The 221,486-nt window shown below is 68.5% G+C and carries 211 protein-coding genes and 1 tRNA gene (2 of these 212 cut by a window edge); 60 read left to right on the top strand and 152 right to left on the bottom strand.

Annotated features, from left to right (window positions below):
* Positions 1–201: the beginning of a ribulose-phosphate 3-epimerase gene (gene rpe, locus RSO68_RS10330; protein ID WP_315586529.1), read on the bottom strand. It extends 498 nt beyond the left edge of the window; 201 of the gene's 699 nt are visible here — the first part of the coding sequence; the start codon lies at positions 199–201; its stop codon lies off the left edge, out of view.
* Positions 202–346: 145 nt separating this feature from the next.
* Here rpe and ggt point away from each other — a divergent pair, with 145 nt between their 5' ends.
* From ggt to RSO68_RS10300, 6 genes are all read left to right on the top strand, one after another.
* Complete coding sequence (gene ggt, locus RSO68_RS10325; protein WP_315586528.1) at positions 347–2,077, top strand: gamma-glutamyltransferase; 1,731 nt, start codon at positions 347–349, stop codon at positions 2,075–2,077.
* A gap of 187 nt (positions 2,078–2,264) precedes the next feature.
* Positions 2,265–3,275 carry a thiosulfate ABC transporter substrate-binding protein CysP gene (cysP, locus tag RSO68_RS10320; RefSeq protein WP_089847238.1) on the top strand — a complete coding sequence of 337 codons (1,011 nt, stop codon included), beginning with the start codon at positions 2,265–2,267 and terminating at the stop codon, positions 3,273–3,275.
* A 21-nt stretch (positions 3,276–3,296) separates the two neighbouring features.
* Positions 3,297–4,169 (top strand): sulfate ABC transporter permease subunit CysT, encoded by an 873-nt coding sequence (gene cysT, locus RSO68_RS10315; RefSeq protein ID WP_315586527.1) that lies wholly within the window; start codon positions 3,297–3,299, stop codon positions 4,167–4,169.
* 1 nt (position 4,170) lies between these two features.
* The gene (cysW, locus tag RSO68_RS10310; protein WP_315586526.1) at positions 4,171–4,998 is read left to right on the top strand and encodes a sulfate ABC transporter permease subunit CysW; all 828 of its coding nucleotides are present in this window, start codon (positions 4,171–4,173) and stop codon (positions 4,996–4,998) included.
* Positions 4,995–6,098 carry a sulfate/molybdate ABC transporter ATP-binding protein gene (locus RSO68_RS10305; protein WP_315586525.1) on the top strand — a complete coding sequence of 368 codons (1,104 nt, stop codon included), beginning with the start codon at positions 4,995–4,997 and terminating at the stop codon, positions 6,096–6,098. Before cysW ends, RSO68_RS10305 begins: the two co-directional genes overlap by 4 nt.
* A gap of 73 nt (positions 6,099–6,171) precedes the next feature.
* Positions 6,172–6,762 carry a YajG family lipoprotein gene (locus RSO68_RS10300; protein ID WP_315586524.1) on the top strand — a complete coding sequence of 197 codons (591 nt, stop codon included), beginning with the start codon at positions 6,172–6,174 and terminating at the stop codon, positions 6,760–6,762.
* A 34-nt stretch (positions 6,763–6,796) separates the two neighbouring features.
* Here RSO68_RS10300 and RSO68_RS10295 read toward each other — a convergent pair whose 3' ends face one another.
* On the bottom strand, positions 6,797–7,423 hold the full coding sequence (locus tag RSO68_RS10295; protein ID WP_315586523.1) for a thiopurine S-methyltransferase: 627 nt from the start codon (positions 7,421–7,423) through the stop codon (positions 6,797–6,799).
* Positions 7,424–7,425: 2 nt separating this feature from the next.
* Entirely contained in the window at positions 7,426–8,052 is a 627-nt protein-coding gene (locus RSO68_RS10290) for a TIGR04211 family SH3 domain-containing protein (protein WP_390882402.1), read from the bottom strand.
* A gap of 420 nt (positions 8,053–8,472) precedes the next feature.
* On the opposite strand from RSO68_RS10290, the gene miaB reads away from it, so the two are divergent.
* The 5 genes from miaB (at position 8,473) to lnt (ending at position 13,899) form a co-directional block, all read left to right on the top strand.
* A complete protein-coding gene (miaB, locus tag RSO68_RS10285) occupies positions 8,473–9,816 on the top strand; it encodes a tRNA (N6-isopentenyl adenosine(37)-C2)-methylthiotransferase MiaB (protein ID WP_089847226.1) in 1,344 nt (447 codons plus the stop codon).
* Between the two features lie 75 nt (positions 9,817–9,891).
* A complete protein-coding gene (locus tag RSO68_RS10280; protein ID WP_089847224.1) occupies positions 9,892–10,995 on the top strand; it encodes a PhoH family protein in 1,104 nt (367 codons plus the stop codon).
* Positions 10,992–11,516 carry an rRNA maturation RNase YbeY gene (ybeY, locus tag RSO68_RS10275; RefSeq protein ID WP_315586521.1) on the top strand — a complete coding sequence of 175 codons (525 nt, stop codon included), beginning with the start codon at positions 10,992–10,994 and terminating at the stop codon, positions 11,514–11,516. Before RSO68_RS10280 ends, ybeY begins: the two co-directional genes overlap by 4 nt.
* Positions 11,513–12,382 carry an HlyC/CorC family transporter gene (locus RSO68_RS10270; protein ID WP_089847220.1) on the top strand — a complete coding sequence of 290 codons (870 nt, stop codon included), beginning with the start codon at positions 11,513–11,515 and terminating at the stop codon, positions 12,380–12,382. The genes ybeY and RSO68_RS10270 overlap by 4 nt, the downstream gene beginning before the upstream one ends.
* 26 nt (positions 12,383–12,408) lie before the next feature.
* Positions 12,409–13,899, top strand: a complete 1,491-nt coding sequence (gene lnt, locus RSO68_RS10265; RefSeq protein WP_315586520.1) for an apolipoprotein N-acyltransferase — start codon at positions 12,409–12,411, stop codon at positions 13,897–13,899.
* A 103-nt stretch (positions 13,900–14,002) separates the two neighbouring features.
* Here lnt and phaC read toward each other — a convergent pair whose 3' ends face one another.
* From phaC to prmB, 5 genes are all read right to left on the bottom strand, one after another.
* Entirely contained in the window at positions 14,003–15,826 is a 1,824-nt protein-coding gene (gene phaC, locus RSO68_RS10260; RefSeq protein ID WP_315586519.1) for a class I poly(R)-hydroxyalkanoic acid synthase, read from the bottom strand.
* A gap of 240 nt (positions 15,827–16,066) precedes the next feature.
* Positions 16,067–16,504 carry a phasin family protein gene (locus RSO68_RS10255; protein ID WP_089847214.1) on the bottom strand — a complete coding sequence of 146 codons (438 nt, stop codon included), beginning with the start codon at positions 16,502–16,504 and terminating at the stop codon, positions 16,067–16,069.
* A 132-nt stretch (positions 16,505–16,636) separates the two neighbouring features.
* On the bottom strand, positions 16,637–17,059 hold the full coding sequence (locus RSO68_RS10250; protein WP_315586518.1) for a hypothetical protein: 423 nt from the start codon (positions 17,057–17,059) through the stop codon (positions 16,637–16,639).
* A gap of 57 nt (positions 17,060–17,116) precedes the next feature.
* On the bottom strand, positions 17,117–18,202 hold the full coding sequence (gene aroC, locus RSO68_RS10245) for a chorismate synthase (protein WP_315586517.1): 1,086 nt from the start codon (positions 18,200–18,202) through the stop codon (positions 17,117–17,119).
* A gap of 45 nt (positions 18,203–18,247) precedes the next feature.
* A complete protein-coding gene (gene prmB / locus RSO68_RS10240) occupies positions 18,248–19,204 on the bottom strand; it encodes a 50S ribosomal protein L3 N(5)-glutamine methyltransferase (RefSeq protein ID WP_315586516.1) in 957 nt (318 codons plus the stop codon).
* Positions 19,205–19,322: 118 nt separating this feature from the next.
* Here prmB and RSO68_RS10235 point away from each other — a divergent pair, with 118 nt between their 5' ends.
* A complete protein-coding gene (locus RSO68_RS10235) occupies positions 19,323–19,901 on the top strand; it encodes a Smr/MutS family protein (RefSeq protein WP_315586515.1) in 579 nt (192 codons plus the stop codon).
* Between the two features lie 36 nt (positions 19,902–19,937).
* Here the strand turns inward: RSO68_RS10235 and RSO68_RS10230 are convergent, their stop codons facing one another.
* Genes RSO68_RS10230 through RSO68_RS10220 form a run of 3 tightly spaced genes read right to left on the bottom strand, consistent with a single transcriptional unit; the run spans position 19,938 to position 22,845 of the window.
* Positions 19,938–21,062 carry a patatin-like phospholipase family protein gene (locus RSO68_RS10230; protein ID WP_315586514.1) on the bottom strand — a complete coding sequence of 375 codons (1,125 nt, stop codon included), beginning with the start codon at positions 21,060–21,062 and terminating at the stop codon, positions 19,938–19,940.
* A complete protein-coding gene (locus tag RSO68_RS10225; RefSeq protein WP_315586513.1) occupies positions 21,059–22,033 on the bottom strand; it encodes an alpha/beta fold hydrolase in 975 nt (324 codons plus the stop codon). Before RSO68_RS10225 ends, RSO68_RS10230 begins: the two co-directional genes overlap by 4 nt.
* The gene (locus tag RSO68_RS10220) at positions 22,030–22,845 is read right to left on the bottom strand and encodes an alpha/beta fold hydrolase (protein ID WP_315586512.1); all 816 of its coding nucleotides are present in this window, start codon (positions 22,843–22,845) and stop codon (positions 22,030–22,032) included. The genes RSO68_RS10225 and RSO68_RS10220 overlap by 4 nt, the downstream gene beginning before the upstream one ends.
* 223 nt (positions 22,846–23,068) lie before the next feature.
* Between RSO68_RS10220 and RSO68_RS10215 the strand changes: the two genes are divergently transcribed.
* Complete coding sequence (locus tag RSO68_RS10215) at positions 23,069–24,028, top strand: AEC family transporter (protein ID WP_315586511.1); 960 nt, start codon at positions 23,069–23,071, stop codon at positions 24,026–24,028.
* A gap of 18 nt (positions 24,029–24,046) precedes the next feature.
* Here the strand turns inward: RSO68_RS10215 and RSO68_RS10210 are convergent, their stop codons facing one another.
* From RSO68_RS10210 to RSO68_RS10170, 9 genes are all read right to left on the bottom strand, one after another.
* Positions 24,047–24,376, bottom strand: a complete 330-nt coding sequence (locus RSO68_RS10210; RefSeq protein WP_315586510.1) for an antibiotic biosynthesis monooxygenase family protein — start codon at positions 24,374–24,376, stop codon at positions 24,047–24,049.
* Positions 24,373–24,882 carry a phosphohistidine phosphatase SixA gene (sixA, locus tag RSO68_RS10205; RefSeq protein ID WP_315586509.1) on the bottom strand — a complete coding sequence of 170 codons (510 nt, stop codon included), beginning with the start codon at positions 24,880–24,882 and terminating at the stop codon, positions 24,373–24,375. Before sixA ends, RSO68_RS10210 begins: the two co-directional genes overlap by 4 nt.
* Positions 24,879–25,943, bottom strand: a complete 1,065-nt coding sequence (locus tag RSO68_RS10200) for an NAD(P)H-dependent glycerol-3-phosphate dehydrogenase (protein ID WP_089847195.1) — start codon at positions 25,941–25,943, stop codon at positions 24,879–24,881. Before RSO68_RS10200 ends, sixA begins: the two co-directional genes overlap by 4 nt.
* A 137-nt stretch (positions 25,944–26,080) precedes the next feature.
* Positions 26,081–27,523: an NAD(P)(+) transhydrogenase (Re/Si-specific) subunit beta gene (locus tag RSO68_RS10195; protein WP_089847193.1), complete on the bottom strand. Its 1,443-nt coding sequence runs from the start codon at positions 27,521–27,523 to the stop codon at positions 26,081–26,083.
* 16 nt (positions 27,524–27,539) lie between these two features.
* Entirely contained in the window at positions 27,540–29,111 is a 1,572-nt protein-coding gene (locus RSO68_RS10190; RefSeq protein WP_315586508.1) for a Re/Si-specific NAD(P)(+) transhydrogenase subunit alpha, read from the bottom strand.
* A 253-nt stretch (positions 29,112–29,364) separates the two neighbouring features.
* The gene (gene htpG / locus RSO68_RS10185) at positions 29,365–31,269 is read right to left on the bottom strand and encodes a molecular chaperone HtpG (protein ID WP_315586507.1); all 1,905 of its coding nucleotides are present in this window, start codon (positions 31,267–31,269) and stop codon (positions 29,365–29,367) included.
* A 105-nt stretch (positions 31,270–31,374) separates the two neighbouring features.
* Positions 31,375–31,839 carry a PaaI family thioesterase gene (locus RSO68_RS10180; protein WP_315586506.1) on the bottom strand — a complete coding sequence of 155 codons (465 nt, stop codon included), beginning with the start codon at positions 31,837–31,839 and terminating at the stop codon, positions 31,375–31,377.
* Positions 31,832–32,353: a PaaI family thioesterase gene (locus tag RSO68_RS10175; RefSeq protein ID WP_089847186.1), complete on the bottom strand. Its 522-nt coding sequence runs from the start codon at positions 32,351–32,353 to the stop codon at positions 31,832–31,834. Before RSO68_RS10175 ends, RSO68_RS10180 begins: the two co-directional genes overlap by 8 nt.
* A 45-nt stretch (positions 32,354–32,398) precedes the next feature.
* Positions 32,399–32,758 (bottom strand): YkvA family protein, encoded by a 360-nt coding sequence (locus tag RSO68_RS10170; protein WP_089847184.1) that lies wholly within the window; start codon positions 32,756–32,758, stop codon positions 32,399–32,401.
* A 158-nt stretch (positions 32,759–32,916) separates the two neighbouring features.
* Here RSO68_RS10170 and RSO68_RS10165 point away from each other — a divergent pair, with 158 nt between their 5' ends.
* The gene (locus RSO68_RS10165) at positions 32,917–34,857 is read left to right on the top strand and encodes a transglycosylase SLT domain-containing protein (RefSeq protein WP_315586505.1); all 1,941 of its coding nucleotides are present in this window, start codon (positions 32,917–32,919) and stop codon (positions 34,855–34,857) included.
* Positions 34,858–34,937: 80 nt separating this feature from the next.
* Here RSO68_RS10165 and RSO68_RS10160 read toward each other — a convergent pair whose 3' ends face one another.
* Together RSO68_RS10160 and RSO68_RS10155 are read right to left on the bottom strand one after the other, a co-directional pair.
* Positions 34,938–35,582: a LysE family translocator gene (locus RSO68_RS10160; RefSeq protein WP_089847181.1), complete on the bottom strand. Its 645-nt coding sequence runs from the start codon at positions 35,580–35,582 to the stop codon at positions 34,938–34,940.
* A 71-nt stretch (positions 35,583–35,653) separates the two neighbouring features.
* Complete coding sequence (locus tag RSO68_RS10155) at positions 35,654–36,079, bottom strand: TM2 domain-containing protein (RefSeq protein WP_315586504.1); 426 nt, start codon at positions 36,077–36,079, stop codon at positions 35,654–35,656.
* A 304-nt stretch (positions 36,080–36,383) separates the two neighbouring features.
* Here RSO68_RS10155 and RSO68_RS10150 point away from each other — a divergent pair, with 304 nt between their 5' ends.
* Positions 36,384–36,590 (top strand): cold-shock protein, encoded by a 207-nt coding sequence (locus tag RSO68_RS10150; RefSeq protein ID WP_040187864.1) that lies wholly within the window; start codon positions 36,384–36,386, stop codon positions 36,588–36,590.
* Positions 36,591–36,700: 110 nt separating this feature from the next.
* Here the strand turns inward: RSO68_RS10150 and RSO68_RS10145 are convergent, their stop codons facing one another.
* The 3 genes from RSO68_RS10145 to yegS form a co-directional block, all read right to left on the bottom strand.
* Entirely contained in the window at positions 36,701–37,444 is a 744-nt protein-coding gene (locus RSO68_RS10145; protein ID WP_315586503.1) for a hypothetical protein, read from the bottom strand.
* Positions 37,445–37,522: 78 nt separating this feature from the next.
* Entirely contained in the window at positions 37,523–37,951 is a 429-nt protein-coding gene (locus RSO68_RS10140) for a VOC family protein (RefSeq protein WP_089847175.1), read from the bottom strand.
* 42 nt (positions 37,952–37,993) lie between these two features.
* Complete coding sequence (gene yegS, locus RSO68_RS10135) at positions 37,994–38,941, bottom strand: lipid kinase YegS (RefSeq protein ID WP_315586502.1); 948 nt, start codon at positions 38,939–38,941, stop codon at positions 37,994–37,996.
* Between the two features lie 175 nt (positions 38,942–39,116).
* On the opposite strand from yegS, the gene RSO68_RS10130 reads away from it, so the two are divergent.
* Together RSO68_RS10130 and RSO68_RS10125 are read left to right on the top strand one after the other, a co-directional pair.
* A complete protein-coding gene (locus tag RSO68_RS10130; RefSeq protein ID WP_315586501.1) occupies positions 39,117–40,715 on the top strand; it encodes a cation:proton antiporter family protein in 1,599 nt (532 codons plus the stop codon).
* Between the two features lie 173 nt (positions 40,716–40,888).
* The gene (locus RSO68_RS10125; RefSeq protein WP_315586500.1) at positions 40,889–41,176 is read left to right on the top strand and encodes a hypothetical protein; all 288 of its coding nucleotides are present in this window, start codon (positions 40,889–40,891) and stop codon (positions 41,174–41,176) included.
* A 114-nt stretch (positions 41,177–41,290) separates the two neighbouring features.
* Here RSO68_RS10125 and pepN read toward each other — a convergent pair whose 3' ends face one another.
* The 4 genes from pepN to RSO68_RS10105 all read right to left on the bottom strand — a co-directional run bounded on the left by pepN (position 41,291) and on the right by RSO68_RS10105 (position 45,568).
* A complete protein-coding gene (gene pepN, locus RSO68_RS10120; RefSeq protein ID WP_315586499.1) occupies positions 41,291–43,924 on the bottom strand; it encodes an aminopeptidase N in 2,634 nt (877 codons plus the stop codon).
* 72 nt (positions 43,925–43,996) lie between these two features.
* Entirely contained in the window at positions 43,997–44,374 is a 378-nt protein-coding gene (locus RSO68_RS10115) for a YbaN family protein (protein ID WP_089847297.1), read from the bottom strand.
* Between the two features lie 153 nt (positions 44,375–44,527).
* The gene (locus RSO68_RS10110) at positions 44,528–45,013 is read right to left on the bottom strand and encodes a YajQ family cyclic di-GMP-binding protein (RefSeq protein ID WP_089847166.1); all 486 of its coding nucleotides are present in this window, start codon (positions 45,011–45,013) and stop codon (positions 44,528–44,530) included.
* A gap of 54 nt (positions 45,014–45,067) precedes the next feature.
* Positions 45,068–45,568, bottom strand: a complete 501-nt coding sequence (locus tag RSO68_RS10105) for a GNAT family N-acetyltransferase (RefSeq protein ID WP_315586498.1) — start codon at positions 45,566–45,568, stop codon at positions 45,068–45,070.
* Between the two features lie 213 nt (positions 45,569–45,781).
* Between RSO68_RS10105 and cobO the strand changes: the two genes are divergently transcribed.
* Positions 45,782–46,381, top strand: a complete 600-nt coding sequence (gene cobO / locus RSO68_RS10100) for a cob(I)yrinic acid a,c-diamide adenosyltransferase (protein WP_315586497.1) — start codon at positions 45,782–45,784, stop codon at positions 46,379–46,381.
* 92 nt (positions 46,382–46,473) lie between these two features.
* Here the strand turns inward: cobO and RSO68_RS10095 are convergent, their stop codons facing one another.
* The 11 genes from RSO68_RS10095 to RSO68_RS10045 all read right to left on the bottom strand — a co-directional run bounded on the left by RSO68_RS10095 (position 46,474) and on the right by RSO68_RS10045 (position 59,821).
* Positions 46,474–47,766, bottom strand: a complete 1,293-nt coding sequence (locus tag RSO68_RS10095) for an adenylosuccinate synthase (RefSeq protein WP_089847160.1) — start codon at positions 47,764–47,766, stop codon at positions 46,474–46,476.
* 72 nt (positions 47,767–47,838) lie between these two features.
* Positions 47,839–49,035 carry an ATP phosphoribosyltransferase regulatory subunit gene (locus RSO68_RS10090; RefSeq protein ID WP_315586496.1) on the bottom strand — a complete coding sequence of 399 codons (1,197 nt, stop codon included), beginning with the start codon at positions 49,033–49,035 and terminating at the stop codon, positions 47,839–47,841.
* A gap of 184 nt (positions 49,036–49,219) precedes the next feature.
* Positions 49,220–50,101, bottom strand: a complete 882-nt coding sequence (hflC, locus tag RSO68_RS10085) for a protease modulator HflC (RefSeq protein ID WP_315586558.1) — start codon at positions 50,099–50,101, stop codon at positions 49,220–49,222.
* Between the two features lie 2 nt (positions 50,102–50,103).
* Positions 50,104–51,324 carry an FtsH protease activity modulator HflK gene (gene hflK / locus RSO68_RS10080; protein WP_315586495.1) on the bottom strand — a complete coding sequence of 407 codons (1,221 nt, stop codon included), beginning with the start codon at positions 51,322–51,324 and terminating at the stop codon, positions 50,104–50,106.
* A 153-nt stretch (positions 51,325–51,477) separates the two neighbouring features.
* Positions 51,478–52,794 (bottom strand): ribosome rescue GTPase HflX, encoded by a 1,317-nt coding sequence (gene hflX / locus RSO68_RS10075; protein WP_089847154.1) that lies wholly within the window; start codon positions 52,792–52,794, stop codon positions 51,478–51,480.
* 8 nt (positions 52,795–52,802) lie between these two features.
* Positions 52,803–53,054, bottom strand: coding sequence for an RNA chaperone Hfq (gene hfq, locus RSO68_RS10070; protein ID WP_089847152.1), 252 nt, complete (start codon positions 53,052–53,054; stop codon positions 52,803–52,805).
* Between the two features lie 124 nt (positions 53,055–53,178).
* The gene (gene miaA / locus RSO68_RS10065) at positions 53,179–54,117 is read right to left on the bottom strand and encodes a tRNA (adenosine(37)-N6)-dimethylallyltransferase MiaA (protein ID WP_315586494.1); all 939 of its coding nucleotides are present in this window, start codon (positions 54,115–54,117) and stop codon (positions 53,179–53,181) included.
* 168 nt (positions 54,118–54,285) lie between these two features.
* Positions 54,286–56,280, bottom strand: coding sequence for a DNA mismatch repair endonuclease MutL (mutL, locus tag RSO68_RS10060; protein ID WP_315586493.1), 1,995 nt, complete (start codon positions 56,278–56,280; stop codon positions 54,286–54,288).
* A 40-nt stretch (positions 56,281–56,320) separates the two neighbouring features.
* Positions 56,321–57,748, bottom strand: a complete 1,428-nt coding sequence (locus RSO68_RS10055) for an N-acetylmuramoyl-L-alanine amidase (RefSeq protein ID WP_315586557.1) — start codon at positions 57,746–57,748, stop codon at positions 56,321–56,323.
* A 41-nt stretch (positions 57,749–57,789) separates the two neighbouring features.
* Positions 57,790–58,293, bottom strand: coding sequence for a tRNA (adenosine(37)-N6)-threonylcarbamoyltransferase complex ATPase subunit type 1 TsaE (gene tsaE / locus RSO68_RS10050; RefSeq protein ID WP_315586492.1), 504 nt, complete (start codon positions 58,291–58,293; stop codon positions 57,790–57,792).
* Positions 58,274–59,821 (bottom strand): NAD(P)H-hydrate dehydratase, encoded by a 1,548-nt coding sequence (locus tag RSO68_RS10045; RefSeq protein WP_315586491.1) that lies wholly within the window; start codon positions 59,819–59,821, stop codon positions 58,274–58,276. The genes tsaE and RSO68_RS10045 overlap by 20 nt, the downstream gene beginning before the upstream one ends.
* Positions 59,822–59,920: 99 nt before the next feature.
* Here RSO68_RS10045 and queG point away from each other — a divergent pair, with 99 nt between their 5' ends.
* Positions 59,921–61,027 (top strand): tRNA epoxyqueuosine(34) reductase QueG, encoded by a 1,107-nt coding sequence (queG, locus tag RSO68_RS10040; protein ID WP_089847142.1) that lies wholly within the window; start codon positions 59,921–59,923, stop codon positions 61,025–61,027.
* On the opposite strand, the gene RSO68_RS10035 is transcribed toward queG, so the two are convergent.
* Together RSO68_RS10035 and orn are read right to left on the bottom strand one after the other, a co-directional pair.
* Complete coding sequence (locus RSO68_RS10035) at positions 61,024–62,073, bottom strand: CNNM domain-containing protein (RefSeq protein WP_089847140.1); 1,050 nt, start codon at positions 62,071–62,073, stop codon at positions 61,024–61,026. The genes queG and RSO68_RS10035 overlap by 4 nt on opposite strands.
* A gap of 83 nt (positions 62,074–62,156) precedes the next feature.
* Positions 62,157–62,756: an oligoribonuclease gene (gene orn / locus RSO68_RS10030; protein ID WP_315586490.1), complete on the bottom strand. Its 600-nt coding sequence runs from the start codon at positions 62,754–62,756 to the stop codon at positions 62,157–62,159.
* 86 nt (positions 62,757–62,842) lie between these two features.
* Between orn and rsgA the strand changes: the two genes are divergently transcribed.
* From rsgA to asd, 3 genes are all read left to right on the top strand, one after another.
* Positions 62,843–63,889, top strand: coding sequence for a small ribosomal subunit biogenesis GTPase RsgA (gene rsgA, locus RSO68_RS10025; RefSeq protein WP_315586489.1), 1,047 nt, complete (start codon positions 62,843–62,845; stop codon positions 63,887–63,889).
* Between the two features lie 91 nt (positions 63,890–63,980).
* Positions 63,981–64,811: a sulfurtransferase gene (locus tag RSO68_RS10020; RefSeq protein WP_315586488.1), complete on the top strand. Its 831-nt coding sequence runs from the start codon at positions 63,981–63,983 to the stop codon at positions 64,809–64,811.
* A 66-nt stretch (positions 64,812–64,877) separates the two neighbouring features.
* Positions 64,878–65,717 carry an archaetidylserine decarboxylase gene (gene asd / locus RSO68_RS10015; RefSeq protein WP_315586487.1) on the top strand — a complete coding sequence of 280 codons (840 nt, stop codon included), beginning with the start codon at positions 64,878–64,880 and terminating at the stop codon, positions 65,715–65,717.
* Between the two features lie 223 nt (positions 65,718–65,940).
* Here the strand turns inward: asd and epmA are convergent, their stop codons facing one another.
* Together epmA and efp are read right to left on the bottom strand one after the other, a co-directional pair.
* Positions 65,941–66,915, bottom strand: coding sequence for an EF-P lysine aminoacylase EpmA (gene epmA / locus RSO68_RS10010; protein ID WP_315586486.1), 975 nt, complete (start codon positions 66,913–66,915; stop codon positions 65,941–65,943).
* A 193-nt stretch (positions 66,916–67,108) separates the two neighbouring features.
* Positions 67,109–67,675, bottom strand: coding sequence for an elongation factor P (gene efp, locus RSO68_RS10005; protein ID WP_089847127.1), 567 nt, complete (start codon positions 67,673–67,675; stop codon positions 67,109–67,111).
* Between the two features lie 108 nt (positions 67,676–67,783).
* Here efp and epmB point away from each other — a divergent pair, with 108 nt between their 5' ends.
* On the top strand, positions 67,784–68,842 hold the full coding sequence (gene epmB, locus RSO68_RS10000; RefSeq protein ID WP_315586485.1) for an EF-P beta-lysylation protein EpmB: 1,059 nt from the start codon (positions 67,784–67,786) through the stop codon (positions 68,840–68,842).
* A 111-nt stretch (positions 68,843–68,953) separates the two neighbouring features.
* On the opposite strand, the gene leuA is transcribed toward epmB, so the two are convergent.
* From leuA to pgi, 7 genes are all read right to left on the bottom strand, one after another.
* The gene (leuA, locus tag RSO68_RS09995) at positions 68,954–70,660 is read right to left on the bottom strand and encodes a 2-isopropylmalate synthase (RefSeq protein WP_315586484.1); all 1,707 of its coding nucleotides are present in this window, start codon (positions 70,658–70,660) and stop codon (positions 68,954–68,956) included.
* 363 nt (positions 70,661–71,023) lie between these two features.
* Positions 71,024–71,881, bottom strand: coding sequence for an ion transporter (locus RSO68_RS09990; RefSeq protein ID WP_089847121.1), 858 nt, complete (start codon positions 71,879–71,881; stop codon positions 71,024–71,026).
* On the bottom strand, positions 71,878–73,107 hold the full coding sequence (gene serB / locus RSO68_RS09985) for a phosphoserine phosphatase SerB (protein WP_089847119.1): 1,230 nt from the start codon (positions 73,105–73,107) through the stop codon (positions 71,878–71,880). The genes RSO68_RS09990 and serB overlap by 4 nt, the downstream gene beginning before the upstream one ends.
* 1 nt (position 73,108) lies before the next feature.
* Entirely contained in the window at positions 73,109–75,361 is a 2,253-nt protein-coding gene (parC, locus tag RSO68_RS09980) for a DNA topoisomerase IV subunit A (RefSeq protein WP_315586483.1), read from the bottom strand.
* A gap of 222 nt (positions 75,362–75,583) precedes the next feature.
* Positions 75,584–77,464 (bottom strand): DNA topoisomerase IV subunit B, encoded by a 1,881-nt coding sequence (gene parE / locus RSO68_RS09975; protein WP_089847115.1) that lies wholly within the window; start codon positions 77,462–77,464, stop codon positions 75,584–75,586.
* Positions 77,465–77,467: 3 nt separating this feature from the next.
* Positions 77,468–78,199 carry a YqiA/YcfP family alpha/beta fold hydrolase gene (locus tag RSO68_RS09970; protein ID WP_315586482.1) on the bottom strand — a complete coding sequence of 244 codons (732 nt, stop codon included), beginning with the start codon at positions 78,197–78,199 and terminating at the stop codon, positions 77,468–77,470.
* Positions 78,200–78,230: 31 nt separating this feature from the next.
* Positions 78,231–79,910 (bottom strand): glucose-6-phosphate isomerase, encoded by a 1,680-nt coding sequence (gene pgi, locus RSO68_RS09965; RefSeq protein WP_315586481.1) that lies wholly within the window; start codon positions 79,908–79,910, stop codon positions 78,231–78,233.
* 86 nt (positions 79,911–79,996) lie between these two features.
* Between pgi and cmoA the strand changes: the two genes are divergently transcribed.
* Both cmoA and cmoB read left to right on the top strand, forming a co-directional pair.
* Positions 79,997–80,743 (top strand): carboxy-S-adenosyl-L-methionine synthase CmoA, encoded by a 747-nt coding sequence (cmoA, locus tag RSO68_RS09960; protein ID WP_315586480.1) that lies wholly within the window; start codon positions 79,997–79,999, stop codon positions 80,741–80,743.
* Positions 80,744–80,756: 13 nt separating this feature from the next.
* Positions 80,757–81,749 (top strand): tRNA 5-methoxyuridine(34)/uridine 5-oxyacetic acid(34) synthase CmoB, encoded by a 993-nt coding sequence (cmoB, locus tag RSO68_RS09955; protein ID WP_315586479.1) that lies wholly within the window; start codon positions 80,757–80,759, stop codon positions 81,747–81,749.
* Between the two features lie 42 nt (positions 81,750–81,791).
* On the opposite strand, the gene RSO68_RS09950 is transcribed toward cmoB, so the two are convergent.
* From RSO68_RS09950 to RSO68_RS09915, 8 genes are all read right to left on the bottom strand, one after another.
* Positions 81,792–82,862, bottom strand: coding sequence for an App1 family protein (locus RSO68_RS09950; protein WP_315586556.1), 1,071 nt, complete (start codon positions 82,860–82,862; stop codon positions 81,792–81,794).
* A 280-nt stretch (positions 82,863–83,142) separates the two neighbouring features.
* Positions 83,143–83,817 (bottom strand): zinc metallopeptidase, encoded by a 675-nt coding sequence (locus tag RSO68_RS09945; RefSeq protein ID WP_089847102.1) that lies wholly within the window; start codon positions 83,815–83,817, stop codon positions 83,143–83,145.
* Between the two features lie 133 nt (positions 83,818–83,950).
* Complete coding sequence (gene cysN, locus RSO68_RS09940; protein WP_315586478.1) at positions 83,951–85,378, bottom strand: sulfate adenylyltransferase subunit CysN; 1,428 nt, start codon at positions 85,376–85,378, stop codon at positions 83,951–83,953.
* Positions 85,379–85,380: 2 nt separating this feature from the next.
* Positions 85,381–86,352 (bottom strand): sulfate adenylyltransferase subunit CysD, encoded by a 972-nt coding sequence (gene cysD, locus RSO68_RS09935; protein ID WP_245781447.1) that lies wholly within the window; start codon positions 86,350–86,352, stop codon positions 85,381–85,383.
* Between the two features lie 156 nt (positions 86,353–86,508).
* On the bottom strand, positions 86,509–87,243 hold the full coding sequence (locus RSO68_RS09930) for a phosphodiesterase (RefSeq protein WP_315586477.1): 735 nt from the start codon (positions 87,241–87,243) through the stop codon (positions 86,509–86,511).
* 80 nt (positions 87,244–87,323) lie between these two features.
* Positions 87,324–87,767, bottom strand: a complete 444-nt coding sequence (locus RSO68_RS09925) for a DUF1249 domain-containing protein (RefSeq protein WP_315586476.1) — start codon at positions 87,765–87,767, stop codon at positions 87,324–87,326.
* Position 87,768: 1 nt separating this feature from the next.
* Complete coding sequence (locus RSO68_RS09920) at positions 87,769–88,419, bottom strand: NUDIX domain-containing protein (RefSeq protein ID WP_315586475.1); 651 nt, start codon at positions 88,417–88,419, stop codon at positions 87,769–87,771.
* 80 nt (positions 88,420–88,499) lie between these two features.
* Positions 88,500–89,159, bottom strand: coding sequence for a TRAP transporter TatT component family protein (locus tag RSO68_RS09915; protein WP_315586474.1), 660 nt, complete (start codon positions 89,157–89,159; stop codon positions 88,500–88,502).
* Positions 89,160–89,636: 477 nt separating this feature from the next.
* Here RSO68_RS09915 and iscB point away from each other — a divergent pair, with 477 nt between their 5' ends.
* Together iscB and greB are read left to right on the top strand one after the other, a co-directional pair.
* A complete protein-coding gene (gene iscB / locus RSO68_RS09910; RefSeq protein ID WP_315586473.1) occupies positions 89,637–91,004 on the top strand; it encodes an RNA-guided endonuclease IscB in 1,368 nt (455 codons plus the stop codon).
* A 70-nt stretch (positions 91,005–91,074) separates the two neighbouring features.
* Entirely contained in the window at positions 91,075–91,614 is a 540-nt protein-coding gene (gene greB / locus RSO68_RS09905) for a transcription elongation factor GreB (protein ID WP_315586472.1), read from the top strand.
* A 22-nt stretch (positions 91,615–91,636) separates the two neighbouring features.
* Here the strand turns inward: greB and RSO68_RS09900 are convergent, their stop codons facing one another.
* Together RSO68_RS09900 and RSO68_RS09895 are read right to left on the bottom strand one after the other, a co-directional pair.
* Complete coding sequence (locus RSO68_RS09900; RefSeq protein ID WP_315586471.1) at positions 91,637–92,689, bottom strand: methyltransferase; 1,053 nt, start codon at positions 92,687–92,689, stop codon at positions 91,637–91,639.
* A complete protein-coding gene (locus tag RSO68_RS09895; protein ID WP_315586470.1) occupies positions 92,686–93,495 on the bottom strand; it encodes a methyltransferase domain-containing protein in 810 nt (269 codons plus the stop codon). Before RSO68_RS09895 ends, RSO68_RS09900 begins: the two co-directional genes overlap by 4 nt.
* A 129-nt stretch (positions 93,496–93,624) precedes the next feature.
* Here RSO68_RS09895 and RSO68_RS09890 point away from each other — a divergent pair.
* Positions 93,625–93,701 (top strand) — tRNA-Arg (locus tag RSO68_RS09890).
* 63 nt (positions 93,702–93,764) lie between these two features.
* On the opposite strand, the gene RSO68_RS09885 is transcribed toward RSO68_RS09890, so the two are convergent.
* Positions 93,765–95,774, bottom strand: coding sequence for a TonB-dependent receptor domain-containing protein (locus RSO68_RS09885; protein ID WP_315586469.1), 2,010 nt, complete (start codon positions 95,772–95,774; stop codon positions 93,765–93,767).
* Positions 95,775–96,273: 499 nt separating this feature from the next.
* Between RSO68_RS09885 and RSO68_RS09880 the strand changes: the two genes are divergently transcribed.
* The 3 genes from RSO68_RS09880 (at position 96,274) to RSO68_RS09870 (ending at position 97,879) form a co-directional block, all read left to right on the top strand.
* Complete coding sequence (locus tag RSO68_RS09880) at positions 96,274–96,408, top strand: hypothetical protein (protein WP_315586468.1); 135 nt, start codon at positions 96,274–96,276, stop codon at positions 96,406–96,408.
* On the top strand, positions 96,405–97,451 hold the full coding sequence (locus RSO68_RS09875) for a hypothetical protein (protein ID WP_315586467.1): 1,047 nt from the start codon (positions 96,405–96,407) through the stop codon (positions 97,449–97,451). The genes RSO68_RS09880 and RSO68_RS09875 overlap by 4 nt, the downstream gene beginning before the upstream one ends.
* Before the next feature lie 209 nt (positions 97,452–97,660).
* The gene (locus RSO68_RS09870; RefSeq protein WP_315586466.1) at positions 97,661–97,879 is read left to right on the top strand and encodes a hypothetical protein; all 219 of its coding nucleotides are present in this window, start codon (positions 97,661–97,663) and stop codon (positions 97,877–97,879) included.
* 145 nt (positions 97,880–98,024) lie between these two features.
* On the opposite strand, the gene RSO68_RS09865 is transcribed toward RSO68_RS09870, so the two are convergent.
* The 8 genes from RSO68_RS09865 to RSO68_RS09830 form a co-directional block, all read right to left on the bottom strand.
* The gene (locus tag RSO68_RS09865; protein WP_315586465.1) at positions 98,025–99,053 is read right to left on the bottom strand and encodes a hypothetical protein; all 1,029 of its coding nucleotides are present in this window, start codon (positions 99,051–99,053) and stop codon (positions 98,025–98,027) included.
* Positions 99,054–99,158: 105 nt separating this feature from the next.
* On the bottom strand, positions 99,159–100,364 hold the full coding sequence (locus RSO68_RS09860) for a porin (protein WP_315586464.1): 1,206 nt from the start codon (positions 100,362–100,364) through the stop codon (positions 99,159–99,161).
* 400 nt (positions 100,365–100,764) lie between these two features.
* Positions 100,765–102,036: a ProQ/FINO family protein gene (locus RSO68_RS09855; RefSeq protein ID WP_315586463.1), complete on the bottom strand. Its 1,272-nt coding sequence runs from the start codon at positions 102,034–102,036 to the stop codon at positions 100,765–100,767.
* 118 nt (positions 102,037–102,154) lie between these two features.
* The gene (locus RSO68_RS09850) at positions 102,155–102,673 is read right to left on the bottom strand and encodes a dihydrofolate reductase (RefSeq protein WP_390882401.1); all 519 of its coding nucleotides are present in this window, start codon (positions 102,671–102,673) and stop codon (positions 102,155–102,157) included.
* 14 nt (positions 102,674–102,687) lie between these two features.
* The gene (locus RSO68_RS09845; protein ID WP_315586555.1) at positions 102,688–103,461 is read right to left on the bottom strand and encodes a thymidylate synthase; all 774 of its coding nucleotides are present in this window, start codon (positions 103,459–103,461) and stop codon (positions 102,688–102,690) included.
* A 204-nt stretch (positions 103,462–103,665) separates the two neighbouring features.
* Positions 103,666–104,454 carry a prolipoprotein diacylglyceryl transferase gene (gene lgt / locus RSO68_RS09840; RefSeq protein WP_315586461.1) on the bottom strand — a complete coding sequence of 263 codons (789 nt, stop codon included), beginning with the start codon at positions 104,452–104,454 and terminating at the stop codon, positions 103,666–103,668.
* 87 nt (positions 104,455–104,541) lie between these two features.
* Entirely contained in the window at positions 104,542–105,336 is a 795-nt protein-coding gene (locus tag RSO68_RS09835; protein WP_315586460.1) for a sulfite exporter TauE/SafE family protein, read from the bottom strand.
* Positions 105,333–106,439 carry a response regulator gene (locus RSO68_RS09830; RefSeq protein WP_315586459.1) on the bottom strand — a complete coding sequence of 369 codons (1,107 nt, stop codon included), beginning with the start codon at positions 106,437–106,439 and terminating at the stop codon, positions 105,333–105,335. The genes RSO68_RS09835 and RSO68_RS09830 overlap by 4 nt, the downstream gene beginning before the upstream one ends.
* A gap of 126 nt (positions 106,440–106,565) precedes the next feature.
* On the opposite strand from RSO68_RS09830, the gene RSO68_RS09825 reads away from it, so the two are divergent.
* A complete protein-coding gene (locus RSO68_RS09825) occupies positions 106,566–107,342 on the top strand; it encodes an NRDE family protein (RefSeq protein ID WP_315586458.1) in 777 nt (258 codons plus the stop codon).
* A 58-nt stretch (positions 107,343–107,400) separates the two neighbouring features.
* On the opposite strand, the gene ptsP is transcribed toward RSO68_RS09825, so the two are convergent.
* Both ptsP and RSO68_RS09815 read right to left on the bottom strand, forming a co-directional pair.
* On the bottom strand, positions 107,401–109,662 hold the full coding sequence (gene ptsP / locus RSO68_RS09820; RefSeq protein WP_315586554.1) for a phosphoenolpyruvate--protein phosphotransferase: 2,262 nt from the start codon (positions 109,660–109,662) through the stop codon (positions 107,401–107,403).
* A gap of 65 nt (positions 109,663–109,727) precedes the next feature.
* Positions 109,728–110,219 carry an RNA pyrophosphohydrolase gene (locus RSO68_RS09815; RefSeq protein WP_089847053.1) on the bottom strand — a complete coding sequence of 164 codons (492 nt, stop codon included), beginning with the start codon at positions 110,217–110,219 and terminating at the stop codon, positions 109,728–109,730.
* A gap of 198 nt (positions 110,220–110,417) precedes the next feature.
* On the opposite strand from RSO68_RS09815, the gene RSO68_RS09810 reads away from it, so the two are divergent.
* On the top strand, positions 110,418–111,074 hold the full coding sequence (locus tag RSO68_RS09810; RefSeq protein WP_089848469.1) for a histidinol-phosphatase: 657 nt from the start codon (positions 110,418–110,420) through the stop codon (positions 111,072–111,074).
* Between the two features lie 88 nt (positions 111,075–111,162).
* Here the strand turns inward: RSO68_RS09810 and RSO68_RS09805 are convergent, their stop codons facing one another.
* Both RSO68_RS09805 and rsd read right to left on the bottom strand, forming a co-directional pair.
* Positions 111,163–112,137 (bottom strand): malate dehydrogenase, encoded by a 975-nt coding sequence (locus RSO68_RS09805; protein ID WP_089848467.1) that lies wholly within the window; start codon positions 112,135–112,137, stop codon positions 111,163–111,165.
* A gap of 242 nt (positions 112,138–112,379) precedes the next feature.
* The gene (gene rsd / locus RSO68_RS09800) at positions 112,380–112,880 is read right to left on the bottom strand and encodes a sigma D regulator (protein ID WP_089848465.1); all 501 of its coding nucleotides are present in this window, start codon (positions 112,878–112,880) and stop codon (positions 112,380–112,382) included.
* 330 nt (positions 112,881–113,210) lie between these two features.
* On the opposite strand from rsd, the gene RSO68_RS09795 reads away from it, so the two are divergent.
* Genes RSO68_RS09795 through RSO68_RS09775 form a run of 5 tightly spaced genes read left to right on the top strand, consistent with a single transcriptional unit; the run spans position 113,211 to position 117,791 of the window.
* A complete protein-coding gene (locus RSO68_RS09795; RefSeq protein ID WP_315586457.1) occupies positions 113,211–114,368 on the top strand; it encodes an ABC transporter substrate-binding protein in 1,158 nt (385 codons plus the stop codon).
* Positions 114,369–114,428: 60 nt separating this feature from the next.
* Positions 114,429–115,349 carry a branched-chain amino acid ABC transporter permease gene (locus tag RSO68_RS09790; protein ID WP_315586456.1) on the top strand — a complete coding sequence of 307 codons (921 nt, stop codon included), beginning with the start codon at positions 114,429–114,431 and terminating at the stop codon, positions 115,347–115,349.
* 40 nt (positions 115,350–115,389) lie between these two features.
* Positions 115,390–116,373, top strand: coding sequence for a branched-chain amino acid ABC transporter permease (locus RSO68_RS09785; protein WP_315586553.1), 984 nt, complete (start codon positions 115,390–115,392; stop codon positions 116,371–116,373).
* Positions 116,366–117,109, top strand: a complete 744-nt coding sequence (locus RSO68_RS09780) for an ABC transporter ATP-binding protein (RefSeq protein ID WP_315586455.1) — start codon at positions 116,366–116,368, stop codon at positions 117,107–117,109. Before RSO68_RS09785 ends, RSO68_RS09780 begins: the two co-directional genes overlap by 8 nt.
* Before the next feature lies 1 nt (position 117,110).
* Positions 117,111–117,791: an ABC transporter ATP-binding protein gene (locus tag RSO68_RS09775; RefSeq protein WP_315586454.1), complete on the top strand. Its 681-nt coding sequence runs from the start codon at positions 117,111–117,113 to the stop codon at positions 117,789–117,791.
* 104 nt (positions 117,792–117,895) lie between these two features.
* Here RSO68_RS09775 and RSO68_RS09770 read toward each other — a convergent pair whose 3' ends face one another.
* The 9 genes from RSO68_RS09770 to yrfG all read right to left on the bottom strand — a co-directional run bounded on the left by RSO68_RS09770 (position 117,896) and on the right by yrfG (position 127,949).
* A complete protein-coding gene (locus RSO68_RS09770) occupies positions 117,896–118,744 on the bottom strand; it encodes an alpha/beta hydrolase (protein WP_315586453.1) in 849 nt (282 codons plus the stop codon).
* Between the two features lie 9 nt (positions 118,745–118,753).
* Positions 118,754–119,290 carry a disulfide bond formation protein B gene (locus RSO68_RS09765; protein WP_089848454.1) on the bottom strand — a complete coding sequence of 179 codons (537 nt, stop codon included), beginning with the start codon at positions 119,288–119,290 and terminating at the stop codon, positions 118,754–118,756.
* A complete protein-coding gene (gene gshA, locus RSO68_RS09760) occupies positions 119,287–120,921 on the bottom strand; it encodes a glutamate--cysteine ligase (RefSeq protein WP_089848452.1) in 1,635 nt (544 codons plus the stop codon). Before gshA ends, RSO68_RS09765 begins: the two co-directional genes overlap by 4 nt.
* 87 nt (positions 120,922–121,008) lie before the next feature.
* Positions 121,009–123,357 (bottom strand): Tex family protein, encoded by a 2,349-nt coding sequence (locus RSO68_RS09755; RefSeq protein ID WP_315586452.1) that lies wholly within the window; start codon positions 123,355–123,357, stop codon positions 121,009–121,011.
* Positions 123,358–123,413: 56 nt separating this feature from the next.
* Positions 123,414–123,911 (bottom strand): peptide-methionine (R)-S-oxide reductase MsrB, encoded by a 498-nt coding sequence (gene msrB / locus RSO68_RS09750; protein WP_315586451.1) that lies wholly within the window; start codon positions 123,909–123,911, stop codon positions 123,414–123,416.
* Positions 123,912–124,004: 93 nt separating this feature from the next.
* Positions 124,005–125,573, bottom strand: a complete 1,569-nt coding sequence (locus RSO68_RS09745) for a phosphoenolpyruvate carboxykinase (protein WP_089848446.1) — start codon at positions 125,571–125,573, stop codon at positions 124,005–124,007.
* A gap of 278 nt (positions 125,574–125,851) precedes the next feature.
* Positions 125,852–126,727, bottom strand: coding sequence for an Hsp33 family molecular chaperone HslO (hslO, locus tag RSO68_RS09740; RefSeq protein ID WP_315586450.1), 876 nt, complete (start codon positions 126,725–126,727; stop codon positions 125,852–125,854).
* A 123-nt stretch (positions 126,728–126,850) separates the two neighbouring features.
* A complete protein-coding gene (gene hslR / locus RSO68_RS09735) occupies positions 126,851–127,237 on the bottom strand; it encodes a ribosome-associated heat shock protein Hsp15 (RefSeq protein ID WP_315586449.1) in 387 nt (128 codons plus the stop codon).
* Positions 127,230–127,949, bottom strand: coding sequence for a GMP/IMP nucleotidase (gene yrfG, locus RSO68_RS09730; protein WP_315586448.1), 720 nt, complete (start codon positions 127,947–127,949; stop codon positions 127,230–127,232). Before yrfG ends, hslR begins: the two co-directional genes overlap by 8 nt.
* A 148-nt stretch (positions 127,950–128,097) precedes the next feature.
* On the opposite strand from yrfG, the gene nudE reads away from it, so the two are divergent.
* A complete protein-coding gene (nudE, locus tag RSO68_RS09725; protein WP_089848438.1) occupies positions 128,098–128,703 on the top strand; it encodes an ADP compounds hydrolase NudE in 606 nt (201 codons plus the stop codon).
* A 64-nt stretch (positions 128,704–128,767) separates the two neighbouring features.
* On the opposite strand, the gene RSO68_RS09720 is transcribed toward nudE, so the two are convergent.
* The 15 genes from RSO68_RS09720 to RSO68_RS09650 all read right to left on the bottom strand — a co-directional run bounded on the left by RSO68_RS09720 (position 128,768) and on the right by RSO68_RS09650 (position 145,546).
* Entirely contained in the window at positions 128,768–129,874 is a 1,107-nt protein-coding gene (locus RSO68_RS09720) for an oxidoreductase (protein ID WP_089848436.1), read from the bottom strand.
* Positions 129,875–129,977: 103 nt separating this feature from the next.
* Positions 129,978–131,822 (bottom strand): dihydroxy-acid dehydratase, encoded by a 1,845-nt coding sequence (gene ilvD, locus RSO68_RS09715; protein ID WP_315586447.1) that lies wholly within the window; start codon positions 131,820–131,822, stop codon positions 129,978–129,980.
* Positions 131,823–131,954: 132 nt separating this feature from the next.
* The gene (locus tag RSO68_RS09710) at positions 131,955–132,608 is read right to left on the bottom strand and encodes a thiamine ABC transporter ATP-binding protein (RefSeq protein ID WP_315586446.1); all 654 of its coding nucleotides are present in this window, start codon (positions 132,606–132,608) and stop codon (positions 131,955–131,957) included.
* The gene (thiP, locus tag RSO68_RS09705) at positions 132,592–134,295 is read right to left on the bottom strand and encodes a thiamine/thiamine pyrophosphate ABC transporter permease (protein ID WP_315586445.1); all 1,704 of its coding nucleotides are present in this window, start codon (positions 134,293–134,295) and stop codon (positions 132,592–132,594) included. The genes RSO68_RS09710 and thiP overlap by 17 nt, the downstream gene beginning before the upstream one ends.
* A complete protein-coding gene (gene thiB / locus RSO68_RS09700) occupies positions 134,271–135,278 on the bottom strand; it encodes a thiamine ABC transporter substrate binding subunit (RefSeq protein ID WP_089848426.1) in 1,008 nt (335 codons plus the stop codon). Before thiB ends, thiP begins: the two co-directional genes overlap by 25 nt.
* Before the next feature lie 102 nt (positions 135,279–135,380).
* Positions 135,381–137,813, bottom strand: a complete 2,433-nt coding sequence (lon, locus tag RSO68_RS09695; protein WP_089848424.1) for an endopeptidase La — start codon at positions 137,811–137,813, stop codon at positions 135,381–135,383.
* A 77-nt stretch (positions 137,814–137,890) separates the two neighbouring features.
* Positions 137,891–139,138 carry a DUF945 family protein gene (locus RSO68_RS09690; RefSeq protein WP_089848475.1) on the bottom strand — a complete coding sequence of 416 codons (1,248 nt, stop codon included), beginning with the start codon at positions 139,136–139,138 and terminating at the stop codon, positions 137,891–137,893.
* Between the two features lie 75 nt (positions 139,139–139,213).
* Complete coding sequence (locus RSO68_RS09685; protein ID WP_089848422.1) at positions 139,214–139,687, bottom strand: phosphatidylglycerophosphatase A family protein; 474 nt, start codon at positions 139,685–139,687, stop codon at positions 139,214–139,216.
* Entirely contained in the window at positions 139,684–140,643 is a 960-nt protein-coding gene (gene thiL, locus RSO68_RS09680; RefSeq protein ID WP_089848420.1) for a thiamine-phosphate kinase, read from the bottom strand. Before thiL ends, RSO68_RS09685 begins: the two co-directional genes overlap by 4 nt.
* A gap of 11 nt (positions 140,644–140,654) precedes the next feature.
* A complete protein-coding gene (gene nusB, locus RSO68_RS09675; protein WP_315586444.1) occupies positions 140,655–141,158 on the bottom strand; it encodes a transcription antitermination factor NusB in 504 nt (167 codons plus the stop codon).
* On the bottom strand, positions 141,155–141,655 hold the full coding sequence (ribH, locus tag RSO68_RS09670) for a 6,7-dimethyl-8-ribityllumazine synthase (RefSeq protein ID WP_089848416.1): 501 nt from the start codon (positions 141,653–141,655) through the stop codon (positions 141,155–141,157). Before ribH ends, nusB begins: the two co-directional genes overlap by 4 nt.
* A gap of 84 nt (positions 141,656–141,739) precedes the next feature.
* Positions 141,740–142,903, bottom strand: a complete 1,164-nt coding sequence (gene ribBA, locus RSO68_RS09665) for a bifunctional 3,4-dihydroxy-2-butanone-4-phosphate synthase/GTP cyclohydrolase II (RefSeq protein ID WP_315586443.1) — start codon at positions 142,901–142,903, stop codon at positions 141,740–141,742.
* Between the two features lie 315 nt (positions 142,904–143,218).
* On the bottom strand, positions 143,219–144,355 hold the full coding sequence (gene ribD, locus RSO68_RS09660; RefSeq protein ID WP_315586442.1) for a bifunctional diaminohydroxyphosphoribosylaminopyrimidine deaminase/5-amino-6-(5-phosphoribosylamino)uracil reductase RibD: 1,137 nt from the start codon (positions 144,353–144,355) through the stop codon (positions 143,219–143,221).
* Entirely contained in the window at positions 144,355–144,840 is a 486-nt protein-coding gene (gene nrdR / locus RSO68_RS09655) for a transcriptional regulator NrdR (RefSeq protein ID WP_089848410.1), read from the bottom strand. The genes ribD and nrdR overlap by 1 nt, the downstream gene beginning before the upstream one ends.
* 208 nt (positions 144,841–145,048) lie before the next feature.
* A complete protein-coding gene (locus RSO68_RS09650; RefSeq protein WP_089848408.1) occupies positions 145,049–145,546 on the bottom strand; it encodes a copper chaperone PCu(A)C in 498 nt (165 codons plus the stop codon).
* Between the two features lie 242 nt (positions 145,547–145,788).
* Between RSO68_RS09650 and dsbG the strand changes: the two genes are divergently transcribed.
* Positions 145,789–146,547, top strand: a complete 759-nt coding sequence (gene dsbG, locus RSO68_RS09645) for a thiol:disulfide interchange protein DsbG (RefSeq protein WP_089848406.1) — start codon at positions 145,789–145,791, stop codon at positions 146,545–146,547.
* A 137-nt stretch (positions 146,548–146,684) separates the two neighbouring features.
* Here dsbG and RSO68_RS09640 read toward each other — a convergent pair whose 3' ends face one another.
* The 22 genes from RSO68_RS09640 to RSO68_RS09535 all read right to left on the bottom strand — a co-directional run bounded on the left by RSO68_RS09640 (position 146,685) and on the right by RSO68_RS09535 (position 168,873).
* Complete coding sequence (locus RSO68_RS09640; RefSeq protein ID WP_089848404.1) at positions 146,685–147,641, bottom strand: c-type cytochrome; 957 nt, start codon at positions 147,639–147,641, stop codon at positions 146,685–146,687.
* Positions 147,638–148,333, bottom strand: coding sequence for a c-type cytochrome (locus tag RSO68_RS09635; RefSeq protein WP_315586441.1), 696 nt, complete (start codon positions 148,331–148,333; stop codon positions 147,638–147,640). Before RSO68_RS09635 ends, RSO68_RS09640 begins: the two co-directional genes overlap by 4 nt.
* Entirely contained in the window at positions 148,330–149,715 is a 1,386-nt protein-coding gene (locus RSO68_RS09630) for an ATP-binding protein (RefSeq protein WP_315586440.1), read from the bottom strand. Before RSO68_RS09630 ends, RSO68_RS09635 begins: the two co-directional genes overlap by 4 nt.
* Entirely contained in the window at positions 149,712–150,413 is a 702-nt protein-coding gene (locus RSO68_RS09625; RefSeq protein ID WP_089848398.1) for a response regulator, read from the bottom strand. Before RSO68_RS09625 ends, RSO68_RS09630 begins: the two co-directional genes overlap by 4 nt.
* Before the next feature lie 141 nt (positions 150,414–150,554).
* Positions 150,555–150,983 carry a DUF6691 family protein gene (locus RSO68_RS09620; protein ID WP_315586439.1) on the bottom strand — a complete coding sequence of 143 codons (429 nt, stop codon included), beginning with the start codon at positions 150,981–150,983 and terminating at the stop codon, positions 150,555–150,557.
* Positions 150,980–151,453, bottom strand: coding sequence for a YeeE/YedE family protein (locus RSO68_RS09615; RefSeq protein WP_315586438.1), 474 nt, complete (start codon positions 151,451–151,453; stop codon positions 150,980–150,982). Before RSO68_RS09615 ends, RSO68_RS09620 begins: the two co-directional genes overlap by 4 nt.
* A 34-nt stretch (positions 151,454–151,487) precedes the next feature.
* The gene (locus tag RSO68_RS09610) at positions 151,488–151,679 is read right to left on the bottom strand and encodes a YgaP family membrane protein (protein WP_089848394.1); all 192 of its coding nucleotides are present in this window, start codon (positions 151,677–151,679) and stop codon (positions 151,488–151,490) included.
* Positions 151,676–153,532: a SulP family inorganic anion transporter gene (locus RSO68_RS09605; protein ID WP_315586437.1), complete on the bottom strand. Its 1,857-nt coding sequence runs from the start codon at positions 153,530–153,532 to the stop codon at positions 151,676–151,678. Before RSO68_RS09605 ends, RSO68_RS09610 begins: the two co-directional genes overlap by 4 nt.
* Positions 153,533–153,589: 57 nt before the next feature.
* A complete protein-coding gene (locus RSO68_RS09600) occupies positions 153,590–154,009 on the bottom strand; it encodes a TIGR01244 family sulfur transferase (protein WP_315586436.1) in 420 nt (139 codons plus the stop codon).
* Positions 154,010–154,068: 59 nt separating this feature from the next.
* A complete protein-coding gene (locus RSO68_RS09595) occupies positions 154,069–154,953 on the bottom strand; it encodes an MBL fold metallo-hydrolase (protein ID WP_315586435.1) in 885 nt (294 codons plus the stop codon).
* Between the two features lie 206 nt (positions 154,954–155,159).
* Positions 155,160–156,071 (bottom strand): MBL fold metallo-hydrolase, encoded by a 912-nt coding sequence (locus RSO68_RS09590; protein WP_089848386.1) that lies wholly within the window; start codon positions 156,069–156,071, stop codon positions 155,160–155,162.
* 75 nt (positions 156,072–156,146) lie between these two features.
* The gene (locus RSO68_RS09585; RefSeq protein WP_089848384.1) at positions 156,147–156,794 is read right to left on the bottom strand and encodes a peroxiredoxin; all 648 of its coding nucleotides are present in this window, start codon (positions 156,792–156,794) and stop codon (positions 156,147–156,149) included.
* Positions 156,795–157,002: 208 nt separating this feature from the next.
* Entirely contained in the window at positions 157,003–157,191 is a 189-nt protein-coding gene (locus tag RSO68_RS09580; protein ID WP_089848381.1) for a YgaP family membrane protein, read from the bottom strand.
* A 29-nt stretch (positions 157,192–157,220) separates the two neighbouring features.
* A complete protein-coding gene (locus tag RSO68_RS09575; protein WP_089848379.1) occupies positions 157,221–157,694 on the bottom strand; it encodes a hypothetical protein in 474 nt (157 codons plus the stop codon).
* Between the two features lie 69 nt (positions 157,695–157,763).
* A complete protein-coding gene (locus tag RSO68_RS09570; RefSeq protein WP_315586434.1) occupies positions 157,764–158,348 on the bottom strand; it encodes a rhodanese-like domain-containing protein in 585 nt (194 codons plus the stop codon).
* Positions 158,349–158,535: 187 nt separating this feature from the next.
* Entirely contained in the window at positions 158,536–159,945 is a 1,410-nt protein-coding gene (locus RSO68_RS09565; protein WP_315586433.1) for an MBL fold metallo-hydrolase, read from the bottom strand.
* Between the two features lie 108 nt (positions 159,946–160,053).
* Positions 160,054–160,962: an HAD-IIB family hydrolase gene (locus RSO68_RS09560; RefSeq protein ID WP_089848373.1), complete on the bottom strand. Its 909-nt coding sequence runs from the start codon at positions 160,960–160,962 to the stop codon at positions 160,054–160,056.
* 218 nt (positions 160,963–161,180) lie between these two features.
* The gene (gene glyA, locus RSO68_RS09555; protein WP_315586432.1) at positions 161,181–162,449 is read right to left on the bottom strand and encodes a serine hydroxymethyltransferase; all 1,269 of its coding nucleotides are present in this window, start codon (positions 162,447–162,449) and stop codon (positions 161,181–161,183) included.
* A 122-nt stretch (positions 162,450–162,571) separates the two neighbouring features.
* Positions 162,572–163,999 carry a hypothetical protein gene (locus tag RSO68_RS09550; RefSeq protein ID WP_315586431.1) on the bottom strand — a complete coding sequence of 476 codons (1,428 nt, stop codon included), beginning with the start codon at positions 163,997–163,999 and terminating at the stop codon, positions 162,572–162,574.
* A gap of 119 nt (positions 164,000–164,118) precedes the next feature.
* Positions 164,119–165,546: a polyphosphate kinase gene (locus RSO68_RS09545; protein ID WP_315586430.1), complete on the bottom strand. Its 1,428-nt coding sequence runs from the start codon at positions 165,544–165,546 to the stop codon at positions 164,119–164,121.
* 7 nt (positions 165,547–165,553) lie between these two features.
* Positions 165,554–168,160: an ABC transporter permease gene (locus RSO68_RS09540; protein ID WP_315586429.1), complete on the bottom strand. Its 2,607-nt coding sequence runs from the start codon at positions 168,158–168,160 to the stop codon at positions 165,554–165,556.
* On the bottom strand, positions 168,157–168,873 hold the full coding sequence (locus RSO68_RS09535) for an ABC transporter ATP-binding protein (protein ID WP_315586428.1): 717 nt from the start codon (positions 168,871–168,873) through the stop codon (positions 168,157–168,159). The genes RSO68_RS09540 and RSO68_RS09535 overlap by 4 nt, the downstream gene beginning before the upstream one ends.
* Between RSO68_RS09535 and RSO68_RS09530 the strand changes: the two genes are divergently transcribed.
* Positions 168,872–169,561, top strand: a complete 690-nt coding sequence (locus RSO68_RS09530; RefSeq protein ID WP_315586427.1) for an arylesterase — start codon at positions 168,872–168,874, stop codon at positions 169,559–169,561. The two genes, RSO68_RS09535 and RSO68_RS09530, sit on opposite strands and share 2 nt — an antisense overlap.
* On the opposite strand, the gene RSO68_RS09525 is transcribed toward RSO68_RS09530, so the two are convergent.
* Together RSO68_RS09525 and RSO68_RS09520 are read right to left on the bottom strand one after the other, a co-directional pair.
* Complete coding sequence (locus tag RSO68_RS09525) at positions 169,552–170,442, bottom strand: DMT family transporter (RefSeq protein ID WP_315586426.1); 891 nt, start codon at positions 170,440–170,442, stop codon at positions 169,552–169,554. The two genes, RSO68_RS09530 and RSO68_RS09525, sit on opposite strands and share 10 nt — an antisense overlap.
* Positions 170,443–170,453: 11 nt before the next feature.
* Complete coding sequence (locus RSO68_RS09520; protein ID WP_089848357.1) at positions 170,454–170,723, bottom strand: SelT/SelW/SelH family protein; 270 nt, start codon at positions 170,721–170,723, stop codon at positions 170,454–170,456.
* A 56-nt stretch (positions 170,724–170,779) separates the two neighbouring features.
* On the opposite strand from RSO68_RS09520, the gene RSO68_RS09515 reads away from it, so the two are divergent.
* From RSO68_RS09515 to RSO68_RS09495, 5 genes are all read left to right on the top strand, one after another.
* Positions 170,780–172,093: an MFS transporter gene (locus RSO68_RS09515; protein ID WP_315586425.1), complete on the top strand. Its 1,314-nt coding sequence runs from the start codon at positions 170,780–170,782 to the stop codon at positions 172,091–172,093.
* Positions 172,094–172,210: 117 nt separating this feature from the next.
* Entirely contained in the window at positions 172,211–172,645 is a 435-nt protein-coding gene (locus RSO68_RS09510; RefSeq protein ID WP_089848353.1) for a PAS domain-containing protein, read from the top strand.
* 218 nt (positions 172,646–172,863) lie between these two features.
* A complete protein-coding gene (locus tag RSO68_RS09505) occupies positions 172,864–173,067 on the top strand; it encodes a PA3496 family putative envelope integrity protein (RefSeq protein ID WP_089848351.1) in 204 nt (67 codons plus the stop codon).
* A gap of 90 nt (positions 173,068–173,157) precedes the next feature.
* Entirely contained in the window at positions 173,158–174,819 is a 1,662-nt protein-coding gene (gene ettA / locus RSO68_RS09500) for an energy-dependent translational throttle protein EttA (RefSeq protein ID WP_089848349.1), read from the top strand.
* A 132-nt stretch (positions 174,820–174,951) separates the two neighbouring features.
* Positions 174,952–176,289 (top strand): DUF2254 domain-containing protein, encoded by a 1,338-nt coding sequence (locus tag RSO68_RS09495; protein WP_089848347.1) that lies wholly within the window; start codon positions 174,952–174,954, stop codon positions 176,287–176,289.
* A gap of 95 nt (positions 176,290–176,384) precedes the next feature.
* Here the strand turns inward: RSO68_RS09495 and lpxL are convergent, their stop codons facing one another.
* From lpxL to RSO68_RS09400, 19 genes are all read right to left on the bottom strand, one after another.
* A complete protein-coding gene (gene lpxL, locus RSO68_RS09490; RefSeq protein WP_089848345.1) occupies positions 176,385–177,302 on the bottom strand; it encodes an LpxL/LpxP family Kdo(2)-lipid IV(A) lauroyl/palmitoleoyl acyltransferase in 918 nt (305 codons plus the stop codon).
* 22 nt (positions 177,303–177,324) lie between these two features.
* Positions 177,325–178,428: an alanine racemase gene (alr, locus tag RSO68_RS09485; RefSeq protein ID WP_315586424.1), complete on the bottom strand. Its 1,104-nt coding sequence runs from the start codon at positions 178,426–178,428 to the stop codon at positions 177,325–177,327.
* Between the two features lie 214 nt (positions 178,429–178,642).
* Positions 178,643–179,644 (bottom strand): RNA polymerase sigma factor RpoS, encoded by a 1,002-nt coding sequence (rpoS, locus tag RSO68_RS09480; RefSeq protein ID WP_089848341.1) that lies wholly within the window; start codon positions 179,642–179,644, stop codon positions 178,643–178,645.
* A 131-nt stretch (positions 179,645–179,775) separates the two neighbouring features.
* Positions 179,776–180,945: a peptidoglycan DD-metalloendopeptidase family protein gene (locus RSO68_RS09475; protein WP_315586423.1), complete on the bottom strand. Its 1,170-nt coding sequence runs from the start codon at positions 180,943–180,945 to the stop codon at positions 179,776–179,778.
* Positions 180,938–181,963: a DUF368 domain-containing protein gene (locus RSO68_RS09470; RefSeq protein WP_315586422.1), complete on the bottom strand. Its 1,026-nt coding sequence runs from the start codon at positions 181,961–181,963 to the stop codon at positions 180,938–180,940. The genes RSO68_RS09475 and RSO68_RS09470 overlap by 8 nt, the downstream gene beginning before the upstream one ends.
* Before the next feature lie 31 nt (positions 181,964–181,994).
* A complete protein-coding gene (locus tag RSO68_RS09465) occupies positions 181,995–182,663 on the bottom strand; it encodes a protein-L-isoaspartate(D-aspartate) O-methyltransferase (RefSeq protein ID WP_089848336.1) in 669 nt (222 codons plus the stop codon).
* Positions 182,650–183,396 (bottom strand): 5'/3'-nucleotidase SurE, encoded by a 747-nt coding sequence (surE, locus tag RSO68_RS09460; RefSeq protein ID WP_089848334.1) that lies wholly within the window; start codon positions 183,394–183,396, stop codon positions 182,650–182,652. The genes RSO68_RS09465 and surE overlap by 14 nt, the downstream gene beginning before the upstream one ends.
* Entirely contained in the window at positions 183,396–184,511 is a 1,116-nt protein-coding gene (truD, locus tag RSO68_RS09455; RefSeq protein ID WP_315586421.1) for a tRNA pseudouridine(13) synthase TruD, read from the bottom strand. Before truD ends, surE begins: the two co-directional genes overlap by 1 nt.
* Positions 184,504–184,998: a 2-C-methyl-D-erythritol 2,4-cyclodiphosphate synthase gene (gene ispF, locus RSO68_RS09450; RefSeq protein ID WP_315586552.1), complete on the bottom strand. Its 495-nt coding sequence runs from the start codon at positions 184,996–184,998 to the stop codon at positions 184,504–184,506. The genes truD and ispF overlap by 8 nt, the downstream gene beginning before the upstream one ends.
* Positions 184,998–185,750, bottom strand: a complete 753-nt coding sequence (gene ispD / locus RSO68_RS09445; protein ID WP_315586420.1) for a 2-C-methyl-D-erythritol 4-phosphate cytidylyltransferase — start codon at positions 185,748–185,750, stop codon at positions 184,998–185,000. Before ispD ends, ispF begins: the two co-directional genes overlap by 1 nt.
* Positions 185,747–186,097, bottom strand: a complete 351-nt coding sequence (locus tag RSO68_RS09440) for a septum formation initiator family protein (protein WP_315586419.1) — start codon at positions 186,095–186,097, stop codon at positions 185,747–185,749. The genes ispD and RSO68_RS09440 overlap by 4 nt, the downstream gene beginning before the upstream one ends.
* 185 nt (positions 186,098–186,282) lie before the next feature.
* Positions 186,283–187,377 carry a hypothetical protein gene (locus tag RSO68_RS09435; RefSeq protein ID WP_315586418.1) on the bottom strand — a complete coding sequence of 365 codons (1,095 nt, stop codon included), beginning with the start codon at positions 187,375–187,377 and terminating at the stop codon, positions 186,283–186,285.
* Between the two features lie 185 nt (positions 187,378–187,562).
* Positions 187,563–188,378, bottom strand: a complete 816-nt coding sequence (locus RSO68_RS09430; RefSeq protein WP_315586417.1) for a hypothetical protein — start codon at positions 188,376–188,378, stop codon at positions 187,563–187,565.
* Between the two features lie 32 nt (positions 188,379–188,410).
* Positions 188,411–189,118 (bottom strand): C39 family peptidase, encoded by a 708-nt coding sequence (locus RSO68_RS09425; protein WP_315586416.1) that lies wholly within the window; start codon positions 189,116–189,118, stop codon positions 188,411–188,413.
* A gap of 70 nt (positions 189,119–189,188) precedes the next feature.
* Positions 189,189–190,058: a hypothetical protein gene (locus tag RSO68_RS09420; protein ID WP_315586415.1), complete on the bottom strand. Its 870-nt coding sequence runs from the start codon at positions 190,056–190,058 to the stop codon at positions 189,189–189,191.
* Positions 190,059–190,119: 61 nt separating this feature from the next.
* Positions 190,120–190,860: a hypothetical protein gene (locus RSO68_RS09415; protein ID WP_315586414.1), complete on the bottom strand. Its 741-nt coding sequence runs from the start codon at positions 190,858–190,860 to the stop codon at positions 190,120–190,122.
* 109 nt (positions 190,861–190,969) lie between these two features.
* A complete protein-coding gene (locus tag RSO68_RS09410; protein ID WP_315586413.1) occupies positions 190,970–191,386 on the bottom strand; it encodes a hypothetical protein in 417 nt (138 codons plus the stop codon).
* A gap of 910 nt (positions 191,387–192,296) precedes the next feature.
* On the bottom strand, positions 192,297–193,682 hold the full coding sequence (locus RSO68_RS09405) for a sigma-54 interaction domain-containing protein (protein WP_315586412.1): 1,386 nt from the start codon (positions 193,680–193,682) through the stop codon (positions 192,297–192,299).
* A 209-nt stretch (positions 193,683–193,891) separates the two neighbouring features.
* Positions 193,892–195,028, bottom strand: coding sequence for a GNAT family N-acetyltransferase (locus RSO68_RS09400; RefSeq protein ID WP_315586411.1), 1,137 nt, complete (start codon positions 195,026–195,028; stop codon positions 193,892–193,894).
* 118 nt (positions 195,029–195,146) lie between these two features.
* On the opposite strand from RSO68_RS09400, the gene RSO68_RS09395 reads away from it, so the two are divergent.
* The 5 genes from RSO68_RS09395 (at position 195,147) to RSO68_RS09375 (ending at position 201,549) form a co-directional block, all read left to right on the top strand.
* Complete coding sequence (locus RSO68_RS09395; protein ID WP_315586410.1) at positions 195,147–196,541, top strand: coniferyl aldehyde dehydrogenase; 1,395 nt, start codon at positions 195,147–195,149, stop codon at positions 196,539–196,541.
* Positions 196,542–196,643: 102 nt separating this feature from the next.
* Positions 196,644–198,530: a phosphogluconate dehydratase gene (gene edd / locus RSO68_RS09390; RefSeq protein ID WP_315586409.1), complete on the top strand. Its 1,887-nt coding sequence runs from the start codon at positions 196,644–196,646 to the stop codon at positions 198,528–198,530.
* A 166-nt stretch (positions 198,531–198,696) separates the two neighbouring features.
* On the top strand, positions 198,697–199,680 hold the full coding sequence (gene glk, locus RSO68_RS09385) for a glucokinase (RefSeq protein ID WP_315586408.1): 984 nt from the start codon (positions 198,697–198,699) through the stop codon (positions 199,678–199,680).
* A gap of 16 nt (positions 199,681–199,696) precedes the next feature.
* Positions 199,697–200,584 carry a D-hexose-6-phosphate mutarotase gene (locus RSO68_RS09380; RefSeq protein WP_315586407.1) on the top strand — a complete coding sequence of 296 codons (888 nt, stop codon included), beginning with the start codon at positions 199,697–199,699 and terminating at the stop codon, positions 200,582–200,584.
* On the top strand, positions 200,581–201,549 hold the full coding sequence (locus tag RSO68_RS09375; protein WP_315586406.1) for a carbohydrate kinase family protein: 969 nt from the start codon (positions 200,581–200,583) through the stop codon (positions 201,547–201,549). Before RSO68_RS09380 ends, RSO68_RS09375 begins: the two co-directional genes overlap by 4 nt.
* Before the next feature lie 129 nt (positions 201,550–201,678).
* Here the strand turns inward: RSO68_RS09375 and RSO68_RS09370 are convergent, their stop codons facing one another.
* Genes RSO68_RS09370 through zwf form a run of 3 tightly spaced genes read right to left on the bottom strand, consistent with a single transcriptional unit; the run spans position 201,679 to position 204,599 of the window.
* Positions 201,679–202,341: a bifunctional 4-hydroxy-2-oxoglutarate aldolase/2-dehydro-3-deoxy-phosphogluconate aldolase gene (locus RSO68_RS09370; RefSeq protein WP_315586405.1), complete on the bottom strand. Its 663-nt coding sequence runs from the start codon at positions 202,339–202,341 to the stop codon at positions 201,679–201,681.
* Between the two features lie 29 nt (positions 202,342–202,370).
* Complete coding sequence (pgl, locus tag RSO68_RS09365; protein WP_315586404.1) at positions 202,371–203,048, bottom strand: 6-phosphogluconolactonase; 678 nt, start codon at positions 203,046–203,048, stop codon at positions 202,371–202,373.
* A 54-nt stretch (positions 203,049–203,102) separates the two neighbouring features.
* Complete coding sequence (zwf, locus tag RSO68_RS09360) at positions 203,103–204,599, bottom strand: glucose-6-phosphate dehydrogenase (protein ID WP_315586403.1); 1,497 nt, start codon at positions 204,597–204,599, stop codon at positions 203,103–203,105.
* A 219-nt stretch (positions 204,600–204,818) separates the two neighbouring features.
* Between zwf and RSO68_RS09355 the strand changes: the two genes are divergently transcribed.
* The 4 genes from RSO68_RS09355 (at position 204,819) to RSO68_RS09340 (ending at position 208,843) form a co-directional block, all read left to right on the top strand.
* Complete coding sequence (locus RSO68_RS09355; protein ID WP_315586402.1) at positions 204,819–205,691, top strand: MurR/RpiR family transcriptional regulator; 873 nt, start codon at positions 204,819–204,821, stop codon at positions 205,689–205,691.
* Positions 205,692–205,764: 73 nt separating this feature from the next.
* Entirely contained in the window at positions 205,765–206,619 is an 855-nt protein-coding gene (locus RSO68_RS09350) for a putative selenate ABC transporter substrate-binding protein (RefSeq protein ID WP_315586401.1), read from the top strand.
* On the top strand, positions 206,619–207,323 hold the full coding sequence (locus tag RSO68_RS09345) for an ATP-binding cassette domain-containing protein (RefSeq protein ID WP_315586400.1): 705 nt from the start codon (positions 206,619–206,621) through the stop codon (positions 207,321–207,323). Before RSO68_RS09350 ends, RSO68_RS09345 begins: the two co-directional genes overlap by 1 nt.
* Positions 207,320–208,843 carry a PhnE/PtxC family ABC transporter permease gene (locus RSO68_RS09340; protein ID WP_315586399.1) on the top strand — a complete coding sequence of 508 codons (1,524 nt, stop codon included), beginning with the start codon at positions 207,320–207,322 and terminating at the stop codon, positions 208,841–208,843. The genes RSO68_RS09345 and RSO68_RS09340 overlap by 4 nt, the downstream gene beginning before the upstream one ends.
* A gap of 48 nt (positions 208,844–208,891) precedes the next feature.
* On the opposite strand, the gene RSO68_RS09335 is transcribed toward RSO68_RS09340, so the two are convergent.
* Both RSO68_RS09335 and RSO68_RS09330 read right to left on the bottom strand, forming a co-directional pair.
* Positions 208,892–209,254 (bottom strand): RidA family protein, encoded by a 363-nt coding sequence (locus tag RSO68_RS09335; protein WP_315586398.1) that lies wholly within the window; start codon positions 209,252–209,254, stop codon positions 208,892–208,894.
* Positions 209,255–209,334: 80 nt separating this feature from the next.
* On the bottom strand, positions 209,335–209,676 hold the full coding sequence (locus RSO68_RS09330; protein ID WP_315586397.1) for a TraR/DksA family transcriptional regulator: 342 nt from the start codon (positions 209,674–209,676) through the stop codon (positions 209,335–209,337).
* A gap of 407 nt (positions 209,677–210,083) precedes the next feature.
* Here RSO68_RS09330 and RSO68_RS09325 point away from each other — a divergent pair, with 407 nt between their 5' ends.
* On the top strand, positions 210,084–211,310 hold the full coding sequence (locus tag RSO68_RS09325) for an MFS transporter (RefSeq protein WP_315586396.1): 1,227 nt from the start codon (positions 210,084–210,086) through the stop codon (positions 211,308–211,310).
* A 119-nt stretch (positions 211,311–211,429) separates the two neighbouring features.
* Here the strand turns inward: RSO68_RS09325 and RSO68_RS09320 are convergent, their stop codons facing one another.
* From RSO68_RS09320 to RSO68_RS09300, 5 genes are all read right to left on the bottom strand, one after another.
* Entirely contained in the window at positions 211,430–212,284 is an 855-nt protein-coding gene (locus RSO68_RS09320) for a universal stress protein (RefSeq protein ID WP_315586395.1), read from the bottom strand.
* Between the two features lie 66 nt (positions 212,285–212,350).
* The gene (locus RSO68_RS09315) at positions 212,351–213,838 is read right to left on the bottom strand and encodes a SulP family inorganic anion transporter (RefSeq protein WP_315586394.1); all 1,488 of its coding nucleotides are present in this window, start codon (positions 213,836–213,838) and stop codon (positions 212,351–212,353) included.
* A gap of 624 nt (positions 213,839–214,462) precedes the next feature.
* Complete coding sequence (locus tag RSO68_RS09310; protein WP_315586393.1) at positions 214,463–215,257, bottom strand: slipin family protein; 795 nt, start codon at positions 215,255–215,257, stop codon at positions 214,463–214,465.
* Between the two features lie 58 nt (positions 215,258–215,315).
* The gene (locus tag RSO68_RS09305; RefSeq protein WP_315586392.1) at positions 215,316–216,827 is read right to left on the bottom strand and encodes an NfeD family protein; all 1,512 of its coding nucleotides are present in this window, start codon (positions 216,825–216,827) and stop codon (positions 215,316–215,318) included.
* Positions 216,828–216,883: 56 nt separating this feature from the next.
* On the bottom strand, positions 216,884–217,198 hold the full coding sequence (locus RSO68_RS09300; RefSeq protein ID WP_315586391.1) for a putative quinol monooxygenase: 315 nt from the start codon (positions 217,196–217,198) through the stop codon (positions 216,884–216,886).
* A 114-nt stretch (positions 217,199–217,312) separates the two neighbouring features.
* On the opposite strand from RSO68_RS09300, the gene RSO68_RS09295 reads away from it, so the two are divergent.
* Positions 217,313–217,717 (top strand): VOC family protein, encoded by a 405-nt coding sequence (locus tag RSO68_RS09295; protein ID WP_089846717.1) that lies wholly within the window; start codon positions 217,313–217,315, stop codon positions 217,715–217,717.
* Between the two features lie 206 nt (positions 217,718–217,923).
* On the opposite strand, the gene RSO68_RS09290 is transcribed toward RSO68_RS09295, so the two are convergent.
* Entirely contained in the window at positions 217,924–218,598 is a 675-nt protein-coding gene (locus RSO68_RS09290) for a hypothetical protein (protein WP_315586390.1), read from the bottom strand.
* A gap of 176 nt (positions 218,599–218,774) precedes the next feature.
* On the opposite strand from RSO68_RS09290, the gene RSO68_RS09285 reads away from it, so the two are divergent.
* The 3 genes in view from RSO68_RS09285 to RSO68_RS09275 are tightly spaced (at most 49 nt apart) and all read left to right on the top strand, a layout consistent with a single transcriptional unit that may run on beyond the window.
* Positions 218,775–219,863, top strand: coding sequence for an aminoglycoside phosphotransferase family protein (locus RSO68_RS09285; protein WP_315586389.1), 1,089 nt, complete (start codon positions 218,775–218,777; stop codon positions 219,861–219,863).
* A 48-nt stretch (positions 219,864–219,911) separates the two neighbouring features.
* The gene (locus tag RSO68_RS09280; RefSeq protein ID WP_315586388.1) at positions 219,912–221,150 is read left to right on the top strand and encodes an ABC transporter substrate-binding protein; all 1,239 of its coding nucleotides are present in this window, start codon (positions 219,912–219,914) and stop codon (positions 221,148–221,150) included.
* Positions 221,151–221,199: 49 nt separating this feature from the next.
* Positions 221,200–221,486 carry the beginning of an ABC transporter permease gene (locus tag RSO68_RS09275; protein WP_315586551.1) on the top strand. The gene runs 1,393 nt beyond the window's last position, so only the first 287 of its 1,680 coding nucleotides appear in the window; it begins with the start codon at positions 221,200–221,202; its stop codon lies off the right edge, out of view.

Here is a 221,486-nt window from a genome sequence, read left to right as displayed (position 1 = left end):
CGCGGTCACCCCGTGCTGCCGGAGGGCCTCGCAGACCATCGGGCCGATGGTCAGGTTGGGCACGAAGTGATTGTCCATCACGTCGAAGTGGACGATGTCCGCGCCGGACGCCAGCACATCGTCCACCTCCTCGCCCAGGCGGGCGAAATCGGCGGAGAGAATCGAGGGCGCAATCTGGAAATCGAGTCGGGAGTCGGTCATGGCGACGATCGGTTCCTGTGAGAGTCGAGGGGGGCACAATGGGCGGCATTCTAGCAGCATCTCGCCCCCCGCCGTATGGCTTGCAGGTTCGCCAAGCCCGGCCGATAGTGATCAGGGCACGCCCCACCCTCAACGGAGAACCCCGATGATGACCCGATGCCTGTCGCATCCTCTGAGTGCCGGCCTGCTCGCCGGCACGCTGCTCTTCGCCCCGCCGCTGCTAGCTCAGCCGGCCATCCTCGAAGGCGAGCGCTTTCACCCCCAGGAGGGCGCCGGGGGCATGGTGGCGACCAGCCATTTCCTGGCCTCACGGGTCGCCCACGATGTGCTCGCCGCCGGGGGCAACGCCGTGGACGCCGCCGTCACCGCGGGCTTCGCGCTGGCCGTCACCCAGCCCCGCTCCGGCAACATCGGCGGCGGCGGCTTCATGCTCATCTCCGATGAAGAAAGCGACGAGGTCATCGCCATCGACTATCGTGAGGAGGCCCCCGCAGCCGCCACCGAAACCATGTTCCAGGACGAGGACGGCAACGCCGTCTCCGAATGGTCACGCTTCACCCATCGCGCCGCCGGCGTGCCCGGCACCGTGGCGGGCCTGGCCCTGGCGCTGGAGGAATACGGCACCCTGAGCCTCGCCGAGGCCCTGGCGCCGGCGATCAAGCTTGCCGAGGAGGGCTTCGAGGTGCCCCAGCGCTTCGTAGACGGGGTAAGCGCGACCCGCGAGCGCCTGACGAAGTGGGACTCGACCGAGGCGATGTTCTTCAAGGAGGACGGCAGCCCTTACGAGGTCGGCGACACCTTCCGCCAGCCGGACCTGGCGGCGACGCTCAAGCGCATCGCCGAGCAGGGTGCCCGCGAGTTCTACGAGGGCGAGACCGCCCGGCTGATCGTCGCCGAGATGGAGCGCCATGACGGCCTGATCACCCGCGAGGACCTGGCCGCCTACCAGCCGGTGATCCGTGAACCGAGCCATGGCAACTACCGCGGCTACGACGTATACGCCATGAGCCCGCCCTCCTCCGGTGGCGCCCATATCGTGCAGATGCTCAATATCCTCGAAGCCTACGACATCGGCGACATGGGCTTCGGCGCGGCCAACACCATGCACCTGATGGCCGAGGCGATGAAGCGCGCCTACGCCGACCGCTCGGAGTACCTGGGCGACACCGACTTCGTCGACGTGCCCCTCGAGGGCATCACCTCCGAGGGCTACGCCGACGAGCTGCGCGCCGAGATCGCCATGGATCGCGTCACGCCGAGCGAGGAGATCGCCCCGGGCAACCCGCTGCCCTATGAGTCCAACGAGACCACCCACTTCTCCATCGCCGATGACGAGGGCCTCGCGGTCTCCAACACCTATACCATCAACTTCAGCTACGGCTCGGGGATCGCCGTGGCGGGCGCCGGCTTCCTGCTCAACAACGAGATGGATGACTTCTCCGCCAAGCCCGGCGTGCCCAACGCCTACGGCCTGATCGGCGGCGCGGCCAACAGGATCGAGCCCGGCAAGCGCATGCTGTCGTCGATGACGCCGACCATCGTCAAGCAGGACGGCAAGAACTTCCTGATCACCGGCAGCCCCGGCGGCTCGCGGATCATCACCACCACCCTGCAGGTGCTGATGAACGTCATCGACCACGACATGAACATCCAGTCGGCGGTCAGCGCCCCGCGCCTGCACCACCAGTGGCTGCCCGACGAGCTGCGCATCGAGGCCGGCTTCAGCCCCGACACCCTGGAGCTGCTCGAGGGCAAGGGCCACACCATCAGTCAGGAGTCGGCGATGGGCGCCGCCCAGTCGATCGTGATCGAGGACGGTCGCTTCTACGGTGGCGCCGACCCGCGGCGCTCCACCTCCTCGGCCATGGGGCTCTAGCGCTCAACCGCCCCGCACGCCCACGTGCGGCCCCGCAAATCCCGACGCCCTCGGCCTCGCCGAGGGCGTCGGCGGTTTAGCGTCGACGGATACACAAATTCTAAAAAGGAATAAAAGACGGCATTGTAATTCCACCTGGCGCTGTTTACCTTAGCCCTCTAAGGAAACCGTCGCCCAAGGAGTCACCATGTCGCCGCTGCCCCTCTTCCGCCGCACCCTCGTCGCCTCCGCCATCGCCCTCGGCGTGGTGGCCCCGGTCATGGCCGAGGAGCGCGAACTGCTCAACTCCTCCTATGACATCGCCCGAGAGCTGTTCGCAACCGTCAACCCGGCCTTCAAGGATCACTGGGAAGCGAGCCACGACGACACCCTGAGCATCAAGCAGTCCCACGGCGGCTCCTCGGCCCAGGCCCGTGCGATCCTCCAGGGCCTGCGTGCCGACGTGGTCACCTACAACCAGGTCACTGACGTGCAGGTGCTGGCCGATGCCGGCCTGGTCGCCGAGGACTGGCAGCAGCGGCTGCCGAACAACGCCTCGCCCTACTACTCCACCACCGCCTTCCTGGTGCGCGAGGGCAATCCCGAGGGCATCGAGAGCTGGGACGACCTGGCCGCCGAGGGCGTCGAGCTGGTGTTCCCCAACCCCAAGACCTCCGGCAACGGCCGCTACACCTACCTCGCCGCCTGGGGCGCCGCCGAGCGCGCCTTCGACGGCGATGAGGAGCGGGTGACGACGTTCATGCGCGACTTCCTCGGCAACGTCAAGGTCTTCGACACCGGCGGCCGCGGCGCCACCACCAGCTTCATCGAGCGCGGCATCGGCGACGTGCTGATCAGCTTCGAGTCCGAGGTCAACAACATCCGCCAGGAGTACGGCAGCGACGACTACGAGGTGATCGTGCCGCCGGTCAGCATCCTGGCCGAGTTCCCGGTGGCCGTGGTCGAGGACAACGCCGAGCGCAACGGCACCCTGGAGCTCGCCCGCGACTATCTCGAGTTCCTCTACGCCGAGGAGACCCAGCGCCTGCTGGCCGGCTTCAACTACCGGGTGCATGACGAGGCCGTGGTGGCGGAGTTCGCCGACCAGTTCCCCGAGACCGAGCTCTTGAAGGTGGAAGACGTCTTCGGCGGCTGGGACGCGGCCATGGAGGCCCACTTCGAAAGCGGCGGCCGGCTCGACCAGCTGCAGCGCCGCTAGGCACGCCGCGGAGCCTTCGCCATGAGCCAACGCGCCGCCGGGTCCCGCCTGGCCCTGCCCTTCCCCGGCCGCACCCAGCGGGTGCTGCCGGGCTTCGGGCTCTCGCTCGGCATCAGCCTGACCTTCGTCTCGCTGGTGCTGCTGCTGCCGCTGACCGGCCTGGTGGGTCAGCTGGCCGGCCTGTCGCTCGGCGAGTACTGGGCCATCATCAGCGAGCCCCGGGTGGTGGCGAGCTATGCAATCACCCTCGGCGCCGCCGCGGTGGCGGCGCTGGTCAACGCCGCCTTCGGGCTGCTGCTGGCCTGGGTGCTGGTGCGCTACGACTTCCCCGGCAAGCGCGCGCTGGATGCGCTGATGGACCTGCCCTTCGCCCTGCCCACCGCGGTAGCCGGCATCACCCTGGCGACCCTCTACTCCAGCAACGGCTGGATGGGCCAGGCGCTCGCCCCGCTGGGCCTGGAGGTGGCCTACACCTGGGTCGGAATCGCCCTGGCCATGGCCTTCACCAGCATCCCCTTCGTGGTGCGCACGGTGCAGCCGATCCTCGAGGACCTGCCCCACGAAATCGACGAGGCGGCGATGACCCTGGGCGCCCAGGACGGGGTCGCCTTCCGCCGGGTGATCCTGCCGCACCTGTGGCCGGCGCTGGTCACCGGCACCGGGCTCGCCTTCGTGCGATCGCTGGGCGAGTTCGGTGCGGTGATCTTCATCGCCGGCAACATGCCTTACGAGACCGAGATCACCTCGCTGATGATCTTCGTCAAGCTGCAGGAGTACGACTACGTGGGCGCCTCGGCCATCGCCTCGGTGGTGCTCGCCACCTCACTCGCGCTGCTGCTGGCCATCAACCTGTGGCAGGGACGCTTCATCCGTCGCCTGCACGGAGGCAACTGACATGCAACGCATCGGTGATGCGCCGGCCCTGCGCCGCCTGCTGATCGGCGCCGCCGTGGCGCTGTCGGCGCTGTTTCTGCTGCTGCCGCTGGTGGCGATCTTCGCCCAGGCCTTCTCCCAGGGCCTCGGTACCTTCTGGGTCAACGTGAGCGACACCTATACCCTGGCCGCCATCGGCCTGACGCTGTTCATCACCGCGCTGACCATTCCCATCAATCTGGTGTTCGGGGTGATGCTGGCCTGGCTGGTGACGCGCTTCACCTTTCCCGGTCGGCGCCTGCTGCAGACCCTGATCGACATCCCCTTCGCCATCTCGCCGGTGGTGGCGGGCCTGGTCTACCTGCTGCTCTACGGGCGCAACGGCTGGCTCGGCGGCTGGCTCGACACCCACGATATCCAGCTGATGTTCGCCTGGCCGGGCATCCTGATGGTCACCGTCTTCGTCACCTGCCCCTTCGTCGCCCGGGAGCTGATCCCGCTGATGCAGGCTCAGGGCTCCCGCGAGGAGGAGGCGGCGGTGACGCTCGGCGCCTCGGGTTTCACGCTGTTTCGCCGGGTCACCCTGCCCAACATCCGCTGGGCGCTGCTCTACGGGGTGATCCTGACCAATGCCCGGGCGGTAGGCGAGTTCGGCGCGGTCTCGGTGGTTTCCGGGGCGATCCGCGGCGAGACCAACACCCTGCCGCTGCACGTCGAGCTGCTGTATCAGGACTACAACACCGTGGGCGCCTTCGCCAGCGCCGCCCTACTGGCGCTGATCGCCCTGTTCACCCTGGCCGCCAAGGCCGGCCTGGAGTGGCGCGCCGCGCGCCGGGAGGCCCTCGCATGAGCATTCGTCTCGAGAACATCGCCAAGCACTATGGGCCCCGCGCCCGCGCCCTCTCACCGATCGACCTGGACATCCGCGAGGGCGAGCTGATCGGCCTGCTCGGCCCCTCGGGATCGGGCAAGACCACCCTGCTACGCATCATGGCGGGTCTGGAGTCCCCCGACCGCGACCCCGCCGGGCGCATCCAGTTCGGCGAGCGCGACGTGACCCGGGTACACGTGCGCGATCGGCGCATCGGTTTCGTCTTCCAGCACTATGCGCTGTTCCGACACATGAGCGTCTACGACAACGTGGCCTTCGGCCTGACGGTGCTGCCGCGCCGCGAGCGCCCCTCGTCCGGCGAGATTCGCACCCGGGTGCACCGCCTGCTGGAGATGGTCCAGCTCGAGCAGCTGGCAACGCGCTACCCCGCCCAGCTCTCCGGCGGCCAGCAGCAACGGGTCTCGCTGGCCCGCGCCCTGGCGCTGCGCCCCGAGGTGCTGCTGCTCGACGAGCCCTTCGGGGCGCTGGACGCCAAGGTGCGCCAGGAGCTCAGGCGCTGGCTGCGCCACCTGCATGACGAGCTGGGCTTCACCAGCGTCTTCGTCACCCACGACCAGGAGGAGGCGCTGGAGCTCTCGGACCGCGTCGCGGTGATGAGCAACGGCCGCATCGAGCAGATTGACACCCCCGAGTCTCTCTACCGCGCCCCGGCCAACCGTTTCGTCTTCGAGTTCCTGGGCGATGTGAACCACCTCGAGGGCGAGGTACGGGAGGGCGTGCTGACCTGCGGCGAGGCGCGCCTGGCGGTGGACCTGCCCGACGGCGCGGCGGAGCTGCTGATGCGTCCCCACGAGCTGGCACTGGCACCGGCGCCGAGCGCCGAAGCGCACCTGCCGATGACCGTGACCGCGGTCTCGCCGGTGGGCGCCGAGGTGCGCGTGGAGCTCGCCGCCGACTGGCTCGCCGAGCCGTGGCTCGCCACGGTGCGCCACGCCGACTTCGAGCACCTGGCGCTGGCCCGCGGCAAGCGCCTCTACGCGCTGCCGCGCCGCTGGCATAGCTTCGACGACGACGGCGCACGCCCGGCCGGGCGACCGAGGCTTGCCACCGCGGGCTGATGGGCCGCCCGCGGGGCGATATACTCGGGCTCCCGATCACTCATCGGGAGCCTTTTTCATCAGGAGTCTTGCCATGCAGCGTCGACGCGTCCTGGGGGCCTGTGCCCTGCTACTCACCGCCGGCTGGCTGGCCGGCTGCGCCAGCCCCCACTACCTTCAGCTCGATCCCCGCCGCACGGCCGGCGTACCCCAGACGGGCAGCGGCCAGGCCGTCACCGTGACCGCCGTGGACGGCCGCGACAGCGAGGTGCTCGGCACCCGCACCGGCAGCGCCATGTCCACGGCGGTGATCACCGTCAACGCCCACGAGCTGGTGCCCGAGCTCCAGGCCGAGGCCGAGCGCGCGGTGCGGGAGATGGGCTTCACCCCGACCACCGAGCGCGCCGAGGGGCGGCCCAGCCTGACGCTGACCCTCGAGCACCTGGGCTACGAGCGCGGCGAGAGTCGCCCCTTCATCGACGAGGCGCGGCTCGAGGCGGTGCTGGTTGCCGAGGCGATCAACGCCGGCACCACCTACACCGGCACCTATACCTCGCGCCGCACCCAGGGATACGCCCTGCGCCCCGACAAGGAAGCCAACACCCGGATGGTCAACGCGCTGCTCGCCGACGGCCTGAATCGCGCCTTCCGCGACCCGGAGCTCGGGCACCTGCTGGCGCGCTGATCCCGCGTCTCGGGCCGTCTCGCGCTCGAGCGTCTCAGGTCAGCGGCCCGCGGCGCTCCAGCGCCCAGACGCACTCGCGAAAGCCGTTGGCCTCCGGCTCGCCGTCCTCCAGGTGGGTGACCCGGAAGTTGGGGTCGAAGAGCGCCTGCACCTCCTCGGCCGAGACGCTGTACGGCGGGCCGCCCGGGTCCCGGGTCAGGCTGATCATAAGCCCCCGGGCGCCCGGCGGCATCAGCTGCGCCAGGTGGAAGGCATAGCGCTGGCGGGTAGCCTCGGGCAGCGCGATCAGCGCGGCCCGGTCGTAGAAGGCGCCGATCTCGGCCGCCTGCGCGATATGGAAGTGGAAGAAATCCCCGCACCACAGCTCCACGCTGCCCTGGCGGCAGACATCGAAGCCGTCCTGGTGATAACGGGTGATGTCTCCTCTGCCCTCGGCGACGAACTGCTCGATGGCCGTCTCGGCGAGCTCGATGCCCAGCACCGGGTGGTCGCGCCTCGCCAGCCAGCGCATGTCCAGGCTCTTGCCACACAGCGGCACCAGCACCTTGGTCCCGGCTCGCACCTCGAGGGCCGGCCAGTGACGGACCAGGGCCGGATGGGGGCGGTCACGGTGGAAGCCGATGCGCCCCTCGTGCCAGCGCTTTAGCCAATCTTCCGCCATGCTCAGAACCAGCGGTCGCGCTTGCGACGACGACGCGGCAGGTGGGGCACGATCAGGCCGACCAGCAGGCCCGCTCCGGCCACGCCACCGCCATACATGAAGTAGCGCATCAGCAGGTCCTCCTCCTGAGTGTCCAGACGCGCCTGGAACTCCCGGATGGTGGCCCGCGACTGCTCGGTCTCCTCCTCGAGGGCCTGGTTGCGCGCCTCGAGCTCGTCGATGCGCGACTGGCGAAGCTCCAGGGTTTCAGTCATCGACGCCGTGCGCTTCTCCCAGGTCTCGTTGATGCCGGAGAGCTCCTCGGTCAACGCCTCAACCCTGTCCTCCAGGGCCGGCAGCCGCTGCTGGGCGCTGGGCTCGGCCTGGAGCTCGCTGCTGAGCACCCAGACGACATCGCCCTCGGCGTCCTCGACCCGGCTGTAGTCGCCGCTGGTCTCGAGCACGGTTACCGGCTCGCCGGCGGTCAGGGTGCCGATGATCCGGTAGCCGTCGGTGGGGCCGCTGCGCACGAAGGTAGTGAGTTCGTCCGACACCCAGGCGTCGGCATCGGCGGCCTCCTGGGCAGGGAGCGCGGGGGGCAGCGTCGCAAGCGCGACGCCGAGTGTCAGAATCTTGAGTCTGTGTATCATCATGCCATCGTCCTGGCTGTCCAAGGCTCGCGTGTCGTTGCTCTGTCGTGACGCGTTCGCCGCGCCCGGACGTCCTTGCCGGGCGCGGCGGCGATGCGTGATTCGTGCGGACGGGTTACCCACAGCTGCTGTGGACAACCATCGGGAAAACCGCTGGAAACCCGCTGCAAGCCGGCGTGACCATCGTCTCCATCACATTCCGGTCATTTTCTGACCAGGCCGTGACCCGTGGCCGACGCCCGGCCCCGTCCTCGAAAGGCCCACAGAGTACCACAGTCGGGGCGTCCGACCGCGGGGCCACGCTGGCCCCGATGCCGGGCGCTGCGTATAATGTGTGGCCTTGTCTCGGGTGGCCACCCGGCCATCTCCTCATGTCCATCCAACGGTGTCCCGTCGCGCCAGCTGCCGCGACCTACTCTTATGGCGAAGAAACTCTTCATCAAGACGCACGGCTGCCAGATGAACGAGTACGATTCCGCGCGCATGGCGGATCTGCTCGGCGAATCCCATCAGCTCGAGCTCACCGACGACGAGCGCGATGCCGACGTCATCCTGCTCAACACCTGCTCCATTCGCGAGAAGGCCCAGGAGAAGGTCTTCCACCAGCTCGGCCGCTGGAAGAAGCTCAAGGAGGCCAACCCGGAGCTGGTGATCGGCGTGGGCGGCTGCGTGGCAAGCCAAGAGGGCGAGGCCCTGCGCAAGCGTGCCCCCCATGTCGACATGGTGTTCGGCCCGCAGACCCTGCATCGGGTGCCGGGCATGCTCGACGCGCGCCGCGACGACCAGATCTCGGTGGTCGACGTCACCTTCCCCGAGGTCGAGAAGTTCGACCACCTGCCCAAGCCAAGCTCCGACGGGGCCACCGCCTTCGTCTCGGTGATGGAAGGCTGCTCCAAGTACTGCACCTTCTGCGTGGTGCCCTATACCCGCGGCGAGGAGGTCTCGCGCCCCTTCGAGGCGGTGATGGACGAGGTCATCCACCTGGCCGACCAGGGGGTGCGCGAGATCAACCTGCTGGGGCAGAACGTCAACGCCTACCGCGGTGAGAACCAGCTCGGCGACGAGATCGACCTGGCCGAGCTGATCGCCTGCGTGGCCGCCGTCGAGGGCATCGACCGCATCCGCTTCACCACCTCGCATCCGGTGGAGTTCTCCGACAGCCTGATCGAGGCCTACGCCGAGATCCCGGAGCTGGTCAGCCACCTCCACCTGCCGGTGCAGGCGGGCTCGGACCGGGTGCTCGCCGCCATGAAGCGCGGCCACACGGTGGAGGAGTACGTCGAGAAGATGGAGCGCATCCGCGCGCTGCGCCCCGACATCAGCTTCTCCTCGGACTTCATCATCGGCTTTCCCGGCGAGACCGAGGAGGACTTCGAGTCGACCATGGACCTGATCCATCGCATCGGCTTCGATCACTCCTTCAGCTTCGTCTACTCGGCGCGCCCCGGCACCCCGGCGGCGGGGCTCGAGGACGACACCCCGGAGAGCGTCAAGAAGCAGCGCCTGGCGATCCTCCAGGAGCGCATCATCCAGCAGACCATGCAGATCAGCCGGCGCATGGTGGGCACCACCCAGCGCATCCTGGTCACCGGCTTCTCGCCCCGCGATCCGGGCCAGCTCTCGGGACGCACCGAGAACAACCGCGTGGTCAACTTCCGCGCCGCCAATCCCTTCGAGCTGATCGGCTACTTCGTCGACGTCGAAATCAACGAGGCGCTGCCCAACTCCCTGCGCGGCGAGCTGATCTCTCCCGAGCGCTTCTGATAGTCAGCGATTGCCCCGGCCGGCGCCGGGGCAGTAAGCTGAGAGACACATCCACAACGCAGGGATCATCCAGTCTTGAGCCAGCCATCTTCTCAGGCCAATCGCATCATCACCCTGAACCTGGAACCCAACGATCCTCGACGCCTGGCCAACCTCTGCGGCCAGCGAGACGAGCACTTGAAGCTGGTCGAGGCACGGCTCGGCATCACCCTGCGCAATCGGGGCAACATCTTCCAGCTTGCCGGGCCAGCGAGTCGCGTCAAGGCCGCCGCCAACGTGCTGGAGCACCTCTATCGGGAGACCGAGGCCAGCGACCTCGAGCCCGATACGGTGCACCTCTTCCTGCAGGAGTCCGGCCTCGAGGCGCTGGACGAGGAGGAGGGCGATGAGGCCGACGACGAGGTGCTGCTGCGCACCCCGCGCACGCTGATCAAGCCCCGCGGCCTCAACCAGCAGAGTTACGTCTCGAGCATCCGTGCCCACGACATCAACTTCGGCATCGGGCCGGCCGGCACCGGCAAGACCTACCTGGCCGTGGCCGCCGCGGTGGAGGCGCTCAACCAGCAGGAGGTGCGCCGCATCCTGCTGGTGCGCCCGGCCGTGGAGGCTGGCGAGAAGCTCGGCTTCCTGCCCGGCGACCTGGCCCAGAAGATCGATCCCTACCTGCGCCCGCTCTACGACGCCCTCTACGAGATGATCGGCTTCGAGCAGGTGGCCAAGCTCATCGAGCGCCAGGTGATCGAGATCGCCCCGCTGGCCTACATGCGCGGGCGCACCCTGAACAACGCCTTCATCATCCTCGATGAGAGCCAGAACACCACCCGCGAGCAGATGAAGATGTTCCTGACGCGCATCGGCTTCGGCTCCACGGCGGTGATCACCGGTGACGTGACCCAGGTGGACCTGCCCCGCGGCCAGACCTCGGGGCTGATCCAGGTGCTCGACGTACTCAAGGACACTCCGGGGATCGGCGTGACACACTTCGCCGCCAAGGACGTCGTACGCCATCCGCTGGTCCAGCGCATCATCGAGGCCTACGACCACTTCGAGGCCGGCGAGGAAGCCGCCGAACGCGAACGCCGGGAGCAGCGCGAGGCACGCCGCGAGGCCCAGGCCGAGGAACGCCATGCGCGCCTGCGCCAGGCCCAGGGCTCCGACGATGCCGGAGAGCCCGCATGACCGGCGAACCTCCTCCACTCGTCGTCGATCGCCAGGTGGCCCTCGCGGCCGAGGCCCTGCCCGGCCAGGCCGATCTCGAGGCCTGGGTGGCGGCGGTGCTTGCCCGCCATCCCGATGAGACGCGCCTTGAACTGACCGTGCGCTTCGTCGACGCCGAGGAGAGCCAGGCCCTGAACCGCGACTATCGCGGCAAGGATCGGCCCACCAACGTGCTCTCCTTCCCCTTCGAGGGCCCGCCCGGCATCGAGCTGCCGCTGCTCGGCGACCTGGTGATCTGCCATCCGGTGGTGGTTCGGGAGGCCGGCGAGCAGGACAAGCCGACGCACCCTCACTACGCTCACATGGTGATCCACGGCACCCTGCACCTGCTGGGCTACGATCACCTCGACGACGCCGAGGCCGAGATCATGGAGGCCCTCGAGCGCGAGATCCTGGCATCGCTGGAAATCGCCGATCCGTATCTCACCCCCAGCCCTCCGCACCGCGATACCGACAACGAGGACGAGAGAGCCGACGCATGAGCGAAGACCGATCGAGTAGCCAGGGCAACAGGTCCTGGCTCGATAAGTTGTTCAGTGCCCTGTCCAACGACAGCGACGAACCCAGCTCCCGCGGCGAGTTGCTGGCGTTCCTCCGCCAGGCGGGCTCCCGCCTGAAGCTCGACCAGGACGCCATGATGATCATCGAGGGCGCCCTGAGCATCAGCGACCAGCAGGTGCGCGAGGTGCTGATCCCCCGCTCGCAGATCACCGCGATCGCCCTCGACCAGCCCCTCGACGAGTACCTGCCGGTGATACTGGAGACCGGCCACTCCCGCTATCCGGTGATCGGCGAGAACCTCGACGAGATCAAGGGCATCCTGCTGGCCAAGGACCTGCTGCCGCTGCTGCGCGGCGGCCAGGAGAACGGCCGCCCCTTCCAGCTCGACGAGGTGCTGCGCCCGGCGATGTTCGTGCCCGAGTCCAAGCGCCTCAACAGCCTGCTCAAGGAGTTCCAGGACACCCGTAACCACATGGCCGTGGTGGTGGACGAGTACGGCGGCACGGCGGGTATCGTCACCATCGAGGACATCCTCGAGGAGATCGTCGGCGAGATCGAGGACGAGCACGACATCGACGAGGAGATCGATATCCGCGAGCTGGGCGAGGCGCGCTATGCGATTCGCGCCCTGACGCCCATCGAGGACTTCAACGAGCGCTTCGGCACCGAGTTCTCCGATGACGACTTCGATACCCTCGGGGGCCTCGTGATGCAGCGCTTCGGCCACCTGCCGGGACGCGGCGAGCACACCGAGCTCAGCGGCTGGCGCTTCACCGTGCTCAACGCCGATAACCGACGCATCCGCCTGCTCGAGGCAGCCCCCTGCGAGGAGAACACCGAGGAGTGACTCGCCCACTTCCATGGATGGATACGATGGCTGACGTTCGCCTGTCCCCGGCCCTGGGCTGCCTGCTGGCCCTGGTGGCCGGGGGGTTCACCACCCTCAGCACCGCCCCCTTCTCGCTCTGGTGGCTGGGCCCGGTCGCCGCCGGCCTGGTCTATCTCGGACTGACCGCCCTGACGCCTCGTCAGGCCGCGCTGCGCGGCCTCTGCTACGGCATCGGCCTGCTCGGCTCCGGGGCCTCTTGGGTCTATGTCTCGATCCACGACTATGGCTACACCGGGGTGCCCCTGGCGCTGCTGCTGACGGCATTGTTCGTCGTCGGCCTGGCGCTGTTCTTCGCCGTCACCCTGTGGGGCTATCGCCGCCTGTGCGGGCCGCGTTTCGCCGCGCTGACCTTCGCCGGCGCCTGGGTGCTCGGCGAGTGGCTGCGCACCTGGCTCTTCACCGGCTTCCCCTGGCTGCTGCTGGGCAGCGCCCAGGTCGATTCGCCGCTGGCGCCCTGGGCCCCGGTGGGAGGCGTTTACCTCCTGTCGCTGATCACCGCCCTCACCGGCAGCCTGGGCGTCGAGCTGCTACGCCGCCGCTGGTGGGCCGCCGCCCCGCTCGCCGTGATCTGGCTGGTGCCGCTGACCCTGCCGAGCCAGTGGACGACGTCCCAGGGTGACCCTGTGCGCGTCGCGCTGCTGCAAGGCAACCTGCCCCAGCTGATCAAGTGGCACCCCGAGGGGCAGCGCCGTGCCATCGATACCTACCTGGACCTGACCCGCGGCCTCGACGACGACATCGACCTGGTGATCTGGCCCGAGGCCGCGCTGCCGATGTTCGAGGACCAGGCCGCGCCGATCCTCGAGCGCGCCCACGCCGCCCTGCCGGCGGGCAGCGAGCTCTTGACCGGCATCCTGCAGCGCGATGAGCAAGGCCGCTACTACAACAGCGTGGTCGGCCGCGGCGACGTGGCGGGGGCGTATCGCAAGGCGCATCTGGTGCCTTTCGGCGAGTATCTGCCGCTGGAGAGCCTCCTGCGCGGCGCCATCGCCTTCTTCGACCTGCCCGCCCCGGCCATGACGCCGGGCCCGGACGGGCAGGCACCGATGCGGGTCGGTAGCCTGGTCATCGGCAACGCCATCTGCTACGAGATCATCTACGCCGATCTGGTGGCCGCACAGGCCCGGGAGGCGGGCGTGCTGCTGACGGTCTCCAACGACACCTGGTTCGGCGCCTCGATCGGGCCGCTGCAGCACCTGCAGATGGCGCGCCTGCGCGCCCTGGAGAACGGCCGCCCGGTGATCCGCGCCACCAGCAACGGCGTGACCGCGCTGATCGACGCCCAGGGCCGGGTCACCGCCCAGGCCCCCCAGTTCGAGACCACCGTGCTCGAGGGAGAGGTCACGGCCACCGAGGGGCTCACGCCCTTCACCCGCACCGGCAGCTGGCCCGCCTGGCTGCTCGCGGCCCTGTTGGTGCTGCCGGGGATTCAGCGCCGAGCGCCGAGCACCGAGCGCCAAGCGGGACGGCGCTGAGCTTACAGCGGCAGCGTCCCCTCCCCAACGCAAGAACCCCATCGAGCCGACGCTCGATGGGGTTCTCTCTTTTCTGGGCGCTCGGCGCTTGGCCGCCTGGCGCTTACGCGTCGCCCAGCACCTCGGGAATGGTCATGCGCACGTAGCGCCCGGGAGCCGGCTCGAGGATATCGAGCTCGCCGTCGCCGGGCTGGCGCGCCGGCACCAGCTTCTCGGCATCCACATAGCCGTTCTCGGTCATCCACGCTTGCCAGTGCGGCCACCAGGAGCCCTCGTGCTGCTGGGCGCCCTCGAGCCACGCCTCGGCACTGTCAGGCAAGGCGTCGTTGGTCCAGTAGCCGTACTTGTTCTTGCTCGGCGGGTTGACGATCCCGGCGATATGCCCGGAGCCACCCAGCACGAAGGTCACCGGCCCCTTGGGCAACAGCGCGCCGTAGTAGCTGCTGTTCCACTTGGCGATGTGATCCTCGCGAGTGGAGATGAAGTAGCTCGGCGTGGAGATCTTGCGCAGATCGATCTTGACCCCGTCGAGCTCGATCCCGCCGGGCTGCACCAGCCGATTCTCCATGTACATGTGGCGCAGGTACCAGGCGTGGGTGCCGGCCGGCAGGTTGGTCCCGTCGGTGTTCCAGTAGAGCAGGTCGAACGGCGCCGGAGCGTCACCCTTCAGGTAGTTGTTGATGTAGAAGGACCAGAAGAGGTCGTTCTCACGCAGCAGGTTGAAGGAGTAAGCCATGACGCGACCGTCGAGGTAGCCGTCGCGCTCGAGCTTGGCCTCGATGCCCTCGAGCACCGGCTCGCTGAGGAAGACACCGATCTCGCCGGGGTCGCGGAAGTCCTGCAGGGTGGCCATGTAAGTCACCGACTTGACCTTGCGACCGCGGCGCGTGCTGGTCAGGTAGGCCACGGTAGAGGCGGTCAGGGTCCCGCCGATGCAGTAGCTCAGCAGGTTGACCGACTTCTCGCCGGTGGCCTGCTCGATGGCGCCCATGGCGTCGATGGGCCCCAGCTGCATGTAGTCGGCCCAGGTCAGGTCGCGCTGCTCGGGCCCCGGGTTGCGCCAGGAGATCAGGAACACGGTGTGGCCCTGCTCCACCAACCAGCGCACCAGGGAGTTGTCCTGGCGCAGGTCGAGGATGTAGTACTTGTTGATCCAGGGCGGCACTATCAGCAGCGGCGTCTTGTAGGCCTGCTCGGTGGTCGGCGTGTACTGGATCAGCTGAATCAGCTCGTTCTCATAGACCACCGCACCCGGCGTGACGGCGATGTTCTCGCCGATAGCGAAGGCGCTGCGATCGGTCATGGTGACGTTGAGGCCCTCGGCGGAGTTGGCCAGGTCCTCGCGCAGGCGGGCGAGTCCCTCGACCAGGTTCTGGCCACGGGTCTCCTGGGTCTTGCGCATCACCTCGGGGTTGGTGGTCACGAAGTTGGTCGGCGCCATGGCATTGACCAGCTGGCGCGCATAGAAGCCGAGGTTGCGCTTCTGGTCGGCCGAGAGGCCGTCCAGGCGCTCGATCAGATCCTCCACCAGGCGCGAGAACAGCAGGTACTGCTGCATGATCGCCAGGTAGTAGGGATCCTCGCGCCAGGCGTCGTCCTTGAAGCGGCGATCCCCCCGGGCTGGGGTGACCAGCGGCTCGACGTCCTCGCCGGCCAGCCGGCGCAGCGACTGCTGCCACAGCTGGGCCTGGTCCTGGAGCAGCCGCGACTGGGTCTGCCACAGCAGGGGCGGGTTGCGCATCAGCGACTCGGCGCCGGCCTGGAAGCTGCGCCGCATGTCCTCATGGACCGATTCCGCGGCGTCGCTGGGCACCATGCGCGCCAGCAGATCCTGCATCAAGGCCCGATATTCCTCGCCGATCGCCGAGAGCTGGGCGTTCCACGCCTCCAGCTCGGCCGGTGTCGGTGCTTGCACCCCTGCTTGCATTGCCCACTCCTGTTGTTCATCGCGAACGTTCATATCGACCGTTGATAACGCCCCGTGCATGTCGACCACACACGGTGCCGGCCTGGGGGTCGACTCGGCTGCTTACAAACCGCCGCCTCGCGACGCGCAAGGCACGGCCCGAAGACTGACCAGACCGACCGTCCAGATCGACTGGCCAGAACGCCTGGCACCGACACCCGCGGGACGGATATCGGTGCGCGGTGGTGACGATCTAGGAAATCAGCGCTTGCGCGACGAGGACTGGCTGGTCGCCTTGGCGGGCTGCTCCGACGGGGTGCCACCCTCCTTGGCCGCCTGGCCAGCCTTCTCGGCCTGTTCGGCGAGCTGCTTGCCGGACTCGGCGTAGAGCTTCTCCAGCTCGGCCTTGAACTCCAGGCTCATCTCGCTCATGGCCTTGGCGTCCTCGAGCATCTGCTGAGAGAGCTCGTTCATCATCTCGGCCTGGCGGGCACCGAAGTCGCGCACGCTCTCGGCGTCGCTGAGCTCACCGGCATCGCGCATGCGTTCGGTGCCCATCTGGCTGTAGCGCTTCATGGACTCCATCTGATACTGCGTCATCTTCTCCATGTTGTTCAGCATCAGAGAATTGAGCTTGCGCATCGGTTCGAAGAACTGACGGGTCTGCTCGTTGAATGTCTCGATCATCTTGTCCTGCATGTCGAATCCCTCCTGGCGGCTCGATAACGAACGACTTGTTGCACTGCACAAAGCCTAGTCTGCCACTCCGAGGCTTGCAACCGGATAACGGCGCCCCCCGGCGAAGGTCGAAGAGTGGCGCAAGACCGGCCCTCAGCTCTCGCGCTTGCCGCGCGAGCGGGCACTCGCCGTGGAAGCGCGGGAACCGCTGGCGGACGACTTCTCGGAGGACTGGGTCTTCTTCGTGGAGGACGAGGCATCGCCCGAGGAGGCCTCGCCGGACGCGCCGCCGCCGGAGGAGCTGGCCGCGGCCTTGGAGAGCATGTCGAGCATCATCTGCTGGTAGTTGCCGAAGCTCGAGAGGCCCTGGGAGAGCCCCTGCGTCAAGTTCTGCGACAGCCCCTGCTGCTGCAGGAAGGGCTGCATCAGGCTCATCGGGTCGTACCCCTCGACGCCCGACTCCATCTGCTTCTGGATCCGGTCGAGCAGATCCTTCTGGAAGGCCTCCACGTCGGGCAGGCCCAGCGCCTGACGAAATTCCTCGGGGGTCAGGTCGAATTCGACGTTGATCTTCATGGCGTCACTCTTGTGGGTGGACGCCTGAAGTGTAGCAGCCATGCCGCCCGGAACGGCTCAACGCAAGCGGGGGGTCGAGACGTTCACCTCGGCGTTCTGGCCGCGCTGGCGCAGCAGGTGATCCATCAGGGTCAGCGCCATCATCGCCTCGGCGATGGGCGTGGCGCGAATGCCCACGCAGGGGTCGTGGCGGCCCTTGGTGACGATCTCCACCGGCTGACCATGGACGTCGATGGAGCGCCCGGGCGTGGTGATGCTGGAGGTGGGCTTCAAGGCCAGGTGGGCGATGATCGCCTGGCCGCTGGAGATGCCGCCCAGCACGCCGCCGGCATGGTTGGAGAGGAAGCCCTCGGGGGTCATCTCGTCGCGGTGCTCGCTGCCCCGCTGGGCCACCGAGGCGAAGCCGTCGCCGATCTCCACGCCCTTCACCGCGTTGATGCTCATCAGGCCGTGGGCCAGCTCCGCGTCCAGGCGATCGAAGACCGGCTCCCCCAGGCCCGGGGGCACGCCCTCGGCCACCACGCTGATCTTCGCCCCCACCGAGTCCTGGTCGCGGCGCAGCTGATCCATGTAGGCCTCGAGCTCCGGCACCCGCTCGGGGTCGGGACAGAAGAACGGATTCTCGTCCACCGCCTCCCACTGCTTGAAGTCGATGGCGATCGGGCCGAGCTGGCTCATGTAGCCGCGAATGACGATGCCCTGTGCGGCCAGGTACTTCTTGGCGATGGCCCCGGCCGCCACCCGCATGGCGGTCTCCCGCGCGCTGGAGCGCCCGCCGCCGCGGTAGTCGCGGATGCCGTACTTGTGGTGATAGCTGTAGTCGGCGTGGGCCGGCCGGAACTGGTCCTTGATCTTCGAGTAGTCGGTGGAGCGCTGGTCGGTGTTCTCGATCAAAAGGCCGATGGAGGTGCCGGTGGTCACGCCCTCGAAGACCCCGGAGAGGATGCGCACCCGGTCGGCCTCGCGACGCTGGGTGGTGTGGCGAGAGCTGCCGGGGCGGCGACGGTCCAGGTCATGCTGCAGGTCCTCCTCACTGAGCAGCAGGCCCGGCGGGCAGCCATCGACGATGGCCCCCAGCGCCGGGCCGTGGCTCTCGCCAAAGGTGGTGACGGTGAACAGCTTGCCGAAGGTGTTACCGGACATTAGCGCTCCTCCTGGGGTCGGGAGAGATGGGGCGAGAGAGGTGGATCAGGCGAAGGACGCCGCATGGGCGTCGAGTTCGGCGGCGGTCAGGGCGAATACACCCTGGCCGCCGCGCTCGAATTCCAGCCACAGGAAGGGCACCTCGGGGAAGACCGCCTCCAGGTGGTGATCCGAGTTGCCGACCTCGACGATCAGCACGCCGTCGTCGCTCAGGTGGTCGCGGGCCTCGCGCAGGATACGCCGGACGATGTCCAGGCCGTCGTGGCCCGCCCCCAGCGCCAGCGCCGGCTCGTGGCGGAACTCGGCGGGCATGGTCGTCAGGTCGCGGCTGTCCACGTAGGGCGGATTGGAGACGATCAGTTCAAAGCGACGGCCCTCGAGGCCCGCGAAGAGGTCGGACTCCACAGCGCGCACCCGCTCCCCCACGTCGTGGCGGGTAATGTTCTGGCGCGCCACCGCCAGGGCCTCGGGGCTGATGTCGGCCAGGTCGACCTCGCAGGTCGGCAGATGCAGTGCCGTGGCGATGCCGATGCAGCCCGAGCCGGTACACAGGTCGAGCACCCGGGCGGGCGGCTCGTCGGGGAACCAGGCGGCGAAGCCGTGCTCGATCAGCTCGGCGACGGGCGAGCGCGGGATCAGCACCCGCTCGTCGACGCTGAACGGAACACCGGCGAAGAAGGCCTCGCCCAGCAAATAGGGCAGCGGCCGGCGCGTCTCGATGCGCGCCCGCACCAGCGCCACGATGCGCGAGCGCTCCATGGGCAGCAGCCGTGCCTCGAGCACCGCCGGGTCGACGTTCCAGGGCAGGTGCAGGGCACCCAGGGTCAGCGCCACGGCCTCATCCCAGGCGGAGGCGGTGCCGTGGCCGTAATGCAGGCCGGCCAGGTGGAACTCGCTGGCGGCCCAGCGCAGGCAGTCGCGCAGGGTGATCAGGCCTTCGCTCAAGGCCTCGTCGCTCAGCACGAGGGTGGACGTAGACGCGTCGGGGAGAGATTCGGCCACGGGACTTCCTGATGTCGAGGGGTTCGGGAATAAAGACGCCAGATTGTAACCGGGCCCGCGGTTCACAGCCACGGCTGGGGCGGTATACTGGCGGCTCGCTCCTTCACCCGATGGTCCCATGAGTCGAGATCGCCACGTCCCGGACGACGACGAGATCAACGCCTTCCGCCAGGCCCTGCGCGAGGCCGGCGTGCGCCCCATCGCCAGCAACCGGGCCGATCCCGGTCGCCGGCGCCGTGGGGATGCCGCCGCGGCCGAGCGGCGGGCGGCCGCCACCACGGTGGCCGACGAGCTCGCCGGCGGCGGGCGCACCTCGGATGGGCGGGTGGAACCGGTACGGCCCTCGGAGTTCCTCGACTTCGCCCTCCCCGACCTGCCCTGGCGCACGCGCCAGCAGCTCAAGCGCGGGCGCCTCGGCTGGGAGGCGGGGCTCGACCTGCACGGCCACACCCTGGAGGAGGCGCGGGAAGAACTCGAGGCCTTCCTGCGCGATGCCGGCGACCGCCGGCGACGCTGCGTGCTGGTGGTGCACGGCAAGGCCTGGGGCAGCACCCGCGACTACCCGGTGATCAAGAGCCACGTGAACGCCTGGCTGCGGGAGTGGCCCAGCGTGCTGGCCTTCTGCTCGGCCACCACGATCGACGGCGGTACCGGGGCAGTCTACGTGCTGCTGCGCCGGCGCGGCAGCGAGGCCTGAGCGGCTAACCGCCGGCCGGCGACGCGGCACGGCGCCTCAGGACGGCGCCTTCTCCTTCCCTGCTTCTTCCCCCCTGTCTTCGCCCGCGTCCTCTGCCGTCTCCTCGCCCACCGGCTCGACGACGATCGCCTGATCCCCCCAGCCCGGATGGGAGAGCCCCTCGAAGCGGTCCAGCGCGTCCACGGCGAGATGGCGGCCGAGGCTGATCAGCGCCTCGGCGCGGTGAAACTCGTAGGCGCCACACACCGTCTTGGGCACCTCGATCAGCACGTCCGGCGGATAGCCCGCCACCTTGTACTTGGCCAGCGCCGCCTGAGTGATGTCGAAGGAGGCCAGCACCATGTCCAGGCGCCCCCACTCCCGGCGATCACGCTCCATGGCCTCCTCCACCCGACTCTTCTTGACCCCGTCGGCGGACTCGTGGCCGTTGCCGAAACCGTCGAACAGCCGCCGGGCAGCGCCGCGCACCCCATCGATCCAGCTGGCGAAGTCGACGCCGCCGGCATCGCGGGCCTCCTCCCTGGCCTGTTCCTGGGCGGCCTCGTGGGGGGGCAGCAGCTCCTCGAGGCTCACCGGCCGGGGGCTGTGGGCGGTGACGTTGACCGCCATCACGAAATCCGCCTGGGCCGACACCGTGGGGATGATCGGCAGCGGATTGAGTAGCCCGCCGTCGACCAGCACCTGGTCGCCGCGATGCACCGGGGTGATCACCCCGGGCACGGCGATGGAGGCGCGGATCGCCTCGAGCAGCGAGCCGCTCTGGAACCACACCTCGCGCTGGCGGGTCAGGTCGGTGGCGACGGTGGTCACGTCGATATTCAGGTCCTCGATGCGTATATCGTCGACCAGGCTCTCGAGCTTGCTCATCACCTTGTTGGCGCGCATGGCGCCCATCGGGCTCCAGGTGACGTCGACCAGCCGCAGCACGTCGAAGTAGTCGAGCTGGCAGACCCAGTCGCGGTAGGCGGCGAGCTTGCCCGCCGCGTAGACCCCGCCGACCAGGGCGCCCATGGAGCAGCCCGAGATCGCCACCACGCGGTAGCCGCGGGCCTCGAGCTCCTCGATCACCCCGATGTGGGCGTAGCCGCGCGCCCCGCCGCTGCCGAGCACCAGGGCGACCGTCTTGTCCCGGGGGCTTGTGACCTGCTGCTGTCGATTCATGATCCGTCCTCCCTCTCGTGCCTGCGCTCTTGCGTTCGCTCAGAGGAGGCATGCCAGTCGGCGATGACCCTCGCCACCTCCCCCGCGGCCGCCGGCTCCAGATGCAGGTGATGCCCGCCCGGCAGCACACGGCGCGAGAGGTTCGCCACCGCGGCTCGAGCCCAGCGTGCCCGCGGCCGGTCGCCGAGGATGCCGGTCGCCCCCTCCACCAGCAGCACCGGCGCGCGCAGCGCGCAGAGCATGGCGGAGAGCTGCTCGGGGCACAGCCGCACCGGTGAGGGGCGCAGCAGGCGCGCATCGGTGCGCAGGCGGACGCGACCGCCGGGCAGCTCCTCGAGGTTGCGAAGCATCAGCGGGCGTGCCGTCTCGGCATCGATGGGCGTCGCCCCGCCGGCGACTCGCGCCGCCACCGCGGCCTCATTATCAGGATAGCTCGGTGCTCGGGAGCCAGAAGCGCTCGATGTCCGGGCGCCTGAAAGGCTCGGCGCCCGGGAGCGAGCGCGCCGCTCGGCAAGCAGCGCCTTGCGCAGCTGGGCAGGGGCGTCGTCGGCCGCCGTGGTCAGCGCGCCGAGGCCATCGATCAGCACCAGCGTCTCGACCCGTTCGGGCAGTGCGGCCGCCGCCAGGCAGGCCACCCCGGCGCCCATGGAGTGGGCCAGCAGGGTCAGCCGCGAGAGGCCGAGCTCGTCGCCGGCATCGAGCAGGTCGTGGACGTAGTCCCATAGCGCATAGCCGCCGTCGTGGTGCGCCGACTGGCCGTGGCCTGCGAAGTCGAGGGCCACCACGCGAATCCCGAGGCGCTCGACCAGGCGTGGAGCCAGGCGCGAGAAGCTCGCGGCGTTGTCCAGCCAGCCGTGCAGGGCGAGCCAGGAGGGGGCCTCGGGATCGCCCCAGGCCAGGGCGGCCAGGCGCCCATCGGCCAGGCGCAGGCGCTGGGGCTGAGACTCGGACTGACAATGAGGCTCGCTCATGAGGGCCGCCCGATCAGCTCATCGATCATCGCCACCAGGGTCGTGCGGGTCTCCTCGGGAACCTCCATGGGGAACATGTGCCCCCCCGAGACCTCGGCGACGCGCACCCCGCGGCGGCGCAGCCGGCGCCGGCGGTGGGGGGTGAGCACCCGGGAGTCGCGGCCGGCCAGCACGCCGAGGGGGACCTGGACTCGCGCCGGCAGGTCATCCAGGTGGTCGGGCAGGTGGCGAAAGATCTGCACCTCGATGTCGGGGTCGTAGACCAGCACCACCCGGCCGTCGTCGAGTTCCCGGGTGCCACCGTCCACGTAGTCGTGAAGGGCCTGGTCGGTGAAGCCGCGAAAGAGCCCGCGGCTGCGCAGGTAGTGCGTCATGGCATCCCGGCTGGGCCAGCTGTCGCGTCGCCCCAGGGTACGGCCGGCCGGGGTGACGCGATCGGCCAGGCCGAGCCGCTTGGCGGCCTTCATGACCACGGCGTCCAGGCCAAGCATCAGCGGCGGGTCGAGCATCACCACGCCGCAAAAGCGCTCGGGGGCGCGCTCGGCGGCCATGGCCATGAGCACCCCGCCCATGGAGTGTCCGACGCCGATAACCGGCCCAGACAGCTCGGCGAGGTGCTCGAGGAGTTCGTCGCGCAGGGCCAGCCAGTTGTGCCCCACCGGGAAATCGGGATGATGGCCGAGGCGATCCAGCGGATGCACATCGAAGCGCTCGGCCAGCGGCGACAGGAAGCTGCGATAGCTCTGCCCCGGGAAGCCGTTGGCGTGGGCGAAGACGAGGGGAGGACGCGAGGTCTGGTCGATTCGGCTCATGAAGGCTCCTTCTGGGGGCAGCCGGCCGGTGCCCTTCTGGCGATAGCAGGCTAACGGGATTACCATGTTTCGCCAAGTCGTCCTTTGGCGACAACCCCACCGAGAGGAGCTTACCGTGGCCGATTCCCGAAAGCCCACCCGCGATACCCGCGCCCGCAACCGGGTGTTCTTCATCACCGTGATCACCGCTGTGATCGTCGGCCTGTGGCTGGCGCGCTAGGCCATGGGGCTTTCGGCGCTCTTCCTGCAGACCCTCGAGATCACCCTGCCGGTCTTCGCCATGGTGTTCATCGGCCTGGGGCTGAAGCGCGCCCGCTGGATCGATCCCGGTTTCGTCTCCACCGCCTCCCAGCTGGTGTTCAAGGCGACCCTGCCGACGCTGGTCTTTCTCAGCATCATCCGCGCCGACCTCGAAGCCAGCCTCGACCCGGCCCTGCTCGGCTTCTACGCCCTGGCGACGCTCGCTAGCGTCCTTTTCTGCTGGGGATGGGCGAGCCTGCGGGTGCCCTACCGGGAGCGCGGCGTCTATATCCAGGGGGCCTTTCGCGGCAACTGCGGCATCGTCGGCCTGGCGCTCGCCGCGGGCATGTACGGCGACGTCGGCCTCTCCACCGGCAGCCTGCTGCTGGGAGTGGTGATCCTGACCTACAACACCTGCTCGGTGATCGTGCTGGTCGCCTATCAGCAGGATCGGCAGCAAGAGCAGCGCACCGACTGGCGCAGCATGCTGCGCCATATCGTTACCAACCCGTTGATCCTCGCGGTAGCGGCGGCGGTGCCGGTGGCGGCATCCGGCTGGTCGCTGCCCGGCTGGCTGGCCACCTCCGGCGACTACTTCGCCTCGCTGACCCTGCCGCTGGCGCTGATCTGCATCGGCGCCACGCTCTCGTTCGGCGAGGTGCGTCACTCCGGTCGCCTGGCGCTCGGCGCCAGCCTGCTGAAGATGGTCACCTTGCCCGCGCTCACCACCGGCGCCGCCTGGCTGGTCGGCTTCGAGGGCCCGGCGCTCGGCGTGATGTTCCTTTTCTTCTCAAGCCCCACCGCCGCCGCCGCCTTCGTGATGGCCAAGGCGATGGGCGCCAACGCGGCGCTCACCGCCAATATCGTCGCCCTGACCACGCTGATGGCGAGCCTGACGATCACCCTAGGCGCCTTCGGCCTGACCGCCGCCGGGGTGATGTAAGGGCGATCCAGGCTCCGCTCAGCGGTCGGCGACGGTGCCGCGCGCCTCGGTGCCCTCGACCACCTCGAACTGCTCAATGCCGCCGCCCTCGGCGGTGGCCTCGGGTGGCAGAGGATCGGCGTGGGCGCGCTTGAAGTCGTCGCTGCCGACCCAGGCGCGAAAGGCCGCCTGACTCTCCCACTCAGTCTCCACTACGTAGGGCGCCTGGTTGCCCTGGGGGCGCAGCACACGCATGGCGACGAAGCCTGGCTGGGTGTCGATCTCCCCGGCCCGGGCGCGAAAGCGCGCCTCGAACGCCTCCTCGAAGCCCGGATTCACATGGATACGGTTGTTGACGATATAGCTCACGGGACCTCCTGGTCGTTGATGTCGGCGGGCGAAACGAGGCGTCGCAGACGGGCACATCCCGCCGCGCGCACCTCGGCCGTGAGTTCGGCCACGGCGGCCGTGGCGAAGCCGGGGCCGCGCTCGGCCCGCCCCTCCACCAAGAGCCCGGTGAGCGCGGCGACCAGCGGCATGTGGCTGACCAGCATCAGCGGGCGATCGTCGGCCTCGTCGAGCAGCCAGTCGATCACCGCCCCGGGCGCGTCGTCGGGGGTGATCAGCGCCAGGGTCTCGACCTCGAGTCCCAGCGGCTCGGCGATGCGCTGAGCGGTCTGGCGGGCCCGCACATAGGGGCTCGCCACCAGGCGCAGGCGCGTCGCGTCGAGATCCGTGCGCGAGGCGAGCCAGCGGCCCATGCGCTCGGCCTCGCGCTCGCCACGCGCGGTGAGGACGCGCTCGGCATCCGGCGCGCCGGGCGCGGCCTCGCCGTGGCGCATGATCAGCAAGCGCTGGTCTCTTGTTGCGGTCATGCCGCCCCTCCGCCGTCGCGACGATCCTGCTGAACGTCGGAGCGCGGCAGCACGAACTCCACGTCACTGCTCTGCTCGCCCTGCATCAGCAGCCGCGCCATCTCCCGGGCCGGCACGCCCGCGAAGAGCACCTGATAGAGGCCTTCGGCGAGCGGCATGTAGACGCCGTCCTCGCGCGCCTTGTCGCGCACCAGGCGCACGGTGTTGACGCCCTCGGCCACCTGGCCCAGGGCCTCCACGGCCTCCTCGAGGGTCTTGCCCTCACCCAGGGCCTGGCCCACGCGATAGTTACGGGAAAGCGCCGAGGAGCAGGTAACGATCAGGTCGCCGACGCCGGCCAGCCCCAGGAAGGTCATGGGGTTGGCGCCCTGGTTCACGGCGAAGCGGCTCATCTCGGCCAGCGCCCGGGTCATCAGCATGCTGCGAGTGTTCTCGCCCATGCCCAGCGCCGCCGCCATGCCCGCAGCGATGGCGTAAATGTTCTTCAGCGCGCCGCCCAGCTCCACCCCGAATCGGTCGTTGCTGGCATAGACCCGGAAGTAGTCGCAGCCCAGCGCCGTCTGCACGCGTGTGCGGGTCTCGGCGTCGTCACTGGCGATCACCGTGGCGGTGAGCTGCTTCTGGGCGACCTCCGAGGCGAGGTTCGGCCCCGAGATCACGCCGATGTGGGGAAAGCCGGTCTCCTCCTCGAGGAGCTCGCTCATCAGCTTGAAGCCCTCCTCCTGGATGCCCTTGGTGGTGCTGACCAGTATCTGACGCGCGTCGAGCCAGGGGCGCGCCTGGCGCACCACCTCGCGGAAGGCCTTGGAGGGAATCGACACCAGCACCAGGCCGGCGCCCTCGAGCACCTCGTCCATGGCGGTGGAGGCCACCACCGCTGGGTTGATGGCGTAGTCGGGCAGGTAACGGCCGTTGCGGTGTTCGCGGTTGATCTGCGCCGCCAGATCGGGATCGCGTAGCCACTGGCGCACCTCGGCCCCGTTGTCGGCGGCGATGCTCGCAAGCGCCGTGCCGAAGCTGCCGCCGCCGAGCACCGCCACGCGCATGGGTTGGTCTGACATGATCGCCCCGGGAAACTGAATGGATGGGGAGATTGTAACGAAAAAACGCCCCGTAAAGGGGCGTGTCAGCGAGCCTTGAGGGGGTTGGTCGATAGACGGCGGCGCCCGAGCCGGCATCCGGCCCGGGCGCGTCGGGGTCAGTCGACCAGGTGCAGCAGCGAGTCGATGCTCGATCTGGCATCGCCGTAGAACATCCGGGTGTTCTCCTTGAAGAACAGCGGATTCTCGATGCCGGAGTAGCCGGTCCCCTGGCCGCGCTTGCAGACGAACACCTGCTTGGACTCCCAGACCTTCAACACCGGCATGCCGGCGATCGGGCTGTTGGGATCCTCCTGGGCCGCGGGATTGACGATGTCGTTGGAGCCGATGACGATCACCACGTCGGTGGTGGGGAAGTCATCGTTGATCTCGTCCATCTCCAGCACGATGTCGTAGGGCACCTTGGCCTCGGCCAGCAGCACGTTCATGTGCCCGGGCAGGCGGCCTGCCACCGGGTGGATACCGAAGCGCACGTTCTTGCCCGCGGCGCGCAGCTTGCGAGTCAGTTCGCTGACCGCGTTCTGGGCCTGGGCCACCGCCATGCCGTAGCCAGGCACGATGATCACGCTGTCGGCATCGTTGAGGGCGCTTGCCACGCCGCCGGCATCGATGGCCACCTGCTCGCCCTCGATCTCCGCCGCGGGGCCCTGGCTGCCGCCGAAGCCGCCCAGGATGACGTTGATGAAGTTGCGGTTCATCGCCTTGCACATGATGTACGACAGGATCGCACCCGAGGAGCCCACCAGGGCGCCGGTGACGATCAGCAGGTCGTTGGAGAGCGTGAAGCCGATGGCCGCCGCGGCCCAGCCGGAATAGCTGTTGAGCATCGACACCACCACCGGCATGTCGGCGCCGCCGATGCCCATGATCAGGTGATAGCCGATGAAGAACGCCAGCCCCGCCAGCACCAGCAGGGTCCAGAAGCCCGCGCCGTTGAGGTAGAGGATGGCCAGCAGCAGCGAGAGCGCCGCTGCGCCGGCGTTGAGCAGGTGCCCGCCGGGCAGCTGCTTGGGCTTGCCGTCGATCTTGCCGGCCAGCTTGCCGAAGGCGATCACGGAGCCTGTAAAGGTCACCGCGCCGATGAAGATGCCCAGCACCACCTCGACCTGCAGGAAGGTCAGTTCGGCCGGGGTCTTCTCCGCCACCAGGGCGGCGAAGGCCGAGAACTCCTGGGACGTGGCCTCGATGGCGCGCGCCGCCATGACACGGCGCCGCTCCAGGTCGGCGTTCCAGGCTACGAACACCGCGGCCAGGCCGACGAAGCTGTGCAGCGCCGCCACCAGCTGCGGCATCTCGGTCATGTCGACCTTGCCGGCCACGTAGACGCCGATGCCCGCCCCGATGACCATCATGGGGATCATCCACCAGTAGCCGCCGATGCCCGGCCCGAAGGCGGTGAAGAACACCGCCACGGCCATGCCGACGATGCCGTACCAGACGGCGCGCTTGGCCTTCTCCTGGTTGCTTAGCCCCCCCAGCGAGAGGATGAACAGAACACTTGCCGCGATCGCCGCGGCAGATACGAATCCTTGACCCAACATGTCGTGTCTCCGCCGCTCAGGATTTCTGGAACATGGCCAGCATCCGGCGTGTCACCAGGAAGCCACCCACGATATTGATGGATGCGATCAGCACCGAGATCGCCGCCAGCACGCCGACCACGACGCTGCCCGAGCCGATCTGCAGGACCGCCCCGAGGATGATGATGCCGGAGATGGCATTGGTCACCGCCATCAGCGGGGTATGCAGCGAGTGGCTGACGCCCCAGATCACCTGGAAACCGACGAAGCAGGCGAGCACGAAGACGATGAAGTGCTGCATGAAGGAAGCCGGGGCCACCTGGCCGAGCAGCATCATCAGCGCGCCGCCCACCGCCAGCAGGGTCACCTGGCGCTTGGTCTGCGCCTTGAAGGCGGCGTGCTCGGCGGCCTTCTTCTCCTCCGGCGTTGGCTCCTTCTCCTTGGGCTTGGGCTTGGCGGCGCCGATGGCCTTCACCTTGGGCGGCGGCGGCGGGAAGGTGACCTCCCCCTGGTGGGTCACCGTGGCGCCACGGATCACGTCGTCCTCCATGTCGTGCTCGATCACGCCCTCTTTCTCGGGGGTCAGGTCGGTCAACATGTGGCGGACGTTGGTGGCGTAGAGCAGCGAGGACTGGGTCGCCATGCGCGAGGGGAAGTCGGTGTAGCCGACCACCGTCACCCCGTTGTCGGAGACCACCTTCTCGTCGGCCCGCGTCAGGTCGCAGTTGCCGCCCTTCTCGGCCGCCAGGTCGATGATCACCGAGCCGGGCTTCATGGCCGCGACCATGTCCTCCAGCCACAGCTTGGGCGCCGGCTTGCCGGGAATCAGCGCCGTGGTGATGACGATATCGACATCCGGCGCCTGCTCACGGAAGCACTCGAGCTGCTTCTCGCGGAATTCGGGGCTGGAGGGGGCCGCGTAGCCACCGCTCTCGGAACCGTCCTGGCTGTCCTCGAAGTCGAGAAACAGGAACTCGGCGCCCATGGACTCGATCTGCTCCGAGACCTCGGGACGCACATCGAAGGCGCGCACCACGGCGCCGAGGCTGGTCGCCGTGCCGATGGCGGAGAGCCCCGCCACGCCGGCGCCGATCACCAGCACCTTGGCGGGCGGGACCTTGCCGGCCGCGGTCACCTGGCCGGTGAAGAAGCGCCCGAAGTTGTTGCCCGCCTCGATCACCGCCCGGTAGCCGGCGATGTTGGCCATCGACGACAGCGCATCCATCTTCTGGGCCCGCGAGATGCGCGGCACCATGTCCATCGCCACCACGGTGGCGCCCTTGGCGCGGCACGCCTCCAGCATCGACTCGTTCTGGGCCGGCCAGAAGAAGCTGATCAGGGTCTGGCCCTCACGCAGGCGCTCGGCCTCCTCCTCGAGGGGCTCGCGGACCTTGATCACCACCTCGGCCTCGGTCCACAGCGCTTCGGCGTCGTCGACCACGGTAACGCCGACATCGCGGTAAGCGGCGTCGTCGAAGCCCGCCGCCGCACCGGCACCGGTCTCGATGAGGCAGTCGTGTCCCAGTTTCTGGATGAACTTCGCGCTGTCAGGGGTCAGCGCGACACGCGCCTCTCCCTTGGCGAGCTCCTTGGGTGCACCAATCTTCACGTTGGATCTCCCGCTAGTTATTGGAATCTTGCATGGGTCAGAACAGATATTCATACCTGAGCATGCCGCGATGCACAACAGCCAGACGAAGGTCGCGGCCGGCCGCAAGGCCGCCGCCATACCCGCCTGAAAACGCCGCTGAGAACCTTGACGCGAACGGCAACCCGCGGTGCGACACCAACGCAAAAAGGCCGCCCGAAGGCGGCCTCATCATGAAGCGACATCGCGGTCGAGACCGCTGTCAGGCTGGCGTTCAGGCGCCCAGCAGGGCGTTGAGACGCTTGACGTAAGCGGCAGGGTCATCGAGATGGCCGCCCTCGGCGATGATCGCCTGATCGAGCAGGATGCGTGCCAGGTCCTCGAAGCCGTCGCCCTCGACGCCCTCGAGGCGAGCCACCAGAGCGTGCTCGGGGTTGAGCTCGAGGATCGGCTTGACCTCGGGCATCGTCTGGCCAGCGGCCTCCATGATGCGACGCATCTGGAAGCCCATCTCGTGCTCGGGCAGTACCACGCAGGCCGGGGAGTCGGTGAGGCGATGGGTCACCTTGACCTCCTGGACCTCGTCACCCAGCGCCTCCTTGACACGCTTGACCAGATCCTCCTTGGCCTTGGCGGTCTCCTCCTGCGCCTTCTTCTCCTCCTCGTCCTCGATCTCGCCGAGGTCGAGATCGCCCTTGGCGACGTCGACCAGGCGCGTGCCCTCGAACTCGGTGAGGTGGCTCATCAGCCACTCGTCGATGCGGTCGTGGAGCAGCAGCACCTCGATACCCTTCTTGCGGAAGACCTCGAGATGGGGGCTCGACTTGGCCGCATTGAAGCCGTCGGCGACGATGTAGTAGACCTTCTCCTGGCCCTCCTTCATGCGCGAGACATAGTCGGCCAGCGACTGGTCCTGGGTGGCGCTGTCGGTGTGGGTGCTGGAGAAGCGCAGCAGGCCGGCGATCTTCTCGCGATTGGCGTGATCCTCCGCCGGGCCTTCCTTGAGCACGCTGCCGAAGGTGTTCCAGAAGGTCTGGTAAGCCTCGGGATCCTTGGCCAGCTTCTTGAGCATGTCCAGCGAGCGCTTGGTCAGGGCGCTCTTGATCTTGTCGACCTGCGGATCCTGCTGCAGCAGCTCGCGGGAGACGTTCAGCGACAGGTCACGGGTATCCAGCACGCCCTTGATGAAGCGCAGGTAGAGCGGCAGGAACTGCTCGGCGTCGTCCATGATGAAGACGCGCTGCACGTAGAGCTTCACCCCGCGGGCGCCGTCGCGCTCGTAGAGATCGAAGGGCGCGCGGCCCGGCACGTAGAGCAGGCTAGTGTATTCGAGCTTGCCCTCGACCTTGTTGTGGCTCCAGGTCAGCGGATCGCTGAAGTCGTGGGCCACGTGCTTGTAGAAGGCCTTGTACTCATCGTCGCTGAGCTCGCTCTTGGGGCGTACCCACAGCGCGGTGGCCTCATTGACGGTCTCCCAGGTAGTGGTCTCGCTGCCCTCGATCTCGTTGCCGTCCTCATCGCGGGCGGTCTCGACCTTGGGCATGCGCACCGGCACCTCGATGTGGTCGGAGTACTTGCGCACCAGGCTCTGCAGGCGGAAGTCGTCGGCGAACTCGCCGGCATCTTCCTTGAGGTGCAGGACGATCTCGGTGCCGTGGGTCTCGCGCTCGATATCGGCGACGGTGAACTCGCCCTCGCCCTTGGAGTGCCACTCGACGCCCTCGCCCTGCTCGGTGCCCGCCTTGCGGGTGCGCACGGTGATGTCGTCGGCGACGATGAAGCCGGAGTAGAAGCCGACGCCGAACTGGCCGATCAGCCGGGCATCCTTCTGCTGCTCGCCGGAGAGCTGCTTGAGGAACTCAGCGGTGCCCGAGCGGGCAATGGTGCCGAGGTTCTCGATCACCTCGTCGCGGTTCATGCCGATGCCGTTGTCGCGCACGGTGACGGTGCCCGCCTCGGCGTCGTGCTCGATCTCGATGCGCAGCTCGCTGTCGCCTTCATAGAGGGCATCGTTGTCCAGCGCCTGATAGCGCAGCTTGTCGCAGGCGTCGGCGGCGTTGGAGATCAGCTCGCGCAGGAAGATCTCCCTGTTGGAATACAGGGAGTGGATCATCAGGTGCAGCAGCTGCTTGACCTCGGTCTGGAAGCCGAGGGTTTCTTCATGGGTGGCAGTGGTCATGTGGCTCGGACCCCTTTTTCGACATGACAATGGTGGCGGCGCCACCGATGTGGAACTGTCGTCGATATGGGGCCCGTCGTGGGCTTTTCAAGCACCCCGTCACGCTTATCTGGCGGATGGGTCGCCGAGCACGAAGTGCAGGCGCGCGGTGGCGATCGGGACGCCCTCGCGCTCCTGCCAGGCCGTGACCTGGACGTTGCCCAGGCGCCGCCCCTCGCGCAGCAGGGTGCAGCGGGCCAGGGTCGGCACCACCCGGGCGGTGCGCAGGTAGTCGATGGAGAGATCGACGATGCGCGGCAGGCGCGGTTCCCGAGCGGCCAGCATCAGGTCCAGGGTCGCGGCGGTCTCCATGAAGGCAGCCACCACCCCGCCATGCAGTGCCGGCAGCAGGACGTTGCCGACGTTCTCCTCGCGGGGATCGAGGCGAAACAGCAGGCCCTCACCATCCGGATCCGCCTCGGCCGTGACGCCGATGCGTCGGGCATAGGGCATCAGCGCCAGCCACGCCTGGACGTCGCCCTCGGCACGGGTGCGTGCCAGCCATTCGACGTCGTGGAAGCCATCACGCATGGTCGCTCTCCTCGAAAGGGGGCGCGTCGATCGGCGCCTCGGCGAACAGCGCCTCGGCAAAGCCCGGCGGCGTATTGCGCGGGCCCAGGCGCACGAAGTTGCCGATGCCTCGCGCCAGCGGCCCCGCCTGCTGGCGAAGTGTGCCCTCGGTGAAGACCACCGAGGCGGTGACCCGCACCACCCGCGCCTCGGCGATGATCGCCTGCCCGGCCACGCCCGGCCGATAGTGGTCGACGCGCAGATCGAGGGTCGGGCAGACCTCCGGCGCCGGCAGCGCCGGCAACACCGCCGAGCCGCAGGCGGTATCGAGCAGCATGGTCAGCACCCCGCCGTGCACCAGCCCTCGGGGGGCGTCGCCGAGCAGGTCATCGTGCCAGGGCAGGCGCAGGGTGACCCCCTCGGGCGTCGCCTCGAGCACCTCGAGGCCGAGTGCGCGGGTATGGGGAATGACCGCGACGAAGCGCGCCAGGGCGCGTCGCCAGTCGGCGGCGCTGGGGGTGTGATCGGGGGGCATGCGGACCTCGTGGGACGCCTGTCGAGAGAGATTCAAACGAGCGTATCAGGGCAGGCGTTCGTCGTCGCGTCGACCTTCGCCGGGGGCCTTGCCCGCGCCCTCGCGCCAGGCGCGATAGCATGCCAGGTGGCGATCGACCCGGGTCAGCAGCCAGCCGACGATCACCACGTCGTCGACCAGGCCGAGCAGCAACAGCACGTCGGGGATCAGGTCGAGCGGTGAGATCAGGTACCCAAGCGCCACCAGCATCCACAGGAAAGCGCCCCAGGGCACCGGCCGGTAGCGACGCAGCAGCACGTCGCGGGTCATGGGCAGGAAGAGCCGCAGGGCGCGACCCATCTGGCCCAGCACGCGGGAGCGTCGACGCAGGCGCTCCCCCCACCATCCACCGCTGAACCTGGCCATTTCCTCTCCTTGCCGCCACGCACGAGTCCCGCTACACGATAGAATATCCCCACGGCGCCGAACAGCCGGCGTCTGTCGGGCCACGGCGACACTACTCAAGGCCGCCACCATCGGCCACCATGGCCGGCCGACGATCGCGAACCGCAAGAGGTCACCCCATGCTCCCGACATTCGGTCACTGCAAGACCCTGATCGCCACCACCCTGTGCTGCCTGCCCCTGCTCGCCCAGGGCAATGACCGCGCCATGCAGGATGCCCTGCAGGCCGCGCGCAGCCAGCAATGGCAGAAGATCGATCAGCGCGCCATCGAGGGTCACGTGCTGGCCGGCTACGTCGAGTACCACCGTCTCAAGGCGCGCCTGCCCGGCGCCGAACCCGAGGCGGTACTGGCCTTCATCGAGCGCCACGACGATGCCCCGCTGGGGAAGTGGCTGCGCGGCCAGGCCATCGAGCAGTATGGCGAGGCGGGGCGCTACGAAAGCCTCAGGGCGGTGGCCGACGGCGTGCCCGCGGGCACCGAGCGGCAGTGCCACTACTACACCGCCCAGCTCGGCGCCGACCCGCAGGCGGCCGCCGAGGGGGGCCGCGAGCTGTGGCGGGTCGGCCGTTCCCAGCCGGAGGCCTGCAATACCCTCTTCGACACCCTGCGAGCCCAGGGAGAGATCGATCAGCAGGCGATCTGGGAGCGCATGACCCTGGCCTGGCAGGCTGGCGAAACCGGGCTTGCCGACTACCTCGGCCGCATGCTGGGCCGGGACTGGCAGAATGGCCGCACGGCCATGAGCATGCTGAAAAAGGACTTCTCCGCCGTCACCCGCACCCCCGCCTGCCTAGGACCGGAGTGCCGCGGCACCAGCGCGCTGTATGCCGCCGCCATGCACGGCTTCACCCGGGCGGATACCGAGGCCGCCCTGGAGGCCTGGCGCAAGCTCTCCCCCCACCTCGCCCTGCAGGCCCGCCATCGCCGGGCGATCGAGCACGACCTGGCCTTCTACTCCATGGTACGCGAGGTCGACCAGAACCTCGGCTGGGTCGACGAGCTGCTGACGCGACGCGATGACGATGACCTGCTCGAACTGCGGGTAAGGACGGCGCTTGGCGATCGCGACTGGACCGGGGTCATCGCCTGGATCGGGCGGATGGACGAGGCGCAGCGCGACGAGAGTCGCTGGCAGTACTGGCTGGCGCGGGCCCGTGAACAGCAGGGCAACGACGATCTGGCACGCGAGGCCTACGCCCGGGCCGCCGGGGAGCGCAACTTCTTCGGCTTCGCCGCCGCCGATCGACTCGATCGCCCCTACGCCCTCAATCAGGCGCGCCACCGGATCGACGAAGCGACCCGCCAGGCGGTGGCCGAGTGGCCAACCGTGCGTCGCACCGAGGCGCTCTTGCGCATCGGCGAGCCGGGGCTCGCCGCCAGCGAGTGGTATGCCGCCGCGGCGCGCGGCAGCGAAGAGCAGGCCCGCCTGCTCGCCGACTATGCCCAGCAGCGCGGCTGGCAGGCCCGGCTGGTGCAGACCACCATCGCCGGCAAGCTGTGGGACGACCTGGCGTGGCGTTTCCCCGAGGCCTATCGCGATCACTTCCTGCACTGGGGCCGCCAGACCCGCGTCGACCCCTATCTGCTGATGGGTATCGCCCGGCGTGAGAGCGCCTACAATCCCGATGCGCTGTCGCCGGCCGGGGCCCGTGGCCTGATGCAGCTGATGCCGGGCACCGCCACCCAGGTCAGCCGGCAGCTCGGCATGAACGACCCGGGGCCCTATGGCGTGCTCGACCCCGCCGTCAACATCCGCCTGGGCAGTACCTACATCCGCGACATGCTCGACCGCTACCAGGGCAACCGCCTGGCCGCCACGGCGGCCTACAACGCCGGCCCCCACCGCGTCGATCGCTGGCTGCGCGAGGCGCCGCAAGCGTTCGACCTCTTCGTCGAGAGCATCCCCTTCCGCGAGACCCGTGACTACGTGCAGGCCGTGCTCGCCTATCGGGTGATCTTCGAGAGCCTGGCCAACGGCGGCGACAGCACCGGCGTCTCGCTGCTGACCCCGGCGGAAACCTCGGGGCGCTACGACCGCTCGCTGCTGGCCAGCAACTGAGCCCAGGCGCGTTGCACCCCACACCCCTAACGCCAGCGGCCCCGGGATTTCCCGGGGCCGCTGGCGTTTCGACATCCGTCTCAGGCCGGCGAGCGCGTCAGCGCCAGCTTGATGCCGAAGCCCACCAGCACGGCCCCGGTCAGGCCGTTGAGCCAGCGCGTGAACGCCGAGCTGGAAAGCCACTGGCCGGCGCTGCCGACCATCGCCACGATGCCGATCTGCCACAGGTTGGCCACCACGAAGTGCACCCCGGCCAGCCACAGCGACTTGGCGAGCGCCGGATCCCCCGGGGCGATGAACTGCGGCAGGAAGGCCATGTAGAAGACCACCGTCTTGGGGTTGAGCACGTTGGAGAGCAGCCCCTCGCGCACCGGCCGCCACAGCGGCACCGGCGCGCGCTGGGTCGCGACGCCGGCCACGGGTAGTCCCTGTCCCCGCCGGGCGGCCAGCAGGCTCGCCACGCCCAGCCACACCAAGTAGGCGGCCCCCGCCAGCTTGAGCACGCCGAAGGCCCAGGCGGATTGCAGCAGGATCAGCGAGATGCCGAGCGCCGAGACCGTGGCGTGCACGAAGAGGCCACAGCAGATGGCCAGGCTAGTGGCCACGCCGTCGCGCCAGCCGCCCCGCGCGGTATTGCGGATCACCAGCAGGGTATCCACCCCGGGGCTCATGCTGAGCAGTGTGATGGCGACCAGGAACGACCAGAACTGCGCGTCGATGAACATACCACCCTCCAACCTCATTCACCCCATGCTCACGAAGGCCTTGGCCTTCAACGATAGAACGCGCCCGACGATCAGCCGCTGAAGATGCCGCGGCGGGCATGGCGCATGGAGATCTGGTCGTTGAGGGTCCAGAAATCGTAGAGCACCCCGAGCCCGAAGAGGCCGAAGGTCAGCAGGTAGAGGATGCCGGTCAGCCACTTGCCGAGATAGAAGCGATGAATGCCGAACACCCCCAGGAAGGTCAACAGCAGCCAGGCCAGGGTGTAGTTGGTCGGGCCGGCCTGGAAGCGCAGGTCCGCCTGGCGGTCCATGGACGGGATCAGGAACAGGTCGATCAGCCAGCCGATGCCGAGCAGCCCCAGGGTGAAGAACCAGAGTGTGCCGGTGACCGGCTTGCCGTAGTAGAAGCGGTGGGCGCCGAGAAAACCGAACAGCCACAGCAGGTAGCCGACCACCTTGCTGTGGGTGTCGCTGGAGGCGAGTTGCGGATGGGTCATGAGGGCTCTCTTTTCGGTGATGATTCTGGCGAGATGGAGGCTGGACGCTCACGGGCTTTCCATCTACAGTGTTTTTGCGGGCGGCAGCGCCAGTCTCCCTGCGACACCGTGTTGACGCAACCCTGGCGCTGTAGCACTATCCGCTGCGTTGGTCAGCCAGCAGAAAAGTCGTCAGCTGTACTTCGATTCCTTCGATATACCCGGTGCGCACTTGCTTCTGGTTCTGCCCACGCATTACGGGTCCATGGCGAGGTCGGTCCTCTCCTGGCCCAGCACCATTATTTGTTAGTTAAGGAAATCGACAATGGCAACTGGCACTGTCAAGTGGTTCAACGATACCAAGGGCTACGGCTTCATCTCTCCGGACGACGGCGGTGATGATCTGTTCGCTCACTTCTCCGAGATTCAGGCTGAAGGCTTCAAGTCCCTGCAGGACGGCCAGAAAGTCACCTTCGAAGTGACCCAGGGCAAGAAAGGCCTTCAGGCCTCCAACATCCGCGCCGCCGACTAAACCCCGGTTGACACGGAGACGACCGGCCGGCATCACCGTCCGAGCGTCGCAGAGAAAGGCCCACCTTTGGTGGGCCTTTTTCGTTTTCGACGACCGGCAGGCAAGCGTGCTCAGTCTTGTTCGCCTGAGCTCGCCTCGATGTCGAGCTCGGAAGAGGCACCCGGCGCCTGGCGCTCGGCCCGTTGGAACTGCTCCTCGATCTGGCGGCTCGCCTCTTCGAAGCGCTTCTCGGTCTCCTCGATGATGGCGTTGACCTCATCCTCGCCGAGCTCGTCCGGCAGCGTCGAGACTTCATCCGGCAGCGGCGAAGACTCCTCCAGGACCGAGTCCAGATCGGCCGAGGCCTCCGCCTCGGGGATCGGCTCGCGTTCGGGCCGCTGCCGCTCCGCCTGCTCGAACTGCTCGTCGATGCGACGACTGGCTTCCTCGAAGCGCTGCTCGGTCTCCTCGAGGATGGCATCGACGTCGGTGCGGCTCGTCTCGCCGGGCAGCGACTCATCCATCGTCACGGCCTCGACATCGCCCTCTGTCTCGGCGGCGATTTCGCCCTGCTCTGTCGCCGTATCTGTCGCCGCATCTGTCGCCGCCTCGGTGGGCTGCTCAGTCTCGGACGGCGCCTCGGGGGCTTGATCGGCGAGCTGTGCCTCGGGTTGCTCGGTGGACGTCTCACTCACGGTCGACGCCTCGCTCGCGGGCGGCTCCTCGGCCGTCGGGGGCGTCGGCTCGGCCGGCTGGCTCGCTGTCTGCTGCGTCCCATCGCTCTCCGACGGTGTCGGCGTGTCGTCGCCGCTGTCACATCCGGCGAGCCCCGCGACCAGCGCCAGGGCCGAGACCAGCGGCATCCAGGGTTTCATGGTCATTCTCCTGTTCCTGCCGATAAAGGGGCGCCATTGCACCAGAGCCCCCTCACGGCCGCAAGGTGACGGCTCGCCTCAGGTGGCGAACAGCTGGCCGGCGATATCGCGAAAGGCCTTGAACTCGATGGCATTGCCGCTGGGGTCGCGGAAGAACATGGTGGCCTGCTCGCCGGGCTCACCGCGAAAGCGCAGGTAGGGCTCGATCTCGAACCGCAGGCCCGCCGCGGTAAGCCGGTCGACCAGGGCTTCCCAGTCGGTCATCTCCAGTACCACGCCGAAGTGCGGGACAGGCACGCCGTGACCGTCGACCGGATTGCGATGGTCGTCAAGGCCCTGCTCGCCCAGCGCCGGGTTCAGGTGGCAGACAAACTGGTGACCATAGAGGTTGAAATCGATCCAGGTGTCGCTGGAACGCCCTTCGGGGCAGCCCAACAGGTCGCCGTAAAAGCACCGGGCCTCATCGAGGTCACGGACCTGAACGGCCAGGTGAAAGGGGGTGAGCATTGCGAGGTCCTCTGCCGATGAGAGATGAGAAAGGCTCCCTCATCATGCCGTCTCGCCGGCCGACTCGCCAGCGGCGTCTCCGTCCGTGCGGGCCGCACGGGAGAGCAGCGGGCAGCTCGACGACACCGCCAGCGATAGCGCTCCGGGCTCGATGGTCACCGTGAACCCCTTGCGCCGGGCGGGCTCGCCATCCAGGGTCAGCGGCACCCCCTCATCGGCCTCGAAGGCGAGCCAGTCGACCCGCAGGGTATCGACGTGGCTGCCTCGAGCGGGACGCGTCTCGAGCTCGTGACGCATGGCGCGCAGCTGGGTCAGCGAGCCGATGTCGTGCAGGATCAGCACATCGAGGCGCCCATCGTCCAGCGAGGCCTGCGGCGTCAGCACGTGCCCCCCGCCCGACTGTCGCCCATTGCCGATGGCCAGCAGGCAGACCTCGACCCGGCGTTCGCCATCCTGCCAGCGAAGCCGCCCGGCATAGTGATTGATGTGCCAGGCCTTGACGGCACCGATCAGCGAGTAGGCTCCGCCGCCGAGGAGACGCTTCAAGCCCTTGGGCGTGGACGAGGTAATCTCGGCACCGAAGCCGGCGGTGGCCATGTTCAGGAAGTGCCAGTCGTCCAGGCGAGGCACGTCGATGCGATGCGCCGGCAGGCTCAGGGCCGCCTCGAGGGCCGGCTCGCAGGTCAGCGGAAGGCCCACCGAGGTGGCGAAATCGTTGGCGCTGCCCAGGGGCAAGATGCCGAGCACGGGGCGGCGCTCGCGCGGCACGCGCATCAGGCCGTTGACCACCTCGTTGACGGTGCCGTCGCCGCCGCCGGCGATCACCCGATCGACGCCGTCGCGGGCGGCCTGCTTGGCCATGCGCTCGGCATCGCCGGCCTCCCAGGTGACGCACACCTCGAGGGCATCGCCTGCCGCCCGCCGCGCGAAGACCGCCTCGCGCACCTCCGGCAGCTGCGCCGACTTGCCATTGAGGATCAGTCTGGCCATGTGCTCTCCCCTGCCCGTGCATTCCTGGTCCGCGCCAGCCCACCCCGACTCACGCAGACTCACCCTGTCACGCCCGCGTCATCGCCGACGCGCATACACCAAATCATGAATGCCATTCACCCTACGACTTCCCTACACTATCCGTCTTGCCGAAGATTGCTAACAGGGAGTGTGCATGATCGAACCGGCCTTTCTTCTCGCAGCCTTCCTCGGCGGCATGTCCGCGATGCTGCTGCGGCTGCCGCCCATGGTGGGCTTTCTCGCCGGCGGTTTCGCGCTCAACGCGCTGGGGTTCGACAAGACCCCGATGCTCGAAACCCTGGCCGACATCGGGGTCGTGCTGCTGCTGTTCAGCATCGGCCTGAAACTGGACGTGCGCACCCTACTTCGCCGCGACGTCTGGGGCGGCGCCTCCCTGCACATGCTGGCCTCGACCCTCGTGATGGTGGCGCTGCTGGCGCTGATCAAGTGGCTGGGTCTCTCGCTGCTGGCCGACACCGGCTGGCACACTCTGGCTCTGCTCGGCTTCGCGCTCTCCTTCTCGAGCACCGTCTTCGTGGTCAAGGTGCTGGAGAAGCGCAGCGAGACGCAGACCGCCTATGGACGGCTGGCCATCGGCGTGCTGATCATGCAGGACATCTTCGCGGTGCTCTTCATCACCGCCTCCACCGGGGAGCTGCCGAGCCCCTGGGCCCTGGGCCTGCTGCTGCTGCTCCCGCTGGCCCCCGCTCTGCGCGCCCTGCTGGACCGACTCGGCCACGGCGAGATGCAGATGCTGTTCGGCATGCTGCTGGCGCTGGTGCTGGGCTACGCGCTGTTCGAGTCCGTCGGCGTTAAGGGCGATCTTGGCGCGCTGATCATCGGGCTGCTGCTGGCGCCCCACCCCGCCGCCCAGACGTTGGCGCGCTCGATGTTCAGCCTCAAGGAGCTGCTGCTGGTGGGCTTCTTCCTGAGCATCGGGCTGACGGCCATGCCGAGTGCCGAGATGCTCGGCGCGGCCCTGCTGCTGCTGCTGATCCTGCCGCTGAAGAGCGTCATCTATCAGGCGATCTTCATGCGCTTCAAGATGCGCCACCGCACCTCGGTGCTGGCCACTCTCAGCCTGACCAACTACTCGGAGTTCGGCCTCATCGTCGGCGCCATCGCGGTCTCCAGCGGCTGGCTCTCGGGGGACTGGCTGGTGGTGATCTCCCTGGCCGTGGCGCTCAGCTTCGGTCTGTCGGCCGTCCTCAACGGCGTGAGCGAGCGGGTCTATCGCTGGCTGGAACCGCGGCTGCCACGGATCAGCGTCGGCGAGCTCTCGCCCAGCGACCGCCCCATCGAGGTCGGCGACGCCGAGGCGGTGGTGCTCGGCATGGGGCGCATCGGCCGCAGCGTCTATCGTCGCCTGCAGAAGGAGTATGGCCTGCGCGTGCTGGGCATCGACAGCAACCCCCAGAGCGTCAAGACATTGAGCCGCCGCGGCTTCAATATCCTCGAGGGCGACGCCGTGGACTCGGACTTCTGGGACAAGCTCTTGATGTCCCGCGACGTGCAGATGGTGGTACTGGCGATGCCTCACCACGCGGGCAACCTCTTCGCCCTCAAGCAGCTGCGCTCACGCGAATTCCCGGGGCGCATCACCGCCGTGGTCGAGTATCCCGAGGAGATCGAGCCGATCCGCGAGCTGGGGGCCAATGCGGTCTTCCACGTCTACGACGAGGCCGGCCGGGCATTGGCCGACAGCGCCGCCGAGGAGGCCGGCGTGGTATCCAAGGCCAGCCAGCTGGGGTGAGGACATGAGCGACCGGCGGATCGGTCCGGGGTTGCCCGCCCGGCTTGTCGGCTCGGGCCGCTAGTCGCGATACTTCCTCCAACGCCTTAATCCCGACGCCCCGCCGGCACGCGCGGGCCTCACTCTCTAGAGCCTTGGCATGCCGAGGCTCACCCACACCGGAACGCACCTCCATGGACGACATCTTCAGCTTCATCGGTAACGCCTTCGGCGAGTTCATCCGCTTCATCGTCGATGGTCTGAGCGGCTTCCTCTCCGGCCTCGACGAGGTAGCCGGCAGCTTCATGCAGGGGCTATCCGACTCCCTGGGCATCCCGATCACCCTGATCAGCGTGCTGGTGCTGGCGCTGGGGCTGTGGCTCTTATGGAAGGGCCTGGCCGCGCTGCTGCGCGGCGCCTTCATCGTCATGCTCATCTGGTGGCTGCTGGGAGTGACGGTGCTGAGCTGGCTGATCTACTGACATCACCTTCCACCAACGACGACAGCGCCGCCCTCTCGGGCGGCGCTGTCGTGTCAGGTCGAGGGATAATGGAGCGCGATCTTCTCAGCGTCGTGTCCCGGCAGAAAACGGTCCTCAGGCGAGCGCTTTCTCCACCACCTCATAGACGTTGGGCGAGAGCTCCTCGGCGCGGATACGCTCGAGCTCGGCCTTCATCAGCTCCTGGCGCGTCTCGTCGAAGCGCGCCCAGCGGGTCAGCGGCGTGATCAGCCGCGCGGCGATCTCCGGATTGAGCCGGTTGAGCTCGATCACGGTGTCGGCCAGCAGCCGATAGCCTTTGCCGTCGGCCCGGTGGAAATTGACCGGGTTCTGGTTGGCGAAGGCGCCGATCAGCGCGCGCACCCGGTTGGGGTTCTTCAGCGAGAAGGCCGGGTGCGCCATCAGGAACTTCACGCGATCCAGCACGTCCGCCTGGGGTCGCGTTACCTGCAGGCTGAACCACTGGTCCATCACCAGCGGATCGTGGACCCATTTCTCGCCGAAGGCCTTCAGCGCCGGATCGGCGATGTCGCCACGCGAGCCGTGCACCAGCAGGGTCAGAGCATGGCGCACGTCGGTCATGTTGTGGTTCGCCGCGAACTGCGCCTGGGCAAGCTCGAGCCCCGCCTCGTCCTCGATGGCCATCAGGTAGGAAAGCGCCACGTTCTTGAGGCTGCGCGCGGCGATCTGCTCGGGCTGCGGGGCATAGGGCGCCTCCGAGCGGTTCTGCTCGTAGAGCCGCAGGAAGTCGTCGCGCAGGGAAGCCGCCAGGGACTGCTTGACGAAGGTGCGGGCGGCGTGGATGGCATCGACGTCGACTAGCGGCTGCTGCTCGGCGATGTAGGCCTCCGAGGGCAGCGTCAGCATCTGGGCCAGCACCGCCTTGTCGTCGATACGGGCCTCCAGCACGCCGCGGAAAGCCTCGACCACGCGCGGATCCATCACCTTCTCGACCCCGTTGCGGTGGGCGGCGATCAGGTCGTCCAGGGCCAGCAGGGCCAGGCGCTGGCCGGCATCCCAGCGATTGAAGCCGTCGGAGTCGTGAGCCTGCAAAAACGCCAGATCCTCGCGGCCATAGGGGAAGTGAAGCTTGACCGGCGCCGAGAAGCCGCGCCCCAGCGACGGCACCGGAGCCTCGCTGACCTCGGTGAAGACGAACTCCTGCTCGTCCTCGCGCAGGTGGATCACCGCGTCGGTGCCGAGCGCCTCGCCGTCCAGGGTCAGCGGCAGGTCGCGGCCAGACTTGGTGCCCACCAGGCCCAGGCGCACCGGGATGTGCAGGGCCTGCTTCTCGGCCTGGCCGGGGGTGGCCGGGGTGCGCTGGCGCAGGACCAGCCGGTACTCGGCGTTGGCGTAGTCGTACTCACCGTGGGCGTCGATCTCGGGGGTGCCCGCCTGGGAGTACCAGCGCAGGAACTGGCCGAGATCCTCACCCGAGGCCTCGGCCATGCAGTCGACGAAGTCCTCGATGGTCACCGCCTGGCCGTCGAAGCGCGAGAAGTAGAGATCGCTGCCGCGGCGGAAGGCCTCCTCCCCTACCAGGTTCGAGAGCATGCGCACGATCTCGGCGCCCTTCTCGTAGATGGTCAGGGTGTAGAAGTTACCGATCTCGATGTAGTGATCGGGACGCACCGGATGGGCGGTGGGGCCGGCATCCTCGGCGAACTGGGCGGTGCGGAAGAAGGAGACATCCTCGATGCGCTTGACCGGCGCCGAGTTGGTGTCGGCCGAGAAGCACTGGTCACGAAAGACCGTGAAACCCTCCTTGAGGGAGAGCTGGAACCAGTCGCGACAGGTGACGCGGTTGCCGGACCAGTTGTGGAAGTATTCGTGGGCGACGATGCTCTCGACGCGCTGGAAGGCGGCGTCGGTGGCGGTATCGGGATGGGTCAGCACCGCCGCCGAGTTGAAGATGTTGAGCCCCTTGTTCTCCATGGCGCCCATGTTGAAGTCGTTGACCGCGACGATCATGAACAGATCCAGGTCGTACTCGCGGCCGTAGGTCTGCTCGTCCCAGGTCATGGCACGCTTCAGCGAGGCCATGGCGTGGTCGGTCTTGTCGAGGTTCTCCTCCTCCACGAACAGCTGCAGGGTCACCTCGCGCCCGCTCATGGTGGTGAAGCGATCCTCGACCTTCTCGAGGTCGCCGGCCACCAGCGCGAACAGGTAGCTGGGCTTGGGATGCGGGTCCTCCCAGGTGACGAAGTGGCGACCGCCGGGAAGCTCCCCGCGCTCCACCGGATTGCCGTTGGAGAGCAGCACCGGCAGGGTCGCGGCATCACCGATCACCGTGGTGGAGAAGGGCGCCATGACGTCCGGCCGATCCGGGTAGAAGGTGATGCGACGAAAGCCCTCGGCCTCGCACTGGGTGCAGTACATGCCGCTGGAGCGATAGAGCCCCGAGAGCGCCGTGTTGGCATCCGGCGCGACCTCCACCTCGGTATCGAGCAGGAACGCCTGGGGCACCCGATGCACGATCAGCCCCGCCTCGCCGACCGCGTACTCGTCTTCACCCAGCACCTGGCCGTCGATGGCGATGGCCTTGAGGTCGAGCTGCTCGCCGTCGAGCTCGAGGGGCGTGCCGGCCTCGCGCTCGGGGTGACGCTCGAGATGCAGGCGCGCCTTGACTCGGGTGGCGGCGGGATCGAGATCGAAGCTCAGTTCGGTGCGAATCACGCGGTAGGCGGGCGGACGGTAGTCACTCAGGTAAATCGGCTGCGGTTCTGACATCTAGGAAGGACTCCTGTCGGTAATTGCGATCCATTGTACGGCCCGCCGTGCCCGAAGCTCAAAGCCGGGCGCTCAGCGGGCCGCGATGGGTTCGGGTCGCGACAGGATCCAGGCGGTGATCAGCACAAGCCCCGCGATGAGCGCGAGCTTGAGCCACAAGAGGCTAACGGTGAGGGCCAGCACCAGCATCGACACGGCGAGCATCGCCGCGGCGAGCCGCTTGGCGTGGCGGGGAATCGCCCGTTCGGCCTCCCAGGCGGTGATGGCGGGACCGAAGCGCGGGTGCTCGCGAATCCAGGCGGCGAAGCGCGGCGAGCCCTTGGAGGCCGCCCATACCGCCAGCAGCATGAAGCAGGTAGTCGGCAGCAAGGGCAGGAAGGCGCCGACCACGCCCACCCCGAAGCTGATCCAGGCGAGGCCCAGGAAGGCGAGACGTTGCAGGGTCGGCATCTGGCGCTCACTCCCGTTCATCGGTGTCAACTCTCATTGAAGAGCATTTCACCACCCGGTGCCAATCGCGATCGCCTATGGATGCCATCGGGATGACCGAGGTCATGCCGCCCAATCACTCGCCCGATCCGTCACGACGATCCGTCTCGACGGTCAGTCACGAAAGTTGTCGAACTGCAGCGGGAGATCGGGACCGCCTTCCCCGCGCAGCAACGCCATGACGGCCTGGAGATCGTCGCGCTTCTTGCCGGTGATGCGCACCTTCTCGCCCTGGATCTGGGCCTGGACCTTGAGCTTGCTGTCCTTGATCCGCTTGACGATGTCCTTGGCTTCCTTCTGGTCGAGGCCCTGCTTGAGGGCCACCTCCTGACGGGCGCGCACCCCGGAGAGTACCGGCTCCTCGACGTCCATGCAGCGGGCGTCGATCCCGCGCGCGATCAGCTTGTTGCGCAGCACGTCGAGCATCTGCTTGAGCTGGAAATCGACCTCGGCCTCGAGGGTCACGGTGTCGCCACCGAGCTCGAAGCTCGCGGTGACGCCCTTGAAGTCGAAACGCGACTGGATCTCGCGATTGGCCTGATCCACGGCGTTGCTGGCTTCGTGCTTGTCGAATTCGGAGACGATGTCGAAGGAGGGCATGACGATATCCTGTCCTGGTGGTCGTGAACATGGGCGAAAGGAGCGACGATTCTATCAGCCCTCGCACCGGGGCGCGGCCTCCTCGAGGGCGACCAGCGGTTTGGCCATCTGCCAGCCACCGCACCCATCCTCATAGTAGTCGCCAAGCCAGCACTCCGGACGAAAGCCCATGCGCCGGTAGAGCCCCATTGCCACATCATTGTCGGCCCGCACCTCCAGGCCCAGCACCTCGGCCTCTCTTGCGCGCGCCTCGTCCTCCAGTGTCTCCAGCAGCCGCCGGCCCAGGCCGCCGCCGCGCGACCCTGGGTGCACGCAGAACGAATAGAGCCGGGCGCGCCGGCTGCCGCGACGAAACAGCAGGGTGCCGTAGCCGAGCAGGGCCAAGGGTCGCTCATCAGGCTCGCCGCGCTGGACCACCAGGGTCAGGGCATGGGCCCGATTGAGCAGGTGCCAGAGCTGACGACGGCTGAAGCGATCACCGCTGAAGGCCACCTGCTCGAGGCGATAGAGGGCATCCAGGTCGTGGCCGCTGGCCTGGCGCAGGGTGACGGTCATCGTGAGTCTCCGGGCCTCTTGGATGCGCGTTGGTACCGACCGATCGCACGGTCGTCGGCGCGCGTCCCGCTATCTTTCCACCCGCCTCGCGCCTTGTCGAGCTGCGGCGTGGCGCCTATCGTCCTGGCCAGGACGCCTCTCAGGCTGACGCACGCTGCATTCTGGCGTATGCTGCCACTGCTCGACAAGACTTGTACACGCCACGGAGCTCCGATGAACGATCGCGATACCCGCCATCAGCAGGCGATGCAGAAACTCAAGACCCGGGTCGACGAGAAGGTCGCCGAGGCGACCGAGCAGCGGGGGCTGCTGCTGGTCTTTACCGGCAACGGCAAGGGCAAGACCACCGCCGCCTGGGGCACCGTGACCCGGGCACTGGGCTACGGCTATCGGGTCGGCGTGGTGCAGTTCATCAAGGGACTCTGGGAGTGTGGCGAACGGGAGCGGCTGGCCGATGACGAACGCCTCGAAGTCGCGATCATGGCCACCGGCTTCACCTGGGACACCCAGGACCGCGACGCCGATACTCGCGCCTGCCAGGAGGTGTGGGCCGAGGCCGAGCGGATGCTGGCGGATCCCGAGGTCTACCTGGTGGTGCTCGACGAGATCACCTATATGCTCAAGTTCGGCTACCTGGACATCGCCACCGTGAAGGCGGCCCTGGAGAACCGTCCCGCCGAGCAGACGGTGATCGTCACCGGGCGTAACGCCCACCGGGAGCTCCTCGCCATGGCCGATACCGTCACCGAGATGACCGAGGTGCGACACGCCTTCAACGGTGGTCTCCAGGCTCGTCGCGGGATCGATTACTGATCCCCGCCCCCGGTTCCGGCGTCCGAACGCGCGAAGGCCGGCCCCTGGGGGCCGGCCTTCGTGTCTTTCGCTGCTCAAGTGTGACGTGGCGATCAGCTGAAGGGATTGCGCAGCACGATGGTCTCGTTGCGATCCGGGCCGGTGGAGATGATGTCGATGGAGGTTCCGACCTTCTCCTCGAGGAAGCTGATGTAGGCGCGAGCATTGGCCGGCAGGTCCTCGACGCGCTTGACGCCCAGGGTCGACTCGCTCCAGCCGGGCAGATCCTGGTAGACCGGCTCGATGGCTTCGTACCCCTCGGAGTCGATCGGGGTGTCGAGCACCTCGCCGTCCTTGCTGCGATAGCCCACGCAGACGCGGATGTTCTCCAGGCCGTCGAGCACGTCGAGCTTGGTCAGGCAGATGCCGGAGACCGAGTTGATCTGCACCGCGTGACGCAGCGCCACGGCGTCGAACCAGCCGCAGCGACGCGCGCGCCCGGTGGTGGCGCCGAACTCGTGCCCCTTCTCGGCAAGGTGGCGGCCGTGATCATCGAACAGCTCGGTCGGGAAGGGACCGGAGCCGACGCGAGTGGTGTAGGCCTTGGTGATGCCCAGCACGTAGTCGAGATAGAGCGGGCCGACGCCTGACCCGGTGGCGGTGCCACCGGCGGTGGTGTTGGAGCTGGTCACGTAGGGGTAGGTGCCGTGGTCGATGTCCAGCAGCGAGCCCTGGGCGCCCTCGAAGAGGATGTTCTCGCCAGAGCGGCGCATGTCGTGCACCAGCGAGACGGCGTCGCAGACCATCGGGCGCAGCTCCTCGGCCATGGCCATGGCCTCGTCGAAGACCTGCTGGAAGTCCACCGGCTCTTCACGGTGGTACTCCTTGAGCACGAAGTTGTGGTACTGAAGAACTTCGCCGAGCTTGGAGGCGAAGCGCTCGCGGTGCAGGATGTCGCCCAGGCGCAGGCCGCGACGCGCGACCTTGTCCTCATAGGCCGGACCGATGCCGCGACCGGTGGTACCGATCTTGGCGATGCCGCGGTCCTTCTCGCGCGCCTGATCCAGGCGCACGTGATAGGGCAGGATCAGCGGGCAGGACGGCGACAGGCGCAGGCGCTCGCGCACCGGCACGCCCTTATCCTCCAGCTCGCGAATCTCCTTCATCAGCGCCTCGGGCGACAGCACCACGCCATTGCCGATCACGCAGAGCTTGTCCTTGCGCAGGATGCCGGAGGGAATCAGGTGCAGCACGGTCTTCTCACCGTCGATCACCAGGGTGTGCCCGGCGTTGTGACCGCCCTGGAAGCGCACCACGGCGGACGCGGATTCGGTGAGCAGGTCGACCACCTTGCCCTTGCCTTCATCACCCCACTGGGTGCCCAGTACGACTACATTCTTGCCCATTGTGCTCTCGTCTCTCGTTGCGGCACCGCGCCCTTGAAAAGGCCCAGGGCCGAGGTCATTGACCGCTGGCCGTCAGGCGCGGTCCTGGTGGGTCTCGAGGAAGCGTGGCTCCCAGCGACCGTCGATACGCTCCAGCCGACGGTCGCAGCGGTGTTCCGCCGGACCGGTGCGCTGCCCGGGCAACGCCTGGACGACGCGCTCGCCCTGCTGGCGCAGCGCCTGGAGCGCGTCGGCGAGCCCCTCGCCTTCGGCCGGGGCCCAGATGCCGTCGGGCTCGGGCTCGCCGGGAGCCAGGGTGGCCAGCAGCTTCAGGTCCATCGAGAAGCCGGTGGCCGGCCGCGCCCGACCGAAGGCCCGACCGGTGTCGTCGTAGCGCCCGCCCTTGGCCAGCGCCTGGCCGTAGTGCGGCACGTAGGCGGCGAACATCATGCCGGTGTGGTACTGATAGCCACGCAGCTCGGCCAGGTCGAAGTAGGGCTCGACCCCGGGGTACTCGGCGAGCACGCCATCGACCAGGGCACGCAGCTGATCCAGGGCCGCGCCCACCGGCTGCGGCGCTTCCTGGAACGCCTCGCGGGCATCCTCCAGCACCTCACGCCCGCCGTGCAGATCGCCCAGGGCGCGGAACATCGCCGCCAGCCCCGGGTCGCGCACGCTCTCATCGACGCGAGCATTCAGCTCGCCCGGCGACTTCAGCGCCAGGGCGTCGAACAGCGCACGCTCCTGGTCGGCATCGAGGCCGGCGGCCTCGACCAGGCTGCGGTAGATGCCGATATGGCCCAGCGCCAGATGGATCTCCGCGGCCCCGGCCGTCTCGAGGCTGGCAAGGGCCAGACACAGGATCTCCAGGTCGGCCTCGAGGCCGGCATGACCGAAGAGCTCCACCCCGACCTGTACCGGACTGCGGCCGCCCTGGTACTGGTCGGCCTTGGCGCGTAGCACGTTGGTGCAGTAGCACAGCCGTACCGGCCCCTGGCGACGCAGGGAGTGAGCATCCATGCGCGCGACCTGAGGCGTGACGTCGGCGCTGACGCCCATCATGCGGCCGGTCATCTGATCGGTGAGCTTGAAGGTCTGAAGATCGAGGTCGGTTCCGGTGCCGGTCAGCAGGGAATCCAGAAACTCCACCGGGGGTGGCATCACCTGATCGTAGCCCCAGCGGTGATAGAGGTCGAGCAGCGCTCGGCGCAGCTCCTCCATGCGACTGGCCTGGGGCGGCAGTACCTCGTCCATGCCGTCGGGGAGCAGCCAGCGGTCAGCGATGGTCATGTCGTTCATCCTGCTAGACGATGGTGGGCCTACGGCGATTCCCGGGTCGCGCGAGGCGGATCGGCGAGTGGGGCGCCGGGGAGAGGCCACAAAAAAACCGGGCCACGCCCGGTTGAAGGATTCTATCACGTTTGCAGGCCGGTTGAACCCCGGCCGGCGGGCGGCGCACCGCCCGCCGCCAGGCTCACTGATCCGTCGAGGTCGGGCTCTTGAGGTACTGGAAGAAGTCGCTGGAGGGGTCCAGCACCAGCATGTTGCCGTCGCCCTCGAAGCTTTGGCGATAGGCATCGAGGCTGCGCCAGAAGCTGAAGAACTCCTCGTCCTGGCCATAGGCCTCGGAGAAGATCGCCGCGGCCTCGGCATCACCCTCACCGCGCAGCGTCTCGGAGCGAGCACGCGCCTGGGCGAGCAGCACCGAACGCCGACGATCGGCATTGGCCCGGATCCGCTCGGACTCCTCCTGACCCTGGGCACGCCACTCGCGGGCCTCACGCTCGCGCTCGGAGCGCATACGGTCGTAGACCGCCGCGGAGACGTCCTGCGGCAGATCGATGCGCTTGACGCGGATATCGAGGATCGCCACGCCGAGCTCGTCGCGCATCAGCGCGTTGAGGTCGTTGGTCGGCCCGATCATCAGCTCGTCGCGCTGCTCGGAGATGATCTCCTGCAGGTTCAGGCGGCCGAACTCGTTACGCAGGCTCTCGTCGACCCGCGGCTGGATCAGGCGCGCCGCCTGTAGCTCATCACCGGCGGTCGCCTCGTAGTAGCGGGTGGGGTTTACCACCTGCCATTTGACGTAGGAGTCGACGATCACCGCCTTCTGCTCGAGGGTCAGGTAGCGACTGGCATCGGTATCCAGGGTCAGCACTCGGGTATCAAACTTGCGAATGGTCTGGGTGATCGGCACCTTGACGTGCAACCCGGGCTGGATGTTCTCCTCGACGATCTCGCCGAAGCGCAGCTTCACCGCACGCTCGGTCTCGTCCACCACGTAGAGGCTGTTGCTGGCCAGCCAGGCGATGGCGGCCAGGCCGCCCACGACGAGCAGGGATCGATTATTGATCATCATTAACGCCCCTCCCTGCGAATGCCATTGCTATTGCTGCTATTGCTGCTGTTGCCGCTGGACGACTGGGTGGCGCCGAGGCGCTCGAGGACTCGCGGATCCAGGCCGTCGTCGTTGCCGCCCTGGGCGCTTGAACCCGCGCTGCCGGCGCCGGAGAGGCGCTCGAGGGGCATCACCATCAGCGGGCTGTTCTCGGCCACGTCGACCATCACCTTGCTGGTCTTGCCGTAGACCTCGGACATGGCGTCGAGGTAGAGGCGCTCACGCATGATCGCGGGGGCACCCTGATATTCGGTCAGGATCGCGTTGAAGCGGCTGGCCTGACCCTCGGCCTCGGCGACCACCGACTCGCGATAGCCCTGACCCTGCTCGACCAGGCGCTGGGCCTGACCCTGAGCCGCCGGGATCACGGCATTGGCGTAGGCCAGCGCCTGGTTGATGGTACGCTGACGATCCTCGCGGGCGCGGATGACGTCGTCGAAGGCGTCCTGCACCGGATCCGGCGGCGCCGTGGACTCCACGTTCAGTGTCTGCAGCAGGATGCCGGTTCCGTAACTGTCGAGATACGACTGCAGCCGGCTGTTCACGGAGCTGCCGAGGATCTCACGGCCGGAGGTCAGGATATCGATCATGTCGGTGCCACCGACCACGTGGCGCAGCGCGCTGTCCAGCGCGTTCTCCAACGACAACTCCGGGTTGCGCACGTTGAGCACGTAGTCACGGGGATCGGCGACCTGATACTGGGCCGAGATCTCGACCGAGACGATGTTCTCGTCCTGGGTCAGCATGGATTGGGTCTGGCTGACCGAGCGAACCCGGGTCACGTTGACCATGCGCACGTCGTCGATCAGCGGCGGATTCCACTGCAGACCCGGCGTGACCACTTCCTGGAACTTACCGAAGCGCAGCACCACGCCGCGTTCGGACTGGTCGACCAGGTAGAACCCGGACGCCGCCCAGATGGCCAGCGCCACTACGATCAGCAGGCCCGGCAGGGTGAAGGCGTTGCGCGGCTTGCCACCGCCGCCCTTGCCCCCGGACCCACCGCGCTTGCCGCCGCGGCCGCCGAGCATGCCGTTGAGTTTGTCCTGAAACTTCTTCAGGGCCTCGTCGAGGTCGGGCGGCCCCTGATTGCCGCCGCCCTTGCCTCCGCCGTTGCCACCACGACCGCCACCACTCCAGGGGTCGTGCTGGTTGCCACCACCAGGCTCATTCCAGGCCATTCGTCGTCTCCACTCTGCGTTGCGTCCCATCGTTATGACACTGGCGACGGGCGTCCGTTGCGATCCTTCGGGTGCCGCCCGGCCAAGCCCGGCGTCCCTGTTGTGATGTTGTGGTACCGGCGAGGCGTCCTGCCCCGCTCGTCTTACGCCTGTTTACGCTTCCCAGACCGGCTTCTCCTGCAGGGTCGCCGGCAGGTAGTCGTCGGCGCGCTCGCCCAGGTGCGACATCAGCTGCAGGAAGTCGCGCCGCGGCAGGCGCACCCTCAGCAGGCTGTGGCCCTGCTCGTCGAAGCGCTCGTCGCGCACCGCATTCAGCTCGTGCAGGCCGGCGCGCAACTTGCCCTGCTCCGGGGCAAGGGTAAGCTCGAGGTCGATGATGTCATCGGCCAGGCATTCGGAGAGCGCCTGCTGCAGAAGCTCGAGCCCCTTGCCCTGCTGGGCGGAGACCCAGACCACCTCGGGGCGGCCCTCGCCGTCGCGCTCGATGCGCGGGGCGCTGTCGAGCAGGTCGATCTTGTTCATCACCTTGAGCGTCGGCAGATCACGCGCCCCGATCTCCTCGAGCACCCCCTCGACCTGGCCAACATTGAGCTCGCGGTCGGGGTCGGCGGCGTCGATCACGTGCACCAGCAGGCTCGCTTCCGCGGCCTCCTGCAGGGTCGCGCGAAAGGCCTCGACCAGCTTGTGTGGCAGGTGACGAATGAAGCCCACGGTATCGGCGAGCACCACCGGACCGACGTCCTCGATCTCCACACGCCTGAGCGTCGGGTCGAGGGTAGCGAAGAGCTGGTCGGCCGCATAGACCTCGGCGGTGGTCATAGCGTTGAAGAGCGTGGACTTGCCGGCGTTGGTATAGCCGACCAGCGATACGCTGGGAATCTCGGCCCGAGAGCGGGCCCGACGGTTCTGGTTGCGCTGGCTGCGCACCTTGTCGAGCCGCTTGTGAATCGCCTTGATGCGTGCCCGCAGCAGACGACGGTCGGTCTCGAGCTGGGTCTCGCCCGGCCCGCGCAGGCCGATGCCGCCCTTCTGGCGCTCCAGGTGGGTCCAGCCGCGGACGAGCCGGGTCGACATGTACTCGAGCTGGGCCAGCTCCACCTGCAGCTTACCCTCATGGGTACGGGCCCGCTGGGCGAAGATGTCGAGGATCAGGCCGGTGCGGTCGATCACCCGGCACTTGAGCTCGCGCTCGAGGTTGCGTTCCTGAGAGGGGCTGAGGGAGTGATTGAAGATCACCAGTTCGGCCTGATGGACGGCCTTGGCCTCGCGCAGCTCCTCGAGCTTGCCCGACCCTAAGAAGGTGCGCGAGTCGGGACGCTTGCGGCTGCCGGTGAGCAGCGTGGCCGGCGTGGCACCGGCCGAGCGAACCAGCTCGAGGAACTCTCCCGCATCCTCGCGCTCCTGCTCGTCCTGGAAATCCACATGGACGAGGACTGCCGTCTCACCGGCGTCGGGGCGTTCAAAAAACAATCAGTACCTCACGCATCAGTGTCCGACGGTGCGCCGGCGTCCGGGGCCGGCAGGCGCACGTTGCGCGACGGCACCACGGTGGAAATAGCATGCTTATAAACCATCTGGCTGACCGTGTTGCGCAGCAGGATGACGAACTGATCGAAAGACTCGATCTGGCCCTGCAGCTTGATGCCGTTGACCAGGAAAATCGATACCGGAATGCGCTCCTTGCGCAGGATGTTCAGGTACGGGTCTTGAAGGGACTGCCCTTTGGACATGTTGCTCTCCCTGAAGTGTCTCTGGGGGTTGATGTTATGTCGGTCATGGTCGCTTCGGCCAGGGGGGCAACGCTGTATACCCTAAGGGGCCTGTCTGCCCGGCCACCGAGAGCGCCATCTTACGCTAAGTGCCGAATTCGCGCACCAGTTTCAGCACCTCGCCCAGCGGGTCGGGACCCTGGCTGTCGACCCACTCGAGCCCCGGCCAGCTGCGCATCCAGGTCAGCTGTCGCTTGGCCAGCTGGCGGGTCGCGATGATGCCGAGCCGCTCGAGCTCGGCGCGATCGATCTCGCCCTCGAGATAGGCCCACACCTGACGATAGCCCACGCTCTTCATCGACGGCAGCGAGGGAAAAAGATCGCCGCGCCCCTTCAGCGCGGCGACCTCGTCGATCAGTCCGGCGTCGAGCATGCCCCTGAAGCGCTGGGCGATCCGCTCGTGCAGCACACCTCGGTCGGCCGGTGCGAGCCCTATCGACAACGTGCGAAAGGGAAAGGTTTCCTGGCGCTGCTCATCCCACAGCGCGCTGAGCGAGCGCCCGGCGAGCCGATGAACTTCCAGCGCCCGGGTCAAGCGCTGAGGGTCGTTGGGATGAATGCGCGCCGCTGAGACCGGATCGACCCGAGCGAGCTCCTCGTGAAGCGATGCCAGGCCATGCTCGGCCACCTGGCGCTCGAGCTCGGCACGCACCGCCGGATCGGCGGCCGGCAGGTTGGCGACGCCCTCGAGCAGGCGCTTGAAGTACATCATGGTGCCGCCGACCAGCAGCGGCACGCGGCCGGCGGCGGTAATGGCGGCCATCTCGTGCAGCGCATCCTCGCGGAAGTCGGCCGCCGAGTAGGGCTCTGCCGGATCGCGGATGTCGATCAGCCGGTGCGGCGCGCGCGAAAGCTCCTCGGGCTCGGGCTTGGCACTGCCGATGTCCAGCTCGCGATAGACCATCGCCGAGTCGACGCTGATCAGCTCGAAGCCGAGCCGCTCGTGCAGCTCGATGGCGAGGTCGGTCTTGCCGGCGGCGGTGGGGCCCATCAGCAGAATGGCAGGGGGGCGGTCATCTGACATGGTGTTCTCAGGCATTCTCTTTAGGTGGCGTGGAGAAGCTTGCCTGACGGCCGCCCCCGACGGAGGCGCTGTAAACCCGTCCCTGGGCGCTACCGACGCCATCCCTGGCGTAGGACCTCCTCTGGGGCCGGCCACCGGCGCTTCTCGGCACGAGGGCGACCATGATACCTACTGCCCCCTCAGGAAGAGGCGGTCGAGCTCCTTCATGCTCATCTCGGTCCAGGTGGGGCGGCCGTGGTTGCACTGGCCGCTGCGCTCGGTGCGTTCCATATCGCGCAGCAGGGCGTTCATCTCCTCGAGGCCGAGCTGGCGGTTGGCGCGCACGCTGCCGTGGCAGGCCATGGTCGCCAGCAGCTCGTTGATGCGCGCCTCGACCCGGTCGGAGCGCCCGTAGCGCTCCAGGTCCGCGAGCATGTCGCGCACCAGCGGCTCCACGTCGGCATCGGCCAGCAGCACCGGCACCTGGCGCACCAGCAGGGTCTCGGGGCCGGCCGCATCGAGCTCTACTCCGAGGCGCGAGAAGGCCTCCCGCTCGGCCTCGGCGGTCGCCACCTCGGCGGGGCTCGCGGCGAGCGAGACCGGCACCAGCAGCGGCTGAGCCTGCAGCCCGGTCGCATCAGTGGCGTCGCCGTGCACCTGGGCCTTCATGCGCTCGTAGACGATGCGCTCGTGGGCAGCATGCATGTCCACCACCACCAGGCCGCGCTCGGTCTGGGAGAGGATGTAGACGCCGTGCAGCTGGGCCACGGCGTAGCCCAGCGGCGGCGCCCGGGTGGCGTCCTCCTCGGGCATCGCCGGCCGCGGGGCGCGCTCTGACTGCGCGGCGCGGCGCTCGTCGAGGGCCACCCCGGCGGCGCTGCCGCCTGGGGCCGGTGCGGCGGGCTGCGGGGTCAGCAGGGTCTCCTCGTGCTCGGGATGCAGCGCCCGGTAGCCTTCCATGAAGGCGCGGACGCGGTCGGGCGTCACGCCCTGGCGCTCGTCACCGCGGCCACCATCACTGTCACCACCATGCCCGGCGGCATGGCCAGGCAGCGCCATGGGCTGCTGCTGCCAGGCCGGGGCGGCCTCGCGCACGCCAGGATCGTGCGCCGCTTCCTGTCCTGCCTGCCCTTCGGGTTGACGTTCGCCGGCCTCGTCACGCTCGCCGGGCCGCGCCTCGGCCAGTGCGCGATGCAGGCTCGAGAACAGGAAATCGTGAACCATGCGCCCGTCGCGGAAGCGCACCTCGTGCTTGGTCGGGTGGACGTTGACGTCCACCACCCGCGGGTCGACCTCCAGGTAGAGCACGAACACCGGATGACGGCCGTGGAAGAGCACGTCGCGATAGGCCTGGCGGATGGCATGGGCCACCAGGCGATCGCGCACCACGCGGCCGTTGACGAAGAAGTACTGCTGGTCGGCCTGGGCGCGGGAATGAGTGGGCAGGCCGACCCAGCCCCACAGCCGCAGGCCGCCCACCTCGAGATCGAGGTGCAGGGCGTTCTCCAAAAAGCCCTTGCCGAGCAGGGCGCCGAGGCGCCGCTCCCGGGTGACCGGGTCGTCGCCCGGGGGCAGCTGGTGGAGGGTCTTGTGGTTGTGGCGCAGCGTCCAGCCGATGTCGAAGCGCGACAGCGCCTGGCGCCGGAAGGCCTCCTCGACGTGGCCGAACTCGGTCTTCTCGGTGCGCAGGAACTTGCGCCGCGCCGGCGTATTGAAGAAGAGATCGCGCACCGTCACCGAGGTGCCGCGGGGATGTGGGGCCGGGGTGACGCGCGGCTCCATGCGACGCCCCTCGGCGACCACGCGCCAGCCGCCGCGGGGGTCCTCGTCGACGTTGGAGGTGAGCTCCAGACGCGAGACCGAGCTGATCGAGGCCAGCGCCTCGCCGCGAAAGCCCAGGCTCGCCACCCCTTCGAGCTCCTCGAGGGAGAGGATCTTGCTGGTGGCATGCCGCGACAGCGCCAGCGGCAGGTCGTCTTCGCCGATGCCGCTGCCGTCGTCGCGTACCCGGATCAGCCGGGCACCGCCGTTCTCGAGTTCGACCTCGACGCGGCGACTGCCGGCGTCGATGGCGTTTTCGACCAGCTCCTTGACCACCGAGGCGGGGCGCTCGACCACTTCGCCGGCGGCGATCTGGTTGGCCAGGCGGGGATCGAGGATCTGGATGTGTCGATTATCTGGCATGTCGCTCCGGGGCTTGGCAAGACGAGTCGGGACGTCGGGATCACGAACGGGGGATGCGCAGCACCTGGCCGACCCGGATCACGTCGCCGTTGAGCTCGTTGGCCTGGCGGATCTGCGCCACCGGCACGCCGTGACGGGCGGCGATCTCCGAGAGGGTGTCGCCGGGCTGGATGCGGTATTCGTTGCCCGCCGTGCTGCGGCCGTTGTCACGCTGCCAGGCCAGCAGGCTCGCCGGCGGCGGGTTGCGCTGAAAGTGGCCGCGGATGCCGCCGAAGATGGCATCGACCATCTTCTGCTGATAGGCCCCGTCGCGCAGCCGGCGCTCCTCGCCAGGGTTGGAGATGAAGCCGGTCTCGACCAGCAGCGAGGGAATGTCCGGCGACTTGAGCACCACGAAGCCTGCCTGCTCCACCCGCGACTTGTGCAGCCGATTGACCCGTCCCATGCGATCCAGCACCTGGCCACCGATGGTCAGGGAGTCGTTGAGGGTCGCGGTCATGGTCAGGTCGAGCAGCACGCCGCGCAGCACCTCGTCCTTGTCGTCCAGCGAGAGGTTGCCGTCGACGCCGCCGATCAGGTCGGCCTCGTTCTCGCTGGCGGCCAGCCACTGGGCGGTCTCGGAGGTGGCGCCGCGCTGCGACAGCGCATAGACGGAGCTGCCGTTGGGCCGCGGGCTGTCGAAGGCGTCGGCGTGGATCGAGACGAAGAAATCGGCCTTCTGCTCCCGGGCAATGTGGGTGCGCTGGCGCAGCCCGACATAGTAGTCGCCGTCGCGGATCATCACCGCGCGGAACCCCTCGGTGGAGTTGACCTTGCGGGCCAGGCGCTTGGCCATCTCCAGCACGATATCCTTCTCGCGGGTGCCCGAGGGGCCGATCGCCCCGGGGTCCTCGCCGCCGTGGCCGGCGTCGACGGCGATGATGATGTCGCGCCGGGGATGCGGCGTGGCCGGCTCCAGCACGTCGGGAGCGTCGACCTCGGCGGGGTTTTTGCCCTCGACCACGGCCTCGCTGCGCGCGCGCTGGGCGGCGATCTCCTGCTCGCGGATCATCGACTCGATGGGATCGATGGGATCCTCGACGGCACTCTCCCCTGGGTATTCCAGGTCGACCACCAGGCGGTGACCGTACTGATCGTTGGGCGCCAGGCTGAAGTGCCGGGGCTCGATCTCTCGCTCGAGCTCCAGCACCACCCGCAGGCCGTTGCCGTCGCGCACGCCGGTGCGCAGGGTGCTGATGGCGCTCCCCTCCAGATCCAGGGCGTCGACGCGGGTATTGAGCCGGCTGTCGTCGAGGTCGATGACCAGGCGGCGCGGGTTGTCGAGGCTGAAGACGTTGGCCGCGGCCGGGGAGGAGAGATCGAAGACCAGGCGAGCATGGTCGGGCGCCGCCCAGAGGCGCAGGTTGTCGACGCTGGCGGCCTGGGCCAGGCTCGCAAACAGGGCGCCGGCCAGCCCGAGCCCCAGCATACCGAGGCCGACCAGCAGCCGCTTGGCGCGTATCGTGGGCTTCATGACGCCGCGTCGCCCTCCGCGTTCGTGAGACAGGGCGCCAGCTCGGGCATGCTCACCAGCCGCTCGAGGACCGCCCGGCCGTGTGCGCTGCGCGCCTCGAGGAGCGCCTCGCGGCCCTCCTCGGCCAGGCTGAGGCGCACCGTGAGGTCCGGCGCGGGCAGCCAGCCTTCCCCCCGTTCCGGCCATTCGATCACGCAGAGCGCGTCCTCGGCGAGCAGGTCGCGGCCGCCGATGAACTCGAGCTCCTCGGGATCGCCCAGGCGATAGAGATCGAAGTGATGAACGAGCACGCCGGTAAGCTCGTAGGGCTCCACCAGCGTATAAGTCGGGCTCTTGACCGCGCCGATGTGCCCGTAGGCGCGCAGGATACCGCGGGTCAGGGTCGTCTTGCCGGCGCCCAGCTCGCCGGTCAGGTGCACGCGACCGTAGCCCTCGAGGGCCCGCCCCAGGCAGGCGCCGAAGGCGACCTGGCGGTCTTCGTCATCGAGTCGCAGCAGCATCGTCCTCGCCCTTGCCATCACTCACGGTCGGGTTGACCAGAATTCGCGCACAGGATGCCAGATCGCCGGCCAGCAGGCCACGCTCGCCGCCCTCGCGGGCCGCCCTGTCGGCGGCCAGGGCATGCACCAGCACTCCCAGCCGGGCCGCTGCCTCGAGCTCGAGCCCCTGGGCCAGCAGCGCGCCGAGGATGCCGGAGAGCGCATCGCCCATGCCGCCGCTGGCCATGCCCGGGTTGCCGTGGGGGCAGACGGCGAGCCCCGCGGGGCCGGCGACCAGCGTGCCGGCGCCCTTGAGCACCACCACGCCGCCGTAGCGGCGCTGCAGCGCCAGGGCCGCGCCGGGGCGGTCGGCCTCCACCTCGCCGGCAGAGCAGCCGAGCAGGCGCGCCGCCTCGCCGGGGTGCGGGGTGAGGATCCAGTCGTCACGCTGCCGGCCGCGGAATCGCGAGGCCAGCAGGTTGAGGCCGTCGGCATCCACCACCAGCGGGCGCGATGCCGCCAGGGCCGCCTGCAGCATGCCCTGCCCCCAGCTGCCCTGCCCCAGGCCCGGCCCGACCACCAACACATCGGCGCGCTCCGGCAGCGCATCGAGATCCCCGGCGCCGCGCACGCCGTGGACCATCACCTCGGGTCGACGCACCAGGCTCGCGGTGACGTGTTCGGGCGCGGTGGCGAGGCTCACCTTGCCGGCCCCCAGCCGCGCGCAGGCCTCGGCGGCGAGCAGCGCCGCTCCGCCGAACCCCGGCGCCCCGCCGAGCACCAGGGCATGGCCGTGATCGCCTTTGTGGGCATCGCGCGGCCGGGTCGGCAGCCAGGCCGCGATCAACCCGGCCTCCAGCCGACGGGCGGCGGGGGCGAGATCGCCCTCGGCCTCGGCGTCCACGCCGAGGGCGCAGAATACCAGCTCGCCGACGTGCGCCGGGGCCGCGCCGGTATAGAGGCCCAGCTTGTCGGCGATGAAGGTCACGGTGCGCGTCGCCCGGATCGCAGCGCCGAGCGTTGCCCCGGTATCGGCGTGGAGCCCCGAGGGAATGTCGATGGCCAGCACCGGCAGGCCGCTTTCATTGACGGCCTCGATCGCCTCACGAGCCTCGCCGCGCACCTCGCCGCCGAGGCCGGTGCCCAGCAGCGCATCAACGACGACGTCGCCCTCGAGGCGAACATCCGCCCGCCAGGGCTCGGCCGACACCCCGGCCGCCGTGGCCATGTCGGCGGCGCGCCGGGCGTCGCCGGTCAACGCCTCTACCGGCTTGAGCAGCACGCGCTGCACGGCTAGCCCCTCGGCGGCGGCCAGCGCCGCCAGCACGTGGCCGTCGCCGCCATTGTTGCCGCCGCCGCACAGCACGGAAAGCGCGCGCGCATGTGGCCAGCGCGACCGCAGGTCCTGCCAGGCGGCGGCCGCCGCGCGCTGCATCAGGGCGAAGCCCTCGATGCCCCTCGCGATGGTGCGCCGGTCGAGCTCGCGGACCTGCTCGGCGCGATAGAGCGGCCGCAGCGTCGGCGCGGGATGGTCGGCTGGCCGGGTCATGCGGTGTCTCCTCGTTCGGGATGCTTTACCATACCGAGTGTAAATTCTCTGCGCCCCACGCCAAGTCATGGGGCCTATCTGCATGGTGTTTTCTCGATCATGAGCCCAGTGTCCCCCACGGGTGACGACCCCGACATGGCCGCCCTCGCCGAGAGGATCAAGACCTGGGGCCGCGAGCTCGGCTTCCAGCAGCTGGGCATCACCGACGTCGACCTGGCCGAGGACGAGGCCCACCTCGAGGCCTGGCTGGACGCCGGCTATCACGGCGAGATGGGCTTCATGGCCAAGCACGGCACCAAGCGCACCCGCCCGGAGGAGCTGGTGCCCGGCACCCGGCGGGTGATCAGCGTGCGCCTGGACTACCTGCCCGCCGAGGTGGAGACCACCAAGGTACTGGGTCGACCGTCGCTGGCCTACGTCTCTCGCTACGCCACCGGACGCGACTATCACAAGTTGATGCGCAAGCGGCTGGCCACACTCGCCAAGTGGATCGAGGCCGAGGTCGGCGACTTCGGGTATCGCGCCTTCGTCGACTCCGCCCCGGTGATGGAGCGCGGCCTGGCGCGCAAGGCCGGGCTGGGCTGGTTCGGCAAGAACGCCATGCTGCTCAACCCGAAGGCCGGGTCGCTGTTCTTCCTCGGCGAGCTCTATACCGATCTGCCGCTGCCGGTAGACGCGCCCTTCGAGACCGATCACTGCGGCAGCTGCAGCGCCTGTCGCACCGCCTGCCCCACCGGGGCCATCGTCGAGGACAAGGTGGTCGACGCCCGGGCCTGCATCTCGTACCTGACCATCGAGCTGTTTGGCGCCATCCCGGAGCGCTACCGCGAGGCCATGGGCAATCGGGTATTCGGCTGCGACGACTGCCAGCTGGTCTGCCCCTTCACCCGCTTCACCCGGGTCAGCCAGGAGCCGGACTTCGCGCCCCGCCACGACCTGGACCGGGCGAGCCTGGTCTCGCTGTTCGCCTGGGGCGAGGAGGAATTCCTAGAGAAGACCGCCGGCAACCCGATCCGGCGCATCGGCTACGAGCGCTGGCTGCGCAACCTGGCCGTGGGGCTCGGCAACGCGCCCTGGAGCCAGGCCGTGGAGGCGGCGCTGCTGGCGCGGCTACCCTACCCCTCCGACCTGGTCCGCGAGCACGTGCGCTGGGCGCTGGACCGACAGCGTGAGAAGCGCCGGGCGCGCATTGCCAGCACCGGCTAGCCTGTCTCCCCATCGCCGGCGCCGCCAGCCTCCGGCGTGCGCCGCAGTCGCTTGGTCCATCGCTGGCGGGCGTATTTGCGCAGGTTGGCCACGTTGTCGGTCTCGTCGACGATATCCTGGCCCAGGATCGCCTCGATCACGTCCTCCAGGGTGACCAGCCCGACCCAGGTACCCAGCTCATCGTAGACCACGCAGAGATGCTGGCGGTCGCGCAGCATGACCGCGAAGAGGTGCTCGACGTTGTCGTCCACCTGGACGCTGCGCACCGGATGCATCAGCGACTTGAGGGTGGCCTCCGGCTCGGCATGGTAGGTGTCGGCCTTGTGTACGTAGCCCAGCGCCTGCTCGCCGCCGTCCATCACCGGGAAGCGCGTGAACGCCGAGCGTCCGAGCTGCTCATCGAACTCCGCCACGCTCATCTGCGGTTTGACGATCACCGAGACCGTGCGCGGGGTCATCACCTCCTTCACCCCAATCTCGTGCAGGTTGATGATATTGGTGATGACCCGCACCTCGTCGGCGTCCAGGGCCTTTTCTTCCAGGCCGATCTGCGCCAGCGCCTTGATCTCGCCGCGCATGTCGGTGTCGTGCTCGTGGCGCCCGATGCGCTGGGTGATCGCTTCGGAGAGCCAGATGAGCGGCTTCATCGTCCACACCATCACCCCCAGCACCTTGACCATGCTTCCCGCCAGCTGGCGCCAGTAGGTGGCACCGATGGTCTTGGGAATGATCTCGGAGACGAACAGGATCAGCAGCGTCATCACCGCCGAGGCGATGCCGAGCCAGGCCTCGCCGAACACCACCGTGACCTGGGCGCCCACGCCCGTGGCCCCCACCGTATGGGCGATGGTGTTGAGGGTCAGAATCGCGGCCAGTGGCCGGTCGATGTTCTGCTTGAGGTGGGCCAGCCGGCGATGCAGCTCGGGCTGCGTCTCGCGCAGCCCCGCCACGTAGCTTGGCGTCATGGAGAGCAGCGCCGCCTCGAGCAACGAGCAGATAAAGGAGACGCCGATGGAGAGGATCGCAAACGCGGCTAGCAGGAGCATGGTGCCTCGATTCGTGGCTCAGGGAAGCCGCCAGGCGGCTCCCGCATCATCGATCATGCTCCGCACCGCCGCAACCGGGGTCGTCACTCCTCCTCGTCACCGCGCTGGTCGGCCGTCTTGAGGAAGGTAGTGCGGTAGTGGGCGAGCTCGGCGATGGACTCGCGGATGTCGTCCATGGCGAGGTGCACGTTGCGCTTCTGGAAACCCGCCAGGGCGCCCGGATTCCAGCGCTTGGCGATCTCCTTGAGGGTCGAGACGTCGAGGTTGCGGTAGTGGAAGAAGGCCAGCAGCTCGGGCATCTCACGCTCCAGGAAGCGGCGATCCTGGTGGATGCTGTTGCCGCACATCGGCGAGGCGCCGGCCTCAACGTTGGCGGCGAGAAACTCGAGGGTGCGCCGCTCGGCCTCGGCGGTGTCGATCCGGCTCTCCTTGACCCGCTGCACCAGCCCCGAGCCCCCGTGGGTCCTGGTGTTCCAGTCGTCCATGGCGTCCAGCAGCGCATCGGGCTGGTGCACCGCGATCACCGGGCCCTCGGCGACCGTGTTGAGGTCGCTGTCGGTCACCAGGGTGGCGATCTCGATGATGCGCTCGCGGTTCGGGTCAAGCCCGGTCATCTCCAGGTCGATCCAGATCAGGCGCTGGCGGCGTTCATCGGCGGTGGCGGGCGTGGCATGCTCGGTCATGGGACATCCTTGCGGGGCGACGGCTGACGACAGCGGGCGCCTTGGGTGAGTACAATGCGCCCTATTGTAGCGAGCTTCGGGCCCCCATGAGCAAACGCAAGTTGAGCCGCCAGCAGCGCTGGCGCATCGAGAAGGTTCAGGCCGAGCGCGCCCGTCGCGCCGATCGGCGTGATTCCCAGGACAGCGACAAGCTGGCCGCCGGCGAGTACGGTCCGGAACAGAACGGCCGCGTGGTCGCCCACTTCGGCCGCACCCTGGACGTGCGCCCCGACGAAGGTGGCACGGCCGTCCGCTGCCACCTGCGCGCCAACCTCGAGGGGCTGGTCACCGGCGACCGGGTGATCTGGCGCGCCGCCCATGACGCCCGCGACGGCGTGGTGGTGGCCCGGGGCGAGCGGACGAGCGTACTGGAACGCCCCGATCCCCGCGGCCAGCTGAAGCCGGTGGCCGCCAACATCGATCAGATCCTGATCGTCTTCGCGGTGGAACCGGCGCCCCACGCCAACCTGATCGATCGCTACCTGGTGGCCGCCGAGGCCACCGGCATCGCGCCGGCGTTGGTGCTCAACAAGATCGACCTGCTGCCAGAACAGGGCGGCGAGCTGCGCGCGCTGCTGGCCCGCTATGAAGGACTTGGCTATCCGGTGGTCACCACCACCACCGAGCGTGAAGGCGGCCTCGCGGATCTGTACGCCCGACTCTCCGGCCGCACCTCGGTGTTCGTCGGCCAGAGCGGCGTGGGCAAGTCGTCGCTGATCGACCGCCTGCTGCCCGATGAGGCGCTGCGCATCGGCGCGCTCTCCGAAGACTCCCGCAAGGGCCGCCACACCACCACCACCGCTCGGCTCTATGACCTGCCGGCAGCGGACGCCGGAACGCCTGACGAGGCCGGCAGTGGCGAGCTGATCGATTCGCCGGGAATCCGCGAGTTCGGCCTGATCCACCTGGACGAGCAGCAGGTCACCGAGGGCTTCATCGAGTTTCGCGACGTGCTGGGGCGCTGTCGCTTTCGCGACTGCCGTCACCGCCAGGAGCCGGGCTGCGCCCTGCTCGCCGCCGTGGAGCGGGGCGAGATCCACCCCGAGCGCTTCGCCAGCTTCCGACGCATCGTCGAGAGCCTCGAGACAAGCTGACGCCAGACGCCAGCCCGGGCGACTACCCTGAGGCGCGGGTGACCGCATCGCGGAGCCTACCTCAAGGAGCCGAATTTAAGGAGAGTGTGCCATGAGTTCCGAAGACAACCTGCTCCCGCTGATCGTCGAGCCCGACCAGCTGGCCGCCCGGCTCGACGAGCCGTCGCTGTTGATCATCGACGTGCCCGCCCGGGCCGACAGCCATCAGGAAGGCCACGTGCCCGGCGCCCTCTTCCTGGATCATCGGCGGCTGCTGGCTGGCGAGGGCGAGGTGCCCAACGAGGTGCCCTCGATCGAGGCGCTCTCGCGGCTGTTCTCTTCGTTCGGCCTGACCCGCGACACCCACGTGGTGGCCTACGACGACGAGGGCGGCGGCTGGGCCGGGCGCCTGCTGTGGACCCTGGAGCTGATCGGCCACACCCGCTACTCCTACCTGAACGGCGGCCTGCACGCCTGGCGCCAGGACGGCCACCCCCTCTCCACCGAGACGCGGGCGCCCGAGCCCAGCGACTACCGGGCTGAGATCCTCCACCCCGAGGTCGCCATCGATCGCCTCGAGCTCGAGGAGCGCCTGGGCGAGAAGGGGCTGGCGATCTGGGATGCCCGCTCGCGGGCCGAGTACGATGGCGAGAAGGGCAACAATCGTCGCCTGGGCCATATCCCCGGGGCAGTCAACATGGAGTGGACCGACGCCATGGACCGCGAGCGCGGGCTGCGCCTCCGCGACTATGCCGAGCTCATCACCGAACACGAGACCCTGGGGCTGACCCCGGACATGGAGGTGGTCACCCACTGCCAGAGCCACCACCGCAGCGGCTTCACCTGGCTCGTGGGCCGCGCGCTGGGCTTCAAGAAGATTCGCGGCTACGCCGGCTCCTGGCAGGAGTGGGGCAACCGCGACGACACACCCATCGAGAGCTGATGGCCAGTGCTTCCGGCCACGCCTGGGCGTGGCCTTCCCTACCGATTTCCTGATGGACGACTGCCCGTGTCACTCGCTCGACTCTTCGCCCTGATCCAGTATCCCCTGCCCCATCATCTGCTGTCGCGGCTGCTGGGCCGGCTCGCCGACTGCCAGCAACCCTGGCTGAAGAATGCCCTGATCCAGGCCTTCATCCGCCGGTTCGAGGTCGACATGGACGAGGCCGCCGAGCCGGACCCGACGGCCTACGCGACCTTCAATGACTTCTTCACCCGCGCCCTGGAGGACGATGCTCGCCCGATCGGTGAAGGCGTGGTCTCCCCCGCCGACGGCACCCTCTCGCAGTTCGGCCCCATCGAGGCCGGCCAGCTGATCCAGGCCAAGGGCCACCGGTTCTCGGCCATGGAACTGCTCGGCGGCGACGGTGAGGCGGCCAGGCGCTACCTGGGCGGCAGCTTTGCCACCGTCTATCTCTCGCCGAGCGACTACCACCGCGTGCACATGCCCGTCGGCGGCACCCTGACCGAGATGGTCTACGTGCCGGGGCGCCTCTTCTCGGTGAACGCCGCCACCACCCACCACGTGCCCAACCTCTTTGCCCGCAACGAGCGGCTGGTGTGCCACTTCGACACCGAGCACGGCCCCATGGTGATGGTGCTGGTGGGGGCGATGATCGTCGCCGCCATCGAGACGGTGTGGGCGGGCCAGATCACCCCCCTGCCCCGTGGCGACGTACAGCGCATCCACTTCGGCACCCCAGTACGCCTCGAGAAGGGCGAGGAGATGGGCCGCTTCAAGCTCGGCTCCACCGTAGTGATGGGCTTCGCCGAGAAGCTGGACGTCGACGGCCTGGCGCCCGAGCAAACGGTGCGCATGGGGCAGTCGCTGGGGCAACTGCCTCACTAGGATCAGGGCTTTATCGGCGGAAAGTCCCGGGGTGTCGGACCATCGCGAAGGCGCTGTAAACCCATCCTTGGGCGCTACCGATGCCCTGCTGCGCTCTCGCGTCCCGCTCCGCTTGCAGGACCGGTGCTGGCCATCCTTGGCCAGCCCGTTCGGAGGAATCCTCCTCACCCATGACATAGGGCCTTCGCTTCGACTTCCCTCCGAGCGCCCTGACCTTTCAGACTCAGCAGCGGGGCGTGGCGAAGGCCATCACCTCGGCGACGCTCTCCTTGCCCAGCGCCAGCTGGATCAGCCGGTCGAGCCCCAGCGCCACGCCGCTGCCGGCGGGCAGCCCGCTCTCCAGGGCCGCCAGCAGGCGCTCGTCCACCGCCACCTCGGGAAGCCCCAGGGCGCGCCGGGCGGCGTTGTCCTCGGTGAAACGCGCGCACTGCTCCGCGGCGTCGGTAAGCTCGTCGTAGCCGTTGGCGAGCTCGAGCCCGCCGAGGTAGAGCTCGAAGCGCGAGGCGACCGGCGCGCCATCCTCCGGGTCGCGACGGTGGCGCGCCAGGGCGGCCTGACTGGCCGGGTAGTCGACCACCACGTCGATCCCGTCGCGCCCCAGGCCCGGTTCGATGACGAAGCTCATCAGCAGATCCAGGCAGCCGTCACGATCGCTGTCGGCCATCGACAGCCCGCCCCGCTCGCCGGCCAGCCGGCGTAGCGACTCGAGCGATGCGGTAAAGGGATCGATGCCCAGCGCCTCACGGAAGAGCTCGCGGTAGCGGCGCTGGCGCAGCGGCCCGGGGTCGCGACCCAGCACCCTCGTCACTAGCGCGGCGGTCTCCTCGATCAGCGCCTCGAGGCCGAGCCCCGGGCGGTACCACTCCAGCATGGTGAACTCGAGGTTGTGGCGTCGGCCCACCTCGCCGTCGCGAAAGCTGCGCGCCAGCTGGAAGATCGACCCACTGCCTGCCGCCAGGAGGCGCTTCATGGCGAACTCCGGTGAGGTCTGCAGCCACAGCCGTTCGCGCCCGGCCGGGGTGGTCGCCTCGGCCGAGAGAGAGGCCAGGTGCACCTCGGTGCTGCCGCCATGGCCGAGCACCGGGGTCTCCACCTCCCACACGTCGCGCTCGGCGAAGAAGGCCCGTACCTCCTGTATAAGCCGCGCACGCTCGCGCAGGGTCGCGATCGTCGCCGTGGGGCGCCAGTCGTCTGTCATGTCCCGACCTCCAGAACTGACAAGACCACGCCGAAGCGTGGCCTTGAGAGCTTTATCAAAAAAGCTGTCGCCCTCTCCGAGCGATGCTCAGACTAGGCGAATCCCGAGTAAGGCGGCGGAGTTTAGCAGCGCTAAATGAGCAAGCCGTCTCGGGATTCAACGACGTATGAGCGAGCGCAGGAAGGGCCGCACCTCAGGCGCGGGAGACGTACTCGCCGGAGCGTGTATCCACCTTCAGCACCTCACCCTCGTTGATGAACAGCGGCACGCGAACCACGGCGCCGGAGGAGAGGGTCGCCGGCTTGGAGCCGCCCTGGGCGGTGTCGCCCTTGAGGCCCGGGTCGGTCTCGGTGACCTCGAGCTCGATGAAGTTCGGCGCGGTCACGTTGATGACGTTGTCGTTCCACAGCGTCACGGTGTAGGGCACCTGCTCCTTGAGCCACTTCTCGGTGTCGCTCAGGGCCTTCTTCTCCACGGCGTACTGCTCGAAGGAGCCGTCCGTCTTCATGAAGTACCACATGTCACCGTCGGTGTAGAGGTACTCCATCTCCAGCTCCATGACGTCGGCGGCTTCCAGGGAGTCGCCGGACTTGAAGGTGTGCTCCAGGACTCGACCGGTCATCAGGTTACGCAGCTTGACGCGGTTGAAGGCCTGGCCCTTGCCCGGCTTGACGAGCTCGTTATCGACGATGCTGCACGGATCGCCGTCGAGCATCACCTTCAGACCGCCCTTGAATTCGTTGGTAGAATAGTTGGCCATGATCGCTTATCCATATTCGAGCGTGCCACCGGCCGAGGCCGGCGGCACGCGCAAGCAGATGAAGTGTCACGGGGGCCTCGCCCCCGTACGCATTGACTGGTGTGCCGCATGATAACCCGAAGCAGCGCTCTTTTGCAGCGCCCCGCCCCGGAGACCAAGCCTCTCACTCCGGAGACCCAGCCCCTGCCCGTGCAGGCTCGCTGGCAGACCCAGCTGGCCGGGGCGATCCGCGATCCTCACGAGCTATGCCGTCGCCTGGGCCTCGACGCGACCTGGCAAGGCGGCGCCGCGCGTGGCCATGCGCTGTTCGAGGTGCGGGTGCCCGAGGCCTATCTATCCCGCATCCGCCCCGGTGATCCGTCGGATCCGCTGCTGCGCCAGGTGCTGCCGCTCATTGAGGAGGACCGTTCGGTGGCCGGCTACGTGGCCGACCCCCTGGCCGAGGCCGAGCACACCCCGGCCAAGGGGCTGATCCACAAGTACGCCGGCCGGGTGCTGCTGATCGCAAGCCCCGCCTGCGCGGTGAACTGCCGCTACTGCTTTCGCCGCCACTTCCCCTACGAGGAGAACGCCCCCTCGCGGGCGCAGTGGGAGGCGAGCCTCGACTACCTCCGGGAGGATGCGACGATCCGCGAGGCGATCCTCTCCGGCGGCGATCCGCTGGCGGCCAACGACCGCCGGCTCGCCTGGCTGGTCGAGCGGCTCGAGGCGATCCCGCACCTCAAGCGGCTGCGCCTGCACACACGCCTGCCGGTGGTGATTCCCGACCGCATCGACGCTGCTCTGCTCGACTGGCTCGGCGCGACCCGGCTGCAGAAGGTGATGGTGCTGCATATCAATCATGCCCAGGAGATCGAGGAGGCGGTGGTCGCGGCCTGCCGGCGACTGCGCGAGGCCGGCGTGACCCTGCTCAACCAGAGCGTGCTGCTGCGCGGGGTGAACGACGACGTCGACGCCCTGGCCGCGCTCTCCGAGCGGCTCTTCGAGGCGGGCATCCTGCCCTACTACCTGCACGTGCTCGACCCGGTGTCCGGCGCCGCGCATTTCGACGTGGCAGACGACGAGGCCCGCGCGCTGGTCGCGGAGCTGCGCGAGGTGCTGCCGGGCTTTCTGATGCCGCGGCTGGTCAGGGAGATTCCCGGCGAGGCGAGCAAGACGCCGCTCTAGCTGTAAGCCATAAGCCGTAAGCTGTAAGTAAAAACCCCCAAGGCACGACACCTTGGGGGTTTTCTTATGGCTTAAAGCTTACAGCTTAAAGCTGCCGACCGGCGAAGCCGGTCAGGCCAACGTCTCGGCGGTAACGTTGGGCGCCGGCGCCTCGGTGGAGAGCTTGCGGTTGATGGCGCTCATCACGCCCTTGATGGAGGCGCTGGTGATGCTCTCGTCGGTGCCGACGCCGAACACGGCCTCGCCGCCGACGCGTACCTCCACGTAGGCGATCGCCTCAGCATCGGCGCCCTGGCCGCGGGAGTGCTCATGGTAGTCGATGATCTCGACGTCGTGGCCTTCGGCGGCCAGCGCCTTGACGAAGGCCGCCAGCGGGCCGTTGCCCTGTCCCTGGATGGTGCGGCGCTCGCCATACTCCTCGATGGTCGCCTCGAGGCTCACGGTCGGGCTGTCCGGCTCCGAGGCCATGCGGTGGCTGATCAGGGCGAAGGGCTCGTGCTGCTCCAGGTACTCGTCGACGAAGGCCTGGTAGATCATCTGCGAGGTGATCTCGCGGCCCAGCCGGTCGGCGACTTCCTGCACCACCTGGCTGAACTCGATGGAAAGCCGGCGCGGCAGCTCGATGCCGTGCTCCTGCTCGAGCAGGTAGGAGACGCCCCCCTTGCCGGACTGGCTGTTGACGCGGATCACCGCCTCGTAGCTGCGGCCGACGTCGAGCGGGTCGATGGGCAGGTAGGGCACCTCCCAGGCGTCGCTCTCGGCCTCGCGGCGTGCGGCCATGCCCTTCTTGATGGCGTCCTGGTGGGAACCGGAGAAGGCGGTGAACACCAGATCGCCCACGTAGGGGTGGCGCGGGTGCACCGGCAGCTGGTTGCAGTACTCCACCTCGCGCATGATCGGTGTGATGTTGGAGAAGTCGAGCTTCGGGTGCACGCCCTGGGTGTAGAGGTTCATGGCCAGGGTGACGAGGTCGACATTGCCGGTACGTTCGCCGTTGCCGAACAGGCAGCCCTCGACCCGGTCGGCGCCGCCCATCACCGCGAGCTCGGCGGCGGCCACGCCGGTGCCGCGGTCGTTGTGCGGATGCACGCTGACGATCAGGTGATCGCGCTTGGCGACATGGCGGCAGAACCACTCTATCTGGTCGGCATAGTTGTTGGGCGTCGCGCACTCCACGGTGGCGGGCAGGTTGACGATCATCGGCGCCTCGGCGCTGGCGCCGAAGGTGGCCTCCACGGCGTCGACGATCTCCACGGCGAAGTCCATCTCGGTGGTGGAGAAGAGCTCCGGGGAGTATTGGAAGGTCCAGTTCGTCTCCGGCGCCGCTTCCATGTGCTCACGGATCCGCGTGGTGGCGTCCACGGCGATCTGGATGCACTCGGGCTTGTCGACGTTGAACACCACGCGGCGGAACACCGGGTCGGTGGCGTTGTAGACGTGGACGATGGCGTTCTTCGCGCCCTTCAGCGACTCGAAGGTGCGATCGATCAGGTGCGGGCGGGCCTGGGTGAGCACCTGGATCTGGACGTCGTCCGGCACCTTGTCCTCTTCGATCAGGGCACGCACGAAGTCGAAATCGGTCTGGGAGGCCGAAGGAAAGCCCACCTCGATCTGCTTGAAGCCGATCTTGACCAGCAGGTCGAAGAGGCGCTGCTTGCGCTCCTGGTCCATGGGATCGATCAGCGCCTGGTTGCCGTCGCGCAGGTCGACGGCGCACCACTGGGGCGGCGTCTCGATGCGCCGGCTGGGCCACTGGCGGTCGGGCAGATCGACGGCCACGAAGGGGCGGTACTTGGTCGCGGGGTTATCGAGCATCATGGTGGCGTTCTCCCAGGTAAGCGGCGGCGTTCAGCAACGTTCCGTCAGAAACGGCTAGTCAGAAACAGCGACGCCCCGTCGGCCAGGGGCGGACGGGGCGTCGTGGTAGTCAATGTTGTCGCACACGACCATGCGGGATGCCTGACGGCAGCCGTGGGTGATGGCAACAGCGGCAATGTTCATGGCGCGGATACTGCGGATGGTGGACATGCTGCAACCTCGTTTCGACCGGGACGTGCTCTCTAGCGGCGGGCGAGGCGACGGCGATGCGGACTGCACCGCCCGTCGCGCTCAGCGGCGGGCTAGGGGTAGTCGTAGGTCGAGAACGAGGTGGCGCGATGTCGTGTTCATGCCCCTAGAAGATCAGTCCTCGCCGCGCCTGTCAACTCCACTCCCCTCCCGTCGAGAGCCCAGCGCCGCCTCCATGCGGTCGAGCTGGTCGCGCAGCGCGCGCACGTCGTGGCGCAGCCCGTGCAGCTCAGCGGCCTCGCCCTGCCCGCTTTCGATCTCCATCTGCACGCTCTCCTTCTGCATCACGTCGAGCACGATGCCGATCATCATGTTGAGGAAGATGAAGGCGGTCAGGAAGATGAAGGTCAGGTAGTAGATCCAGCTCCAGGCATGCAGCTCCTGGGTGGCATACATCACGTCGGTCCAGTCCTCGAAGGTGGCGATGCGGAACAGGGTCAGCATGGAGATCGAGATGTTGCCCCACAGGACCTCATCGACCTCGGCGAACAGGAAGCTACCGAGCGCCGCGTAGATGTAGAAGATGATGAACATCAAGAGCGCCACGTAGCCCATGCGCGGAATCGACTTGACCAGCGCCGCCATCAGCAGGCGCAGCTCGGGGATCATCGAGACCAGGCGCAGCACCCGAAAGATGCGCAGCAGCCGTGCCAGCAGCACCATCTCCGAGTCGTCCAGGGGAATCAGGCTCGCCGTCACGATCAGGAAATCGAAGATGTTCCAGCCCCGGCGGAAGAAGTCCCGCAGGCGCTTCTCCGCCCCCATGCGAATCAGGATCTCCACCAGGAAGAACACCGTCACCGCCACGTCCATCGCCAGCAGCCACTGCTGGAAGCGACCGGTCTCCTCGTAGGTCTTGGCGCCGATCAGCAGCGCCGAGAGGATGATGATGGTGATGACCGTCAGCTCGAAGGCCTTGTGGGCGCGCAGGCGCTCGAAGTGCCCCCGCCAGGTCTCGAAGGTCGTGCTCACCGCGACGGCTCCTCCAGGTCGCCCTGGCGATAGCCGATCAGGTAGAGCACCGCATCGAGCCCCAGGGTGGAGATCGACTGGCGCGCCTGGGCCCTGACCAGCGGCTTGGCCCGAAAGGCGATGCCGAGCCCGGCGGCGGCGAGCATCTTGAGGTCGTTGGCGCCGTCGCCCACGGCGATGGTCTGCTCCATGGCGAGGCCCTCGCGCTCGGCGATCTCGGCAAGCAGCTCGGCCTTACGGTCGGCGTCGAGGATCGGCTCGCGCACCTCGCCGGTGACCTTGCCGTTCTCGATCACCAGTTCGTTGGCATGCACCTCGTCGAAGCCGAGGGTCTCCTGCAGGTGGCGAGCGAAGTAGGTGAAGCCGCCGGAGAGGATCGCCGTGCGATACCCGAGCCGCTTGAGCTGGCGCATCAGCCGCTCGACGCCGTCCATCAGCGGCAGCGACTCGGCGATCTCTGCGAGCACCGCCTCGTCTAGCCCCTTGAGCTTCGCCATGCGCTCGCGGAAGCTCTGCTGGAAGTCCAGCTCGCCGCGCATGGCCCGTTCGGTGACCGCCGCCACCTCGTCGCCCACGCCGTGGCGATGCGCCAGCTCGTCGATCACCTCGGTCTGGATCAGGGTCGAGTCCATGTCGAAGCAGACCAGCCGGCGGTGGCGACGCCAGATGGAGTCCTCCTGGATGGCGATGTCCACGCCGTGCATGGCACCAAGCGCCAGGGCCTTCTCGCGCAGGGCCTCGAGGTCGACCTCCTCGCCGCGCAGCCAGCACTCCACGCAGGCGCCCTGAATGGCGTCTTGCTCCCCGGGCACGCCGCCGTCCAGCGGCTCACGACCGGAGAGGCGATGGATCAGCTCCACGGTCAGGCCGTGCTCGGCGGTGAGCGCGCCCACCTCGGCGAGGATCCCGGCGGGCAGGTGCGGCGCCAGCAGGGTCAGGATCAGCCGCGGCCGGCTGGCCTGACTGCTCCAGCGCTGGTAGTCCTCGGCGCTGACCTGGATCGCCTGGACGTCGAGGCCCAGCGCGTCGCCCGCCGACGCGAGCGCCGCCTCCAGGTCGCTCTCGTGGGCGAGGCCCACCAGGGCCTCCAGGGAGAGCATGCCGAAGGTCACGCTCTGGTTGATGTCCAATAGGCGAGCCCCGCTGCTCGCCAGTGCCCTGCCCAGGCCGGCCAGCTGACCGGGGCGCGCCGTGCCGGTGGCACGGATCAGCAGTCGTCTCGTCATGTCACTCTTCCACGTTCAGGCGGTCGACCTTCTGCAGGCCGCGGGGCAGCTTGCTGCCCCGCCGGCCGCGCTCACCGCGATAATAGTCCAGGTCCGCCGCCTTGAGGGTCAGCTTGCGCTTGCCGGCGTGCACCACCAGGGAGGCACCGGCCGGCACCACCACCAGGTCACGCAGAAATTCCTCGCGTCGCGCGGCCCGGGCGCCGGGGATGTCGATCATCTTGTTGCCCTTGCCCTTGGCCATCTCGGGCAGCGCCTCGAGGGGGAAGACCAGCAGCCGCCCCTCGTTGGAGACCGCCGCCACGCTCGCGCCCTCCGCGGCCGGCACCTCCAGCGGCGGCAGCACGTTACAGCCCTTGGGCACGCTGAGGATCGCCTTGCCGGCCTTGTTCTTGCCGGTGAGCTCCTCGAGCCGGGCGACGAAGCCGTAGCCGCCGTCCGAGGCGAGCAGGTAGCGGGTCTCGGGCGGGGCCAGCATCAGACCCGTCATGTGCGCCCCGGCCACCACGTTGACCCGGCCGGTGACCGGCTCGCCCTGGCCACGGGCGCTGGGCAGGTTGTGGGCCTGCAGGGTGTAGGCGCGACCGGTGTCGTCAAGCAGCACCAGCGGCTGGTTGGTCTTGCCCCGGGCGGCGAGGTGAAAGCAGTCGCCGGCCTTGTAGGAGAGTCCGGCGGGATCGATCTCGTGGCCCTTGGCGCTGCGGATCCAGCCCTTCTCGGAGAGCACCACGGTGACCGGATCGGCGCCGACCAGTTCGACCTCGGAGAGCGCCTTCGCCTCCTGGCGCTCGACCAGCGGCGAGCGACGCGCATCGCCGTGCGCCTCGCCGGCCTCGCGCAGCTCGGTCTCGATCAGGTCGGTGAGCTTGGCCTCGTTGCCGAGCAGCTCCTGCAGGCGCTGGCGCTCGGCCTCCAGGTCGTCCTGCTCGCCGCGGATCTTCATCTCCTCGAGCTTGGCGAGGTGGCGCAGGCGCAGCTCGAGGATCGCCTCGGCCTGGCGGTCGCTCAAGCCGAAGGCCTCGATCAGCGCGGCCTTGGGCTCGTCCTCCTCGCGGATGATGCGGATCACCTCGTCGAGGTTGAGGTAGGCGGCCAGCAGGCCCTCGAGGATATGCAGGCGGTCCTCGACCTTGCCCAGACGGTGCTCGAGGCGCCGGCGCACCGTGGCACGGCGGAAGCGCAGCCACTCACCGAGCAGGTCGGGCAGCGGCATGACCCGCGGCCGGCCGTCCAGGCCGATCACGTTCATGTTGACGCGGATGTTCTTCTCGAGGTCGGTGGTGGCGAACAGGTGCGCCATCAGCGCCTCGACGTCGACCCGGTTGGAGCGCGGCTCGATCACCAGCCGGGTCGGCTCCTCGTGGGTCGACTCGTCGCGCAGGTCGGCCACCATGGGCAGCTTCTTGGCCTGCATCTGGGCGGCGATCTGCTCGAGCACCTTGGCGCCGCTGACCTGGTAGGGCAGCGCGGTGATCACCACGTTGCCCTCTTCGCGCACGTAGCGCCCGCGCAGCTTCACCGATCCTCGCCCGCCCTCGTAGAGCTTTCGCAGGTCGGACCGGGAGGTGATGATCTCCGCCTCGGTGGGGAAGTCCGGCGCCGGCAGGTACTCGAGCAGGTCGACGGTGGTCGCCTCGGGATGGCGCAGCAGGTGGCAGGTCGCCTCGACCACCTCGCCCACGTTGTGGGGCGGGATGTCGGTGGCCATGCCTACGGCGATGCCGGTGCCGCCGTTGAGCAGTACGTGGGGCAGCCGCGCCGGCAGCACCACGGGCTCGTTCATGGTGCCGTCGAAGTTGGGGGTCCAGTCGACGGTGCCCTGGCCGAGCTCGGCGAGCAGCACCTCGGCGAACTTGGACAGCCGCGCCTCGGTATAGCGCATCGCCGCGAAGGACTTGGGATCGTCGGGGCTGCCCCAGTTGCCCTGGCCGTCGACCAGCGGGTAGCGGTAGCTGAACGGCTGGGCCATCAGCACCATCGCCTCGTAGCAGGCGCTGTCGCCGTGGGGGTGGAACTTGCCCAGCACGTCGCCGACGGTGCGCGCCGACTTCTTGTACTTGGCGCTGGCCGACAGGGCCAGCTCGCGCATGGCGTAGACGATGCGCCGCTGCACCGGCTTCATGCCGTCGCCGATATGGGGCAGGGCCCGGTCGAGGATGACGTACATCGAGTAGTCGAGGTACGCCTTCTCGGTGTATTCGCGCAGCGAGAGGCGCTCGACGTCGCCCTCTGCCACCTGGATATCCATGGTCATACGGTGTGCCCTTGGTCAGGGTTCAAAATCTGTGTCCGCCACCCGCGGCTGTTCCGGCGACAGGCCCCGAAGTGTCGGGCCATCGGGGAGGCGCTGTGAACCCTTCCCTGGGCGCTACCTTTTCCGTCCCTGGAAAAGGACCTCCCCTTCGACCTGTCCCCGGCGCCGCTTGCCTTGGTGCTTGTAGCTCGGCGCTCGTAGCTTGTGGCTCGGCGCCTGGCGCTATACCTCGATATCCGCCAGGTTGCCGTAGTCCTCGAGCCAGCTCTTGCGGTCGGCGGCGCGCTTCTTGGCCAGCAGCATGTCCATCATCTCCATGGTGCCGTCGCCGACCTCACGGGTGAGCTGCACCAGCCGGCGGGTCTCGACGGCCATGGTGGTCTCGCGCAGCTGCAGCGGGCTCATCTCGCCCAGGCCCTTGAAGCGCTGAACGTTCACCGTGCCGCGCTTGCCCTCGAGCTTGCGCAGGATGGCCGCCTTCTCGCTCTCGTCCAGGGCGTAGTGCACCTCCTTGCCCAGGTCGATACGGTAGAGCGGTGGCATGGCGACGAACACATGGCCAGAATCGACCAAGGCCGGGAAGTGACGCACGAAGAGCGCGCAGAGCAGCGTGGCGATGTGCAGGCCGTCGGAGTCGGCATCGGCGAGGATGCAGATCTTGTGGTAGCGCAGCTTGGAGAGATCCTCGCTGACCGGGTCCATGCCCACGGCCACGGCGATGTCGTGCACTTCCTGGGAGCCGTAGATGTCGTGGGACTCCACCTCCCAGGTATTCAGGATCTTGCCGCGCAGCGGCAGGATCGCCTGGCTCTCACGGTTGCGCGCCTGCTTGGCGCTGCCGCCGGCCGAGTCGCCCTCGACCAGGAAAAGCTCGCTGGTGGCCGGGTCCTGGCCCGAGCAGTCGGCGAGCTTGCCGGGCAGCGCCGGGCCCGAAGTGACCTTCTTGCGCGCCACCTTCTTCGAGCTCTTCTGGCGACGCTGGGCGGCGCTGATAACGAGCTCGGCGAGCGCCTCGGCCTGATCGACGTGGTGGTTGAGCCACAGTGAGAAGGCGTCCTTGACCACCCCGGAGACGAAGCCCGCCACGGTGCGCGACGACAGCCGCTCCTTGGTCTGGCCGGCGAACTGCGGTTCGAGCATCTTCACCGAGAGCACGTAGGAGACCCGCTCCCAGAGATCCTCGGCGGTCAGCTTGACGCCTCGCGGCAAGAGGCTTCGGTACTCGCAGAACTCGCGCAGGGCATCGAGCAGCCCGGCCCGCAGGCCGTTGACGTGGGTGCCTCCCTGGGGCGTCGGGATCAGGTTGACGTAGCTCTCCAGCAGCGCCTCGCCCCCCTCGGGTAGCCACTGGATCGCCCAGTCGACGCCGTGTTCGTCGTCGGCGAAGTGGCCGACGAAGGGCGAGGCAGGCAGCACCTCATAGCCGTCGGTGGACTGGGCCAGGTAGTCGCGCAGGCCGTCGGCGTACTGCCAGACGCTCCGGTTGCCGTCGGGTTCGACCAGGGTGACCTTGAGCCCCGAGCAGAGCACCGCCTTGGCGCGCAGCAGGTGCTTGAGGCGCGACAGAGACAGTTTCGGGCTGTCGAAGTAGCTCTCCTCGGGCCAGAAGCGCAGCAGGGTGCCGCGAGCGCGCTTGGGCGCGCTGCCGATCACCTGCAGGGGGGAGGCCTTGTCGCCGTGCTCGAACGCCATGCCGTGGCGGCTGCCGTCACGCAGCACCTCGACTTCCAGACGCTTGGAGAGCGCGTTGACCACCGAGACCCCGACGCCGTGAAGGCCGCCGGAGAAGCGATAGCTCGACTGGGAGAACTTACCGCCGGCATGCAGCCTGGTCATGATCAGCTCGACCCCGGAGACGCCGTGCTCCGGGTGGATATCGATGGGCATGCCGCGGCCGTCGTCGGAGACCTCGACGCCGCCGTCCTCGAACAGGCGAACGGTGATCGCCCCGGCATGACCGGCCAGCGCCTCATCGACGCTGTTGTCGATGACCTCCTGGACGAGGTGATTGGGCCGCGAGGTATCAGTATACATGCCGGGGCGCTTGCGCACCGGCTCGAGGCCGGAGAGGACCTCGATGGAGCTGGCACTGTATTGCGTCATGCATCACCCAAAATGGTTACGATCGTTCGTGTCGCCCGGGACGCCGGTGCCCTTAATGCCAGGAGCCTGAAAGCCAGGAGCCTGGACGCCAGTCGCTTGCACAGCGGGGCCCTCACGGCCGGCGAGCCGCGCCGCCGACAGGGCGTGGCCGCCGTGGGCGAGGATCGCCGGCAGGTAGTCTGCCAGGGCCGCGAAACCGTGATCCCCCTGCGGGTGCAGGATGACTCGCGCGCCCCGGTAGAGGGCGAAGGCCCGCCGGGGATTCAGGGTCTCGTCGGCCGTGCCCAGCAGCAACAGGTAGCGCTCTGCCGTGACTCGCCCGGGCGTCAGCGCCTCGAGCTCCTCGAGATGCGCGGCCTCGATGGCGAAGCGCTCGCCGGTGTAGGCGTTGTCGAAGCGCTGACCGACCCAATCCGCTACCAGCGTCGCCGGGGCCACCGCCGGGTTGATCAGCACCCCCGGCAGATCGTGGCGCTCGGCGATCAGGGTGGCCAGAAAGCCCCCCATGGAGCTGCCCACCACCAGCGGGGCGGAGCCCAGCTCGGCGAGTCGCGCCTCGGCACAGGCCAAGGCGGCACGCGGCCGGTGCGGCAGCTGCGGCGTGGCGCAGGGAAGCCCGAGCCGCGCGCAGGCCTCACGCACCAGGGCCGCCTTGGGCGAGCCGCTGCCGCTGTTGAACCCGTGCAGGTAGAGCACCCCGCTGGCCGCCGGCCGCCTCCGGGCGGCGCTCAGCATACCGCAACCCCTGTACATGCAGCCAGTATCATCACGAACGGCGTTCCGCCGCCCAGGCGGCCTCGATCAGGCCACGAGTGGAATCGTCCATGCTCGCGAGGTCGGCGTGATGCTCGAGGATCCGCTGGGTCTCGCCGGCGATCTGCTTGCCGAGTTCCACGCCCCACTGGTCGAAGGGATTGATGTCCCAGATGGTCGCCTGGACGAACACCTTGTGCTCGTAGAGGGCGATCAGCGCCCCCAGGGTCGCCGGCGTCAGCCGCTCCAGCAGCAGGGTGCTGGAGGGCTGGTTGCCGCGGTAGCGCTTGTGCACCGGGCGCGGCCCGTCGTCCTTGACGGCCTCGTCGCCGAGCATCAGCGCCCGTGACTGGGCGAAGCAGTTGGCGAGCGTCAGGCGATGCTGGCCCATCAGGTGAGCGCGGGTGGCCGGGTCCTCGACGTCCTCGTAGCGCACCAGGGGGGCGATGAAGTCGCACTCCACTGCCTGGGTGCCCTGGTGGAGCAGCTGATAGAAGGCGTGCTGGGCATTGGGCCCGAGCTGGCCCCACAGCACCGGGCAGGTGGAGTAGCCGACGGCCTGGCCATCGTGGGTCACCGACTTGCCGTTGGACTCCATCTCCAGCTGCTCGAGATAGGCGGCGAAGTATTCCAGGCGACCGTCATAGGGCAGGATCGAGTGGGCGCGGACGTCGAGGAAGTTGACGTTCCAGATCCCCGCCAGGGCCAGCAGCACCGGCAGGTTGTCCTCGAGGGGCGCCTCGCGGAAGTGGCTGTCCAGGGCGTGGGCGCCGGCCAGCAGCTCGCGGAAGTTCGCCATGCCCACCGCCAGGGCGATAGGCAGGCCGATGCCGCCCCACAGCGAGTAGCGCCCGCCGACCCACTCCCAGAACTCCAGCTGGTGGGCCTCGGCGATGCCCCACTCACTCATCTTCTCGGGGCTCGCCGAGATGCCGATGAAGTGCTGCTGCAGGACCAGCTCGGCGTCGACGCCCTCCTCGCCGTCCTCACCCAGTAGCCGCGCCATCAGCCAGTCCCGGGCGGTGCGCGCATTGGAGAGGGTGTCGATGGTGGTGAACGACTTCGACGAGAGCACGAAGAGCGTGGTCTCGGGGTTAAGCCGCGCCAGGTAGTCGGCCAGCTGCGAGCCGTCCATGGTGGAGGCGAAGTGCACGTCGACGGCGTGCACGCCCCGGGGCCGATAGTCGGCCAGGGCGTGGGTCACCATCAGCGGCCCCAGGTCGGAGCCGCCGACGCCGAGGTTGACCACGTCGCGGATCGCCTTGCCGGTGGCGCCCCGCCACTGCCCGGCGTGAAAGCGCTCGACCATGGTCGCCATGCGATCCAGCGTGGCGTGAACCGACGGCACCAGGTCCTCGCCCTCCACCATCAGGCTCGCCTCGGCCGGCAGCCGCAGGGCGGTGTGCAGGGCCGGACGATCCTCGCTGCGATTGACCCGCTCGCCGGCGAGCAGGGCACGAATCGCCTCGGGGACCTCGGCCTCCCGGGCCAGGTCGAGCAGCTTCGCCAGGGTCTCGGCGTCCCAGCGCTGCTTGGAAAGATCCAGGGTCAGGCCCGCCGCCTGGCGGGTGAAGGCGCCATGGCGACCCGACTCACCGGCGAAGAGTTCGCTCAGGTGCGTGGCACGCATCCCCTCGGCGTGTTCGGCCAGTGCCTGCCAGGCAGCCCCCTGGTCGATGGTGGGCTCTATCATGGGCGTCTCCTGAACGTCCTGTCGTGCAGCCGATGCGGGCGAGGCGTAGAATGGCGCCCCTTACCCCATGATATCCGGCCTGTTCCATGAGTGACGCATCTTACCGTGACGCGATCTTTTCGACACCCCTGGACCGGGTGGCGCGCTTCTCCTTCGACGAGCAGGTCGTCGCCTGCTTTCCCGACATGATTCGCCGCTCGGTGCCGGGCTATGGCCAGATACTCGGCATGCTCGGCGTGATCGCCGGCCGCCACCTGCGCCACGGCGCCCACGTCTATGACCTGGGCTGCTCGCTGGGCGCCGCCGGCCTGGCACTGGCCGGGACCCTGGCGCCGGACGCCTTTCGCTACACCGGCGTGGATCTCTCCCCGGCCATGGTGGCGCGTGCCCGAGAGACCCTGGCGGCGGAGTGTCCCGACCACGCCATGGAGGTGCTCGAGGGCGATATCCGCCAGCTGGAGTACGCCCCCGCCGGCATGATCGTGCTCAACTTCACCCTGCAGTTTCTCGCCCCGGAGGATCGCGACGCGGTGATCTCACGCCTCTTCGCTGCCCTGGAGCCCGGTGGCGTGCTGGTGCTCTCCGAGAAGATCAAGGCCGCCGACGAGCAGGAGAACGCCTGGCTGGTGGAGCGCTACCACGACTTCAAGCGGGCCAACGGCTACAGCGAGATGGAGATCAGCCAGAAGCGTACGGCGCTGGAGAACGTGCTGGTGCCGGACACCCTGGCGGGGCATCACGAGCGCCTGGCGCGGGCCGGCTTCTCCCGCGCCCACACCTGGTTCCAGTTCCTCAACTTCGCCTCGCTGATCGCCTTCAAGGACTGCCGTTAAAAGGAGTAACCACGTGCCGATCGCGCCGGAACACCGCGACCTCTACCGCGCCTTCCTCGACCAGGGCTTGGACGCCTGGCTGGCCCGCCTGCCCGACCAGCTCGCCCGGGGGCTCGACCGCCAGCGCTACGGCGACCTGCCGGCCTGGGAGAAGGCCGTGGCCAAGCTGCCCGACCTGCCCGAGACGCGACGCGTCGAGCTCGACCGTGACACTGTGAGCGTCGAGGCGGCGCTCGACGATAGCCAGCGCCGTCAGGCCGAAAGCCTGCTGAGAAAGCTCATGCCCTGGCGCAAGGGGCCCTTTTGCCTAGGCGGGGTGAATATCGACACCGAGTGGCGCTCGGACTGGAAGTGGCAGCGCGTCGCCCCGCATCTGGCGCCGCTCAACGGTCGCCGGGTGCTCGACGTGGGCGGCGGCAGCGGCTATCACGCCTGGCGCATGGCCGGGGCAGGGGCCGCCTTCGTGCTGGTGATCGACCCCTCACCGCGCTTCTTCTGGCAGTTCCGGGCGGTGCGCCACTTCGTCGGCGACGCCGACGGCCACCGCACCCACTTCCTGCCGGTGGGCATCGAGGACGTGCCCGAACGGCTCGCCTTCTTCGACACGGTGTTCTCCATGGGCGTGCTCTATCACCGCCCCTCGCCGCTGGAGCATCTCGTGCAGTTGAAGGAGGCCCTGCGCCCGGGCGGCGAGCTGGTGCTGGAGACCTTGGTGGTCGAGGGCGACGCCACCAGGGTGCTGCTGCCCGGGGAGCGCTACGCCGCCATGCCCAACGTCTACTTCCTGCCCTCCTCCGCCGCGCTCTGCCAGTGGCTCGAACGCTGCGGCTTTCACAACGTGCGGGTGGTGGACGAGGCGGTGACCACCACGGAAGAACAGCGGGCCAGCGACTGGATGACCTTCCAGTCGCTGGCCGACTTCCTGGATCCCGATGACCCGACCCGCACCTGGGAGGGCTACCCCGCCCCGCGCCGCGCGGTGATCATGGCCAACCGGCCCGACTGAGCCCCAGGCGCGATCGCGAGAAGCTACTGAGGCTTCCTTGCCTCAGGCGGGGTCCTCGGGCCTCGTATCCTCTGGCGCTGCGGCCGCCTCACGGCGCACCGCCGCCAGCCCATGGCCGGAGATGAACCCCTGGGCATGGGCATGTTCGGCGATCAGCACGCTGTCGGCGGCCAGTACCAGGTCGCAGTGGGTGTGGCGCAGCTGGTCGCAGAGCACCTGGATGGCGCGCTGCCGATCCTCTCGCTGCTCCACGCGTCGGATATAGATGGCCTTGATGCGCCCGGGGTGGGCTTCGACGATGCGGGTGTAGACCTCGGGATCGTGCTGTCCGCTGTCGCCGATCAGCACGCAGGGCACTCCCTCGAACGTCGCCAGCATGCGGCTGATCAGCTGCTGCTTATGATCCACGGCCCGACGCGGCAAGGGGTGGCGCAGGGAGATGCCCCACTCACGCAGGAACAGGATCGGCCCGACCGGAATGCGATTGAGCTGGAAGAAGGTCTCCAGCATCTCGTAGATCGCCCAGGGGCCCCGCGACACATAGAGGATGGGCCGCTCGCCCTGGTCGTCGGCGCCGCGGTGCAGGGCCTGGTAGAGCGCGGCCACGCCGGGAAAGGCCATGCGCTGATCGGGCTGCTCGATGAACAGCCGATAGAGCATGCGCAGCTTGTCGGCCACGCCGGTGTACATCACGGTATCGTCGATGTCGCTAATCACCAGCAGGTCGGTGGCGGATACCGGGATGAAAACCTCCGCGCTGGCGCGCACCGGCAGTTCCTGATCCGCGCTGACCCACAGCTCGGCGCGATGCCAGGCACTATCGCTTGGCAGCGACGAGGCCAGCATCAGATGCGCATCGAAGTAGCCGTCGCGGTCGGTGGTCACGGCGACTCGATTGTCGCCCAGGCGGATATCGACGCTGGCCCCGGCCACGCCGCGCCGGCCGATCCGTCGCGCCACGTCGACCAGGTCGCGCAGGAAGCCGCGGCGCGGCACACTTTTGCCAAGCGGCGCCTGGCGGAACACGCGGCCCGTGAGAAAGACTTCTCGCCGCGAGCCATACCCCCGGTAGGGGGTGGCCGTCAGGCCGCCACGCCCGTGGCCCCGCTTCATCGGCCGAGCCACGCCCCCCACCAGCCGCTTGACGAACAGGGCGGCGCGTCGAAGCGACGGCTTCCCCACCGCCACTCTCCCCAGCGACCCGCTCAAGATGCACCGTTCATGGTCGGATATTCCCTATCACGTCGATGCCTTCAGCCTACTCCCAGCCCGCTGGGTTTCGCATCTTCCATCCGTCAACGCCGAGACGCTGTTCCATCAGAGAAGCTTGCGGCCACCGCCGGGGGCATTGCGGCAAGGACGCCGATGCCTATCGTCCGCCCTCGCACGAGGCCTAGCGCCGCAGGATCACCAACCAGCGTCCCAAATTGAGGATGCTGGCCAGGGAGGCGGCGACATAGGTGAAGGCGCAGGCGGTGAGCACGTGGCGGGCACCGGCCATGTCACGAGCCGGGATATACTCCGCCAGCAGCGGCAGGGCCCGCCCGAAGCTGGCATCAAACTCCACCGGCAGGGTCACCAGGTGCACCAGCGCCGCGGTACCGAAGCTGATCACCGCCAGGGCCACCACGACGATCAGGCCGCCGGGCAGGCGCGTCAGCACGAACAGGAAGGGCGCGGCCATCATCAGCAGCGCCCCGACCTTCTCGGCCTTCTGCGCCACGGCCACCAGCCGCGAGCGCGCCAGCAACGGCGCATAGCCGTCCCGGTGCTGGATGGCATGGCCCACCTCGTGGGCCGCCACCGTCACCGCCGTAAGCGAGCGTCCCGTGTAGTGTTCCTGTGAAAGCCGCACCCGCCGCGCCTCGGGGTCGTAGTGATCACCGTGATCGGTCACCTCTACCCGGACGCCCTCGAGGCCGAGTCGCCGAATCAGGTGCTCGGCGAGCTCGCCACCGGTACCGGGGTATTCGTCACGCCCTCGGGCGTGACGGGCCAGCACCCACTTCGCCCAGAGGTTGGGCAGCAGGAAGAGGGCCAGCAGCAGGGCGATTGCCAGGACGATCATCGGGTCGGGCTCCAAGCAGGGTCAGATCATTGGACCCAGACTATCAGAGCCGGTTTCCGAAACGCCTGCCCCAGACGACAAGAAGCCCGACGACACGGGGTCGTCGGGCTCGTTGTCGGCCGGAGTCATCGGCTTATTTGTTGAGCAGCTCGCGCAGGTCCTTCGCCTCCCAGTGCGGGAAGTACTTGCGTACCAGGGCGTTGAGCTCCAGCTCGAAGCCGGCCCAGTCCACCTCGCCGGCCGGGCGAGCGGATGACGGCGCGACGGCGCGAATCATCCCCGCCCCCACGGTGACGTTGGTGAGCCGGTCGATGACGATGAAGCTGCCGGTGCCCGGGCTGCAATCGTAGTCGTCCAGCGCCACCTCGGCGGTCAGCTCGACCCGGCAGCGGGCGATGGCGTTGAGTTCGAGCCGCTCGGCCGAATGACGCGCCTGGCTGTTGACGTCCACCTGGTGGAGGATCTCGCCGACCCGGCCCGCCACGGAGCGCCCGGCCAGGCGAATGTCGACCGCCCGCCCGGGGGTGAGGGGCTCGTCGTGCATCCACACGATGTCCGCCTCGAAGGCATCGGCCAGGGCGACCTCGGCGTCCGCGGCGACGATCCAGTCACCGCGGGAGATATCGACCTCATCACTCAGGGTGACGGTGATCGCCTGGCCCGGCCAGGCAGCATCCAGGTCGCCATCGAAGGTGACGATCCGCTCCACCGTCGAGGTCCGCCCGGAGGGCAGCACCTTGATGGCCTGGCCCGGGCGCAGGATGCCCGCCTCCAGGGTGCCGGCGTAGCCGCGGAAGTCGAGATCGGGGCGGTTGACGATCTGCACCGGCAGGCGCAGGTCGGTAAGGTTGCGATCGCGACTCACCTCGACGCTCTCCAGCAGTTCGAGCAGCGGCGGTCCGGCATACCAGGGCGTCTTGTCGCTGCGATTGACGACGTTGTCGCCCTCCAGCGCCGAGAGCGGCACGAAGCGAATATCGGGGGCGTCGAGCTGCTCGGCGAAGGCGCGATACTCGGCGACGATCTCCTCGAAGCGCGCCTCGTCGAAGCCGACCAGGTCCATCTTGTTAACCGCGATCACCAGGTGCTGAATGCCCAGCAGGTCGGCGATGAAGCTGTGCCGACGGGTCTGGGTCTGCACGCCGTAGCGGGCGTCGATCAGGATGATCGCCAGGCTCGCCGTGGAGGCGCCGGTCGCCATGTTGCGGGTGTACTGCTCATGGCCCGGAGTGTCGGCGATGATGAACTTGCGCTTGTCGGTGGAGAAGAAGCGATAGGCCACGTCGATGGTGATGCCCTGCTCCCGCTCGGACTGCAGGCCATCGACCAGCAGCGCCAGGTCCACCGCCTCGCCGGTGGTACCGCTCTTCTTCGAGGCCTGGGTGATCGCCGCCAGCTGGTCGTCGAAGATCATCTTGGAGTCGTGGAGCAGCCGCCCGATCAGGGTCGACTTGCCGTCGTCGACGCTGCCGCAGGTGATGAAGCGCAGCAGGTCCTTGTTCTCGTGCTCGTGCAGGTACTGCTCGATGTTGTCGGCGATCAGTGTCGATTGATGTGACATCTTTAGAAGTACCCCTCGCGCTTCTTCTTCTCCATGGAACCGGCCTGGTCGTGGTCGATGGCGCGGCCGCTGCGCTCACTGGTGCGGGTCAGCAGCATCTCCTGGATGATCTCGGGCAGGGTGGCCGCCCGGGACTCCACGGCGCCGGTCAGCGGATAGCAGCCGAGGGTGCGAAAGCGCACCCACTTCTCCTCGGGCACCTCGCCCTCGGCCAGCGGCAGGCGCTCGTCATCGACCATGATTTGCATGCCGTCGCGCTCGACCACCGGACGCGGCGCGGAGAAGTAGAGCGGCACGATGGGGATGCCCTCGAGATGGATGTACTGCCAGATATCCAGCTCGGTCCAGTTGGAGAGCGGGAAGGCGCGGATCGACTCGCCCTTGTTGACCCGGGCGTTGTAGAGGTTCCAGAGCTCCGGGCGCTGGTTCTTGGGGTCCCAGCGATGGTGCTTGTCGCGAAAGGAGAACACCCGCTCCTTGGCGCGGCTGGCCTCCTCGTCGCGGCGCGCCCCGCCGAAGGCGGCATCGAAGCCGTACTTGTCCAGCGCCTGCTTGAGGGCCGCGGTCTTCATCACGTCGGTGTAGCCGCTGGAGCCGTGATCGAAGGGATTGATGCCGGCGGCGCGCCCCTCCTCGTTGATGTGCTCGATCAGCTCCATGCCGGATTCCGCGGCCATGCGATCACGGAACTCGATCATCTCGCGAAACTTCCAGGTGGTGTTGACGTGCATCAGCGGGAACGGCGGCGGCCCGGGATAGAAGGCCTTGCGCGCCAGGTGCAGCATCACCGAGGAGTCCTTGCCGATGGAGTAGAGCATCACCGGGTTGGCAAACTCCGCCACCACCTCGCGGATGATGTGGATCGATTCGGCCTCGAGCTGCTGCAGGTGGGTGAGGCGCTGGCGCGACGGCGTCGGGTCGCCGACGGCGGCCTCCACGGCGCTCTCGCGTGACGGTGCGGAAAGACTGCTCATGGCCCGGCTACCTCGCATGACGTTGGGCGGGTGAGATCATGCGAGACAGGGTAACCCCGGGTAATTAATAACCCAAAAGAATCAATAACTATCTTTTTATGCTTATTTTAACTACTTGATGCTAACGAGGAGGGCCCGGCGTGATCTCGCGGGCCTTCAGGGCGCGACGCGCACCACACGGGTCTCGAGCGCGCCGGGGGCGAGGTCGAGGACGCGATAGCCCGGATGAGCGTCCTCGTCGAGGGCGAAAGTCGCGGCGCCGGGCAGGAACTGGGCGCTGGTGGCGGGGCAGCCATAGACCGCCACCCGATGTTGATCCAGGGCCCTGGTGCCCTCGAAGGCCTGGTGAACGTGGCCGAAGCACACCGCCCGCACCTGGCGATGCAGGGAAATGACGCGCCAGAAGGCCTCGGCGTCAGCCAGGCCGATCGCGTCGAGCCAGGCGGTACCGATGGGAACCGGCGGATGGTGCAGGAACAGAAGCGTCGGGCGATCGTCACCGGCGAGGCGCGCCTCCAGGGCCGCCCGTCGCTCGGCGCCCAGCTCGCCGCCCTCGCGACCGCGGACCTGGGTATCCAGCAGCAGCGCACGCCAGTCGCCCAGGTCGAGCTCATCGGGCAGCGCCCGGCACTCGGTCATCAGGTCGGTACGGTCATGGTTGCCCGGCAGCCAGCACCAGGGGGCGTCGAGCCGCGACAGCGTCCGCTCGGCGAGCTCATAGGAGGCCGCCGTCTCGTCCTGGCTGATGTCGCCGCTGACCACCACCCGATCCGGACGCTCGCGGTTGACCGCCTCGATCACGGCCTCGAGCTGGCGGAGCGGGACGCCGAGCCGGCCTTTTGCCGCGGGGTCGGCATGCAGGTGGCAGTCGGTGATCTGGACCAGGCGCATGGGGACGGCTCCTCGATCGGGCGGGCGAAGGGGCGGGATTCGGCGCGAGACGCGCCGGCTGACGGCCGGCGATGACGTCGTCAGGGCAGCTGCGGCAGGTCGGAGTGGCCGTGAGCCAGTCCGTGCTCCAGCCATTCGCCGAGGAAGCGGTTGAGCTGCAGCTTCTCGTCGGGCTGATGCATGCGCGCATTGGGGTAGCGATAGCGGCCGTGGAAGTGGCGCTGACGCTGGAAGTCGGTGACCTCGGCCATGCGCACGTCGTGGTAGAGATGCACGCGCATGCGCGGCGACTCGATCACGCTATCGAGCGCCCCGCGCTGAGAGACCCGCACGATGCTGGTGTAAGGCGCGCGCTCCTGAAGCTCGAGACACAGCGCGCCCAGGCAGCGCCCCCGATTGACCAGCGCCACCTCACGGGTCTCGCCGGCCTCCAGATCGCCCAGCAGCCGGCTCAAGCGGATGAAGTTGGCCGCGCATTCGCCCTGCAGGGTCTTCAGGTCGGTCACATAGGCGTTTCTCGGCACGCTACCTCCTTGCTCGCAACGATGCGCGCTCGCCGGCCAGCCAGTGGAAGGCGATCAGGCACATGGCATTGTCGAGTCGTCCAGCCTGCAGGAGTTCCCAGGCACGAAGGAACGGTAGCACATGCACGCGGATATCCTCGTGCTCCTCGTCCAGCCCGTGCACGCCACCGAGGCCATGGCTGTCGACCAGGCCGCAGAACAGGGTGACGCGCTCGTCGCAGGCGCCTGGGCTGGGATAGTAGGCATGCAGTTCGATCAGCTCGCCCACTGCGCAGCCGGCCTCCTCCATGGCCTCGCGGCGGGCCACCTCGGCGGCGCTCTCGCCGCGCTCGACCAGCCCGGCGACCACCTCGAGCTTCCAGGGGGAGGCGGGATCATCGAGGGCCCCGGCGCGGAACTGCTCGACCAGCACCACGGCGTCACGCTCCACGTCGTAGAGCAGCACGCCAACAGCATCATGGCGATGGTGCACCTCGCGCACCATGCGACCGCTCCAGCCGCCCTCGAAGAGGCGATGGCGCAGGTGCAGCGCCTCCAGGCGGAAGAACCCCTCGTGCAGGCAGCGCCGCTCCTCCAGTTCCACGTCGGCCGCCGTGAAGGGCGGCTCGCGGGTGAGGTCGTGATCGTCCGCGGGCGGGCGCGTGTCGCTCATGCCGGTCTCCCGATCGCACAAAGATCCCATTATCGGGACCGCGGACGAGAATGCCAACCACCCTGCCGCGCCGCGCGCCCTCAGAGGCGAGCGAGCAGTGCCCTGGCGTCGTCGCGCAGCGCCTCGTCGGAAAGCGGGCGAGTCGCGCGGGCCGTGCCGTCGATGGCGCGGCGAGCGTGCTCACGGGCCTCGTCGCGGCGACCCTCCTCCTCGAGGAAGGCGGCGTAGTAGTAGTGAACGTCGATCCCCTCGGGGCGGATCGACAGGGCCCGCCGGAACATCCGCTCGGCGGTCTGCTCATCGCCGAAGGCCACCGGCCAGCCGGGCGCCCGATCGTAGAGCGCTCCCAGGGTCACCCAGGCGGAGCCGTTGTGCCCTTCGGGGTCGAGCTCGACGGCGCGCTCCAGCACCTCGCGCGCCTGCTTGGCCGAGCCCAGGGCGGCGAGCCCGCCGGCCGCCCGCGCATGGGAGGCCAGGACGATGCCCCGCCAGACCAGCACCGGGCCCTGCCGGGGATAGGCCTCGGCAAGGGCACTGCTCTCCTTGGACAGCGACTCGAGCGCGGACTCGCGGCGATCCTCGGGCATCTCGGTGGTGATCCGTTCCCAGCGATGGCGCAACTCACCCACCTCTTGGTCCCAGGCCTGGGGCTCGGCCTGGGCCTGTGCGAGCGAGGCGGCGAGCAGCCCCGGGCCGAGTAGGGTAGCGAGAACGATGGCGGACAGTGAACTACGATGCATGGCAAAACTCCCGGTGGGGTTGTTGTTGTGAACGTGCCACCCGCAATGTAACGAACGTTCGAATGAACTACCAGGCGGGCGACCGGTCCCGTGGCGAGCCCCGCGGCGATGGCGTATCTTGCTTCCCTAGACAGACGGACTCGACGGATGGACTCGTGATAGACGGGCCCGACAGCCGAAGGAGGGAAGCGGTCAACTACCTCCGGCTGAAGCCGGAGGCTTGTGAAAGCAAGCCCGGTTGACCAGGGAGAGCGGTAGCCAACCCGCTACGTTGGTAACAGGTCGCCAAGACCCACCCCGCCGTGCTTCCTCAGCCGCGGGCTCTGGAGGGTCAGGATCATGCTGGCGCAAGGCAAAACGCCGAAGGTTCTGATCGCTGTGGAAACGCAGGAGCCGGTTATCGACATTTCCGAGGGGAGACGGGCCGACAGGCCCGCGACACCAGGCCCGTAAGGGCATTGATAGGGAGAAAATCGCATGGCGGTTTTCGTATTGGATAAACAGAAGCGGCCCTTGATGCCGTGCAGCGAGAAACGCGCCCGGTTGCTGCTGGCGCGGGGTCGAGCGGTGGTGCATAAGCGCTACCCGTTCACGATCCGGCTCAAGGATCGTGTGGGTGGCGACACCCAGCCGCTGCGACTCGGCATCGACCCCGGCAGCAAGACCACCGGGATGGCGCTGGCGCGCGAGGATGCCGAGGATCGTCATGTGCTGTGCCTGTTCGATCTTGTCCATCGTGGCTTTCAGATTCGCAAGGCGCTGGAGCAGCGACGAGCCTTTCGTCGCCGTCGCCGCAGCAAGAACCTGCGCTACCGGGCGCCACGCTTCAACAACCGCACCCGACCCAAGGGCTGGCTGGCCCCCAGCCTTCAGCACCGTGTCGATACCGTCACGGCTTGGGTGAACCGGCTGACTCGACATGCGCCGATCACTGCCATCAGTCAGGAGTTGGTGCGCTTCGATACGCAGAAGCTGGAGAACCCGGAGATCAGCGGTGTCGAGTACCAGCAAGGCTCGCTGCTCGGGTACGAGGTGCGCGAATACCTACTGGAAAAGTGGGGGCGCGAGTGCGCCTACTGTGGTGATACCGACACCCCACTGGAGGTCGAGCATGTGGTGCCTCGCGCTCACAGTGGCTCGAACCGCGTCAGCAACCTGACGCTGGCCTGCCACGTCTGCAACCAGGGCAAAGGCAAAGGCACGCTGGACGCCTTCTTCACCACCGACAAGGGGCTCAAGAAGCGACTCAAGGCCAACAGCCTGTCGGTGGATGCTCGACTGGAGCGCGTGCAACGTGAGCTCAAGCGCCCGCTGCGGGATGCCAGCGCCGTCAACGCGACCCGTTGGGTGCTGTTCGGTGCCCTCAAGGCCACCGGCCTGCCGATGACAGCAGGTAGCGGCGGGCGCACCAAGTACAACCGCCAGCGCCTCGGCATTCCCAAGACCCATGCCCTCGATGCCGCCTGCGTCGGTCCATTCGGCCGGCTGCATGGGGAGAGCCGCCCCACGCTGGTCATCAAGGCGACCGGGCGCGGCAGCTACCAGCGCACACGGCTCAATAAGCACGGCTTCCCGCGCGGCCACCTGATGCAACAGAAGCAGGTGCGCGGCTTTCAGACCGGCGACATGGTGAAAGCCATCGTGCCCACCGGCAAGAAGGCCGGCATCCATACGGGCCGTGTCGCTGTTCGGAAAACAGGCAGCTTCAACATTCAGACCGAGCAGGGAGCGGTGCAAGGCATCTCGCACAAGCACTGCTTGCTGATCCAACGCGGTGATGGCTACGGCTACCACCTCACCTCATCCATTCAACCAAAGGGAGGAGCGGGGCAGGCGGTGGCGTAACAGGTCGCCCTGCGGGCGACGCGCTATCCCTCCCGGCACTGAAAGTACCGGGTATCCCGCGCAAAATTTGATGAAGGGCCGCAACATGACGCGCTGGCGCGATCCCGCCAAGGACCCGCGCCAGGAACCCAAGAGCAACCTGATCACCGCCGAGGGCGCCGAGCGGCTGCGCGGCATCCTCGACCACCTCTCGCGGGTCAAGCGCCCCGCCCTCTCCACCAAGGTCGGCGAGGCGGCGGCGCTGGGCGATCGCAGCGAGAACGCCGACTACACCTACAACAAGAAGGAGCTCAACCGAGTCATCGCGCGCATCCGCTACCTGACCAAGCGCCTCGATGAGCTCACGGTGGTCGATCGCCTACCGGCGGATACCGAGCGCGTCTTCTTCGGCGCCTTCGTCACCCTGGAGGACGAGGAAGGCGAGGAGCTCGCCATCCGCATCGTCGGCCACGACGAGACCGACACGACAAAGCACTGGATCAGCGTGGACGCTCCCCTGGCGAAGGCGCTGCTGGGCAAGGGGCTCGACGACGAGGCCACGGTGGCCGCACCGGGCGGCGAGACCACCTACCTGATCACCGACATCGCCTATCGCGACCCCCAGACCTGATCAAGCCCTGATCAAGCCCTGATCAGCCCCTCGATCCGTCCTTGATCGCCCGATAGACCCGGAAGCGCCGATCGTCGGCCAGGATCTCGAAGCCGCCGAAGGTGCGGGTCAACAGGTCCGGATAGGGCAGGAAGGCGTTGGCCACCAGCAGCAGCTGGCCGCCGGGATGGAGATGCTCTGGCGCCTCGCGAATCAGCCGCCCCGCCGGGCCATAGTCGATGGCCCGCTCCTGGTGGAAGGGCGGGTTGCTGATGATGACGTCGAAGCGTCGGGCGCCGTCGCGTCGGGCGCCGTAGCGCCGGGCGTCTAGCGCCGAGTAGACGTCGCTTTCCAGCGCCTCACCAATCAGGCCGTTGGCCTCGAGCGTGCGCCGCGTCGCCTCCACTGCGAAGGCGTTGACGTCCGTCGCGGTGACCCGCGCGCCGCGTCGCGCCAGCCAGGCGGCGAGGATGCCGTCGCCGCAGCCGACATCCAGAATTTCCGCCTCGTCGGCGCCCTCCCCCAGCGGCCCACCCAGCGCCGCGGGCAGCTCGCCCAGCAGCAGCCGGGTGCCGTCGTCGAGCTTGCCGTGGCCAAACACCCCGGGATGGCTGACCAGTTGCAGGCCCTCGGCCTCGAAGCTCATCCAGGCATCGTCGGGGTCGATCCCCACCCGATCCAGGCGAGTCGCGTAGAGGCCGCAGCGCCGGGCACTGTCCACCTTGCGACAGCCAAGCCCCAGCGCCGCCAGCACCTTGAGCACGCGCTTGATGCCGCCCTGATTCTCACCGACCAGCTGCAGTGGCGTGCCCGGCGGCAGGTGGGCGCAGAGCCACAGCAGCCACCATTCGCCCAGGGCGTGACTCTTGGGCCAGAACAGCACCACTCCAGGAGGCGCCGCTTCGCCAGCCTCAAAGGGCGACAGCGTCGAGAGTCCCCGGGCCTGCCAGGCCGTGCGCACCGCCTGGTCGGCGGAGAGCAGGCTGCCCTGCCCCGCCTCCAGCCAGGCGTCACGTGGCGGCGCCACCCAGAGCCAGCCGCGGTAATCAAACGCCTGTCGCTCCAGCAGCTGGCAGACGGGGGTCTCAGCACTCATGGGGTGGCCTCCTGTGCGGGATGGATCGGGCGCTCCAGCGTGTAGAGCAGGTAGCGGCCGAGCCGCCAGTGGGGATCGGCCCGGCAGTAGCGATGCTCGAGCGCCAGCAGGCGCTCGCGATCGGCCTCGCTCTCCGGCGGGTGTCGCAGGTAGTCGGAAAACACTCGGATGCCCGCCACCTCGCGAATCACGAGATCGTTCTCGGCGCTCCAGGCCTCAATCTGCCCGTGGGTCAGCGGCGAGATCGGCGTCAGCCGCTTGCGAAGCCCCTTGCCCTCCAGACGGTCCTCAAGGGCCTTCTCCAGGTTGCCCTTGACGACGTTGGAGAGCCTGAGCGCGTCGCGATTGAACACCATCAGCGAGAGCTGACCTCCCGGGGCGAGCAGGCTCGCCAGGGTAGCCAGGGCACCGCGCGGGTCGGCCAGCCATTCCAGCACCGCATGGCAGGCGATCAGCGACCAGGGCCCGGGGGCCTTTCCGGGCAGGGCCTGCAGCGGAGCCTGATGGAAGGTGACGTTGTTTCCGGCCAAGTGTTCCCTGGCCCTTGCGAGCATCTCGGCGGAGGGCTCAGCCAGGGTCACCGGGTGACCGCGCCCGGCGAACCAGCCGGCCAGCTGGCCGAGGCCGCCGCCGACATCGAGCAGCGGCTGTTGCCGAAGGTCGAGCATCTCGGGCAGCAGGCGGTCGAGCAGCGCCAGGCGCAGCTCGCCGCGGGCGCCGCCGTAAAGGCTCGCGGCGAACTTGTCGGCCAGGCCGTCGAAATGGCGATCGCCAGCCGGCGAGAGAGGAGAGACGGGTTCGGTCATGCCGGCCACCGGAAACGAAGATGGGCGCATTCTACCCGGGAATCGCGCCGGACTCATGGCCCGGGACACTGCCCGGGAGTGGCGCGGGTTTATCTCGGCCGTTCAGGCGCTTATAATGCGCTGCGTCGCGCCCCCATAGCTCAGCTGGATAGAGCGTCCCCCTCCTAAGGGGAAGGTCTCAGGTTCGAATCCTGATGGGGGCGCCAAACTATCACCCCTCCCCCAGCCTCACCTTCCCGTCTTTTCGACACGCGCCCTACGCTGATCCATCAGAAACGATAATCGACGCCCACCCAGAGGCTGCGTCCGGGTTCGTTCAGCGGCAGATCCTGACTGTCTGGATCCTCGGCCAGGAAAGGATCGCTGGCGCTGCGGTTACGATTGAGAAAGTCACTGTAGGTCTTGTCGAGCAGGTTACTGACGCCCGCGCGCAGGGTCATGGCCCGCCCATGCCAGGCCGCTTCGGCATCCAGCACCACATAGCCCGCCGTGGCGACCTCGCCTGGCCCCAGGCGGTCCTGGGCATCGGAGAAACGGGCGGTAAGGCCGGCCTCCCAGTCTTCGCGCACATGAAACTGCGAGAGCCGCCCGCGCAGCGGCGCGATATCGGACAGGGCGCCACCATCATCCAGGTTGTCGCCACGCACCCAGCTCAGCTGTCCGCGCGTCTCCCAGTGCCGAGCCCAGCGCAGATCACCGGAGAGCTCAACGCCATAGAGCGTCGCGTCGATATTGCGATAGGTGCTCACCCCGCCAGTCGTTTCGGCGCGGTAGATATAGTCGTCGACGCGGTCGGCGAAGGCCGTCAGCTCAATCCCGGCGTGTGCCAGACGACGCTCGAAGCCCACGTCGAGCTGGTGATGCACCTCGGGGTCGAGGCCGGGATTGCCCACCCAGTCGCCCTTGGCGAAGTAGCGCTCGGTGGCGTCGGCGTCGCGCTCGGCGCGGCTCAAGCTGGCATAGAGGGTGTCGGTGTCATTCAGGCGCTGCTCGCCGCGTAGGAAGCCGCCCACCAGCCAGGCCTCGTGGTCCAGGTCGCCCGCCACCCCGTACTCGCGCCGGTAGAGATCGGCCGCCACCACGCCCGTCTCGCTGGCCTGGTGGGCGGCATCGGCGCTGGCCTCGGAATAGTCCAGCCGCAGGCCGCCGCTCAGGGTGGTGCGCTCGCCCAGGTAGTGATCCAGCTCGGCGAAAACCCCCGACTGGCGGGTAGTCACGTCCGGCCAGGAGAGGAACGCCACCACGTCCTTCGAATCGTTGATGATCCGCGCGTCGCGGGTATTCTGCAGCACATTGAGCCCGAATCGCAGGTCGCTGTTGGCCTGCTGCTGCACCACCATGCTCTTCCAGGTGAGGGTGTCGGACTCGGTGGGCGAGCGCATCTTCATCATCGGCGCGTCGCGCAGCGAATAGTTGTCCATCACGTGATCGATGGTCGTGAACTGCAGGCGGTTCTCCACCCGCAGGGTATCGGAGAAGGCGTGATCGAGGCGGGCTCGCAGGGTGTCGTTGTCGCTCTTTGGAGAATCCATGCCGGCGCCGGAAAACGCGACGTCGCGCTCGCGCACGCCCTCGTAACCGAACGCCACCTCGGTGTCGTCCGTGGGTGTGAACCCCAGAGTGACGCCGCCGCTGGTGGTCTCGTAACCGCTGTGGATGCGCCGGCCGTCGCCGTCTTCGTAATCGTTGGCCTGTTGCCGCTCGCCGTTAAGCCGCCAGTAGCCATTCTCGTTTCCAGCCACCAGGTTGGCGTAGAGACCGGCACGCTCACCGTTGTCGTCGAAGCTCGCCCCCACGCTGCCCCGCAGCTGGACGTTACGCCCCGAAAACGCCGGCGGCAGCCGCTCGAAGAGTACGGTGCCACCGCTGCCACCGGCACCATGTTGAAGCGTGGTCACCCCCTTGCTCACCGTCACCCGATCGAAGCTCTGCAGTGGCGCATAGGCGGTGGGCGGATCCATGCGGTTGGGACAGGCGCCGAAGACATAGCCGCCATCCACCAGGATGTTCAGCGCATTGCCCTGCTGGCCACGAATCACCGGATCGAGACCGTGACCGCCCATGCGGATCGCCTCAACGCCGTTGATTCGCCTCAGCCACTCGCCGGCATCGGCTGCCGGCGCCGGCGACTGGCGGGGTGTGATCGATGACTCGCCGGGAACGCCGGCGTGTCCTTCGATGATCATGGTGGCGAGGGTATCGGTCTCGGCCTGGGCAACGCCGCTCCAGGCGGCGATGCAGGCCACCAGCGGCAGGCGACGACACATTGGCGTGATCATTATCCCGTACTCTTTTGAATAATTTTATAAGGTATAAGAATAATAATCTGCCTCGGAATGACCCGGAATGAGTCAGGTTGCCGCATCGTTGCAGAGATCCCGAGGGCATCGGCACGAGGCCATCAGCGGCGGGATAACCATCTCTGCCAGACGCCATCACGCCCCGACGTCTCGGTTTAACAGACTCGTCACACTGTGCTTCTCGTTGACAGCCGGGCTTCGATTGGCGCCAAAAACCCGACCCGCGATTGATTCATCGCAAGACCATAATATGACGTTAATCCTTTAAAACGACTCATCTTATCGTCTTTTTGATAAAAAAACGTGGTTTTTACCGTTCATTGAGGCAAATCAAGTTTTAAACACTTGCTTATATGGGAAGCCCGTCTAGGGATGGTTAGCATGTCAACCATCGGCGGCACCGGGATCATCAGGGGAGCCACGGGCGTCGCCGAACCTCCCCCGCTTCGGCGGCGAAACTGCACAAGGAAACGACCCGATGACACCGCATGTCACCCTGAAGCGCGCCTCTTGCCTGGCGGCCGGCGCTCTCGGCCTGGCGATCGCCGGCACCGCCCACGCCGTGGATATCGAGATCGGCGACACCGACGTCAGCCTCTACGGCTGGACATGATCTACGACGTGGACAACGAACTGGGCGACCTGGCGGCTCGCCCGCGCATCCGCATCGATGGCCAGCCCGACGGCAGCGATGGGCACACCACGATGCACGCCTATCAGTCGCGCCTGGGCTTCAAGACGGCCACGCCCGCCGGCGATAGCCAGCTCGTCACCCGCGTGGAAGTCGACTGGTTCGATAACGCGCCGGAGGGTGGCGATCTGCGACTGCGCCACGCCTACGGCAGCTGGAACGGGGTGCTGGCGGGCAAGACCTGGACCAACTTCGGCAGCCGGCTGGGCAAGACGCCGACCATCGATCTCGCCCCTCAGCCAGGCCAGAGCAAGATCGGCCGCAAGGCACAGCTGCGCTACTCCTGGGGCCAGTGGCACCTCGCCCTGGAAAACCCCGACCCCGAGGATTATCGGGACGGCGTTGCCGAGGCGTTCAAGGCCGGAGGCGGCATCTATCAAGTAGCCGAGGATGCCAAGACCGGCCTGCCCGACCTGACGCTGCGCTACCAGAGACGGGCGGCGGGCCTCGACTACTCGGCCTCTGCGATGCTGCGTCAGCTGGAGGTCGAGGGCGAGCAAGGTGGATCCTATGTCGACGACAGCGCCACCGGCTGGGGCCTGAACCTGGCGGCTCGCTATCGGGCCAGCGAGCGCCTGACCCTGCGCGGCGCCCTGACCTACGGCGACGGCATCGGCGAGTACCTGCAGAACAACCCCTCGGCGCCGGGCTACCTGTCAGAGGGTGACATCGACACCCTCACGGCCTGGGGCGCCAACGTCGGCATGAGCCTCAAGACCGGGCCGGGCACCGTCAACCTGGGCTATGGCATCTCCAAGGCCGATCTGGACGATGCCCGCGAGTCCGGCATCGTCAACGTGGAGAGCGCCAACGAGCAGTTCGAGGCGCTGCACCTGAACTACATCTGGTCGCCCATCGAGCGCGTCAGCTACGGCCTGGAGGCCGGTTACCACAGCCGCGAGGTGGTCGATGGCCGCGACGGCGACGCCCTGCGCCTGCAGGGCATGGTGAAGTACCGCTTCTGAGGCCGGCACGGGCTCTGGCCGGCCAGGCTTCGTGACCTCTCGATAAGCGGTGGCTTCACCTGCAGGCCGCGGAACATGGCCGGTTGATGGATCCGGTGCCATAGTGCAGGAGGGTCCATTGCCCGCTGTAAGGAACGCGAGCAGGGAGACACCAAATGAACAGGACCTGGCCACAGGTCCTGACCATTTCGTCACACGAGAGGTGCCCCATGAACATCAAGACGCTGACGGCCGGCTTCCTGACCCTGCTGCTGCTGGGCGGTGCCGCGCAGGCCATGGATTCCGCGGCCATCGAAGAGCACATGGACAAGATCAACGAACAGTACATCCAGACGTCCGAGGAACAGGGCGAGGTCGAGGCGCTCGAGGAAAAGGTCGAGGCGCTCGAGGAGATGATCCAGATGATGATGGACGACCAGAATTCTTGACGGCCGAGATTCTCGAAGACCGTCGTGCCCTCGATGCCTGATAATCGATCGCCCAACAAAGTGGCCCCCAGCGCCTTCACGCTAGGGGCCTCTTCACTTCCTTGAAGCGGCCGTCAACACGACAACCGCGACACGCTTACCCGCGTTACCGCTTCTGCACCTTGAGCTCGTAGTTGTTGACGCCGGACATCGCCGAGCCGAACTTCTGGCCCTGCACGCGGATACGGAAGCGCCCCGGAGAGAGCTCCGTTTCCATGTCCACGTCGCCATCGAAGCCCTCGCCGGCGCCCTCGGCCACGACCCGACCGTTGGCGTCCAGCACCTCCAGCTCGATGCGGTAGGTATCCTCGTAGCCGCTGGGATAGGTCGAGGTGGTGATGGCCACGGTGCCGCGCTCGGCCATGTCGAAGGTCAGCACCTCGCCGCGGGCGCGAATCTTGACGTCGGTGACAATGGTCTTCACACCGCTCACGGCCTGGGAAGGCGCTTCCTCGGCTGATGGCGCCTGCGCCTCGGCCTGGGTGGCGGCACTCGCCGCCGCGCTGGCGGAGGCCTCACCGGTTGCCGCTTTACCGCCACTCGCCTCGGTCGTCGGCGCGGCGATCGTGGCCACATCGTCGCGGCCGCGCACGAAGACGCTACGATTGCCCTCGCGGGCGCTACCGCTGAATATCAGCCCACTACCATCGCTGACGCCCTCCTCGAGGGGGCGCCCTTGATCATCCAGGCCGGCGACGGTGATATAGAAGCTGTTGCCCGTCGTGCTGCGGGTGCCGAACTTGCGACCCTCGACGCGCAGCACATAGTCACCCGGCGCCAGGCGCTGGCGCATGGCGAGCCCGCCGTTCTGCCCCAGCGCCTCGCCCCGGGCGATCACCTGGCCCTGGTCGTCCAACAGCGCCGCGGCCACCCGATAATCCTCGGATTCGCCGCCCGGCACCTCGCTCTCGAACAGGTACTCGCCCTCCTTCTTGACGGTGAAGTCGTGCTCGTGAGGGCTGCCATAGAGAAAGCTGCGACTGCGGGCGTCGTTATCGGCCTGCAGGAAGCCGGTCAGGTCGAGCTGCTTGCCCTGCTCGCGGAAGCGCTCCTCCATCTCGCTGGCAAACGCCGGAGCGCTGGCGAGACCCAGCCCCAGGGCCAGCAGGCTTACGGTGATGATCGGCTGTTTCATGAACCCTCGCCTATGTCCTGATACGTCCTGAATGAAAAAAGCCGACCCCGGAGGATCGGCTTTCGATGTTCCACCCTACGGGCAGGGTTACCCTGCGTGGAGGGATTAGAACAGGTAGACGGCACCCACGGCGACGCCGTCGCCAGCATCGTTTTCACGATCGTACCAGGCCGCTTCGACGAAGGTGTACATGGCGTCGGAAACGTTGTAAGTGGCACCGATCATGAATTCGTTGTAGTTGTCGTCGCCGAGCTCGACATCTTCATCAAAGTCGATGGCATCGGCGGCGATACCGCTGAAGGTGTCGGCGTTCTGGTCGACATACTGGTAGGCGCCGTAGATGTCGCCCATGCCGTAGCCGTAGCGAGCGCCCAGCGCGTAGTAGTTGGTGTCTACTGTCAGGTCGTTATCGGACTCGAAGCGCTCGATCTTCGCGGAAAGACGCAGAGTGTCGATCGTGTACTGGACGGTGATGCCGTACTGGTCACCCGCGTCGAAATCTGCACTGACGTCTTCGTCGAGGTTACCGTTAACTTCATCGCCATTGGCATCGACAGTGGTACCAGAAATGTTGGTAATCGTGCCGTCGTAGTTGCCCAGGTCGTCGTAGGCCGCGGCGATGGAGAAGGCGCCGGCGGTGTACTTCACGCCACCGAAGAAGGAGGCGTTGGAATCGGCCTCGACGGTGTGCTTCGTGTCATCGCCAAACTGCTCGTCTTCGGCAAAGAAGCTGTCCACGCCGTCCAGGGTGCCGGTGAAGGTGTTCTCTTCCGCATCACCCTTGAACTGGGTACCCACGGCGAACTGGAAGCCGCTGAAGGACGGCGACATGAACTGCAGCTTGTCGCCTTCGCGGTCGGCGGTGCCGACGTTGAGGATGCCGCTGTTGGAGTCGGTAACGTCGAAGTATTCGTTGTTGGTGATCGGATCCTGAATCCAGTCGTCGATCAGCGGATCCCAGGAGCCGATGCGGGCATCACCGAAGTTGCCCTTCAGGCCGAAGTAGGCCTGGTCGCCGGTGTCCAGACCGCCGGCGCCCTTGATCTCGTCGGCGTCGCCTTCGAACTCATACTTGAAGTAGCCAGTCAGGCCGTCATAGATCACGTGCTCGCCGGCGACACCCAGGGTGGAACCGTTATCGGCGAGCTCGTCGGTGCTCTCGCCGCTGGCATCGTTGGTGTTGGCGTAGGCAAGCTGCAGGTTGCCGTACAGGTCGAGCTTGGTGCCGTCCTGGTTGTAGACGGTCGCGGCCTGGGCGCCGGAAGCGGCCAGAGCACCGGCGATAGCAGTCGCTAACAGTGTCTTTTTCATTGCGATATTCCTTATTGACTAGCTTGCTGTTTCGATCGTGGCTGCCCGTTCTTGGTGAGCGGGTCAGCGGGCTTGGCCGGTCTTGGTGCCGGTTCTCGTGCCTGACATTCCCTCCGGGAGTGGCAGGTAGCGAGCCAGACCTCGGCGAAGCCTTAGTTATATTCCAATGCTCGCAAGAGGAACTCTATACCGGGGATTCGGGGAACGCAACAAGAAAAAAACACTGTTTTCCTTCCCTGCGAACACCGTTCTCCGACCTGTCCTCCTGCCCTGGCGAATCGGGCGCCGTCCCGGCGAGCCCGATGCTCGAGCCGGCGTGACGGCCGCCGAATCGAACGCCTGGCGCGATGAGCGGCTCCATCATGCCCTGCGAATATGACGAAGACAAGTCAAGGGGAGATCAACGCTGGTTGTGCTTGGCCAGCAGCGCGGAGAGCTTCTCGTCGAGGCTGGCGGGGTCGGCCGCCGAGGGGGTGGCGGCTGGTCTGGTGGCCGAGGAGGATGACTGGGCGGGGCGAGAATCGCCGGCGTTTGTCTTATTCCCCTTTCCCCCGGGCGGGGCATCATCGGCTCGGGCGCTGCCGTGCCGGGCCTGTCCGCCGGCATCGCCTTGGCGCTTGGCGCCCCCCCGCGAATTGCCGCGGGCGGCGCCCGTGCGCCCCCGCTCTCGACGGTCGGCCTGCAGCCGCTCGAGCTTCTTGTGGGCATGTTCGGCGGCGGCGGTATCCACCTGCCCTGCCGGCTCGCCGGCCAGATCGAGGCGCCAGGCGCCTTCGCGCACCGACTTGAGGTAGCGCGGCAGATTGACGTAGCAGGCCAGCGCCCGGCGCACGAGCTTCTCGGGCCAGGGCTCGCGTGCGGTCAGCTCCTCGTGGATGCCGATCTTGAGCGGCCGGGTATGGCCCTTGAAGAAGGTAGACGAGTAGCGTCGATACCACTGATCCAGCAGCGCCTGGGGAGACGGCGCCTCATCGGCGTGAGGCGCATTCGCTTCGCTCGGCTCGCTCGATTCACTCGGCTCGCCCACCCTGGCCGGCGCTGGCGCCTCGTGCTCGTCGTCGGCAGGGGCGGCGCTGCCACCCGTGTTACCACCAGTGCCACCGGTCGTCCCGGCGGGGGGCTCAGAGGCGATGTCTCGAGCAGACGACTCGGCGACGGCATCATCCGCCGGCTGGCGACGCGGCCGTTCGCCGATCAGCGCGGAGAGCCCCTGGGCCCGCCGCGCCTGGCGATGGAAGAGCACCGTGCCCGCCTCGGCCTCGGCGGGCGAATGCGTCTGCGCCAGCAGGCGACGATTGTGCGACTCGAGCTCGCGATTCTGCTCATCGAGCTCGCGGTTCTCCTCGACGAGTTCCAGGCGAGTGGCATCGAGGTCCTTGATGCGCGCCTCGAGCTCGTGGCAGCGCTGCGCCAGGGCCTGGTGGGCAGCCTGCTCCTCGCGGGCTTCGGCGGCCCGCTCGGCATGGCTCGCTTCCAGTTCGACACGACGGCGTTCCAGCTCGGCGAGTCGCGACTGCAGGGCATCCTGCTGCACGCGGGACTCTCGCAGCAGCGACAGCAGTGCCGCGGCACGCTGTTCCAGCCGTTCCAGCAGGCGGGTTGAGCCTTCCTCGATCACGTCCTGTCCCTCCAGTGCGCCTTGCCGCTGAATCGTCCAGCCATCACCGGCCATGGCTGTGTAAACCTGGCTGTGTAAACCTAACCGGCGATGGCCCTCGCTGCCCAGTCTGTGCCAGGCATGGCGTCGTGACAAATGTCGCCGACGGGCGACGTCATCGACGTCGCGGCTCTCAACAGCGATGGTACTGCACGAAATGATAGTCCGGCTGACCCTCGGTGGGCGTGCCGGGCACGCGCTGCACCTCTTCCCACTCGCCCATGTCGAGCGCGGGGAAGCGGGCATCGCCCTCGACCTCGACCTCCACCTCGGTGAGGTAGAGCCGGCTGGCGAAGGGCAGCGCCTGGGCGTAGATCTCGGCGCCGCCCATCACCATGATCTCCTCGACGCCGTCGATGGTGGCCTGCTGGTCGGCAAGCCGCAGCGCGGCGGCGATATCGTGGCAGACTCGCACGCCCTCGGCGTGGAAGTCGGGATCGCGGGTGACCACGATATTGAGGCGGCCCGGCAGCGGCCGGCCGATGGACTGGTAGGTCTTGCGCCCCATCACCAGCGGCTTGGCCTGGGTCATCCGCTTGAAGAACTTCAGATCCTCCGGCAGGTACCAGGGCAGCTGGTTGTCCACGCCGATCACGCGGTTGCGAGACATGGCGGCGATCATCGCGATGGGGATCAGGGTCTCGTCGGTCATGGCGCTGGCCTCGCTCATACGGCCACCTGGGCCTTGATATGCGGATGGGGGTCGTAGCCCTCGATGGCGATGTGCTCGAAGCGAAACGCGAAGAGATCGTCCACCGAGGGGTCGAGCATCAGGCGCGGCGCCGCGCGCGGCGTGCGCGAAAGCTGCTGCTCGGCCTGCTCGAGGTGGTTCAGGTAGAGGTGCGCATCGCCCAGGGTATGCACGAAGTCGCCCGGCTCGAGGCCCGCGACCTGGGCGATCATCTGCGTCAGCAGCGCGTAGCTGGCGATATTGAACGGCACGCCGAGGAAGATATCGGCGCTGCGCTGGTAGAGCTGGCAGGAGAGTCGCCCGTCGGCCACGTAGAACTGGAAGAGGCAGTGGCACGGCGGCAGCGCCATCTCGTCGACCAGCGCCGGGTTCCAGGCCGAGACGATCAGCCGACGCGAGCGAGGGTTGGTGCGGATCTGCTCGAGCAGCGTCTCGATCTGGTCGACGTGGCCGCCGCGCGGGTCGGGCCAGCTGCGCCACTGGTAGCCGTAGACCGGGCCCAGGTCGCCGTTCTCGTCGGCCCACTCGTCCCAGATGCGCACCCCGTTCTCCCTGAGATAGGCAATGTTGGTATCGCCGGCCAGGAACCACAGCAGCTCGTGGATGATCGAGCGCAGGTGCAGCTTCTTGGTGGTGACCAGCGGGAAACCCCGCGAGAGATCGAAGCGCATCTGATGGCCGAACACCGAGCGAGTGCCAACGCCGGTGCGATCGTCACGCTCAGTGCCGTGATCGAGCACCTGACGCATCAGGTCGAGGTAGGGCTGTTCGAGGGCGGGAAGCGTCTGATCGGTCACGGCGTTGCCTAGCTGGGGTGTATAGGATCTGGGGATTCTACACACCAGGCGGCACTCGCTGAAGGCGTTCACGGCCAACCCGCCAGGATATCATCTGTAAACAGCCCGTTGATGACCCGACCTACTCCTTGCTCCTTTTTCCTTGCTCCTTGCCACTCATACTTTCGCATCCACCGGCTGGCGGCGCGACCAGGCGATCAGCGCGAGGCCGGCGGCGATCATCGGCAGGGTCAGCAGCATGCCCATGGTCACCCAGCCCAGGGCGATGAAGCCGAGGTGCGGGTCGGGCAGGCGCACGAACTCCACCAGGAAGCGGAACACGCCGTAGAGCAGCAGGAAGAGCCCGGAAACCAGCCCGCGGCGACGCGGCACGGCCGAGACCCACCACAGCACCGCGAACAGCACCGCTCCCTCGAGCAGCGCCTCGTAGAGCGACGAGGGGTGGCGCGGTTCGGGCCCCATGCCGGGAAAGGGCATGCCCCAGGGCAGATCGGTGAGGCGCCCGGGCAGCTCGTGGTTGATGAAGTTGCCGATGCGCCCGGCGCCCAGGCCGATGGGCACCAGGGGGGCCACGAAATCGGTCAGGGTGAAGAAGGCCAGGCGCTTCTTGCGGGCGAACCAGAGCGCGGCGAGCAGCACGCCGATCAGGCCGCCGTGGAAGCTCATTCCGCCGTCCCAGACGCGGAAGATCCACAGCGGGTCCGAAAGCCACTGCCCCATACCGTAGAAGAACGCATAGCCCAGGCGACCGCCCACCACCACGCCGATGGCTGCGTAGAACAGCAGGTCGCCGACGTCATCCCGGGTCAGGCCGATGCGCTCTGCCCGGCGACGCCCGAGGAACCAGGCGGCCACGAAGCCGACCACGTACATCAGGCCGTACCAGTGGACCTGGAAGGGGCCGAGGGCGATGGCCACGGGGTCGATGTCGGGATAGCGCAACATGGGATGTCCTTGAAACGATGGCTTGGAAGCGACGGGTTGAAAGCGATGGCTTGAGAACCGTGGCTTGAAAACAGCGACGTGAAACGATCAGAGCAGAAACTTGAGCCCCACCACCGCCAGCAGGGCGGCGAAGGAGAGGCGCAGCAGCCGAGCCGGCAGCCGGTGGGCCAGCCACACCCCTAGGCGCGCGAAGGGCACGCTGGCCAGCACGATGCCAAACAGCGCGGGCAGCATGACGAAGCCAACGGCCCCCGAGGGCAAGAGCGGGTTGCCCCACCCGACCACCACGAAGGTGGCCGCGCCGAACAGCGCGATGGGCAGGCCGCAGGCCGACGAGGTGCCCGCGGCCTGGGTCATGGTGGCGCCGCAGCGTGACAGCCAGGGCACGCTGAGGGTGCCCCCGCCGATGCCGAAAAGCGCCGAGACGCCGCCGATCACCGCGCCGGCCAGGCTCATGGCGGTTCGACTCGGCTGAGCCTGGCCGGCCGCCGGGCCGCGTCCCAGCGCCATCTTCACGGCGACGAGCAGCACGAAGACGCCGAACAGGGTGCCCAGACGCCCGCCGGAGAGGCTGCCGGCGACGAAGACCCCGGCGATGGCACCCAGCACCAGTCCCGGCAGCAGCGCCAGGAACCAGTCGCGACGGATGCTGCCGCGACGGTAATGTCCCCAGGTCGAGGAGGCTCCGGTCACCACGATGGTGGCAAGCGAGGTGCCCACCGCCAGATGCATCGCCACCTCGGGGGCCACGCCCTGCAGCTCGAAGGCCACGATCAGGGCCGGCACGATGATCAAGCCGCCGCCCACGCCGTAGAGGCCGGCCAGGGTGCCGGCCGCGGCGCCCAGCGCCAGGTAGGCCAGAAGGGTCGCGAGGAGGCTCATGAGGGGTCGGGTTCCGGCAGTACCAGCCACTGGCGCACCATGTCGACCAGCGCCTGGGGGCGGTAGGGCTTGGCGAGGAAGTCGTCCATGCCGGCCTCCTTGAAACGGCGACGATCCTCGTCGCTGGCGTTGGCGGTCAACGCCACCAGCACGCTGCGCCGGCGGGAGACCATCTCGGCCTCGCGCTCGCGCCAGCACCGGCTGGCCTCCACCCCGTCCATGCCGGGCATGAAGATATCCATCAGCACCAGATCGAAGGCGTCTTCCTCGAGTCGCTCCATCGCCTGCTCGCCGCTGGTGGCCGTGGCGACCTCGAGCCCCTGACGCTCCAGCACCTGGCGGGCCAGGGTGAGGTTCACCGGGCCATCATCGACGATCAGCACCCGCCCGCCAGCGGCGGCCCCGGGGGGCGCGGGCGGCGCGGGCGTGTCGGCAGACGCATCGAGGTTCTCGAGCAGCAGCATGGCATCGGCGAGCCGCTCGCGCAGCGCCAGCAGCGCGCCACGGTCATGCTCGCCGCCGCGCTGGCGCAGGGTCTCGCTCTCCAGCACTTCGGTGAGCGAGGTCATCAGGGGGCTCAGCGACTGGCGCAGGTGGCCGAGATAGCCGGACTTGAGGCGCGACTCTTCCCGGGCGCGGACGCGGCCGGCCTCCAGGCGCTCGACCTGGTCCTTGAAGGCCGCGAGGTCATCGACCAGGCGCCGTTCGGTGGCGTGGCTCTGGCCGAGGTCGTCGCGCCAGCCCTCCACCAGGTCCTCGCAGGCGCTCGACAGGGCCCAGAGGCGCTGAGAGAGCGGCTGGTCCTGCCGCTGGGGCCGATGGTGGCGCGCCAGGTAGGTCTCGACGCCGGCCAGGGCCTCATCCACCTCGCGCTGGATACCGCGCATACGCTGGCGAAGCAGCGTCAGGAAGACCGCCACGTTGAGACAGCTGCCCAGCAACAGCGCCACCGGCAGCCAGAAGGCGGTATTCCAGGAGGCATGGGTCGGCATCATCCACCACAGCAGGAGACCGACCAGCAGGCAGAGCACCACCAGGGCGACCTGGACCAGCAGCAACGGCCAGAAGATCGGCCACACCAGACGCGACCATAAGCGGTCCAAGCGGATATCGTCCTGCATTCTCGTCCCTGTTGTGCACGCACGATGAGCGAAAGAGTGTACGCGGCCGGGCCCGAACTGTCATGACGCCACCTTCCCCCCGGGCCGGCGGGCGGCTAAGCTGGCTCGATGTGCCTGATTGCCTTTGACCATCGACCCGGCGGCGCCTTCCCATTGCGCCTGATCGCCAACCGCGACGAGTTCCATGCCCGCCCGACGGCGCCGCTTGGCGCTTGGGAGGAGGCCCCCGCGATCGTCGGGGGCCGCGACCTGGAGGCCGGCGGCAGCTGGCTGGCCGTTCACCGCCGCGGGCGCTTCGCCGCCGTGACCAACGTCCGCGATCCTCGCCTCACGGTGCCGCCGGGCTCGCCGAGCCGCGGCGAGCTGATACGCGAGGCCCTGGAGCGCGACGACCTGACGGCCTGGCTCGATCGGCTGGCGGGCGGCGGGGCTCGCGCCTATGCCGGCTTCAACCTGCTGGTGGGCGACGGGGAGGCGCTGTGGCACCTGCACCGCGGACTCTACGCTCTCTGCCTCAGGCGCGTGCCACCCGGCCTGCACGGCCTCTCCAACGCCAGCCTGGATACGCCCTGGCCCAAGCTGATCGCCGCCCGTCAGGGGCTCGGCCACGGCCTGCGCCACGGCCGCTTCCCCGAGGATGCCCTGGCCGTGCTCAGCGATGATCGGCCCGCCGATGACGAGGCGCTGCCGGAGACCGGCGTGGGGCTCGAGCGCGAGCGGCAGCTGTCGTCGTGCTTCATCGTCGGCCGTGACTACGGCACGCGGGCCACCACCTGGCTGAGCTGGCACGACGACGGTGTCATCGAGATCGGTGAACGACGCTTCGGACCGGTGGGAGTCCGGCTGGGCGAGAACGTGGAGCGGCTGACGCTGGACCTCCCGTAGGAACGTCTCACCATCGCGCTGTCAGCCGCGCTCCCCAGGCTCTGCCGAGAGCGTGGACTCAGTCCTTGGGAGGCAGCAGGTGCGCCAGCTGCCATTCGCCCAGCCGCGCCTCCAGGTGCCGGCGAACGGCGAGGGGGGAATCGAGACGCAAGGTCTCCTCGACCAGCTCCCGCGCACTCGCGAGACTCACCCGACGAATCGCCGCCCTCACCCGGGGCAGGCTGGGTGCGTTCATCGACAGGGCATTGAAGCCCATGCCCATCAGTATCAGCGCCCCGGCGGGGTCGCCGGCCATCTCGCCGCACACCGATGTCGGCATGGCCAGGCGTCGCGTCTCATCGCCCAGTCGCGCCATGGCCGCCAGCACGGCGGGATGGCAGGAGTCGTACAGATCGGCGACGCGCGGATTGTTACGATCCACGGCCAGCAGGTACTGGGTCAGGTCGTTGCTGCCCACCGAGAAGAAGTCGACGCGGCTGGCCAGGGCATCCAGCTGGTAGAGGGTCGCCGGCACCTCCAGCATCACGCCCACCCTGGGCCGATTCACCGCCACGCCCTCCTCGCCGAGCTCGACGATGGCGCGATCGAGCAGGCGCAGCACGTCGTCGACCTCGTCGACGTTGGTGACCATGGGCAGCAGCACCTGCAGGTTGTCGAGCCCCTGGGAGGCGCGCAGCATGGCGCGCAGCTGCACCATCAGCACCTCGGGATGGTCGAGGGTGACCCGGATGCCGCGCCAGCCGAGGAAGGGGTTGGCCTCCTCGATGGGGAAGTAGGGCAGATCCTTGTCGCCGCCGATATCGAGGGTGCGCATCACCACCGGCAACGGCGCGAAGCTCTCGAGCTGATCGCGATAGAGGCGCGTCTGTTCCTGCTCGCCGGGAAAGCGCTCGGTGATCATGAAGGGCACTTCGGTGCGATAGAGCCCGACGCCGCCGATCCGCGACTTGAGCGACGCCACGGTATCCACCGCCAGGCCGGTATTGACCATCAGCGGCATGTCGTGGCCATCCGGGGTGCGGCTGGGCAGGTCCTGCTCGTGCTCCAGCACCGCCATCAGCGCCCGCTCCTCCTCGATCAGGCTCTGATAGTGGCTCTCGAGCTCCGGCGAGGGACGCACAAAGAGGCGCCCGCGGTGGCCATCCAGCACCACCCGGTTGCCGCCGAGGCGCGGCAGCGGCAGATCGACCATGCCGGACACCGTGGGAATGCCCATGGCACGCGCAACGATGGCCACGTGGGAGGTGCTGGAGCCGCGCACCGAGACCAGCCCGGCGAGCTTGTCCCGGGGCACCTCACCGAGCATCGCCACGCTGATCTCGTCGCCCACCAGGATGGTGCTCTCGGGGTAAACCTCCGGCGTCTGGGGCGTCTCCTCCTGCAGGTGGGCCAGCACGCGTCGACCCAGGTCGCGGACATCCGCCGCCCGCTCACGGAGATAGTTATCATCCACCCGCTCCAGGTACTGGACGTGGCGCCGCACCACGTCGGCCAGCGCGCCCGGCGCCCACTGCCCCTCGCGGATACGCTTCTCCACTTCCTGCGAAAGCGCCGCCTCACCGAGCATCTGCTGGTAGACGTCGAACAGCGCAAGCTCCTGGGCGGAGATACGGCTCGCCAGGCGCTCGCCGGCGGCGCGGATCTCGTTACGCACCCGGCCGATGGCTTCCTTGAGGCGCGCGATCTCATACTCGACGTCGGTGGGGATCAGGTCCGGCACGCTGTTGAGGTCGGCCGGCGCGGCGATGACGACCGCCTCGCCGATGGCCATGCCCGGCGAGGCCGCCACGCCGGTGAAGCGGGCCTCGCCCCCCGGGATGCTCGGCCGATTGAGCCCGCCGGTCGCCAGGGCATGGGCCAGCACGCCGGCCAGCTGGGCGGCCATGGTGACCAGGAAGGCCTCGTCCTCCTCGTCGAAGCGACGCTTCTCTGACTGCTGCACCACCAGCACGCCGAGCATGCGTCGCTGGTGGATGATCGGCACGCCGAGAAAGCTCGAATAGCGCTCCTCGCCGGTGGCCTCGAAGTAGAGGAACTGCGGGTGGGCCTGGGCGTCTTCAAGGTTGAGCGGCTCCTCGCGTTTGGCCACCAGGCCCACCAGGCCCTCCCCCACCTGCAGGCTCACGCGCCCCACCGCCTGGGCACGCAGGCCGATGGTCTCCATCAGCACCAGGCGATCGATGGCCGGGTCGAACAGGTAGAAGGAGCACACGTCGGTGCGCATTGCCTTGCGGATGCGTCGCACCATGGTGGCCAGCGCCGCGTCCAGGTTGCGGGCCCCGTTGACCTCCTGAATGATGCGTCGCAATACCTCGAGCATTGGCGTCTTCTTTTCCATTGTGGTTGTCTCTCGCCTCGCTGAGGGAATGCCGTCAGGCCCTCGGCTCATCCATGACCGAGGGCCAGCCGCTGTGCCCGAGGGGACAGCTCGCGCAGGGCACGGCGATAGACCTCACGCTTGAAGGGCACCACCTGCCCCAGGGGGTACCAGTAGCTGACCCAGCGCCAGCCATCGAACTCCGGTTTGCCGGACAGGTCCATGCAGATCCGGCTCTCCTGACAGCGGATCCGAAGCAAGAACCACTTCTGTTTCTGGCCGATGCACACCGGCCTCGAGTGGGTACGCACCATGCGTCGCGGCAGGCGATAGCGTAGCCAGCCCCGGGTGCAGGCAAGGATCTCGACGTCCTCGGCGGTGAGGCCGATCTCCTCGTGGAGCTCACGAAAAAGTGCCTGTTGCGGAGTCTCGTTAGCCTTGATGCCTCCCTGGGGAAACTGCCACGCGTTTTGCCCTACCCGACGCGCCCAAAGCAGCTGCCCCAGCTCGTTGGCGATGATGATGCCAACGTTGGGGCGAAAGCCGTCAGCGTCGATCACGGACTTCACCTTATGGTTTCAGTATTGGGGCCATTCTTCCACAAGGCCACAAAGCGCATCAATACAAGCCTTAGCCAAGCGGCCAACCCGCCCGGCTCAGGCGCTCGAAGCGCGTCATCGCTTCTGCCATAATCGATGGCCTTGCCGTGACCGCACCGCGCGCGTCCATCCAAATCAACAACACCCGAGGGGAACGCAGTGAGCCTGGCCATCTTCGACCTGGACAACACGCTGCTGTCGATCGACAGCGACCATGCCTGGGGCGAGTTCCTGCTGGAACAGGGAGCCGTCGACCCGGTCGCCTACCGGGAGGCCAACGACCGCTTCATGGCCGACTACGAGGCGGGCACCCTGGACATGCAGGCCTTCCTCGAGGTAGCGCTGCAGCCGCTGGCGGCAAACAGTCCCGAGCAGCTCGCCTCCTGGCACCAGCAGTTCATGGCGAGCAAGATCGAGCCGCACATCCTCTCCCGGGGCGAGGAGCTGGTGGCACGCCACCGCTCGCGCGGCGACACCCTGATGATCATCACCGCCACCAATCGCTTCATCACCGGCCCCATCGCCGAGCGCCTGGGCATCGACGAGCTGATCGCCGTGGAGCCCGAGAAGGTCGACGGCCGCTATACCGGTCGCGCGCTGGGCATCCCCAGCTACCGCGAGGGCAAGGTCCAGCGGCTCGAGGCATGGCTCGCCGACCGCGACTTGACCCTGGACGGCAGCTGGTTCTACAGCGACTCCCACAACGACCTGGCACTGCTCGAGGAGGTCGAGCACCCGGTGGCGGTGGACCCCGACCCGAGCCTTCGCGAGGTGGCCGAGGCCCGCGGCTGGCGCATCATCAGCCTGCGCGACTGAGCCGCTCGCCTCGACCATCCAGGCAATGCCCAGACGCAAAAAACCCCGCCGGCCGGCGGGGTTTTTCGTGTCGCGACAGAGGCGATGCTTAGCCCAGCAGGTGCTCGACGGCGGCGCGCTCTTCGCGCAGCTCGTTCTCGGTCGCCTGCATGCGGCCGCGGCTGAACTCGTCGATCGAAAGGCCCTGAACGATCTCGTACTGACCGTTCTTGCAGACCACCGGGTAGGAGTACATGATGCCCGGTTCGACGCCGTAGCTGCCGTCGGCGGGAATGCCCATGCTGACCACTTCGTCGGTGCCCAGCGCCCAGTCACGCATGTGATCGATGGCGGCGGAAGCGGCAGACGCCGCGGAGGAGGCCCCGCGCGCCTTGATGATGGCGGCGCCGCGCTGCTGCACGGTGGGGATGAAGTCGTTCTCGTACCACTCGCGGTCGACCAGCTCGAGGGCCGGGGTACCGGCGACCTTGCAGTGCGCCAGATCCGGGTACTGGGTCGCGCTGTGGTTGCCCCACACCACCATGGACTCGACGTCGGTGACGTGCTTGTCGGCCTTCTGGGCCAGCTGCGTCTTGGCGCGGTTGTGATCCAGGCGCATCATCGCGGTGAACTGACCCGCATCCAGGTCCGGCGCATTGCAGGAGGCGATCAGGGCGTTGGTGTTGGCCGGGTTGCCGACCACCAGCACCCGCACGTCGCGGCTGGCGTGGTCGTTCAGCGCCTTGCCCTGAACGGAGAAGATCGCGGCGTTGGCCTCGAGCAGGTCCTTGCGCTCCATGCCCGGACCGCGCGGACGCGCGCCGACCAGCAGGGCGAAATCAGCATCCTTGAAGGCAACGTTGGCGTCGTCGGTGGCCACGATGTCCTGCACCAGCGGGAAGGCACAGTCGTTGAGCTCCATCACCACGCCGTTGAGGGCGTCCATGGCCGGGGTGATCTCCAGCAGCTGCAGGATGACCGGCTGGTCCTTGCCGAGCATGTCGCCGGAGGCGATGCGGAAGGCGAGGGAGTAGCTGATCTGGCCGGCAGCACCGGTGATGGCAATACGGACGGGGTCTTTCATGGTGGCTCCTTGGGTTGTCAACGCGCGGGTTGTCGCCGTGAGGATAAGCCCGGTGGACCGGCTGCCCACCCTGGCCGGAATGCGAACCGCCAAGATGTTATGCCTGCACTGCACAAAACTCAATTCGACCTGCGGCTAGGCCCGCCGAGTGAGCCTTACCGCCGAGAAACGACGAGACCCCATGGGACACGACATCCCATGGGGTCTTTTGATGCCACGCACCGGCAACGCCATCGAGCCGCTCAGGCCCGGGAGTCGGCCTCGGTGCGAATGGCATCGGGCGAGTGGGCCGCGTGCAGCCGGGCGATCAACTGATCCTCGAGCTCGAAGCGTTCTCCGAGCCCCTTGGTGAGGCGATCGATCCAGGCCGGCAACCGCGCGAGGTGCTGTTCGCAGCGCGCCGAGGAGGCATAGTCCTCGTCGAAGGCGAGCACCAGCTCGGTGGACATCTCGAGCCGCTCCATCAGCCTGTCGGCCAGCGCCAGGGCGGGCTCGTCGTCGAAGGCACGGGCCTCCTCGCGCAGCTGCGGATAGATCTCGAAGTGGCCGGCGCTGATGTAGTCCATCAGCAGCTCGCTGAAGGCATCGATATGGGCCTTTGACACCGCCTCCAACTCGGCATCGCAGGATGCCTTGAGATCGACGAAGTGGACCAGCAGCGCACGACGCGCCTCGAGCCAACGATCGATCAGCTGGTGGACACCACCCCAGCGTTCCTGGGCATTCGTGCAATCTTCCAGCATGGACACCTCCCTTGCTCGACGGCCGGTAGCGACGGCATGCGCGGCCCGCGAGACACCAGACTCGCGCCTGCCGATGACGGTGTCAATCCTGGGGCGTCGGTCGAGGCGATCCTTGTGGCGCCCCCGGCAGCCCGCCGGCGCAGAAGCGCGGTGGCAAAGCGATAGCACAGCGTGGAGAGGCCGCCGGCGCTTTCATAGTACGGTACCGAGACGAGCGACAGCGTATCGACCTAAACGACAAAGCGACGGGATATCGCCGGCACCGGCGCAGCGAGCTCGCGGTGCGGCCTCTTCCGGCATGAACCCATCAGGACACCAGAGGGCATTTCCATGAACAAGCTGACCCGCGCCGGCCTCGGCCTGCTGATGACGACCGCCGTGGCCACGGTCCAGGCCGAGGAAGTCCGGATCGGCATGATCACCACGCTCTCGGGCGGCGGCTCGCATCTCGGCGTCGACGTGCGCGACGGCTTCATGCTCGCCATCGACCAGGCGGCGCGCGACGACATCGAGGTGCTGATCCAGGACGACGCCCGTCGCCCGGACCTCGCCAAGACGCTCTCCAACGAATTCATGCAGCGCGATGAGGTCGACATCATGACCGGCATCATCTGGTCCAACCTGGCCATGGCCGTGGTGCCCTCGGTGGTGCGACAGGGCACCTTCTACCTCTCGCCCAATGCCGGCCCCTCGGCGCTGGCCGGTCGCCTGTGCCACGAGAACTATTTCAACGTGGCCTACCAGAACGACAACCTGCACGGCGCCATGGGCGCCTACATGCGCGAGCAGGGCTTCGAGCGCCCGCTGCTGATGGCCCCCAACTACCCCGCCGGCACCGACGCCCTGGCCGGCTTCAAGCACCTCTATGAGGGCGAGGTGGATGGCGGCGAGGTGGTCGACGAGCTCTACACCCAGCTCGGCCAGACCGACTACGCCGCCGAGATCGCCCAGATCCGCGCCAGCGAGGCCGACAGCCTGTTCTTCTTCCTGCCCGGCGGCATGGGCATCTCCTTCATGAAGCAGTGGCAGAACTCGGGCGTCGAGATGCCGGTGTTCGGCGCGGCCTTCTCCTTCGACGAGATCATCATCCAGGCGGTCGGCCAGGCGGCGATCGGCGCCATGAACACCTCGGAGTGGGCCTACGATCTGGATAACGCGGCCAACCGGGCCTTCGTCGAGGCCTTCCGGGCGGCCCACGAGCGCACCCCGACCCTCTACGCGGCCCAGGGCTACGACACCGCGCGCCTGATCCTGAGCGCCCTGGACGAGGCGCACCCCGACGACCCGGACGCCTTCCGCGAGGCCCTGCGCGCGGCCGACTTCGCCTCGGTGCGAGGCGACTTTCGCTTCGGCTCCAACCAGCACCCGATCCAGGACATCTACGTCCGCAAGGTGGTCGAGGGCACGGACGGCAAGCCCACCAACCGCCTGGTCGGCCTCGCCATCGAGGACATCCAGGACGTCTACGCCAAGCAGTGCCGGATGTGATCCCGCCCCCGGGCCGCCTGCGGCCCGGCTCCCCCACTTCCCGACCACGGACCCCCTGACGTGAGCGCGACCCTGCTGATCGAGCAACTCATCAACGGCCTGCAGCTCGGCACCATGCTGTTCCTGATGGCCAGCGGCCTGACGCTGGTATTCGGCGTCATGGGGCTGATCAACCTGGCCCACGGCTCCTTCTACATGGTCGGGGCCTACGTGACCGCCCTCACCACCGCCTCGACCGGCTCCTTCCTGCTGGGCCTGGCCGCCGGCAGCCTCGCGGCCGCCGCCGCGGGAGCCGTGGTGGAAGTGCTGGTGATACGACGCCTCTACCAGCGTTCGCACCTGGACCAGGTGCTCGCCACCTTCGCGCTGATCCTGATCTTCTCCGAGGGCACGCGCTGGCTGTTCGGCTCCTCGCCGCTCTGGCTCAGCCCGCCCGACTGGCTCTCGGGCTCGGTGGCCCTGCCCGGCGGCGCCCGCTATCCCGTCTACCGGCTGATGATCATCGCCGTGGGCGTGCTCATCGCCGCCGGCCTCTACCTGCTGATCTCGCACACGCGGCTGGGCATGCGCATCCGCGCCGGCGAGAGCGATCGCGAGATGATCGGTGCCCTGGGCATCGATATCCGCCGGCTCTACACCCTGGTGTTCGCCCTGGGGGCCGCCCTGGCGGGGCTCGCCGGCTCCCTGGTGGGGGCGCTGCAATCGGTGCAGGTGGGCATGGGCGAGCCGGTACTGATCCTGGCCTTCGTGGTGATCGTGATCGGCGGCATCGGCTCCATCAAGGGCGCGCTGCTGGGGGCGATCCTGGTCGGCGTGGTGGATACCCTGGGACGCATCTTCCTGCCGGCGCTGTTCGGCCTCTTCATGAGCCCCTCCGAGGCCGCCGGGGTGGGCACCGCCCTCGCCGCCATGCTGATCTACATCCTCATGGCCGTCATCCTCGCCTTCAAGCCGCAGGGACTCTTCGCCGCCCATGACTGAGCACTCGACCGAGCGTCCCCACGACACCGCCGCCGCCCCCATGGGCGCCCCCCGCCTCGGCCGCCAGGGGCTGGTCCACGTCGCTCTGCTGACGCTGACCCTGCTGGCTCCGCTAGTGGCCCATCTGCTGGGCGAAGCCTACTACGTCAACCTGGCCACCCGCATCGTGCTGGTGGCGATGGCGGGCGTGGGGCTCAACCTGGCGCTGGGCCATGGCGGCATGATCAGCTTCGGGCATGCCGCCTACTTCGGCATGGGCGGCTACGTGGCGGGCATCAGCGCCTATCACGCCTTCGACGGCAGCCTGCTGCTGGGCCTGCCCGGCAGCGATGACATGCTGGTGATCTGGGCGGTGGCGCTGCTCGCCTGCGGCCTGCTGGCGCTCGCCATCGGCGCCGTCTCGCTGCGCACCTCCGGGGTCTACTTCATCATGATCACCCTGGCCTTCGCCCAGATGGTCTACTACTTCGCCAACTCCTGGCCGAGCTACGGCGGCCAGGACGGCCTGCCGATCTACCTGCGCAACGGCCTGCCGCTGATCGACAGCCAGGATCCGCTGAGCTTCTTCCTGGTCTGCTTCGCCCTGCTGCTCGCCGCCATGGCGATCACCGCGCGGCTGATGGGGTCGCGCTTCGGCGCCGCCCTGACCATGGCGCGGCTCAACGAGACGCGCCTGGCGACCGCCGGCATCTCGCCCTACCCCATCCGCCTCACGGCCTTCGTCATCTCGGCCATGATCACCGGGCTCGCCGGCGCCCTCTACGCCGACCTCAACGGCTTCGTCAGCCCCGCCATGCTCAGCTGGCATTTCTCCGGCGAGCTGATGGTGATCGTCATCCTCGGCGGGGTCGGTCGCCTCTTCGGGCCGCTGGCCGGCGCCATCGTCTACGTGCTGATGGAAACCCTGCTGGGCGGGCTGACCGAATACTGGCTCTTCTTCCTCGGCCTGGTGCTGCTCGGCGTGGTGCTCTTCGCCCGGCAGGGCGTGATCGGCTGGCTCGCCGGGGGGACGCCGCATGGCTGAGACGGTGCTGTCGATCGAGGGCCTGCACAAGCGCTTCGGCGCCCTTCAGGCCACCCATGATGTCTCGCTGACGCTGCGCGCCGGCGAGATCCATGCCTTGATCGGCCCCAACGGGGCCGGCAAGTCGACCCTGATCGCCCAGATCGCCGGCAGCCTCAGGCCCGACGCGGGGCGCATTCGCCTCGCGGGGCGCGACATCACCGGCCTGGGCGTCGCCGCGCGGGCCCGCCTCGGCCTGGGTCGGAGCTTCCAGGTCTCGTCGCTGGCCGAGCCGCTCAGCGCCCTGCGCAACGTGATGATCGGCGCCCAGGCGCGGGCGGGCCACAGCTTCCGCTTCTGGCGGCCGGTCGCCCGCGATGCTCTCCTGCTGGCCCCCGCCCGCGAGGCGCTCGAACGGGTGCACCTGGGCCACCGCGCCGACACCCCGGTCGCGGCGCTCTCCCATGGCGAGCGCCGCCAGGTGGAGGTGGCCTGTGCGCTGGTGCTCGAGCCCCGCGCGCTGCTGCTCGACGAGCCGATGGCCGGCCTCGGGCCCGAGGGCTCGGCGCGGCTCACCGAGCTACTCGAGACCCTCAAGCGCGAGGTGCCCATCCTACTGATCGAGCACGACATGGACGCGGTCTTCCGGCTGGCGGACCGGCTCTCCGTGCTGGTCGACGGCCGGGTCATCGCCCACGGCGACGTCGATGCCATCCGCCGCGACCCGCGCGTGCAGGCGGCCTACCTGGGAGACTGAGATGCTCACGATCACCGACCTCGAGACCTGCTACGGGCCGTCCCAGGCGCTGTTCGGCGTCAGCCTCCACATCGAGGCCGGCGAGATGGTGGCGCTGATGGGCCGCAACGGCATGGGCAAGACCACCACCATCCGCTCGCTCTTCGGCCTGACCCCAGCGCGGCGAGGCCGCATCGAGTTCGAAGGGCGGGACATGCGACGCCTGCCGGCCTTTCGCATCGCCCGGCGCGGCCTGGGGCTGGTGCCCGAGGGGCGCCGCTGCTTTCCCAACCTCTCGGTGCGCGAGAACCTCGTCGCCACCGCCCGACCCGGGCCCTGGGACCAGGCAGGCGTCGAGGCGCTCTTCCCGCGGCTGGCCGAACGTCGAGCGCAGATGGCCGATACCCTGTCCGGCGGCGAGCAGCAGATGCTCGCCATCGGCCGGGCGCTGATGACCAACCCCCGCCTGCTGGTGCTCGACGAGGCCACCGAAGGCCTGGCCCCGGTGATTCGCCAAGAGATCTGGTCGGCACTGCGCCGGCTCAAGGCCGAGGGCCAGTCGATCCTGATCGTCGACAAGTCGCTCGGCGAGCTGCTGCCGGTGGCCGATCGCTGCACCATCCTGGAGAAGGGCCGCACGGCCTGGACGGGCCGACCCGCGGCGCTGGACGAGGCGCTGCGCGCGCGTTACCTGGGGGTTTAGTTGAAGGCCTAGTTGAAGGTCTGGCTGAAGATCTAGTGAGGGATCTCACTGGGGGGCTAGCCAGGGGTCGAGCCGGCGATCCGGCCGAGCATCGGGCGAGGCCCTCAGCGGTGGAAGGCGACGATCTCGTCGACGAAGCGCCCGCCGGGGCGATAGTGATCGAGGATCGAGAAGTGATCGTCGCCGGGCAGCAGCGCGCTGTCGACCGCGCATCCCTGCCCGCGCAGGTGCGCGGCCTGGGCTGCCATCTGGCCGGCGAACGCCTCGGGCTCCTCGCCCCCGGCGACCAGCTTCACTCTGGCCGGTGATCGGCACGGCTGGCGCACGGGGCTATAGTCGATCACGTCGCGGTCGGTGAGCCGGAGCTTGGGCTGCAGCCAGGAGCGGGGAAAGGGGGCGAGGTCGTAGAGGCCGCTGATCGACAGCGCCCCGCGGATCAGGTCGCGGGGCAGGCCGTACTCCTCCTCCCAGCGGGTGGCGAGCAGCATGGCGCAGAGGTGCCCGCCCGCGGAGTGGCCGGAGACGCTGAGCCGGCCCGGGTCCACGCCGAGCGAGGCGCCGTGGCGATGCATCCACGCCACCGCCGCGCGGCTCTGGCGGACGATTTCACCGAAGCGCACCTCGGGGCAGAGCGCGTAGTTGACCACCGCCACGCTGATGCCCGCGGCCACCAGGCCGTCGGCGACGAAGCCGAACTCGTCGTGGCTCAGCGCGCGCCAATAGCCGCCATGCAAGAACAGGTGCACCGGGCCGCCCGGCTCACTGCCGGGGAAGACGTCCATGCGCTCGGCCAGCGTCGGCCCGTAGGCCACGTCGGGGATCAGGCGCAGGCGCTCGCGCGACCGGGCGCTGCGCGAGCGCCAGTCGGCGATCAGGGCCTCGCCATCGCGGCCCCGCATGGGGTCGTAGGCCCGGTCGATCTCCTCCCGGGTCGCCAGATGGCGGACGCTCACGCGGATCGCCTAGCCGGCCCAGTGGTAGCCGCCACGCGTCCGGTTGGCCGCGAGCAGCAGGCCCAGCGGGACCAGCGCGAGGATCAGAAAGCCGACCAGGGTCCAGCCGGGCAGCGAGAGGCCCAGCACCCGGATGCCAATCTCGGCGCACTCCCCGGAACCGGAAAGCACCTGGGACAGCACCTGCTGCCAGGGCAGGATCTCCATCATGTAGTCGAGCCCCGGGCCGCAGCTCGGCACCTGGTCCGCCGGCAGCGACTGCAGCCACAGATGACGCCCCGCCACGGCGATGCCGCCGCCCACGGCGGCAAGCGACAGCAGGCCGTAGAGCACCGCCCCCAGCCGCCCGACGGGGTTGTGGATCGCAGCCACCAGGAACACCGCGGCGGCGGCCAGCACCGCGAGGCGCTGGAGGATGCAGAGCGGGCAGGGCTCCAGGCCGACGACATGTTCGAGCGCGAGGGCCACGCCCATCATCAGCACGCAGAAGGCGAGCCCGGCGAGACTCCAGGCGCGCACGTCCAAGCGCCGCAGATCGTCGATCATGAGCGCTCCCCCGCCTGCAGGGGGGTGACGCTTCGGACCTCGCGGGCGCGTTCGAAGTAGCGGGCCAGGAAGGTATCGAAGTCCTCCTCGTCAGCGGCCTCGAGGTCCGCCTGCTGGTCGCGGGAACTCGCCACCAGTTCGTCGAACAGGGCCTCCCGGGCCGGGTCCATGGGAGTATCGCGAAAGCCCTCGGCCTGTTCACGAGCGAGGCCGAGCATGGCCTCGAGGAAGGACTCGCCGGTCGACTCGAGACGAGCCAGCAGCCGCCCGGAGGGCGTCAGGGCCGGATCCTCCAGCAGCGGCGTCAGGGCGGCCAGGGCCTCGCCGTGGGGCTCGCCCTCCTCCAGCCGGTCGAGCAGCTCGGCCACCGGGACCATCTCGGCGAGTATTTCTCCGCCCCAGTCGGCGATGGAGCGATGCCGGCCGTCCTGAAGCAGGCGCAGGGCCGGGTCCCGGCCGCGCTCGACCACCAGGCGACGGTTGTCGTCCAGCCGATCGCACTCGTCGTCGGGGATCCACGGGCTCTCGCTGAGCAGGCACCACATCAGGAAGGTGTCGAGGAAGCGGATCTGGGTCTCGTCGACGCCCAGCGGCAGGAAGGGATTGAGGTCCAGGCAGCGCACCTCGATGTACTCGACCCCGCGGGCCTCCAGCGCCTGGCTGGGGGTCTCGTCGTGGCGCGCCACCCGCTTGGGGCGGATATCGCTGTAGTACTCGTTCTCGATCTGCAGGATGTTGGCGTTGAGCTGGCGCCACTCGCCACCCTCGTCCACGCCCAGCCGCCGGTAATCCTGCCACGGGGTGGCGATGGCGTGACGCAGGGTGTTGACGTAGTTGGAGAGCGAGTTGAAGCAGATCTTGAGCTGCTCCTGGACCTTGTTCTGGTAGCCCAGATCCGACATGCGCAGGCTGGTGGCATGGCGCGACACCAGGGTGCTCTCGCCATGGGGCGCGAGCTTCTCGGGCACCCGGCCGTCCGGGAGGAAGCTGCGATCGAGCGCCGGCGAGGCGCCGAACAGGTAGAGCAGCAGCCAGCTGTGGCGACGGAAGTTGCGGATCAGGCCGAAGTAGCGCGCCGAGCGGTAGTCCTCGAGAGACGTGTCGGTGTTGCCCTCGAGCTCGCGCAGCAGCTGCCAGAGATCATCGGGCAGCGAGACGTTGTAGTGCACCCCGGCGATGGACTGCATGATCCGCCCGTAGCGCAGGTCCAGCCCCTTGCGATAGACGGTCTTCATCACGCCGATGTTGGAGTCGCCGTAGTCGGCGATGGGCACGCTGTCGTTGCCGTCGAGTCGCGCCGGCATGCTGGCCGGCCAGATCAGCTCAGCGCCCAGGTGGCGGTAGCTGAAGCGGTGCAGGTCGGCGAGGAAGGCCATGGCATCGCCCGGCCGACAGTAGACCGGCGTGATGTACTCCAGCAGCGCCTCGGAGTAGTCGGTGGTGATGTGCGGATGGGTCAGCTTGGACCCCAGGGCGGCCGGATGCGGCGTGGCGGCGATGCGCCCCTCGCCGTCGACGCGCAGCCCCTCCTTTTCGATGCCGCGACGCAGTCGGCCGACGCGCCCCTGGTCGGCCAGCCCCTTGAGTCGATCGACGCGGGCGATAAGCGATTCGGACAAGTTGGTCACCATATGGAAAAAAGCGGGCGCCTGGGCGCCCGACAAGCATCAGATTAGGGCGCCGCCGCATGTCGCTTCAAGGGCAGCGGCGCGTCACGCTCAGCGACCCTTCTTGGCCTTCAGGAGCGCCGCGCCCAGGGCGCCCATCTGGCCGCCCTGCTCCGGGGCCTTGTTGCCGCGCCCCCCCTTGCCGCGCGCCTCGCCGCCGCTGCGGCGGGCCTTGGTGGCGGGCCGGTCGTCGCCCTGGGCCTCTTCCGGCTGATCGCTCAGCCGCATGGTCAGGCCGATGCGCGAGCGAGGAATATCCACGCTCATCACCTTGACCCGGACGATATCGCCGGCCTTGACCACGCTGCGCGGGTCCTCGACGAAGCGCTCGGAGAGCGCCGAGATGTGCACCAAGCCGTCCTGGTGCACGCCGATGTCGACGAAGGCGCCGAAGTGGGTGACGTTGGTCACGCTGCCCTCGAGGATCATGCCCGGCTCGAGATCCTTGAGCGTCTCGACGCCCTCGCGGAACTCGGCCGCCTTGAACTCGGGGCGCGGGTCGCGGCCCGGTTTGTCGAGCTCGGCGAGGATATCGCTGACGGTGGGCACGCCGAAGCGCTCATCGGCGAACTCGGCCGGCTTGAGCGACTTGAGGGTGGCGCTGTCGCCGATCAGCCCGGCCAGCTCGCGGCCGCTGCGCTGGGCGATGCGCTCCACCAGCGGATAGGCCTCGGGGTGAACGGCGCTTGAGTCCAGCGGGTTGTCGCCGTTCATGATGCGCAGAAAGCCCGCACACTGCTCGAAGGTCTTGGGGCCCAGGCGGCTGACGTCGAGCAGCGCCCGACGGCTGGTGAAGGCGCCCTCGGCGTTACGCCGGGCAACGATGTTGTCGGCCAGCGCCGTGTTGAGGCCGGCGACCCGGGAGAGCAAGGCGCTCGAGGCGGTGTTGAGGTCCACCCCCACGGCGTTGACGCAGTCCTCGATCACCGCCTCGAGGCTCTTGGAGAGCTGCAGCTGGGAGACGTCGTGCTGGTACTGGCCCACGCCAATGGACTTGGGTTCGATCTTGACCAGCTCGGCCAGCGGGTCCTGCAGGCGCCGGGCGATGGAGACCGCGCCGCGGATGCTGACGTCGAGGTCCGGGAACTCCCGGGAGGCGTATTCCGAGGCGGAGTAGACCGAGGCGCCCGCCTCGCTGACCATCACCTTGGCGAGTCGGTGCGTCTCGGACATGCCCTTGACCAGCTCGCCGGCCAGGCGGTCGGTCTCGCGGCTGGCGGTGCCGTTGCCCACGGCGATCAGCGCCACGTCGTGCTTCTTGACGAGCCGCGAGAGCTCGGCCAGGGAGGCCGCCCAGGCGTTGCGGGGCGCATGGGGATAGATGGTGGCATGCTCGAGGAACTGGCCGGTAGCATCGACCACCGCCACCTTGCAGCCGGTACGCAGGCCCGGATCGATGGCCAGCGTCGCCTTCTGTCCCGCCGGGGCGGCCAGCAGCAGATCCTTGAGATTGGCGGCGAAGACCTCGATGGCCTCCAGCTCGGCGCGCTCGCGCAGCCGCCCCATCAGCTCGGTCTCGAGGTGGGTGTAGAGCTTGACGCGCCAGGTCCAGCGCACCACCTCGGCGAGCCAGCGGTCGGCGGGACGCCCCTGGTCGCTGATCGAGAAGTGCTTGGCAATGGCCACCTGGGCCGGATGGATCGGCGCCTCGTCCTCACCGGGCAGGCGCAGGGTCAGCGCCAGCACGCCCTCGTTGCGGCCGCGGAACATTGCCAGCGCGCGGTGCGACGGCACCTTGGCGAGCGTCTCGTCGTGCTCGTAGTAGTCGGAGAACTTGGCACCCTCCTGCTCCTTGCCGGCGATCAGCCGGGCACAGAGCTCGCCCTCGCTCCATAGCCGCTCGCGCAGGCGCCCCACCAGTTCGGGGTCCTCGGCGAAGCGTTCCATGAGGATCTGCTTGGCGCCATCCAGGGCCGCCTTGGCGTCCTCTACGGCGGGGATGTCATCCTCCGCGGCACGAAGGTACTTGGCCGCCTCGATCTCGGGGGTGAGGGTCGGGTCACCGAGCAGCGCCTCGGCCAGCGGCTCGAGGCCGGCCTCGCGGGCGATCTGGGCCTTGGTGCGACGCTTCTTCTTGTAGGGAAGGTAGAGGTCTTCCAGGCGCTGCTTGGTGTCGGCGGCGCGGATGCTGTCGGCCAGGGCGTCGGTCAGCTTTCCCTGCTCGTCGATCGCGGCGAGCACCGCCCCGCGGCGCTCCTCGAGCTCGCGCAGGTAGGCGAGCCGCTCGTGGAGCTGGCGCAGCTGGATGTCATCCAGCCCGCCGGTGATTTCCTTGCGGTAGCGGGCGATGAAGGGCACGGTGGCCCCGCCATCCAGCAGTTCCACCGTGGCCGAGACCTGCGGCGGACGAACGGCGAGTTCCTCGGCGAGGCGGGCAATGATCTTGTCGTGTGCGTCCATGAAATCCTTGGCAATCAAACGTCCAGACGATCACAACAAGGTATCACACTCGAGATTCAGGCGGGGACGAATCGCAGCGCCAGGCCGTTGTTGCACCAGCGCAGACCCGTCGGCTCGGGGCCGTCCTCGAAGATGTGGCCCTGGTGGCCGCCGCAGCGAGCGCAGTGGTATTCGGTGCGCGGGAAGACCAGGAAATAGTCGACGCTGGTCAGCAGGTGGCCCTCGACGTGCTCGAAGAAGCTCGGCCAGCCGGTGCCGGAGTCATACTTCATGTCGCTGGTAAAAAGCAGCAGCTCGCAGCCGGCGCAGCGATACTCGCCCTGGCGGGTCTCCTTGTCCAGCGGGCTCGAGTAGGCCGGCTCGGTGCCCGCCTCGCGCAGAATCTCGAAGCGGGCGTCGCTCAGCCGCTCACGCCACTCGGCCTCGGAGAGCTCCAGCAACTCGATGTCGTCGGCGCGGGTGAGGTCGGGCTTGGGACGCGCCAGTGCAAAGCCGGGCACCAGGCTCGCGATGCCGCCTGCACCGACCAGTCCGAGGAATTGACGTCGCTTCATGGGGGTCTCCGTCTGGCTACGAAAAGGGGGAAGGGCTTGTGCCCTTCCCCCTTCAGACCGCCGGCCAGGCCAACGGTTCGCGATGGTCGGCCGTCAGATCAGGCTGGGACCGGCCTTGACGATGGCCTCGTTGACGCCGTCGAACTTCTTGAAGTTGTCGACGAACTTGGCGACCAGTTCGCCCAGGTGGCGATCGTAGGCGGCCTGATCTTCCCAGGTCTCACGCGGGTCGAGCAGGCTGGAGTCGACGCCCGGCACGGCGGTGGGCACGGCCAGGTTCAGGCCCTCGACCATGCGCGTCTCGACGTCGCGCAGCACGCCGGACTGGATGGCGCTGATGATGGCGCGGGTGGTCGGGATGGAGAAGCGCGCGCCGCCCTCGCCGTAGGCGCCGCCGGTCCAGCCGGTGTTGACCAGATAGACCTGGGCATCCTGCTCGGCCACGCGGCGGATCAGCAGATCGGCGTACTCGCGTGCCGGGCGCGGGAAGAACGGCGCGCCGAAGCAGGTGGAGAAGGTCGCCTCGAGGCCGGCCGAGGAGCCGACCTCGGTGGAGCCGACCTTGGCGGTGTAGCCGGAGAGGAAGTGGTAGGCCGCGGCTTCCTTGGAGAGCACGGAGACCGGTGGCAGCACGCCGCTCATGTCGCAGGTCAGGAAGACGATGGCGTTGGGCTCGTCGGCGCGGTTCTCGGCCACGCGCTTCTCGACGTGCTCCAGCGGGTAGGCGGCGCGGGAGTTCTGGGTCAGGCTGTCGTCGGCGAAGTCCGGCTGGCGACGGTCGTCGAGGACCACGTTTTCCAGCACGGTGCCGAACTTGATGGCGTTCCAGATGATCGGCTCGTTCTTCTCGGAGAGGTCGATGCACTTGGCATAGCAGCCGCCCTCGAAGTTGAAGACGGTGCCCGGGCCCCAGCCGTGCTCGTCATCGCCGATCAGGAAACGCGCCGGGTCGGCGGACAGGGTGGTCTTGCCGGTGCCGGAGAGGCCGAAGAACAGCGTGGTGTTGCCGTCCTCGCCCACGTTGGCGGAGCAGTGCATCGGCAGCACGTCGGCGGCCGGCAGCAGGAAGTTAAGCACCGAGAACATCGCCTTCTTCATCTCACCGGCGTAGCGCATGCCGGCGATCAGCACCTTCTTCTGGGCGAAGTTGAGGATCACGCAGCCCTCGGAGTTGGTGCCGTCCCGTGCCGGGTCGCATACGAAGAAGGGCGCGTTGAGGATGGTCCACTCGTCCTTGGCCGAGGGATTGAAGGCCTCGGGGCGCACGAACATGGTGCGGCCGAACAGGTTGTGCCAGGCGGTCTCGGTGGTGACGCGCACCGGCAGATGGTGGACCGGATCGCTGCCCACGTGCAGCTCGGAGACATAGGACTCGCCGCTGCCCAGGTACTCTTCGACGCGAGTCCAGAGCGCATCGAAACGCTCCGCCGGGAAGGGGCGGTTGACGCTGCCCCAGTCGATCTGACCGCTGGTGCTCGGCTCGTCGACGATGTAGCGATCCTTGGGGGAGCGACCGGTGCGCGCGCCGGTGTTCACCACCAGGGCACCGTTGGCGGCCAGGCGACCTTCCCCGCTGGCCACCGCCCGCTCGATCAGCTCGGCGCTGCTGAGGTTGACGTGGGAAGTGGCGGCTTGCTGGGGGGCGGCTTGAGTCGTGGTCATGTCATTTCCTGGGCCTTGCGGCCGCTTCTCTCTCGTGTGCCGGGCGTCGGTGACGCAACGTGGGTCGTGCCAGATCGCCGCTTGCGGGGTGTGCCCGTCTGTTCGCTGGACGATCGAACCGGAAAATCGGCGTCATTATGGCAAAAAGCCGGCCGCCAGGAAACGCCGTTCTTGGGCGGAGTTCTTGTAGTTTTACTACTACATCGGCGCCGTTCACTACATCTCACTCCAATATTCCGTACTGCAGCGCAGCACGGAATGCGCCGACGGACGCCTGTTCAGTGCAGCGTGGGCGAGGCTCCCTCGGGATCGTCCAGCATCGCCTCGATCTCGGCGGCGGTGAACGGATAGCGGGTGTGGCAGAAGTGGCACTGGGTCTCGATGCCGCCCTGCTCGGCCAGCACCTCGCGGAGCTCCTGCGCCCCCAGCCCCAGCAGGGCGCCGGCGATACGCTCTCGAGAGCAGGTACAGCCGAAGTAGAGCGCCTTGGGATCGAAGACCCGCACTTCCTCCTCGTGATACAGCCGACGCAGCACCTCGAGCGGCTCGAGGCCCAGCAGTTCCTCGTTCTTGAGCGTCTCGGCCAGGTGCACGGTGCGCTCCCAGGCATCGTCGTCCTGGTTGAGCGATTCGTCGGGCAGGCGCTGCAGCAGGAGCCCGCCGGCCCGCTTTCCGTCGGCGCAGAGCCACAGCCGGGTGGGCAGCTGCTCGGACTGGGCGAAGTAGGCGCCCAGGCAGCCCGCCAGGCTGTCGTGCTCCAGGGCCACGATCCCCTGATAGCGCTGGCCATCGGTGGGGTCCAGCGTGATCACGATCTGCCCCTCGCCCACCAGCTGGCGGAAATCAGCGGCGTCGCCGGGAATCGCGGCCTCCTCGTCCAGGCGGGCGATGGCGCGCAGCTCGCCGCCGGGATTGGATTCGGCCATCAGCAGAGAGAGCGCTCCCTGGCCGCGCACCTCGATGCTAAGGGTGCCGTCGAGCTTGACGGTGTCGGTGAGCAGCGCCACCGCACAGAGCAACTCGCCCAGCAGGTGGTTCACCGCACCCGGGTAGTCGTGACGCTCGAGCACCTCGGCATAGGCGCGCTCGAGGGTGACGATCTCGCCGCGCACGTTGGTGCGCTCGAAGAGAAAACGCTGAATCTGGTCGTTCATGTCGTCTGACACCTGAAAGATGAATAGCAAGGACGGGCATGTGCAAAATCGGGGTGGCCGGAGCCTGGAATGCCGAGACCGGGGCCTTCCGGTCATGGCGAGCGCTGGCCCCGGCGCGGCGGCTCACTCGCCGGAGCGTTCCTGGAAGCGCTTGATCTCGCGGCGCTGCTTCTTGTCGGGACGCTTGAGCGGGTGCTGCATGGCCTGATTGGTCAGGCGTCGGGCCTCGGCTTCACGCTCGCGACGGGCGACGCTCTCGGCGGTCTCGCGGTAGAGCGCGCGCGCCTCGGGGGCGCCGCGCCGCTGGCCGGAGAGATCCACTACCTCGACCTCCAGGGTGTCCCAGCCCTGAGGGACCCGGATCAGCGCGCCGACCTCGACGCCCTTGCTGGTCTTGGCCCGGGCGCCGTTGTACTGGACCTTGCCGCCCTCGATGGCCTTCTTGGCGAGCGCCCGGGTCTTGAAGAAGCGCGCCGCCCAGAGCCACTTGTCGAGCCGCACGCTATCCATGGCGCTCTCCAGGACCTGCTTCAGGATCTGCGTCAGGGCGCTCTCCCGGGACGGGCGGTCGCTCCTCGGGCAGCAGGTTGGCGAAGCGATCCAGGGCGATGAACTCCTCGAGCTCCTTCTCGGGCCGGCGGCTGTCGGGCTGCTTGATGCCCAGCAGGTGGCGGATGCCGAACTCGCGGGCGCTCTCGAGCACCGAGGCGTTGTCGTCGATGAACAGCGTCCGCTCGGGATCGAAGGGTTCCTGCTCCTGGAGGGCGAACCAGAAGGCCTGCTCTTCCTTGGGAACGCCCAGGTCCGCCGAGGAGACGATGGCGTCGAGGTACTCCTCCAGCCCGGTCAGCGGCAGTTTGAGCGCCAGGCTCTCGCGGTCGGCGTTGGTGGCCAGCACGACCCGGGGGTGAGCCGCCTTCAACCACTGCAGAAAATCCAGGGCGTCGCTGCGCAGGCCGATCAGGTGCTGCACCTCGCGCTTGAGGGCGACCACGTCGACCCCCAGCTCGCGGCTCCAGTAGGCCAGGCTGTACCAGTTGAGGGTGCCCTGCTCACGGATGATCCGCGCGCGAATCTCCTCCTGGGTCGATTCGTCCAGGCGGTGCAGCTCGACGTAGCGCCGCGGCAGGTGCTCGAGCCAGAAGTGGCTGTCGAAGTGCAGGTCCAGCAGGGTGCCGTCCATGTCCAACAGGACGGTATCGATGGCGCGCCAGTCGATCATCGCTACTCCGGGAGTGAGTCGGGGGCGGTTGAGACGTAGTATTGTATCGAATCGCCAGGCATGACGCATATCGACCTCCCGGCCCTCGGGCCTTGGATATCGCGCGTCATCGCCGCTGCCACACGCTCCCGCCACACGGAGTCTTGCCATGTCAGACCCGCACGATACCTCCCGGCCCTGGCCCACCCGGCCGCAGATCCTCGACCGGCGCAGCGTGGCGCGCAGTCGCCTGTTCCACGTGGAGGAGCTGGACCTGCGCTTCGCCAACGGCGCCGAGCGCACCTTCGAGCGGCTGATCGGGACCGGCCAGGGCGTCGGCGCCGTGATGATCGTGGCCATGCCGGACCCGGAGCACGTGCTGCTGATTCGCGAGTACGCCGCCGGCTTCGAGGACTATGTGCTGACCCTGCCAAAGGGGCTGGTCGACCCCGGCGAGGATCTCGTCACCGCGGCCAACCGCGAGCTGATGGAGGAGTGCGGCTTCGGCGCCCATCGCATCGAGCCGCTGATCGAGCTGTCGCTGGCGCCCAACTACATGCGCCATCGCATGCAGGTGCTGCTGGCCACCGACCTCTATCCGAAGCGCCTGCCCGGCGACGAGCCGGAGCCGCTGATCGTCGAGACCCACGCCATCGACGAGCTCTCGGGGCTGCTGGCGCGGGAGGACTTCCACGAGGCGCGCGCCATCGCGGCGCTCTACATCGCCAGGGACAAGCTGCGCAGCGACGCCCCGGACGACACCGGGCTCTGGTGAGCCCGGAAGGTCCTCGAGCAAGACCGCCCGGCCGGAACGACCGGGTGGTTCCGGACCTTCCCCGCTAGCGGCTGTGCAGCCGGCGCAGCTTGCTGCCGCTCTCCTTGAGCTTCACCCAGCGGCCCTGTCGATAGCTGTCTAGCCCGGTCTCCAGCAGGGTCATCACCTCCAGGGCCGATTCTCCGGTCACCGGCGGCGGCGCTCCCTCGAGCAGCGCGCGGACGATACCGGCGTAGTAGGTGCCGTAGTCGCCCGGCACGGCCGGCGCCTCGCGGCTCGCCAGGGTGACCGTCTCGCGATTGCCACCGCCCTCCCCTGGCGCCTCGTCCAGGGTGAGGGTGCCGGGCGAGGGATCCACGCCCCAACCCGGTGTCGGCGACTGCCCCGCCTTGAGCCACCCCTCCTGAGGGTCCAGGCCGTACTTCACGAAGCTGCCGCGGGTGCCATGCACCCGGAAGCGCGGCGTCGGATCGGCCACCAGGGAGCTGGCCTGCAGGGTCACCCGCAGGTGGTCGTACTCCAGCAGTGCCAGGAAGTCGTCGTCGACCTCGGCTCCCTCGCGGGCGGTGGCGAGCTCCAGCAGGATCGCCCTGGGCATGCCGAAGAGCTCATGGACCTGATCGAGCAGGTGCGGCCCCAGATCGTACCAGATGCCGCTGCCGGGCTTGTGGCGATCACGCCAGCGGTCGGTGACCCGGGGACGGAAGCGATCGAAGCGCGACTCCAGGGCCACCACCCGCCCCAGGGTGCCCTCGTCGATCAGCGCCTTGAGGGTCAGGAAGTCGCTGTCCCAGCGGCGATTGTGGAAGACGCTGAGCAGGCGATTCGCCCCGTCGGCCTGCGCCTTGAGCAGGCGCGCCTCGGAGGCGGTGACGCAGAAGGGCTGGTCGATCACCACGTGCTTGCCGGCGTTGAGGGCGGCCTTGGCCAGCGGGAAGTGGGTCTCGTTGGGGGTGGCGATCACCACCAGGTCGATGTCGCGGCGCGCCAGCAGCTGGGCGAGCTTGGGTAGCACCTCGACCGCCGGATGATCGGCCTGGACCCGCTCGGGATGCGTGCTGACCACGCTTGCGAGCTCCAGCCCCGGCGCCGCCTGGATGAGCGGCGCATGGAAGGTGCGTCCGGCCGTGCCGTAACCCACCAGACCAACGCTTACCGTCTGTGTCTTCATGGTGCTGGCTTCCCTGCTGATGACACGGGCCCCAGCGCCGGCCGGGGTGCGCATGCGGGCTAGGCTGATTCCAGCCCAGTCCTTCCAGCTTAGTACTTCCAGCCTAGTCCAGCTTCGTCAGATCGCGCACCGCCCCCTTGTCGGCGGAGGTCGCCAGCAGCGCATAGGCCTTGAGGGCGGCCGACACGCGACGGGGTCGCTCGAGGCTCGGCTTCCAGGCCTCGATGCCTCGCGCCTCCTCGGCCGCCCGGCGTGACGCCAGGGTGGCGTCGTCCAGGAGCACGTCGATGGTGCGGTTGGGGATATCGATGCGGATGCGATCGCCACTCTCGACCAGCCCGATGGCGCCGCCCGCGGCCGCCTCCGGCGAGACGTGGCCGATGGAGAGCCCCGAGGTGCCGCCGGAGAAGCGCCCGTCGGTGAGCAGCGCGCACGCCTTCCCGAGCCCCTTGGACTTCAGGTAGCTGGTCGGATAGAGCATCTCCTGCATGCCCGGGCCGCCCTTGGGACCCTCGTAGCGGATCACCACCACGTCGCCCTCGCTGACCTTGTCGGCGAGGATATGCTCGACCGCCTGGTCCTGGGACTCCACCACGTGGGCGCGCCCCTCGAAGACCAGGATCGAATCATCGACGCCGGCGGTCTTCACCACGCAGCCGTCGACGGCGATGTTGCCCTTGAGCACGGCGAGGCCGCCCTGCAGGGAGAAGGCGTGCTCGAGATCGCGGATGCAGCCGGTGGCGCGATCGCCATCTAGGCTCGGCCAGCGCGCGTTCTGGGAAAAGGCGGTCTGGGTGGGAATGCCGCCGGGGCCGGCGCGGAAGAACTCCACCACCTCGGGGCTCGGCGAGCGCATGATGTCCCACTCCTCCAGCGCCGCGGCCAGGCTGTCGCCGTAGACGGTGGGCACCCGGGTATCGAGCACCCCGGCGCGGTCGAGCTCGCCGAGGATCGCCATGATGCCGCCGGCTCGGTGCACGTCCTCGATATGGTACTTCTGGGTGTTGGGCGCGACCTTGCACAGCTGCGGGACTTCGCGGGACAACCGATCGATGTCGGTCATGGTGAAGTCGACTTCGGCCTCCTGGGCCGCGGCCAGCAGGTGCAGGATGGTGTTGGTGGAGCCGCCCATGGCGATGTCCAGGGTCATGGCATTGCGAAACGCCGCCTTGGAGCCGATGGCGCGAGGCAGCAGGTGCGCCTCGTCACCCTCGTAGACGCGCTTGGCCAGCTCGACGATACGGTGGCCGGCGTTCTCGAACAGCCGGCGGCGATCGGCGTGGGTGGCCAGCACCGTGCCGTTGCCGGGCAGCGCCAGGCCCAGCGCCTCCATCAGGCAGTTCATGGAGTTGGCGGTGAACATGCCCGAGCAGCTGCCGCAGGTCGGGCAGGCGCTGCGCTCGACCTCGTTGAGGGTCGCCTCGTCGACGCTGTCGTCGGCGGCCATGACCATGGCATCGACCAAATCCAGGCCGTGGTCCAGCAGCTTGGTCTTGCCCGCCTCCATGGGCCCGCCGGAGACGAAGATCACCGGCACGTTGAGGCGCATCGCGGCCATCAGCATCCCGGGAGTGATCTTGTCGCAGTTGGAGATGCACACCAGCGCATCGGCGCAGTGGGCATTGACCATGTACTCGACGCTATCGGCGATCAGGTCGCGGCTCGGCAGCGAATAGAGCATGCCGTCATGGCCCATGGCGATGCCGTCGTCCACGGCGATGGTGTTGAACTCCTTGGCCACCCCGCCGGCCTTCTCGATCTCCCGGGCCACCAGCTGGCCCATGTCCTTCAGGTGCACGTGGCCGGGCACGAACTGGGTGAAGGAGTTGGCCACGGCAATGATCGGCTTATGGAAGTCCTCGTCCTTCATGCCGGTGGCACGCCACAGGGCGCGGGCACCGGCCATGTTACGACCGGCAGTGGTGGTGCGGGAGCGATATTCGGGCATGGTGTCCTCTTCTTTTATCTTCATGCATGCCACCCTCGTCTCCTCGCTCGCGCGAGGAGTCCGGGGCGGTTCTCGTGTCCAGGAAAAAGATTCTGTCACGCGCCCGGCGCTCAGGCCAGCGCTCCGGGCCCGTTAGGCGCCGCCTAAGAGCCGGCCGCCCTCGAGCCGGGTGCGACGGTCGGCCAGCGCCTCGATGTCGTCGCGGTCGTGGCTGACCAGCAGCACCGCGGCACCCGCGGTCTTCTGGCGGCGCACCAGTTCCCAGAGCCCCGCGCGGGTCGCCTCGTCGAGCCCCGAGAAGGGCTCGTCGAGCAGCAGGATCCTTGATCCACGCAGCAGCGCCCGCAGCAGCGCCACGCGCTGGCGCTGGCCGCCGGAGAGCTCCGCCGGCAGGCGATCGTGCAGCCCCGCGAGCCCCACCTCGGCGAGTCCCTCCCGGACCCTGCCCTGCTGCTCGCTGGTGAGGCGCATGTCGGGCGCCAGCCCCAGCCCCACGTTGAGCCACACCGGCAGCTGGTCAAAGAGGTTGTGCTCCTGGAAGACGGTGGTGATGCCGCGCTCCCAGGGCGGGCGCGCCAGCAGGTCCTGGCCCTGCCAGGTGAGGCTGCCGCCGGCCGGCTCGAGAAAGCCCGCCAGCAGCCCCAGCAGGGTGCTCTTGCCGGCCCCCGACGGTCCCGCCACCGACAGGCACTCGCCGGGGGCGAGCCGAAAGCCGAAGCAGAAGTCCGGGGTCTCGCCGGGCTCGCAGCGGTCGTAGTGGAAGATCAGGTCACGGCACTCGAGCATGACGCTCCTCGCGGACGAAACGGTTCCAGGGATAGCGGGGCGGGCGGCGGGTCAAAAGCCCCAGCAGCACGAATACCAGCACCACCAGCGACAGCAGCAGCAGCGCCGTGGCGGCGGCGCCCTGCCAGCGGTAGCCGCCGAGCTGCTGGTAGAGCAGCATCGGCAGGGTCGGCGCCGAGGGGCTGCCGAACAGGGCGATCACGCTGAAGTCGCCCAGCGACAGGGTCATGGCGTAGGCCAGCGCCAGCGCCAGGGAACGACGCAGTCGCGGCCAGACCAGCCAGCGCAGCCGGACCCGCCCGCGGATGCCGAACTGATCGGCCAGGCGCTCCTCGGGGGCCGAGAGCCCGGGCAGCGCCCCGCGTACCACCTGCATGGCGAAGGGCAGCGCCATGAAGGCGTTGACCAGCACCACCAGGCCATAGCCCTGCCAGCCGCTGCCGAGCGTCGGGCGCAGCAGCAGGAAGAGCCCGGTGCCAAGCACCAGGGCGGGGATCACCAGAATCAGCTGGCCGCCGCCCTCCATCGCGAGCGCCGCCACGCCGTGCCGCCGGGCCTTGAGCCAGCGACTGCCCGTGAGCAAAGACAGCGCGAGAGTCAGCGCCCCGGCCGCCGCACCGAGAGCCATGATCAGGCTGCGCGCCGCCGCGGCCCACAGGCTCGCCTGGCGAGGCAGTTCCGGCAGCCCGGCCAGGCCCGCCAGCACCACGGCGACGAGGGGCGGCAGCAGCAGTGCCGCCAGCGCGGTGAGCCAGAAGGCATCGGTGACGCGCGACACCCCCAGGGCATCGCGGCGCCGCCAGCGCCCACCGGTCGGCAGCGAGACACTGCCCACCACCAGCGAGGGCGTCCCGCCCCGGGAGAGCGCCAGCAGCCACAGCGAGAGGCAGATGGTCAGCTGGGTCAGGGCCAGCAGGGCCGCCAGCGCCAGGTCGTGATCGAACTTCAGCGCCTGATAGAGCGCCACTTCCAGGGTCGAGGAGCGCGGGCCGCCGCCGAGCGTCATGACGATGGCGAAACTGGTGAAGCAGAGCGTGAACACCAGCGCCGCGAGCCGCGGCAGCAAGGGCGCGAGGCGCGGCCACTCCAGGGTTCGCCAGAGCGCCGTGCGGGTCAGGCCCAGCTGTGAGGCGAGCCGCCAGTGCGCCGCGGGCGCCGTCTCCAGCGCCTGCAGCATAAGCCGGGCCGCGAGCGGCAGGTTATAGAAGACATGGGCCAGCACGATGCCCGAGAGGCCGTAGAGGTAACCCGACTCCGACCCGACGAGCCCCTCCCAGAGCGGCGCCGCCCAGCCGCGCCGGCCGTGCACCGCCACCAGGCCGAACAGGCCGATCAGCGTGGGCAGCACCAACGAGAGCTCCATGGCCCGCAGCAGCAGGCCGCGCCCCGGGAAGCGCGGGCGCCGCGCCAGGGCCAGCGCCACCGGCACGGCGAGTCCAACGGCGAGCAGCGTCGAGAGGGTCGCCTGCCAGAGGGTGAAGCGCAGCACCGCGGCGAGCCAGGGCTCCTGCCACAGGGCCGCCGGTTGCATGCCACGGGCCTGCCACAAGAGCGCGCCGAGGCTGCCGAGCCCCAGCCCCGCCACCGCCGTCAGGGCGGCGAGGCCGAGGCCCGGCGGCCAGCGCGAACGGCTGGCCCAGCGCAGAGAGGTAGTCGCGCCGCTCACCGGACGCTGGCGTTGAGCCACTCGCGGATCCACTCGCGACGATGCGCGCGGACCTCCTCGGGCGTGAAGGTGAGGCTCTCGGGCTCGATCAGCCGGTCGAAGACCTCGGGCCGCTCGTCACCCAGGTCGATGGCCGGGTTCATGACGTTGCCCAGCGGAATGTGGCGCTGGAAGTCCGGTTTCAGGATGAAGGCCAGAAAGTCCCGGGCCAGCTCGGGCTGCTCGGTGGTGCGCAGCATCGCCGCGGTCTCGACCTGCAGGTAGTGGCCCTCCTCGAATTCGGCGGCCTGGTAGCGGTCGGTCTCCTCCACCGCCATGTGGTAGGCCGGCGAGGTGGCATACGACAGCACCATGGGCGCCTCGCCGTTCATGAACAGCGAGAAGTAGGCCTGGCTCCAGCCGTTGGTGACGGCCAGCACCCGCTCGTTGAGCCGGGCCCAGACCTCGGGCGCCCGATCGCCGTAGAGCTTCTTGATCCACAGCATCAGCCCCTGGCCGGTAACGCTGGTGCGCGGGTCCTGGAGGATCACCTTGACGTCGTCGGGTGCCTCGAGCAGCTCGGCGAAGCTGCCCGGCGGCGTCTCGAGCTGTTCGGTGTCGTAGACGAAGGCAAAGTGCCCCCAGTCGTAGGGCAGGAAGGTCTCGTCGGTCCAGTCGATGGGCAAGTCGAGCGGCGCCAGGTCGGCCCCGTGGGGCGCCAGCAGGTCCAGCGCCCGCGCCTCGGCCATCAGGTTCATGTCCAGGCCCAGCACCAGATCCGCCCGGCTGCCCTCCCCCTCCAGGCGCAGGCGCTGGAGGATGTCGACGCCGCCGGGCAGGGCCACGAACTCCAGGTCACAGTCGCCGCAGCGCGCCTCGAAGGCCTCCTCGATGCCGGGGCCGGGGCCCCACTCGGAGACGAAGGAGTCGTAGGTGTAGACGGTCAGGGTCTCGTCGGCCTGGAGCGAGCCGGCGGCCAGCAGCGCCGCGAGCGAGGCGCCGGCGGCATGAACCTTGGAGGGCATGGGCGTTCCTTGTTGTTCGCACACTTTTTTGCAAAACCAAACGACGCACCCGCCATTATGCCATCGGCGGGTGCGTGCGGGAGGCTCGAGACGGGGTCGGCCTTAGCCGAAGACGACCTTGGCCACGTCGCGATAGCGGCCGGCGAAGTGCACCGTCAGCCCCTCCTTGAGGTAGTCGGGCAGCTCGTCGTAGTCGCGGCGATTGGCCTCGGGCAGGATCAGCTCGAAGATGTCGCTGCGCCTAGCGGCGATCACCTTCTCGCGGATGCCGCCCACCGGCAGCACCTGGCCGGTCAGGGTGAGCTCGCCGGTCATCGCCAGGGGCCGGTCGATGGCGTGATGCCGGGCCAGCGAGAGCAGCGCCGTGGCGATGGTCACGCCGGCCGAGGGGCCGTCCTTGGGCGTGGCGCCCTCCGGCACGTGCAGGTGCACGAAGGCCGAGTCGAAGAAGTCCGTATCGGCGCCGTAGTCGCCGAGGTGGCCCAGCACATAGCTGTAGGCGATGTTGGCCGACTCCTTCATGACGTCGCCGAGCTGGCCGGTGAGCTTGAAGCCGCGATCCAGGGCGTGCACCTTGCCGGCCTCCACGGAGAGGGTGGCGCCGCCCATGGACGTCCAGGCAAGCCCGGTAACCACGCCCTCGCCCTTCATCACCTGCTCCTTGCGGAAGATCGGCGGGCCGAGGTAGGTCTCGAGATTGTTGACCGAGACTCGCACCGACTGCTGGTCGCTCTCCAGGAGTTTGACCGCCGCCTTGCGCACGATGCGGTGCAGCTGCTTCTCGAGCTGGCGCACCCCGGCCTCCCGGGCGTAGCCCTCGATGACCTGGCGCAGCGCGGCGTCGGTCAGGTTGATGCGCTTCTTGGGGATCCGGTCACGCTTGAGCAGCTTAGGCCAGAGGAAGTGCTTGGCGATGGCCACCTTCTCCTCGGCGATATAGCCCGAGAGGCGAATCTGCTCCATGCGGTCGAGCAGCGCCGGGGGAAGCGAGTCCAGGGTGTTGGCGGTGCAGACGAAGAGCACCTTGGAAAGATCCAGGCGCACGTCGAGGTAGTGGTCGAGGAAGTCGACGTTCTGCTCCGGGTCGAGCACCTCGAGCAGCGCCGAGGCCGGGTCGCCCTGGAAGGACTGCCCCATCTTGTCGATCTCGTCGAGCATGATCACGGGGTTCTCGACCTCGACCTCCTTGAGGGCCTGGACCAGCTTGCCGGGCATGGCGCCGATGTAGGTGCGGCGGTGGCCCTTGATCTCGGCCTCGTCGCGCATGCCGCCCACCGAGAAGCGGTAGAACTCGCGACCCAGGGCCTCGGCGATGGAGCGCCCCACCGAGGTCTTGCCGACGCCCGGCGGGCCGACCAGCAGCAGTATCGAGCCGCCCACGTCGCCCTTGAAGGTGCCCTCGGCGAGGAACTCGACGATACGCTCCTTGACGTCGTTCAGGCCGTCGTGGTCGCGGTCGAGCACCGTGCGGGCGTGGGCCAGGTCGAGCTGGTCCTGGCTGTTGACGCCCCAGGGCATGGCGGTGAGCCAATCGAGGTAGTTGCGGGTGGTGCCGTACTCCGGCGAACCGGTCTCCAGCACCGAGAGCTTGTCGAGCTCGTCGTCGATGCGCTCCATGACCCGCTCGGGTACCACGCATCCCTCGAGGCGCGCCCGGAAGGTGTCGACGTCGTTCTCGCGATCGTCCTTGGAGATACCCAGTTCGCGCTGAATCACCTTGAGCTGCTCGCGCAGGAAGAACTCGCGCTGGCGCTCCTGCATCTGAGCGTTGACCTGCTCGCTGATCTCGCTCTGCAGCTGGGCGACGTCGATCTCCTTGCGCAGCAGCGGCAGCACCTTCTGCATGCGCTCCATCACCGGCAGGGTCGCCAGCACGTCCTGCAGCTCCGGCCCCTTGGCCGAGGTGATGGCCGCGGCGAAGTCGGTCAGCGGCCCCGGCTCGTGGGGGCTGAAGCGGTTCAGATAGTGCTTGAGCTCCTCGCCGTAGAGCGGGTTGATCGGCAGCAGCTCCTTGATGCCGTTGATCAGCGCCATGGCGTAGGCGCGGGTCTCGTCGTCCTCGGCATCCACCGGCTCGCGGGGGTAGCTCACCTCCACGAGGTAGGGCGGCTCCTTGGAGAGCCAGCGAGTGATGCGAAAGCGCCGCATGCCCTGGGCGATGAACTGGATCTGCTGATCCTCGCTCTGCAGCTTGTGGACCCGCACCGCGGTGCCGATCTCGGGGAAGTCCTCGCCGCCGAGATCCTCGACGCCGGTCTCGCCGACGAAGGCCAGCCCGACGGCACGATGCGGCGTGTCGCCGACACGGCGGATGGTCTCCTCCCAGCGCTCGCGATTGATCACCAGCGGCTGAACCTGGGCGGGGAAAAAGGGCCGGTTGTGGATCGGCAGCAGATAGATGCGCTCGGGCAGGGAATCGCTGGCGGGCACCACCGAGCGGTGGTCCTCGGCGCCGGGCAACTCGTCGTCGAAAGCGTCGTCGTCGTTGGCATGGATCCAGTCCAGGCCATCCTGCATCTCGTGGTCGTCGCTCATGCGGTCCTCGTCCTGAATCGTCGGGAAGCTTCCCGGGGCTGACTTGAGGGATGCGGGCAGCGAAGCCCGACTTCAAGTCATTGACGCCGTTCGAGGATCGGCGACAGCGGCCGGCCGTTGATCCTGACCCGCCCGCGCACCACGTCGATCGCCAGGTCGTCGGTGGCGAGCGGCAGGCCGAGCCACAGCGCCACCACCGGGGGCACCTGGTCCCAGGTCGCGTCGCCGTAGAGCCGCTCGCGCCAGCGGGCCTGCTCCTCGGGCTCGTCCAGCGCGGTCGGGTCCAGCGCTTCAAGCGCCTCGGCGTCGAAGAACAGGGCGCCGTCGCCGCGTGCATCCAGCCCCAGCATCGGGCTGTCGAGGTCGACGGCATGGAGGTCCAGCCGCGGCGAATCCGCGAGCAGGCCGAGCAGGTCGGGCTCCAGGCGCGCCAGCAGCGCCCTGCCCCCACGGTCGGTCTCGCCACGGGCCGCCTCGTCGCGCAGCGTGGCGAGCACCCGGCGCAGCGCATCGGCGTTGATCCGCGACAGCTCCACGGCGAGGCGGCCGTTGAGCAACACCTCGTCGGCCGCCATCAGGCGATCGAGGGTCAGTTCGCTCCGGATGCGCAGCTCCGCCTCGTCGAGGGTGGTGCGGCTGTGCAGCACCAGCCCGCTGGCATCCAGCGCGAGGTCCGGCTGGCGCCAGGCGAGCCCTGCCACCTTGAGCAGGTCCTGCTGGGTGAAGTGGTAGGCGTCCTCGGTGTAGGCGTAGCGGCTCTCAAGGGTGATCGGGCCGGTCTCAAGCGTGGTCGAACCATCGCTGAGCCGCCAGGGCGCGAGGTCGGCCTGCAGCCGCCAGTCCCCGTAGACCCCGCTGAAGGTGACCTCGCCGCCGCGAAACTCGAGCGCGCGCTCCTGCTGGCTGACGATGAAGGGCGCCAGTTTCAGGCGCCCCCTCAGGGTGGCCCCCAGGGTATGGTAGCGCGCCTGCCAGCGCGGCGCTGAGGAGGGCAGCAAATCGCCGAACAGCCGACGACCGTCGGCGCCGACGTAAGGCTTGAGGGTGCCGTCGATGCGGGTATTGATCACTCCGTGACGCGCCTCGTAGGGCAGCGCCAGGTGCCAGGCCCGGCCGAAACGGGGCGTCAGATGGAGGGTACCGCTGGATTCGAGCCAGCCCCGCTCAACGTCGCTGCGCTCGACCAGCAGGTCGCCCCGGGCAGCGAGATCCTCGAGGGCCCGGGCCAGTTCACGCTCGAAGAGCAGGCTGGCGATGGCCTGCGCCAGCGCCCAGGCAAGCGCCAGCCCCACCACCACCGGGACGATCAGTCGTTCCTTGCGCATCATGGCCTTCCTTGTCCGCGCCGTATCCGGGCCACTGCGGCGCGCCGCGAGTAAGGAGCCCTCGAGCGCGGCGACTCAGTGGAGCCAGAACCACAGGTGCATGGTACTCCATGCGTAGGCCGCGGCGAGGACATCGTCGATCATGATGCCGAAGCCGCCGGCGACCCGGCGATCCGCCCAGCGGATCGGCCAGGGCTTGAAGACGTCGAAGACGCGAAACACCGCGAACCCCCACAGCGCCGCCTCCCAGGAGAAGGGCACGGCGGCCATGGTCAGCCAGTAGCCGACGAACTCGTCCCAGACGATGCCGGAGTGATCGTGGACGCCCAGGTCGTGGGACGTCTTGTCGCAGAGCCAGATGCCCCACAGGAAGGTCACCGCCACCAGGCCCAGGTACCAGCCCAGCGGCAGCTCGGACATCAGCCAGTAGAAGGGGATGGCGGCCAGGGTGCCGAAGGTGCCGGGGGCGAAGGGTACGGTGCCACTGCCCAGGCCAAAGGCCAGGAAGTGCACCGGGCGTCGCCAGACGCTGGCAGGAGCCTGGTTCATGAGGTACCGCCCGTCGAAAAGTGCTGCCAGCCGCGCTCGCCATTGAGGGCCACGCCGCGAATGCCCGGCGTCTCGACCAGCCGGCCGATCTCGGTCAGCGCCAGGCCCCGCTCGGCCAGTCGGCCATGCGCCGTGGCGAAATGCTCCGGCGGCAGGGCCACCAGCAGCTCGTAGTCGTCGCCGCCGTGAAGCCCTGCCGCCAGGGCGTCCCGCTCGCCGAGCGCGGCCACCAGCCCCTCGGCCAGCGGCAGCGCCTCTGGCGTCAGTTCGGCGCCGACGCCGGAGCACTCGAGCACGTGACCCAGGTCGGCCAGCAGGCCGTCGGAGACGTCGATGGCGGCGCTCGCCAGGCCACGCAGGGCGTGACCCGCCGCGAGACGCGGCAGCGGATGCAGGTAGCGGACGAGCAGCGGATGGGCGAGATCCCGCTCGCCGCGCTGCCACAGGGCCAACCCACCGGCACCGCCGCCCAGCGCTCCGGTGACCGCCAGCACGTCGCCCGACCGCGCGCCGCTGCGGGTCAGCGCCTGCTCGGGCGGCACCTCCCCCATCACAGTCACGCCGATGGAAAGCTCGCCGCGGGTGACGTCGCCGCCCACCAGGGCGGTGTCGGTGGCGTCGCAGAGCGCATGGAAGCCGCGGGCGAAATCCGCCAGCCAGGGGCCGTCGTCCGCCGCCGGCAGGGTCAGCGACATCAGGCACCAGCGGGCGCGGGCGCCCATGGCGGCGAGATCACTCAGGCTGACCGCCAGCGCCCGGTGACCGATCGCCGCGGCCGGGGCCGCCTCGGGGAAGTGGATCCCGGCGACCGACGTATCGACGCTGACCGCCAGCCGCTCGCCCGGTGTCGGCGCCAGCAGCGTGCAGTCGTCACCCACGCCCAGGCTCACGCCGGCTTCCGGGCCGGGCGGGTCGGGCGTGAAGTAGCGGGTGATGAGTTCGAATTCGCTGTGCATCGGGCAGGCCTTCAGCGGCGGCGAGCGGTGACCTCGGCGGACCGCAGCCGCCCGGCAAGCTTGTCGAGGATGCCGTTGACGTACTTGTGTCCGTCCGTGGCCCCGAAGGACTTGGCGAGTTCGACACCCTCGGTGATCACCGCGCGGTACGGCACCTCGAGGCGCTTGGAGAGCTCGTAGGCGCCCAGGCGCAGGATCGCAAGCTCGATGGGATCGAGATCCTCGAGGCGGCGATCGAGCAGCGGCGCGATGGAGGCATCGAGTGCCTGGCGGTCGCGGGCCACGTTGTGCAGCAGCTCATGGAAGAGCGCCAGGTCGGCGATCTCCATGACCTTGTGCCAGTTCTCGTGATCCTCGAGGTCGTCATCGGCCACCTGGCTGCGGAACTCCGCCTCCACGGCGGTGATCGACTTGCCGGTCATCTGCCACTGGTAGAGACCCTGGACGGCCAGCTCACGGGCCGCATGGCGCGACTGCTGCGCCTTCGAGGGCGCCCGCGTCCGCTCGCCGCTCATGCCTCACCCCCGGCGTCGGCATCGTCGCCGAAGCAGCGCAGCAGCGAGACCATCTCCATGGCCGCCATGGCCGCCTCGGCGCCCTTGTTGCCGGCCTTGGTGCCGGCGCGCTCGATGGCCTGTTCGATGGATTCCACGGTCAGCACGCCGTTGGCCACGGGGGTGTCGAACTCGAGCTGCAGGTTGCCCATGGCGGTGTTGCAGCCGCCGGCCACGTACTCGAAGTGAGGGGTGCCGCCGCGGATCACCGCGCCCAGGGCTAGCACCGCGTCGGGGCGGGCTACCTGCAGCACGCGCTTGATCGCCAGCGGCAGCTCCCAGGCACCGGGCACGTGGACGATGTCGATGTTCTCGCTATCCACGCCGTGGCGCACCAGGCTGTCCACGGCGCCCTCGACCAGGCTATCCACCACGTGATGGTTGAAGCGGCCGACGACGATCACGTAGCGGCCGTCGACGTCGACGAAGCTGCCTTCGACTTGAGAAATCGGTTGCATGGTTCTGTGTCCTGAAAGATCCGGTGCTAAAGGGTCCGGAGGCATGGCCGCAGCCATGCCGTCATGATGAAGGCGGGCGCGGCGTCAATCGTCGCGCTGTTCGCTGGGCACGGGCTCGCCGGGTTCCAGGCGCTCCACCACCTCGAGGTCGAAGCCGGAGAGGGCGGAGAACTTCCAGGGCGAGCTCAGCAGGCGCATCTTGCCGACGCCCAGATGGCGCAGGATCTGCGAGCCAGTGCCGATGGTCAGGTAATTGCCGGCGCCATCGGAATCGCTGGTGCGCGGCGGCCGACGGCGCTCGAGGAACACCTCGAGCAGGTCGTGAAGGTCCTGGTGCGGGCGGCCGTCGTCGAGCAGCACGAAGACGCCATGCTCGGCGGCGGCCACCTCGGCCAGCGCCTGCTGGGCGGTCCAGCTCGGCCGGTCACCCTTCTGCAGGGCCAGCAGGTCGCGCATCACGTTGGCCAGGTGCACGCGCACCGTGGTCGGCACCTCGGGATGCGGGTGCCCCTTGACCAGCGCCAGGTGATGGGCGCCCTGGATACTGTCGCGGAAGACGTGCAGGTTGAGCTCGCCGAAGGCGGTCTCGACCGGGCTCGACTCCACCGGCTGCACGGTCTGCTCGTTGTGGATGCGGTAGTGAATCAGGTCGGCGATGGTGCCCATCTTCAGGCCGTGCTCGACGGCGAAGCGCTCGAGCTCGGCGCGACGCGCCATGCTGCCGTCCTCGTTCATCACCTCGCAGATCACGCCGCTGGGATCGAGCCCGGCCAGCGCCGAGAGGTCGCAGGCCGCCTCGGTGTGGCCGGCGCGGCGCAGCACGCCGCCGGGCTCGGCCATCAGCGGAAAGATGTGGCCGGGCTGAACGATGTCGCCGGCCTTGGCGTCGCGGGCGACCGCCGCACGCACGGTGCGCGCGCGGTCGGCGGCGGAGATGCCGGTGGTCACCCCCTCGGCGGCCTCGATGGAGAGAGTGAACTTGGTCCCGAAGCCGGAGCCGTTGTCGCGCACCATCAGCGGCAGCTGGAGACGCTCGCAGCGCTCGCGGGTCATCGGCAGGCAGATCAGCCCCCTGGCGTGGCGCGCCATGAAGTTGATGTGCTCGGCCTCGACCTTCTCGGCGGCCATGATGATGTCGCCTTCGTTCTCGCGATCCTCGTCATCCATCAGGATGACCATCTTGCCCTGACGAATGTCCTCGACCAATTCTTCGATAGGGGCCAGGCCCCCGGATGAGGAGTGCACCATGGAGTCTCCATTGATTCAGCGTGGTGGCCGTCGCGGTCCCGCGACGATCGGGTCGCCCTCCGGCGTCGCCACCTCGAAACCGCGTCAGGGTACCGTGGCGCGTCGGTGGGCGCCAGTAGATAGCAGCCGTGGCGAGTCGACGAGCGCCAGTATGGCCTAGGCGGCAGCGACGACCGAGCCGCTCGAGGCTATGCCGACAACAGGCTTCGAGGGGGCGCTGTGAATACCTCCCTGTACGCTACCTCGGCCGTCCCTGGTCCTCGAACCCCCTCTACGCCCTGCTCTCGGCGCCTCTCGCTTGGTAATTCTGCGGCGTTAGGTGCGACGCCTAGGCCGAGCGGTGATGCGCCAGTCCTGACCCACGGCACGGATGTCGAGGATCTCGAGGCCCTTCTGCTGAGCCATCAGCGACAGACCCGGCAGCGCGAAGAGCGGGCGCGCCTCGCCGCCGAGCAGGGTCGGCGCGACGAACAGCTGCATCTCGTCGATCAGGTTCGCCTCGAGCATGGCGCCGGCGAGCGTCGCCCCGGTCTCGAGCAGCACCTCGTTGGCCTGCTCCGCCTCGGCCAGGTGATGCAGCAGGGCGTCGAGGTCGACCCGGCCGTCTTCGCCCGCCGGCATCAATACCACCTCGGCGCCGGCCTCTTCGAGCCGCTCGCGCCGTTCGGCGTCGTGCTCGGCGAGGGTCGCCACCAGGGTGCGGCCGGGCTCGCGCAGGCAGGCCGCCGCCAGGGGCAGGCGCAGGCGCGAATCCACCACCACGCGCAGCGGCTGGCGGGCGGCGATCGTCTCGCCGTCGGGCAGCGCCAGCTGTTCGGCGCGCACGGTTAGCCGGGCGTTGTCGAAGATGATTGATTCGACCCCGGTCAGCACGACGCTGGATCGTGCGCGTAGGCGCTGGACCTCGCGACGCGCCTGGGGGCCGGTGATCCACTGAGACTCGCCGGAGCGCATGGCGGTGCGGCCATCCAGGCTCATGGCCATCTTCAGGCGCACGAAGGGCCGGCCGTGGGACATGCGCATCACGAAGCCGGGATTGAGTGCCAGCGCCTCGTCCTCCAGCACACCCACCTCGACCTCGATGCCGGCGTCGCGCAGCAGGGCGATGCCCCGGCCGGCCACCTGGGGATTGGGGTCCTGCATGGCCACCATGACGCGCGCCACCCCGGCCTCGACCAGCGCCAGGGCGCAGGGGCCGGTGCGCCCCTGATGGGAGCAGGGCTCCAGGGTCACGTAGGCGGTGGCGCCACGGGCGGCCTCCCCCGCCGCCCGCAAGGCATGGACCTCGGCGTGGGGCTCGCCGGCCCGCTCGTGCCAGCCCTCACCGACCACCCGCTCGCCCTTGACCAGCACGCAGCCCACCCGGGGGTTGGGGTCGGTGGTGTAGCGGCCACGCTCGGCCAGTTTCAGGGCGCGCGCCATCCAGGTCTCGGCCAGGGTCGGTTCGGTCATCAGCGCCCTCCGGCAGGGTCGTCGGGAAAGCCGGGCTCCTGGGCCAGGCGATCGATCTCGGCGCGGAACTCATCGATGTCCTGGAAGCGGCGGTAGACCGAGGCGAAGCGGATATAGGCGATCTGATCGAGGCGCTTGAGGGCCTGCATGACCTCCTCGCCGATGTCCCGGGCATGGATCTCGCGCTCGCCGCGGGCCCGCAGGTGCTGGCGGATACGCTCCACGGCCGCCTCGATCGACTCGGCGCTGACCGGACGCTTCTCCAGGGCACGCAGCATGCCGGCGCGTAGCTTGCCCTGATCGAACACCTCGCGGGTGCCGTCGGACTTGATCACCCGCGGCATCACGAGCTCGGCGGTCTCGTAGGTGGTGAAGCGCTCGCTGCAGGCGGCGCACTGCCGACGCCGCCGAACCTGGTCGCCCTCGGCCACCAGGCGGGAATCGGTCACGCGCGTGTCGTTGGCGCCACAGAAGGGGCAATGCATAGGGGGAAACCCGACGTCGATAAGAGGCTGTCGCCGCATTGTAACGGTTCACGGGCAGAGCGCCCAGCGCTCCACCACGGGCGGGGCCCGGGGTCATGCACCCCGGAACGCGACGACGGCGAAGCGCCCTCACGACGCCTCAGGCGGATGGCCCGGATCCGCTCCACACGGCGATCAGGCGCCGCTCGACAGGGCGATAGTGACCCCGTCAGTGGCCCGAGTGGGCGCCCTTCTCGCCCCCCTTCATCTCCATCGGCTGCACCCGCTGGACCGGCGCCTCCAAGGTCAGGGACTCGCCGCTATCAAGGGTCAGGGTCAGCTCGACGCGCTCGCCCTCGGCCGGGGTCGCCGCCAGCTCGAACATCATCAGGTGCCAGCCTCCCGGCGCCAGCCGCACGGTCTCGCCGGCAGGCAGCGGAATCGCCTCGACCCGACGCATCTGCATCACGCCGTCGACCATTACGTGGTTGTGCAGCTCCAGGTGGCCGGCCAGCGGCGAGGCGCCCCCGACCAGCGCCAGGTCCGTCTCGCCCGGGTTGGTCAGCGTCATGAAGGCGGCGGTGGTGGGCGAGCCGGGCGGCACGGCGCGCACGTGCGCGTCCTCGACGCTGAGGGAGTCGGCCTGGGCGGCGGCGGCAAGCAGCGACAGGGAGAGCGGCAAGGAGAGAAGAGAGCGCAGCAACAACGGACGGGCGGAAAGGCGCATGGCGATGGACTCCAGCAGTCAGAAAACGGCAGTCGGGTCAGGCAACGACCCTATCCTGCCATGGCGCCGCCGGCGAGCGGGATGCGGCATCTCGCCCCGCCTGACGACCACACGATTAATTCACGGCTAATGCCGGCGTGTCAGGATGGGAACTTCGGGGGCCCGGCGCGAGTCCCCTCGTCAGCCCCAACGACATGCCCTCACGACATCATTCGAAGACAGCGCTTCACAAGGACATCGCGATGCGAACCCTCTCCCTGACGATCGGCCTGCTTTCCCTGACCGCCGCCACGACGCTTTCCGCCGACACCTCCTGGCCGGCCCCGATCCAGGCCCTGGTGGACGAGGGCCTGGAGGTCCATGCCCGCTTCGAGGCGCCGGGGGGCCTCGACGGCTTCGCCGCCAGCCACCGCGGCCGCGAGATGGCCGTCTACCTCACCCCGGACGGCGAGCACGCGGTGGTCGGCACCCTGATCGACGCCCAGGGCGAGGATCTCTCCGCCGCTCCGCTGGACAAGCACGTGCGCAGCGCCCAGGAGGCCGAGGTGTGGCAGGCGCTCGAGCAGAGCCATTGGATCGCCGATGGCGACCCGGACGCCGAGCGCATCCTCTACACCTTCACCGACCCCAACTGCCCCTACTGCGAGCGCTTCCACGCCCAGAGCCGTCCTTGGGTGGAGGCCGGCCGGGTGCAGCTGCGCCATATCATGGTCGGCATCCTGAAAAGCGACAGCCCCGCCAAGGCCGCCGCCCTGCTGGGCGCCGACGACCCCGCCCGGGCGCTACAGGCGCATCAGCAGAGCGACAGCGGCATCGAGGCCGCCGCGCAGCCGCGCGAGATCGAGGAGCAGGTGCGGGCCAACAACCAGCGCTTCGAGGGCCTGGGGCTGATGGCCACCCCGACCACCTACTATCGCCGCGACGACGGCCGCCTGGAGCAGGTGCAGGGCGCCCCCCAGGAAGACCGTCTGATCGAGATGATGGGCTCGCCGCGCCCCTGATCGGCGTCTCTAGCCCCTACTGCACTGAACGCAACGGGCCACTGCTCTCTTAGACACAACGGGCCCCTGCTCCCTCAGACACAACGGGCCCCGCTACCATGGCAGCGGGGCCCGCTACGTTCGCGCGGTGGCTGGGTTCAGCCGTCGAGGGGCCGCGGGTTCTCGCCGAAGTCGGCGTGGTCGCCCAGGCGATGGCCGTCGATCTCGTCCCCGTAGTAGCCGTGGTGGTTATGGAAGGTCGCGTCGGTCTCCTCCAGGGTCTCCAGGGTGCGGCGACGCGGATCCTGGGGGCGCTCGTGGCTGTTGATGAATGCCGCCACGTCCCAGGCCTGCTGGTCGCTGAGCGAGTAGGGCTTGCCCAGCGGCATGTTGGCCTTGATGAAGTTGGCCGCGGTATTCACCCGGTGCATGCCGGCGCCCCAGTTATAGGCGCCGTCGCCCCACAGCGGCGGGAAGACCTGCCGCTCACCGACCTTCTGGCCCTGGCCCTCGTCGCCGTGGCAGACCGCGCACTGCGCGGCATAGACCTCGGCGCCCCGCGCGCGGTCGGGCGCCTGCTCGGCCTCCTCGAGCTTGGGATAGCCGCGGCCGGGCAGCGACTCATTGATCGGCGCGCCGGTCGACATCCAGTGCAGGTAGGTCTGCATGGCCACCAGCGGCTCGCTACCGGTCGGCGGCGGCGTGCCGTTCATGGAGTAGGTAAAGCAGCCCTGGATCCGCTCGGCCAGGGTGTTCACCTTGTCGTTCTTGCCACGATAGGCCGGGTAGACGCCGAAGGAGGCCCACATCGGCGCGGAGTTGGCCAAGCGGCCGGCGTCGAGGTGGCAGTTGGCGCAGTTCTGCTCGTTGAAGACGTACTCGCCGCGCAGCGACTGGGTGTTGAGGAAGAGATCGCGCCCCTGGCGCACCATGTCGCCGTACTGGTTATCGGGCAGGTCGCGCTCGTGGGGCGGCGTAAAGGTCACCTCGCCCTCGGGGGCCTCGGGTAGCGGAATCTGATAGTCGCGCTCGACGCCCTCATCCTGGGCCAGGGCGGCCGGCGAGAGGGCCAGGGTCGCGACCAGGGTCGCCGCTCGGGATATGCGCAGGCTCATGGGGCGTCCTCCTCGGATGACGGGGCGTCTCGCTCGGCGAGCGTTGCCGGCAGCGTGGCGTAGTAGTCGGCGATCATCGCGATCTGCGCCTCGTCGAGGCGCTCGGCGATGCCCACCATCAACTGGTTGGGGTCGTTGTGCCGCGAGCCGTCGCGCCAGGCCTCGAGCTGGGCCTCGAGGTAACCGGCATGCTGGCCGGCCAGGGGCGGGAAGACATCGCCCACGCCCTGGCCGTTGGGGCCGTGGCACTGGTTGCAGGCCGGGATCATGGCGTCCTCGGCCCAGTCGCCGCGATGGGCCAGCCACTCGGCGGCGTCCTCGGGATCGGCGGGTTGATACGCCGTGGGCAGCGTCGGCCAGGCCGTCATCTCGGCGTAGTAGGCCGAGACGTCGGCGATCTGCTGATCATCGAGCATGTTGGCGAACGGCATCATGGTGGCGCTCTCGCGGCGCCCCGCCTTGATGTCGTGCAGCTGCTTCTCGATGTAGGCCGCCGGCAGCCCCGCCAGGCGCGGCCATGACTCGCCGTTCGGGTTGTCCATGCCCATGCCGTCGGCCTGGTGGCAGGCCACACAGACCCCGGCCGCCTGCTGGCCGCGCTCGGCGTCGCCCTCCAGGGCCTGGGCCTGCCCTGCCGCCAGGCCAAGGCCCAGCAGCAGGCCGAGGCCGCTCGTGATTCTTTTGGTCGTCATCTCGGGTTCCCCTCGTCATTGTCGTTGATCCCCTGCAGGGACTCTGATCGGGCCGGCGGCACCGGTCCCGTCGTCAGCGGCAGGGTCAGCCGGGCCTCGAGCCCGCCCCCCTCGGGGCTAGCGAAGGCCAGCCGGCCGCCGAAGCGCTCGGCGATGGCGGCCACGATGGCAAGCCCCAGGCCGCTGCCCTGCTGGGGACTCGCCCGCCAGAAGCGTCGGGGCAGCTGCTCGAGCTGGCCCTCCTCGACCCCGGGGCCGTGATCCCTGACGCCGAAGGTCAGCGCCCGGCCCGTCTCGTCGAGCCGGCTCGTGACCGCCACCGGGCTCCCCTCGGGCCCGTGGCGCAGCGCATTGTCCACCAGATTGCGCAGCGCCGTGATGGCCAGTTCCCGCGGCACCGCGAGCTCGCCCTCGGGCAGGGAGCCGGGCTGCGTAAAACGCGCCTGCTCGCTTGTCCGGGCGTCCCGCAGGGCCAGCTCCACCACGTCGGCGGCGCAGCTGACCTCGCCGTCCTCGAAATGCACCCGCCCCTCGACCCGCGCCAGCATCAACAGCTGGTCCAGGGTGCGGGAGAGCCGCGCCACGCCCTCCTCGGCATGATCCAGCGCCCGGCGCGCCGCCTCGCCCTCAACGCGCTGCGCCACCTGGAGGTGGGTCTTGATGGCCGTGAGCGGCGTGCGCAGCTCATGGGCCGCGTCGTTAGTGAAGCGCTGTTCGCGGACGATGGCCTGCTGGATGCGCGCCAGCAGGGCGTTGAGCGCGTCCACCAGCGGCCGAATCTCGTCCGGCACGCCGTGGGTCGCCACCGGCGCCAAGGCGTCCGGATGGCGTCGCGCCAGGGCGTCGCGCAGCCGCTCCAGCGGCTTGAGCCCTCTCACCACGCCGATCCACAGCGCCAGCAGGCTACCCGCCAGCGCCACCACGAAGGGCACCACCGCCACCTGCAGCACGTTGGCCATCAGCAGGTCGCGCTCGTCCATGCGATCGGCGGTGGTGATGGTCAGCCCGTTGCGCTCATAGGTGAACACCCGCCAGGTCACGCCCCCCTCCTCGCGATAGGCGTGCCCCGGCGCGCTGGCCTTCAGGATCTCCTGCATGTCGGTATGGGTGCGCGCCAGGATCTCGCCCCGGGGCGAATGCACCTGGCAGGCCAGCCCCTCGATGGGGGGAATCGAGAGCGCCCGCCGATCGGCCTGTTCCCAGACCTCGACCGGCAGCTGCGCCATCAGCCCCGAGACCATTCGCGCCGACTGGGCCAGACGCTGGTCCAGGGTCGCCTCCACCTGCTGGTAGAGATCGCGCATCAGCCAGGCGGCGGCGAGCCCCCACAGCAGCAGCAGCGTGGCCCCCAAGGTCAACACCAGGCGCGTGCGCAGGCTCATGGGCGATCCGTCCCGGGGCGCCGCGGCGCCTCGACCGCCGCGGGCTCGCCGAGTCGGTACCCCAGCCCGCGCACCGTCTCGATCACCCGGCTGCCGAGCTTGCGGCGCAGATGGTGGATGTGGACGTTGAGCGCGTTGCTCTCCACCTCCTCGTTCATGCCGTAGAGGCTGTCCTTGAGCTGCTCGGCGCTGAGCACGCTGCGTGGCGCCTGGAGGAAGGCCTCCAGCAGCACCAGCTCGCGGCGCGACAGCGCCACCGGCCATCCGGCCACCGTCACCTCCCGGGAGACGGGATCGAGACACAGCGCGCCGTGTTCGACCAGCGCCCGGGAGCGTCCGGCGGCGCGGCGCAGCAGCGCCTGCAGGCGCGCCACCAGCTCGTCGAGGTCGAAGGGCTTGACCAGATAGTCGTCGGCGCCGACGTGCAGCCCCTCGATGCGATCGCTCACCGCGTCGCGCGCGGTGAGGATCAGCACCGGGACATCGATGCCGGCCGCCCGCCACTCCTCGAGCAGCGTCATGCCGTCGCCATCGGGCAGGCCGCGATCGAGGATCACCACGTCGCTTGAGACCGTCTCCATGACCGAGCGGGCCTCACCAATGGAGCCCACGGTGTCGACGACGAAGTCGTAGACGCCGAGCCCGGCCTGGATGCCCGACGCTACCAGGGCGTCATCCTCGATGAGCAGTACGTGCATGACAGGAATCCTCGTGAACTGCGACATCTTGTCACCGGACCATTAAGCGGGCGTTAAGCCACGCCGGCCGGGCATGCCGTCCATTGGTCGATATCGCGCCTCCCCCGGGGTGAGAGAGGCTCGGAAGAGAGGGCGAGGCGATCAGCTCCGGGCGGGGATCGCCCGCGCCAGGAACCAGCCGAGCACCATCGCCACCAGCATGGCGGCAAGCGGCGCGGAGAGCCCGGCGAAGGAGGCGAAGGCCGGCCCCGGGCAGTAGCCTGAGAGCCCCCAGCCGATGCCGAACAGGGCGGCGCCGCCGATCAGTCGGCCGTCCAGATCGGTGCGCGTGGGCAGCTGGAAGCGCTCGCCCAGCAGCGGGTGGGGGCGGCGCAGCACCAGACGGTAGCCGATGAAGTTGGTGATCACGGCGCCGCCCAGCACGAACATCAGGGTCGGGTCCCAGGCGCCGGCGAGATCCAGGAAGCCGAGGACCCGGGCCGGGTCGGTCATGCCGGAGACGGCGAGGCCGAGGCCGAAGAGCAGCCCGGCGACGTAGCCCATGAGCGTTTTCTGGGTCTCGGTCTTCATGCTCCACCTCCGATCACGTGGCGCACCACGAAGACGGTGACGATCGCCGCCACCAGGAAGATGACGGTGGCCGCCAGGGAGCGAGGCGATAGCCGCGCCAGGCCACAGACGCCGTGACCGCTGGTGCAGCCGCTGCCGAGGCCGGTGCCGAGCCCCACCAGAAGCCCCGCGGCGAGCATCAGCGGCACGCCGCCGGCCGGCGCGCCGATCACCTCGCCGGTCACGTCGACCCCGCCCCCGGCGGCATTGCCCAGGCCGCCGCCCAGCATCATCAGCACGACCGGGCCGCTGATCAGCCCCAGCAGGAAGGCCAGCCGCCAGGCGCTGTCGCCCCGCGGGCGCTGGGTGATCAGGGTGCCGAGGATACCGCTGATGCCGGCGATGCGGCCCAGGGTTGCCATCAGCCAGGTGGCCGACAGGCCGATCAGGATCCCCCCGATCAGCCCCTGCAGGCTTGCCATCCCATCCACGTGTCAGCTCCTCCAGTACGCGTCGGTTGATCGTTCACTTCTGCCGCTTGCAGGTGCTGATGCCCAGCAGGCGATAGGCGGGGCAGGTATTGAGCAGGCCGGTGACCAGCGGCAGCAGGCCGATAAAGCCCCAGGCGCCGACCTGTCCGGTGATGGCCAGGCCGATCAGCACGGCGCCGATGATGATACGGGCGAGCTTGTCGATACCGCCGACATTCTGGGTCATGGTGAGTCTCCTCGATGTGCGTGAAAACGCCCGTCAACGGGGGCATTTTCCATGATGGGGCCAAGCCCCGGGTCGGATGGGCGTGGCGAGGCAGCGTCGTGGAGCCCTGCCCCGCCGCAGGCTGCCTGAGACGTCTCGGCCGTGGCCTGCTCATGCAGCGCGCGCCAGGCGTCGAAGGTACTGAGGAAGACACGGCCGGTCAGTGCCCGGCAGAAGACAGTGTGCTCCAGGCGGTCCATTACCGGTCCCTTTACCTCGGCAAGGTGCAGGGCGACGTCGGCGTCCTTCAAGCGGGCATTGATCGCCTCCAAGCTCTCCAGCGCCGAGGCGTCGATCACGTTGACCGCCTGGCAGGCCAGCACGATATGCGCCAGCCCCGGCTGGCGGGCCGCCAGTTCCATGACCGTATCCTCGAGGTAGCGCGCGTTAGCGAAGTAGAGGCTCTCGTCGACCCGCAGGATCGCCAGCCGCTCGTCGGTCTCGACCGCGTGACGCTGCACGTTGCGAAAGTGCTCGCTGCCCGGCACCCGACCCACCACGGCGCTGTGGGGGCGGCTGGTGCGATAGAGATGCAGGCCCAGCGACAGCCCCACCCCCACCAGGATGCCGCTCTCCACCCCGTGGACCAGGGTCAGCACCAGGGTGGCGAGCATGGCCGCGCCGTCAGCCCGGGAGTAGTCCCAGGTGCGCTTGATCGCGGGCAAATCGATCAGGGTGCCCACCGCGACGATGATGGTGGCGGCCAGGGTCGCCTTGGGCAGGAACGACAGCGGCGTGGTGAGAGTCAGGGTCGCCACGGCGATGCCTACCGCGGTGAAGGCGCCGGCGAGCGGCGTGGCGGCGCCGGCCTCGAAGTTGACCACCGAGCGCGAGAAGCCGCCGGAGACCGGCGAGCCGCCGCTTGTGCCCGCGCCGAGATTAGCCAGCCCCAGCGCGATCAGCTCCCGGTTGGGATCGATGCGCTGGCGGCGCTTGGCGGCCAGCGTCTGGGCCACCGAGACCGACTCCACGAAGCCCACCAGGCTGATCAGCACCGCCGCAGGAAGTAGCGTCGACCAGAGTTCGGGCTGAAGGCTCGGCAGCGCCAGCGTCGGCAGGCCGCTCGGCACCTCGCCAACCAGGGCCACGCCCCGTTCGCCGAGCCCCAGCCCCCAGGCCAGCAGGGTAGTGACGATCACCGCCGAGACCGGCGCCGCCTTGGCGAGGAGCTCCGCGGCCGTGGCCGACACTCCCAGGCGCACCAGTCCGCTCTTGAGGTGGCGCCGGCAGATCAGCAGGTACGCCCAGACGCCCAGGCCGATCGCCAGGGTGATGGCGTTGGTCTCTTTGATCCCCACGATCAGCGCCGCGCCCATCTCGACCAGGTTGTGGCCGGACGCCTCCACGCCGAGCACGTGGCGCAGCTGACTGGCGGCGATCAGGATGCCCGAGGCGGTGACGAAGCCCGAGATCACCGGGTGGCTCAGGAAGTTGGCCAGAAACCCCAGGCGCAAGAGGCCCATGCCCACCAGCACCAGCCCGGAGAGCGCGGCCAGCACCAGGGCCGCCCCAACGTACTCGGCGCTGCCCGGCGCCGCGATGCCGGAGAGCGCCGAGGCGGTCATCAATGAGGCCACGGCCACCGGCCCCACCGCCAGGGTGGCGCTGGTGCCGAAGAGGGCGTAGAGCACCAGCGGCAGCATGCTGGCGTAGAGCCCCACCTCCGGGGGCAGCCCGGCCAGCAGGGCGTAGGCCAGCGCCTGGGGCACCAGCATCAGCGTCACGATCAGCGCCGCCAGCAGGTCGCTGGCGAGCGCATCACGCCGATAGCCATGCAGCCAGCCGAACAGGGGAATCCAGCGAGAAGGAGTCATGGGCGTCTCGTCATCGGTCGTGAACCCGGTTCCGTCGCGGCGCGGGGCGTCCGCCTGTCAGACCTTGAGCATCTCGCGGATCGGCTGCGGATCGTGGCCGGCCGCGTGAGCCGCGGCCAGCAGCGCCGGAATGTCACACCCGGCCTCGCGGCTGCGCGCATGGGCCCAGAGGTGCACGGCGCGCTTGCCGGTCCGGCAGAAGGCCAGGATCGGCGCGGGCAACTCGTCCAGCGACTGACTGAAGGCGGCAATATCGGCCTCGCCATAGTCGCCCGGCGTGACGGGAATACAGCGCCACGCGAGGCCCAGCTCGGCGGCCCGGGCCTTCAGGGGGCGGTCGTCGGGGTGGTCCTCGGCCTCGCCGGGACGGCGGTTACAGATCACCGCGCGGAAGCCGCGACGGGCGATCTCGTCGAGATCGGCGGGGGTCACGGCATCGGCGATGGCGAAACCGCTTTCGAGGTGTTGAATCTGCATGGGCACTCCTGTGGGGGATGGCATGTGCATGGGACCTCTGGCGACGGGACGACCCGGCCTCAGAACTTGTCGATCGGCACCTTGAGGTAGACCTGACCGTTCTCCTCGGCCGGCGGCATATGACCGGCACGCATGTTGACCTGCACCGAGGGCAGGATCAGCCGGGGCATGCCGAGGGTCGCGTCCCGCTCGGTACGCATCGTGACGAAAGCGTCCTCGCTGACCCCCTCGTGGACGTGCACGTTGTGGGCACGCTGCTCTGCCACGCTGGTCTCGTGCTGATACTCCTCGCGCTCCGGGGCCTTGTAGTCATGGCACAGGAACAGCCGGGTCTCGCCCGGCAGGGCCAGCACCTTCTGGATGGAGCGGTAGAGGGCGCGGGCATCGCCGCCCGGGAAGTCGCAGCGTGCGGTGCCATAGTCCGGCATGAAGAGGGTATCGCCAACGAAGGCGGCATCGCCGATCACATAGGTCAAGCAGGCCGGGGTGTGGCCCGGGGTGTGCAGCACCCGCCCTTCCAGATGGCCGATGGCGAAGGTATCGCCCTCCTCGAAGAGGCGATCGAACTGGCTGCCGTCGCGGGCGAACTCGGTGCCGGCATTGAAGGCCTTGCCGAACACGTCCTGCACCACGGTGATGTTGGCGCCGATGCCGGTCTTTCCACCCAGCGTCTCGTGCAGGTAGGGCGCGGCGGAGAGGTGATCGGCGTGGACATGGGTCTCCAGGATCCACTCCACCTCTAGGCCGTGGTCGCGTACGAAGGCGATGATGGCATCGGCGGAGCGCACGTCGGTGCGACCGGCGGCGTAGTCGAAGTCGAGCACCGAATCGAGGATCGCGCAGGCAGGGCTGTCAGGGTCCTGTACCACATAGCTGAAGGTGTTGGTGGGCTCATCGAAAAAGGGGGTGACGATGGGCCGGGATGCGCGTGATTGCTGGGACATGAGGGACGCCCTCCATCGAATGTCGCTGCCGAATGTAGGATCAGCGTAGCTCAATACAAGTTCTAAGGATAGACCGTTTTGCTATACACATTCGTCGTGAATGGCCTTTCGACGACACCCCGCCCGCCATCAGCGAGGCCCGTCGCCGCGGCGACGGGCCTCGTGGTCGAGCGAGTCGTTCGGGCGCTCGCCCGACAAACACGGCCTCAATCCCAGTCGGCGCCATCCAGGGCGTCCAGCGGGATCTTGAGGTAGCGTTTGCCGTTGGCCTCGGGCGCCGGCAGCTGGCCGCCCCGGGTATTCACCTGCAGGGCGTGCAGGATCAGCTTGGGCATCGGCAGCTCGGCATCGCGCTCGTCGCGCATGGCCGCATAGTCGTCCTCGGTGACATTGCCGGCCAGGTGCTTGTTGCGCTCGCGCTGCTCGCGAACCGTGCTCTCCCACTGGGGCTCGCGGCCATCCGGCATATAGTCATGACCGGTGAACAGACGCGTAGCGTCGGGCAGGGCCAGGATCGCCTGGATGGAGCGCCACAGCTGATGGGCGTCGCCACCGGGGAAATCCGCTCGGGCCGTGCCGAAGTCCGGCTGGAAGAGGGTGTCGTGAACGAAGGCGGCGTCGCCGATCACGTAGGTGATCGAGGCCAGGGTATGCCCCGGCGAGAACATCACCCGCGCCTCCAGCTCGCCGATGCGAAAGGTGTCGCCCTCGGCGAACAGGCGGTCCCACTGGGAGCCGTCATCCGGGAAGTCGGGCCAATGGTAGAGCTCCTTCCAGAGCGCCTGCACCTCGACCACCTTCTCGCCGATGGCGGTGGGCGCCCCCAGCTGCTCCTTCAGGTACTGCGCCGCAGAGAAGTGATCGGCATGGGGATGAGTGTCGAGGATCCACTCCACCTCGAGCCCCTGCTCCTGGATATAGGCGAGCAGCTCGTCGGCATGGTGGGTCGCCGTGGCACCGGACTTCTCGTCGAAATCGTGGACCGGGTCGATGATGGCGCACTTCCGCGTGGCCGGATCGCTGACCACGTACTGCACGCTGAAGGTGCGAAGATCGAAGAAACCGGCGACATCCGGCTGACCGGCGGCGCGGCTGCGAGAGAGTTCAAAGGTCTTCATGTTGGCCTCCTGACGTTGGGAAACGTGGCGCATGGCCAGTAAGCCCCGGCGAATGCCGGGGCCTGGAGCTCGGCGTTAGAGACTCTTCCTGCAGAAGTACCAGTCGACGTAGTCGTACCCCTGACCCTGGCGTGCCTCGGCTTCGGCATCGGTGGCGGGCGGCGGCACGATCACCGGCTCGCCCTGGTGCCAGTTTTCGGGCGTGGCCACGCCGTTGGCATCGCTGGTCTGCAGCGCCTCGACCAGACGCAGGATCTCGTCGACGGAGCGGCCGTTGGACATCGGGTAGTAGACCATGGCGCGCAGCACCCCTTCCGGATCGATCACGAAGGTGGCACGCACGGCGGCGGTATCGCTGGCGCCCGGCTGGATCATGCCGTAGGCGTTGGCGACCCGCATGCTCAGATCGGCGATGATCGGGAAGGGAATCTCGATGCCGAAATTTTCCTTGATGCTGCGCGTCCAGGCGATGTGGGCGTGCACGCTGTCGATGGAGAGGCCGAGCAGCTCGGTGTTGAGGGCCTTAAACTGGTCGGCGCGGGTCGCGAAGGCCGAGAACTCGGTGGTGCAGACCGGAGTGAAGTCGGCCGGGTGCGCGAAGAGCACCAGCCACTTGCCCTTGTAGTCGCCCAGGGACTTCACTCCTTGGGTGGTCTTGGCGGTAAAGTCCGGGGCCGGACGGTTGAGCTGAGGCATAACCGGCTGCTGTGCTGGCGTTTCCATGGTCGTTCTCCTTTGCGGGCCGTGGTGAGAAGACTCACCTTGATTACAGTTATAACTTTAGACCTAAGCAACATATAAGAACAATTGAGTCCCTCCATGGAGTCGATAGGGGGCCGGAGCGATTGCCTCAACAAAAAAGCGCCCGACTCGAAAGGAGTCGGGCGCTTCGGGGACATCGAGGGTGTCGACATCAGGGCTGGCGAGGGGACTATTTCACCTTGCAGGTGCTGATGCCAAGCAGAGAATAGGCCGGGCAGACATTGAGCAGCCCTGTAGCCAGTGGCAGCACCCCGATCCATCCCCAGACGCCGATCGTGCCGGTCAGGGCCAGCAGAATCAGCACGGCGCCGATCACGACACGGGCCGCCTTGTCGATACCGCCCACGTTGCGCTTCATGACGGACTCCTTAGGTTCGCTTGAACCACTCAGAAGGTATATACGGGAATGGCGGGGTCGCGCATCATCTGCGCCATCGGTCCCGGAGCCGCCACACCGACGCCCTCGCGCAGATCGGTCTCGCCGTATTCGCTGTTGGGCAGATAGATGGCGCAGACATCCACGCCGGCCCCTTTCTCCATCAGCATGCCCAGGATACCTTCCGGCTTGACCTGCCCAGCCGGATTGCTCGGGGGCGTATTGATCGCCTCGGCGCTCGCGAAGCCCTGGACGGCCAGATCGCCGGCGGCATCGCAGAGCAGGATGTGCAGGTCGGTGCCCTGCTGCTGCATGGCGTTGGAAAGGATCATCGCCATGCCCTGCGTCTGCAGCGAGTCGCTGGTGAGAATCACCAGGGCCTGGTCCTTGGACATGTTGCCGCCGTGGCTATCGGCGGTGGCCGCCCCGGCGAACCCGATCGTGGCGGCCGCGGCGGCCAGGGTCAGAGTCTTCTTGATGGTCATGCGCTCACCTCTTTGCGTCGTTCGTCATGACGGTCGGCGCCCCTATGGCGAAAGACCGTCGGGGAAGCGTCACTCGGCCGGGCGCCAGGCGACGTCGGGATCGATCTCATAGCTCCAGGGCAACCCGGAGTTGCGCCAGCCGTTCACTGCGCGCACTCCCTTGGAATCGCCCGCCTCGAGCTTTCCGCCCTCGAAGCCGTCTGTGACCGAGTAGACCCGATTGAAGCCCATCTCGGCGATCACATCAGCGCCGGGCGCGCTGCGGGTGGAGCCGGAGCGGCACATGACGATGATCGGATCGTCCTCGGCCACGTCCAGAGCCTCCAGCTCGGCACGCACCTGAGCCTCGAAGTCGGCATTCTTGACCATCGGCCAGGTCTTGGCGTCTGCGTTGAAATGGTCGCGATCGGCCAGTACCCAGGGCACGTGGATGTCGGTCGGCTCGGCGAAGCCGGTGAACTTGATCTCCACGGGGTCACGCACGTCGATCAGGATGGCCCGATCGTTATCCTGCATCAGCTCATAGGCCTCGCTGGCGGTAACATAGAGCCCCAGCTGCGTTTCCCGATAGGCTGCGACCTCTTCGGCCAGGGCCGGACCGGCGGCCAGCATCACCGCAAGCAGGCAACCCGCTAGACCATGCGTCTTTTTCATAACAAATACCTCTAAGCAAATAACTTTATGCACAGTCGAGCCTAGACCATGCCCGGCGCGTGCGCATGAGGCATGTCGCCGCACCTTGAGCCAGATCAAGTATTCACCCCTCATGCCCATGCCGCTCACCGCCCGGCGTGCCCGCAGTGCGGCACGGAGACAGTGCGCGTCGAGGGAGGATCAACCCCTAGAGTTCGATGCGATCACCATAGGCGGGAATCTCGGCCTCGATACCGCTCTGTTCTAGGAGCATCTGCAGCGCCCGCTGGGCGCCGGGTTCGCCGTGCACCAGGTAGGCGCGCGGCCGATGGCGGAAGGCGCCGACCCAGCCCAGCAGCTGGGTCTGGCCGGCATGGGCCGAGAAGCCGCCGATGGTGTGCACCCGCGCCTTGACCGCCAGGTCCCGGCCCATCACGCGGACCCGCTCGGCGCCGTCGACGATCTGGCGGCCCAGCGTGCCCCCCGCCTGGAAGCCGACGATCACCAGCCGGGTGCTGGGCTTCTCGAGGTTGTAGCGGAAGTGTTGGAGGATGCGTCCGCCGTTGCACATCCCGGCGCCGGCGATGATGATCGCCCCGCCGTGGATGCGGTTGATGGCCATCGACTCCTCCACCGTGCGCGTCATGCGCAGTATCGGCAGGTAGCGGTGGGTATCGCCGCTGGCGGCCACGTTGAGCACCTTGAGGTCATCGGGATCCAGGGACTTGCGGGCGCGGTGGTAGAGCTCGGTGACCTTGATCGCCATGGGGCTGTCGAGAAACACCAGCTGCTGGCGCAGCCGGCCCTCGTGATAGAGCACGCTCAGGTGGTAGAGGATCTCCTGGGTACGCCCCACGGCGAAGGCGGGAATCAGCACGTTGCCGCCCGCCGCATGGGCCTCCTCCAGCACCTGGGCGAACTCCTCGAGTGTCTCGTCGAGGGGACGGTGGTCGCGATCGCCGTAGGTGCTCTCCATCAGCACCAGATCCGCCTCGTAGAGCTTCTCGGGATCCTTCATCAGCACCGAGCTTGGGTTGCCCAGATCCCCCGAGAAGACCAGGCGCCGCGTCTGGCCGCCCGAGGGCACGGCCAGTTCGACGATGGCCGAGCCCAGGATGTGCCCGGCATCGTGGAACACCAGGGTAACGCCGCCAGAAAGCGAAACGGGCTGGCCATAGCCATGGGAGGTGCAGAGCGACAGGGTGCGCTCGACGTCCTTCAGCTCGTAGAGCGGCTCGATCAGCGGCTTGCCGTTGCGCTTGCGCCACTTGTTCTCCCACTCGACGTCCTTGGCCATGATGAAGGCGGCGTCCTGCAGCATGATCTCCAGCAGGTCGCGGGTGCCGCGGGTGCAGTGGATCGGCCCGTCATAGCCCTCGCGGACGAGCTTCGGCAGCAGCCCCGAGTGGTCGAGGTGGCCGTGGGAGAGCACCACCGCCTCGAGCTCGCCGGGCAGGCGGCCGAAGGAGCGGGCGTTGGCCGCGTCGGCGTCAGTGCCGCCCTGGTGCAGGCCGCACTCCAGCAGCAGCCGGTGGATACGACGATCGCCGTCTACCTCGAGGAGGTAGCGGGAACCGGTGACTTCCTTGACCGCACCCTGGAAGGTCAGTGTCGACATGGTCTCGCTCCCGGTGGCTGGCGTGACGGAAGCGTCGCCGCCTCGGCGGCACCCTCCCCTACTTCCAGCATAACGGACACGCGAGTCATCGGCGTCGACGCGGTATACCTAGCCGGCGTGACGGTGAAGGCTCGACCGGCGGCTCGCCCTCCCCGACCGAGCTCCGTCGGCGGCCGGCTCGCCCCGCCAGTAATCCATCCCCTCGGCCCAGCCGGCAGGGCCGGTGGCATCGCTGCGATAGAGCGATGCCTGATCCGGCGTGATCGCCAGGTCATGACAGCCACGAATCACCACCGCCTGGTCGACCGCCTCGAGCATGGCGATGTCGTTGGGGCCATCGCCCAGCGCCAGGGTCCGGGGCCGGCTGCCGCGCAGCGCCGCGAAGCGCTCTATCAGCCAGGCGACGGCGCTGCCTTTATGGCAGTCGCCGGTGACGTGCCAGAAGCGCCCGCCTCGCACCAGGCGCAGGCCATCGCCCTCGAGCCCCTCGCGGAAGGCCGCGAGGCGCTCGTCCGAATCTTCCCAGATCAGCGGCTCGCTGCCCTCGCGAAGACGCGCCAGGCGGGCCTGTGGTTCCGCCAGCCCGGTGAAGGCGACCAGCGCCTCCAGGGTCATTTCGCTCATGGTGGTGAAGCCAAGTCCCAGCCGCTCCCGCCAGACCGCGAGACGCTGACGGATGAGGCCGATGTCGACCCCCAGGGTGCGAATCGCCAGGCCATCGGGGCCGGGCCCCCGATCGAGCCGGGCATGACTCCAGGCGAGAGGCAGGCCGGCCAGGGCGCCGTTCTCGGCGATGAAGGGGGCGTCCTCGAGGCCCAGCTCACGACGCAGCGGCAGGATCTCGCTGCGGGTCTTGCTGGTCACCGGGATCACCGGCACGCCCTCGGCCTTCAGCCGGCCGAGCCAGGGCCGGGCCGGTCCCCAGTCGTAGCTGTGGTGGTCGAGCAGCGAGCCGTCCAGGTCGGTGAAGACCAGACGGGGCGGGCATGCTGGGGGCGAAGCGGCTGAGAGGGTCATGGCGGGTCCGGCTCCAGGGTGGTGGACACGTCATGTCCCATGCAGGGGGCGTGCCAGGGAACGAGCGACGCGCCCTGCCGCGGATGCGTGGACCCTCGAGGCGAAAAGCGGCCGCGCCGATGCACCAAGAGCGCACACGAAAACGCCTCGCCAGGGTGCATCCTGGCGAGGCGTAGAGGCGTCCGCGGAAGGCGGCGTCGACTCAGTGGCGGCGCGTGTCAGCCACGATAGACGGGCAGGCGGGCGCAGACCGCCTCGACCTTGGCCTTCACCTCGGCCTCGATGGCGGCGGTGTCGGAACCCTCGGCCATGACGTCGAGGATGTCGCAGATCCAGCCGGCGAGCTCCTGACACTCGGTCTCACCGAAGCCACGGGTGGTCACCGCCGGAGTGCCGAGGCGCAGGCCGGAGGTCACGAAGGGGCTCTGCGGATCGCCGGGCACGGCGTTCTTGTTGACGGTGATGTGGGCGCGGCCCAGGGCGGCGTCCGCGTCCTTGCCGGTCAGGCCCTGCTTGATCAGAGAGAGCAGGAAGAGGTGATCCTCGGTGCCGCCGGAGACGATATCGAAGCCACGCTCGATGAACACCCCGGCCATGACCTGAGCATTCTTGACCACCTGCTGCTGGTAGGCCTTGAACTCGGGCGCCATGGCCTCCTTGAAGCAGATCGCCTTGGCGGCGATGACGTGCTCCAGCGGGCCGCCCTGGCCGCCCGGGAAGACCGCGGACTGCAGCTTCTTCTCGATCGCCTCGTCACCCTCGGCAGAGAGGATCAGACCGCCGCGCGGGCCGCGCAGGGTCTTGTGGGTAGTGGTGGTGACCACGTGGGCGTGGGGCAGCGGCGTCGGGTAGACCCCGGCGGCCACCAGGCCGGCGACGTGCGCCATGTCGACCAGCAGGTAGGCGCCCACCTCGTCGGCGATCTCGCGGAACTTGGCCCAGTCGATGATCTGGGAGTAGGCGGAGAAGCCGGCGATGATCATCTTCGGCCGGTGCTCGCGTGCCAGACGCGCCACCTCGTCGTAATCGATCAGGCCGCTGTCGTTAAGGCCGTACTGGATCGCCTCGTAGTGCTTGCCGGAGAAGTTCGGCCGGGCGCCGTGGGTCAGGTGGCCGCCGGCGTCGAGGCTCATGCCGAGGATGGTGTCGCCCGGCTTGACCAGCGCCTGGAAGACGGCGCCGTTGGCCTGGGAGCCGGAGTGCGGCTGGACGTTGGCGTAGCTCGCCCCGAACAGCTCCTTGGCGTAGTCGATGGCCAGCTGCTCGACGATGTCCACGTACTCGCAGCCGCCGTAGTAGCGCTTGCCCGGATAGCCTTCCGCGTACTTGTTGGTCAGCTGGCTGCCCTGGGCCTCCATGACCCGCGGGCTCGCGTAGTTCTCGGAGGCAATCAGTTCGATGTGGGCCTCCTGACGAGCGACTTCCTTCTGCATCGCATCGAACAGGGCGTCATCGAAACCGGCAATCTGCATGTCACGGCTGAACATCGGCGGGAAACCTCGCATCACGGGAGAATCTGGGGACCACATGATACCCCAGGCCTCGGCGGCTTTCACATGAAAGCCGATCACGGGCCACCATCGAATCGTTCAAGCGCCCGGCCCTCGGCTCAGCGGCTCTCCACGCGCATCTCCAGGCGCTCCGGCAGCGCCAGGGGATCGGCGGAGAGCGCCTCGAGCTCGCTCTCGGCGGGCAGGGTCAGCGCGATGGCAAGCTCGCTGGCCTCGCCCGCCATCATCGCCACCATGCCGGAGAAGAGCGCCTCGATCTCCGGGCCGAGCATCATGCCGAACCCCTGGGCCTGGGTGCGAGCCTGCGCGAGGAATTCCGCCTCGCTCACGCCCTGGCTGGCCGCCATGATCGTCGGCAGCCGCTCGAAGAGCCCCAGATCGGTGAGCGTGGCATCGATCCGACCGCCGAGCAGGGTCAGCTCCTCCAGGCTTTCCATGCCGGCCAGGAAGTCGGCGGGCGTCACGCCTTCTGGCAGGCGCACCGGCAGGTCGGCGTCCAGCGCCCAGCCGAAGGCCTCGCCGGCGGTGAGCGTCAGCTCGCCCAGCAGGCGGCTGGCCGCCTCGCCCGACTCCCAGCGCCCGGAAGAATCGGCATCGATGCGCAGCCGCCCGCTGCCGTCGGTCAGCACGTTGCTGAGCATGCGCAGCCGCGTGCGCTCCGCCTCCGGGGCCAGGGCGATCATCCGTGCCAGGTCGAGATCCAGCGCCTCGAGCCGGAAGCCGCCCTCGCCGTCGGTCATGTCGCCATCGGCCTCGAGGGATGACAGGGACGCCACGAGCCGATCGAAATCGATGGCCAGGTCGCGCACCTCGAGGCGATCCAGTTCACGATCCTCTTCTGTGCCCGCAAGGCCGCGCAGCCCCTCCACCCGGGCGAAGGCCAGGGAGAAGGTGCCGCTGCCGAACTCGTCGTCGCCCGCGGCCTTGCCCTTCACCCCGCTGACCTCCAGGGCGTCGAGGGCATCGCGGCTCACCCCCGCGGCCTGCAGGCGCTCGATGGCGATCTGCCCGCGACCCTCGCCGAACTCACTGCCCAGCTCCTGCCCGGCGAACTCGGCGACGAGCGCCTCGACGCTGAGCCCCTCGAACGTGACGTCCGCCGGCCAGGTCTCCTCATGCAGAGGAAGGACCGCCCGGGACGGCGCGTCGAGCAGCAGCGTCTCGGCGGCGAGCCGCGACTGTTCGCGACCGGGTGTCTCCAGGCGAATGCCCTCGATGCGCACCTCGTCGGGGCGGTCGTAGTCGCCGCTGACCACGTAGCGATCGAGCCACAGCTGCTGGCCATCGGGGCCGGCGAAATGCAGGTCGTGGGCGGTGACTCGGTCGCGAATCAGCGCCTCCTCGACCTCGCCGATCGCAAGCGTGCCCTCATCGGCGAACAGGGCCCGAAGATCGGCCTCCAGCCGCTCGGTCGGGCCGCGTTCGGTCGGGCCGCGTTCGGTCGAGCCCTGTTCATCGGCCAGCGCCGGCAGGGAGATAGACAGCGACAGCGCGGCCAGCAGGGCCTGACGGGTCATCGAATGCATGGGAACACCTCTCGAACCGGGGAAAATGGAATGGAACAGGGAAACAGGGAGTAGGGAACGCTGGGTGGGGAATGCAGTAATCCGGCAGTCTAGCCGCCTCGCGCCGGCCCGGGCCAGGCTCAGCACGGCGCGGCCAGGCGCGCTTCCAGCCGGCGGTTGATCTGCTCGAACAGGGCGAGCCGCGCCCGACACTTGTCGTCGCAGGCGATCAGCGCCCACTCGGCGCCCGGCGCCTGGGTGCGGGCGAACATCTCGTCGATGGCCTCCCGGTAGTCCTCCCAGCGCGCGCGGTTACGCCAGTCCTCCTCGGTGAGTTTGTGGCGCTTGTGGGGCGCGGCGGCTCGGGCCTCGAAGCGGCGCAGCTGCTCCTCCTGGCTGATCGAGAGAAACAGCTTGCCGAGCACGGCGCCGTGGGCCAGCAGCTGACGCTCGAACTCGCGGATCTCCGCATAGGCGCGCCGCCACGCCGCCTCCGGGGCCAGCCCCTCGACCCGCTCCACCAGCACCCGGCCGTACCAGCTGCGATCGAAGAGCGCGATGCGCCCATCGGCCGGCAGGCGACGCCAGAAGCGCCAGGCCCAGGGCAGCGCCCGTTCCTCATCGCTGGGGGCGGCGATGCGGTGAACTCGGTACTGGCGGGCGTCCAGCGCCGCGGTGAGGCGATGAATGCCGCCACCCTTCCCCGCCGCGTCGAGCCCCTCGAAGGCGAGCACCACCGGGATGCGCCGGCGGGCCAGCTCCCGCGCGTTGCGGGCCAGCCGGCCCTGCGCCTCGGCGAGCGCCGCGGCGTAGCTCGGCTTCTTCAGCGGCGCACTCACCCGCGGCTCGGCATGGTGGATCGAGGGGGCCTCAAGGGCCTCGTCGACCGGCGCCTGTGCCAAGGCGCGGGGCGGGGTCGGAGCCGCGGTCAGGGTCTCGAGCAGCAGGCCCGCCAGCTGCTCGAGCTGCGCCGCTGGGTCACGGAAGGCGAGCCGGCGCCAGGGCGCGTGCTCGGCGGCCGTGGCCTCGCGCACCTCGCACCCCAGGGCGTCGATGACGCCATGCTGCTGATGGCGCTGCCAGTCGCTGGCACCGAGCTGCCAGGCGCGCGCCGGGTCGGCCTGCAGCGCCTGCATCTCGCGGTGCTGGACGGGCCGCTCGATGTCCATCCACAGCTTGAGCAGGACCACGCCCTCGGCGGCCAGCTCCGCCTCGAAGGCGCGGATCTCCGCCAGCCGATCCCGAAAGGCGCCCGGCGAGAGGCGTCGCTCGGCCCGGGCGAAGAGCGCATCGCCGTACCAGCCGTGGATAAAGATGCCGATGCGCCCGCGGTCGGGCAGGCGGCGCCAGAAGCGCCACCAGTAGGGACGCTCCTGCTCCTCGCTGCTGGGCGCCAGGGCGTGCACCTCGGTGTGGCGGTTCTCCAGCCAGTGATCGAGCTCGTTGACCAGCCGCCCCTTGTGGGTGACGGCGTGGCCGGTCAGCAGCACGATCACCGAGCGCTCCCGGCGACGCACGAGGTCGAGCTGGGCCTCCAGCAGGCGGGCGCGCAGGGTGTGGGTCGTCATCGTCACCTCAGGCCTCGCCGAGCAGGCCGAGGCTCGCCGCCGGGGCCTGGCGACGCAGGCCCCGGGAGAGCAGGTGGCCGATGACGCCGATCAGCACGGCCCCCGCCAGCGGCAGGGTCAGCCACAGCCCCCAGTGGAAGCGCGGCGCCAGGTCGAACCAGGCGAGATAGATGCCGGCGGCGGCGAGCTCCGCCAGCAGGGCGCCCATCAGGCCGCTGGCGAAGCCGAGCACGGCGAACTCGGCCGCCTGCATCCGCGAGAGCAGCCGATTGCCGGCGCCAAACACCCGCAGCAGGCCGCTTTCGTGGGCCCGCACCGGCAGGCTCGCCGTCAGCGACGCGTAGAGCACGCTGATGCCGGCCAGCAGCACGAAGCCGAGCACCAGCTCCACCGCCCGGGTGACCTGGGTCAGCACCTCGCGTACCTGGCCGAGGATCGCCTCCACGTCGAGCAGGGTGACCCCGGGGAACTCGCGCACCAGCTCACGCAGCAGGTCGCGGTCGTCGTCGCCGAGGTGGAAGGCGGTGATGAAGCTGTGGCCGAAACGCTCCAGCACCCCGGGCGGGAAGATCACGTAGAAGTTGGGCCGGAAGCTCTCCCAGTCGAGGCTGCGCAGGCTCGTCACCTCGCCAATCACCTCGTTGCTGCCGATGGTGAAGGTCAGATGATCGCCGAGATCTAGGCCGAGTCGCGCGGCCAGGCCGTCTTCCACGGAGATCGGCACCGCCGAGTCGTCTGCACTCGAGGCGTCGGCCGCCGACCGCGGTTCGGCGGCGACCTCGTCGAGCCAGCCCGACGGCTCGCCGGCCGCGAACCACTGCCCGGCCACCACCCGGTTACCCTCGGGCAGGGTCTCGCGCCAGGTCAGGTTGAGCTCGCGGCGCAGGGCGTTGTCGCCACGCGACTCGGCCGGCACGACCTCCTGGGGGATCTCGCCGTCGATGGCGCTGATGCGCCCCCGGACCATGGGATAGAGGGCGCTGCGCGCGTCCGCGGCGCCGGCCAGGGCGGTCTCGAAGGCGTCCCGCTCCTGGGGCTGGATGTTGATGGCGAAGTGGTTGGGCGTATCCGCCGGCAGCTGGGCCTGCCAGGTGCTGAGCAGGTCGCCACGCACCAGGGCGATCATCGCCACGGCGAAGAAGGTTACCGAGAAGGCCAGCAGCTGGCCGAGGCTCGCCCGGCGTCGCCGCGCCAGCTGCTGGCCCCCGAGGCGCACGGCCGTGATCAGCCCCTCCGCCTTGCCACCCTCCCGTGGCAGGCGCGCGGTGGCGCGCAGCACCAGGGCCAGCAGCATTCCGCCGAGCCCCCAGAGCACCGCCAGCATCACCAGGCCGCCCAGCAGCAGGCCGGCCGCGAGCCCCGGATCGCCGGAGTAGAGCCACAGCAGGCCGCCGAAGACCAGCGCGGCGAAGCCCACCACCAGCCAGGCCGAGGGCGGCAGCGGGTCGAGCTCGCGGCGCAGTACCTTGAGGGCGCTGACGCGCTTCAGGCGCAGCAGGGTGGGTCCGGCGAAACCGACCAGCACCGCCAGAGCGGTGAACACCCCGAGCCACAGCGGCAACAGCCCCGGGGCGGGTAGGCTGAACGGCAGGAAGGCCGCGAGCAGCCGCACCAGCAGCGCCTGACCGGCCAGCCCCAGCAGCGCGCCCAGCGCCGAGGCCGCCAGCGCCAGCCAGGCCAGCTGCAGCACGAACAGCCGCAGCAGCTCCCGCTGGGTGGCGCCGAAGCAGCGCAGCAGCGCCGCAGTATCCAGGTGGCGGTCGACGTAGCGGCGGGTCGACATGGCCACGGCGACCCCGGCCAGCAGCACCGCCGCGAGCCCCGCCAGGCCCAGGTACTTCTCGGCCCTCGCCAGGGCATTGCCCAGCGAGGGACGGTCGCGGCGCACGTCGCGCACCTCCACGCCCTCGCGGCGCAGCCGCTCGAGCAGCGGCTCTACCCGCGCCACCGCCTCGGCGCTGCCGGCGGCCAGCAGTTCGAACTCCACCCGCGAGCCCTCCTGCACAAGGCCGGTAGCGTCCAGGTCGTCGACGTGCATCATCAGCCGTGGATTGAAGCTGCCGAAGCCGGCCGACTGGTCGGGCTCGCGTTCGATGATCCCGCCAACCGCAAGCTCGGTCTGGCCCAGGCGGATGCGATCGCCCACCTCGAGCTCCATCAGCAGCGCCAGGCGCGGCGCCACCCAGGCCTCGCCCGGCGCCGGGCCGCGGGGCAGCGCCTCGATGCCGTCGCCGCGATCCACCCGGGCCGTGCCGTAGTGGGGATAGACGCTATCGACGACCTTGAGGCTCGCCGGCTGGAAGGCGTCGCCGCGGCTGACCATGGAGACCATGTCGACCTGGTCGGAGAGCGTCAGGCCCGCTTCCTCGAGGGCCTCGCGGATCTCGGCGCCGAAGGGGCGCCCCTGCTCCAGCACCACGTCGCCGCCGGAGAGCTGGCCGGCCTGACGGGTCAGGCCGCGGTCGAGGCGGTCGAGGAAGAAGCCGATCATGGTGGAGGCCGCCACGGCCAGCGCCAGGGCCAGCGCCAGGGCCCGCACGTCGGAGGCGCGCAGGTCGCGGATCAGGCCGCGCGCCGAGAGGCGCAGCAGGGTCGGCCAGGCGGTGCGACTCATGCCATCACCTCCTCGGGGGCCATCTCGACCAGCCGGCCGCCCTCCAGGCGCAGGCAGCGATCGCAGCGCCGCGCCAGGGCGTGGTCATGGGTCACCAGCACCAGGGTGGTGCCGGCTTCGCGGTTGAGGGAGAAGAGCGCCTCGATGATGCGCTCGCCGGTGATTGGGTCCAGGTTGCCGGTGGGCTCGTCGGCGAACACCAGGTCGGCCCCGGTGACGAAGGCCCGGGCCAGGGCCACGCGCTGCTGCTCGCCGCCGGAGAGCTGCTTGGGCAGGTGGTCCAGGCGCTCGCCGAGGCCGACGCGCTCGAGCCACTCCCGGGCCCGCGCCTCGGCGCCGGGGCTCGGCGAGAGCTCCAGCGGCAGCAGCACGTTCTCCAACGCGGTCAGGGTGGGCAGCAGCTGGAAGTTCTGGAACACGAAGCCCACCCGCCCGGCGCGCAGCGAGGCTCGGCCATCCTCGTCGAGGGCACGCAGCGACTGGCCGAACAGCGCCAGCTCCCCGCCGCTCGGCGTGTCCAGCCCCGCCAGCAGCCCCAGCAGGGTCGACTTGCCGGCCCCGCTCTGGCCGAGGATCGCCACGCTTTCGCCGGGGAACACCGAGAGGCAGAGACCACTCAGAATGGTCAGCCGCCGCTCGCCGCTCTCGACCTGCTTGGAGAGCGCGTCGGCGTGTAGAATCGGGTCGATATCCGGGCGAGAGGAGATGGACATGGCGAAGGGCTTCCCTGTGAATGCGTTCGGCCGGCAGGCGGCACTGACGATCTCCGCGCTATGGCTGGCGCTTGCGCTGATGCTGGCCGGCGGGTCGGCGCTGGCGGCGTCGCAACCGGTGGTGCTGGTGATGGGCGACAGCCTGAGCGCGGCCTACGGCATCGAGCAGCGGGCCGGCTGGGTCAGTCTGCTGCAGACCCGCCTGGACGGAAAGGCGCGGGTCGTCAACGCCAGCATCAGCGGCGAGACCACAAGCGGCGCCGCCGCCCGGCTTCCCGACCTTCTCGGACAGCATCGCCCCGAGATCGTTGTCCTCGAGCTCGGCGGCAACGACGGCCTGCGCGGTCTGCCGCCGGGCCAGATGCGCGCCAACCTGGCGCAGATGATCGAGCAAAGCCAGGCGGCGAACGCCGAGGTGCTGCTGCTCGGCATCGACATCCCGCCCAACTACGGCCGAGCCTACCGCGACGCCTTTACCGGGGTCTTCACGCGGCTCGCCGACGAACATGACCTGCCGCTGGTGCCCTTCCTGCTCGAGGGCATCGCGCTGGAGGACGAGCTGATGCAGGACGACGGCATCCACCCCACCGCCGCCGCCCAGCCGCGAATTCTCGAGAACGTCTGGCCCGCGCTCGCGCCGCTGCTCGAACAGAGCGGCGTGGCGCAGGCCGCGCTCGCTCAGGACTGAGCCGCGGGCGCGGGGCTCTTCTGCCACTGCTGCAGCCCCAGGCCGCCCAGTATCAGCACCAGGCCCACCAGGGTGGAGGGCAGGATCGGCTCGCCGACCACCAAGAAGAGCAGCAGCAGCGAGACCGGCGGCGAGAGGAAGATCAGGTTCGAGACCTTCGCCGTCCGCGACACCTTGTGCACCGCCAGCTGCCAGAGCACGAAGGCGATGCCCATCTCGAACAGCCCCACGTAGACCCCGGCGCCGAGCCCCGCCCAGCCGTGCCATTCGAAGCCAGGCCCGAGCACCAGCAGAAGCGTCAGCACCGGTACCCCGACGCTGAAGTTCTGCCACTGGCCGACCAGCGCCGGGCGACGATCCCGGGCGTTGAGCAGCCAGTAGAGCGCCCAGAGCAGCGTCGAGGCGAGCGCCAGGCCGACCCCCAGCGGATCGGCGAAGGCCACGTCGAAGACCGCCCCGCGCGTGGCTATGACCCATACGCCCGCGTAGGCGATCAGGCCGGCGATCACGTCCATGCGGGTCAGCCGCTGACCGAGAATCGGCACGGCCAGAAAGGCCATGGCCAGCGCCCAGGTGTAGTTGAGCGCCATCGCCTCCTGGCCCGGCAGGCGGTCGTAGGCGGCGAAGAGCACCAGATAGTAGGCCACCGGGTTCATCAGCCCCGCCCAGGCCGCGGTGCGCCAGCCGCGCCTGAGCGCCTGGCGCATCAGGCCCTGACGCGCCACCAGCACGCCCATCAGCGCCCAGGAGACCAGCGAGGCGAGCCACATCAGCTCCAGCGGCGACATGTAGGCGAGTGCGACCTTGAAGGCGGTGGCCACGGTGGACCAGAGCGCCACCGCGCCCAGGCCGAAGAGCATCGCCTGACGGTCTTGAGCCATGATCGACGGACTCATCGGTCGATGTGCCCGAGATCACGTTCGGGGTCGAGGCGATCGCGGACCGCCTGCTTGAGCGCCTTGACGTCGGGGAAGCCCCCGTCGCGCTTGCGCTCCCAGAGGGAGGCCTCGTCGAGGAAGATCTCGAAATAGCCCCCGTGGGCGGGCACCAGCTCGACCCCGGCCAGCTCCTCACCGAAGGTCGACAGCAGCTCCTGGGCATACCAGGCGCTGCGCAGCAGCCACTGGCACTGAGTGCAGTAGTGAATTCTGATGCGTGACATGGGACCTCGTGTGTCGCGACAATGGTGGCATCGATGATAACAGCCAGGGAGTTGTGATGGCCGGCCCCGAGATCAGCCAGACCCGCCTCTATGAGTGGCTCACCGGCGACGATGACAGCCGGATGTGCCGGGACATCCCCGACGAGGCCTGCCAGGAGCAGCCGCGCAACTTCTTCCTGCACCTCGCCGCTTCGCTGGGCAACAAGCTGGCCGATGAGCTTGCCAGCGCCAGGCTGGTGCTGCCCTGGCTCTTGGGAATGATTGGCGCGCCGTTGTGGATGGTCGGCCTGCTGGTGCCGATCCGCGAGGCCGGGGCGTTGCTGCCGCAGGTGTTCATCGCCGGCTTCATTCGCCTCAAGCCCGAACGCAAGTGGGCCTGGGTGCTCGGCGGGGTGCTCCAGGCGATCGCCGCCGGGCTGCTCGCCCTGCTGGCCCTGTTCGGCCAGGGCGGCGTCGGCGGGGCGCTGGTGCTGGCGGCGCTGGTGGTACTCTCGCTGGCCCGGGGGATCTCGTCGATCGCCACCAAGGACGTGCTGGGCAAGACCATCGCCAAGCAGCGCCGCGGCACCCTGATGGGCTGGAGCGGCAGCGTGGCGGGGGGCGTCACCCTGGCCGCCGGCGGCGTGCTGGTGCTGCTCGGCGACCGCCCCGGCGAGCTGGCGCTCGCCGCGCTGCTCGGCGTCGCGGCGCTGGGCTGGGCCGTCAATGCGTTCTGCGCGGCGCGCATCGAGGAGGTTCCGGGTGCCGTGGAGGGCGGCGAGAACGCCTGGGACAGCATCAAGACGGGCCTGCACCTGCTGCGCGACGACCATGACTTCCTGCACTTCAATATCGCCCGCGCCCTGCTGCTGGCCAGCGCCCTGGCGCTGCCCTACGTGGCGCTGCTGGGCCAGCAGCAGAGCGGCACCGAGCTCGGCGGGCTGGGCATCCTGATCGTGGTCTCGGGGCTGGCCGGCATGCTGGCAAGCCCGCTGTGGGGCAAGCGCGCCGACGCCTCGAGCCGGCGGGTGATGCGCGACGGGGGCCTGGGGACCGCCGTCGGCTGCCTGCTCGGAGCGGCCTTCGCCTGGCTGCCCGGCGCCTGGAGCGAGACCGTTTGGCCCTATGCGCTGGTCTATGCGCTGCTGGTGATCGTCCACTCTGGCGTGCGGCTGGGGCGCAAGACCTATGTCGTCGACATGGCCGGGGCCGACAACCGGGCCCTCTATGTGGCACTCTCCAATACGCTCACCGGCGTGCTGATGCTGGCCGTGGGTGGCATCGTGGGCCTGCTGGCCCAGTGGCTCGGCAGCGCCGGTCTGCTGGCCGTGCTGGCCCTGATGGGCCTGGCCGCCGCCGCCAGCGCGCAGCGCCTGCCCGAGGTGGAGTGATCATCGCGCCGAGAGGCGCGTTGAAATCCGGCCGTCGGCTAGCCATGATACTGCTAATATCCCCGCCCCCGCCGACGCCTGGATGCGCGCCGGGGCACCGCGACAGGAAGCCCCTGCATGAAACGATCCCCGCTGATCAGCCCGGAACTGCTGGAACGCATCGTCGATGCCTCTGAGGATGGCATCGTGGTCGCCGAGCAGGAGGGCGACGAGAATATCCTGATCTACGTCAACCAGGGCTTCGAGCGCCTCACCGGCTACAGCGCCGATGAGATTCTCTATCAGGATTGCCGCTTCCTGCAGAACGAGGATCGCGACCAGCCCGGGCTCGACGCCATCCGCCGCGCCATCAAGGAGGGACGCCCCTGCCGAGAGGTGCTGCGCAACTACAGGAAGGACGGCACCCTGTTCTACAACGAGCTCTCCATCACGCCGGTGCACGACGAGGACGACAACCTCAACTACTACATCGGCGTGCAGAAGGACGTGACCGAGCGCGTCGAGGCGCAGCTGGAGCTCGAGCGGATCAAGGCCGAACACGGCCTCTCCTGAGCCGCCCCGCGGCCCGCTCCCTCGGGACGACCCACGAGCCACAAGGCGCCGGCGAAAAAAAACCGCCCGGGGCTTGCCCTCCTCCCGCCGTGACGATATATAGCCAGCAGGCAACACGCATTGCCGCTGGCGCTTCAGGTTCCACCTCGGGGACGCGAAGCGAATGATCGCTGTGCCGACGGCGCTGACCCTCGGCCCGGGCCATGGGAGGACATCGCATGAGCCATGAACCCCTTCTCGATACCCCCTTCGACGACGACCAGGACTACCTGAGCGCGGTCAACGACGAACCCGCCGACGCGCGCCCCGCGAGTCGCGCCGAGACCCTCCAGGCCCGCCGCCGCGTGGAGGCGCTGATCGAGGAGCGTCGCCTGCGACGCGCCATAGAGGATGACTGGCGGCTCGAGGAAGAGGAAGAATAACCCCGTCGCCGCGGCCCGGGGAGACTGGCCTTTGCCGCCCTCGGGCTCTATCATCGTGGCCACCGAAATCCTCCAACCAAGTGGCTCTACATGGCGCAATACGTCTACACCATGAACCGGGTGGGCAAGGTCGTGCCCCCCAAGAAGCAGATCCTCAAGGATATCTCGCTGTCGTTCTTCCCGGGCGCCAAGATCGGCGTGCTGGGCCTCAACGGCGCCGGCAAGTCGACGCTGCTGCGCATCATGGCCGGCGTCGACACCGAGTTCGAGGGTGAGGCGCGCCCCATGCCGGGCATCAACGTCGGCTACCTGCCCCAGGAACCCCAGCTCGACGACGACAAGAACGTCCGCGAGACCGTGGAAGAGGCCTTGGGCGAGATCAAGGCCGCCCAGGAGCAGCTCGACGCCGTCTACGCCGCCTATGCCGAGCCGGATGCCGACTTCGACGCCCTGGCCGCCGAGCAGGCGCGCCTGGAGAACATCATCGAGGCCTCCGACGCCCACAACCTCGACCGCAAGCTCGAGGTCGCGGCCGAGGCCCTGCGCCTGCCCGCCTGGGAGGCTCGCGTGGGTCACCTCTCCGGGGGCGAGCGTCGCCGCGTGGCGCTGTGCCGCCTGCTGCTCTCCGGTCCCGACATGCTGCTGCTCGACGAGCCGACCAACCACCTGGACGCCGAATCGGTGGCCTGGCTGGAGCGCTTCCTGCACGACTACAGCGGCACCGTGGTGGCCATCACCCACGACCGCTACTTCCTCGACAACGTGGCGGGCTGGATCCTCGAGCTCGACCGCGGCCAGGGCATCCCCTTCGAGGGCAACTACTCGGGCTGGCTGGAGGCCAAGGAGAAGCGCCTCGAGCAGGAGGCCAAGCAGGAGGCCTCCAAGAACAAGGCCATCAAGCATGAGCTGGAGTGGGTGCGCAGCAACGCCAAGGGCCGCCAGGCCAAGAGCAAGGCGCGCCTCAACCGCTTCGAGGAGATGCAGTCCGGCGACTTCCAGAAGCGCAACGAGACCAATGAGATCTACATTCCGCCCGGACCGCGCCTGGGTGACAAGGTCATCGAGTTCCACGACGTGGCCAAGGCCTTCGACGGCCAGCTGCTCTACGAGAACCTGTCGTTCAGCATCCCCAAGGGGGGCATCGTCGGCATCGTCGGCGGCAACGGCGCCGGCAAGTCGACGCTGTTCAAGCTGATCACCGGCCAGGAACGGCCCGATAGCGGCGAGGTGGTGATCGGCGAGACCGTCGACATCGCCTACGTCGAGCAGCTGCGCGATGCGCTGGACGACAAGCAGACGGTGTGGGAATCAGTCTCCGACGGCCAGGACATCCTCAACATCAACGGCTATGAGGTCTCCTCGCGGGCCTACGTGGGTCGCTTCAACTTCAAGGGCAACGACCAGCAGAAGCGTCTGAACGAGCTCTCCGGCGGCGAGCGCGGGCGCCTGCAGCTGGCCCAGACCCTCAAGCAGGGCGCCAACGTGCTGCTGCTCGATGAGCCCTCCAACGACCTGGACATCGAGACCCTGCGCGCCCTCGAGGAAGCGCTGCTGGCCTTCCCCGGCTGCGCCCTGGTGATCTCCCACGACCGCTGGTTCCTCGACCGCATCGCCACGCACATCCTCGCCTTCGAGGGCGAGTCTCACGTGGAGTTCTTCGAGGGCAATTACACCGAGTACGAGGCGGACCACAAGAAGCGCGTCGGCAACGACACGCCGCACCGCATGAAGTACAAGCGCATCGACGCCTGATCGACGCGCGAAGCGAACTCACCGCCCCCTCGCCCACCGGCAGGGGGCGGTTTGCATTGTGGGGAGCGATGGAGGGGTTGCCGAAGCCGACCTGGCGGGCCATAAGGGGACTCGTCCCGCGAGGAGTCGCCCATGAAGCGCTTGCTGTCCTGGCCCATCCGCCTGCTCAAGGCCTTCCGGCAGAGCATTGCCTACCTGCCCACCCTGCTGGCCGGGGCCTACGCCCTTGCGAGCCTGGTCGCCCTGCTGCTGCCGATCTCCGACGACCGCCTTCCGACCCTGCTCACGCTGCTCGGCCTCGAGGCGCCGGAGAACACCCAGGCGCTGCTCGCCGCGCTTCTCGGCGGCATGATCTCGCTGATGGTCTTCAGCTTCTCCATGGTGATGTCGGTGCTCTCCCAGGCCGGCGGGCAGTTCTCCCACAAGCTGGTGTTCGGGCTGATCTCGGAGCGCCCGCATCAGTGGGTGCTGGGCCATTACCTGGGCACCATCCTCTTCATCCTGATGCTGCTGATGGTGCCGGACGTCGCCGAGGGCGAGGCGACCTGGCGCTCGCTGGCGATCTATCTGGCCTGCGCCATGGTCATCCACTGCCTGGGGCTGTTCGTCTACTTCATCCACAACGCCTCGCAGTCGATCCAGATCGACGCCGTGGCCACCGACCTGCACCTCACCACGCTGGCCTCCATGCATGCCCTGCAGCGACGCCAGCAGGGCCAGGAGTGGCGCATCCTCGCCGTCGCCCCGGCATCGGGCCATGATCACCATCCCGTGGCCGCCCGCCGCGCCGGCTACCTGCAGAATGCCGATCTCCCCGCGCTGGCCGAGCTGGCACGGCGCGCCAACGGCGTAGTGCACCTGCACTTCCGCTTCGGGGACTACGTGGTCGAAGGGCTGCCGATCCTCTCGCTGGAGGCCGCGACGGCCCCGCCAGCCGCCTGGTGCGACGAGGTGCGCGCCACCCTGGTCTACATGGAAGGCGAGGCGATCACCGAGCACCACGTGTTCGGCATGACGCAGCTGATGGAGGTCGCCCTCAAGGCGCTATCGCCGGGCATCAACGATCCCGGGACCGCCCGGCTGTGCCTGCATCGCCTGACCGATCTGCTGCGCCGGCGCCTGGCGTGGCAACCCTGCGATGCGCTCTTCGACCGCGACGGCATCTGCCGGGTGACCTGGCGAGTGGAGGACTTCGAGAGCCTGCTCTATCGACTCTTCCAGCCCATCCTGCAGCACGGCAGGCAGGAGCTGAGCATCGGCCTGGGCGTGCTCAAGGCCTTGAAGACCCTGTCGCTGTTCGCCGAGCCCGAGGATCTGGCGATCCTCCAGGCCCATGCCGACCGAGTGGTGGAGACGCTCTCACAGGCGGCGCGCCATCCGCTGGATCGCCGCTTCGTCGCGGCGCGCCTGGACGACGGCCAGCATCGGCTCAGGCTACCGGCCGACCTGCCCGGCCGACAGGGCGGCTGAGCCTCGGCCGTTTCCATGTCGCGTCGCCTCGGCAGGGCACTGCCTTCCCGGTAGAACCCTGCCTCAATAACGTCATACCCCGATAAAGCCCTGCCTCAGTAAAGCTTCGCCTCCCCACGCGGGCGGGTCTTGAAGCGCCGGTGCAGCCACAGGTACTGCTCCGGGTGGCGGCGGATGGCCGACTCGATCACCGCGTTGACGCGGGCGGCATCGACCGCCTCATCGCCACTGGGGAAGTCCTCGAGCGGCGGCAGGTACTCCAGGGTGTAGGTGCGATCATCGGGATTGCGGTGGAAGATCAGCGGTATCACCGGCGCTCCGGTCATGCGCGCGATGCGCGCGGTCATGCGCACCGTGGCCGCCTCGACGCCAAAGAAGGGCGCGAAGACGCTGGCATCGCGGCCGAAGTCCTGGTCCGGCGAGTACCAGACCGCATGGCCGGCCTTGATCCGACGCACCACGCCGCGCAGGTCGTAGCGATCGAGGATCGTATCGAAATACGGGGCCCGGGCGCGCGCCATGAAGCGATCGAAGAGCGGGTTGTCGTGGGGGCGCTGCACGGCGTCGGCGCGAAAGTAGAGCGCATGCAGGGCGGCCCCCAGGTCGAGGGTCGAGAAGTGCACCCCCAGGATCAAGGCGCCCCGGCCCTGCGCCTGCAGCCGCGCCCTGTGCTCCTGCCCGCGGAAGACCACCCGGTGGCGCAGGTGCTCGTGATCCCGGCACCAGCCGGTCGCCGTCTCGACCAGGCCGATGCCGTTGGCGATGAAGCTCTCCCGAACGAGCGCGGCCTGCTGGTCGGCATCGCGCTCCGGGAAGCAGAGCCGGATATTGGTCTCGGTGATGTGCCGGCGGCGCCTGGCCAGGCGCCAGGCGGCGAGGCCAATGGCCTTGCCCACCCAGAGCTTCAGCCGCCAGGGCAGCCAGGCCACCGCGTACATGGCCCCGATGCCGAGCCAGGCGGGCCAGTAGCGCGGATGGGCGAAGGAGGTCTTGGTGGTGTCTTCCGTGGACATGCGGCTTCCCGTGGTGCGGCGATCAGTTCGCCCCATGATAGCGCCTGGGCACCCTCGGCAGCACCCCGGTGAGCAGGGTATAGCTGATGGTGTCGCAGTGGCGGGCCACCTCGTCCACCGACAGCACCTCGCCGCTCGCCGCCCGTCCCCAGAGCACCACCTCGCTGCCGATATCGGCCTCGGGAATATCGGTAAGATCCACCGTCAGCATGTCCATGGAGACCTTGCCGGCGATCGCGGTGCGCTGCCCTGCTACCAGCACCGGGGTGCCGTCGACCGCATGGCGGTCATAGCCGTCGCCATAGCCACAGGCCACCACGCCGATCCGCGAGGGGCGCGGCGCCCGCCAGCGTCCGCCGTAGCCCACCGGCTCACCCGCTTTGATCTCGCGCACGGCGATGAGCTCGGAGCGCAGGGTCATCACCGGGGCGAGTCGCCGGCTCGCCGCGTTGGCGGCCTCCAGCGGGTCGCTGCCGTAAAGCATCACGCCGGGGCGATTCCAGGCGCCGTGGGAGGCGGGCCAGGCCAGGGTCGCGGGCGAATTCGCCAGGCAGGTGGGGGCGCCGAGCCGCGTCGCCAGGGCCTCCAGCAGCCCGAGCTGCTGCTCGAAGTAGCCGCTCTCCCGGGCATCGGCGGTGGCGAAGTGGCTCATCAGGTGCAGGTCGCAGGCGTGCCCTGGAGCCGCGGCGAGCCGCGCCCAGACCGCCTCGGCCCGCTCCGGCGGAAAGCCCAGGCGGTGCATGCCCGAGTCCACCTTGACCCACACGGGAATGGGGCGGGCGGGCCGGTAGGCGAGCAGCGCCTCGAGCTGCCAGTCGCTGTGCACCGCCATCCACAGCTCGAGCGCCTCGACCCGCTCGAGCTCGGCGGCCTCGAAGATGCCCTCGAGCAGCACGATGGGCGCGGTGATGCCGCCCTCGCGCAGCGTCTCGGCCTCCTCGAGGCAGGCCACGGCGAAGGCCGGCGCCAGGTCCTCTAGGGCCCGGGCACAGCGGAGCGCGCCATGACCGTAGGCATCGGCCTTGATCACGGCCAAGGCGCGGCTGTGGGGAGCGCGATCGCGGGCGAGGCGGTAGTTATGACGCAGGGCGTCGAGGTCGATATCGGCAATCAGCGGCCGGGCCATGATCGGAATCCTGTCGCGTCGAGAGGAAATGATAATTATCCCTCAACCGCCCCGGGAGTTCATGGCAAAAGACGCTGCATCCAGGCAATGAACCAGGCGTTCATCTGGCCAATAAACTCATGGCCAGATGAATCAACTATCCTCGGATCGAGGCCAGGCATGCAGGATACCCGAAGGCGAGAGGCGCCCCGCGTTGCGCGGGCCGCCCGGGGGATCACTCGAAAATCGCATCCAGCGAGAGGCCCTGCTTGTCGAGCATGCGACGCAGCTTCTTCAAGGCCTCTACCTGAATCTGGCGCACCCGCTCGCGGGTCAGGCCGATCTCCTCGCCGACCTGCTCGAGGGTCGCGGCCTCGTGGCCGCGCAGGCCGAAGCGGCGTACCACCACCTCCATCTGCTTCTCGGTGAGCTCGGCCAACCATTCATCGACGTGCTGGCGAACGTCGCCGTCGACCAGGGTCGACTCGGGCCCCTGATCGTTGTCGTCGGCCAGGGTCTCGATCAGCGGCTTGTCGCTCTCGCTGCCCATCGGGTAGTCGACGGAGGAGACGCGCTCATTGAGGCCCATCATCTTCTTGACGGTCTCCACCGGCTTGTCGAGATGCTCGGCGACCTCCTCGGCGGTGGCCTCGTGATCGAGCTTCTGGGTCAGCTCGCGGGCCGCCCGCAGGTAGATGTTGAGCTCCTTGACCACGTGGATCGGCAACCGGATCGTACGGGTCTGGTTCATCAGCGCCCGCTCGATGGTCTGACGTATCCACCAGGTCGCGTAGGTCGAGAAGCGAAAGCCGCGCTCGGGGTCAAACTTCTCGACGGCGCGAATCAGGCCGAGGTTACCCTCCTCGATGAGGTCGAGCAGGGTGAGGCCGCGATTGAGATAGCGACGGGCAATCTTCACCACCAGTCGCAGGTTGGACTCGATCATCCGCGAGCGGCCCAGCGGATCACCCTTGCGGGCCAGCCGCCCGAAGAAGACCTCCTCCTCGGGCGTCAGCAGCGGCGAGAAGCCGATCTCGTTGAGATAAATCTGAGTGGCATCCAGGCTGTGACGAGGATGGCGATCCTCACGGTTCAAGGCCTTCTCGAAGGCGTCCTCGTCACCACTCAGCGCCTCTTCCTCGTCGACCTCCTCACGTTCGCGCTCCGCCTCGACGGTATCGTCGTCCGCCTCTTCGGCGGACGCCAGATTCACATCCTGAAGGTCCCGTTCAAGCATGCTCATCGATTCTTACCCCATGGTTGCGTCCGGGCGTCGTGAGTCCATGGCCGGACGATCGACGCACGAGATTATTATTGTTGAGTGCCCCGGAGCTTTTGCTGCGGGTTGGCCGCCGCCAACCATCGGGGTCAGCGCGTCGGCAGATACTCCAGAGGATCCTGAGGCTGGCCGTCCTTGCGCACCTCGAAGTGCAGCCTGACATCCTCGGCATCGCTGTCACCCATGGTGGCGATGACGTCGCCGGCCTCGACCACATCGTTCTCCTCGACGTTGAGGGATTGATTGTGGGCGTAGGCGCTGAGGTACTGGTCGTTGTGCTTGAGCAGGATCAGGTTGCCATAGCCCCTGACGCCGCTGCCCGCGTAGACCACGATCCCCGGCCCGGCTGCCTTGACAGACTGCCCCTTTTGACCGGCGATATCAATGCCAGCGGTGATGCTGCTTCCCTCTCCGAAACGACCGACCACCTCGCCGGGCGCGGGCCACTGCCAGGGGACTTCTTCGACCGGAGTGTAGCGACGCTCGGTGCTCGCCTGGGAGGCGGGCTCGCCGGCGACCGAGGCTCCCTCATCGGCAGCCGCCGTGGCTTCGCCGCCGTCCTTGGACGACGCCTGAGCGGGCTGCTCGGCGACCGGCTGAGAACTCTCGGCGGCCGCTGTCTCGGAGGCATCGTCCTCGGCGACCTCATCCTGGGACGCGGCATCTCGCTCGCGCCGTTCGGCCAGGTCGCGCTCGCTTAGCTCGCCATCCGCGCCGGGGCTGTCGTAGCTGTAGACCGGCCCCGGCCCCTGATCGGCGCCCGAGGCGTCATCACCGCGCGCATTGGCCGGCCCGTCGGTGGTGTCGTCGTCCGCCAGGGAGGGCTCGGCCGAGAGGCGGCGATTGCGCTCGATGGCGCTCTCGTCGGGCATCAGCCAGTCGAGGTCCTCGCCGCTGCCCGAGGACTCGCCGCCGAGGCCGGTGGCCACCACGCCACCGCCGGCGGCGGCGCCCGCCTCAGCGGCCTGGCCGGACGCCGCGGCGCCCGCCCGGTCGCCGCCGAGCGCCAGGGTCTGGCCGGGCTCGATGCGGTAGGGCGGGCCGATGCGGTTGAGGCGCGCCAGGTCTCGATAGTCCATGTCGTGGCGCCAGGCGATGCCGTAGAGCGTGTCCCCCGCCTCGACGGTGTACTGCGCGGGGCGCGAGTCGGCCCGGGCGGCCGAGAGGTCACGGACCTGGACCGGCCCGTTCTCGCCCTGCTGGGCCGCACAGCCGGCCAGCGCCAGCGTCAGCCCGGAAATCAGAAATATCTTATGCATCGGAGCCTTCCTCCTTGTCAGCACCTTGTCGGGGTCCGGCGGCCGCCGCGCGGCGGTCTGTCGGGCGGCGATCCGCCGGGCGCGCGGCCTCGGCGCCAGTGGAGCGGTTGGCCCAGCCGAGCAGCAGCACCAGGGCGGCACCGGCCAGCATCAGCGCGACCACCGCCAGCAGTCGGGCGGGATCGCCGGTCAGATCGGCGAAGTCGGCCGGGGTCAAATAGCGATAGTCGAGGGGAATCATCTGGCCCTCGGCGCCCAGCTGGTAGCGTACCAGCTCGCGCCACGGCCAGAGCACTGGCAACGAGCCGATGATGAAGCCGACCAGCAGCTGCAGGGTCGCGGTATGGTGGTGGCGCAACAGCCAGGAGAGCAACCGCGAGAAGCCGAATAGGCCGATCAGGCAGCCCACGCCGAACATCGCCATCAGCCCAAGGTCGAAGCCGCGGATGCCCTCCATCACCGTGCCGTAGAGCCCCATGGTCAGCAGCAGGAAGCTGCCCGACACACCGGGCAGCAGCAACGCGCTGATGGCGATGGCGCCGCCCACCACCAGCACCAGGTCGGGGTGGCCAAGCCCGGCGACCAGCGGCATCAGCGACGGCAGGCCGTGGGCCAGCAGCAGGCCGACGGCCAGCGGCAGCAGGTGCCACCAGCGCCAGTCGTCTGGATGGCGACTGACCACCAGGGCGGAGGCGGCCACCAGGCCGAAGAAGAAGCCGTTGAGCAGCAGAGGGTAGTCGTCGATCAGCCAGACGACCAAGTGCGCCACGCTGAACAGGCTCAGGAAGATGCCGGCCAGCAGCGGCAGCATGAAGGCCAAGTTGAGGTGCACCGCCAGGCGCGCGAGCCCCCCCTGTCGCCACGCCACGAAGGCGCCGGGCCCGAACTGCTTGATGGTATGGATCAGCTCTTCGTAGATGCCGGTGACGAAGGCGATGGTGCCGCCGGAGACGCCGGGGACGGCATCGGCGGCCCCCATGCCGGCGCCCCTGAAAAAGATACCGAGATGACGCTTCACAGCCGACTCCTTTCAACGAATGACGCCCTGTTCACCGGATGACGCCTTCCAGCAGGGGCACGAAGCGCACCGGCTCCAGCCGTTCGCTGGCGAAGCCGTCGCCGCGCCGACGCACGCGAGTCAGCCACTGCTGGCCGTCCGGCTGAGCCAGCGGCGTGATCAACACCCCCTCCTCGCCGAGCTGGGCGAGCAGCGGCTCGGGCAGCTCGCTGGCGCAGGCAGTCAGCAGGATGACGTCGAAGGGCGCCTCCTCAGACCAGCCGTGTCCGCCATCGGCCAGGCGCAGCCGGGCATTATACGCCTCGAGCCCGCGCAGCCGCTCGGCGGCGCGCCGGTGCAGGGCATTGATCCGTTCCACCGACCAGAGTTCCTCGACCAGCCGCGACAGCACCAGGGTCTGGTAGCCGGAGCCGGTGCCTACCTCCAGCACCCGGCACGGCGCCTCCTGAATCACCAGCTCCGTCATCCGCGCCACCATCCAGGGCTGGGAGAGCGTCTGGCCGTGGCCGATGGGCAGCGAGGTGTCCTCGTAGGCGCGATGCGACAGGGCCTCGTCGAGGAACAGATGGCGCGGCTCGCGGGCCATGACCTCCAGCACCCGGCGATCGCTTACACCCTGATCGGCCAGGCGGCGCACCATGCGGTCCCGGGTGCGCTGCGATGTCATGCCGACACCGCGCAGCAGTTCAGATGAGGGCATCCAGCCAGTCCTGCACGTCGTCGCGCGCTGCATGCCGGGTCAGATCGGTCTGCAGCGGCGTGATGGAAACATAGCCCGCCTCGACGGCGGCGAAGTCGGTGTCCGGGCCGTCATCGGCGTTGTCGCCCGCGGCGGCGATCCAGTAGCGCAGACGCCCGCGCGGATCGCGCACCTCCAGGGGGCGCGCCGCCGGGCCGCGATAGCCCATGCGGGTGACCCGAAAGCCACGCAGCTCGTCCCAGGGCAGGTCCGGCACGTTGACGTTGAGCAGGCTGCGCGGCGGCAGCGAGAGCCGATCCGCCGCGCCCACCAGGCTCGCCGCCACCCGCCCGGCGGTCTCGAAATGGTGCCTGCCGACCAGCGACATGGCGATGGCCGCCGTGCCCAGGTTGCGCCCCTCCATGGCGGCCGCCACGGTGCCGGAGTAGAGCACGTCGTCACCCAGGTTGCCACCGTGGTTGATCCCCGAGATCACGAGGTCGGGACGCTCGTCCCAGACGCCGTTGACGCCCAGATAGACGCAGTCCGCCGGGGTGCCATCGACGCTGTAGAAGCCGTTGTCGAGCGACGACAGCGACAGCGGCCGACTCAGGGTAAGCGAGTTGCTCGCCCCGCTCTTGTCGCGATCCGGCGCCACCACGCGCAGCTTGGCGTGAGCCAGCAGGGCGTCGTAGAGGGCACGCAGCCCAGGGGCGTGAACGCCATCGTCGTTGGAAAGCAGCAGTCGGCGCATCAGGAACTCCTGTCGGGGGACACGGGGTCGAGGGTAGGGTGGGCGATCAGCTCGCGCAGCACGGCCGTGGCGAAGGCGCCGCGGGGCAGGCTGAACGAGAGCCACAGGGCGTCGTCGTCGCGGGTGAGCGACGGCTCGCCCAGGCGCAGCCGCAGGGCCCGACGGGCCAGGCGCACGCCGGCCTTCTCGAGCCCGTCGCAGAGGCCCGGATAGCGCGCGACCACGGCGGCCTCGTACGCGCCCGCCTCGCCAGCGGCGCGGGAGTCTCCCGAGCCCCACAGCGCGCCGGCGGGATGCAGGTCGAGGCGCACGGCGCGCTCACATAGCTCGGCGAGCGCCAGGGAATCATCCGGCGCGACGCCGAACTGGCTGGCGCTGCCGTCGAGCATCACCACCTCGCCGGGCAGCGGCGTCGCCCAGCTACCGTCGCGGATGCGCGCGGCGAGCAGCTCGTTGAACAGGAAGCTGCGCGCCGCCGAGAGCAGCATGCCGTCGCGGTCGTCGCGCTTGCGCCAGCCCCGCGCCAGCACGGCGCGGGCGCGCTGCAGGTTGCGCCCGTGGGGGCCAAAGCGCTGGGGCCCGAAGTAGTTGGCCACCCCCTCGCGGCACAGGTGCTGCCAGCGTGAGGCGAAGCCGGGATCGCTGACCGCCGCGCCGGTGAGGCGCAGCGCGAAGCGGTTGGCGCGGTGCACACCGCGCTTGAGCTTGCGGGGATGGCGGGCCTGCTCGAGCACCCGGATGCCGCGCTCGGAGAGCCGCTCGGTCAGTTCCTCAGGAGCGTCGCGGCCCGGCAGCTGCACCGAGAGCCACTGGCGGGTCACGGCCACCCGATCCTTCATGCCGGCATAGCCGACCACTCGGGGGGAGACCTCGCAGAGCCGCGCCAGCTCGCGCGCCACCATGGCGGTAGTCAGGTCGCGCTTCTCGATGAACAGCCACAGGTGCTCGCCCTCGCCCTCTGGGGCGAAGTCGAGGAGCTCCTCGACCCGGAAGTCCTCGGGCGCGGCGCGATAGTCACCGGCCGGCGGCGGGCCGAAGGCGTCGTCCAGCACCCGCGGCCAGTCCGGCGGCCAGTCGATGGCATCCTCGGAGCGTGCCGGCGCGGGCTCACTCATCGACCGCCTCCCCAACGCGACGCATCAGCAGCACCACCGCCTCGGCAGCGATGCCCTCGCCGCGGCCGGTGAAGCCGAGCCGCTCGGTGGTGGTGGCCTTGACGTTGATCGCGGCGGCCGTGATGCCCAGGTCCTCGGCGATGCGCTCGGCCATGCTGGCGACGTGGGGCGCGAGCTTCGGCGCCTGGGCGAGAACCGTGGCGTCCAGGTTGCCGACCCGGTAGCCGGCCTCGGCGATCAGCCCGGCGACATGGCGCAGCAGCGCGCGACTGTCGGCCCCGGCCCAGGCCGGGTCGGTATCGGGGAAGTGACGGCCGATGTCGCCGAGGCCGCAGGCGCCCAGCAGGGCGTCGCAGATCGCGTGCAGCAGCACGTCGCCGTCGGAATGCGCCACGAAGCCGTGGTCGAAGGGGATGGCGACGCCGCCGATCATCAGGTGATCGCCCTCGCCGAAGCGGTGGACGTCGAAGCCATGGCCGATTCGCATCATGTGCTGTTCGCCCCCGTCGGGGACGCCTCGGGTGTCGATGAGCCGGCCTGGACGGCCTGCTGCTGGGCGAACAGCACCAGCTCGGCCAGGGCCAGGTCCTCGGGATGAGTGATCTTGAGATTGTCGCGACGCCCGGCCACCAGCCGCGGCGACTGCCCGACGGCCTCCACCGCCGAGGCCTCGTCCGTCACGCGCACGCCCCGCGAGAGGGCCTCATGAAGGGCGCGACGCAGCAGGCCGAAGCGGAAGCCCTGGGGCGTGAGGGCGTGCCAGAGCCCCTCGCGGGACTCAGTGGCGCCCACCCGCCCGGTGCCGTCGTCGCGCTTCATGGTATCGGCGACCGGCGCGGCCAGCAGCCCGCCCACGGGGTCTTCGGCCAGGGCGGCCACAAGCCGTACCAGGTCGTCGACGGTGACGCAGGGCCGGGCCACGTCGTGAACCAGCACCAGATCGTCGTCCGCGGCGTCCGGGGCGATGGCCGCCAGGGCGGCGATGACCGAGTCGACCCGCTCGCCGCCGCCGGGGGCTCGCCGCCAGTCGGCGAAGGGCACCCAGGAGGAGTCGAAATACGAGTCTTCCGGGTCCAGGCAGAGGCAGAGCCGAGACGTGGGCAGCGCAGCAAAGAGCCTCTCCAGGGTGCGGGCCAGCACCGGGCGGCCGCCCAGCGGCAGATACTGCTTGGGGCGGTCGGCGCCCATCCGGCGTCCCTGCCCCGCCGCGGGCACCACCAGCCACAGCCGAGCGCTCATGGGCGCGCCTCCCCGCCCGGGGCCGGCAGGCCGACCAGCCCGGCGTTGATCTGAAGGCCGCTGGCGTCCACCGCGACGCCGGGCACCCAGAAGAACTGTTCGTCGGTGCGCACCATGCCGATATCGCTGCGCGCCCGCTCCTCGATGGCGTCCAGCCCGGTCTTGAGGTCGACGACCTCGGCGGCGAGCCGAGCATTGCGATCGCGCAGCGGCTTGTTCTCGGCCTCCAGGACGTCGACGCGCGCTCGCACCTCGCGAAGCTCGAGGATACCGCCCTCCCCCAGCCACAGACGGAACTGCAGCAGGGCGATGAGCAGGGTGAACACGATGGCCAGCCACTTCAACATGCAGGGGATTCCGTCACGAGGCGTTTGAAAGCAGCATTATGCCATCTTGTGACGCAGGGCGGCGACGCGATAGCGGCGACATATCCGAGAAGGAGACGCGGCGCCATGGACATCGACCATGGCGCCAGCCCCTTTTCACGCGCGTAATGGGCGTAAAAAGGAGGGAAGCATAAGCATACAGAAAATCACATTTGGAAGGGCACCCTGAAATCCAGGGTGAAGTCGGGCGCATCATCCGTCATCCCGACGCCCACGTTGGTCACGATAGACGTCGAATCCGTGAGGCCGTAGGTGGCGCCGAAGTTGACGGACGCCGCATTGGCGCCACTCCCGATCACCTCCTGCTCCCGACCGCCGGAGGTGATTTTCGTTTCGAAGGAGTGCTGATGCGACAGCGACATGGAGAGGCTGAAACGCTGATTCAGGGCGAAGGCCGTACCGAAGCCCAGGCTGATGGTGTCGCCGAGATTCACGTCGCCGGGCACGGCTTCCTCACCGGAGCTGATATCGTCGAAGCTGCGCTCGATGTTATGCGTATATCCCACGTTGGCAAAGATAATCGCCGGATCGACAGTTTTCAGAAACGACAGCCCCGTGCTCACTCCCCAGACGCCGTTGCCCGAGGGCAGATCCTTCGGCACGGTGAGATTCTCCAGCTCGCCGTCCCCGCGGTCTATCGTGGTGGTGCGGATGTCGTAGGGGTGCTTGCCAGTGGGCGCCCGAACAGACAGGTTCCAGACGACATCGGGACGCACCTCGGCCTCGGGCAGCACACGGTAGTACACCCCGGCACTGACATCCCCCAGACGCCCCTGTTCGACGGTGGCATCGACCGGGGCATCTGGGTTCCCTCCCGCACCGCCCGTTTCGTAGCGGCTGTTGCGGTAGACGTAGGGAATCGCCAGCTGCACTTCTAGGCGATCCGTGATGCCATAGCGCGCGGTCAGGTCGAAAGTCGTGGTATGGCTCTCGACGTTATCGACGCTGATATTGCCCAGAAAGATGGCGTCGAGGGCGAGGAAACCGCTCAGGCCCAGCTCGCTGCGATCCGAATAGGAGTAGCTGATACCGGGCTCGATCGTCAGGCGCCGGGAAAAGAGCGCGTGCTCCTCGCGGAGCACGTCTTTCACACTCTGGCTGGGCTGCGCCTCGCGAATGCGCTCGTCGCCAGCGCCTCCCTGCGCCACGGCGAGTGGCGAGATAGTAGCGGCGAGCAGCAGCAGCGCTGAGCCGCGGCACGCGGCGCTTTGCAAGTTATTGTAAACATTATTATCCGGCATCGTTAACTCCCCTGAGTGCATGAACCCGGTAAGTCGCATCTTGCCCGTCAAGCCGTGAAAAGAAAAGGCGAGGCGGCGCGTCACGCGGCACCAAGGGGGCCAGCCAGCCCGTACGGGCCGTAAGAAAATAAAAAAGGCCGAGTAGAATCGGCCATTTAGATGCGGCTCGTCGACACAAGAGCGCTTTACTGCATACGGTCAAGCACGCGGATGGACTCCAGCATGCGCTTCATGTCCTGCCCACTCGTTGCGCCCGTCGCCTCTCCAAGCTGAATGCGCAGCCGTGTCATGTTACGAACCTGCTGCCGATTGCTGGAGAGCTGGATGGACTGACGCAGCCCGCGACGCGAGACGATTTCCTGGCGTGCCAGGCCCGCTCCCGGCAGATCGAGCGTCATGCCCAGACGGCCGGACTGCCGGTCGATCGCCACCTGGGCGCCGCCTGTCGTCGTCATAGAGCGTTGATTGTTGGCCGCCGGCATTTCTCCACGGCCCACTTCCTGGCCGACGTCGATCCAGAAGGCGTTGTTGGCGCTGTTGAAGTCGCCGCCGGCCTGAACCAGCTGCACGACCCCCGTACCGTTGGCGGTGCCTGCATCGATCACGGATCCCTGCCCCACCGTCGACTGCCGATAGGCCGCATACTCCTCCGGGGTAGTCGCGGTGATGTGGGAGGAGAAGGTCGGCGACGGCTGACCGCTGGCCATATTGAAGCCCAGGTTGGCCTGGGCGTGGATCTTCTCCCCCGCGGCCGTGCTCCAGTCCATGGACATCTCCACGCCGAAGAACAGCACCTCGCGGCTGTTGACGGCCTTACCTCGCAGCTGAGCCAGCTCATGATCGGACAGCTGTCGGCTGTGCTGGAAGACCGGACTGCTGAAATCGGTCGCCACCGTGGCCGCTTGCGCCGCCAGGGGAGCAGAGAGCACCAGCGATGCGCCGATCAGCGAGACGCCGAACGTTCCGCGACACCGCCGCCATTCGCTTTTCAAGCGGTTCATGACTTGTCCCTCGTGTGTAGCATTCCGAACGGTCAGAACACTTCGGCATGACGAAACCCGAAATCCAGCAGCCGCTGTTTCGGGACCGGTGAGAAGACGTCGGCCAGCCGGCGCGCCGTCAGCGGCTGATCTGGATCCAATAGCACCGTATGGGTATCGAAATTCTCGCCCACCACGGCAAAGATGATGTTGTTCCAGGCCTCGAGGAACTCATCCCGCGGCATGACCTTATTACCCAGTGCCGGGTCGCCGATATAGACTCGATCACCGGCCACCTTCTTCATCACCACGAAGTGCTGATAGCCGTCCAGGTCCAGCAGGACGATGACGGGAATCGAGACCGTATCCAGCGCGGGCTCGTCAACCTTATAGCCGCGCCCCCGCAGGCCGACGGTCTCCACGTAGTTGTTGAGGTCGAGCAGCGAGAATCCCAGCTTCTTCGCCTGATCGGCATCGGCAATCTCGAACATGCCCTCGAGCACCGCCGCCTCGGTCACCTCGGAACGCCCGTAGGCGTACTTCAGAATGGTCGCAAGCGACGCGGCGCCGCAGGAGAAGTCGGTCTCCTGGGCGACGAGGTTCTCGAACCGGCGCTCCTGGATGCTTTGCACCGACTTGACGACGCTGGTGCCCGGCACGACGTTGCCCAGGCGCACGGGGGCGGCCTCGGCCACCGGCGCTCCGGCGGTCATGCAGGCGGCCGCGAGCAGCCATGTAAGAGTGGTGTGTAACCCTGGCATCGTGATCCCCCTGCCGAAGCGGAAATACCCGGCCCGCCAGGGGCGGACCGGGTAGAGCCTTGGCATCGGCTCACTTGGCGCGAGCGATGGAGAGCGTGTTGCTCTGCATATTGAGATTGCCGGAGGCAATGTTGACCCCCACGTTGCCGGACGCGTTGTTGAAGCTGTTGCTGAGGCTGGAGCTGTTGGTATTGACGGTGGTGCCGGAGCAATCACAGTAAACATCGTTATCCAGCTCGTTGTCGTAGACCGTCTGGACGCCGGCCACCGTCGCCTCGGCGGAGCTGTTCTGGCCCACCGCCAGGGTCATGGCGTTGTTCTGGCCGTTGCCGAAGCCCGAGGCCATGTTCACCCCCAGGTTGCCCGTGGCGTTATTGAACGAGTTGGTGGCGGTGGTGGTGTTATCGGTCCCGTCGTTGTCGAACTTATTGCCGGACGCCGACTGGATCGAGAAGGTCGCGGCCTTGGCAAAGACCATAGCATCGACCTCATGCAAGCCAAGGAAACCTCCTTTAACTGTACCCTCGCTGCCCTTGGAGATAGCGGCATCGTTGGCCTGGCTGTTCAGCCCGCCGCTGGCCATGTTGACGCCGATATTGCCCTGGGCGTCATTGCCGGAGTTGGTGGCTTCCGTGGTGTTGTCGCTCTTGTCATCGTAGAGCGTGTTGTTATCGATATACTGCTTGCGATCCACGGTCGCGGCGGAGAAGTGGTTCGGATCATCCACGGTCTTGTCGAGGCTGAGATTCACGCTGATGCTGTTCTCTACTTCATGCGTGAGATCGACATCGACATCGTTCTCGACGGTGACACCGAGGGTGGCACTGGTGGAGAATTCATTGTCGCTGTCGCCACCGCCGGAGTTCGTCGCCAGCGCATAGGGGGCGGCGAGCAGGGCGGTGATGGCCAGGGCGAGCGGAGTTTTAGCGAAGGTTTTCATGGTCTTTCTCCTGAATGAACCTGAGGTTCTTGCTCTTGGTATTGTTAAGGCACGCCTACCGCTATCTGCGAGCACCGGATGTCATGCGGATACCGACATGGTTCCCGGTAGCGTTGCCCCTTCCTGCCGACTGATTCACCTGGATGACGCCGCGCGATCCGGCAAAGGCCGTCTCGTCGATGGCGACTCGCCGTGACGACGCGGTGTCTTCCGACTCCTCCGTCGGCTCCTGCGTGCGGGACAGCACCTGGCCCAGCGTCTCGCTGCTCAGGGAGCTGCCCCTTATGCCCAGAGCCACACTCAGGGTGTTGCTCTGCACATTCTCCTGCCCCGCGACCTGGTTGACGGAAATCCAGCCAACCGCCTGGCTCAGCGCGCGGTCTTCGATGACGGCGCTGGCCTGTTCCGGCACGAGGCGATTATTGGTCGTGACGATCTGCACCACGATGTTGCTGGCCAGGGCGTTCTCGCCCATGGCAATGACGCCGGCGTTGCTCTGCAGGTTTTGGCTGCCGGCGGCCATGTTGACGTTGATGGCGCCCTGGACGTTGCTCAGGGAGTTGCCGTCGATGATCGAAGCGGCGCGGTAGCTGGTGAAGACCCGATGATGGACCTCATCCGACAGGCCCTCCTGCCCCCAGGCCTGCCCCCCGGCGGCGCCAGTGAAGAGCGTCGACAGCCCCGCGGCCATCAGGGCGGCGGCCACCCCGCGGGCCCGATGCCGAGCGGTCAGGCGCTTCGGGGCGAAGCCCTCGAAGGCGCCTTTCCGGCTCGAGACGGTTGTCTTGTCGTTAACGCTCATCATCGAATTCACCTGGCGCTATGTGTCTTGAGAATTAGCGATGCATCTATGGCGCCATCGCCGGTCGTCTTTTTTACGATTACTGCTTTTATCGTTACGGCTTTTACCGTTACTGCCCGACCCTGACCGTCTGACTCTGATGGTTGCGATGCCCGGACGCTTCATGACGGCGATTGGTATCGCTGCCCCCCCCTTTGCGAACGGCACGCCCCTCGTCCCAAAGAATGACCCCGAGCCCTTCGTCAATCGCAGAGACCGACTCGCGGGCGTAACGCCCCCTGATCTCGGCCAGCGTTTCCAGGGAAAGCGCTTCCACCTGCGTACCGCCTTGCCGGTTAAATGCCTGTCCGTCGACGTCACGCCGGGTTGCGTCTTCGGCAAGAGCCACGGCAGACACCAACACGCCGGTTATGACCGCCACCGAGATGATCAACGACCGAGCAGCGCGGGACTTTTGAGTGCGGCTTGACCCGGTGCGGCTCGACGTTTCGAGCGTGGTCGCTGTGTGCTGGTGGCTTGTCGGCATTTCCGTTCCCCTTCTTGTTTCACAATGTATATAGCAATGCCCGTGCCAAAATAATCAAAGCATTGATTTGCCATGTTTTTTATAAAAATCGCCCAAACGTGCACGCGGGGAAGTGTTGCTTTTGCGTAACAATATTTACCTTTACCGCCGATACCGAGCCGCTCGATGGGCCTGGACCGCTGCCGCCTGGCCTTTGTCACTCTCTGCGGAAAAGTGGAAACAATATGTAACACTCCCTGACAAAAACACCTTGGAGATATGCAGACCACTGTTTTTACGAGTAAAAGAACTTTGCTTGATCGTGGCATCGCACGCGAGACGCGCTCTTTTCGCGCGGCGAAGCGACCTGCATCGGAGTCCGAACCTGCGATTTGCCGCCGGCTGAACACCGGCCTCGCGACCCGGGCGATAGAAACAACGGCTGCGCCTTCAGCGAGCGCAACGTGCTCGGTCCGCGATCAAAAGGGCGTCTGGCACCGTCACGCTGTCTACGGATCCGTGCAGGGGAAAGTCGGGGCGTGTGTGCCTTGCACGACCGAGGATGGACACCGTGTCGCCTCCTACGGAGAGTCCCATCGGCGAGCCGCCTGCGGCGCCGAGCGGGACATGACGCTGCGGGCAGCGCCGGCATGAAGCCACGTGTTGGAGAGCCACATGCTGAAGAGTCACATGCTGGAGAGCCGCGTGTTGGAAAGTCACGTGCTGGAGAGCCACGCGCTGGAGAGTCGGTGTCGCGACGATATCGTATGTGGGAGGGAGGAAAGGCGGCAGGCGCGATCTGCGCCGGCCGTAAAGCGTCATGGAGCACGCCTCATGGCGCCTCGAGGGGCAGCGGGTCCTGTCCGCCGTCAGCCGATTCGGGAATCGACCCTGCCCCACCTGTTCCTGGGACGGCGCCTCGACGCGGGGATTAGGCGGTCGGCTGGGCGGAAGACTCCGGCCGAATCACTCCGTGCTTTTCCATCAGCCGATAGATGGTGACGCGGGACACGCCCAGCTCCTTGGCGGCCGGATGGATCTTGTTCTTGTTGCGCCCCAGGGCGGCGATCAGCGCCTCCCGCTCGGCCCGCTCCTTGGCCTGCTCCAGGGTGAGAATCTGGCGCGACATCTTGCGCCGCTCGATCCCCAGGTCCTCGGGCTGGATGAGGCGGTGCTCACACATGATCATGGCGCGACGCATGCGGTTGATGAGTTCCCGTACGTTACCCGGCCAGGAATACTGCCGCATGACCAGCAGGGCGTCACGGGAAATGCCCCTGAGATGGCTGGGCTTTTCGCCGGCGAAACGCTCGAAGAAGTAGCGAGCCAGTATCTCGATGTCCTCCTGATGCTCGCGCAGCGGCGGCACCTTGATCTGCAGGACATTCAAACGATGATAGAGATCTTCACGGAATCGCCCCTCCTCGACGGCCCGCTCGAGATCGACATGGGTCGCCGCGACGATGCGCACGTCGACGGGAATATCCTCCAGGCCGCCCACTCGCTGGATGGTGCGGGTTTCGAGAAATCGCAAAAGATTGACCTGCAGCTCGAACGGCAGATCCCCGATCTCGTCCAGGAAAAGAGTACCGCCATCGGTGGCCTCGATCCGGCCAATTTTCTTCTGCACGGCCCCGGTGAAGGCCCCTTTCTCATGGCCGAAGAGTTCCGACTGAATCAGGTGGTCCGGCAGGGCGCCACAGTTGATGGCATGGAAACAGGCAGAGGCGCGGGGAGAACGCTCGTGAATCGCCTGGGCGGTCAGCTCCTTGCCGGTTCCCGACTCGCCGCTGATAAACACCGGCGCCTCCACGGCGGCCACCTTGCGGATCATTTGAAACAGCTTCCACATCACGGGGGTGGAACCGACCATCTCGTATTCCGAGTCGTCGTTCGACGCAGCCCCAGTCATGCCTCGCTGCTCCACGTCGTGTCGTTGAAGAGTCGACATCATGTGGGCCTGCTGCATCAGACAGCCAAGCTCCTGGCTCTCGACGGTCGGTGCAACCAACCCATGGCATAGCGTGGCGATCAGCTTGCGGCTCTCTGCCGCTTCCAGGGTGTCTTCGGCGGCCACGGCCAGCCACAGGCACCGACTGCGCAAAATCAGCGATTCGAGCTGACCAATACGGTCGGCCGACAGGCCATCGACATGCACCACGCCAATACGGCACTCGGAGTCGTCCTCGAGACAGCAGCCGGACCATGGCGGCGAGAGCCGTGTCACGCTCCAACCCAGAGTGCGTACCTTCGCTTCTAACTGTTCTGCCTCGCCTGTTGCCTCGGCGATCATCCAACAGCCCTGTTTGACTTCCATTGCGCTTCTTCCCTCCCTCTCCGGCGGCGATCCGCCGACAAGGACGTAGTGGGCGGCAGAACCTGTAAGCCTGATGGAGATGGCTGCTTTGCTCTGCGTCGCTCGTACACGACGCAACGTCCTGATGCATCTTTATATCAATGAATCACGATGTAACACTTTGATACATCTTGATTACAAACAGGGTTGAGTATAGCAGTCTTCCAGAATTAGCTACGAAACGGCAGCGCCGACTCGGCCGCGGCGACGTAGGCCTCGACGTGGCGCCGCTCCTCGGCACAGAAGCGCGCGACGCCGTCGCGCAGCCGCGGGTCGGCGATGTGGTGCAGCGAGGTGAGCCGACGCGGCGCGAAGCCCCGGGCAAGCTTGTGCTCGCCCTGGGTGCCGGGATCGAAGAGGGTCAGCCCCCGCGCCAGGCAGTGCTCGATGCCCTGGTAGTAGCAGGCCTCGAAGTGCAGGCAGTCGGCGACCACCTCGCTGCCCCAGTAGCGTCCGTAGAGGGTGCGCGTGCCCTGCAGGCAGAGCGCGGCGGCCACCGGCTGGCCCTCGAGACGCGCCTGGATCAGCAGCAGCGACTCCGGCAGGGTGCGGCGCAGCCGCTCGAAAAAGTCGAGGCCGAGATAGCCGTGGCGGCCGCGCTCCAGATAGGTGATCTCGTAGCAGCGAAAGAAGTGTGCCATGGCCGCCGCGTCGATAGCCTCCCCCTCCAGGCGATGCAGGGTGAGGCCCTGCTCGGCTACCAGGCGCCGCTCGCGGCGGATCGCCTTGCGCCGCTTGGCGGTCAGCGCGGCGAGAAAGCCCTCGAAGTCGCCATAGCCGCGATCCTGCCACTGGAACTGCACCCCCCGACGCGCGAGCAGCTCGGGGCGTGCCTCCCGCCAGGCCGTCACCTCGGCCTCCTCGGCGAACAGCAGGTGCCAACTCGAGAGATCTCCCCCCTCCCAGGCCCGGGCCAGCAGCCGACGCGCGGCCAGGGGATCGACATGGGACGCCAGGGCGAGGCGCGGCCCCGGCGCCGGAGTGAAGGGAATCGCCGCCAGCCCCTTGGGATAGTAGTAGTCGCCGCCGGCGCGCTCCCAGGCCTCGGCCCAGCTCCAGTCGAAGACGTACTCCCCGTAGGAGTGAAGCTTGTGATAATGGGGCAGGATCCCGACCAGCGCCTCGCCCTGCCAGAGGGTCAGGTGACGCGGCACCCAGCCCGTGGCCGGGCTCGCCGCGCCGCTGGCCTCCAGGGCATGCAGGAACTCGTGGCGCAGGAAGGGGTGATCGTCGTCGACCAGGGCGTTCCAGCGCGCCGCCGGCACCGCCTCGATGGCAGACGCTTCGCTAAGGACCAGTTCCGGCATGAGGCCTCCCGGGGAAGAGGGGCCGGCGGCTGACAAGCCACCGGCATTGCGCCTACATTGTGCGCAGACCCACCCCCCGATGCCACCACTCACCGCTATCACTGACAGGGAGACGCGCATGGCCGACGCCCGCGCACTGCAGGCGCGCCTGGAACAGCAGCGCCACGCCTTCACCGCCGAGCCCTACCCCTCGGCGGCGGTTCGACGTGACCGCCTCAAGCGGCTTTCGACCATGACCCGCCACCATCGTGACGAGATCGTTCGCGCGATCCGCCAGGACTTCGGTCATCGCGCCGAGGCCGAGACGCGCCTGGCGGAGATCGCCACCCTGCTGCAGGCCGTGCGCCATGCCCGCCGCCGCCTCAGGCGCTGGATGAAGCCCCGCCGGACGGCCGTGCCCTGGCGCCTGGCGCCCGCCCGAGCGCGCGTCCATCGCCAGCCGCTGGGCGTGGTGGGCATCATCGCCCCGGCCAACTATCCCTGGCAGCTGGCGCTGCTGCCGGCGATGGACGCGCTGGCCGCCGGCAACCGGGTGATGATCAAGTCCAGCGAGCACGCCTCCACCACCGCCGCGCTGATGGCACGACTGGTGGCGCGCTACTTCGACCCCGCGGAGCTGACCGTGATCGAAGGCGACGCCGAGGTCGGTCGCGCCTTCGCCGCCCTGCCCTTCGACCACCTCCTCTTCACCGGACCGGCGTCGATCGGGCGCCAGGTGGCGAGCGTCGCTGCCGAGCGGCTGACGCCGGTCACTCTGGAGCTCGGCGGCAAGACGCCGGCCATCGTCGCCGATGACGCCGACCTGAGCCACGCCGCCCGTCGCATCGCCTTCGGCAAGTGGCTCAACGCCGGCCAGACCTGCATCGCCCCCGATCACGTGCTGATCGATGCCGCGCGCCTGCCGGCCTTCGTCGAGGCGCTGCGCGAGGCGATCACGGCGTTCTATCCCCAGGGCACGGCGAGCGACGACTATTCGGCGGTGCCCGGCGAGGCGGCGCGGGCCCGGCTCGAGGCGATGCTCACCGAGGCCCGCAACCACGGCTGCCGGGTGATCGAGTTCGGCGAGCGCCTGGAGTTCAGCCGGGGGATGAAGCTGCCGCCTACCCTGGTGATCGACCCCACCGCGAGCCTTTCGATCATGCGCGAAGAGATCTTCGGTCCCTGGCTGCCGGTGATCGGCCTGCGCGACTTCGATGCTGCCCTGGCCCGGGTCGGCCAGGGCCCACGGCCACTGGCGCTCTACGCCTTCACCGACGACCCGGCGCGGCGCCGACGGCTGATGGAGGAGACCCACTCCGGCGGCGTGGTCTTCAACGACACCCTGTGGCACAGCGCCGTACCCGGCCTGCCCTTCGGCGGCGTGGGCGAGAGCGGCATGGGCGCCTACCACGGCGAGGCCGGCTTCCTGCGCTTCAGTCACCAGCGCAGCGTTTTCGTCCAGTCGCGGCGAAGCGCCATCGGGCTGCTGAATCCGCCCCATCGGCGCTGGCTGCTCAAGCTGCTGGGGTTGTGAGGTAGAAAAACCACAAAATAGGCGGAATAGCGGCCTACATGGGCGGAATCCCGCCGCCATAATTGGTAAACTTACCAAAAGTCAACACAGCCGAGGTGCACCATGGCCAGCGCAATCCCCGCCCTCAATGCCAGCGTCGCCGACGTGACCCGCCGTATCCGTGCGCGCTCCGCCGAGCGCCGGGCGCTATACGAGGCGCGCATGGCCGACCAGCATCGCCGCGGCGTGCATCGCGGCGAGCTCTCCTGCGGCAACCTGGCCCACGGCTTCGCCGCCTGTGGCGCCGAGGACAAGGACGCCCTGAAGCTGATGAACGCGGCCAACCTGGGCATCATCTCGGCCTACAACGACATGCTCTCGGCCCACCAGCCGCTGGAGACCTTCCCCGATACCATCAAGGCCGCGGCGCGCGCCATGGGCGGGACCGCCCAGTTTGCCGGCGGCGTGCCGGCCATGTGCGACGGCGTCACCCAGGGCCAGCCGGGCATGGAGCTGTCGCTGTTCTCCCGCGACGTGATCGCCATGGCCACCGCCGTGGGGCTCTCCCATAACATGTTCGATGCCGCGCTGTATCTGGGCGTGTGCGACAAGATCGTCCCGGGGCTGTTCATTGCCGCGGCGCGCTTCGGTCACCTGCCGGCCATGTTCGTGCCGGCGGGCCCCATGCCGAGCGGGCTGCCCAACAAGGAGAAGGCGCGCATACGCCAGCTCTTCGCCGAGGGCAAGGCGAGCCGCCAGGACCTGCTCGAGGCCGAGGCCGCCTCCTACCACAGCCCCGGCACCTGCACCTTCTATGGCACCGCCAACTCCAACCAGCTGATGATGGAGATGATGGGCCTGCACCTGCCGGGCACCTCCTTCGTCAATCCCGGCACCGAGATGCGCGAGGCCCTGACCCGCTTCGCCACCGAGCAGGCGATCCGCAATACTGATCAGGGCGGCGACTACCGCCCCTTCTATCAACAGATCGACGAGCGCGCCTTCGTCAACGCCATCGTCGGCCTGCTGGCCTCCGGCGGCTCTACCAACCACACCCTGCACCTGGTGGCGATGGCCGCCGCGGCGGGCATCACCCTCACCTGGGACGACTTCACCGAGCTGTCCGCGGTGACGCCGAGTCTGATGCAGGTCTATCCCAACGGCCAGGCCGACATCAACCATTTCCAGGCCGCCGGGGGGATGAGTTATCTGTTCCGCGGGCTGCTCGGCGCCGGCCTGATCCACGGCGACATCCCCACGGTGTTCGGCACCGACCTGACCGCCTACACCCGGGAGCCCTTCCTCGAAGAGGGGAAGCTGGTCTGGCGTGAAGGCCCCACCGAAAGCCTCGACGCCGAGGTCCTGCGCGGAGTGGCGGAACCCTTCGCCCCCACCGGCGGCCTCACCGTACTCGACGGCAACCTGGGGCGCGGCGTGATCAAGGTCTCGGCGGTGGCGCCCGAGCATCGCCTGGTCGAGGCCCCGGTGCGGATCTTCGAGGACCAGAACGACCTCAAGGCGGCCTTCGAGGCCGGCGACCTGGACCGGGACGTGATCGCCGTGGTGCGCTTCCAGGGACCCAAGGCCAACGGCATGCCCGAGCTGCACAAGCTGACCCCCTACCTCGGCGTGCTGCAGGATCGGGGCTATCGGGTGGCTCTCGTCACCGACGGGCGCATGTCGGGCGCCTCCGGCAAGGTGCCGGCGGCCATCCACATGAGCCCAGAGGCGCTGGACGGCGGCCCGCTGGCGAAGCTCAAAGACGGCGACGTCGTGCGTCTGGACGCCGACAGCGGCCGCCTCGAGGTCAAGCTCGATGACCAGGCGTGGGAAGAGCGCGAGCGGCGCGTCGGCGAGCTGGCTTCCCATCATGTGGGGCTGGGTCGCGAGCTGTTCGCCGGCTTTCGCCACCTGGCGATGCACGGCGAGCAGGGCGCCTCGGTGTTCGGCGGCTTCGAGGCCGATGACCTGGCCCGCCAGGCCGGCCAGATCCACGACGAGGACGCCTGAGACCGGCCGCGGTGAGAAGCGCCGGAGACAAAGCCATAGAGGGGGTCCTACGCCAGGGATGGCGTCGGTAGCGCCCAGGAAGGGGTTCACAGCGCCCCCTCGCAGGCTTGTCGCCGGAAAAGGCTTCGAGCAATTCAGCCCACTAACTAGTCGGGACGTAGTGACGATGACAAGACCGGCCCTGATCGGCGATATCGGCGGCACCCACGCCCGCTTCGCGCTGGTGACGCCGGACGCCGTCGCTCCCCACGAGATCCAGCGCCTGCACTGCGCCGACTATCCCGGCCCGGTCGAGGCGATCCGCGACTACCTGGTGCGGGTCGGCGCCGTCGGCGACGCCGCCCCGCATGAGGCCTGCCTGGCCGTCGCCGGCCCGCTCGACGGCGAACGGCTCACCCTGACCAACCTCGACTGGGACGTTACCCGGGGCGAGCTTCGCCAGGCGCTGAGGCTTACCCACCTCAGGCTGATCAACGACTTCATCGCCCAGGCCCTCGGCCTGCCCCACGTGGGTGAGGCGCACCGCGTCGTCCTCCAGGCCGGCGAGGCCGCCCCCCGGGCGTTGCGCCTGGTGATCGGCCCCGGCACCGGCCTCGGCATGGCCGGCCTGCTGCCGGCAGGCCGGGGCGACGGTCGCAGGCGCTGGCTCCCGCTGCCAAGCGAAGGCGGCCACGCCGCCTTCGCCGCCACCGATGCCCGCGAGCGGGCGCTGCTGGAGCACTTCCGCCAGCGCTACGGCCGCGTCTCGGTGGAGCGCCTGCTCTCCGGGCCGGGGCTTGTGGAGCTCTACCTCGCCCACTGCGCCCTGGAGGGCATCGCCCCGCACTGCCAGTCGCCCGCCGAGGTCACCGCGGCGGCCGGCAGCGGCGACGGCGGGGCCCGTGATACCCTGCTGCGTTTTCTGAAGATCCTCGGCGACGTCAGTGGCGATGCCGCGCTTACCCTAGGAGCCCGCGGCGGCGTCACTCTGTGCGGCGGTATCCTGCCCCGCCTGCTCGAGTGGCTCCCACAGAGCCGCTTCCTCGAGGCCTTCGCCGCCAAGGGGCGCATGGCCGTCTACGCCGGCCGGATCCCCGTCCAGGTGGTCACCGACCCCTGGACGGGCCTGCTGGGCGCCGCCGAGGCCCTGCACCATCCAGAGATCGAATGACCATCAAGGAGGTCGCATGATTCCCGAATCGCTTGCCGCGCTGGTCGAGGAGACCCGCGGCCAACGCCGTGCCCACTGGGCCGGCCGTGAGGTCTGGCTGGCCAACGAGGCCTGGGGTGAGCTCGTGGTGTCGCTGCAGGGCGCCCAGGTCCTGCATTACCGCCCCGCAGGCGATGAGAGCGCCGGCTGGCTGTGGGTCACCCCGACGCCCCAGGAGCGGCCCGGCGCGATCCGCGGCGGCATCCCGCTCTGCTGGCCGTGGTTCGCCGACGAGAACACCGCCGACGAGTCACCGGACCGCTCCGGCCCCATGCACGGCCCCGCCCGCAAGGCCGACTGGCGCCTCGATGCCGTGGACGAGCACGAGGAGGGCGTCGAGCTGCACCTCTCCTCGATCGAGCGGCTGCACGGTCAGCTGGTGCCCCGCGCGGTGATCCAGGCCAACGCCCGGCGCCTGCACATGGAGCTGATCACCGAGCACGTCGGCGAGACCCCGGTGAAGATCACCGGCGCCCTGCACACCTACCTGGCCGTCGAGGACGCCTTCGCCTGCCGCGTGGAGGGCCTGGCCGGCGCCCGCTACCTGGACAAGCTGGCCGACTTCGCCGAGCGTGACCAGCAGGGCGAGCTCGGCGTGCGCGGCGGCCTGGATCGCATCTACCGCAGCAATGCCGAACTCGTCCTCGACGATGGCACACGCCGACTGCGCATCGCCCGCCAGAGCAGCGACTCGGCGGTGATCTGGCACCCCGGTGACACCCCGCCCGCCGATACCTCGACCGAGGCCGCCCGCCACTTCCTGTGCGTCGAATCGGCCAATACGCGCCTCGACCCGGTGTGGCTGGTGCCCGGCGCCCAGCACCTGCTGGGCACCACCCTGAGCCGCGAGGACACCGCGTCATGACGCCCGTGATCGCCTTCGGCGAGGCGCTCGTCGACCTGCTCTCGAGCCGTGTGGACGCCGCCGACGATACGCCGGAGGCCTTCACCCCCGAAGTCTTCACCCCCTATGCCGGCGGCGCCCCGGCCAACGTGGCCGTGGCCTGCGCAAGGCTGGGCGTGCCCAGCCGCTTTCTCGGCATGGTCGGCGAGGATCATTTCGGCGACCTCGTCGCCGGGGAGCTGGCCGCCTACGGCGTCGACACCGCCGGCGTGGTGCGTACCGACGCGGCGCGCACGGCGCTGGCCTTCGTCCATCGCGACGCCGCGGGCGAGCGCACCTTCGCGTTCTATCGCCCGCCGGCGGCCGACCTGCTCTATCGGCTGGAACACCTGCCGGCCGGCGTCTTCGCCGAGCCGGCCATCGTGCATTTTGGCAGCAACAGCCTGACCGAGCCCGAAATCGCCGACACCACCCTGGCCATGGCCGAGATGGCGCGCCGCGCCGGCTGCCTGATCAGCGTGGACGCCAACCTGCGCCACGGCCTCTGGGCCGGCGGTGTCGCCGACATCAGCCTGGTCACCCGCCTGCTCGATGCCGCCGACCTGATCCGGCTCTCGACCGAGGAGCTCGACGACCTGCGCGCCGAGCATCCGCGGGACGGCTGGCTGGCCGAGCGCTTCGCCGCCGGGGTGAAGTGCGCGGTGATCACCGATGGGCCGGGCGAGATCTTGCTCAAGACGATCGCGCTGGACGAGCGGTTCACGCCCCCCGCGGTGCAGGCCGTGGACACCACGGCCGGCGGCGACGCCTTCACCGGCGGGCTGCTCGCCGAGCTCGCCGCCGCGACGCCCACCGACGGCGCCTGGCATCGGGACGCAGACCTGCTGCGCCGCGCGGTGGCCTTCGCCAGCCGCTGCGGCGCCCACGCCGTGACCCGCCCCGGGGCCTTCGCCGCCCTGCCGGATCGCGACGACCTGGAGCGCTGATCGCGGTCGTGGTTCACCCTCCCCCGGGCCGTTTCCACCGGCCCACGAAAAGCCCCGGCCGGCGGCCGGGGCGATAGGTGCCATGCGTCGTCGAAGGGCACGCGGATCACCGAAGCGGGCGAGGCGGCCTCAGTGGTGGAAGCGCGTCGCCGCCTCGCGGGCCAGCGAACGGATCGCCTCCCAGTCCTCGGCCTCGACCAGCGACTGGGGCGTCAGCCAGCTGCCGCCCACGCACATCACGTTCTTCAGCGCCAGGTACTCCTCGGCGTTGTGCAGGCCGATGCCCCCGGTGGGGCAGAAACGCGCCTCGGCGATCGGGCCGGCGAAGGCCTTGAGTGCCTTGGTCCCGCCGCTGGCCTCGGCCGGAAAGAACTTGAACCGCCGGTAGCCGTACTGCCAGCCGATCATCAGCTCGGAGACGGTGGCGATCCCCGGCAGCATAGGCACCGCGCTGCCGACGCCGTAACGATAGAGCGCCTCGGTGGTGCCGGGGGTGACCACGAAGTCGACGCCGACCTGCTCGGCCTGACGATACTGGGCCGGAGTCAGCACAGTCCCCGCGCCGATGCTGGCCTGGGGCAGCGCCGCCTTGATGCGCTTGATCGCCTCCAGGGCGCAGTCCGTGCGCAGCGTGATCTCGAGCACCGAGAGCCCACCCTCGACCAGGGCCCTGGCCAGCGGCACGGCATCCTCCACGCGCCGGATCATCAGCACCGGGATCACCTCGGCCTTGAGGCAGATGCTGTCGAGCTCGGTGGTACGGGTGGAGGGCAGCTGTTTGTCGATCGTCATGTCATGGCTCCAGTGCATCGGGAAGAAATTCAGGGCGCCCAGTAGATGGCCACCGGGCAGGCCAGGAAGGCGCGGATGGGCAGCTCGCGGGCGTCGTCGCCACACAGCGCCCGGGCCAGCACGTCACGCTTCTCCTCGCCGGTGATGTGCAGGAAGTGACGCCGGGCTCGATGCAGCCGCTCGGCACTGAGCGTCAGGCGCGGCTGGGGCTGGCTCGGCGAGCGCACCGCCACCGCGGGAGCGGCGGTGGTCAACGCCAGGTCGAGCTCGCGGCTGTCGGGAAACAGCGAGGCGGTGTGGCCATCGCCGCCCATGCCCAGCACCGCGACGCTGGCCGGCCAGGCCAGGCCCTCGAGCCGCGAAGCGACCTCGTCGACGCCCTGCTCCGGCGTCTCGTGATCAGTGGTCAGGGGCACGAAGGTCGCCTCGGCGGCCGGCCCCTGCAAGAGGTGCTCGCGCATCAGGCGGGCGTTGCTGTCGGGGGCCGCACCATTCACCCAGCGCTCGTCGGCGAGCGTCACCTCGATGCGCGCCCAGGGCAGGTTCCTGGCGGCCAGGGCCCGGAAGAAGGGCAGCGGCGTCGAGCCCCCCGACACGATCAGCAGCGCCCGCGCCTGGTGCTCGAGATCCTGGCGCAGGGCCTCGCCGACGGACTCGGCCAGCTGTGTCGCCAGCTGCTCGCGGGGGGATGGGATCGTGTCGGTCATTTCGGGGCTCCTCGTGCCGGTCCTGTCGTGACGGGCCTTTCGTGCCGGTCGTAATCAGTAGTCCTCGTACCAGCTTCGGCCGTCCTGGGTGATCATCGCGATGGAAGCCACCGGCCCCCAGGAGCCGGCGGGATAGCGCCGCGGCGGCTCGTCGCGATCGGCCCAGGCGGCCACCAGACTATCGCACCACTGCCAGGCGTGCTCGACCTCGTCGCGACGCACGAAGAGGTACTGCTGCCCCTTCATCACCTCCAGCAGCAGGCGCTCATAGGCATCCGGGATGCGCGTCTTGGGGAAGGCGCTGCCGAAGTCCAGGTGCAGTGGGCCACGACGCAGGCGCATGCCCTTGTCCAGGCCGCTATCCTTGGTCAGCACCTCCAGGGCGATGCCCTCCTCCGGCTGCAGGCGGATCACCAGCTTGTTGGCGGCGAGCCCGCGCTGGTCGGGATCGAAGATGTAGTGCGGCTGCTGGCGGAAGTGGATGATGATCTGGGAGAGCTTCTCCGGCATGCGCTTGCCGGTGCGCAGGTAGAAGGGCACCCCGGCCCAGCGCCAGTTGGCCACGCCGGTCTTGATCGCCACGAAGGTCTCGGTATGGCTGTCGACGTTGGCGCCCTCCTCCTCGAGGTAGCCCGGCACGGCCTGGCCGTCGTGGGTGCCGGCCATGTACTGGCCGCGCACCACGTCGCGCCCCAGCATGTCGTCGCTGAAAGGCGTGAGCGCCTTCAACACCTTGACCTTCTCGTCGCGAATGGCGTCGGCGTCGAGGTTGGCCGGCGGGTCCATGGCGATCAGACAGACCAGCTGCAGCAGGTGATTCTGCACCATGTCGCGCAGCTGACCGGCCTCGTCGAAGTAGCCCCAGCGTCCCTCGATGCCGACCTTCTCGGCCACGGTGACCTCCACGTGGGAGATATGGTTCTGGTTCCACTGGGTGCCGAACAGCGGGTTGGCGAAACGCAGCGCGATCAGGTTCTGCACCGTCTCCTTGCCCAGGTAGTGATCGATGCGGTAGACCCGCGACTCGGGGAAGACGTCGCCGATGGCATCGTTGATCTCGGCGGAGGAGTCGAGATCGAAGCCGATGGGCTTCTCGACCACCACGCGGCTCTGCTCATCGAGGCTGCCGCTGGCCTTCAGGTGACGACAGATGTCGCCATAGATCTTCGCTCCCACCGACAGATAGACGACCAGCGGGCGCTCCCGTCCCGGCTCGCGCCACTCGCGCACGGCCTCGTAGCCCTCCGGCTCGAGGAACTCGAGCGGCAGGAAGTCCAGGCGTTGGAGGAAACGCGTGAGCACCTCCGGGTCCAGCTCGGCGGCCTTGACGTGAGTCTCGAGTGAGGCCTCGACCCGCTGATGGAAGCCCTCTCGATCGAGTTCATGGCGCGCCAGGCCCAGCAGCCGGGTGTTCTCGTCGAGGAGCCCCTCGCGGTCGAGGTGGTAGAGCGCCGGAAAGAGCTTGCGCTGGGCCAGGTCGCCGAGGGCACCGAACAGCGCCAGATCGATGGCCGAGCTGCCGGCCTCGGCGGGCCGATTGCGTGGTGTCATGTCCGCCCCATCTGGTTAACTTACTTAAAAATAGCGCATAAAAGGCAAGCATCGCAAAAACTTTATGTAAGTTTACAACTTTCGCGGTAACCGTTGGCGCACCTTCCCCCTCACCTTTGCGCTTCTCTCAGCATAGCCAGCATAATGTAGTTAAATCACCACATCACCCATGTTTCATCCCGCGCCGCCGAGGGCGCCTCGCCGGAGACTGCACCACCCATGGTTCGACACGATCTGCTCGACCGCATCCGCCGCCAGCTCGATGAGCTCAACCGCTCCGAACGCAAGGTGGCCGACGTCATCCTGACTGACCCGGCGTCGGCCACCAGCATGAGCATTGCCACCCTGGCCCAGCTCGCCTCGGTCAGCGAACCCACGGTCAACCGCTTCTGCCGAAGCTTCGATGCCAAGGGCTATCCCGACTTCAAGATCAAGCTGGCCCAGAGCCTGGCCGGCGGCACTCCCTACGTCAGCCAGGCGGTGGAACCGGACGACGCCGCGGCCGAGTACACCGGCAAGATCTTTGGCGCGACCATCGCCGCGCTGGACCTGGCCCGCCGCGAGGTCGCCCCGGAGCGCATCGAGCGCGTCGTCGACTACCTGATCCAGGCCCGGCAGCTGCACTTCTTCGGCCTGGGCGCCTCGGGCGCCGTGGCCCAGGACGCCCAGCACAAGTTCTTCCGTTTCAACCTCCCGGTCAGCGCCTATATCGACGTGCTGATGCAGCGCATGGTCGCCGCCGCCTGCCACACCGGCGATGTGGTGGTGATGCTCTCCTGGACCGGGCGGACCCGGGACCTCGTCGATATCGCCCGGCTGGCCCGGGAGAACGGCGCCGTGGTGCTCGGCATCACCGCCCCAGGCTCGCCGCTGGCCGCCGAGTGCACCGAGACCCTGGAGGTCTCGACGCCGGAGGATACCGACTACTACATGCCGATGACCTCGCGGATGATCCAGCTGACGCTGATCGATGTCCTGGCCACCGGCATGACCCTGCGCCGGGGCGAGGACTTCCTGCCGCACCTGAAGAAGATCAAGGACAGCCTGAAGCCGACCCGCTACCCCGCCGACGGGCACGACGACCCGGCCTGACACCCCCGCCAAACTTGCCAGGCCGGCGGGGAGGCACAACAATGGCGGGCCATCGACCACTCCGGAGACCGCCATGCGCTGGCTTGCCACATCCGCCGCCGCCCTCTGCCTGTTCGCACAGGGCGCCGCCGCCGACACCTTCCGCTTCACCGCCATTCCCGACGAGAACCAGTCGCGGCTGGTCGAGCGCTTTTCGGCGGTCGCGGACTACCTCGAGACGCGCCTGGACGTCGAGGTGGAGTACGTGCCGGTGAAGTCCTACGGCGCCTCGGTCAGCGCCTTTCGCAACGACCAGGTCCAGCTGGCCTGGTTCGGCGGCCTCTCTGGGGTGCAGGCGCGCCGCCTGGTGCCGGGCTCCGTGGCACTGGCTCAGGGCACCGAGGACGCCGAGTTCAAGAGCTACCTCATCGCCCACCGCTCTACCGGCCTGGAACCCGCCGAGACCCTCCCCGAGGCGATCGAGGGCATGAGCCTGACCTTCGGCTCGCGCACCTCCACCTCCGGTCGCCTGATGCCTGAGCACTACCTGCGCCAGCGCTTCGACGCCGCCCCCGACGAGCTGTTCTCTCGGGTCGGCTTCTCCGGCGACCATTCGCGCACCATCGCCCTGGTAGAAGCCGGCACCTGGGAGCTGGGCGCGGTCAACTTCAGCGTCTGGGACGCTGCGGTCGCCGACGGCCGAGTCGACACCGACAAGGTCGAGGTGATCTGGGAAACGCCCCCCTACCCCGACTACAACTGGACGGTGCGCGGCGACGTCGACGCGCGGTTCGGCGAGGGCTTCACCGACCGGGTGCGCGCGGCCCTGCTCGAGATGGACGACCCCGACCTGCTGGCGAGCTTCCCGCGCGAGGGCTTCATTCCCGCCGACAATGCCCTCTACGCGCCCATCGAGGACGTCGCCGAAGAGCTCGGCCTGCTGCGCTGATGAGCGCCGTGCTGCTCGCCCTGAAGGGGGACGACCTGGGTCACGGCGACCAGGTGGTGCTGCCGGGCCTGCGCCTCGGCCTGCGCCACGGCGAGCGTGTGGCCCTGCTCGGCCAGAGCGGCGCCGGCAAGTCGACCCTGCTGGGCGAGCTGCGCCAGCGGCTGGGCGAGACGGCCGCCTGGTGCCCCCAGCAGCACGGCCTGGTGCCTGGGCTCGCGGTCTACCACAACGTTTACATGGGGCGGCTCGCCGAGCACTCGGCGCTGGCCAACCTGTGGAACCTGGTGCGACCGCTGGCCGAGCCCTGGCGCCAGGTCGCCGAGCTCTGCGACGCCCTGGGCCTGGCGGGGCTGATGCGCCGCCCGGTGGGCCAGCTCTCCGGCGGCCAGCGCCAGCGGGTGGCCATCGCCCGAGCCCTCTACCAGCAGCGCAGCCTGTTTCTCGGCGACGAGCCGGTGGCCAGCGTCGACCCTCACCAGGCGCTGCGCCTGCTCGACCTGATCGGCGCGCGCCACGCCACCTCGGTGATCGCCCTGCACCAGCGTGAGCTGGCGCTCACCCACTTCGACCGGGTCTGGGGGCTGCGCGATGGCCGGCTGGTGATCGACGCCCCGGCAAGCACGCTGCGCCTGGCCGATCTGGACGCCCTCTACCCGGATGCCGGCGACGAATCCACCCAGGGAGAGGCCGGAGGCGACGCGTGATCGGCACCGAGCTTGCGCGACGCGACACCCGCCCCCGCTGGCTGAGCGGCCAGAGCACCGGGCTGCGTCTGGCCCGCCACACCCTGACGCTGGTGGCCCTGGCGGTGGTGCTGGTGCCCTTCGCCGATCTTGCGGTGGTGACCCGGGACCCCTGGGGCGAGCTCGCGCAGATGGCCCGCGGGCTCGCCTGGCCCGCCTGGGGCACGGTGGAGTCGCCCCTCGAGGCCCTGGGCCTGACCGTGGCGGTGGCCCTCTGGGGCACGCTCGGCGGGCTGGTGCTGGGCTTTCCGCTGGCGCTGCTGTTCGCCTGCTCGCGGCTGGTGCGCGCTGGCTGCGCCTTCGTGCGGGCGATCCATGAGCTCTTCTGGGCGCTGCTCTTCCTGCAGGTGTTCGGCCTCTCCGCCGCCACCGCGCTGATGGCCCTGGCCATTCCCTATGCCGGCATCTTCGCCAAGGTCTTCGCGGAGATCCTCGAGCAGATCCCCGGCGCGCCGCGGGACGCCCTGCCGCCCGGCGTCTCGCGGCTGTCGCGCTTCGTCTATGCGGAGCTGCCTCTGGCCTGGACACGGCTCGCCGCCTACACCCGCTACCGCTTCGAGTGCGCCCTGCGGGCCAGCGTGCTGCTGGGCTTCGTCGGCCTGCCGACGCTGGGCTTCCAGCTTGAGACCGCCTTTCGCGAGGGGCGCTATCACGAGGCAGGGGCGCTGCTGTGGCTCTTCTACCTGCTGATCGCGAGCCTGCCCTGGTGGGGACACCGCCGGCTGATCCCGCTGCTGGCGGTCGGCGGGCTCTTCCTGCTGGCGCCCTGGCCGGAAGTGAGCGGGAGCCTCTTGTGGCGCTTCGTCAGCCAGGATATCTGGCCGCCGGCGCTGCTCGCGGGGGATTGGCACGGGGTCATCGACTGGCTGGCGCGGATCCCCGACCTGGGGCCGGCCATCGGCAACACCCTGCTGCTCGGCCTGCTGGGCAGCGTCGGGGCGCTGCTGGTGGCCCTGGCGCTGTGGCCGCTCGCCTGCCGCCACTTCGGCAATCCCGCCACTCGGCTGGCCGGACGCGGGCTGCTGCTGTTTCTGCGCTCGACCCCCGAGCTGATGCTGGCCTTTCTCTTCCTGCTGCTGCTGGGGCCGTCGCTGCTGCCCGCCTGGCTGGCGCTGTCGCTGCACAACGGCGCGCTGATCGCCTTCCTGGTGGCGCGCCACGCCGATGCGATCACCCCGGGCATGCCGGACGCCCGGGGCGTGGGGCGCTTCGCCTACGAGCTGCTGCCGCGGGTCTATCCGGGGATGCTGGCGCTGCTCTACTACCGCGCCGAGGTGATCCTGCGCGAGACGGCGATCCTGGGTATGCTGGGGGTGGCCACGCTGGGCTACTACATCGACGCCAACTTCGAGTACCTGCTGTTCGACGTCGCCTTCTTCCTGCTGCTGATCACCGCGCTGCTCAACATCGCCGTGGATGCCCTTTCGCGACGGCTGCGCCCGCGCGAGGTCGCCGTCATCGACGACCCCTGCCAGCGCTAGGCGATCGGGACGCGACGCGTACGGGCCGCGGCGTCCCGGCTCGCCACCTCAGTTGCTCGGCACCAGCGCGGTGACCGTGATTTCCACCTTCAGCTCGTCGGCGGGCAGGGGCGCGCAGACGCAGGTGCGGGCCGGCGCATGGCCGGTGGGGACCCAGTCGTCCCAGACGGCGTTCATGGCGGCGACGTCGTTGCCGTCCTTGATGTAGATCGTCGCCGAGAGCAGGTGCTCACGGTCGGAGCCGATCTCGGTGAGCAGCGCATCGACCCGCTCCAGCATGCTCTGGGTCTGCTCGGTGATGTCGCCGTGGCGCGCCTCGGGGCCGGCCACCTGGCCACACAGCCAGGCCACGCCGTTGTGGATCACCGCACGGCTCATGCGCGCCTTGGTGTCGTGTCGTTCGATGCTCATCGTGGTTCTCTCCGTCGGGTCATGTGTGGTCGAGTCGTGTTCGTCGAGTCAGCTTATCGCCGGGTCACGCCGTCGTGGCGTCACTCGGCACAGTCGATGCATTTCAGCACCAGGGGGTCGCGCTCCAGGCGCCGGGCGTCGATCCAGTCGCCGCAGGCGATGCATTCGCCGTACTCACCCCGCTCGATACGCGCCAGGGTGCCGGTGATGCGCTGCTGGGCCAACTGGCGACGCTGCTCCTCGGCCTTGGCCATGGCCTGCCCCTGCAGGGCATCCATGCGCGACAGGCGCCCCACCGAGGTCTGGTCCAGCATCACGGTCTCGCGGGCATCACGGCCGGCCTCGCTCTGCGCCTGCAGCTCGGCGCGCAGCGCCTCGAGCCGCGCCACCAGGGCCGCCATGTCCAGTTCCGGGTGATTCATCGCCGCCTCCTCTGCAGGGCACCGGGTCGCGTCGTAGGGCTATCGCAGATAGCTCCCATCGCTCGGGGCTGATCTGGGGGCAAGCCCCGGGGTGCCGGACCATTGAGGAGGCGCTGTGAACCCTTCCTTGGGCGCTACCGACGCCATCCTTGGCGTAGGACCTCCTCGTCGGCTTGCCCCCAGCGCACCTCAGCGATAGCCCTGGTTCGCGTCGCTCACGCCCGCCACCCTGAGCGCTCAGCTGCTACCCTAGGGCGCTTCGGGTGTCGCGGCCGCGACGGCCCCATCTTGCCACTGCGGCCGGGCCATCGCACTCCCGTCGTGCCCGCGACGCCACCTCGGGCGCGCCATCTCGCTCCTGCCATCCACTCCATGCCGCTCAATCCATGTCACCCCGGGAGGTCATCATGGGCTATCGCATCCTGCTGCGGGATCATCGCGGGCTGCTGAGCATCGCCTTTCTGGCGATGTTCTCCTCGAGCCTGGGTCAGAGCTTCTTCATCGGGCTCTTCCAGGCGCCGATCTCGGCCCGGCTGGGCTTAAGCGCCGGCCAGTTCGGCACCGCCTATGCCCTGGTCACCCTGGCGGCCGGCTTCGCCATGCTGCGTTTCGGCCCGCTGATCGACTGGGTGGCGCCGCGGCGCTTCGCCCTGGCGGTGCTCGGCGCCCTGCTCAGCGGGGTCGCGCTGCTCACCCTCTCGCCCTGGTGGCTCCTGGGGGTGCTGGGGCTGGGCCTGGTGCGCCTGTGCGGCCAGGGCATGATGACCCATCTGGGCAACACCCTGGCCGGCCGCGAGTTCGAGAGCCTGCGCGGCCGCGCCCTGGGCCTCACCGGCATGGGCATCATGCTGGGCGAGACGCTGCTGCCCCCGCTGATCGCGACTCTTCTGGTGTGGCTGGGCTGGCGGCAGCTGTGGTGGCTGTTCGCACTGGTCCTGGCGCTGCTTTGGGTGCCACTGCTGCTGCGAGGCCCCTGGCCGGCGGCGCCCGGCACGCGTCCGGTGCGCGGGGAGCGCCGCGGCGGGCCACGCCCCTTCCGCGAGGCGCGCTTCTGGCAGCTGCTGCCGCTGCTGATGATCCTGCCGGTGACCATGACCGGACTCTTCATCTATCAGGCGCGCATGACCGAGGACCTGGGCAGCTCGCTCACCGTCTATGCCCTGGCCCTGACCGGCATGGGCCTCGCCAAGCTGCCCGGCGCCCTGCTCGGCGGACGCTGGGTCGATCGCCTGGGACCTGTGCGCCTGGCCAGGCTCTACCTGCTGCCGTTTGCCCTGGCCCTGGTGGTGGCCATCACTCTCGGCGGCCACCTCGGCATCTGGGCGCTGATGGTCGGCGGAGGACTCGCCATGGGCGCCCAGGAGTCCATCGCCACCAGCCTGCTGGTGCGCCTATGGGGCGCCGAGCACCTGGGCACGGTGCGCGCCACCCTGAGCGCCGCCACGGTCTTCTCCACCGGCATCGCCCCGGCGCTGCTGGGCGTGGCGCTCGACCTGGGCGCCTCCTTCACCCTGGTGCTGGTCGGCATGCTGGCCTTCCTGATCATCGGCTGGGCGCTGGCACAGGGAGTGCTGGCGAGCCCCGAGGCTCAGGGGTCGGGGACCAACGAGATCTCAGGGCCCGACGAGATCTAAGTATCTGACGAGATGAAGAGCCCTGACACGATGACGCCGGCCCTGGGGCCGGCGTCATCGGTGACGGCGCATTGCTTGCGAGACTTACGTCATGCGCCGTCGGGCACGACTGCTCGCGATCAGCGCAGCAGCAGCACCGGCAGGCTGGTACGACGCAGCATGGTGGTGGTGGTGCTGCCGACCAGCAGGTGGCGAATACGCGAGTGGCCGTAGGCGCCCATCACCAGCAGGTCGATGCCGTGCTCCTGCTGGTAGTTGCGCAGGGTCTCCTCGACCTCGCCGGCGCGGATCTCGCCCTCGGCCTCGTGGCCGGCCTCGCGCAGGGTCGAGAGCGCCCACTCGAGCTGGGACCGGTTGTCACCGGTCTCGGCGCCGACGATCACCACGTGGCAGGAGATGCCGTTGAACAGCGGGCTCTTGGCCAGCATCTCGACGCCCTTGCGGGTGGTCTTGCTGCCGTCGAAGGCGATCATCACGCGCTCGGGGCGCGTGAAGCTCTCCGGCGCCATCAGGATCGGCCGGTGCAGGGTGCGCACCACCCGCTCCAGGTTGGAGCCGAGGTGGTCGCTCGCCTGGTGGGCTCCTTCGCCGCGCTTGCCGATCACCAGCAGGCGGATGTCGTTCTCGAGGTCGGTCAGGGTCTCCACCAGGGTGCCGTTGCGCTGGCGGGTAGCAGGATCGCTCACGCCGTCCTCGATGGCCCGCTCCTTGGCCGCCTTGAGCATCAGCCGGCCCTGCTCCTGGGCCACCTTGGCGCGCTGCTCGTCCAGGTGCGAAAGCTCCTCGAGCAGATGCTCCCGGGCACCAAGCACGAGGTTGCCGGACAGGTCGCTCTCGGCGGTCTGCGGGTGGTTGTCGACCACGTGCAGGAAGGTCAGCGGCGCCTCGAGCGCCAGGCTCGCCCAGGCCGCGTAGTCGCACACCCCTGCGGAAAACTGCGAGCCGTCGATGGCGGCCATCACCTGTTCTGTCATCGTCTTGTCCTGAAACTGGCGTGTGTTGTCGTCTCTATCCACGTTCTACCGGATCCGTCCGGCGGGTCAATGACCGCCCATCAGCTTCTCGACGGCTTCCGGGTCGTCATGCACCGCGTAACGGTCGACGATAGTGGCGCTCGCCTCGTTGAGGCCGATCAGCTCGACCTCGGTGCCCTCGCGGCGGAACTTGATCACCACCCGGTCCAGGGTCTGGACGGCGGTGATGTCCCAGAAGTGGGCGCGGGACAGGTCGATGGTGACCTTCTCTACGGTCTCCTTGAAGTCGAAGGCGGCCCCGAAGCGCTCGGAGGAGGCGAAGAACACCTGGCCCACCACCTTGTAGAGCCGGTGGCCCTCCTCGGGGGTCTCGGCGCCGACGTAGAGGATGTTGCCGACCTTGTTGGCGAAGAAGAGTGCTGCCAGCAGCACGCCGACGAACACCCCGATGGCCAGGTTGTGGGTGCCCACGGTGACCGCCACGGTGGCGAGCATCACGATATTGCTGCTCAGCGGGTGCTTCTTGAGGTCGCGGATCGACTCCCAGCTGAAGGTGCCGACGGAGACCATGATCATCACCGCCACCAGGGCCGCCATGGGAATCTGCGACACCCAGTCGGCCAGGAAGACCACCATCAGCAGCAGCACCACGCCGGCGATCAGGGTGGAGAGGCGCGTGCGGCCGCCGGACTTGATGTTGATCACCGACTGACCAATCATCGCGCAGCCCGCCATGCCGCCGATCAGGCCGGTGCCGAGGTTAGCCAGGCCCTGACCCTTACACTCGCGGTTCTTGTCACTGGGCGTGTCGGTCAGGTCGTCGACGATGGTGGCGGTCATCATCGATTCCAGCAGGCCCACCACGGTGAGCATCACCGAGTAGGGCAGGATGATCATCAGGGTCTCGAGGGTGAGCGGCACCTCGGGCCACAGGAACACCGGCAGGGTGTCGGGAAGCTCACCCATGTCACCGACGCTTCTGATCTCCATGCCGGTCAGCAGGTAGACCGCGGTGAGCACCAGGATACAGACCAGCGGCGAGGGCAGCAGTTTGCCCACCTTCGGCAGGTAGGGAAAGCCGTAGATGATCGCCAGGCCCGCCGCCGTCATGGCGTAGACGTGCCAGGTGACGTCGGTGAGCTCGGGCAGCTGGGCCATGAAGATCAGGATCGCCAGGGCGTTGACGAAGCCCGTCACCACCGAGCGCGAGACGAAGCGCATCAGGTCGGCGAGGCGCAAGTAGCCGGCGACGATCTGGAAGACGCCGGTGAGCAGGGTGGCGGCCAGCAGGTACTGCAGGCCGTGCTCCTTGACCAGGGTGACCATCAGCAGCGCCATGGCGCCGGTGGCCGCCGAGATCATGCCCGCCCGGCCGCCGGCGAAGGCGATGATCACCGCCATGGAGAAAGAGGCGTAGAGGCCCACTTTGGGATCGACGCCGGCGATGATGGAGAAGGCGATGGCCTCGGGAATCAGGGCCAGGGCCACGACGATCCCCGCCAGGGTGTCGCCCTTGAGGTTGGAGAACCAGCTCCGTTTCAGTGTCTCGTACATGCTGCGATCCAGTCAGGGGGTGATGGAAGGGTCGTATGGCAGTCGACGCTCGGATGCAGGCGTCTTCTCCCCCGCCCGGGCGGCGAGGCGCCGTGGGCGGAGCAGGACGAATATCGCAATGAAAGGCGCACGGACATCGGCGCGGCGCCGCACGCGGCCCGTGTCGATGACGACGGGCAGCGCCGATTAGAGGGGAGAGAGGCGCCAGGGCGGCGTAGCCGGCCCTGCCGGGGGTGTCATCACGGTCTGCCGACTCCCTTGCTCTGCATCCGCGGGGCGGCGCGCAGCGAACGTGGCTGACGGCACCCGACGAAGGCGCAGGAGTCTAGCAGAGATGGCGCGGGGATGCAGCCGAGCCGCCGGCGCCCACGCAGAACCTGGCGAGGGGCGCCGGGGACAGGTCGAAGAGGGTGTCCGACGCCAGGGGTGAGAAGCACTGCTTCGAACGGGCTGGCCATGGATGGCCAGCACCGGTTCTGCAAGTGGAGCGGGACGCGGGAGCGCCGCAGGGCGTCGTTAGCGCCCAGGGAGGGGTTCACAGCGCGCCCTCGCCGGTCCGGCGCTCCGGGACCTGTCGACGGATCAGCCCCGAGGACGCTAACGGCAATGGCCTATCGGCGACACTCAGGAAGCGTCGCCCGCGCCGCCTCCGGTGCGCGCCTGGGCGGCGGGTGAGGCCTTCATGTGCTTGAAGGCTTCCATGATGTCCATGGGCAGCGGGAAGACGATGGTGGAGGCGTTCTTGTTGCTCATGTCGCTCATGGTCTGCAGGTAGCGCAGCTGCAGCGCGGCGGAGTTCTCGGCCATGACGTTGGCCGCTTCGACCAGCTTCCTGGAGGCCTGCAGCTCGCCCTCGGCATGGATCACCTTGGCGCGACGCTCGCGCTCCGCCTCGGCCTGGCGGGCGATGGCGCGGATCATGCTCTCGTCGAGGTCGACGTGCTTGATCTCAACGTTGGCCACCTTGATTCCCCAGCTCTCGGCGGAGCTGTCGATGATCTCCTGGATGTCGTCGTTGAGCTTGTCACGCTCGGAGAGCATCTCATCCAGATCGTGCTTGCCGAGCACCGAGCGCAGCGTGGTCTGGGCCAGCTGGCTGGTGGCGTTGACGAAGTTCTCCACCTGGATGATCGCCTTTTCCGGGTCCACCACCCGGAAATAGAGCACCGCGTTGACCTTGACGGTGACGTTGTCCTGGGAGATGACGTCCTGCTCCGGCACGTCCATGGTGATCACCCGCAGGTCGACCACCTCCATCTTCTGGATGCCGGGGATGATGATCAGAAGGCCCGGCCCCTTCACCGACTGGAAGCGACCGAGGAAGAACACCACCCCGCGCTTGTATTCGGGCAGGATGCGGATCGAGGCCGCCAGCAGCAGGATCAGCAGGACGACCGGGACGAGATAGGAAAGCAGCATGGTGTCGGCTCCTTGGTTGGGCCGGCCGATGCGTCTCATCGACCGTGCCGGGCGGACCTCAGGACGATGAGGCCAGCGGTTCGACCTCCAGGGTCAGGCCGTCGACCGCCGTCACGCGGACCGACTGCCCGCGGGAGAGCGGCCGGGTGCTCCGGGCGTTCCAGCGCTCGCCCATCAGGCGCACATGGCCCTGGCCGGCGAAGTCGTCGAGGACCAGCGCCTCGCTGCCGACCAGTTCCTCCTGGCCGGTGCGCGGCTTCCGACGCCGCAGGCCGATGAAGCGGGTCATGACCCACAGCATCAGGCCCGCCGCGAGCAGGGCGATGCCGCCGATCATCGGCAGCGAGATATTCAGGGTGTCCGCGTCCATCAGTATCACCGATCCGATCACGAAGGCGACGATGCCGCCGATTCCGAGTATGCCGAAACTGGGCATCAAGGCCTCGCCCACGATCAGCCCCAGACCCACCAGTATCAGCGCCAGCCCGGCGTAGTTGACCGGCAGCACCTGGAAGGCGAACAGCGCCAGCAGCAGCGAGATGATGCCGATGGTGCCCGGCACCAGGCCGCCCGGGTTGGACAGCTCGAAGATCAGCCCGTAGAAGCCGATGATCATCAGGAAGTAGGCGACGTTGGGATTGGTGATCACGGCCAGCAGTTCGGTGCGCCAGTCGGGATCGAAGCGCTCGATGGCGAGATCGGCGGTGGACAGGGTCAGGGTGCCGTCATCCATCACCACGGTGCGCCCGTCGATCTGCGCGAGCAGGTCGTCCAGGTCGCTTGCCACCACCTCGATGACATTCTGCTCGAGGGCCTCACGGGCGGTGAGGTTGACCGCCTCGCGGACCGCCTGCTCGGCCCAGTCGGCGTTGCGGTCGTGGCGCTCGGCCAGCGAGCGAATATAGGCGACGGCATCCTCCAGCACCTTGCGCTCCATGGCCGTCTCGCCACGGCGCTTGGCGAGCTCCTGTGCGCTCTCGTCCTGGCGGGCGCTGCCTGCGTCTTGCGTCGACTCGCCCTGGGACGCCTCGCCGTCGGCGGCTTCCTGCACGGCCCCCTGCGATTCCGGCACGGGCTCGGATTCAGGTTCAGTCTCAGGTTCAGGCTCGCTCAGGCCCGGCAGCCCGCCGCCCCCGCCGAGCTGCACGGGGGTGGCCGAGCCGAGGTGGGTGGCCGGCGCCATGGCTGCCACGTGGCTGGCGTAGAGCAGGTAGGTGCCGGCGCTGGCGGCCCGGGCCCCGGCCGGCGAGACGTAGAGGGCGACCGGCACGGGGGAGATGAGCATGGCGCGAATCATCGCGCGCATCGAGGCGTCGAGCCCACCGGGGGTGTCCATCTGCACCACGACGAGCTCGGCCTCGCGCTCCTCGGCCAGTTCCAGGCCGCGCTGGAAGTAGTCGCCGATGGCCGGCCCGATGGCATCGTCGATGGTCATCGCCAGGGCCAGCCCCGACTGGGGAGAGGCCTTCTGGGCCTGGGCCTGCCAGGCGAGCAGGGCGCCCAGCGCCAGGCATACCAGGCTTAGCCAGAAGAGGACTCGACGTTTGGCATCCGGTCGATTCGGCATCATGACCCCTCGCCTCGGCATATCAGATTATTCCTGTGATACCGGGCGACGGGATTCGTTCAGGCCTCGCCGCGCGCCCCGGGATTCGTCGCCAGCACGTCGGCACGAATCACCGACTGCTCGGCGATCAGCCCGTTGACCACCGCGCGGCTGGCCTGGTAGTGCGCGGTCTCCTTGTGGGCCGCCAGGGCCTCTTGGTCGGCGTAGATCTCGTAGAGGTGGAAGAGGTCCGGGGTGTCGCGATCCTCGATCACGTCGAAGACCAGGCAGCCCGGCTCGTCGCGCACCGAGGCCTCGGCGTTGGGCAGCATGGCCTCGAGGAAACGCGCCCGGGTGCCCGGCTTCAGGCGGGTCTGAACGATGATGCAATACATGGCAGGCTCTCTTGGTTGGTGGAGATAGGTGGTGGCATGGGTTGTGGAATGAACGTAATTATGGAAACATTTTCCAATAATATTCATTAAGCCCCGTCCCGTCGAGGAGGTCCCATGCAACGTCCCGCCCCGTTCAACGGCATGCGCCATATCGCCCTGCAGGTCCAGGACCTCGAGGCCTGCGAACGTTTCTACGTGGACATCCTGGGCCTGGCGGTGCTGCGCCGGGCCCACGAGAACCTGGTCTACCTGACCCTAGGCAACGACAACGTCTCGCTCTCCCGCGCAAAGGCGCCCACCGGCGGCGATCCACAGCGCCTCGATCACTTCGGCTTCGTGGTCGATGCCCGCGAGGACGTGGACGCCTGGGAGGCGTTCTTGCGCGATCAGGGTGTCGAGGTGACCCGCGGCGCCCACGATCATGGCGACGGCGGGCGCAGCCTCTACTGCAAGGACCCGGACGGCAACAGCGTCCAGCCGCTCTACCACCCGAGCGTCTCCGGCCAGCGCCTGGCCTGAGGCCGATGCGATTGGCGGCGGCGACGAGCCGCCGACTCCCCGAGCATGTCTTTCATGCTGACTCGTTTGGCGCCATCGGAACGGTGGCGCCCTTTTTCGTCGCCGCCCCGAGGGAACACCCACCGGCGAGCCGACGGCGAGGATGGCCCGGGGCGCGAGGGGCCTGATGCTCAGAGAAGCTCCTAGAGAAGGTCCCAGAGAAGTGCTCAGAGGTCGTGGGGCTCGCCGGCCACGCGCTTCTGCACCTCCACCACGTAGGCCGCCAGCGAGGTCAGCTCCTCGCTGCCCCAGGCCAGCGGCTCGGCGGCCATCGGGGCGACCATGCAGATCTGCACCATCTCGTCGGCGTGGACCTCCGACATGCCGAACTGGTTGTCGGCCATCGCCACCCGGTGGGGGAAGGGCTGCTGGAAGGTCGCCTGGTAGCCGGTGTCCTGCCCATCGCTGCCGTGACAGCTCGCGCAGGCCAGGCCGTTGCTGCTCAGGGAGGTGTCGTAGTAGAGCGCCTCGCCGCGGGCCAGCATCGCCTCGGGATTGTTGCCGCGCTCGTTGTAGGCCGGCGCATAGTTATCGGGCCTGGCGACCACGGCGGCGGGGCCTCCCTCGGCTTCGGCTTCCGCTTCGCCCTCGGCTTCACCTTCTGCCTCGGCTTCGCCCTCGGCCTCACCTTCCGACTTGGCATGATAGCTGGCCAACAGCAGGGGTGCCTCGTCCGCGTTTGTGAAGGCCGCCGCGCCCGGAGCGTCGCCCGGCGGAGCGCCGCCCGGAGCCGCCTGCAGTGCGGCGCCGCCGGCCACCAGCGCCAGCAGCGGGGCCGTGTAGGCCAGTTGTCGACTCAGGCGGCCCAGCAGCCTGCGGCGTCGTTCGTCGTGCTGTGACATGATCTCACCCTCCGCGGTGCGTGTTCGAGACGCGGCGCAGACGCCAACGGGGCATCCGCGCTACCGTTGTGTCGCCCCGGGCGGCGCGGGCTTACAGCCGCCGCACTGGAGGGCCGTGTAAGGAAGCTTGCCCCTATGCGACCATCGATGACCATCGTCCCTGATCAAGGAACGTCATGACGGACACCACCTCTCGCCCCGACACGCCGCGGGCCCCGTCGACCCTCTGCCCCCAGCTGGCCGCGGCGCTGGCCCGCGCAGGCCTCGACGCGGGTATCGCGGCCATGCACCCGATGGCCGACACGGGCCTCGCCCATCATCACCTGTGGCTCGAGCGGGAACGGGACGACTGGGTGGCGCGACTGCCGAAGCAGAGCCAGATGCGACTCGACCCCGCCGCCAACCTCGCCTACCAGGCGGCCTGCTTCACCCGCGCCAGCCGCGGCGGCCACGCCCCCGCGCTATACGGCCTGCTGCCACCCGGCCCGGAGCTGCCCCGCGGCGGGCTCCTGGTCAGCGCCATCCGCGGCCGCCCGGCGCGCCTGCCACAGGACCTGCCCCGCATCGCCGAGGCGCTGGCCAGCCTCCACGGGCTGGCGGTGCCGGACGCCGAGGCGCGCGCGCCGCTGCTCTCCCCCATTGATCCCTGGGCGGCGATGCGCGAGGAGGTGGGCGAACAGGCCCGCTTCCTCGAGCAGGCCGAGCTGGATGAGGAAGCCCGCGGCCTGATCGAGGCCGAGCTGGTCGCCCTGCCCCGGCAATTGCCGCCGGGACCCGGCCGTGAGCCCCGGCTGATCAGCTTCGATGCCCACCCCGGCAACTTCCTGATCACCGAGACCGGTCGCGCGGTGCTGGTGGACCTGGAGAAGTGCCGCTACGGCCTGGTCGGCTTCGACCTGGCCCACGCCAGCCTCTATACCTCCACCACCTGGGACCTGACGAGTCGCGCCGAGCTGACCCCCGCCGAGGTGGCCGCCTTCTATCGCCACTGGATCGATGCCATGGACCTCGCGGGAGACGTCGACACCCTACTGGCGTGCCGGCGCGCCATGTGGCTCTGGTCGCTGACCTGGTGCGCCAAGTGGCGGGCCAGCCACCGGCGCGAACAGGATTCGCAGCGACACGGCGAGGACTGGTCCGAGGAGTTGAGCGACGACGCCCTGATCGCCCACGTGCGCGACCGCGTCGATCACTACCTCTCGGTGGCCGCCATCGAGCACGTGCGCCGCGAGCATCGCGAACTGCAGCGCCACCTGTCGCCCTGACGCCCCCTTGATCACGCCCCTTTTACCTTCACTACGAGGAACTCCACGATGCGCGCTCTGTCTCCCCGGCCGGCTCCCCGATCAGTCCCACGGCTCGCCGCCCTGCTGCCGGCCCTGCTGACCAGCACGGGCCTGTCGGCCGCCCCCGACCCGGCCGACTGGCCGGCCGTGCTCGAGGAAGCCCGCGGCCAGACGGTCTACTGGTACGCCTGGGCCGGCGATCAGCGCACCAACGACTATATCGACTGGGTGGCCGGGCGCGTCGACGAGCGCTTCGGCATCGACCTCGAGCACGTGAAAGTGGGCAATACCGCCGAGGCGGTCTCCCGGGTGCTGGCGGAGAAGCAGGCCGGCAACGACGACGCCGGCAACGTCGATCTGATCTGGATCAACGGCGAGAACTTCGCCGCCATGAAGGAGAGCGACCTGCTGTTCGGCCCCTTTGCCCGCGCGCTGCCGAACTTCGCCCTGACCCGCCCGGCGGACAATCCTGAGGTGGTCACCGACTTCACCCTGCCCACCGAAGGCTACGAGTCGCCCTGGGGCCGGGCGCAGATCACCTACTACTACGATCAAGATGCCCTCGACACGCCCCCCCAGAGCATTCATGAACTGCTCGACTGGGCCCAGGCCAACCCGGGGCGCTTCACCTACCCGCGGATTCCCGACTTCACCGGCAGCACCTTCCTCAAGCAGGCGCTGATCGAGCTTACCGACCGGGATGAGGCGCTCTACGCGCCGGTCGAAAAGAGCGACTTCGCCGCCGTCACCGCCCCGCTGTGGGACTACCTGGACGCCCTGCACCCCCACCTGTGGCGAAGCGGCCGCCAGTTTCCCGCCAGCGGCCCTGAGCTGCGCAGCCTGATGGGCGACGGCGCGCTCACGCTGGCCTTCACCTTCATCCCCTCGGAGCCGGCCGCGGCGGTGGCCGACTACGAGCTGCCGGAAAGCACCCGCAGCTACGTGCCGGCAAGCGGCACCCTCGGCAACGTGCACTTCGTGGCCATCCCCTACAACTCGCCCCACCAGGCCGGCGCCATGGTCGTCGCCGACTACCTGCTCTCCCCCGAGGCCCAGGCGACCAAGCAGGATCTCGACGTCTGGGGCGATCGCACCGTGCTCGACGTCGCCCAGCTGCCGGCGGAGGACCGGGCGCGGTTCGCACTGGACCAGGCGAACCCGGCGATGCTGCCGGCGGGCGCCCTCGAGCGCACCCTGCCCGAGCCGCACCCCAGCTGGATGACGGCGCTGCAGGACGCCTGGCAGGACCGCTACGTCGGACAATGATGGCCTGCGCTAGCGCCCCGCGAACGGGCGAGACGGGGCCGGCCCGATGATGCTGCGCCTCGCCCCCGCGCTGATCGTCACCCTACTGGTCGCGCCGATCCTGGCGGGCCTCGCCATGGCCCTGCTGCCGGCCTTCGGCTACCTGCCGGCGCTCGGCGGCGAGGCCTTCTCGCTGGCCCCCTGGCGGGCGCTGGCCGCCCAGCCCGGCATCGGGCGTTCGGTCGCCATCAGCTTCGCCGGCGGCCTCATCGCCACCGCCCTGTCACTCGCCGTGGTGCTGCTCTACCTGGCCGCAGCGAGCGGCAGCCGGCTCGACCGCTGGATCCGGCGCCTGGT

The sequence above is a fragment of the Halomonas saccharevitans genome, from assembly GCF_032333995.1.
GTDB classification, from domain to species: Bacteria; Pseudomonadota; Gammaproteobacteria; order Pseudomonadales; family Halomonadaceae; genus Halomonas; species Halomonas saccharevitans.
This window is presented reverse-complemented; position numbering and strand designations above follow the sequence as displayed.

What these genes read in the sequence shown, in the direction of transcription:
- thiL (WP_089848420.1), bottom strand. Translation starts at nt 140,643, where the DNA reads ATGCACAGCGAATTCGAACTCATCACCCGCTACTTCACGCCCGACCCG.
- RSO68_RS09600 (WP_315586436.1), bottom strand. Translation starts at nt 154,009, where the DNA reads ATGCAGATTCAACACCTCGAAAGCGGTTTCGCCATCGCCGATGCCGTG.
- RSO68_RS09295 (WP_089846717.1), top strand. Translation starts at nt 217,313, where the DNA reads ATGCAACGTCCCGCCCCGTTCAACGGCATGCGCCATATCGCCCTGCAG.
- aroC (WP_315586517.1), bottom strand. Translation starts at nt 18,202, where the DNA reads ATGTCCGGTAACACCTTCGGCAAGCTGTTCACCGTCACCACCTTTGGC.
- RSO68_RS10150 (WP_040187864.1), top strand. Translation starts at nt 36,384, where the DNA reads ATGGCAACTGGCACTGTCAAGTGGTTCAACGATACCAAGGGCTACGGC.
- RSO68_RS10095 (WP_089847160.1), bottom strand. Translation starts at nt 47,766, where the DNA reads ATGGGCAAGAATGTAGTCGTACTGGGCACCCAGTGGGGTGATGAAGGC.
- RSO68_RS10270 (WP_089847220.1), top strand. Translation starts at nt 11,513, where the DNA reads ATGAGCGAAGACCGATCGAGTAGCCAGGGCAACAGGTCCTGGCTCGAT.
- thiB (WP_089848426.1), bottom strand. Translation starts at nt 135,278, where the DNA reads ATGCCCTCCAAGGTTCATGCCGCCGGCGCCTCGCTCGCGGCGCTGCTG.
- RSO68_RS09475 (WP_315586423.1), bottom strand. Translation starts at nt 180,945, where the DNA reads ATGCATAAGATATTTCTGATTTCCGGGCTGACGCTGGCGCTGGCCGGC.
- mutL (WP_315586493.1), bottom strand. Translation starts at nt 56,280, where the DNA reads ATGCCAGATAATCGACACATCCAGATCCTCGATCCCCGCCTGGCCAAC.
- RSO68_RS10305 (WP_315586525.1), top strand. Translation starts at nt 4,995, where the DNA reads ATGAGCATTCGTCTCGAGAACATCGCCAAGCACTATGGGCCCCGCGCC.
- RSO68_RS09280 (WP_315586388.1), top strand. Translation starts at nt 219,912, where the DNA reads ATGCGCGCTCTGTCTCCCCGGCCGGCTCCCCGATCAGTCCCACGGCTC.
- RSO68_RS09720 (WP_089848436.1), bottom strand. Translation starts at nt 129,874, where the DNA reads ATGAAGACACAGACGGTAAGCGTTGGTCTGGTGGGTTACGGCACGGCC.
- RSO68_RS09290 (WP_315586390.1), bottom strand. Translation starts at nt 218,598, where the DNA reads ATGTCACAGCACGACGAACGACGCCGCAGGCTGCTGGGCCGCCTGAGT.
- RSO68_RS10290 (WP_390882402.1), bottom strand. Translation starts at nt 8,052, where the DNA reads ATGATACACAGACTCAAGATTCTGACACTCGGCGTCGCGCTTGCGACG.
- RSO68_RS10255 (WP_089847214.1), bottom strand. Translation starts at nt 16,504, where the DNA reads ATGCAGGACAAGATGATCGAGACATTCAACGAGCAGACCCGTCAGTTC.
- RSO68_RS09855 (WP_315586463.1), bottom strand. Translation starts at nt 102,036, where the DNA reads ATGGCCGGTGATGGCTGGACGATTCAGCGGCAAGGCGCACTGGAGGGA.
- RSO68_RS09825 (WP_315586458.1), top strand. Translation starts at nt 106,566, where the DNA reads ATGTGCCTGATTGCCTTTGACCATCGACCCGGCGGCGCCTTCCCATTG.
- RSO68_RS09510 (WP_089848353.1), top strand. Translation starts at nt 172,211, where the DNA reads ATGAAACGATCCCCGCTGATCAGCCCGGAACTGCTGGAACGCATCGTC.
- RSO68_RS09420 (WP_315586415.1), bottom strand. Translation starts at nt 190,058, where the DNA reads ATGAAAACCTTCGCTAAAACTCCGCTCGCCCTGGCCATCACCGCCCTG.
- RSO68_RS10195 (WP_089847193.1), bottom strand. Translation starts at nt 27,523, where the DNA reads ATGTTGGGTCAAGGATTCGTATCTGCCGCGGCGATCGCGGCAAGTGTT.
- RSO68_RS09375 (WP_315586406.1), top strand. Translation starts at nt 200,581, where the DNA reads ATGACGCCCGTGATCGCCTTCGGCGAGGCGCTCGTCGACCTGCTCTCG.
- RSO68_RS09895 (WP_315586470.1), bottom strand. Translation starts at nt 93,495, where the DNA reads ATGACCGAACCCGTCTCTCCTCTCTCGCCGGCTGGCGATCGCCATTTC.
- RSO68_RS09850 (WP_390882401.1), bottom strand. Translation starts at nt 102,673, where the DNA reads ATGACCGACGAGACCCTGATCCCCATCGCGATGATCGCCGCCATGTCT.
- RSO68_RS09310 (WP_315586393.1), bottom strand. Translation starts at nt 215,257, where the DNA reads ATGCTGCTTTCCTATCTCGTCCCGGTCGTCCTGCTGATCCTGCTGCTG.
- pgi (WP_315586481.1), bottom strand. Translation starts at nt 79,910, where the DNA reads ATGATAGAGCCCACCATCGACCAGGGGGCTGCCTGGCAGGCACTGGCC.
- nrdR (WP_089848410.1), bottom strand. Translation starts at nt 144,840, where the DNA reads ATGCATTGCCCCTTCTGTGGCGCCAACGACACGCGCGTGACCGATTCC.
- dsbG (WP_089848406.1), top strand. Translation starts at nt 145,789, where the DNA reads ATGCGAACCCTCTCCCTGACGATCGGCCTGCTTTCCCTGACCGCCGCC.
- ptsP (WP_315586554.1), bottom strand. Translation starts at nt 109,662, where the DNA reads ATGCTCGAGGTATTGCGACGCATCATTCAGGAGGTCAACGGGGCCCGC.
- RSO68_RS09530 (WP_315586427.1), top strand. Translation starts at nt 168,872, where the DNA reads ATGGCGAAGGGCTTCCCTGTGAATGCGTTCGGCCGGCAGGCGGCACTG.
- RSO68_RS09880 (WP_315586468.1), top strand. Translation starts at nt 96,274, where the DNA reads ATGACACCGCATGTCACCCTGAAGCGCGCCTCTTGCCTGGCGGCCGGC.
- lpxL (WP_089848345.1), bottom strand. Translation starts at nt 177,302, where the DNA reads ATGTCCACGGAAGACACCACCAAGACCTCCTTCGCCCATCCGCGCTAC.
- RSO68_RS10225 (WP_315586513.1), bottom strand. Translation starts at nt 22,033, where the DNA reads ATGAGCGAGCCTCATTGTCAGTCCGAGTCTCAGCCCCAGCGCCTGCGC.
- RSO68_RS09515 (WP_315586425.1), top strand. Translation starts at nt 170,780, where the DNA reads ATGGCCGGCCCCGAGATCAGCCAGACCCGCCTCTATGAGTGGCTCACC.
- miaB (WP_089847226.1), top strand. Translation starts at nt 8,473, where the DNA reads ATGGCGAAGAAACTCTTCATCAAGACGCACGGCTGCCAGATGAACGAG.
- RSO68_RS10110 (WP_089847166.1), bottom strand. Translation starts at nt 45,013, where the DNA reads ATGCCCTCCTTCGACATCGTCTCCGAATTCGACAAGCACGAAGCCAGC.
- RSO68_RS09565 (WP_315586433.1), bottom strand. Translation starts at nt 159,945, where the DNA reads ATGTCGACACTGACCTTCCAGGGTGCGGTCAAGGAAGTCACCGGTTCC.
- RSO68_RS09970 (WP_315586482.1), bottom strand. Translation starts at nt 78,199, where the DNA reads ATGCTGAGCGCCGCCCGGAGGCGGCCGGCGGCCAGCGGGGTGCTCTAC.
- RSO68_RS09640 (WP_089848404.1), bottom strand. Translation starts at nt 147,641, where the DNA reads ATGAGCCTGCGCATATCCCGAGCGGCGACCCTGGTCGCGACCCTGGCC.
- RSO68_RS10165 (WP_315586505.1), top strand. Translation starts at nt 32,917, where the DNA reads ATGCTCCCGACATTCGGTCACTGCAAGACCCTGATCGCCACCACCCTG.
- RSO68_RS09785 (WP_315586553.1), top strand. Translation starts at nt 115,390, where the DNA reads ATGGGCGCCCCCCGCCTCGGCCGCCAGGGGCTGGTCCACGTCGCTCTG.
- RSO68_RS09625 (WP_089848398.1), bottom strand. Translation starts at nt 150,413, where the DNA reads ATGCACGTACTGCTCATCGAGGATGACGCCCTGGTAGCGTCGGGCATC.
- RSO68_RS09765 (WP_089848454.1), bottom strand. Translation starts at nt 119,290, where the DNA reads ATGATCGACGATCTGCGGCGCTTGGACGTGCGCGCCTGGAGTCTCGCC.
- queG (WP_089847142.1), top strand. Translation starts at nt 59,921, where the DNA reads ATGAGCCCAGTGTCCCCCACGGGTGACGACCCCGACATGGCCGCCCTC.
- RSO68_RS09710 (WP_315586446.1), bottom strand. Translation starts at nt 132,608, where the DNA reads ATGCTCGAGTGCCGTGACCTGATCTTCCACTACGACCGCTGCGAGCCC.
- cmoA (WP_315586480.1), top strand. Translation starts at nt 79,997, where the DNA reads ATGAGTGACGCATCTTACCGTGACGCGATCTTTTCGACACCCCTGGAC.
- surE (WP_089848334.1), bottom strand. Translation starts at nt 183,396, where the DNA reads ATGCGCCGACTGCTGCTTTCCAACGACGATGGCGTTCACGCCCCTGGG.
- RSO68_RS09875 (WP_315586467.1), top strand. Translation starts at nt 96,405, where the DNA reads ATGATCTACGACGTGGACAACGAACTGGGCGACCTGGCGGCTCGCCCG.
- RSO68_RS10220 (WP_315586512.1), bottom strand. Translation starts at nt 22,845, where the DNA reads ATGAGCCGAATCGACCAGACCTCGCGTCCTCCCCTCGTCTTCGCCCAC.
- RSO68_RS09505 (WP_089848351.1), top strand. Translation starts at nt 172,864, where the DNA reads ATGAGCCATGAACCCCTTCTCGATACCCCCTTCGACGACGACCAGGAC.
- lon (WP_089848424.1), bottom strand. Translation starts at nt 137,813, where the DNA reads ATGAGCGACGACCACGAGATGCAGGATGGCCTGGACTGGATCCATGCC.
- miaA (WP_315586494.1), bottom strand. Translation starts at nt 54,117, where the DNA reads ATGTCAGATGACCGCCCCCCTGCCATTCTGCTGATGGGCCCCACCGCC.
- cysW (WP_315586526.1), top strand. Translation starts at nt 4,171, where the DNA reads ATGCAACGCATCGGTGATGCGCCGGCCCTGCGCCGCCTGCTGATCGGC.
- RSO68_RS09690 (WP_089848475.1), bottom strand. Translation starts at nt 139,138, where the DNA reads ATGCGCAAGGAACGACTGATCGTCCCGGTGGTGGTGGGGCTGGCGCTT.
- ispD (WP_315586420.1), bottom strand. Translation starts at nt 185,750, where the DNA reads ATGAGCGCTCGGCTGTGGCTGGTGGTGCCCGCGGCGGGGCAGGGACGC.
- RSO68_RS09745 (WP_089848446.1), bottom strand. Translation starts at nt 125,573, where the DNA reads ATGACCACGACTCAAGCCGCCCCCCAGCAAGCCGCCACTTCCCACGTC.
- rpoS (WP_089848341.1), bottom strand. Translation starts at nt 179,644, where the DNA reads ATGCTTGAACGGGACCTTCAGGATGTGAATCTGGCGTCCGCCGAAGAG.
- RSO68_RS09545 (WP_315586430.1), bottom strand. Translation starts at nt 165,546, where the DNA reads ATGACGACCCACACCCTGCGCGCCCGCCTGCTGGAGGCCCAGCTCGAC.
- tsaE (WP_315586492.1), bottom strand. Translation starts at nt 58,293, where the DNA reads ATGCTGCTGCGACTCGATGACGAAGACCGCCAGGTCGCCTTCGGCGCC.
- phaC (WP_315586519.1), bottom strand. Translation starts at nt 15,826, where the DNA reads ATGCAAGCAGGGGTGCAAGCACCGACACCGGCCGAGCTGGAGGCGTGG.
- zwf (WP_315586403.1), bottom strand. Translation starts at nt 204,599, where the DNA reads ATGACACCACGCAATCGGCCCGCCGAGGCCGGCAGCTCGGCCATCGAT.
- ettA (WP_089848349.1), top strand. Translation starts at nt 173,158, where the DNA reads ATGGCGCAATACGTCTACACCATGAACCGGGTGGGCAAGGTCGTGCCC.
- RSO68_RS10180 (WP_315586506.1), bottom strand. Translation starts at nt 31,839, where the DNA reads ATGCGTGATGGCTTCCACGACGTCGAATGGCTGGCACGCACCCGTGCC.
- RSO68_RS10125 (WP_315586500.1), top strand. Translation starts at nt 40,889, where the DNA reads ATGGACGACATCTTCAGCTTCATCGGTAACGCCTTCGGCGAGTTCATC.
- alr (WP_315586424.1), bottom strand. Translation starts at nt 178,428, where the DNA reads ATGGCCCGGCCGCTGATTGCCGATATCGACCTCGACGCCCTGCGTCAT.
- RSO68_RS10200 (WP_089847195.1), bottom strand. Translation starts at nt 25,943, where the DNA reads ATGTCAGACCAACCCATGCGCGTGGCGGTGCTCGGCGGCGGCAGCTTC.
- RSO68_RS09315 (WP_315586394.1), bottom strand. Translation starts at nt 213,838, where the DNA reads ATGTACGAGACACTGAAACGGAGCTGGTTCTCCAACCTCAAGGGCGAC.
- RSO68_RS09520 (WP_089848357.1), bottom strand. Translation starts at nt 170,723, where the DNA reads ATGTCACGCATCAGAATTCACTACTGCACTCAGTGCCAGTGGCTGCTG.
- RSO68_RS09605 (WP_315586437.1), bottom strand. Translation starts at nt 153,532, where the DNA reads ATGACTCCTTCTCGCTGGATTCCCCTGTTCGGCTGGCTGCATGGCTAT.
- rsd (WP_089848465.1), bottom strand. Translation starts at nt 112,880, where the DNA reads ATGCTGGAAGATTGCACGAATGCCCAGGAACGCTGGGGTGGTGTCCAC.
- RSO68_RS10055 (WP_315586557.1), bottom strand. Translation starts at nt 57,748, where the DNA reads ATGCTGGGGCTCGGGCTGGCCGGCGCCCTGTTTGCGAGCCTGGCCCAG.
- RSO68_RS09885 (WP_315586469.1), bottom strand. Translation starts at nt 95,774, where the DNA reads ATGATCACGCCAATGTGTCGTCGCCTGCCGCTGGTGGCCTGCATCGCC.
- RSO68_RS09860 (WP_315586464.1), bottom strand. Translation starts at nt 100,364, where the DNA reads ATGAAAAAGACACTGTTAGCGACTGCTATCGCCGGTGCTCTGGCCGCT.
- ribBA (WP_315586443.1), bottom strand. Translation starts at nt 142,903, where the DNA reads ATGGTGCACTCCTCATCCGGGGGCCTGGCCCCTATCGAAGAATTGGTC.
- RSO68_RS09835 (WP_315586460.1), bottom strand. Translation starts at nt 105,336, where the DNA reads ATGAGCCTCCTCGCGACCCTTCTGGCCTACCTGGCGCTGGGCGCCGCG.
- RSO68_RS09320 (WP_315586395.1), bottom strand. Translation starts at nt 212,284, where the DNA reads ATGACAGAACAGGTGATGGCCGCCATCGACGGCTCGCAGTTTTCCGCA.
- RSO68_RS09410 (WP_315586413.1), bottom strand. Translation starts at nt 191,386, where the DNA reads ATGCCGACAAGCCACCAGCACACAGCGACCACGCTCGAAACGTCGAGC.
- RSO68_RS09575 (WP_089848379.1), bottom strand. Translation starts at nt 157,694, where the DNA reads ATGACCATCAAGAAGACTCTGACCCTGGCCGCCGCGGCCGCCACGATC.
- lnt (WP_315586520.1), top strand. Translation starts at nt 12,409, where the DNA reads ATGGCTGACGTTCGCCTGTCCCCGGCCCTGGGCTGCCTGCTGGCCCTG.
- RSO68_RS09590 (WP_089848386.1), bottom strand. Translation starts at nt 156,071, where the DNA reads ATGAAGACCTTTGAACTCTCTCGCAGCCGCGCCGCCGGTCAGCCGGAT.
- parE (WP_089847115.1), bottom strand. Translation starts at nt 77,464, where the DNA reads ATGACGCAATACAGTGCCAGCTCCATCGAGGTCCTCTCCGGCCTCGAG.
- RSO68_RS09865 (WP_315586465.1), bottom strand. Translation starts at nt 99,053, where the DNA reads ATGAAACAGCCGATCATCACCGTAAGCCTGCTGGCCCTGGGGCTGGGT.
- RSO68_RS09650 (WP_089848408.1), bottom strand. Translation starts at nt 145,546, where the DNA reads ATGCGCCTTTCCGCCCGTCCGTTGTTGCTGCGCTCTCTTCTCTCCTTG.
- RSO68_RS09635 (WP_315586441.1), bottom strand. Translation starts at nt 148,333, where the DNA reads ATGACGACCAAAAGAATCACGAGCGGCCTCGGCCTGCTGCTGGGCCTT.
- RSO68_RS09775 (WP_315586454.1), top strand. Translation starts at nt 117,111, where the DNA reads ATGCTCACGATCACCGACCTCGAGACCTGCTACGGGCCGTCCCAGGCG.
- RSO68_RS09585 (WP_089848384.1), bottom strand. Translation starts at nt 156,794, where the DNA reads ATGGAAACGCCAGCACAGCAGCCGGTTATGCCTCAGCTCAACCGTCCG.
- cysP (WP_089847238.1), top strand. Translation starts at nt 2,265, where the DNA reads ATGTCGCCGCTGCCCCTCTTCCGCCGCACCCTCGTCGCCTCCGCCATC.
- RSO68_RS09950 (WP_315586556.1), bottom strand. Translation starts at nt 82,862, where the DNA reads ATGAAGCGGGGCCACGGGCGTGGCGGCCTGACGGCCACCCCCTACCGG.
- epmA (WP_315586486.1), bottom strand. Translation starts at nt 66,915, where the DNA reads ATGACAGACGACTGGCGCCCCACGGCGACGATCGCGACCCTGCGCGAG.
- RSO68_RS10045 (WP_315586491.1), bottom strand. Translation starts at nt 59,821, where the DNA reads ATGACCCGGCCAGCCGACCATCCCGCGCCGACGCTGCGGCCGCTCTAT.
- rsgA (WP_315586489.1), top strand. Translation starts at nt 62,843, where the DNA reads ATGAGCAAACGCAAGTTGAGCCGCCAGCAGCGCTGGCGCATCGAGAAG.
- RSO68_RS09900 (WP_315586471.1), bottom strand. Translation starts at nt 92,689, where the DNA reads ATGAGTGCTGAGACCCCCGTCTGCCAGCTGCTGGAGCGACAGGCGTTT.
- RSO68_RS09415 (WP_315586414.1), bottom strand. Translation starts at nt 190,860, where the DNA reads ATGAGCGTTAACGACAAGACAACCGTCTCGAGCCGGAAAGGCGCCTTC.
- hslR (WP_315586449.1), bottom strand. Translation starts at nt 127,237, where the DNA reads ATGGATAGCGTGCGGCTCGACAAGTGGCTCTGGGCGGCGCGCTTCTTC.
- RSO68_RS09300 (WP_315586391.1), bottom strand. Translation starts at nt 217,198, where the DNA reads ATGTATTGCATCATCGTTCAGACCCGCCTGAAGCCGGGCACCCGGGCG.
- RSO68_RS09595 (WP_315586435.1), bottom strand. Translation starts at nt 154,953, where the DNA reads ATGTCCCAGCAATCACGCGCATCCCGGCCCATCGTCACCCCCTTTTTC.
- RSO68_RS09920 (WP_315586475.1), bottom strand. Translation starts at nt 88,419, where the DNA reads ATGAGCGACACGCGCCCGCCCGCGGACGATCACGACCTCACCCGCGAG.
- RSO68_RS09845 (WP_315586555.1), bottom strand. Translation starts at nt 103,461, where the DNA reads ATGCGTCAGGTGCTCGATCACGGCACTGAGCGTGACGATCGCACCGGC.
- RSO68_RS10035 (WP_089847140.1), bottom strand. Translation starts at nt 62,073, where the DNA reads ATGCTCCTGCTAGCCGCGTTTGCGATCCTCTCCATCGGCGTCTCCTTT.
- RSO68_RS09405 (WP_315586412.1), bottom strand. Translation starts at nt 193,682, where the DNA reads ATGGAAGTCAAACAGGGCTGTTGGATGATCGCCGAGGCAACAGGCGAG.
- RSO68_RS09350 (WP_315586401.1), top strand. Translation starts at nt 205,765, where the DNA reads ATGCGCTGGCTTGCCACATCCGCCGCCGCCCTCTGCCTGTTCGCACAG.
- RSO68_RS10130 (WP_315586501.1), top strand. Translation starts at nt 39,117, where the DNA reads ATGATCGAACCGGCCTTTCTTCTCGCAGCCTTCCTCGGCGGCATGTCC.
- RSO68_RS10145 (WP_315586503.1), bottom strand. Translation starts at nt 37,444, where the DNA reads ATGAAACCCTGGATGCCGCTGGTCTCGGCCCTGGCGCTGGTCGCGGGG.
- RSO68_RS10215 (WP_315586511.1), top strand. Translation starts at nt 23,069, where the DNA reads ATGGGGCTTTCGGCGCTCTTCCTGCAGACCCTCGAGATCACCCTGCCG.
- RSO68_RS09915 (WP_315586474.1), bottom strand. Translation starts at nt 89,159, where the DNA reads ATGCATCGTAGTTCACTGTCCGCCATCGTTCTCGCTACCCTACTCGGC.
- RSO68_RS10235 (WP_315586515.1), top strand. Translation starts at nt 19,323, where the DNA reads ATGAGTCGAGATCGCCACGTCCCGGACGACGACGAGATCAACGCCTTC.
- RSO68_RS09630 (WP_315586440.1), bottom strand. Translation starts at nt 149,715, where the DNA reads ATGAGCCTGCGCACGCGCCTGGTGTTGACCTTGGGGGCCACGCTGCTG.
- RSO68_RS10090 (WP_315586496.1), bottom strand. Translation starts at nt 49,035, where the DNA reads ATGACCATCGCTGACCGCTGGCTGCTCCCCGACGGCATGGACGAGGTA.
- nudE (WP_089848438.1), top strand. Translation starts at nt 128,098, where the DNA reads ATGTCAGACCCGCACGATACCTCCCGGCCCTGGCCCACCCGGCCGCAG.
- yegS (WP_315586502.1), bottom strand. Translation starts at nt 38,941, where the DNA reads ATGGCCAGACTGATCCTCAATGGCAAGTCGGCGCAGCTGCCGGAGGTG.
- ribD (WP_315586442.1), bottom strand. Translation starts at nt 144,355, where the DNA reads ATGACCGAACCGACCCTGGCCGAGACCTGGATGGCGCGCGCCCTGAAA.
- sixA (WP_315586509.1), bottom strand. Translation starts at nt 24,882, where the DNA reads ATGACCGCAACAAGAGACCAGCGCTTGCTGATCATGCGCCACGGCGAG.
- nusB (WP_315586444.1), bottom strand. Translation starts at nt 141,158, where the DNA reads ATGAGCGGCGAGCGGACGCGGGCGCCCTCGAAGGCGCAGCAGTCGCGC.
- RSO68_RS09495 (WP_089848347.1), top strand. Translation starts at nt 174,952, where the DNA reads ATGAAGCGCTTGCTGTCCTGGCCCATCCGCCTGCTCAAGGCCTTCCGG.
- RSO68_RS10295 (WP_315586523.1), bottom strand. Translation starts at nt 7,423, where the DNA reads ATGGCGGAAGATTGGCTAAAGCGCTGGCACGAGGGGCGCATCGGCTTC.
- RSO68_RS09400 (WP_315586411.1), bottom strand. Translation starts at nt 195,028, where the DNA reads ATGCCGGAACTGGTCCTTAGCGAAGCGTCTGCCATCGAGGCGGTGCCG.
- RSO68_RS09440 (WP_315586419.1), bottom strand. Translation starts at nt 186,097, where the DNA reads ATGTTGAAGTGGCTGGCCATCGTGTTCACCCTGCTCATCGCCCTGCTG.
- RSO68_RS10160 (WP_089847181.1), bottom strand. Translation starts at nt 35,582, where the DNA reads ATGTTCATCGACGCGCAGTTCTGGTCGTTCCTGGTCGCCATCACACTG.
- pepN (WP_315586499.1), bottom strand. Translation starts at nt 43,924, where the DNA reads ATGTCAGAACCGCAGCCGATTTACCTGAGTGACTACCGTCCGCCCGCC.
- RSO68_RS09325 (WP_315586396.1), top strand. Translation starts at nt 210,084, where the DNA reads ATGGGCTATCGCATCCTGCTGCGGGATCATCGCGGGCTGCTGAGCATC.
- RSO68_RS09285 (WP_315586389.1), top strand. Translation starts at nt 218,775, where the DNA reads ATGACGGACACCACCTCTCGCCCCGACACGCCGCGGGCCCCGTCGACC.
- RSO68_RS09685 (WP_089848422.1), bottom strand. Translation starts at nt 139,687, where the DNA reads ATGAACCAGGCTCCTGCCAGCGTCTGGCGACGCCCGGTGCACTTCCTG.
- cobO (WP_315586497.1), top strand. Translation starts at nt 45,782, where the DNA reads ATGAACGATCGCGATACCCGCCATCAGCAGGCGATGCAGAAACTCAAG.
- msrB (WP_315586451.1), bottom strand. Translation starts at nt 123,911, where the DNA reads ATGAAGCGACGTCAATTCCTCGGACTGGTCGGTGCAGGCGGCATCGCG.
- RSO68_RS09425 (WP_315586416.1), bottom strand. Translation starts at nt 189,118, where the DNA reads ATGCCAGGGTTACACACCACTCTTACATGGCTGCTCGCGGCCGCCTGC.
- RSO68_RS10020 (WP_315586488.1), top strand. Translation starts at nt 63,981, where the DNA reads ATGAGTTCCGAAGACAACCTGCTCCCGCTGATCGTCGAGCCCGACCAG.
- yrfG (WP_315586448.1), bottom strand. Translation starts at nt 127,949, where the DNA reads ATGATCGACTGGCGCGCCATCGATACCGTCCTGTTGGACATGGACGGC.
- ribH (WP_089848416.1), bottom strand. Translation starts at nt 141,655, where the DNA reads ATGCAACCGATTTCTCAAGTCGAAGGCAGCTTCGTCGACGTCGACGGC.
- glk (WP_315586408.1), top strand. Translation starts at nt 198,697, where the DNA reads ATGACAAGACCGGCCCTGATCGGCGATATCGGCGGCACCCACGCCCGC.
- glyA (WP_315586432.1), bottom strand. Translation starts at nt 162,449, where the DNA reads ATGTTCAGCCGTGACATGCAGATTGCCGGTTTCGATGACGCCCTGTTC.
- serB (WP_089847119.1), bottom strand. Translation starts at nt 73,107, where the DNA reads ATGACGAGACGACTGCTGATCCGTGCCACCGGCACGGCGCGCCCCGGT.
- RSO68_RS09355 (WP_315586402.1), top strand. Translation starts at nt 204,819, where the DNA reads ATGGTTCGACACGATCTGCTCGACCGCATCCGCCGCCAGCTCGATGAG.
- cysT (WP_315586527.1), top strand. Translation starts at nt 3,297, where the DNA reads ATGAGCCAACGCGCCGCCGGGTCCCGCCTGGCCCTGCCCTTCCCCGGC.
- iscB (WP_315586473.1), top strand. Translation starts at nt 89,637, where the DNA reads ATGGCGGTTTTCGTATTGGATAAACAGAAGCGGCCCTTGATGCCGTGC.
- hflC (WP_315586558.1), bottom strand. Translation starts at nt 50,101, where the DNA reads ATGATCAATAATCGATCCCTGCTCGTCGTGGGCGGCCTGGCCGCCATC.
- RSO68_RS09780 (WP_315586455.1), top strand. Translation starts at nt 116,366, where the DNA reads ATGGCTGAGACGGTGCTGTCGATCGAGGGCCTGCACAAGCGCTTCGGC.
- cysD (WP_245781447.1), bottom strand. Translation starts at nt 86,352, where the DNA reads ATGAGCAGTCTTTCCGCACCGTCACGCGAGAGCGCCGTGGAGGCCGCC.
- RSO68_RS09330 (WP_315586397.1), bottom strand. Translation starts at nt 209,676, where the DNA reads ATGAATCACCCGGAACTGGACATGGCGGCCCTGGTGGCGCGGCTCGAG.
- RSO68_RS10155 (WP_315586504.1), bottom strand. Translation starts at nt 36,079, where the DNA reads ATGACCCATCCGCAACTCGCCTCCAGCGACACCCACAGCAAGGTGGTC.
- RSO68_RS09345 (WP_315586400.1), top strand. Translation starts at nt 206,619, where the DNA reads ATGAGCGCCGTGCTGCTCGCCCTGAAGGGGGACGACCTGGGTCACGGC.
- truD (WP_315586421.1), bottom strand. Translation starts at nt 184,511, where the DNA reads ATGAGTGAGCCCGCGCCGGCACGCTCCGAGGATGCCATCGACTGGCCG.
- RSO68_RS10140 (WP_089847175.1), bottom strand. Translation starts at nt 37,951, where the DNA reads ATGCTCACCCCCTTTCACCTGGCCGTTCAGGTCCGTGACCTCGATGAG.
- gshA (WP_089848452.1), bottom strand. Translation starts at nt 120,921, where the DNA reads ATGGTGACCAACTTGTCCGAATCGCTTATCGCCCGCGTCGATCGACTC.
- hslO (WP_315586450.1), bottom strand. Translation starts at nt 126,727, where the DNA reads ATGAACGACCAGATTCAGCGTTTTCTCTTCGAGCGCACCAACGTGCGC.
- RSO68_RS09550 (WP_315586431.1), bottom strand. Translation starts at nt 163,999, where the DNA reads ATGCATTCGATGACCCGTCAGGCCCTGCTGGCCGCGCTGTCGCTGTCT.
- ilvD (WP_315586447.1), bottom strand. Translation starts at nt 131,822, where the DNA reads ATGCCCGAATATCGCTCCCGCACCACCACTGCCGGTCGTAACATGGCC.
- RSO68_RS09525 (WP_315586426.1), bottom strand. Translation starts at nt 170,442, where the DNA reads ATGGCTCAAGACCGTCAGGCGATGCTCTTCGGCCTGGGCGCGGTGGCG.
- greB (WP_315586472.1), top strand. Translation starts at nt 91,075, where the DNA reads ATGAAGGGCCGCAACATGACGCGCTGGCGCGATCCCGCCAAGGACCCG.
- RSO68_RS09305 (WP_315586392.1), bottom strand. Translation starts at nt 216,827, where the DNA reads ATGATGCCGAATCGACCGGATGCCAAACGTCGAGTCCTCTTCTGGCTA.
- ggt (WP_315586528.1), top strand. Translation starts at nt 347, where the DNA reads ATGATGACCCGATGCCTGTCGCATCCTCTGAGTGCCGGCCTGCTCGCC.
- RSO68_RS09620 (WP_315586439.1), bottom strand. Translation starts at nt 150,983, where the DNA reads ATGAAGACCGAGACCCAGAAAACGCTCATGGGCTACGTCGCCGGGCTG.
- lgt (WP_315586461.1), bottom strand. Translation starts at nt 104,454, where the DNA reads ATGTTGCGCTATCCCGACATCGACCCCGTGGCCATCGCCCTCGGCCCC.
- RSO68_RS09560 (WP_089848373.1), bottom strand. Translation starts at nt 160,962, where the DNA reads ATGACCCTCTCAGCCGCTTCGCCCCCAGCATGCCCGCCCCGTCTGGTC.
- parC (WP_315586483.1), bottom strand. Translation starts at nt 75,361, where the DNA reads ATGACCATGGATATCCAGGTGGCAGAGGGCGACGTCGAGCGCCTCTCG.
- RSO68_RS09870 (WP_315586466.1), top strand. Translation starts at nt 97,661, where the DNA reads ATGAACATCAAGACGCTGACGGCCGGCTTCCTGACCCTGCTGCTGCTG.
- RSO68_RS09430 (WP_315586417.1), bottom strand. Translation starts at nt 188,378, where the DNA reads ATGAACCGCTTGAAAAGCGAATGGCGGCGGTGTCGCGGAACGTTCGGC.
- ybeY (WP_315586521.1), top strand. Translation starts at nt 10,992, where the DNA reads ATGACCGGCGAACCTCCTCCACTCGTCGTCGATCGCCAGGTGGCCCTC.
- RSO68_RS09805 (WP_089848467.1), bottom strand. Translation starts at nt 112,137, where the DNA reads ATGAAAGACCCCGTCCGTATTGCCATCACCGGTGCTGCCGGCCAGATC.
- RSO68_RS10105 (WP_315586498.1), bottom strand. Translation starts at nt 45,568, where the DNA reads ATGACCGTCACCCTGCGCCAGGCCAGCGGCCACGACCTGGATGCCCTC.
- RSO68_RS09795 (WP_315586457.1), top strand. Translation starts at nt 113,211, where the DNA reads ATGAACAAGCTGACCCGCGCCGGCCTCGGCCTGCTGATGACGACCGCC.
- RSO68_RS09535 (WP_315586428.1), bottom strand. Translation starts at nt 168,873, where the DNA reads ATGTCCATCTCCTCTCGCCCGGATATCGACCCGATTCTACACGCCGAC.
- RSO68_RS10170 (WP_089847184.1), bottom strand. Translation starts at nt 32,758, where the DNA reads ATGGCCAGGTTCAGCGGTGGATGGTGGGGGGAGCGCCTGCGTCGACGC.
- RSO68_RS09335 (WP_315586398.1), bottom strand. Translation starts at nt 209,254, where the DNA reads ATGAGCATCGAACGACACGACACCAAGGCGCGCATGAGCCGTGCGGTG.
- RSO68_RS10115 (WP_089847297.1), bottom strand. Translation starts at nt 44,374, where the DNA reads ATGCCGACCCTGCAACGTCTCGCCTTCCTGGGCCTCGCCTGGATCAGC.
- efp (WP_089847127.1), bottom strand. Translation starts at nt 67,675, where the DNA reads ATGGCCAACTATTCTACCAACGAATTCAAGGGCGGTCTGAAGGTGATG.
- hfq (WP_089847152.1), bottom strand. Translation starts at nt 53,054, where the DNA reads ATGTCCAAAGGGCAGTCCCTTCAAGACCCGTACCTGAACATCCTGCGC.
- hflK (WP_315586495.1), bottom strand. Translation starts at nt 51,324, where the DNA reads ATGGCCTGGAATGAGCCTGGTGGTGGCAACCAGCACGACCCCTGGAGT.
- RSO68_RS09435 (WP_315586418.1), bottom strand. Translation starts at nt 187,377, where the DNA reads ATGCCGGATAATAATGTTTACAATAACTTGCAAAGCGCCGCGTGCCGC.
- RSO68_RS09570 (WP_315586434.1), bottom strand. Translation starts at nt 158,348, where the DNA reads ATGAAAAAGACGCATGGTCTAGCGGGTTGCCTGCTTGCGGTGATGCTG.
- RSO68_RS09945 (WP_089847102.1), bottom strand. Translation starts at nt 83,817, where the DNA reads ATGATCGTCCTGGCAATCGCCCTGCTGCTGGCCCTCTTCCTGCTGCCC.
- RSO68_RS09370 (WP_315586405.1), bottom strand. Translation starts at nt 202,341, where the DNA reads ATGACGATCGACAAACAGCTGCCCTCCACCCGTACCACCGAGCTCGAC.
- pgl (WP_315586404.1), bottom strand. Translation starts at nt 203,048, where the DNA reads ATGACCGACACGATCCCATCCCCCCGCGAGCAGCTGGCGACACAGCTG.
- RSO68_RS10250 (WP_315586518.1), bottom strand. Translation starts at nt 17,059, where the DNA reads ATGAAGATCAACGTCGAATTCGACCTGACCCCCGAGGAATTTCGTCAG.
- RSO68_RS10230 (WP_315586514.1), bottom strand. Translation starts at nt 21,062, where the DNA reads ATGAATCGACAGCAGCAGGTCACAAGCCCCCGGGACAAGACGGTCGCC.
- leuA (WP_315586484.1), bottom strand. Translation starts at nt 70,660, where the DNA reads ATGATGCTCGATAACCCCGCGACCAAGTACCGCCCCTTCGTGGCCGTC.
- RSO68_RS09465 (WP_089848336.1), bottom strand. Translation starts at nt 182,663, where the DNA reads ATGCCCTCATCTGAACTGCTGCGCGGTGTCGGCATGACATCGCAGCGC.
- RSO68_RS09540 (WP_315586429.1), bottom strand. Translation starts at nt 168,160, where the DNA reads ATGAGTCGCACCGCCTGGCCGACCCTGCTGCGCCTCTCGGCGCGCGGC.
- RSO68_RS09610 (WP_089848394.1), bottom strand. Translation starts at nt 151,679, where the DNA reads ATGACCCAGAATGTCGGCGGTATCGACAAGCTCGCCCGTATCATCATC.
- RSO68_RS10300 (WP_315586524.1), top strand. Translation starts at nt 6,172, where the DNA reads ATGCAGCGTCGACGCGTCCTGGGGGCCTGTGCCCTGCTACTCACCGCC.
- edd (WP_315586409.1), top strand. Translation starts at nt 196,644, where the DNA reads ATGGCCAGCGCAATCCCCGCCCTCAATGCCAGCGTCGCCGACGTGACC.
- orn (WP_315586490.1), bottom strand. Translation starts at nt 62,756, where the DNA reads ATGACCGAGCATGCCACGCCCGCCACCGCCGATGAACGCCGCCAGCGC.
- RSO68_RS09580 (WP_089848381.1), bottom strand. Translation starts at nt 157,191, where the DNA reads ATGAAGCGCAACGTGGGCGGTATCGACAAGGCGGCCCGTGTCGTGATC.
- cysN (WP_315586478.1), bottom strand. Translation starts at nt 85,378, where the DNA reads ATGTCACATCAATCGACACTGATCGCCGACAACATCGAGCAGTACCTG.
- RSO68_RS10175 (WP_089847186.1), bottom strand. Translation starts at nt 32,353, where the DNA reads ATGCCCCCCGATCACACCCCCAGCGCCGCCGACTGGCGACGCGCCCTG.
- epmB (WP_315586485.1), top strand. Translation starts at nt 67,784, where the DNA reads ATGATAACCCGAAGCAGCGCTCTTTTGCAGCGCCCCGCCCCGGAGACC.
- htpG (WP_315586507.1), bottom strand. Translation starts at nt 31,269, where the DNA reads ATGACCACTGCCACCCATGAAGAAACCCTCGGCTTCCAGACCGAGGTC.
- ispF (WP_315586552.1), bottom strand. Translation starts at nt 184,998, where the DNA reads ATGCGAATCGGCCATGGCTTCGACGTCCACCGCTTCGGCGAGGGCGAT.
- RSO68_RS09380 (WP_315586407.1), top strand. Translation starts at nt 199,697, where the DNA reads ATGATTCCCGAATCGCTTGCCGCGCTGGTCGAGGAGACCCGCGGCCAA.
- RSO68_RS09755 (WP_315586452.1), bottom strand. Translation starts at nt 123,357, where the DNA reads ATGGACGCACACGACAAGATCATTGCCCGCCTCGCCGAGGAACTCGCC.
- RSO68_RS09930 (WP_315586477.1), bottom strand. Translation starts at nt 87,243, where the DNA reads ATGCGCCTGGTCCAGATCACCGACTGCCACCTGCATGCCGACCCCGCG.
- RSO68_RS09395 (WP_315586410.1), top strand. Translation starts at nt 195,147, where the DNA reads ATGGCCGACGCCCGCGCACTGCAGGCGCGCCTGGAACAGCAGCGCCAC.